This window comes from Flavobacterium xizangense (assembly GCF_054075145.1).
Genome location: NZ_JBSIPG010000001.1, coordinates 1,068,582 through 1,288,765 on the forward strand (window position 1 = coordinate 1,068,582; position 220,184 = coordinate 1,288,765).

The window sequence follows — 220,184 nt, forward strand, 5'->3', positions numbered from 1 at the left end:
TCTTTAGTTAAATACATTCCAATATTATTTAATGATTTTTATGTATGTCTTTACAACTTTTGTAAGACGGGTGCAAAAATACATCTTTTTTCTGAAAAAATAAATTTAAAACTTGAAAAATTTAAAGATTAAACAATTTAAGCTAAAAATATTTCTTTTTTAATGTTTTAGGGATTTGGTTTTTGTTAAAAAGTGCTAATTTGGTGGGGCTATCGTCAACGGTAATGAATAAAGAACTCTCACCGGAATACCTCTTCTTATCCCCGGATTCTATTTCTTTGCATCTTTAATTACACGAATTGCATTTTCGTCTAATCCGTAACCTAGTCCCTTTAATATTTTTGGTTCAATCAGATTTCCTTCTTCATCTACAGTGAAAGTTAAATACATCTTTCCAAAAACTTTATTTCTTGCTTCGACTGGTATAACCATTGATCTTCCAACATAGGTGTAAAAAGAATTTATACCTTTTTTTGGAGTTGGAGGCTGATTTCTTATCGTATAAGGGTGCTCAACATTTAAAGAATCCAAACTAATTCCTGAAACTAATTTGCCATTTTCATAAGTTTCAGTAAAACTTGATTTGTTTTCGATATACTTTCCTTTCCAGATGCCATCAGGTAAACCATCTTTTATCTTTCCGCTTTCTTCGGAATATTCATTCGCATATGTATAGTCGCCATTGCCGTATGTTACGATTTGTTCTTTTTGAGGATTCCAGAAATTGTTGAGCTTGCACTCAACTTCTCCTTTTTTATTTACGAAATATTCAATTTCTGATTTGATATTACCGTTTTCGTACCAATTGAATTCTTTTCCTGTTTTTTTGAGATTTGCAAAAGTTACAGACGACTTTTTGTTGCCATTTTCATAATACGAAATAAATGGGCCGTCTAGTCTAATAACATCTTTATCTAAAGTTGTTCCTATACATTTTATCGCTTTAGATTTGTAATATTCTTTATAATTGTAAGATTTCTTATCGGTATAATAATCTTCAATAATCCGAATATATTTATAGTCTGCTGCTGAACTTTCTACATAGGAAGAGTCAACAAATATTACTTTACTTTCTGAAAGAAGAGATTGTGAAAAAAGTCGGGTCGAAATTAAAAGAAAAAATAATACGCGTAAAACAGCTTTCATATTAAGTTAGTTAATGAAAAGCTAAAGTAGTATTTTTAATACAAACAATCAAAGATTCAGCGCCAGCAAATTAAAGTAATCGTTGCTTTTAATTGCTATTTTAATTTTGGGCTTTTTTTCAAAGCGTATTTTTCAGTCAAAGAATAATATCTAGATTTTATATTGTTTTGATCTATGCTTTCTCCAGAGATTAAAATTCCCTTGTCATAATTATCAACAAAAGTAATTTTTTGAGCACTATCATTTCCCTTCCAAATACCCTGTTTCAAACCATTTTTTATGGTTCCTTTTTGAATTATTAGTTTGTCAGTTTCTTCAAAATCTCCTTCGCCATCAACTACGGTCTGATTTTTATCTTCATCCCAGGCATTAAGTATTAAAGTCTGAACACTTTTAGTTTTTGGATTCCAGCTATTCTGTTTTTCGGATTTTTTACTTTGGTTTTCATACCAGTTAATCTCTTTGCCTTCTTTATGATCCTGAGAATAATTTACAACAGATTCTTTTGCGCCATTTTTATAGTAACAAATAAATTCTCCGTCCTTTTTTAAAACATCTTTGTCTAAAGTTGTTCCGGTCATTTTCTTTCTTCCGTTTTTGTAAAAATCGGTTACAACGTAGCAAACACTTTTTTGGGAATAATTGGTGATTACTCTCGTGTAAGCATGTTTTTCAGGCGTACATTCATTATTTAACGAGTCCAAAAAGATTTTTTTTGAGACCATGTTAATTTGCGCGAAGAGATTAACTGAGAATATAAGAAGCAGAAAAATGAAGATGTTTCTTTTCATTCAGTTCTATTTTTTACCTAAAAATAGTTCTTCTAGAATAATTTAGCAACTTCTTGATTTACAAATTCTAAAAATCTTTCGTCTGCTTCAGTAAACGGATCAATAACATGGCTATCAATGTCGATTTGGCCAATGTTTACTCCATCAACAAATAATGGCACCACAATTTCTGATTTTACAGTAAAGCTACAGGCAATATAATTGTCTTGTGCAGCAACATCCGGAACGACAAAATTAGCATTGCTTTCTGCTACCTGACCGCAAATTCCTTTTCCAAACGGGATAACAGTATGATCTGTTTCGGCACCAACATAAGGTCCTAAATGAAGTGTTTTGTTTTCGTGATTGGCAAAATAAAAACCAACCCAGTTGTAGTATTCTACATTTTCGTTTAACAATTGACAGATTGCTAATAATTTTTCGTCTCTAACTATGCTTGTATCAGCAACAATAGCGCTTATTTTTGGTTGTAATTCTTGAAAAGTCATGGTAAATAAATTTTATACAAAAGTATTTAAAGCCGGAGTTAAAAAATATATAAATTTGAAAAAAAATTCCGTTGAAAAAATATTTAATACAATTTAAACCTTTTTTGATTTTTATAGGCACTTTTTTCTTCGCTTATATTTTATTGACGATTATTTATAAATTCTATCTGAACGGTTTTAATCCATTAGAAATTGACGAAATTTCAAAATTTGTTGGACAAAATGTCGAACAGTTAATGCAATTTTTTAATTCTGACATTAGTATTGTAAAAAGCCTTTCTCAGCCTTCTTTAGAAGTTTGGTACAATAAACGATTTACGATCAGAATAGTAGAAGGTTGTAATGCTGTCAGCGTTATTATATTGTTTGTTTCGTTTGTGATTGCTTTCTCAGGAAAATTCAAAACGACTTTGCTTTTTATTTTATTTGGTTCGCTTTTTATTTATGTTTTAAATATTCTCCGAATTGCTTTTTTAACGGTTTTGCTGTTTAAATATCCAGAGCATGAACACTTTTTGCACGGCGTTCTTTTTCCGCTGATTATTTACGGATTGGTTTTTACTTTGTGGGTGATTTGGGTGAATAAATTTTCGAAATATGCTAAGTAATTTACTAGAACATAAATTCAAAATCTTGCTTGCGGTTTGTATAGTGATGTGCTTTGGTGTCATTCGGGCATTTGAAAATAATCTTTTCTATGATCCCTTTTTAGAATATTTTGAAGCCGATTTTAAAAATTTACCTTATCCGGAAGTCAATATTCTGAAACTTTTTTTCGGACTTATCTTGAGGTATTTTTTAAATACAATTTTGTCTTTAGCTTTGATTTATGTGCTCTTTAGAAATGCTGACATTTTTAAGTTTAGTATTTTTTTATACGCATTTTTTCTGGTCATTCTGTTTATTGCCTTTTTTGTTATTTTGGATTATTTTCCAAATGCAAATTGGCTTCTTTTCTATGTCCGAAGATTTATAATTCAGCCCATATTTGTACTGCTTTTTATTCCCGCATTTTATTATCAGCAGCAAAATTTAAAAAAATAACAAATCATTATATCTTTTTTCGGTCTTTTTAAATAATTTTGCAGTATGAATTTAAAAAAGTGCACAGGATTATTTTTAGCTTTCCTATTGTTGGTTTCCAACATGGGGTTTGCATTTGATGTGCATTATTGCGGAGGCGAAATCGCTTCTGTATCTTTAAATACAACAACGAAGGCTGCTCCAGAAAAGAAATGTTGCGGAGAAAGTGAAAAAAAATCTTCTTGCTGTAAAGACAAAGTAGTTCATTTTGAAAAAAAATCTGATAATGCTACTGTCAAAATATTCTTTTTTCAGCTTGATTTTCCAGCTGTACTTCCGGAATATAAATCAATTGCTTTTTTAGCTGTTCCAAATTTTAAAAGCAATCAGATTACTTCATATTATGCTGATGCGAATGCACCGCCTTTGTTCAAATTATACAATCAATACATTTTTTATTCCTGATTTTAATGTTTAGAATCAAGCCAATTTTTTGCGCTTGAAATTTGCTGTTTTTTCTAAAAAGAAGAATTAGAAACAGCTTTTCTAATAACATTAAAATCATTTATATGCACAAAAATATAATGCTTTTGAGCATGATTTTGCTCTCTGTTACTGCTTTTTCGCAGGAAGATTTGCAGGAAGTAAAAGTCACCAAAAAGCAAAAAGGAATTAAAAAATCCTATACACTTACGTCCAATACAACTGTTATTACAAGTAAAGAATTGCTAAAAGCGGCTTGCTGTAATTTGGCCGAAAGTTTTGAAACAAATCCATCTATCGATGTCAATTTTTCAGATGCTTTAACGGGAACCAAACAAATAAAAATGTTAGGTTTAACAAGTCCGTATTTGATGATTACCGAAGAAAATATTCCTTCAGTTCGTGGAGCTTCACAAGCTTATGGATTGTCTTTTACGCCCGGAACATGGATTGAAAGTGTTCAGATTACGAAAGGAGCGGGGAGTGTTATTAATGGCTATGAAAGTATTTCGGGACAGATAAATACAGAACTTTTAAAGCCTTTGAGTGATATTCCATTTTTCTTAAATGTTTATGGTTCTACAGATGCGCGTTTTGAATTGAATACACATTTCAATAAAAAATTATCTGATAAGTGGGCAACAAGCTTGTTTGTTCATGGAAATACTCGTGTCGCAAAAAACGATATGAATAATGACGGATTTTTAGATAATCCGTTAGGAAAACAAATCAATATTTTAAATCGCTATCAATATTATGATCCTGAAAGCGGTTTGGTAAGTTTTATCAATTTCAGATATATGAATGATAAGAAACAAACTGGAGAGGTTGATTTTGATAAAGATATTGATCGTGGAACTACAAATCACTGGGGTTCAGAAATCAACACAGAACGTTTTGATGTATCAACAAAAATCGGTTATGTTTTTAGAGATATGCCTTATCAAAGTATTGGTTTTCAAAATGCTTTTAATAGTCATAATCAAAATTCTTATTTCGGTTTGAATTTATATGATATCAAACAGAATAGCTTTTATTCGAATTTGATTTTTAACTCAATTATCAATAATACAAAGCATAAATTTACAACCGGATTGAATTTTACATACGATCAGTATCAGGAATTTGTGAATGTAAATGATTACAGCCGAATTGATAATTCTGTCGGTGCGTTCTTTGAATATACGTATGACAACACTGATAATTTCAGTTTAATTTTAGGCGGAAGAGTTGATAATCATAATCGATTGGGCTTTTTTGTCACACCTCGTCTGCACATGAGATATAATCCCTGGAAAAATGGAGTAATTCGTTTTTCTGCTGGTAGAGGAAAACGTTCTGCTAATATTTTTGCCGAAAATCAGCAACTTTTTGCTAGTTCCAGAACATTTTCAATTTTGGATACAAACGGAAAAATCTACGGATTAAATCCGGAAATTGCTTGGAATTACGGAATCAGCTTTTCGCAAAAGTTTAGACTTTTTAATAAAAATGCCGAAGCTGGATTTGATTTTTACAGAACTGATTTTCAGAATCAGGCCGTTGTCGATTTAATGCAAAGTCCGCAAGATGTTTTGTTTTATAATTTAAAAGGAAGTTCATTTGCAAATAGTTTTCAGCTAGAGTTTAATTATGAGCTTATTCATAATTTAAATTTAAGAACGGCGTATAAATATTATGACATTCAAACGGATTATTTGAGAGGAACTTTTCAGCGTCCGTTGCAGGCAAAACATCGTTTTCTGGGGAATTTGGAATATGAAACAACTTCAGATAATGGAAAGCAATGGAAGTTTGATTATACGTTCAACTGGACAGGAAATCAACAATTGCCTTACACAGCTTCAAATCCGGCAGAAGATCAGTTTCCTGATTTTTCTCCGGCATATGCCGTTATGAATGCACAGGTGACAAGAGTTTTTTCTGATGTTTTTGAAGTGTATATTGGCGGAGAGAATATCGGAAACTATAAACAGCAAAAAGCGATTTTAGGCGCTGATGATCCATTTGGACCAAATTTTGATGCTTCTGTTGCTTATGCTCCAATTTTTGGACAAATGTATTACGCGGGATTACGATTTAAAATAAAATAATTGCAAAATAAATTTCAATAACAATATCAAATTTAAAATAAAATGAAAAAAATAATTTTAATAGCAATAATTGGCTTTTTAGGATTTTCGGCGCAAGCCCAAACTAAAAAAAATAAGAATTTAAAATACACAACAGAAGTTAACGGAAACTGTGAGCAATGCAAAAAGCGTATTGAAAAAGCAGCTTTTAGTGTGCCTGGTGTAAAAACTGCAACTTGGGACATTACGTCGCATCAGCTTGCTGTGATTTTGAATGAAGAAAAATCATCGCCAGCCGACTTAAATAATGCTATTGCTAAAGTAGGTCATGATACTAAGGAGGTTAAAGCTACTCAGGCCGATTATGATAATTTGCACAGCTGTTGCAAGTATGTAAGAGAATAATAATATTTGAAGCCTCAAGTTTTTTCTTGAGGCTTTTTTTATAGTTAATTAATCTTTAAAATACCGCATTTTATTGTGGTTGAAGTAAATTATTGTTACTTTCACGAACTTAAATAAAGTATAACCAAACCATTTTTATGAATAATTTTGATTGGACACAATTAGTCAACCCTGAATTTTATATCACATTAAGTATCGGCGGTTTTCAAATTGGTTTATACATCGTGCTGTTTATTGTTTTTGCAGAAACCGGACTCTTTGCTGGTTTTTTCCTTCCTGGTGACAGTTTACTTTTTTTATCAGGGATTTACAGCCGTGACTTAATCGAAAATGTCGTTTCTATTCCAAGTGATTTTCTAAATGTGTTCATTCTCTCAACTTTAGTTGCTATTATGGGAGTTTTAGGAAATATGACCGGATATTGGTTTGGTGCAAAAAGTGGTTATTATCTGTTTAAAAAAGAAGATACATTTTGGTTCAAGAAGAAATACTTATTACAATCTAAAGACTTTTTTGAAAAATATGGTGGGAAAGCTATTATTTATGCTCGTTTCCTTCCAATCTTTAGAACTTTTGCGCCAATCATAGCAGGAATAGTTTCGATGGATAAAAAGAAATTTATGTTCTATAACGTCTTAAGTTCATTTTTATGGTCTTTCATCTTGATCTTCTCCGGACATTATTTATATGGAGTGTTTTTAGAACAAGGAATCGATTTGAAAGAGCATATTGAAGTTATCGTAATAGGAATAATTATAGTATCAACTTTCCCGGTTTTCTTAAAGCTTATTAAAAAGCGAACAAGCCATCAGGAAAAAATATAAGCATAAAAAAGTCCGAAGTTTAAACTTCGGACTTTTTTTATTTAGATTATTCTGGAGATATTTTTGAAGAAAAGCTATCCTTCGAATTAATATATTTAAATGGGTAAAATTATGTTTTTTCAATATCAATATTTGATATTTGAAAATATGAGTTTAGTATTTTGGAGCTCAGTCTTGGAATTTGGATAAATATTGAAATTTTAAAAACCTACCATTCATTTACTTTATTAGCATCCATCTTTAAGAAGATAAACAATAAAATTGTGAAGCCCCATAGTCCAGAGCCACCATATGAAAAGAAAGGCAAAGGAACTCCAATAGTTGGAAAAATACCAATTACCATAGCGATATTTACAAAAAAGTGAATGAATAAGATTCCTGCAACACAATAACCATAAACACGGCTAAATTTGGTTTTTTGTCTTTCTGCCAAATAAATTACTCTTAAAAATAAACCAACAAAAAGTGCGATTACAACTAATGAGCCTACAAAACCCCATTCTTCACCAACGGTTGTAAAAATGTAATCTGTATGCTGTTCAGGTACAAAACCTCCCTTGGTTTGAGTTCCCTGTAAAAAGCCTTTTCCAAGCCATCCACCTGATCCAATAGCAATTTCAGATTGGTTAGTGTTATAACCAATACCCTTCATATCGACTGTTTTTCCTAGCAAAATGTTGAAGCGGTCTCTGTGGTGTTGTTTGAAAACATGCTCAAATACATAGTCTACAGAGAAAACAAAAGCAGAAATAATAGCCAAAAGAATACTGCTCATTAATAAATTCCTGTCGACAACTCGGCCCTTAAAATGTATAATTGCCAAAACAACGGCTGCGATAATAATCACAACATAGGGTTCTAGAACAAGTGTCAATACAAATAATAAAATAGTAATGAAACCGGTCCAAACATACCAAGAAGGCAAACCTTCTCGGTATAAAACAATAATAAAAATACTGTAAATTAAAGCACTCCCAGGGTCTGGTTGAGGTAAAATAAGCAAGACAGGCAAAAATACAATAGCAAGAGCCTGTATCTGCCTATTGACATCCTTGAGGTTGATTTGTGTGTCGCTCAGATATTTTGCCAGCGCTAATGATGTGGCTGCTTTTGCAAATTCTGAAGGCTGTAAAGTAAAGCTTCCTATGGCATACCAGCAACGCTGTCCGGCAATTGTTTTTCCAAATAAAAATAATCCTGCTAGAGACAATAATGAGACACCAAAGATTATACTGGCATATTTTTCATAGAATTTTCCATCTACAAAAAGAACCACAAAAATTAACGGAATTGTACAGCCAATGAAAATCAGCTGTTTTTGATACGTTCCTTCAGTAGATAATAATGAAGACGAATAGATGTTCAGCCACCCCAATATTACTAACGTGGTGTAGATAAAAACACTTATCCAGTCAATATTATTTTTTACGCTTTGATTTTTCATTTGAAATAATCTTTCTTAGTTTTCTTTAGTGGTGTCAGTTGCTATTTTCTTCGTTTCTGTTTTAGGAACACCTGGTTTAGGAGTAACTATTTTCGCTTTTAAAATCGAATCTTTTGGTGTAGATTCAATTGCACTTGCTTCATTCATTCCACCTAATTTGGCATATTCAGCAGCCAAGCTTTTATTTAAAACACGAACTTCTAAATCGGTTCTTGTGATTTTTTTTCTTAAGTATTTTTCAATCATTAAACTTGCAATTGGCCCGGCAACGTTTGCACCAAAACCTCCATTTTCAATCATAATAGCAATAGCAATTTTAGGATTGTCCTTTGGTGCAAAAGCTACAAAAATAGAGTGATCTTTTAGTTTTGTTCTAACTCCGTCAATTTTTGCATAGTTTTCAGCAGTACCCGTTTTTCCACAAATATCAATACCTTCCACTTTAAGAGCGTAAGCTGTACCTTTATTATAAACGTCAAATAATCCATTTATAACTGGAGGAAAATATTTTTTATCGATTGTCGTCTCATGACGAGTTGTAAATTTAGCATCAATTTTCTTTCCTTCAATCTTTTTAATGATATGAGGCGTATAATAATAACCTTGGTTTGCAACAGTTGCCATCATATTTGCCAGCTGAATAGGAGTCATTAAAACCTCACCTTGTCCAATAGCATTAGATACAATTGTTGTGCTTCTCCAGCCTCCGTTAGGATAGATTTTTTTATACGTTTTTGATGTCGGAATATTACCTTTTCGTCCCGTTGGCAAATCATATCCCATGAATTGGCCAAGACCAAAACTTTTTACGTGACCGCTCCAAACATCGACTGCATATCCAGGATTCTTGTATTTGTTAATCGTTAACATATACGATTGTGCAAAATAGGTATTACAAGAATTGTAAATTCCGTTATTTAATTGATGAGGTCCGAAACCGTGACATTTCATGAAACGTCCTCGACCATAACTAAAACCGTGATGGCACATAAAAGTTGTATGTTCATCTATAACACCTTCTTGAAGTGCAACAAGTCCGGTTAAAATTTTAAATGGAGATCCAGGAGGATATTCAGCTAAAAGTCCTCTGTCATATAATGGTTTTGCAATCGAATCGTTATATAAAAGTGTATAGTTTTTAGATCTTTGTCTTCCGACTAAAATTCCAGGATCGTAAGAAGGTGCTGTAACCAATGCTAAAATTTCGCCGGTTTTAGGTTCAAGAGCTACAATTCCACCACGTTTATTGATCATCAATTCTTCGCCGTACTTTTGAAGTTCAGCATCAATTGTTAAATTGATATCTTCTCCGGCAACTGCAATCGTATCGTATTTTCCGTCTTTGTAGGAACCAATTTCTCGGTTGTATTTATCTTTCTGAATGTATTTTACACCTTTTATACCGCGTAAAACTTCTTCGTAACTTTGTTCAACACCTTGCTTTCCAATTAAATCTCCACTATTATAATATGGATTTTTTTTAATTAAGTTTTCATTTACCTGAGTGATAAATCCGAAAATATTGGCACCATAATCTACTTCGTAATCACGAAGAGAACGTTTTTGAAAATAGAAGCCTTCGAACTTTCTGATTTTTTCCTGAAAAGCAGCAAATTCACTTTTGTTTAATTGCGCTAGAAATACAGAAGGAAGGCGCGGGCTATAAACTTTAGCCTTCGCAATTCTTTTGTCGTATTCTTCTTTTGTTATATTAAGTAAAGCACAAAATTCAGTAACATTCAAATCTTCTTTGATATCGCGTGGAATAACCATGATATCATATGAAGCTTGATTGGCTACTAATAATTTGCCGTATCTGTCGTAAATGTAGCCTCTCTCAGGATAGTCGTACTGTTTTTTTATTGCGTTGTTTTCTGATTTTAATTTAAATGAATCGTCTACAATTTGCAAATAAAATACCCTGATCACCAGTAAAGATCCTGCAATAATAATTAAAGCGGGCAGCAGAACTTTTCTCATCGTTTATTGGGCTTAATAAGATAAATGATTATGATTGAGGTTATAATTGTAAAAATCGAGCTAAACAGCGTTCGGAGTAAAATGTCCCAAATGAATTTGAATTGGAACGCTTCGAGCACAAATAATATAATATGATGCAGCAAAACGGATACCAAAATAAATGAAAACCGTTCTGGCGTTAAGGATTCGTTTAGTTTGATTGTTTGATATTCATAACTCAGTCCAAATGAAAACTTAAAAATATAAGGTCTGTAGTAAGCGAGAATCACACACGATGTAGCGTGAATTCCGCCTGAATTACAAAACATGTCCATTGTTAATCCGAGTAAGAAACTCGAAATAATTAACCCTGATTTATTGCTATTTACAGGATAAAGAATAATGTATAGAATATATGGAAAAGGACTTATATAGCCTAAAAAATTCATATTGTTGAAAATAACAATCTGAATTGCTAGTAACATAATAAATCGAAAAATATTGACTAACAATGCGCTATTCATCTTTTTCCTTTTTTTCTAAATTAATAAGTTCTTCTCTGTCTTTGCTTTTGATAATGTAAACATGTCCAAGGTTTGTCATGTCGTTAAATAGTTTAACTTTTATAACATAAAAACTGGTTTGTTCTTCTTTGTAAACGGTTTCAACAGTTCCAATGTTGATTCCTTCAGGGAAAATTACAGATTGCCCTCCTGTTACGATAGTGTCGCCTTTTCTAACAGAAGCTAATCTCGGAACATCTTTCAGCTGTACGAAACCAGTGCTTTTTCCATCCCATGTTAAAGAACCAAAGTGATTTGATTTTTTAAGTTTGGCGTTAATCTGTGATTTCATGTTCAAAATACTAACCACAGTTGAATATCTTGGTGAAGTGTTGTCAATTACTCCAACAATCCCTAAACTGTTTATTACTCCCATATCTGGTTTTACACCTTCATTGGATCCAGAATTCAAAGTAAGAAAGTTTTCGTGTGTGCTGTATGTATTATGAATTACTTTTGATACAATAATGTCAGCAGGTTTTACTCCTTTAATAGTATCAGGCAGAGGCAATTTTGTTGTGTCCTCTTTGTTGAATAAAAGACTTTTTAATCTTGCATTTTCAAGTACAAGTTCTTCATTTTCAGCTCTTAAATTCAAATATTCGTCTACACGATTAATTCTTTCATAAACACCTCCGCTCAAAAAGTTGGCAGAACTGATTATTTTGCTTCTATGGTAAGAATGTGATTGAATTGTGAGTGTCAACGAAATACCTAAAAGCAGCAAAAACAGCAATCGATTACTGTTTCTTATAATGAAATTAAATATTTGCTGCATTTCTTGTCTGGTTATTTTGTTTCAGGATATGCTTAAAGTTTCAAAATTTTACTAGAGTTAAATGTTTGAATTTAACTCTAGTAAAAAGTATAATTATTTATTTTGTATCTTATTTTATTAAGATGCTTTTAAATTTTGCAATGTTTTTAAGTGCCATTCCAGTACCACGAACAACAGCTCTCAATGGATCTTCAGCAATATAAACTGGTAAATCTGTTTTTTGAGAAATACGTTTGTCAAGACCTCTTAACATAGATCCTCCACCAGCTAGATAAATACCAGTGTTGTAAATATCGGCAGCTAATTCAGGAGGAGTTTGTGATAATGTTTCCATTACTGCATCTTCGATACGCTGGATAGACTTGTCTAAAGCTTTTGCGATTTCACGGTAAGAAACATCAACTTGTTTTGGTTTACCTGTAAGTAAATCTCTACCCTGAACTGACATATCTTCTGGCGGTCCGTCTAAATCTTCGATAGCCGCTCCAATTTGAATTTTAATTTTTTCAGCAGTACTTTCTCCAACAAACAAGTTGTGTTGTGTACGCATGTAATAAACGATATCATTTGTGAAAACGTCACCTGCAATTTTTACAGATTTATCGCAAACAATTCCGCCTAATGCAATAACAGCGATTTCAGTTGTACCACCTCCGATATCCACAATCATGTTTCCTTTTGGTTGCATAATGTCGATTCCAATACCGATTGCAGCGGCCATTGGTTCATGAATTAAGTAAACTTCTTTTCCGTTTACTCTTTCACAAGATTCTTTTACTGCACGCATTTCAACCTCAGTAATTCCAGACGGAATACACACAACCATTCTTAAAGCTGGTGTAAACATTCTTTTTTTCAATGCAGGAATACTTTTAATGAACATATTGATCATTTTTTCCGAAGCATCAAAATCAGCAATTACTCCATCTTTCAGTGGCCTTATGGTCTTGATGTTTTCATGCGTTTTACCTTGCATCATATTGGCTTCTTTACCAACAGCGATGATTTTGCCTGATACTCTGTCGCGTGCAACGATAGAGGGGCTGTCAATAACAACCTTATCATTATGAATGATTAAAGTGTTTGCGGTACCAAGGTCTATTGCAATATCCTCAGTCATGAAATCAAAAAATCCCATAAGTTTTTTAGGGGTTTAAAATGTTATAAATTATTTATCGAACAAAGTTAAACAAATTAATGTTTAAAATGACGCGTTCCTGTAAATACCATTGCAAGATTATTTTCATTGCAATAATTTATACTTAATTCGTCTTTTATCGAACCTCCTGGCTGAATTACAGCGGTAATTCCTGCTTTTTTTGCTAATTCTACACAGTCCGGAAATGGGAAAAATGCATCACTCGCCATTGAAGCTCCAGTTAAATCAAATCCAAATGCTTTCGCTTTGTCTACAGCCTGCATTAATGCATCGACTCTTGATGTTTGACCTGTACCTGATGAAATTAGTGTTCCGTTTTTTGCAAATACAATCGTGTTTGATTTTGTATTCTTGCAAATTTTAGAAGCAAAGATCAAATCTTCGATCTCCTGAGCAGTAGGTTCTTTTATTGTAACGGTTTTTAAATGCTCTTTATTATCCGTAATATTATTTCTGTCCTGAATTAACAAACCATTAAGACAAGTTCTTACTTGGCGATTAGGTAATTCAACTTCATTTTGAACTAAAATGATTCTGTTTTTCTTCTCTTGTAAAACAGTAACTGCCTCATCATCATATGCTGGAGCGATTACCACTTCGCAGAATAATTTGTTGATTTCCTGTGCAGTTTCTAAATCAATTTTTGTGTTAGAAATTAACACTCCTCCAAAAGCTGAAGTCGGATCACAAGCTAAAGCAGCTAAATAAGCTTCGCTGATTGTTTTTCTTGAAGCCAAACCACATGCATTATTGTGTTTTAGAATCGCAAATGTCGGTCCGTCAGTTTTAAACTCAGCAATTAAATTTACTGCAGCATCAACATCTAATAAGTTGTTGTATGATAATTCTTTTCCGTGAATTTTGTTGAACATAGCATCAAAATCTCCAAAGAAGAAACCTTTTTGGTGAGGGTTTTCACCATATCTTAAAACTTGACCATTTGCAATGCTTTCTTTGTAAATAGTTTCGTCTGTGTTGAAATAATTAAAAATGGCTCCGTCATAATGAGAAGATACATGGAAAGCTTTTGTAGCCAACAATCTTCTGTTTTCAAGAGTTGTACTTCCGTTTTGTTCCGTAATTAAATCTAAAAGAAGGCTGTATTCATTTACAGAAGCAACAATTACTGTGTCTTTGAAATTTTTTGCACCAGCGCGAATTAATGAAATTCCACCAATATCAATCTTTTCAATAATATCTTGTTCGCTTGCACCTGAAGCAACTGTTTTTTCAAAAGGATACAAATCAACAATTACTAAATCAATTTGAGGAATGTCAAATTCTTTCATTTGCTGTACATCGCTCTCGTTATCCTGGCGGTTTAAAATTCCTCCAAAAATTTTCGGGTGCAATGTTTTTACTCTTCCGCCAAGAATTTCCGGGAAAGAAGTAATATCTTCAACAGGAACTACTGGAATTCCAAGGTTTTTAATGAAATCTTCAGTTCCGCCAGTAGAGTAAATTGTTACATTTTGTTCGTGTAATTTTCTAACGATTGGTTCTAATCCATCTTTAGAGAAAACAGAAATTAATGCTGATTGTATTTTTTTAGTTGTGCTCATTGTGTAGTTATGATTTTTGAGACTGCAAAAGTAGTTTTTTTAAATATTATTTTAAAGAAAATTAATGTAACATTATGCTAAAAAAATCTACTGATGAGTAAGTTAACTTTTATTAGGTTTTTGATTTTAAATTATTGAATTTTACTTTATTGAAAAATACTACTATATGCTTCTTTACCTTCGATTATTAAAAGAAAGTCTGAGCTTTGCTATAAATGCTTTACGAAATAATAAATTAAGAACTTTATTGTCACTCCTGGGAGTTACAATTGGTATTTTTTCGATTATTGCTGTTTTGGCTGCCGTTGATTCTTTAGATAGAAAAATATCTAAAGATTTGAGCAGTTTAGATAAAAATACGATTTATTTAATGAAATATTGTTTTGGTCCGTCAGAAATTCCACAATGGAAGAGAGAACAGTTCCCGAATGTAAAATATGACGAATACATTGGTTTGAAAAATTCACTGAATAATACTGATCAGGTAGGTTATCAGCTTTTCGTGAGTCATGAAACTTTGAAATACGATTCTAAGACCGTTGCTGATGTAAACATTATTCCATCTTCATTTGAAATGGTTGATATTGACGGATTGAGTTTTGATAGAGGAAGATTTTACAATGAATCTGAATCGAATTCTGGAACTCCAGTTATTGTTCTGGGTTATGATATTGCTGAAGGACTTTTTGGGACAAGTGATCCGCTTGGAAAAAATATTCGTTTATACGGACAACGTTTTACAGTTATTGGCGTAATGGCAAAACAAGGAGCTGGTTTTTTTGGTGACAGCAACGATACTTCTGTTTATTTGCCCGCTAATTTTTTACGTAGAATGTATGGCGATAGCGATGCAATGACACCAGTAATAGTTTTGAAACCTGTAAAAGGCGTCGATATGGAGGCTTATAAAGCCGAAGTTGCTCAAAAATTGCGTGCAATTCGAGGAATGAAAGCGGGCGAAATGGATAATTTCTTTGTCAATGTGCTTTCTGGTTTTACTGATTTTATTGATGGAATATTAGGAACCTTAAGAACTGCCGGAATTTTTATCAGTATTTTTTCCTTTTTAGTTGGAGGTTTTGGAGTAGCAAATATCATGTTTGTTTCAGTAAAAGAACGTACCAATTTAATTGGTATTCAGAAATCATTAGGAGCAAAAAATCGTTTTATATTATTTCAATTTTTATTTGAAGCTGTTATGCTTTGTTTAATTGGCGGTATAATTGGTTTGTTTATTGTTTGGCTTCTTTCCATTCTTTTGACTAATTTATTAGAATTCGAATTTGTTTTAAGTTTCTGGAATATCTTTATTGGCGCAGGATTGTCCATTTTTGTAGGTATTATTTCGGGTATTTTACCAGCAGTTTCTGCAGCAAATCTCGATCCGGTTGAAGCGATCAGAACTGGAATGTAATATTGTTTTTGTGTTATTTTACTGTAAACTTTGATGAGTAAAAATAATTAGATACTTTTGATAGACTAAGAACTTAAATCACTAAATAAATGAGCTTTAACCTTAAATCTGTTGATACTGTTGAGTCTATTTCCAAAGAAGATTTTAAAAAGAATTATTTGGATAAAAGAAAGCCTTTAATTATAAAAGGGCTTACAAAAGACTGGCCCGCAAGAGAAAAATGGTCAACAGAATATTTTAAGGAAATTGCCGGTAATATTGAGGTTAAATTGGTAGATAATTCAAAAGCAGATCCGAAAAAAGTAATCAATGCTTCGATTGCGACGATGAAGTTTGGCGAATATTTAGATTTGATAAAACGAGAACCTACACAGTTACGTATCTTTTTCTTTAACCTTTTTAAACACAGACCCGAATTAATTGATGATGTAAAGATTCCGAAAGAATTAATGGGCGGTTTTATTGAAAGCATGCCTGCAATGTTTTTTGGAGGGTCTAAAGCCATTACTTTTTTGCATTATGACATTGATTTGCCACATCTTTTTCATACCCATTTTGGAGGCCGAAAACACATTATATTATTCGATAATAAATGGAAGAAAAGATTGTATTGTCTTCCAAATACCACTTATGCTTTAGAAGATTATGATGTAGCCAATCCTGATTTTGAAAAATTTCCTGCGCTAAAAGGTGTCGAAGGTTACGAAGTTTTTCTGGAACACGGCGATACTTTATTTATGCCGACAGGAATGTGGCATTGGATGCGTTATATAGATGGTTCTTTTTCTCTTACGCTTCGTGCTTGGGATCAATCCATTTCCCGTAAAATAGCCAGTGTTTGGAGTTTATTTATGCATGGAGCAGTTGACAGTGCCATTAAAGTTGTTTTTAGAGAACGTTATGCAATTTGGCGTGAAAAATTAGTCTTTAAAATCGCTGAAAAAGAATTAAAAAAGGATTTGAAAAAAGCAGGGTGATTTAAAGATTGTATTTCCGAAATAAAAAATTCTGTAGGAATGAAATATTGGTAGCGACGGAATTTATTCCGTTGAAAAATGAAATTCCGCGTTCAGAAGTTCCTTAGGAACGATATGTGCTTGTTTTAATGGTTCAATTTTGGTTTTGTAAAAGGAAATGTGATTCTTTTTTCGTCCCATTTTATGTTTTTCGAATTGTAATTTTTCTTGCTTTTCTTGTATTTCAACACCGTATCTTCCTCTTGTGTTGTTCTTCGCATTAAATAATTGTCTCTTTCTTTTAGTGATAATTTAAGAGCTTTAACTAAGTCAAAATAAGCTTTCGTTTTTAAGGTGTCTGATTTTGATGCTATAAAAGTCAAGTTCCGAAAATGGTCTTTATAATTTAATTTTACAAAATTAGAGATTGAATCAGTTGGTATTTGAATCAAGTCTTTAGGCTGCAAATCTATGAAATATGGGAGTGTATCGCTTCTGTCCCAATTTCCGCATATATGACCTACGTCACCTCGTTTGAAATAATAAATTGTTGAATCAGAATCGATAATGAAAGTGTTTGTCCCGTAAACTAAAAAGCCTGGAATTGGTGGAGGAGGAATAGTGTCGCCGTTAATAATTTGTCTGTTGTTTTCTTTAGAAATTATATAAGGTTTGTTTTTCTCAACAATCTTTTTGTCTTTTTGGGTACAATTCAAAAGAAGAAAACAAATCATAAAACCAATTAAAGGTCTCCACATAGAAATAAGATTTAAAATAAAGATATAAAAAAATCCCATCAGCCGAAGCGAATGGGATTTTATATATTTAGAAGTTTTAAAACTATCTAATAGTATTGTTTTGAATCAAATCGATATATAAGTTGATCTTATCTTTCAATTCTTTTCTAGGCGTGATAAAGTCCAAGAAACCGTGTTCTAAAAGAAATTCAGCAGTTTGGAAACCTTCTGGTAAATCTTTTCCTGTAGTATCACGAACCACTCGTGGACCAGCAAAACCAATCAAAGCGCCCGGCTCAGAGATATTGATGTCTCCTAACATTGCGTAAGATGCGGTTGTTCCACCCGTTGTAGGGTCAGTACAAAGAGAAATGTAAGGTAATTTAGCTTCCGCTAATTGAGCCAGTTTTACAGAAGTTTTTGCTAATTGCATTAAAGAATAAGCAGCTTCCATCATACGAGCTCCACCAGATTTAGAAATCATTACAAAAGGTAATTTGTTTTTGATTGCATGATCAATTCCTCTTGCAATTTTTTCACCTACAACTGCTCCCATAGATCCACCAATAAAAGCGAAATCCATACAGCAGATTACAAGTTCTCTTCCTTTAGATTTTCCTACTCCCGTACGTACAGCATCTTTAAGATGAGTTTTTTCCATTACATCTTTCAATCTTTCTGCGTATTTCTTTGTATCCACAAAGTGCAGAGGATCTTTTGATGTCATGTTTTTATCTAACTCAACAAATTCATTGTTGTCGAATAAAATTTCAAAATAGGTTGCGCTTCCAATTCGAACGTGAAAATCATCTTCAGGACTTACGAATAAATTTCTCGCTAATTCGTCAGCATCAATAATTTTTCCAGTTGGAGATTTGTACCACAATCCTTTCGGAACGTCCATCTTATCTTCTGTCGCGGTCGTAATCCCTTTTTCTTGTCTTTTAAACCAAGCCATTTTTTTAATTTTAGAATGTAGATTTTAAATTTTAGATTTTTCAATCTGAATTCAAAATTTAAATTTCAGGCTTCTTTAGAAATCTGAAATCTAAATTCAAAAATCTAAAATTTAAAGTGTGTTTACGTTATTTAAATCAGCAAAAGCTTGTTCAAGTCTTGCGTTGAATGTTACTTCGCTTTCACGAACCCATCTTCTTGGATCGTAATATTTTTTGTTTGGAGCATCTGGACCTTCTGGATTTCCAATTTGTGATTTTAAATAGTCAAGATTTTTAACCATATAATCACGGATTCCTTCAGTGTATGCAAACTGTAAATCAGTATCGATGTTCATTTTGATAACTCCGTAGCTAATTCCTTCTCTGATTTCTTCAAGTGTAGAACCTGAACCTCCGTGGAAAACGAAATCAACTGGATTGTGTCCTGTTTTGAATTTGTTTTGTACGAAATCCTGAGAATTTTTTAAGATTTTTGGAGTTAATTTTACGTTTCCTGGTTTGTAAACACCGTGAACGTTTCCGAAAGCTGCAGCAATTGTAAATTTAGGACTTACTTTAGATAATTCTTCGTAAGCATAAGCTACTTCTTCTGGTTGAGTGTATAATTTAGAGCTGTCAACATCAGAGTTGTCAACGCCATCTTCTTCACCACCTGTAATACCAAGCTCGATTTCCAATGTCATACCCATTTTGCTCATTCTAGCTAGATATTCTTTACAGATCTCGATGTTTTCTTCGATTGGCTCCTCAGACAAATCGATCATGTGAGAACTGAATAATGGTTTTCCTGTTTCTGCAAAATGTTTTTCAGAAGCATCTAACAAACCATCAATCCATGGCAATAATTTTTTTGCACAATGGTCAGTATGTAAAATTACAGTTGCACCATAAGCTTCTGCCAAAGTGTGAATATGTTTTGCTCCAGCGATTCCTCCAGCGATAGCCGCTTTTTCACCTGCGTTAGATAATCCTTTTCCAGCGTTGAATTGTGCTCCTCCGTTAGAAAATTGGATAATAACTGGTGCGTTAAGTTTTGCTGCAGTTTCAAGTACACCATTGATTGTGCTTGATCCAGTAACGTTTACTGCAGGAAGTGCAAATCCTTTTTCTTTTGCATAGTTAAAAATCTCCTGAACTTGGTCTCCTGTAGCAACTCCTGGTTTGATATTGTGTGCCATTGTAATTTTTTTTATAGTTGTTTTTAGTTTTTAGGTTGCAAAAATAAGAATTAATTAGCATTAGAATGGATAATTTATTCCAAAATTTAAAACCGAGTGACCAAAATTGTATTCTTTAAACCATCTGTCTCCCTTCTCATGTGCCGGATTATAAGTCTTGAAGCCTAAATCTAATCGAACAACAAAGAAGCTTAAATCGTATCGTAATCCAAATCCTGAGCCCAAAGCGATTTCAGCTAAATCGTTTACGCCAGAAAATTTTGCCTTCTCATCGATGACATTATCGAGTACATTCCATATATTTCCGGCGTCTGCAAAAACGGCTCCTTTGACATCTCCAAGAATTTTAAAACGATATTCGGCACTAAAAGCAATCTTCATATTGGCCTCGTTAAAATCATCCATCGCGTCTGTACTTCCCGGACCCAAGGAGTAAGGTTGCCATGCACGGTTGTCATTTGAACCTCCTGAATAATAACTTCGTGAAAACGGGATATAATTTGAGTTTCCAAAAGGAATTGCAATCCCGAAGAAGCTTCGTACCGCAAGCACATTTTCTTTTCCAAAATCCCAATGCTTGATATAATCAAATTCAGTTTTAATATATTCTGAATATTCTAAATTGAATATTTCATAATTGCCATTTGTGTTTTTAGGCAGACTTGCAATGTTTGAAATGGCAGATAATAAAGTTCCCGCCGATTCTACTTTGGTTTTAAACTGATAGAAGTTATTGTCAGCAAGATCTTTTTTGGTTGTTTTAGTAAAAGTATAACTTGTAGCTAAAATAAAGTCATTTTCAGTCAGACGAACTCTTCGTTCTTCAATACTTTCCACATCTCTATACAGAGGGTCTCCAGGAAGCAAGGCTGTTTGTCCGGTTAATACATCATTAGTAAATCCTGTAGTTCCTTTAGGTATAGTCAGATCTTTTCTCGCTTGTTCTTCTGCTGTTTCTCCCCAGTTGAGGGCATTTTCATTATAGTCTTTACCAATTCCATTCAATTCGTCATAAGAAGAAGTATAAACATTAAAATAGTTGTTTGGATTTAAATTACGTACATATTGTGCATTCAATAATTCCAATTTTGCTGTATTATGACGTTTTGGAGACCAATTATATGCGATTCCTCCAGTAAAGTTTTCTTTATCTAAACCAATATTTCGCTGTTTGGAAAAACCGCTTGAGATTGAAGTATAAGGAATCATTCTTTTCGGAATAATTTTTTCAGTTCCAAAAGGCATCAGAATTCTTGGGAAATTCAGTTTTAAATCAACTCCATATTCAGAAACATTAAAGAAATTATTATTCGGATTCGCCATATCTTTTGAGGAACCAATGTTCATTCGCGCTGAAATTTCTAACGTTTCTGCACGATTAAATACATTCCTAATGGTTTCAGAAATACTCGCTCCAATACCAAAATCCTGAATATTAGAATGTGTGACGTCAAAAGTAGCACCGAAACTGTATTTTTTTCTCGGCGTCAAATAAACATTTGCAATTAAAGATTGTGCAGTTGAATCTCTTTTGTCCACTTCGTATTGTATAGAAGGATAATTAAAGATTTTCAAATTGTTTAAATAACGAGAAGAAAGCGTTGTTCTCGTGTCAGAGAAAATACTTCCTTTTGTAATAAAAATAGCGTCGGTAATAGCTCGCGGTTTGTATTTGATTTTTTTATAACCATACAAATTAAAGTTGTTGTATGAAATACTATCGTTGATTTTTGATTTTGCATTAGCCGGTGAATAATCAGTATAAATATTTACATCGCTGATTTTGTACAATTTAAAAGGTTCTGTGCGGCTGGAATCTTTCTCTTGTATGCTATTGTTGTTGATGATTAAGTTTACATCGGCTTTATTTTGTTTGCCAATTGTATCAATATCAAAAGTCACATAAGTAGGCTGAAAATAGTAAGCTCCATTATTTCTGAAATAGGTTGTAATACGATTTTTTTCTTCTTCAAAATCTGTCGTTTTATATTGATTTCCAGATTTTAAAATCGAAGGCTCTCTGCTTGTATGATAAAGCGAATCTAATGCCGGAGTCAAAATCGTAGTTCTGATCGAGTCTAATGTATATGCAGGTCCAGTCGTAATATTATAATTGATTTTAGCTCTTTTAATCCCTATGGTATCAATAGTATAGTCTGTTTGTACTTTAAAAAAGCCGTTATTTAAATAGTAGTATTTTAAGCGAAGCAACGTTTTTTTTGTTTTTGCAGTATCGATAATTACTGGTGGTTCCCCTGTATTTTTTAAGAAATCATTCAATCCTTTATTTATAAAAGACTGACCAAGACGATCAACTTGTTTTGCTGAAAGTACTTTTGACCAGCGTTCATATCTGCCAGGATGATTGTCAAATTTTGCCTGATAAGTAGAATCTGGGTTTAAATTGGCTAAATTGTATAAATTTAAGCGTAATTTAAAACCTAGTAACTTTCCGTTTGGTTTTTGATACATCTGATTTGAGGCAGTTTCGTCATTTGAAGACTTTCCGTTTACAAGAATATTATTTTTTACAAGAAGATTTTTTCCATCTGGAACTCTTTTTACGGCATTACAAGCACAAATAAGTGTTGCTATTAGAATAAATGCTGTTATTTTTGTGGAATTATTTTTCAAGTGTTTATAAATATTTAATTCAAAAGTACATTATTTTATGGTTAGTAAAAACCAAATAAAACTTATCTCAGGCTTACATCAAAAAAAACAACGTTTTGCAAATCAATTATTTTTTGCTGAAGGAGTAAAAGTAATTCAAGAATTGTTGCAATCCAATTTTGAATTAGAGCATTTGTACACCACGCAAAATGATTTTGAAACAGTTCAGTCTTCAAAACGAACGTTCATTAATGAACAGGAGCTAAAAAAAATAAGTGCTTTGTCGACTCCAAATACTTGTTTGGCTGTATTCAAAATCCCTGCCGAAAATAAAATAATCGATTCAGGTTTGATTTTGGCTTTAGACGATATTCGTGATCCTGGAAATTTAGGAACAATTTTACGTCTTTGCGACTGGTTTGGAATCAACCAAATTATTTGCTCTAAAGAGACTGTAGATATTTATAACCCAAAAGTGGTTCAGGCTACAATGGGATCTATAACCAGAGTAAATGTAAATTATGTTGATTTGAAAAATTTTATCGCGCAAACAAAACTACCAATTTTCGGAACTTTTATGGACGGCGAAAACATTTATAAATCAAATTTACCTCAAAATGGAATCATTATCATGGGTAATGAAGCCAACGGAATTTCAGCAGAAATTGAAAAAATGGTCACAAGCCGACTCACAATTCCTCGTTTTGGAGAACTTCAAAAAACCGAAAGTTTAAATGTAGCCACCGCAACAGCAATTATTCTCAGTGAATTTAAACGAAATTGTTAGCTATTTGTTTTAGTGAAAAGTAAAATTTATTAAAATAGCTCTGGATTTCATAGAATCAATATTTCCTGTCCACGGGCTATTCGGGTCATTGTCTCTTACTAATTCATCAGTTATACCAAACATTCCTCTTATAGAGGGCGAAAAAATGAAATATTCTGTAAAGAAATCAATACCAACGCCCATTTCATAAGCTGCTGTCCAAGGTTTTACTCTGAATTTTTGTTCAGAATTATCATCCTGTGATTTTGAATTGCTGGACAAATTCAGTGTAGTTGACATTCCTCCGACCAAGTACGGACGAATATTTCCTGTTCGCAGCGAAGAGAATTTCAATAATAAAGGAAAATGAATGTAAGTACTGTTCACTTCTCTCAAATAGTCATTTTGGGCAGTAAAATTTGGATAATATAAATCACGTTTTGTGTAGTACAAACCTGGTTCAAAACGCAGATTTATATATTCCTGCAATCTTAAATCTGCTACGACACCAACATTAAATCCGGTAGTTTTTTTTACCTGAATATCCTGGTTCACAACATTTTTATAGTCAAATTTAAAGTCAAAGCTATTGAAACCCAAATAATATCCAAAATAAAGGCGTTGTTTTTGCCAGTTTTCAAGATTAATGATAGGGTCTTTGCTAAACATGTTTTTAGCAAATTGCGAATATCCTTTTGTCGATAAGACTAATAAAATTAAGATTACTGTTTTTTTCATACTATTTTTTAGAAGCAGAATAAATGGTTGCAACTCCAAAAGTTTGAGGCATAGCCACAACATCTATAAACCCAATTTTTCTCAAAATATTGTTTAATGCTTCTCCGTAAGGAAAAACAGCAGCAGATTCTGACAAATAGCCATAAGCCGAATTATCTTTAGAGAATAATTTCCCGATTATAGGAAGTATATTTTTGCTGTAAAATTTATAACCTTGTTTATATGGAGTTTTATCTGGAACTGATGTTTCTAGAATTACAAATACACCATTTGGTTTTAAAACCCTTAAAATTTCAGCAAATCCTTTTTCTAAATTTTCAAAATTTCGAACACCAAAACCAACAGTTATAGCATCAAAATAGTTGTCCTCAAAAGGAATATTTTCAGAATCGCCTAAAACTAAATCAATTGTATTAGATAGTTTTCTTTCTTCAACTTTCTTTTTTCCAACTTCAAGCATTCCTGCCGAAATATCTAAACCAATTATTTTTTCGGCTTTGGTTTGCGCCATTAAAATTGCAAGATCACCCGTTCCTGTAGCAATGTCAAGAATGATTTTTGGCTTAGTATCAGAAACTATTTTTAATACTTTTTTTCGCCATTTAACGTCAATCCCAAATGAGATCACACGGTTCAAATTATCATAATTACCAGAGATGTTGTCAAACATTTGGGCAACCTGTTCTTTCTTCCCTAAAGAAGAGTCTTTATATGGAGTTATTTTTTCAGACATTTTTTTTATTTAGGCAAATATAATACAATCTAACTTAACTGTAATTGGCTTTTTTAATTTGTAAATCAAATGTTTTAAAAGAAGGTCTTTTATTGTTGTAAGCATTCTTGTTTTGCCGATTTAAGGTATCACTAAAAACGGGTATTTTTTCAAAATCACTAAAAGTGGGTATTGTACAATGCTGGTTTTATGTCCAAATTTGTCAAAGATAAAAAGATAGAAATTTAATGATTGATTAAATTAATGACTTAAATCAGATGGTTACTTTTTTTGCGCTGGTAATCTATTTGTTCTTGTAATTAGTTTTGAAATGTTGCTCTTAAAAGCAACATATTATTAAGTGCAAAATACGTTCTTAGGATTAAATTTGTTTTTGGAAATTTTAATTTTCTTGCCTTTAATATCTTAGTGGTATTTGTTATTAAAGGCGCTTTTGAGACTTGTTCTCAATTAACATTTATGTTATTCAGTTATTTCAAATGTTTTTGAACATTTGTGATTTTTTTTACCAAAACTATTTCTCGAAAGAGTCAAAATCTAAAATCAATCTTTTTTAAAAAACATCCTTCAAAAGAGGATGTTTTTTTATTTTCGGATGTAGGTTTCGTAAGTGTAATCATAAAGATGTTTTTCATCTTTAAAATTCTCTTCAGATTCTACTAAAATCCATTCATTTTCATTGATTTTTGGAAAAAATGTATCCGCATCAAAAGTATGATGAACTTTTGTTATTTCAATAATATCAGTGAATGGTAAAGCAAGATTGTAAATTTCGCCTCCACCAATAATATACGAATCTTCATTTTCAGGACAAACAGCAATAGCTTTTTCAATGCTGTCGACTACAATACAACCTTCAGGATTGTAATCATTTTGTCGGGTTATGATAACGTGAGTTCTGTTAGGCAAGGGTTTTGGAAAGCTTTCAAAAGTTTTTCTTCCCATTATAATATGATGATTTGTTGTCAACGATTTGAATCTTTTAAAATCATTTGGCAAATGCCAGACTAAATCATTGTTTTTTCCAAGGGCATTGTTTTCGGCTACAGCCGCTATCATTATAATCATGGCATTCTAAACTAAAAATTATTTCTGAGTATCCTCGTTTATTTTGGATTCCAATTGGCTGATTCTTTTTTGCTGTAATGCAACAAGTCTGTCAATTTGTTCTCTTTCCCATTTTTTATTCATAAATCGATCTGTAATGTAGACTTTTATAAAATGTAAAATGAATAAAAAGAGCCATATCGTAATTCCCCAAATACACCAATTTTGATTTGTTCCAGCTCCAAAACCAAAAAATCTATTGGCAACAAATAAAAATAAACTTCCTATCAGGAAAAGCACAAAATGAAAATATAGGATTTTCTTTTGTCTGAGTCTTCTTCTGGCATATTCATACTGTTCGTGTACTTCTTTTTCCATAGGATTTTAAATGAAATGAGGTTATAAAGTTAAAATTTATTTTGAAAAGAAGGAATTTTGATTCTATAATATTTGCCTCTGAATAGGTTAAGAATTTGAAATCAGAAAATTATCATTGATTAATTTATGGATATGATTAAAATAAATGAGCATTTTTGCTATTGTCGTAAATCGGATATTGAGATGCTGAAACTTCAGATGATTTTGCGTAATTTTAGACATATCAATCTAAAAACTAAATAGTTATGTCTTTAAAGAAACAATTTATCAAAACAAAACCAGTGGTGAAAGTTACTTTTTCTATAGATGCTAAAAATGCTAGTACAGCTGCTGTAGTTGGAGATTTCAATAATTGGAATCCCGAAGAAGGAACTTTGAGCAAATTAAAAAACGGAACTTTTAAAGCAACTTATGACTTGGTAAAAGATGCAATTTATGAGTTTAAGTATTTAATTGACGGAGTATACGTTAATGAACCTGAAGCCGATTCATATAAATGGAATGATTTCGCCGGAAGCGAAAATAGTGTTGTAACAGTATAAAAAAATCCGCTTAAAATTTTAAGCGGATTTTTTTATGTTTTTATACAGCAACACTTCCTTTTATTCCCGGATGCGGTTCATAATCGACAAGTGTAAAGTCATTGTAATCAAAATCAAAAATGTTTTTAATCGCTGGATTTAAAATCATTTTTGGCAATGGTTTTGGTTCTCTCGAAAGCTGTAATTCTAATTGATCAAAATGATTGTTGTAAATATGTGCATCTCCAAAAGTGTGAATAAATTCACCAGCTTCCAAATCACATACCTGCGCAATCATCATAGTTAATAATGCGTAAGAAGCGATATTAAACGGAACTCCTAAAAAGATGTCAGCACTGCGCTGATACAGCTGGCAAGATAGTTTGCCTTTAGTTTCACCTTTTTCTAAATCTGGACTCGATACATAAAACTGAAAAAAGGCGTGACAAGGAGGCAAAGCAGCTTTGTTGTTTGCTACATTTTCTTCGAAAGATTTTTTTGTATCGGGAAGTACAGAAGGATTCCATGCTGAAACGAGCATTCTTCTACTGTTTGGATTTGTTTTTAATTCGGTAATCAATTCTGAAATTTGATCGATTTCTTCGCTGTTCCAATTTCTCCATTGATGGCCATAAACAGGTCCTAAATCTCCGTTAGAATCCGCCCATTCATCCCAGATTTTCACTCCGTTTTCTTGTAGATATTTAATGTTGGTATCTCCTTTTAAAAACCAAAGCAATTCGTAAATGATTGATTTTAAATGAAGTTTTTTAGTTGTAACCATCGGGAAACCTTCACTTAAATCAAAACGCATTTGATAACCAAAAACACTTTTAGTTCCGGTTCCGGTTCTGTCTCCTTTTTGATTGCCGTTTTCTAAAACGTGTTTTACTAAATCTAAGTATTGTTTCATTGTTGTTTAATCGTTTAATCGTTTATTCGTGTAACTGTTTAATCAATTAAACGATTAAACAAATCCACGATTAAACATAAATTTATCTTCTGGAGATTTCGTCTCTAATTTTAGCGGCCTTTTCGTAATCTTCCTGAGAAACAGCTTGGTCTAAAAGTTCGTTTAGTTCCTGCAGACTGTGTTTTGCATATACATCACCAGATTGATTGGTTTCTTCTTCGTGACCAAAAGTTTCCGGATTCGAAAGTACATCATCAATTTCCTGTGAACCCTGATCCGTGTCCGCAGTATTTGATTTCAAATAAATTCCGGCTTTATCTAAAATATTTTTATAAGTAAAAATTGGTGCGTTGAAACGTAATGCTAATGCAATTGCGTCTGAAGTTCGGGCATCAATTATTTCTTCGATTTTATCTCTTTCGCAAATTAAGCTTGAGTAAAAAACACCATCAACAAGTTTGTGAATGATTACTTGTTTCACGACAATATCAAATCTTTCTGCAAAATTTTTGAATAAATCGTGTGTTAATGGGCGAGGAGGTTTTATTTCTTTTTCTAGGGCAATAGCAATCGACTGGGCTTCAAATGCGCCAATTACGATAGGCAATTTTCTTTCACCGTCAACTTCATTCAAAATTAAGGCATAAGCGCCATTTTGAGTTTGACTGTATGAAATTCCTTTTATGGATAATTTTACTAGACTCATATATCATTGTAAAAAGGGCACTTAGCGCCGCATTTTAATACTATTTTTGATTGGAAAATAAAGGTGCAATTTTAATCAAAAAATATGGAACAAAAAAGCTGCCTTAAAACAAAGATACGATTATCTTGTTTTTAGGCAGCTATAATATTAAGAATTCTTAGATTAAGAATGTTGCGCTTTAAAAGCTTTTAATTTTTCTGTTAACTGAGGTACAATCTCAAATGCATCACCAACAATTCCGTAATCCGCAACTTTAAAGAAAGGAGCTTCAGGGTCATTGTTGATTACAACTTTTACTTTTGAAGAGTTGATTCCCGCAATATGTTGGATGGCTCCAGAAATTCCTATCGCAATATATAAATTAGTTGCAACTGGTTTTCCTGTTTGCCCAACGTGTTCGCTGTGAGGTCTCCATCCTAAATCAGAAACTGGTTTAGAACATGCTGTTGCAGCACCTAAAACTTCGGCTAAATTTTCAACTAATCCCCAGTTTTCAGGACCTTTCAATCCACGTCCGCCAGAAACTACGATATCAGCATCAGCGATAGAAACTTTTCCAGTTACTTTCTCTACAGATTCCACTTTTACACCAAAATCATTATCTCCAATTGATGGGTTGAAATCTTCTGCAGCTGCAGCTCCTGCGCTTTCGAAAATCCCGTAAGAGTTTTTAGCCAAACCAAGAACTTTTACATCTGTATCGATTTGAGTGATATTGAAAGCTTTGTTAGAAAAAGCATTCCTTTTTACCTGAAAAGGTGAAGTGCTAATTGGCAATCCAACAACATTTGAAGCAAAACCAGCATTTAAAGCTACTGCAACTAATGATGAAAGATAGATACTATCTGTTGTAGAAGAAAGTAAAACTACTTTTGTTCCTTCTTTTTCAGCAGCTTGTTTGATTACATCGGCGTAAGCCTTAGCTGTAAAACCTGCTAATTTATCGTTGTTTACTTTTAAAACTTTATCAACTCCGTATTTGCCTAATTCGCTTACGTCGCTGATATTTACAGTCAAAGCTGTAACTGTTGTTCCTAATGATTCAGCTACTTTTTTAGCGTAAGAAGCTAATTCGAAAGCAACTTTTTTAAATTTTCCTTCTGCAGATTCTGCATATATTAATATAGACATAACAATTTTAGATTTTAGATTTTAGATTTCAGATTTTTAAAATTGAAATTTAAAAAGATTATTGATTTTAGATTTTGAAGTGAATCAAATGCTGGTTTAGATTAAGTTTTGCGGTCTGCAATCTAAAATCTAAACTCCACAATCTTAAATCACTTTAGCCTCGTTGTGTAATAAATTGATTAACTCGTCTAAATTATCTGCAGAAACTAATTTTACTGCTGATTTTGGAGCTGGTTTTTCAAATTTCACCGCTTTTGTATTAACAGGAGCATCAACTGGCTCAAGAATAGTTAAAGCTTTAGTTCTTGCTGTCATGATTCCTCTCATGTTCGGGATACGTAAATCTTTTTCTTCAACAAGACCTTTTTGCCCACCAATAATTAATGGTAAAGTTGTACTTACAGTTTCTTTTCCGCCGTCAATTTCACGAACTGCTTTTACATTATTTCCATCAACAGTTAAAGCTGTACAGGAATTTAAGAAGTTAGAGCCTAAAATTCCAGCAATCATTCCAGGAACCATTCCACCGTTGTAATCTAAAGATTCTTTTCCGGCAATTACAAGGTCATAACCGCCATTTTTAATTACTTCAGCTAATTGTTTTGCAACAAAAAAACCGTCAGTTGGATTGGCATTTACACGAATCGCTTCGTTTGCGCCAATTGCTAATGCTTTACGTAAAGTTGGTTCAGTATCTGGTCCTCCAACATTGACAACAGTTACAGTTGCTCCTTGTTGTTCTTGGAACCAAATTGCACGGGTTAAACCAAATTCGTCATTTGGGTTTATTACATATTGTACACCATTGGTATCAAATTCTGAATCGCCATTGGAGAAGTTAATTTTTGAAGTAGTATCAGGCACGTGGCTGATGCAAACCAATATTTTCATAAGTATATATTTTGAATTTGTAATATGCTTTGACAAATTTAGAAATTAAAATTGGAATAATATACTATGCACGCATAATATTTTTTAAAAACTATTACGTTTTCGAAGATTCTGAAATTTGAAGCCTATTTTTGGGTTTTTCAAAAATGAAAATTCAGCTATTTTGTCTGATTCTTAGGAATTTCGTAATCGAGTAAGTTGGAGTAACTGTTAAATTTAGGGGTTATTTATACTAGATTTTGATTTGTTTCGTTCTATAGACGGAATTTGTAGAAGTCAGAATTACACAAATAGAATAATATTTGTATAAAAAGTGTTTTTGATGATAGAATAATAACAATTATATCGATTTCGTTACTATCGAAACATGTTTTAAAAAGTTAAAAGCAGAAGAGGAGTAGAAAGTTCCTGTGATTTTAAATTTAATTTATGCTTTTAAGTGATTTAAAATATTTATTTTTGCTCTTCAGAAAATTCAACATACAATATAAATATGAGAACAATACAATTTAGAGAGGCCATTTGTGAAGCGATGAGCGAAGAAATGCGTCACGATGAATCCATATATTTAATGGGCGAAGAAGTTGCAGAATACAATGGAGCATATAAAGCTTCAAAAGGAATGCTTGCTGAGTTTGGTGAAAAAAGGGTAATCGATACTCCAATTGCTGAGCTTGGTTTTACTGGAATTGCAGTAGGTTCTGCAATGAATGGTAACAGACCGATTGTAGAATATATGACATTCAACTTCTGTTTAGTTGGTATTGATCAAATTATAAATAATGCTGCTAAAATGCGTCAAATGACTGGAGGACAATTTAATGTGCCAATCGTTTTCCGCGGACCAACTGCTTCTGCAGGTCAATTAGGAGCTACTCACTCTCAGGCTTTAGAAAACTGGTTTGCAAATACGCCAGGTCTTAAAGTTGTTGTTCCTTCAACTCCTTATGATGCAAAAGGACTTTTGAAATCTGCAATTCGCGATAATGATCCTGTAATTTTTATGGAATCTGAGCAAATGTATGGTGATAAAGGAGAAGTGCCAGACGGAGAATACACAATTCCATTGGGAGTTGCTGATATCAAACGTGAAGGAAAAGATGTAACGATTGTTTCTTTTGGAAAAATCATTAAAGAAGCTTTTATTGCTGCTGATGAATTAGCTAAAGAAGGAATTTCTTGTGAGATTATCGATTTAAGAACAGTTCGTCCAATGGATAAAGATGCTATTCTTACTTCTGTTAAAAAAACAAATCGTCTAGTAATTCTTGAAGAAGCTTGGCCATTTGCAAGTGTTTCTTCTGAAATTACTTATATAGTTCAGGAACAGGCATTCGATTTTCTTGATGCGCCAATTCAGCGTATCACAACTGCTGATACTCCTGCGCCTTACTCTCCTGTATTGCTTAAAGACTGGTTGCCAAACGCTGGTGATGTAGTAAAAGCAGTAAAGAAAGTAATGTACAAATAAAAAAATAAACAATACTTATAAAACTTCATCAGTCATATTAATTGATGAAGTTTTTTTTTGCCAAATGATAAAAAGAATAATTTTACTCAGCCTATTTTTTGTATTCGCCTTTGTGAATCTTGGAACTGCACAAACAAAAGTGAGTGGAATTGTTTTGGATAAATCAAATCAGCCAATTCCTTTTGCAAATATTGTGTTCAAAGGTTCTAATACCGGAATTGTTTCTAATGAAGACGGACGTTTTTATCTAGAATCAGCAAATACTTATACAACATTAATTGTTAGTTCTGCTGGATTTTCAGATAAGGAAGTTCCTTTGGAAAAAGCAGTTAATTATAATTTTAAAATTGTTTTAGGCGAGGCCGAAGCACTTAATGAAGTTGTGATTTATACCGGGAAAACTTCTAAAAAGAATAATCCTGCATTAGATATTTTGAGAAAAATTTGGGAGAGAAAACGTAAAAACGGACTTTACCAGTTTAATCAATATCAAATGCAAAAGTACGAAAAAGTCGAGTTTGATATGAACACGATTGACAGTGCTTTGATGAAAAACAAACTTTTTAAAGGAATGGAGTTTGTGTTCGAACATGTTGATACTTCTGATGTTACTGGAAAAACGTATTTACCAATTTTTATCAACGAATCGGTATATGATGTTTATGGCGACAATAAATTAAAGAAAGTAAAAGAAAATCTGACTGGAAATAAAATGTCTGGTTTCAACGGAAATCAGCAAATTTTATCTTTCGTAAAAGACCTTTATTCAGATTATAATATTTACGACAATCACCTTAAGTTTTTTGATAAAAGTTTTACGAGTCCGCTTTCAAAAACCGGAATTGATGTCTATAATTATGTATTGAAAGACAGTGCTTATATCGATAAAAAATGGTGTTATAATATTGTTTTTTATCCGAGAAGAAAAAATGAATTGACTTTTAAAGGTGATTTTTGGGTAAATGATTCCACTTTTGCCATCAAGAAAATTAATATGGGCGTTACCAAAAGTGCCAATATTAACTGGGTAAAAGATATTTATATTGAGCAGGAATTTGAAGTAGAAAATGATTCGGTTTTCCTTTTGACGCGTGATTATATGATGTCTGATTTTGCTTTGAATAAGAAAGAAAAATCAAAAGGAGTTTATGGAAAACGAACGACTTTATATCGAAATCATAAATTCAATATTCAAAAACCAGAGAAGTTTTATAAAGAAGAAGTCAATTTTATAGACAATGCCGTTTATGATCGACCGCCCGAATTTTGGGATGAAAATCGTTTTGAAAAGTTAAATAAAGACGAAGCCGGAATTTATAAAATGTTGGATACACTGCAGACGGTCAAGCGATTTAAGCAGTTGTACAGTCTCGTCTCGATACTAGGAAGCGGTTACGTCGAGTTTAAAAATTTCGATTATGGACCTATATTTTCAACTTTTGGTTATAATGAAGTCGAAGGCTTGAGGGTAAGAGTTGGTGGAAGAACTTATTTTGGGCCAAATGATCCATGGCGTATACAGGCTTATACGGCTTATGGTTTTGACGATAATAAATTTAAATATGGCGTTTCTGGAAAATGGATGGTCGATAAGAAAAAAAGAATCATTATTTCTGGAGGGAACAGGCGTGATATTGAGCAAATTGGTGCCAGCTTAACTACAACAAATGATATTTTAGGGCGAAGTTTTGCGTCTTCTGCTTTGTTTACAACGGGAAGCAACGGAAAATTGACTAATATTAATTTGAGCAATATTTCTTTTGAAATTGAGCCCAAAAAGAATTTTATTGTTCAGACTGGATTTTCATATAGAACTTTAGAATCGGCATCAAAAATATTTAGTTTAGATTATTACACGACTTTGCCGACGCCTGAAAATCCTGCGGGTATTGTTGAAAGTAAAGTTAGGCAGTCTGAAGCCAATATTCAGTTTGAATATATGCCAAACCGCAAAACGATTGGTTATGGGGTTGAAAGAGATTTAGTTGACAGTCCATTTAGCCATTTCTTTGTGAATTTCAGCTATGGTTTAAAAGGTGTTTTTGAGAGTGATTTTGCTTACGAAAAAATACAGGTTTATTACAAACAACCTATCATTATTGGTCCTTTAGGAAGGTCAAATATTATTCTTGAAACGGGTAAAACATTTGGTACAATTCCGTTAGGATTAATGAGTGTTGTTCCAGGAAACCAGACGTATTGGACTATTGAAAATACATTCAGTAACTTGAATTTCTACGAATTCATTACCGATCAATATACAACGCTGCAGTGGAACCATGATTTTGGAGGAAGATTATTTGCCAGAGTTCCATTTATGCGAAAATTAAACTGGAGAGAATTTGTAGGTATAAAAGCGGTTCACGGAACGATTTCAAATGCTAATAGAGAAATAAATGCTTCAGGTCAGCCGTATAATGCGCCCGAAAATGTGTATTGGGAATATAACGCTGGAATTGGAAATATCTTCAAAGTTTTCCGCATCGATTTTTCATGGAGAGGAAGTTATTTAAACATGCCAGATGCTAATAAATTTGCAGTAAAAGGATCTTTCGGGTTCTATTTTTAAAGTTGCAAAGGTTCAAAGTTACAAAGTCGCAAAGGTTTAATTCTTTGCGACTTTTTTTGTGGCTTAATTTTTTTCTCTTGCAGATTTTGCAGATCGTGGAGATTTAAATTTTATCAGCTTTATCTGCAATCCCGATAGATATCGGGAGCGGGAATAAAAACTTTGCGGCTTAGCGACTTTGCAAGATTCTTTTTTATTTAATTTTGAAATAGACTTAAAAGCCAAAATAATGCAAGAAGCCATCGATTTTCTAACCAATAAAAATCCGATATTTCAGGAAATAATCGAAAAATATGGATTGCCTCCAATTCCGAAACGACCTCAGGGTTTTGAGACTTTGGTATTGCTGATATTGGAACAGCAGGTTTCTATCGATTCGGCGAAAGCCACATTCTTAAAAATAAAAGCATTTACAGTTTGCACTCCTGAAACAATGGCAGTTTTATCGGACGAAGAATTTAGAAGTCTTGGCGTAAGCCGTCAGAAAACCAAATATATTAAAATTTTGGCAGAAGCAGTTTTAAATAAAGAATTGGATATTGAAAGTCTGCCTTCGAAATCAGCAAAAGAAGTTCGAGAAGAGCTTATCAAATTAAAAGGAATCGGGAATTGGACAATTGATATTTATTTAATGTTTTGTCTTCAGGAACCCGATTTGATCCCGCTTGGCGATATTGCAGTGATAAATACAATTAAAGAATTACTGAATATTCACGACAAACAAGAAATGGAAATTCATGCCGAACAATGGAGTCCGTATCGATCTTATGCAACCTATTTGCTTTGGCATTATTACTTAAAAAAGCGAAATCGAACAATTACATATTAAATGCTTGTTTTTTAATAGATAATGCCGATAATTTAACCTGTTTTTTTATTGTAAAAATAGAATGTTTGGTTACTTTTGCAACCGAAATTATAAGATATAATAAAAAACGAAAATGACCGCAGACAAACTAACGACTTTCGATGTATTAATCGAAATACCAAGAGGAAGCAGAAATAAATACGAGTACGATTTTGAAATCAAAAGAATGCGTTTCGATAGAATGTTATTCTCTTCAATGATGTACCCAGCTGATTATGGATTTATTCCAGAAACTTTAGCACTTGACGGAGATCCTCTTGATGTATTGGTTTTAGTAAACGAACCAACTTTCCCTGGATGTGTAATGGAAGTTAAGCCAATTGGTGTTTTCCACATGGCAGATGATAAAGGACCAGACGAAAAAATTATTTGTGTACCAGTTTCAGATCCAATCTGGAATTCATTAAATGATCTTTCAGATATTAACCCACACTTAGTAAAAGAAATCGAACACTTTTTCCAAGTATACAAAGATCTTGAAAACAAAAAAGTAGATGTTGAAGGATGGGGAGACGTAAACGAAGCGTACGCAATTATTGCTGAATGCACGAAGCGTTTTGATGACATTGAAAATAAACCAGCAGGATTATTTAGCATTAAATAATTTTAGCATTCATATTTTATAAAAAAAGCAATACTCCGTTAGGAGTATTGCTTTTTTGTTTAAATTCGTTTTAGTTAGATTGTTGACTATTAACCAAAACCATTAAAATATTATGAATGCATTTATGATTTACCTGCCAATAGTTATGGCAGTTTTAGGATTACTTTTCATGGGAATAAAAAGGACTTGGGTTTTAAAACAAGATGCCGGAGACGGTAAGATGAAAGAGATTTCAGATTATATCTACGAAGGAGCCTTAGCCTTCCTAAAAGCAGAATATAAACTATTAACCATCTTTGTAATTGTTGCAAGTTTAGCTTTAGCAGGAATTACTTTTATTCCAGGAGTAAAAACACATTTATTTATAGTAATTGCATTTATTTTTGGAGCATTATTTTCAGCTTATGCAGGAAATATCGGAATGAAAATTGCGACCAAAACAAACGTTAGAACAACACAGGCAGCGCGCACAAGTTTGCCTCAGGCTTTGAAAGTTTCTTTTGGTGGAGGAACAGTAATGGGGCTGGGTGTTGCAGGATTAGCAGTTTTAGGCTTAACAGCCTTCTTTATAATTTTCTTTAATTTATTATCTGGTGGAGTTTGGAAAGATACTGAGACAATGACTGTTGTTTTAGAAACTTTAGCTGGGTTTTCATTGGGAGCAGAATCAATTGCGCTTTTCGCGAGAGTTGGAGGTGGAATTTACACTAAAGCAGCTGACGTTGGTGCCGATTTAGTTGGTAAAGTTGAAGCTGGAATTCCAGAAGACGATCCTCGTAATCCAGCAACAATTGCTGATAACGTTGGGGATAATGTAGGCGATGTTGCTGGTATGGGAGCTGATTTGTTCGGGTCTTATGTTGCAACAGTTTTGGCTGCAATGGTATTAGGGAATTATGTTATCAAAGATATGGGCGGAAGTATTAATGATGCTTTTGGAGGAATTGGCCCAATTTTGCTTCCAATGTCAATTGCTGGTTTCGGAATTTTGTTTTCGATTATCGGAACAATGTTAGTAAAAATTTCAGATGATAATGCTAAAGAAGCTCAAGTTCAAAAAGCATTAAATATAGGAAACTGGGTTTCGATTGGATTAACTGCGATTGCTTGTTATTTCTTGGTTCAGCATATGCTTCCAGAAACAATGCAGATGACTTTTTTTGGAGAAGGTTCTAAAGCGATTTCTTCAATGCGTGTTTTCTATGCTACTTTAGTCGGATTAGTTGTTGGTGGCGCAATTTCATCAGTAACCGAATATTACACAGGATTAGGAACAAAACCAGTTATGGCAATTGTTCAAAAATCATCAACAGGAGCGGGAACAAATGTGATTGCTGGTTTAGCAACCGGAATGATTTCTACTTTTCCAACAGTTTTATTATTTGCAGGCGCAATCTGGATCTCGTATGCTTTAGCAGGATTTTATGGAGTTGCATTAGCGGCTTCAGCAATGATGGCTACAACGGCAATGCAATTAGCAATTGATGCTTTTGGACCAATTTCTGATAATGCAGGAGGAATTGCTGAAATGAGTGAATTGCCAAAAGAAGTTCGTACCAGAACTGATATTTTAGACTCAGTTGGAAACACAACCGCAGCAACCGGAAAAGGATTTGCAATTGCATCTGCAGCTTTGACTTCACTAGCATTATTTGCTGCATACGTAACTTTTACAGGAATTGATGGAATTAATATCTTCAAAGCACCAGTTTTAGCAATGTTATTTGTCGGTGGAATGATTCCTGTGGTTTTCTCAGCATTAGCGATGAATTCTGTTGGAAAAGCGGCAATGGACATGGTTTATGAAGTACGTCGTCAATTCAAGGAAATTCCAGGAATTATGGAAGGAACCGGAAAACCAGAATATGGAAAATGTGTTGAAATTTCTACAAAAGCTGCTTTGCGTGAAATGATGCTTCCAGGAATTTTAACGATTGGATTTCCAATCGCAATTGTACTTTTAGGAAAATTAGTTTACGCTGACAATAATCAATTAATAGCAGAAATGTTAGGTGGATATATGGCTGGAGTAACAGTTTCTGGAGTTCTTTGGGCAGTTTTCCAAAACAATGCCGGAGGTGCTTGGGACAATGCTAAAAAATCTTTTGAAGCTGGAGTTATGATCAACGGCGAAATGACGTATAAAGGTTCTGATGCGCATAAAGCAGCCGTAACCGGAGATACAGTTGGAGATCCGTTTAAAGATACTTCTGGGCCATCAATGAATATTTTGATTAAATTGACTTGTTTGATTGGATTAGTTGTTGCGCCAATTTTAGGTGAAGGACATTCTTCTCAAACAGTTATTCCGCATTGTGGATTGCCTCCTAAAGAAATGAAGTGTTGCATGAAAACTGAAATGCACGCAGGAGGAGTTTCTAAATGTGGTGATTTATCAACAATGACTAAAGAAGAATACGCTAAAATGTGTAAAGAAAAAGGCTGTACAGCAGAAGAAACTGCAAAATGCTTAGCGCATTATGACGCAAACGGAAAATTTGTTCACCAAAAAACAGATTGTTTTGACACTAGTAAATATGATAAAAAATCTGTTCGTGTTGAACTGAAAAATATAAACGGAAAAACTACCGGAACCGTAACTAAAACAGAAAACGGCAAGACTACAACTGAAGTTTATGAAGGAACGGAAGCTGAAGTAAAAGCTAAGATTGACGCTGTAAAATAAAACTAAGATTTTTACCCTAACAGGTTTCGGAAAGCTGTTAGGATATCAAAAGAAAATGCCTCTAATAATTTTTTAGAGGCATTTTGTATTTCGTTTAAATTATGAAATCTGTGTTTTAAAACAATCCGTTTAATTCGGCATCAATTCTATTAATAATGTTTCCTAAATCTTCAGGATTGTCAACAAAATTAATATTGTCAACGTCAATAATTAATAGTTTTCCTTTAGTATATGTCTGGATCCAGGCTTCGTATCTTTCGTTTAGTCGGCTTAAATAATCGATTGAAATTGAGTTTTCGTATTCACGTCCCCGTTTGTGAATTTGCCCAACAAGATTTGGAATAGAACTTCTTAAATAAATCAATAAATCTGGAGCTTTTACTAAAGATTCCATCAATTCAAATAAAGAAGTATAGTTTTCAAAATCACGGCTTGTCATTAAACCCATTGAGTATAAATTGGGAGCAAAAATATAAGCATCTTCATAAATCGTTCTATCCTGAATGATTTTTTTGCCGCTTTCGCGAATTTGCTGCACCTGGCGGAAACGGCTATTTAAGAAATAGATTTGTAAATTAAATGACCAGCGTTCCATCTGGTGATAAAAATCGTCTAAATACGGATTATCAACCACATCTTCATAATGAGGTTCCCATTTAAAGTGTTTGGCTAATAATTTGGTCAAGGTTGTTTTTCCTGCGCCTATATTTCCTGCTATTGCTATGTGCATTACGGTGTTACGATTTTATAATTTACAATTTCTTTAGCTGTAAAAATAGATAAAATTTGGTCTTTGTAATAGAAATTGTCAAACGATTTTTCTAAAATTTCAATTTCAGAAATTATAGCCGTTTTCTCCTTGTTAATGTCTCTTAAATACAACCGGTTACCTTTGCTGAAAATGTACTTTTGAGCATCAATTATTTCGATTTTATCAAAATCTGCAACATTCCCAAGACTTGTAATTTTTCCGAAAATATCACAGGAAAACCAATTGTTTTTTTTATCGATCCAATAAAAAGTATTGAAATCCGTCTGATAATGTTTTATAGATTCTGTTAAGGGAATCGAAACCGTTTTGTACTCATTTTTTAAATAATCAAGCAACCCGATTTGCTGATTAAGGGCATTGTAAATCCATAATCGATTCTGAGTTGACATTCCGATGGCGTTCACCACAATTGGAGTTGTATTTAATGAAAAATTGATTTCGGTAATTTTGTTCAGCTGATTGTCAAGCAAGACAACAGTATTGAAATCTTCGTAATACAAAACTATTTTCAGTGGATTTTGCAAGTCAGTTTTTGTGATTCTTCCTAAAGAGACATTTTTGTATTCAAAAACCTCACTTCCTTTAAATTTACTGAAAACATTATTGCTGATCTGATAATTAAATCCAAATGAATCTTGACCTAAATATTCATCAGCAGTATTGCTTAAATGAGAAATTTGGACTGTATTTATTTTTGAATTTTGTGCCGAAAGAAGAGTCGGGAAAGCAGCAATTAAAAAGAAAAATAAAATATTTATTGCTGTTTTACTCATGATTTTTTGGGTTTCGGTCGTGCCAAATTACAAAAAACCTCACGATAAAAGTTTAAAAAGAAGAGATTTTGATGATTTTACCATTTAAACCTTTTGCAATCGTAATAGTCTAAAAAATAGCATATTCTGTCTATGTCTTCAAAGCATTGATATATTATATTTTTGGTATTTTAAAAATAATAATACATTTGAGTGTAAATTTTATACGATTTACGCAATTTAAAATAAAATGAAAATGAAAAAAGTGATTTTTTATATGTCTTTAATGCTTGTGTTTACTCAAATGCAGGCGCAAAAAGATTTTCAGGGAATGGCCGTTTATGAGTCAAAAACGCAGGCTCCAAAAATGGATGGAATGCGTGCCAATAGAGATATTACGCCCGAAATGCAAAAAAACATGGAAGAGCGAATGAAAAAAATGCTTGAAAAGACTTTTGTTTTAAATTTTGATAAATCGGCTTCTATATATAAAGAAGAAGAAAAACTAGAAACTCCTGGACAACAAGGAGGAGGAATGCGTATTATGATGAATTCCTTCATGGGAGGCGGAGGTACTTTTTATAAAAATGTAAAAAGCAAATCGTATACGGTTGACAAAGAGTTTATGGGGAAAGAATTTCTAGTGGTCGATTCTTTGCCAAAATTAAATTGGAAAATGGAATCTGAAACCAAAATAATTGGTGGTTATACTTGTTACAAAGCAACAGCGGTAAAAGAAGCAAGCAAAACTGATTTTAGAAATTTCAGGCCAAAAAATGCTGATGATAAAAAACCGGAAGAGAAAAAAGAGGATGCAAAGAAAACTTCGGGTGAAACTAAAACGAACTTTCAGGATAACTTCGAAATCCCTAAAGAAATTATTATAACAGCTTGGTATTCTCCAGAAATTCCAATTAATCAAGGTCCAGAAAATTATTGGGGTCTTCCGGGTTTAATTTTAGAGGTAAATGACGGAAGAACAACTATTTTATGTTCGAAAATTGTCTTGAATGCCAAAGACAAAGTCGAAATAAAAGCGCCTACAAAAGGAAAAACAATCTCTCAGAAAGATTACGATGAAACTGTAATCAAAAAAATGGAAGAGTTTAGAGAAATGAACCGCGGTCGTGAAGGTGGTCCTGGCGGTGGTCCTGTATTGATCAGACGATAATTGTAAGCACATCATCTTTTAGATTTTCTCCATGAAAAATATACTTTTTTTTGTCATTTTTTTAATGACCTCGATATCTTTTGCGCAAAGTGTCCGTTTTGATGGCGTTATTCAGGACGAACAAAAAAATCCGTTGGAAATGGCTAATATTATGGCTGTAAACAACGGAACCAAAGCAATGGATTCTTATGGTATCACAAATGATAAAGGGAAATTTCAGCTGACTTTGAAGCCAAATACTTCTTACACCGTTAAAATAAGTTATCTGGGAATGAAATCTAAAGAAATGGCGATTTCGACCAATACAGAAAATATTGTTCAGAATATCGTTATGGACGGCGCCGGAATAGAACTTGAAGGTGTTGAAATTGTTCGTGAAATGCCGGTTTCTATAAAAGGCGACACAATTGTTTATAATGCTGATTCTTTTAAATCTGGGACAGAAAAAAAGTTGGAAGATGTTTTGAAAAAATTGCCCGGCGTTGAGGTAAATGCCGATGGAGAAATCGAAGTTGAAGGGAAAAAAGTCAGCAAATTGATGGTGGAAGGAAAAGATTTTTTTGACGGAGACACTAAACTTGGCGTAAAAAACATTCCGGCCGATGCTATTGATAAAGTTCAGGTTCTGAGAAACTATAATGAAGTTAGCCAATTAAAGGGTCTAGAAAACGATCAGGATAATGTGGCCATGAACATTAAACTGAAATCGGGCAAAAAGAATTTTTGGTTTGGGGATGTTACTGCTGGTGTAGGAGTTGCCGAGCTAGACAGCCGCTATATTATTAATCCGAAATTATTTTATTACAGTCCAAAATACAGTATCAATTTAATTACCAATTTTAATAACATTGGCGAATTACCGCTGACGGCACAGGATTATTTCAAGTTTACAGGTGGCTTCAAAAATATGATGAAAAAGGGTGGAAGTAATTTTAATGTTTCGTCAAATGATTTAGGAATTTCGGTTTTAAGAAACAATCGTGCTAAGGAAATTGAAACTAAATTCGGCGCAACGAATTTCTCTTACAATCCCACAAAAGCTTGGAATATTAGCGGTTTCGGAATTCTTTCGGTTTCAAAAACAGATTTAGAAACCAAATCACAAACAACAATTTTAGATTCTGGAGATCAGCAGAAACGTGATGAAATGACGCATCAAAAAAATAACTTGGGACTTTTTAAATTGAGTTCGAGTTACAAACCAAGTGATAAATTTCAGTTCGATTACGACATCTTAACCAAGTTGTCAAAACAAAATGAAGATACCGATTTGCTTCGAGAATCGGTGGTGAATAATGTTTCGGCAGTTGAAACTATCTTGACTCAAAAGAAACAAGATCCAACTTCAGTAAATCAGAATTTGAGCTTGTATTATACACAAAGTGACAAAAACATTTTTGCTTTTGAAGCACAACATTTGTATCAGGACGAAAATCCGTTTTATAATGCCAACCTGCGTTCGCAACCTTTTGATTTGGCCGGATATATTTCAGGACAAAACCGAAATGATTTGAATCAGGATCGTTTTGTAAAAACAAATAAATTAGATGCAAAACTGGATTACTATTATATGGTAACGCCAAAAAGCAATTTCAATGTTACTTTAGGAAATACGTATTCCTACCAAAATTTTAATTCGCATATTTTTCAGATGCTCGATAATGGCAATAAAAATGACTTAAATGCCGCAGAAAACAATAATGATGTTGATTATAGATTTAATGATACTTTTATTGGATTTCATTATAAGATCCTGACAGGAAAATTTACGTTGACACCAGGAGTAAGTTTGCATACCTATAAAATGACAAACGGGCAACTGGGAACAGATTATTCTCAAAGTTTTACCAAAGTACTTCCTGATTTCTTTGCTTTATATCAAATCAAAAAATCGGAAACGTTGACGTACAACTTCTCTTTGTCAAATGATTTTACAGATATAAATCAATTGGCGGCAGGTTATGTTTTGTCTGATTACAGCAGTTTGTTCAGAGGAAACCGTTTCTTGGAAAATGCAACTTCGCAAGTACATTCGCTTCGTTATTTTAAATACAATATGTTCAATTTTGAAAATATTTTTGCCAATGCAACATACACTAAAAAAGTAGATGCCATTAAAACGAAAGCTAATTTTGATGGAATCAACCAATCATCAGTTCCTTACAATTCTAATTTAGCCGATGAGACTTTAAGCGGAATGGGAAGTTACGGACGTTCTTTCTTGAAAAATTATAAAGCATCAGCAACAGTAAGTCTGAATTGGTCGAAATTCAATAATATTCAGAATAATGTTTTGGCAACAACAGAAAGTTTTGTCCAGAGTTATACTGTAAAAGCAGCGACAAATTATAAAAACTTACCAAATTTAGAACTTGGATATAATGCCTTAATTAATCAATACAGCGGTTCGACTTATTATACAGACAAACCTTTTGCAAGATTAGATTATTATTTCTGGAACAGTTTTTCATTTGTTTCGGAATATGAATTCTACCATTATTATAATGGAAACAAAACGGTAGATAATGAATATGATTTTTTAAGCGCCAGTTTGGTTTACCAAAAAAAGGACAGCAAATGGGAATATAAAATTTCGGCGACGAACATATTAAATACAACTTATTTGAATGATGACAGTTTTTCGCAGTTTTCTACACGAGTTTCACAATACACTGTCCAGCCTCGTTACATCATCTTTTCAATGAAATACAATTTGTAGTATTTTAATTGCTAAATCATCAATTTAATGACTTGTTTCGATAATAATCGAATATCTTTGCTTGAAATTATTAACAGCAAAAAAAATAGTCATGCGCAAGTTTGTGTGGAGTGTATTACTCGTGATTACAGGAATTTCTTATTCATTTTGTCAAGTGAAAGGAATAGAAAAAGGAACTTATTTATCGACAAATAAAGGCGGAAAAATCAAACTGAATTTATTAGATGATAATAAATACGAGTTGGTTTTTTACACAGGTAATTATGAAATTAAAGGCGATTCTTTAATTTTTATTCAAAAAGAAAAATCAGAAAGTAATTTTAATCTTGCTTTTGCAACCGATAAAAAGGCAAAAAAAATTAAAATCAAGTTTCCAGACTCGTCTTACTATTCCTTTTATATTGGAACTCAAAATGGGACCGAAGATGTTGTTTATCAAAGATTATCGGACATCAAAACCAAGACAGACCCAAATTGGGAAAAAACAGATTTAGAGTTTGAAATTGAAAAAACAAATTACTTGTATTTGGTTTATGAGGATTATGATGGAAAAAGCAACATTTGTAAATATGCTTTGCCAAAAGATATTTCAGAAGTAGCGGTTACTTACGAGTTTGCGCCATTAGGTGATTTGAAAATTGGTGGTTTTTTCGATAGAAAAACAAATGAATTGAAAATTTCGGAGCCTGCCGGTAAAAATCCTTTAGTGTTTTTAAATGAAAAAGATCCACAACCTGCAAAGGAAAAAAAAGTAATACCTGTTGAAAGTCAAATAATTTCTAATTGGACTTATCCAGGCAAAGAAGTTGTTTTAGCTACTGAAGACTTTGGTTTTGAACCTATAGTTGTTGACAGTAGCGCCGCCGTAACAGATTATACAGTTGCACCTCCTGCACTTCCTGCGCAATATGATTTTAAATTAAAAATAGAGAATAATTTAAAAAATGCTTTGGCAGCAACAAAAGAAGCAAAACTCAAATTTTTAGTGTTTTATACGAATAGCAAAGATAAAGCTGTAAAAGAAAATTTTGCTGCCTTTGTAAAAGATCAGGAAACACAGACAGCTTATAATATGTATGATGCATATAATCCTGTATATGATGTTTACAATTATTATTTGGCTGGCGCTGATGATAAAAAGTGGCTCAAAAACAATAAGATAACAAATGATCCAAGCATATTGGTTTTAAATGGTGAGGGAGATATTTTGGCATCGGCAAAATCTGATTTATCAGACAAGAGTTATCAGTTTGGATATTATGGTGATTTATATAAAAAATTGCAGCGCGCGAATGCTTTTGTAAACATAAATAAGACATTCAAAAATAAAAAAGCGAAGGATGCAGATTTGATCAGAGCATTTAATAGGGCTGCGGTTTTGGAAATTTCATACGATTACGATTCGGATTATGGAACAGAAGTTGCCAATTCTACAGAATTTGTGCTGACTAAAATTTCATCAGATAAAAAAGAAGTTGCTCAAACTTGGAAAAACTTGATTGAATCGCACCAAAAAGATTCAAAACCAGATATGTATTTGGTTGAAACCATTTTAAGAGAAGTCAAAAATCAAGGTTTTACAAAGCAACTTTTTAATGAAGAACGAGTTTTGAATGATACTGACTTTCTTTCTATCGATTACCTTTTAAAGCATGCAGATAAAATTGAAGAGAATCGTTTAGGGTTTAATAATAAGGAAGGCGAAGTTCATAATTTAGGAAATGTAATTTCTGAAATTTCATCGGCATTGCAAGCTAATACTTATATTGCTCAGGAAAAATCTTCTTCAGATATAAATAAGGATAAGAATATTTCGGTTTATAAAAAGATCATTGCTTTAGGAAAAGGAAATTTTGAATCATACAGTAATTATTTCCAATATTTAAATAATGCAGAAGATGCAACCGATTCAAACATCGATTTCTTAAAAGAGTTCAGCACCTATTTTGATTCTAATTTAACGTCATCTAGTCCAATTGAAAAATTAGATGCAATGTTTTCGGCTTTAGATTCATCTTCGTCATATGCTTATGATGGATGGAATTCTTTTAAAGATTATCATTCAAATCTTTGTAATAATGCTGCATGGTCTGTAGTGCTGCAGCCACAAAATGCTAGTTTTTTAAAGGAAGCCATTAAATGGTCGGAATATAGTTTAGTTGTGACCAAGAATAATCCGTACTATTTAGATACTTTGGCACACTTGTATTACAAAGATGGTCAGAAACAAAAAGCGATTGAAACACAGACTTTGGCAGTTAAATATTTGAATACGGTTACGGAGCCTGAAACAGCAACTGATATTCAGGAAACTTTGACCAAAATGAAAAACGGAACATATTAAAATTTCATACTTGTGAAAAATGCAATGGCTGTCTGTATGGACGGCTATTGTTCTTTATTAATCATTGCTAATTGCTGTTTTTGATGTTAAAAAATCAAAGTTTTTGCCTTGAATTCATTAAGTTTGGATTATAAAATTAAAATGTATGAAAAACAAAATGATCCTTGGTTTCCTTGCCTCTGGAGCAATGACTTTTGCACAGGCAGTTAAAAAACCATTAGTTGCGGCAATAACTGATAAAGATCTTAGAACCGATATGTATCAAATGGCCGGCGACCACTTCAACGGTCGTGAAGCTGGAACGCTTGATGAATTAAAAGTGTCGATGTGGCTTGCCAATAAAGCTAAAGAAGCCGGAATGGCTCCAGCTGGAGACGACGGAACGTATTTTCAATTTTTTGATTTATACAGGCATCAGGTAACGCCAAATACAAAGTTTAAAATTGGCCAAAAAGAATATAAACTATGGAAGGATGTTTTGGTAGCAGAAACGACTAACATAAAAGTTGAAGGTTCTTTAGTTTATTTAGGAGCAGCAACAAAAGAAGAAATTGAAAAAGCCGATATTAAAGGAAAAGCAGTTGTTTTATTAGCTTCAAAAGAAGGAATTGCGGATGATATTTCGCTTTTTGACAGAAGATATCCTGGTTTAGTTCGAAATAAATACTACGATCTTGTTGTTAAAAAAGGTGCCGTGGCACTTATTATGGTTGCTGATGAACTAGCTGAACAGAGCTGGTCTCAGGTTGAACCACAAATGACAAGAGGAATTTACGGAATTGAAGGTTTCCGTGATAAAATTGGAGCAACAATGCCGGTTTTTTGGGTACACGGCGATCAATTAGAATATTTAAAGACTACTAAAGATGTTTTGTCCACTGAAGTGGTTTCTGAAACATACAAATATCCTTCAGTAAATGTTGTGGGTACAATTGCCGGAACAGATCCTAAATTGAAAAATGAATATGTGCTCTTCAGCGGACATCAAGATCATGATGGAGTGCGTCAAAAATACGGTCAGGATTCTATTTACAATGGAGCAGATGATAATGCAAGTACTTGTGTAGCGATGTTGGCAATTGCAAGAGCATATAAAAAACAACCAGGAAAAAGAACTGCTTTATTTGTTTTTCATGGTTCTGAAGAACGTGGTTTGTTAGGATCAAGATGGTATGCAGCGCATCCAACAGTTCTAGAGAAAGATATCGTAGCAGTTTTAAATGGTGATATGATTGGAAGAAACAATGTAAATCAAGCGGCTTTATTAGGTTCAAGTTCTCCTCACGAAAATTCATCTGATTTGGTAGCAATTGCGAAAAAAGCAAATGATGAAGGGCCAAAATTTGATTTAGATAAACTTTGGGACAGACCAGAACATCCAGAATATTTCTACTTCCGTTCCGATCATTTGCCTTACGCAAGAAAAGGTATTCCTGCGGTTTTCTTTACAAGTGTACTGCACAGTCAATATCACACGCCAATGGATGAATCTGAAAATATTGATTACGTAAAACTTCGCAAAATGACAGAATGGATGTACCGCACAGGCTGGATTTTGTCAAACGATGCAAATCGTCCAAAAACATTACCAGATGTAAAATTGGAAAGATAAAAGACAATTTGATAAAAATAAAAGACCCGATTTCTAATTTTTGAAATCGGGTCTTTTTATATTTAAGAATAAACTAGTTGTCAAAAAATCTAACAATCTAAGTTAGTCTAAGTAGTCTAAAATTACAATCCAAATGCAGCTTTAACTTGGTCAACAAAATCAAGTTTTTCCCATGTAAACAATTCAACAGTAACTGTTTTTTCATTTCCACCTGGGGCAGAGAAAGTTTTAGTAACTGTTTCTGGTTTACGTCCCATGTGTCCGTAAGCAGCAGTTTCGCTATAAATTGGGTTTCTTAATTTTAAACGTTGCTCGATAAAGTAAGGACGCATATCAAAGATAGCTTCTACTTTTTTAGCGATTTCACCGTTAGTTAAGTTTACTTTAGAAGTTCCATAAGTTTCAATGAAAATACCCATTGGCTCAGCAACTCCAATTGCGTAAGAAACCTGAACTAAGATTTCATCAGCAACACCTGCAGCAACTAAGTTTTTAGCGATATGACGCGTTGCATAAGCAGCACTTCTGTCCACTTTACTTGGATCTTTTCCAGAGAATGCGCCACCACCGTGAGCACCCTTTCCACCGTAAGTATCAACGATAATTTTTCTTCCTGTTAAACCAGTATCTCCGTGAGGTCCTCCAATAACGAATTTTCCTGTTGGGTTAATATGGTAGTTGATTTTATCGTTGAATAAATGTGCGTGTTCTGGGTTTTTAGCGATAATTCTAGGAATAAGAATTTCGATAATATCTTTTTTGATTTTAGCCAACATTGTAGCTTCTTCATCAAAATCATCATGTTGAGTTGAGATAACAATCGCGTCAATACGAGTTGGTTTGTTATCGTCGCTGTATTCTAAAGTTACCTGAGATTTAGCATCTGGACGTAAATAGGTGATTTCTTTGTTTTCACGTCTTAAAATAGCTAACTCTTGTAATAATTTATGAGATAAATCAAGTGCCAATGGCATGAAGTTTTCAGTTTCGTTTGTAGCGTAACCAAACATCATTCCTTGATCTCCTGCACCTTGTTCTTCTGGCTTAGCTCTGTCAACACCTTGGTTAATGTCTGCAGACTGCTCGTGAATTGCTGAAAGAATTCCACAAGAATTCGCTTCAAACATATATTCACTTTTAGTATATCCAATTTTACGGATTACCTCACGTGCAATTTGCTGAACATCAAGATAAGTATTCGATTTAACTTCACCTGCTAAAATAACCTGACCTGTTGTAACTAATGTTTCACAAGCTACTTTTGAATCAGCGTCAAATGCCAAAAAGTTGTCAATTAATGCATCCGAAATTTGATCTGCAACTTTGTCTGGATGCCCTTCACTAACAGATTCTGACGTAAATAAATAAGCCATAATAATGTATTAAATTAAAATTAATTGAGGAAAATAATTGCTAAAAAGGGCTAAAGGAGAGTTTCTGCTTTAGCATTTTTTACTGCCGAAATTAATCCTTCGGCACTCATAACGAACCATTTCATTATGAAGAGGTTGCAATCAGTTCAAATTTTTCCTCTGTATTCGGGTGCAAAGGTATAAAACCATTTTGATTTGCAAATTAAAGTTCAACTTTTTTTATTTTTTTAAAGAGAAATTTAACAGAAGTATATTAATTTGATAGGGTAATGGAAAATATTTTCCTTTTTGTTTGGTCGAATCAAAAATAGTTCGCAACTTTGCCTCGTTAAAACAAAAAGAAACAAATGAAATTAATAGTTTGCAATATGATGTCTTGTATGGTGCCGGAATTATCCGCAGGGACTCTGTTGTAAGTTTTTTTCAAAAATAGATATAGAACCTCTGCAGATCGCAGAGGTTTTTTTTTGCTCAAAATGAAAAATAGAAAGTTTAAAAAAGACTTGTGTTTATTATGAAGAAAAAAAATAACAAGAAAATTTGACTTTTAATTTGGTGGTTAAAAAAATACTTATTACATTTACTCTATCGAATTAGTCGAATTTAAAAAAGAAACAATTTAAATTATTATATAAATGAAAACAATAGCAAATAATATGGTGATGTGCTGTCAGATGATGCAAATGTGCATCCCAATTTGCTGTTGCCAAAAGTAAAAGTTAAATCTTGGTTTTAGTTAGAACTAAAAGCCCTTTTGGTAGCCATCCGAAAGGGCTTTTTTAATTTCAACACTTAAATTTTCAAATTATGAAAACACTAAATTCAATCGCAATAGAGTATTTATTGAGAAACGATTCTCAGAAAAATAATAATAAATCAGAAGATATAACTAGAGAAGTTGTACGAATAAATGCAGAGCAGAAGATAAAAGCTCAAAGATCATTATTATTCCAAATGTATGATCTCGAAGAACAAGAAAGCTTTTTTGTTTAAAGGAGTTTCAACATCAATTTCAAAAAACAATATCAATATAATATAGTATCAACAATATTTAAAAAATTAAGAAATCATGAGTACACAAAAATTTGCAACAAACGCACTACACGCAGGACACGATGTTACTAAAAATGCAGGAACAAGAGCAGTGCCTATTTATCAGACTTCAGCATATGTGTTTAATAATGGTGATCATGCTGCGAATTTATTTGGTCTTGCTGAAGCCGGATTTATTTACACAAGATTAAATAACCCAACAAATGATGTTTTAGAACAGAGGCTAGCTGCACTTGAAGGCGGTATTGGAGCTGTAGTTACAGCATCTGGAGCATCGGCAATTTCAACAACTTTATTGACTTTGTTAAGAGCAGGAGATCATATTGTGGCATCAAACAGTTTATACGGCGGAACTTATAACTTATTAAGTGTGACATTACCGCGATTAGGAATTACAACGACTTTTGTAGATCCTTCAAAACCAGAAAACTTCACTAAAGCAGCAAAAGAAAACACCCGAGCTTTCTTTGTAGAATCTTTAGGAAATCCAAAATTAGATGTCTTGGATCTAAAAGGAATTTCGGCGGAAGCCAAAGCATTCAAAGTGCCTTTTATAGTAGATAATACAGTTGCGACACCTTATTTATTAAACCCTATTAAATATGGTGCCGATATTGTGATTCATTCCTTAACAAAATATATTGCCGGAAACGGAACGTCATTAGGAGGTGCTATTATTGATGCCGGAACTTTTGACTGGTCTAACGGAAAATTCCCTGAATTTACAGAACCTTCCGCAGGATATCACGGATTAGTATATCATGAAGCTTTAGGAAATGCAGCCTTTATTGCAAAAGCACGAATTGAAGGTTTGCGTGATTTTGGCGCAGCTTTGAGTCCGTTTAATGCTTTTCAGATTATTCAGGGATTGGAAACGTTGCCAATCCGAATTAAAAAACACAGCGAAAATGCTTTGGCCTTGGCTGAATGGCTTGAAAAACAAGATGAGGTAGTTTGGGTAAATTATCCAGGTTTGAAATCCAATAAATATTATGATTTAGCGAAGGAATATCTTCCTGAAGGACAAAGCGGTATTATCACTTTTGGATTAAAAGGCGGTTTTGATGCGGCGAAAAAAGTGGTAGATGAAACCAAATTGTTCTCATTATTAGCCAATATTGGCGACACAAAATCATTGATTATACATCCAGCAAGCACAACGCACCAGCAATTGTCTGAGGAAGATCAATTGGTAACGGGTGTTTCTAAAGATTTAGTCCGACTTTCTGTTGGAATCGAGGATATTGAAGATTTAATCGCCGATTTAAAAGCGGTTTTTGAAAGCGTGACATTAGCGCAATACAGTATCAATAAAAATTAGGTTTTTTTGTTTTTTGTTTGAAAAATTGCCTTTAGCGGTGTGGTGCCGCTAAGGGTGATTTTTTATGAAAAAAGATTTCAAAATAAAATTTTAACCATATAAGTAATAAAATTTCATTCAATAGAGACGCACCGCAGTGCGTCTAACGCGAAACACGAGATGTCTATACTATAAACGTTGCTATTAAATGAAATTATATTACTTATATGGTTCAATAAAATTAGATATGTTTTAAAAAATTAAAATTATGTCAAAGCTTAAAATAAATATTATTCTTTTTGGGATTGGAAATATCGGAAGCACACTGATCAATCAGATTATTGAAAGTCAGGAATTTTTTCTGCAAAGTAAAAATGTCGATTTTCATTTTCCGATAATAACGAATTCAACCGTTGCTTTTTTCGAAAAAGAAGGCGTGGGGTATTCATGGGAAACCAATTTCAGAGAATTAGCCGTGCCTTTCAGAGTGGAAGATATTATAGCATTTGCAAAAGAAAACGAATTCGAAAATTTAATAGCCGTTGATGCTACTGCGAGCGACGAACTAATAAGTCATTACAATACATTGATCGAAAACGGATTTAATATTGTTGCGGTAAATAAGAAAGCCAATACACTCCCAATAGATCTTTATAAACAGCTGAGAGAAAATCTAAAAAAATACGACAAAGAGTTTTTGTATGAAACATCGGTTGATACAGGATTTCCGGTTTTGCAGACCTTGAGAGATTTGTATTATTCGGGCGAAAAAATCACGAAGATCAGAGGCGTTTTTTCAGATCATTTAAGTTATGTATTTAACCGATTTTCGGCTGAAGAAAATTCTTTTTCGTCAATTTTGAAAGATGCCAGCCTTCTTGGATTAATGCGTTCGACTTTTAAAGAAGATTTATCAGGAAATGATACCGCTAGAAAATTGCTGATCCTGACCCGTGAAATCGGAAAAGAATTTGAATTATCGGATATAAAAATCAATTCGATAATAAGAGAAGAACATCTGGAAAAAAATGGAATACTAAATAAGGAGGCAGTCGATCGATCGTATAAAATTGCAAAAATCACTCAAGCAGAAAATCATGTTTTGCGATATGTGGGCGAATTTGATGTCGAAAAAAATACTTTGGAAGTAAAATTGGTTTCTGAACCTGTAACATCTGCAATTGGACAATTAAAAGGAGCAGATGCGATTTTCGAAATTTATACCCAATCTTATGCAGATGTTCCAATTGTTATACAAGGAGCGTCACCATGTAAACAAGCAATTTCGAGAGGAATTATAACCGATATTTTAAAAGTAGCTGACAAAATTAAAAATAAAGAAGCAGTCTGGCTATAAGTGGTTTTTTAATATTAAGAAAAAAAGTTCTTTGACAGATTGAAACAGAAAAAGTTAGTTTATTTTTTGTAAGACAATACTGTATTTTTATTGAATCTTGATTTTGTAAGATGTTTTTTGACGATAAAAAGATGTTTTTTAACGTTTTTTTAGAAAAATTAGGCTTTTGTAACTTGGAATATTAAAAAAAAAGTTGCAAATTTGTAAGACAAGTAAGATCTGTTAAAAAACAGATGTTTAAATGTTAAATAAATGATTTATCGCTTTTAGATCTTAATCAAATCTGAAAGCTTATTAAGAGAATTAAATGCAAGAATTTTTTAAAATAAAAGTCAAATCACAGATGAATAAATCCCTACAGATGAACAAGATGTTTAACGTCGCACGTATTTGTGTACGCGTCTGTTGATACTAAAAGTATATATAAGTTCTATAAAAACTTAGACCCTTTTGGTATTAAAAATCCAAAAGGGTTTTTTTATTCATCTTGGTTAACATAACAAAAAATTAAAGAAAAAGTAAATATTATAAAACGCAAACTAACTTAAACTTAAATATCATGAGCACATTAAACTACTTAAGAAAAAAAATCTCAACTTTCAAAAACATCAAAAATGAAAGAAACAATCCGCCGCCAACAAATGAATTAATTCATCCAAGCTTCGGAATAACAGAAACGGATAAAAAAGAAGTTAAAAAAGAACCAAATTCTTTATTGTTTTTGATGTATTCAAAAGAAAATGAAACGCTTTTTATCTAAATCAAAAAGCATCATAAAATAGGGTAAAACCCGCTTAATTTTACTGGGCAATTTGTTCGGTAATTTTTTGCGTATAATAAATTCTGATTGAAGTATGTTTAAGAAATTGAGGAATCAGTTTCGATAAAATTTGTTTGTTTAAGAAATTAGTAGTTAATTTGCATCTTTAAGTTCAAAAACGTATTGAAATGTTATAAAGAAAGGAGGAGGGATTAGACCCGATGAATCCTTAGCAACCCTTCGTTAATTCGAAGAAGGTGCTGCATTCTACCACGCCCAAACGTGGAAAGATAACAACAAGAATTTTTCTAGTTTCAAACTCTAGACTTTCTTTCTAATATTTCCACATACAAATCAATAATAAAAAGATTTGAAATTGGAAAATATACCAAATCCCATCATAATTAATAATTTCATCACAGAGAGTGGTGCGCTATTTTCATCATTACCGTTAAGTTTTACGCTTTCTGGTTTGCCTTTGCATACCGCTCCAATTGTTTTGGTTAATCATGCTTTGACAGGAAATGCACAAGTAACCGGCGAAAACGGCTGGTGGAATGATTTGATTGGTGACAACAAAACAATCGACACAAATAAATATACTGTTCTGGCATTTAATGTTCCAGGAAATGGTAGCGATTCGTTTATAATCGAAAATTATCAGGATTTTACAGCCAGAGATATCGCGAGAATTTTTATCAAAGGTTTAAAAGCGTTGAATATCGAACAAGTGTTTGCTATAATTGGTGGTTCTGTTGGAGGCGGAATTGCTTGGGAAATTCTGGCATTGGAACCAAACATCACAGAACATTTAATTCCGATTGCAACCGACTGGAAATCCACCGACTGGATGATTGCAAATTGTTACCTGCAGGAACAAATTTTGAACAATTCGTCCAGACCAGTTGAAGATGCCAGAATTCATGCCATGCTTTGTTACAGATCTCCAGAATCATTCAAAGCGAAATTTAAGCGAACTGTTCATTCTGAACTTTCCATTTTTAATATCGAAAGCTGGCTGGCGCATCACGGAAATAAATTGCAAAAACGTTATCAATTATCGTCGTACAAATTGATGAACCAATTGCTGAAAACCATAGATATTACGAGAAATAGTGAGGATTTCGAGACTTTAATATCAAAATCAAACGCAGCGATTCATATTGTTGCAATCAATTCAGATTTGTTTTTTACACCACAAGAAAATCTGGAAACTTATAATGAATTAAAAAAGTTTAAAGAAAATGTTTTTTACAGCGAAATTGATTCGGTTCACGGACATGACGCTTTTTTAATCGAGTACAAACAATTAGATCATTTACTTGCCGATATTTTTAAGGCAGAAACAATAGCAAAATAAAATGAAAGTATTAAAATTTGGAGGTAAATCGTTATCAAACGGAGAAGGACTAAACAAAGTAGTTTCAATCATTTCAGATAAAGTAAATCAAGGCGAAAAAATTGCCGTAGTCGTTTCTGCGCGTGGTAACGCGACAGATGAATTAGAAGATATTTTAAGAATTGCCGCTAAAAACGGAAATTATAAACCACTTTTAGAAAGTTTTAAAGCGTATCAAACCTCAGACTATGGTCAGGTCGATTTATCTGAAGAATTCAATATTCTGGATAAACTTTTCGAAGGCGTTAGTTTGATTGGCGATTATAGCAACAAAATCAAAGATCAGATTTTGTCGAAAGGTGAATTGCTTTCGGCTAAATTATTGACTTCAATTTTACTTGAAAAAGGAATTCCGGCCAATTTTGTTGATACTAGAGAATTGTTAAAAACCGATTCAAAATTTGGTGATGCTCAGCCTTTGGAACAACTTTCAAAGAAAAACGTAATCAATTATTTTAAGCTTCATAACGGCGAAACTGTAAATATTGTTACAGGTTTCATTGGTTCAAATAACAACAACGACACTACAACTTTAGGAAGAAACGGAAGTAATTACACAGCTTCGTTAATTGCAAATTATTTAGATGCTGAAGAATTGCAGAATTTTACGCACGTTGACGGAATTTATACGGCAAACCCAGATTTAGTTGCCGATGCTAAAAAAATCGAATATTTATCGTTTAACGAAGCGAATGAATTAGCGAATTTTGGAGCAACAATTCTACATGCTAAGACTATTATTCCTTTATTGGAAAAAAATATTCCGCTTCGTATTTTAAATACGTTTAATCATGAAAATCACGGAACTCTAATCACTTCAAATTCTCAAAAAGAAGGAATTAAAACGCTTTCTGTTTTAGAAAATGTTTCTTTAGTAAATCTTGAAGGACGCGGATTGCTTGGAAAAGCCGGAGTTGATGCCAGAATTTTCAAAGTAATGGGTGATCACAACATCAGCGTAAGTATAATTTCGCAAGGTTCTTCAGAAAGAGGAATTGGTTTAGTTGTAGCCAAAGACAAAGCTACCCTTGCAATGGTTGAGCTAGAAAAAGAGTTTGAAAATGACTTTTATTCTAAAGATGTAAACCAAATTACGGTTACGGATAATGTTTCTGTAATTTCGATTATCGGGCAGGATTTAAGTACTTTCCACAAGCCTTACACAGCTTTAATTAAAAATAAAATAGTTCCGATTTTATTCAACAACACGGTTACAGGTAAAAATGTGAGTTTGGTTGTTAAAAAAGAAGAACTAAATAAAGCTTTAAACGTAATTCACGGAGAAATCTTCGGAGTTTCTAAAAAAATCAACATTGCGATTTTCGGACACGGATTAGTTGGAGGAACGCTGATTAATCAAATTTTAGAATCGGCGGCAGCGATTGAAAAACGTAAAGATATTAAGCTGAACGTTTTTGCAATTGCAAACTCTAAAAAGCTTTTATTAAACAGAAATGGCGTAACTTCAAGCTGGAAAAACGATATTCAGACAAAAGGTGAAGAATATTCAATCAATGATATTATTGCGTATGCAAATGAGCATCATTTAGAGAATTTAATTGCAATTGATAATACGGCAAGTGCATCATTCGTAGAAAACTATATTCCGCTTGTTGAAAGCAGTTTTGATTTGATTTCTTCAAATAAAGTGGCTAATACATTAACGTATGGTTTTTATAAAGAATTGAGAAAAGCTTTGGCAGAAAATCAAAAGAATTATTTATATGAAACCAATGTTGGTGCAGGTTTACCATTAATTGATACGATTAAATTACTGCATCTTTCTGGTGAAAACATCACAAAAATTAAAGGAGTTTTCTCTGGAACATTAAGTTATTTATTCAATAATTTCTCTGCAAAAGATGCTCCGTTCAGCGAAATTCTGCAGGAAGCAATCGATAACGGATATACAGAACCAGATCCGCGTGAGGATTTATGCGGAAATGATGTAGGAAGAAAACTATTGATCTTGGCAAGAGAATTAGATTTGCAAAATGAGTTTGAAGAAATCTCAATTCAGAATTTAATTCCCGAACATTTACGCGATGGAAATGTTTCTGATTTCTTAACGAAATTAAAAGAATTCGACCCAATTTATGAGAAAATAAAAGCAGATCAACAACCAAATCACGTTTTAAGATACATTGGAGAATTGTCTGGTGATTTGCAGAATGATAAAGGAAATCTAGAAGTAAAATTAGTTTCAGTACCAAAAGATACTGCATTAGGCGGATTAAAAGGTTCAGATTCTTTCTTCGAAATTTACACAGAATCTTACGGAGATCGTCCAATCGTTATTCAGGGAGCCGGTGCAGGTTCTGCGGTAACAGCGCGAGGAGTTTTTGGGGATATTTTGAGATTGTCTGATAAAGGGTAAAAGAATTTTAGATTTTAGAGTTCAGATTTTAGATTTGAATTCAAACAAAAACAAAAAAATAACAACACAATGAAAGTAACTTTAAACAGAGTAAATGACGCATTTCATTTCAAAGTAAAAAATGAACGTGGACATGTAGTTGACGTTGACAGCAGAGCTGAATTTGGCGGAAGCGATTTAGGCGCAAGCCCGATGGAATTGGTTTTAATGGGCGTTGCAGGATGTAGCGCAATTGATATGATTTCGATTTTGAAAAAACAGCGTCAGGAAATCACTTCTTTTAACGCTGAGGTTGAAGGAACACGCGTTCAGATTGAAGAAGCAAAACCTTTTAAAGAAATCGATGTGGTTTTTTATTTAGAAGGAGAAATCAATCCTGAAAAAGCAAAAAAAGCAGCACAACTTTCTTTCGAGAAATACTGCTCCGTTGCAAAAACAGTTGAACCAACAGCTACAATCAAATACAGAGTTGTTTTGAACAACGAAGCTTTATAAATTAGATAATTAGTCAATTAGATAATCAGAAAATGCTCAGATTGCGCATAAATAATTGACTTGTTTTAGTTTAGATTTCAGCTTTTAAAACCTGAAACTTTAAACTTTAAACTTTAAACAAAAAACAAAAAACAACACAATGAACACAGAAGAATTTGGTTTTGAAACACAGGCCATTAGAACACAATTAGAAAGATCTCAATATTTAGAACATTCGGTGCCTTTGTACCTATCGTCAAGCTTTGTTTTTGAAGATGCCGAAGATATGAGAGCTTCTTTTACAGAAGAAAAAGAAAGAAATATTTACAGCCGTTTCAGTAATCCAAATACGACTGAATTTGTGGAAAAAATCTGCAAAATGGAAGGTGCTGAATCTGGTTATGCATTTGCAACCGGAATGGCAGCGGTATATTCTACTTTTGCCGGATTATTAAATTCGGGAGACCATATTGTGTCTGCAAGCAGCGTTTTTGGTTCTACACACGCTTTGTTTATGACTTATTTTCCAAAATGGAATATCGAAACTTCTTATTTTGAAATCAATAAGCCAGAAACAATTGAGAGTTTCATCAAGCCAAACACTAAAATATTATATGCAGAATCGCCTACAAATCCTGGAGTTGATGTAATTGACTTAGAATTGTTAGGAAATATTGCAAAAAAACACAACTTGATTTTAATTATCGATAACTGTTTTGCAACGCCATATTTACAGCAACCAATTAAATTTGGAGCGCACTTAGTGATACATTCTGCAACAAAATTGATCGACGGTCAAGGCCGTGTTTTAGGAGGAGTTACAGTTGGAAATGCAGATTTAATCAGACAGATTTATTTGTTTTCAAGAAATACAGGTCCTGCTTTATCTCCGTTTAATGCTTGGGTTTTATCAAAAAGTTTAGAAACATTAGCAGTTCGTGTTGACAGACATTGCGAAAATGCATTAAAAGTTGCTGAATTTTTAGAAAGCCATCCAAATGTAAATAGTGTTAAATATCCGTTTCTGAAATCGCACCCGCAATATGAAATTGCTAAAAAACAAATGAAAGCTGGTGGAAACATTATCGCATTTGAAATTAAAGGCGGAATCGAAGCTGGAAGAAAATTCCTGAATTCAATTCAACTTTGTTCATTATCAGCAAATATTGGAGATACAAGAACAATTGTTACGCATCCAGCTTCTACAACGCACAGCAAGTTATCTGAAGAAGATCAGTTAGCTGTTGGAATCACGCAAGGTTTAGTTCGTGTTTCTGTAGGTTTGGAAACTGTGGAAGATGTAATTGCTGATTTGAAACAAGCATTGGCTTAAAAGCAAAATAGAATAAAATTAAGGGGCTGTTTTTTAAATAGCCCTTTTTTGTATATCAAGGATTTTTTTGAAATAAATTTTAGTTTTGAAAATATGACAAGACCAAGATTGCTTTTGTTATCAGATTTGTTTGGAGGTAATCCGGAATGGATTGAATATTATATTCAGATTTTAGAATCAAAATTTGATGTTCATTATTATGATGTCTTAAAATTGGCTGAGGTTGATTTTTCTACAGATGAAAAAGAAATTCACAATCAATTTTTAAATGGAGGCATTGAAAAAGCTGTTGATGATTTATTAGCTTCTGAAAAAAGCGAGGTTGCTGTTTTAGCTTTCAGCATTGGCGGAACAATTGCATGGAAAGCATCATTAAAAGGATTAAAAACAACAAAGTTAATTGCAATTTCCTCAACAAGATTAAGATTTGAAACTGAAATTCCTAATTGTGAAATCAAACTTTATTTTGGCGATCAGGATCTAAATTCGCCCAATAGTGAATGGTTTTCAAAGTTAAAAATAGAAAAACATATTCTCGAAAATCAAAAACATCAATTGTATTTAGATGAAAAGAATGTTTTTTTGATTTGTAGTAATTTTTTGTAATTCATTCGTCAAAAATTATATTTTTGTTATAACCAAACCTAATTAATAATAAAAACAACGAACTAGTTTATGAGTAATTCTGGATACATACTTGATGATCGACTGTTGGCTTCCGTAGGAATCCGTTTTTTAAATTATATTTTAGATACTGTATTTGTAATTGCTATTTTTATGGGACTTTGTCTTTTTGCAGGAGTTCTTATTGGTTTGTTTGAATTGACAGGTCTTAGCGAGTGGATGGATGGTTTAGGAGATTGGGGCTGGAATATCGTAATATTTACGATCTACTTTTTTTATTTTTTAATCACCGAAGGATTGTTTGGAAGATCGCTTGCGAAGTTTATTACAGGAACCATTGTTGTTAATGAATATGGTGAAAAAGCTGATTTTGCTGCCATTGTAAAACGATCTTTTTGTCGATTTATACCTTTTGATATGTTTTCATATTTAGGATCAAGAGGTTGGCACGATTCTCTTTCGGATACATACGTGGTAAATAAAAAAGACTTGGTTGAAGAAATAAAAACGTTTCAAGAGTTTAATTTAATCGGAAGTAACGAAGTAATCTGATAGAATAAGTAGAATATAATTTCCTTTCTGTTACTATTCTCATTTAAAAAGCCTATTTTTGTTGCAGAAATAAATGTAATCATTTTCGGGGCATTAATTTCGGAACAAATATTTTGCAATTTAAAATTTAAAGATGCTTTCAAAAAAAACAAAATACGGAATAAAAGCGTTGACTTATTTGGCCAGACGAGAAAATAATGATCCTGTTCAAATTGCCGAAATCGCGAAAAACGAACATATTTCGATTAAGTTTTTAGAAAGTATTTTATTGCTTTTAAGGAATTCCGGTTTTCTTGGAGCAAAAAAAGGAAAAGGCGGTGGCTATTATCTAATCAAAGATCCGAAAGATATAAGCATGGCAAAAGTCTATCGAATTTTAGAAGGGCCAATTGCATTATTGCCTTGTGCAAGTCATAATTTTTATGAAAGATGTGACGACTGCGATGACGAATCTACCTGCGCAGCCCGAAGATTAATGACTGAAGTTAGAGATAATACACTTAAAATATTAGAAAGTAATTCTTTAGCAGATATTGCTTTTTAAAAAATAAAAAAGACCATTTCAAAATACAAATGGTCTTTTTTTATAATGATGTTTTTTAAAAAATTAATTTATATCCAGTAAAGAATAGCATTACTGCGATAGCATTTCTAAGAAATTGATCTGGAACTTTTCCGCTCAGCATACTTCCCATATATATCCCGGGAAGTGATCCCATTAACAATTGGCCAAGTAATCCTAAATCTAAATTTCCCATTGAAGCATGTCCGATTCCGGCAACAAGCGTTAATGGAACCGCATGAGCAATTTCAGTTCCAACTAAACGCGGTAAAGGAAGTAAAGGATAAAGAAAAAATAACGTTACTGTTCCCAGCGCGCCTGCTCCAATGGATGTTACCGTTACGGTTGCGCCAAGCAGAACTCCAATTCCAATAGTCAGCATATTTTGAGTGTGGCTTTCGCTGTGGAATTTATCTCCTGCATGTTTTTGAGAAAATTTCAAAATTTTGTTTTTGAATATAATAGCAATTGATGTAAATAATAATGCCCAACCTAAACTAAATTTTATAACACGATTAATGGTCTCAATATCTGTTTTGATGCTGTTTAGTATCCATAAAGTTGCTAAAGCGGCTGGAACACTGCCTAATGTAAGCCAGCCGGTAATTTTCCAGTTTATGTTTCCTTTTTTATGATGAACAAATATCCCTCCAGCTTTCGTAAAAGCGGCATAAAGCAGATCTGTACCTACTGCAGTTGTTGGCGGAATATTAAAAAATAGCAAAATAGGAGTCATTAAAGAACCACCGCCTACGCCAGTCAACCCAACAATAAAACCAACTGCTAATCCGGCAATTACAAGACCAATTTGAAAATCCATAAAAAAAGTTTGGCGCTAAAATACAACATTTTTATAATTATCCTATAGATATTGTAGAGATTAAAAAACCTATTTAATAAGCAAGTTTTTTTGCTATTTATATTGTTCAAAATATGTTGCGAAATGATCTTATTTGTGAAATTAATTTATCAAAATCTTAAATAGCTCTTTTATAATGTAATGAATGTGTAAATGAGCTTTAAAAAAATCAAAATAATGTTTTGATTATTATAAATAAGTAGTATTTTTGCAAAGTAATCTATTAACCCGATAGGGTAATAGGTTTTGAAAACAAATACAATTATTTAATATGGAGAAAGAACTGAAAATAAATAGTGCAGATTCGTTCAAAGAAAAGCTTTGGATTGGAATTCCGGTTGTTTTACTAATAGGTTTGTTATCTGTATTAATTTATAATCATCATGCTGAATTTTCGTGGAGTGGGTTTGTAAATGGTTTTAATGAAGAATTTTTAGTGTTTTTTGCCATTGGAGTTTTCGCTCAATTGGTTGATGGAACATTAGGAATGGGTTATGGAGCAACTTCTACGTCATTTTTATTGGCTTATGGAGTTCCGCCAGTTGTGAGCAGTACTGCGGTTCACGTTTCAGAAATGTTTACAACGGGAGCATCGGCACTTTCTCATCACCGTTTTGGAAACATAAATAAAAAACTGGTTAAGCATTTATTGATTCCAGGAGTTTTAGGTTCTATTACAGGAGCTTACTTATTATCAGATGTAATTAATGGAGATATTATTAAGCCGTTCATTGCAGTTTATATGATTGTTTTAGCGGTTATCATTATCAGAAAAGCCTTGAAAAAAACAATTGTAAAAAAGAAGACGAAGAAATTAGGTGCTTTAGCAGTTTTCGGCGGATTTATGGATTCTGTTGGAGGCGGAGGTTGGGGACCAATTGTGACTTCAACTTTATTGGGAAGAGGAAGAAATCCAAGATATACTATTGGTTCGGTAAATGCAGCTGAGTTTGCAATTTCATTTGCAAGTGGAATAACGTTCATGCTTTTTGGTGGAATTCACGGCTGGCAAGTAATCATCGGATTGATTTTGGGAGGAGTTATTTCAGCGCCATTAGCGGCATATTTGGTAAATAAAATCAAAAGAAAACCAATGATGGTTGCCGTTGGAGTTCTAATTATATTATTGAGTTTAAAAACATTATCTAAATTATTGTAAAAAATAATTTTAGAAAGGAAGAGAGATTATGAGTGCGATTATTGTACAAGAATTATTAGAAAAAACAAAAGACTTTTCGCTTGACGAAACCTTAGTTTTTTTAGCAGAAAAATTTCCGGGAAAAGTAATTTTTTCGACTTCTTTCGGTCAGGAAGATCAGGTGATTACAGATTTTATAGCAAAAAGCAATACTGATATTACCGTTTTCACTTTAGACACGGGAAGATTATTTCAGGAAACTTACGACGTTTTTCACAAAACATTAAAAAAGTATAAAAGATCTATTGAAGTTTATTTTCCAGAAGCCACTGCGGTCGAAAATCTTCTAAAAGAAAAAGGGCCAAATAGTTTTTATGATTCAGTAGAGAACAGAAAAGAATGTTGTTTTATTCGAAAAGTTGTTCCGTTAAGAAAAGCTTTGGCAGGAAACTCAGTTTGGATTACGGGATTAAGAGCCGAACAATCAGAAAACAGACACGATTTAAATCTGTTTGAATACGACGGAAACTTCGAAATCATCAAATTCAATCCGTTGCTAAAATGGACTTTAGAAGAAGTTGAAGCGTATTTATCCGAAAACAATGTTCCGCAAAATGCTTTACACAAACAAGGTTTCGTAAGCATTGGATGCGCGCCGTGTACAAGAGCTATTTTCCCGGGAGAAGACATCAGAGCTGGAAGATGGTGGTGGGAATCGAGCCATAAAGAGTGTGGGCTTCATAGTGCTAAGAAAGAGTAGACTTTTTTAGAAGAAAGAAACAAGAGGCAAGACTTCTGCAGAGAATAGAATATAGATTATAGAATAAAGAGTGGAGATTTTAGATCAGGTGAAAAACTTGAAACTTTAAACCTGAAACTAAAGTTTTCCACACCAAAATATCAAACAAAAAAACAATGAGTTCAGTATTAAAAACAAACGCTTTAGAGAGTGAAGCGATATACATTTTCAGAGAAGTAATTTCACAGTTTGACAAGCCGGTTTTACTTTTCTCAGGAGGAAAAGATTCTATTACATTAGTGCGTTTGGCACAAAAAGCATTTTTCCCTGCTAAGATTCCGTTTCCTCTTTTGCACGTTGATACGGGACATAATTTCCCTGAGACAATCGCTTTCAGAGATAAATTGGTAGAAGAATTAGGTTTAGAGTTGATCGTTCGTAATGTTCAGGATGCTATTGATGAAGGAAAAGTGGTTGAAGAAACTGGAAAATATTCAAGCCGAAACAGTTTGCAGACTACAACACTTTTAGATGCAATTGAAGAATTTAAGTTTGATGCTTGTATTGGTGGTGCGCGTCGTGATGAAGAAAAAGCAAGAGCTAAAGAACGTATTTTCTCTGTTCGTGACGATTTCGGACAATGGGACGAGAAAAATCAAAGACCTGAGTTGTTTGATATCTTAAATGGAAAAATCGAAAATGGACAAAATGTTCGTGTTTTCCCAATTTCAAACTGGACAGAATTAGATGTTTGGAGTTATATCGAAAAAGAAAAAATCGAGATTCCGTCAATCTATTTCTCACATAAAAGAAAAGTTTTTTTGAGAGACGGTTTAATCTGGTCGCATTCTCCTTTTGTGTACCAAGAAGAAGACGAACAAATCGAAGAACGAATTGTTCGCTTCAGAACCGTTGGAGATATGAGCTGTACAGCAGCTGTTGAATCTTACGCAGCAACGATTGAAGAAGTAGTTGGAGAGATCAGATCATCAACCATTTCTGAAAGAGGAGCCAGAATAGATGACAAACGCTCTGAAGCTGCAATGGAAAAGAGAAAACAACAGGGATACTTTTAATAATTGTTAATTGTTAATGCAATTCGGAACGAAATTTTAAAAGTAAAAATCAAGAAAACAAAAACATACAGATTTATAAGTTTCGAGAGAACATGAAACCTGAAACTTTAAACCTGAAACAATATACAAGAATGGAAGTTTTAAAAATAGCAACAGCAGGAAGTGTAGATGACGGAAAAAGCACTTTAATCGGGAGATTATTGTACGACACAAAATCATTGACGACTGATAAAATAGAAGCAATCGAAAAAAGCAGTAAACAAAAAGGATACGATTATCTTGATTTTTCTTTGGCAACTGACGGATTAGTAGCAGAAAGAGAACAAGGAATCACAATTGATGTTGCGCATATTTATTTTTCGACTGCAAAGAAAAGTTACATTATTGCCGATACTCCAGGTCACGTAGAATATACTAGAAACATGGTTACAGGAGCTTCAACTTCTCAGGTTTCGATCATTTTGATTGATGCCAGAAAAGGAGTTATCGAGCAGACGTATCGTCACTTTTTTATCAATAATTTATTGAGAGTAAAAGAAGTAATTGTTGCGATTAACAAAATGGATTTGGTTGATTATTCTGAAGAAGTTTTCAATAAAATCAAAGCTGATTTTCAGGCATTAAATGCAAAAAGTACTTTCAAGGAGCAAAACGTAAGTTATATTCCTTTAAGTGCAATTAATGGAGGAAACGTAGTTAATAAATCTGAAAATATGCCTTGGTATGACGGACAAACAGTTTTAGAACATTTAGAAGGATTACATGCTTCTGATGTTTTTGAAGCAGGAAAAGCACGTTTCCCAGTTCAAACTGTTATTCGTCCAAAAACAGAAGAATACCACGATTTTAGAGGATATGCTGGTAAATTATATGGGAACTCAATTAAAGTTGGAGATGCTGTAACGGTTCTTCCTTCTTTAACAGAATCAAAAGTTTCAAAAATTCACTTTTTCGATAAACAATTTGACGAAGCCGTTGCAGGTTCTTCAATTACAATCGAATTAGAAAATGATATCAATGTAACAAGAGGCGATATGATTGTAAAATCAGATGAGCTTCCAAAAATTGAAAAAGATATCACAACAACAGTTTGCTGGATGGACGGTAAAAAACTGGTTCCAGGAACTAAATATTTGGTACAGCATAATACGAACAGAGTTTTAGCAAAAGTAGAAAGTATCAAAAACACAATTGCGACTGATTACTCAGGAACGACAGAAGCTTCACAATTAGCAATCAACGAAATTGGAGAAGTAACGATCAAATTAAGCAAACCATTATATTTTGATTCATACAACGAAAACAAATCAAACGGAGCTTTCATCTTAATTGATACAGCAACAAACACAACAGCAGGAGTAGGATTCATTCGCTAGTTGATAGTTGATGGTTTTTGGTTGATAGATATTCTGCCAGCAAACCAACAACCAGCAACTAACAACCAACAACTAAAGAGAAATGGAAAGTTTTAGAACAGAAATAGAAAATCCGGTAGTTCAGAAGGAGATTATCGAATTAGAAAAAAAGATTCATTTATTCCGTGGAGGAAAAATTGATGATGAGCGTTTTCGTAGTCTTCGCTTAGCGCGCGGAATCTACGGTCAGCGTCAGGAAGGCGTTCAGATGATTCGTATCAAATTGCCTTATGGTAAAGTGACCAGCGAGCAATTAGTGCGTATCACACAAGTTTCTGATGAGTATTCTACAGGACGTTTGCACATTACAACACGTCAGGATATCCAGATTCACTACGTGAGTTTAGACCGAACACCAGAACTTTGGGCAGATTTGGCGAAAGACGATATTACACTTCGTGAAGCTTGTGGAAATACGGTTAGAAATATTACTGGAAGCGAATTAGCGGGAGTTGATGTAAACGAACCATTTGATGTTTCGCCTTATGCACACGGACTTTTCCAGTATCTATTAAGAAATCCAATTTGTCAGGAAATGGGACGTAAATTCAAAATTTCGTTCTCATCTTCAGACGAAGATACCGCTTTGAGTTATTTACACGATTTAGGATTTATTCCGAAAATTAAAGACGGGCAACGCGGATTTAAAATCATGTTTGGTGGAGGTTTAGGATCTCAGCCAGCACATGCCGAATTACTTTCAGAATTCGTTCCAGTAAACGAAATCATTCCAACAGCAGAAGGAATCATCCGTATTTTTGACCGTTACGGAGAACGTGCAAAGAGAATGAAAGCGCGTATGAAATTCTTAATCAAAGAAATGGGAAAAGATGCTTTCCTTGATTTGGTTGAAAAAGAGAAAAAAGCCATCGCTTTTGAAACATACGAAATTGATACAAACGCTTTTGACGGACCAATTCCAGAGCCGTTATTAGAAGTTCCGCAAGTTACAATTGAAGACACTGAAGCATATGAAGCATGGAAAAAATCGAATGTAATTAAGCAGAAACAAGATGGTTATTATGCTATCGGAATCAAAGTTTTATTAGGAGACTTTTATACTGATAAAGCTAGATTATTGGCCGCTTTAATTAAAAATTACGCAGCAAACGAATTACGTTTTTCATTGCGTCAAAATATTGTAATACGTCACGTAAAAGAAGAGAATCTTCCTTTCTTTTATCAAGAATTAGCGAAGTTGGATTTTGTTCAACTAGGATATAATTCAGTTGGAGATATTACGGCATGTCCGGGTACTGATACTTGTAATTTGGGGATTGCAAGTAGTACCGGTATTGCAGAAGAATTAGAAAGAGTCTTAACGGCAGAATACCCTCAGTATTTAAACAACCGCGAAATCGAAATTAAAATTTCAGGTTGTATGAATGCCTGCGGACAGCACAATATGTCTGCCATTGGATTCCAGGGGATGTCTATCAACTCAGGAAAATTGGTTGCTCCGGCTTTACAAGTTTTATTGGGTGGAGGAAGATTAGGAAATGGAGCAGGACGTTTTGCTGATAAAGTAATCAAAGTGCCTAGTCGTAGAGGTCCTGATGCGTTGCGTACCATTTTAAATGATTTTGATGCTAACGGAAACGGACAAAAATTCCTTGATTATTATGATACAAAAGGAGAAAAATATTTCTACGAAATCTTAAAACCTTACGCAGATGTAACCAATTTAACAGAAGCCGATTTTGTGGATTGGGGTAACGCGGACAATTACGTAAAAGCAGTTGGAGTTGGAGAATGTGCCGGAGTAGTGATCGATTTAGTAGCGACATTATTGTTTGAAGCTAAAGAGAAATTGATCTTGGCTCAGGAATCTTTCGACGAGAAAAAATGGTCAGATGCCATTTACCATGCTTATGCGGGATTTGTAAATGGAGCAAAAGCTTTATTGTTGTCAGAAAACCAAAAAACAAATCACCACGCAGGAATTGTAGACTTGTTTGATACTGTTTTTATCGAAAACAATAAAATCGAATTAAACTCAACTTTTAAAGACTTGGTTTATCAAATCAATAAAAATGAACCATCTGAAGCTTTCGCTAAAGATTACATTGCTCAGGCAGTTGTTTTCTTTGATAAGATCGAAACTTTCAGAGCTCAGGAATTAGAAAATGCTTAATATAAAACCCAAAATAACTTTAGTCGGTGCAGGTCCGGGCGATCCCGATTTACTGACGCTGAAAGCTGTAAAAGCATTGGCTGAAGCTAATGTGGTTTTATATGACGCTTTGGCTAATGAAGAAATTCTGGATTACGCACCCAAAAATGCCATCCGAATTTTTGTTGGAAAAAGAATCGGAAATCATGCTTACACGCAAGATCAAATCAATCAATTGATCGTGGATAATGCTTTGACTTACGGAAACGTAGTTCGATTAAAAGGCGGAGATCCATTTATTTTCGGAAGAGGTGGTGAAGAAATTGATTTTGCAGAAAGTTTCGGAATAGAAACTATCGTCGTTCCTGGAATTTCATCAGTAGTTGCAGTCCCAGCTAGTCAGGGAATTTCAATTACAAAACGGGGCGTTTCAGAAAGCTTTTGGGCAATAACCGGAACAACTTCTGATAGAAAATTATCTTCAGATGTAGCTTTGGCAGCACAATCATCAGCAACAGTTGTAATCTTGATGGGAATGCACAAATTGCCTCAAATTATCGATTTGTTTCAAAAAGAAGATAAAGGAAATTTACCCGTTGCGATCATACAAAACGGAACAACAGCAGAAGAAAAAGTTGGAGTTGGAACCGTAAATTCGATTTTAGAAGTCGTAAAACAAAAAGAATTAGGTTCACCAGCTATTATTGTTCTTGGAGAAGTTGTGAGAGAAAGCAATAAACTAAAAGGTTTTTACGAAGAATTTCTATCAAAGGAAATCGTTCGCTAGAGTTCCGAAGGAACGATCATATTGTAGGGTCGGGTTTTAACCCGATGGACGCAAGGCAATGACGTTGGATTTTAACCCAATTTTGCCAAAGACAATAGAAAAATCATCTAATTTTGTTTAGATGAAATTAAATTAAAATGGAACAGAACGAATTATATCCCATATTTCTAAAACTTCATAATCTGAATGTTTTAATTGTGGGCGGAGGAAATGTAGGATTGGAGAAACTTTCTTTTTTGCTAAAGTCGAGTCCAAATGCAAATGTTGAGGTTGTCGCGCCGGACTTTCATTTAGAAATAAAAGTTTTGGCCGAAAATCATCCTTCAATTAAATTGACGGAAGCAAAGTTTAAAAAGAAAATGCTCAAAAAGCGTCACATGGTAATTGCCTGTACAGATGATTTGAAAGTGAATAAAAGAGTTTATGAATTGTCGAGAAAACGTTATTTAATATGTAACATAGCCGACACGCCAGATTTATGTGATTATTATTTAGGCGGAATCGTAACAAAAGGAAATGTAAAAATCGCCATTTCGACTAACGGAAAATCACCAACGACAGCCAAAAGGCTTCGGGAGTTTTTTGAAGAAGTAATTCCGGAGGATATCAATAAAATGGTAGAAAACTTGAATGAATATCGAAAAACCTTAAAAGGGAATTTTGAAGAAAAGGTAAAAAAAATGAACGAGATAACCGATTCATTAAAAAATAAAGAGTAAAAAATATCGCATCGAAATGAATGATAAAAATCATTGATTAAAGAATAATTTATTCGTTTCTTTGTATTATTAAGAATGATTATAAACAACAACCATAATGATTAAAACAGATATACTTATAATTGGAGCAGGCCCAACAGGTTTATTTGCCGTTTTCGAGGCAGGATTGTTAAAATTAAAATGCCACATTTTAGATGCGCTTCCACAACCTGGAGGACAGCTTTCAGAATTATATCCTAAGAAACCTATTTATGATATTCCGGGTTTCCCAGAAGTATTAGCCGGAGATTTAGTTGATGGTTTAATGGAGCAAATTAAACAATTTGAGCCAGGTTTTACTTTAGGAGAACGTGCTGAAACGATCGAAAAACAAGAAGACGGATCTTTCATTGTAACTTCAAATAAAGGAACTAAATTTCATGCGCCAGTTATCGCAATCGCTGGAGGTTTAGGAAGTTTTGAGCCTCGTAAACCACTTATCGAAGATATCGAGTTTTATGAAGATAAAGGAGTAAAATACTTCATCAAAAATCCTGAAAAATTCAGAGATAAAAGAGTTGTTATTGCAGGAGGAGGAGATTCAGCTTTAGACTGGTCAATTTTCTTGGCAAACGTAGCTTCAGAAGTAACTTTAATTCACCGTAGAAACGAATTCAGAGGAGCTTTAGATTCTGTAGAAAAAGTACAGGAATTAAAGTCAGCTGGAAAAATTAAATTAATTACTCCAGCAGAAGTTATCGGAATCAATGGTGCTGAGCACGTTGAATCATTAGATATCGAAGAAAACGGAGCACACCGTAAAATCGAATGTGACTATTTCATTCCGCTTTTCGGATTAACACCAAAATTAGGTCCAATTGGAGACTGGGGATTAGAAATTGAGAAAAATGCTATTAAAGTAAACAATGCATTAGATTACCAAACTAACATTCCGGGAATCTTCGCCATTGGAGACGTAAACACTTACCCAGGAAAATTAAAGTTAATTCTTTGTGGTTTCCACGAAGCAACTTTAATGTGCCAGGCCGCATACGGAATCATTAATCCAGGTAAAAAGTACGTATTAAAATATACAACAGTTTCAGGAGTAGACGGTTTCGACGGAACTCGTAAAGAAGCGCCGAAAGCAGTTGTGAAGGCGATAGTTTAATCTGAGGTGCTGAGGTTCTAAGGGACTAAGGCGCTAAGGTTTTATATAGAAAGCTCAAACTTTTAGTTTGGGCTTTTTCTTTTTTTACAAAACACATAAAAACATAACCAGTGGTTTCAACCACTGGAATACAACGCATAGACACAATGAATAATCAATGCGGATGAAAACGATACGTTCCCCGCGGTTGAAACCGCGGGCTATGTTTGAAAAACAGAAACTAAAAAAAAACTTAGAACCTTAGCACCTAAGTACCTCAGAACCTTAGAAAAAAAACATTTGCAAATGGAAAGCCTATTTCATACCTTTGCACTGTTCTTAAAATTATTGTCAGTTATCACGAAAGGCGGAGGGATAGACCCGATGAAACCTTAGCAACCCTTTATCATAAAGAAGGTGCTAAATTCTACTTTATACTACATTTTCCAGTATTAAAGATAGATAACACAAATACATACTCGTATTTCTCAAAACTTTTCTCGATAACATATAATATTTACTGAAACAGATTCTGTATCAGGAGCGAATCATTGGCGCATTTTTGCAGTCAGTAGTTCCCGCTTTACGTTGCAATCATTTTGTCCGCCGCGGCGGACAAAATAATTTCCACTTCAATCGGGGCTAATGAGCCAGCAATAGTGCACTTTTGGAATTAAAGTAAAAAAATATCGAAGGTTAAACTTCACAATTATAATAAAAAAAACTTAGCATCTTAGAACCTTAGCGTCTTAGTGTCTAAAAGAAAACAATATGTCAATAACAATTCAAGAAGCAATAAAAAAAAATATCCTAATCCTAGATGGAGCAATGGGAACAATGTTGCAACGCTATAATTTCTCAGAAGAAGATTTCAGAGGAGAGCGTTTCAAAGATTTCCCGCATCCGTTAAAAGGAAACAACGATTTACTATCCCTAACACAACCACAAGCGATCCGCGATGTACATGCCGCTTATTTTGAAGCAGGTGCTGACATCGTAGAAACCAATACCTTCTCAGGAACGACAATTGGTATGGCCGATTATCACATGGAAGATTTGGTTTACGAGTTAAACTACGAATCGGCAAAACTTGCACGCGAGGTTGCCGATGAGTTTACCGCAAAAAATCCAGAAAAACCTCGTTTCGTAGCCGGTTCAATCGGACCAACAAACCGTACTGCAAGTATGTCGCCAGACGTAAACGATCCGGGTTACAGAGCAGTAACATTCGACGATTTACGAATTGCGTACAAACAACAAGCAGAAGCTTTAATGGATGGCGGTTGTGATTTGCTTTTAGTAGAAACAATTTTTGATACACTAAATGCAAAAGCTGCGCTTTTTGCAATTGAAGAAGTAAAAGAAGAACGCAATCTTGATATTCCAATCATGGTTTCAGGAACGATTACAGATGCTTCAGGAAGAACACTTTCTGGACAGACAGTTGAAGCGTTTTTGATATCCGTTTCACATATTCCGTTGTTAAGTGTAGGATTTAATTGCGCTCTTGGAGCCGATTTGTTAAAACCGTATTTAAAAACATTAGCGCACAACACAAGTTTTAATGTTTCGGCACATCCAAACGCAGGTTTGCCAAATGCATTCGGGCAATATGATGAAACACCCGAACAAACTCAGGCTTTCATCAAAGAATATTTAGAGGATAATTTAATTAATATTATTGGTGGCTGTTGCGGAACAACTCCAGATCATATTAGATTAATGGCTGAGGTGGCGAAGGATTATAAGCCACGTGTTGCGCCGGTGTTAGTTTAGAAATGTTTGAAGAAAGCGAAGAATTTAATAAAAAATCTACTTGGGTAATATTAATTATCTCTCTTTTAGGAACAATTTTATTGATTATTAAAGGGAATTATAATAGTAATGAATTCGATAAGTATAAGAAAACATTTAAAGGTGAAACGATTGGTTTTGCAACTAGAATTGAACACAAGGGAAGACAAGATTATTTAAGATATTATTTTTATTTGAATGGAAAGATTCTATCAGAGGTTTCTGTGAAAAACGGCTTTGATTTAAAAGATAAATTTTATAAAATAAAGTATGATTTAAATAAACCTGAAGAACACTATATAATTTTAGAAGAGGAATTAAAGCCTGATTCACTTTCGTTAGTAAAAGCAGGTTTCACTAAAACGAAATACTATATATATGATGCAGGTGTAACTTGCAAGTACATAGAGAAATCAAAGTGGAAATGATTTCGGTGAAAAACAAAAGGTTATTATGAAACCGAGTTTGCGTGAGGGATAGAAGTGAAAAGCCCACAGCCTGACGAAGGAAGAGCGAGGACTTGCAGCGGATAGCCCGGTTCGCCGCGGCGAATCACGCCCAAAATATTAAAAGATTACAGGTTTAAAAACCTAAAAAATATAGAATAAAAAAACTTAGAACCTTAGCATCTTAGGATCTCAGTAACTTAAAAAAGAAATGACAGAAAAAAGAAGAGACCTTGTATTATCAGGATTAGAACCGTTGATTATTACGCCAGAAAGTGTTTTCGTGAATGTTGGTGAGCGTACAAACGTAACGGGTTCAAGAAAATTCCTAAGATTAATCAAGGAAGAGAAATATGACGAGGCGCTTGATATTGCAAGACAACAAGTAGAAGGAGGAGCACAGATCATCGATATTAATATGGATGAAGGAATGCTTGACGGTGTTACTGCAATGACTAAATTTTTAAATTTAATTGCTGCAGAACCCGACATTTCGAGAGTGCCAATTATGATTGACAGTTCGAAATGGGAAATCATTGAAGCCGGTCTGAAAGTAGTACAAGGAAAAAGCGTTGTAAACTCGATTTCGTTAAAAGAAGGAGAAGAAGCTTTTATTCATCACGCTAAATTGATCAAACGTTACGGCGCGGCGGCAATTATTATGGCATTTGACGAAGTAGGTCAGGCCGATAATTATGATCGTCGAGTGGAGATTTGTCAGCGTTCGTATGATATTTTGGTGAACAAAGTAGGATTCCCTCCTCAGGATATTATTTTCGATTTAAATATTTTCCCGGTTGCAACGGGAATGGAAGAACATCGCTTAAACGCTTTGGACTTTTTTAGAGGAACAAAATGGGTTCGCGAGAATTTACCTCACGCACATATCAGTGGTGGAGTGAGTAACGTTTCGTTTTCTTTTAGGGGAAACGATACGGTTCGTGAAGCCATGCACTCGGTGTTTTTATACCACGCAATTAAAAACGGAATGACGATGGGAATCGTAAATCCGGAGATGCTTACGATTTACGATGATATTCCGAAAGATTTATTAGAACACGTTGAAGACGTAATTTTAGATAGACGCGACGATGCTACAGAACGACTTTTAGATTTTGCAGAGAACGTAAAAGGCGAAGCAAAAAGTGATGAAAAAGTAGTTCAAGAATGGCGTTTTGGAACGGTTCAGGAGCGTATTACACATTCATTGGTAAAAGGAATCGATGCTTTTATTGAAGAAGATGTAGAAGAAGCTCGTTTGGCTGCAGCAAAACCAATTGAAGTTATCGAGATCAATTTGATGACGGGAATGAATGTCGTAGGAGATTTATTCGGAAGCGGAAAAATGTTCTTGCCTCAGGTAGTAAAATCGGCTCGTGTAATGAAAAAAGCCGTGGCTTATTTATTGCCATTTATTGAAGCGAGCAAACAAGCCGGAGACAAACAAGGAAACGGAAAAATCCTGATGGCGACTGTAAAAGGTGACGTTCACGATATTGGTAAAAACATCGTTTCGGTGGTTTTGGCTTGTAATAATTACGAGATTGTAGATCTTGGTGTTATGGTGCCTCCGGAAAAAATTATTGCTGCGGCTATTGAACATAATGTAGACATTATTGGATTAAGCGGACTGATCACGCCTTCGCTTGACGAAATGGTTTATTTAGCCAAAGAATTAGATAAACAAGATATTAAAATCCCGATTATGATTGGTGGGGCAACGACTTCGCGCGCGCATACAGCCGTGAAAATTGCGCCTCAATACAGAGAAACTGTAATTCACGTAAACGATGCTTCAAGAGCCGTTACTGTTGCAGGAAACCTGTTGGATCATAACCGAAAAATATATGCGGCAGATATTCGTGCAGAATATGATTCTTTTAGAGAAACATTCTTAAATCGTTCAAGAGATAAAAATTTCCTGACGATTGAAGATGCCCGCAAAAACAAATTACCATTGGATTGGTCTGAATATACTCCAGTAAAACCAAAAGTAATTGGCGCACAAACCATCGAAGTAGAATTGGATGTTTTGATACCATATATCGACTGGACGCCATTTTTTCAGACTTGGGAATTGTACGGAAAATATCCTGCGATTTTAACGGATGAGGTTGTGGGAGAACAAGCAACATCTGTTTTTAATGATGCTCAGGCAATGCTTAAAGTAATTCTGGAAGAGAAAAAACTAAAAGCAAAAGGTATTTACGGAATTTTCCCTGCGAATCAGGTTGATGATGATGATATCGAATTGCGTGATGAAAACGGAAAAGTTTTAGAGAAATTCTTAACGCTTCGTCAGCAGTCGCAAAAAACAAAAGGTGCGCCGAACATAGCTTTAGCCGATTTTATTCTTCCAAAAGAAAGCGGAATAACCGATTATATGGGGGCTTTTTGTGTAACTACCGGTTTTGGTGTTGATGAATGGGCAGCAGAATTTGAAAAGAATTTAGACGATTATAATTCTATTATGGTGAAAGCACTTGCTGATCGTTTTGCTGAGGCTTTCGCCGAATATCTTCACGAGAGAGTTCGTAAAGATTTCTGGGGTTATGATGCAGAAGAATCTCTGACCAATGAAGAATTGATTAAAGAAAATTATAAAGGAATTCGTCCGGCTCCGGGTTATCCGGCTTGTCCTGATCACTTAGAGAAACCAACAATCTGGAAACTCTTAGATGTTGAAAAACAAATAGGAGTGAAGTTGACCGAAAGTATGGCAATGTGGCCGGCTTCATCGGTTTCTGGATACTATTTCGGAAATCCAAAAAGCAGGTATTTCGGACTCGGAAAAATAAAAGAAGATCAGGTAGTAGATTACGCCAAACGACGTAATGTGCCAACGGATTACGCAATGAAATGGTTGAATCCTAATATAGCAGATTAATTTGGTTGATGGTTGTTGGTTTTTGGTTGTTAGATTTGAACTCGAAGTGCCATCAACCATCAACTATTAACAAACAACTAAAATGGAATACAGTAAATTAGAAGTTTGGATGGAAGCTCGGAAGTTGGTCAATTTGTTGTATGATTCTTCTAAACTGTTTCCAAAGGAAGAATTATTTGGATTGACAAATCAGATGAGAAGAGCTGCTGTTTCAATACCGTCAAATATTGCTGAAGGTCGTGGACGACAAACATCAAAAGACACGATACACTTTCTTCATATTTCACGAGGATCATTATATGAATTAGAAACACAATTTTATTTAGCATTAGATCAAAAATACATTGATGAGAATACATTTAATATTGTGTTAACGCAGATTCAAACTTGTAAAAAGTTATTAAACGGTTTTATTAACTACTATAAAAAATTAATATAGTTGAAGTTGTAATTGTTGAGTTCGATAAGAACCATCAACCATCAACCAAAAACTATCAACTAAAAAAAATGAAAGTAACAGAACATATAGAAAACGCCAAAGGAAAAACATTATTCTCATTTGAAATTATTCCGCCTCAAAAGGGGAAAAGCATTCAGGAATTATACGATAATATTGATCCGTTAATGGAGTTTAATCCGCCGTTTATTGATGTAACAACTTCTCGTGAAGAATATATTTACATTGACCGCGGTAACGGACTTTTGGATAAAAAGTTAACTCGTATGCGTCCGGGAACGCTTGGAATTTGCGCTTCTATAAAACATAAATACAATGTAGATACGGTTCCGCATTTACTTTGTGGTGGTTTCACTAAAGAAGAAACCGAGTACATGCTGGTTGATTGTCATTATTTAGGGATCAACAATGTAATGGCACTTCGCGGGGATGCAATGAAAGACGAGCAGTCTTTTACGCCAAAAGCAGGAGGAAATCATTATGCAATTGATTTGGTTAAGCAAATCAATGACTTAAACTGTGGAAAATATCTTCACGAAGTAATGGATGCGGACAACAAAGCCGATTTTTGTATTGGAGTTGCAGGTTATCCAGAAAAACATTTGGAATCTCCGTCTTTGCAATCAGACTTAAAAAGATTAAAAGAAAAAGTTGATGCAGGGGCAGATTATGTGGTAACACAAATGTTTTTTGACAACTCGAAATATTTTGCCTTTGTAGAAAAAGCAAGAGAAATGGGCATCACAATTCCTATTATTCCTGGAATTAAACCAATTGCTGTTCAAAGGCATTTACAGGTTTTGCCACAGATTTTTAGAATTGATTTACCTGAAGATTTAATTGATGCAGTGGATAAATGCAAAAACAACGCTGAAATCAAACAAGTTGGAATTGAATGGGCGATTCAGCAGTCATTAGAATTAAAAGCGGCTGGAGTTCCATTTTTGCATTATTATTCAATGGGTAAATCGGAGAACATTCGTCAGATTGCGAGTCAGGTTTTTTAAGGTCTTTACGGATTGAACTTTGTCAAAGTTCTTGAGTATAGTTTGTCATTCCGAGGAACGAGGAATCTCCGCAAGTAGCTCGACAAAGTTTGGCGATTATAGGAGTGGAGTTTCTTGCGGAGATTCCTCGTTCCTCGGAATGATAAAAAAACGCAAAAATAGTTGTGCGGTTGCTTCGTTCCTCGCAATGACAAACGAGTCTTGGAATTTGGTATTTTTTATTGGAATTTAATTTAAGAATTATGAAAAACGAAGAACTACAAGCCATAGCCTCTCAATTAAAACATCCAACAGGAGAAAAAGGAATAGAAATGGCGAACATGATGAATGAAACCAACATTAACATGACGCGTCATTCAATTCAGAATCTCAATATTTCCAAAGAAAATAAAATTCTGGAATTAGGTCACGGAAATGCCGGACACGTAGAATTTCTATTCGAACAAGCAGATAATTTGAAATATTATGGATTAGAAATGTCGGAACTGATGTTTCAGGAAGCGCGCCAGATTAACCGAAATTTTGTCTCTCAAAAACAAGCTTTCTTTTTACTTTATGACGGAAATACGATTCCCTTTGAAGATGAGTTATTCGATAAAATTTTCACTGTAAATACAATTTACTTTTGGCAGAAGCCTGAAGAATTACTTTCGGAAATTTATAGGGTTTTAAAACCAAACGGGAATTTCTGCTTGACGTTTGCTCAGGAAGATTTTATGAAGCAGCTTCCGTTTACTCAATTTGAGTTTGAGCTTTACAATACCGAAAAAGCACAAAAATTAATTGAAAAAACAGCTTTTAAAATTGTTTATATTGAAAGTCAGACAGAACAAGTAAAAAGCAAAACAGGCGAACTTGCCGACAGGGTTTTTACTACGATTGTTCTGGAGAAATAATTTTTTTTGCCACTCCCGATAACTATCGGGATAAGGGATTATCAAAGATTAAAAATCATTTTAAATCATTTAATCTGTGGCTAAAAAATAATTCTCGCAGTTTTTTTAGTACTTTCATTCTTTATTACTAATCTTTCTGAATTATAATCCTAGCAATTATGGAAGTTAAAAAAATCAATTTTTTACAAAATTATAGCAGCATACTTTTACTTTTAGGCGGAATTATAGTAGGAAGCATTTTCGGATTAGTATTTGGAGAAGATGTTTTGATCATAAAACCGCTTGGTGATATATTCCTGAATTTGCTTTTTACAGCGATTATTCCACTTATATTTTTTACAATCGGTTCTTCGATTGCCAATTTGGAAAGGACAGAAAAATTAGGAAAACTATTTGTTGTAATGATTTTGGTTTTTCTCATCACAATTCTTATTTCGGCAATTGTAATGATTTTTGCCGTTTATCTTTTTCCCATTCATCAGGATATAGCGATTACTAAAATTCCGTTTGAGAAGATTGAATCAGGATCAGTTGGAGATCAGATAGCAAAACTGCTTACAGCAAATGATTTTTTTGAATTGCTTTCGCGAAAAAGTATGCTGGCACTTATTGTTTTTTCTTTTTTAATTGGCTTTGCAACATTGCAATCTGGTGAAAAAGGAAATGCATTTAAGGAGTTTCTGGATTCAGGAAACGAGGTGATGAAACAGCTTTTGAACATTATAATGAAATTCGCTCCAATTGGTTTGGGAGCATATTTTGCCTATCAGGTTGGTATTTTTGGACCGCAGTTATTTGGAGTTTATGCAAAACCTATGGCGGTTTATTATGGAGCATGTATTTTTTATTTCTTTGTGTTTTTTAGTTTATACGCACTTGTCGCTGGAGGAAAAAGAGCTTTTAAAGTTTTTTGGAGCAATAATATTACGCCATCTTTAACTGCAGTGGGAACTTGCAGCAGTATTGCTACAATTCCGGCCAATCTTGATGCTGCGCAAAAGATGGGGATTCCGGCACATGTACGTAATTTGGTAATTCCTCTGGGGGCGCCTTTGCACAAAGACGGTTCTAGTATGTCTTCCATCTTAAAAATAACTTTTCTTTTTGCCATGTTTGGAAAAGATTTTTCAGATCCTATGACCATTCTTCTAGCACTCGGAATTACAGTTATAGTTTCAATTGTTGAAGGCGGAATTCCAAATGGAGGTTATATTGGCGAAATATTAGCCATAACTGTTTATGGTTTTCCGATGGAACAAGCACTTCCAGTCGCGATGATTCTGGGAACTCTCGTTGATCCGATTGCTACTTTATTGAATGCAAATGGCGACGTAATTTGTTCTATGATGGTTTCAAGATTCTCGGAAAAGACTAAATGGTAGCTTTAGTATCAAAATTTTTCTTTCAAAAATAATTCTTAAAATAACTTTATCCCGCATTTAAAGGCTTTGAATTCGCTCAGCCTGACAATGACGTTGATCAAATAATTTGTATAAATATGAATTCAATACTACAACATGATTTAAACAATTTCGAAAGCATCTTAGAAAAAGCAAAACAACAGGGAATTAATTTTTTGAATGACCTTGACAATATTCCAACTTCAAATAAAAACACAATTGATTTTGCAAATAGTCTAAATGAGTTTGGTTTAGGTTCGATTGAAGCTTTAAAGGAATTTAATGAACGTTTAGCGCCTTTAATGGTTTCTTCGTCAGGACCGCGTTATTTGGGCTTTGTTACCGGAGGTTCAACTCCAGCGTCAATTGTTGGTGACTGGCTCGCTTCGGTTTACGATCAAAATACACAGGCTATAAAAGCACAGGGCGGTGCGTCGGCATTGATTGAGTTTGAAACGATTAATTTGTTATTGCAATTACTAGAATTGCCAGATTCATTTATTGGCGGATTTGTAACTGGTGCAACCATGTCGAATTTCACCTCTTTAGGTGTTGCCAGACAATGGTTTGGAAAACAGCTCGGAAAAGATTTTGCCAAAAACGGAATTTCAGAAACGATAAATATTTTAACAGCAACACCCCATTCTTCTTCAATTAAATGTTTATCAATGCTTGGAATTGGAAGCCAAAATTATACGACTGTAAAAACATTAGAAGGCAATCGTGAAGCTCTTGATCTTGTTGATTTAGAGGAAAATATTCAGAAATTAAATGGAAAACCATTTATCTTGATTTCAAGCGCAGGAACTGTAAATACAGCTGATTTTGATGATTTTGAAGCCATTTCAAAACTGAGAAAAAAATACAAGTTCTGGTGGCATATTGATGCTGCTTTTGGTGGTTTTGCAGCAGTTTCTGAAAAGTTTAAACATTTAGTTGAAGGTTGGGAAGGAGCAGATAGTATCACAATTGATTGTCATAAATGGCTGAATGTGCCGTACGAAAGTGCTTTTTATTTGATTAAAAAAGAACATGCCAATCTGCAGGTTGAAACATTTCAGAATTCGAATGCGCCTTATTTAGGAAATCCGTTGGAGAATTTTAATTATTTGAATGTGCTTCCTGAAAATTCACGTCGTTTGAGGGCGCTTCCAGCTTGGTTTTCTTTGCGCGCTTACGGAAAAGAAGGATTTAAAGATGTTGTTGAGAATAGTACTTCGTTAGCATTGCATTTTGGAAACGCTTTGATTGCAACTGGAAGTTTTGAGTTATTGGCTCCAATTAGGCTGAATAATGTTTGTTTTACTTTAAAAGGAATGCATAATCAAGAAAAAGTAAGTGAGTTTTTGACCATTTTGAATGATAAAGGAAGGGTCTTTATGACGCCGACAGTTTATGAAGGCCGAAAAGGAATCAGGGCTTCTTTTGTGAATTGGCGTACAACAGAAGAAGATATTAAAATCATTATAGATGAATTAAAAACTTCTATTCTTGATTTAGAAATATAATAGTTTCAAAAAATAAAAAGAGCCTGTTAACTACAATCAGGCTCTTTACTAACACAAAAAAAACAAAAAAACAAGAATCGAAAGGTTTATTAAATCATGAAATTATTATAAATCCTTGTGCAAATATAATACTATTTATACCAAGTCTAAATAAAAATAGTTAAAAATAGATAATAAAATTTTAATTGTTTGAAAACGAATTAATAAGCTGTGCTTAAAAAGTAAAAAGGTTAGAAAAGCTTTTTTTCAGACTTTATTAAAAAAGAAAAGCCAATTTGTTCTGTCGAAAGAATAAATTGGCTTTATATATTTTTTAAAAAATATTATTTGGTAATTTCCCGGAAAACAGCTTCCAGATTTTTATTCTTCTGATTTAATTGAAGTGTTTTTAAGCCATTTTCATTAGCAAAATCAAATATTGCAGGGCGCATGTCTTTTTCGGTTACAAAAGTCAGTTCCCATGTCATGTCATGTGTGTTCACGTATGAAGTGATGTTTTCCAGTTTCGCCAAAAGCTGTTGTTCTACTTGGTAATCAAACTCAACTTCAATGACTTGCTCTTTATCTGTAGCAACTAAATGGTCTAATTTATTGTCGGCAACAATTTGTCCTTTGTCAATAATTATGACACGATCGCAAATTGCTTCGACTTCCTGCATAATGTGTGTTGATAAAAAAACGGTTTTATCTTTCCCCACATTTTTGATTACATTTCGAATTTCCATTAACTGATTCGGGTCCAGTCCGGTAGTTGGTTCATCCAAAATTAAAACATCTGGATTATGCAGTAAAGCATTGGCAAGGCCAACACGCTGGCGGTATCCTTTTGACAATTGGCTTATCTTTTTATGGCTTTCCGGTGTCAGTCCTGTCAGTTGAATAACTTCATCGATTCTTGCTTTCGAAACATTATAAACATCGGCATTAAAAGCCAAATATTCACGAACATACAAATCTAAATACAACGGATTGTGTTCTGGTAAATACCCAATCGATCGCTGCACCTCTTTTGTGTTTGTCATGACATCATGACTATTTACAAGGGCTGAGCCGCTATCGGCAAGTAAATAGGTAGTCAAAATTTTCATCAAAGTAGATTTTCCAGCTCCATTTGGACCAAGAAATCCAACGATTTCTCCTTTCTCAATCTTAAAAGAAATTTCATTTAAGGCTTTTTGCTCTCCGTAACTTTTTGATATGCTGTTTACTTCTATCGACATGGACTTTTTATTTACTGCAAAAGTAACGAGAAATAGTTTTGATTACTACATTTTGTCTTTTAAAAATAATGATAAAAAATAGGAGAACCCTTTATTCACGGCATCGTTATTGTTAAAGGAATGCTAAATTTAAATATACCCAAATCATGAAAAAAATTTTACTGATAGCCGCATTAGCTATCTGCAGTTTTGCAAACGCTCAAAAAGGAACAATCTTAGTAGGTGGAAACATTGGTTACACTTCTGAAAAATCAGAATTTCAATTTAGTGAAGCAAAAGCAAGCACATTTAGCTTTTCTCCAAAAGTAGGTTACCAATTTAATGATAATTGGACAGTGGGTGGAGAGTTTACAGTTAGTTCATCTACTACTGACAATGGAAGTATTGAAGAAAAAGACAACAGATTTAAAATGGGAGCATTTGTACGTTACTCTGTGCCATTAAGTCAAACTTTTTCTGTTTTTGCTGATATGGGAGCAGGTTTTCAAAACTTAAAAAATAAAACGTATGGTCCTGGAAATGCTTTTTCAAAAGACAAAGCTGATGGTGTGTATGTTGGTATTACTCCAGCTCTTTTTATTAACATGAAAAAAGGTTTCGGATTAAACTTCAGCATTGGTGGTTTAGGATACGAGACTTTAAGTTATGATAATAATGGTCCTGATTACAGTAAATTCTACTTCAACTTCGGTCAAACTTTTAATATTGGAGTTTCTAAAAACTTCTAATCTTAATTTTTATTCAATTTCAGAAAAGCACTCCACATGGAGTGCTTTTTTATTGGATAAAGATGTTTTGAAAACGAAAATACCTAACTTCTAAATAAAAAAATAATGTCAACAGAAGCGAAGCCGAAATGAATCATAACTAATTTCCGACTCCACTTGCTGACATAAAAAAAACAAAAATTATATTTTAAATAAAAAGTATTAGCTCACTGGATTTTCTATAGCAGCTCTCATTTCCTGAGCGGCTGCAACCATCTCGATTAAAGCTTTTTTAGTTTCATCCCAATGGCGCGTTTTTAAACCACAATCTGGATTTACCCATAATTGATCTACCGGAATTACAGCTGAAGCTTTTTCTAATAATTTTACCATTTCCTGACTTGAAGGAACGCGTGGCGAGTGAATGTCGTAAACTCCAGGACCAATTTCGTTTGGATATTTAAAGTCGGCGAAAACATCAAGAAGCTCCATTTGAGAACGTGAACATTCTATTGTGATAACATCTGCATCCATGTCGGCAATGCTTTGAATGATGTCGTTGAATTCGCTATAACACATGTGTGTGTGAATTTGCGTATCATCATTTACGCCGCTTGCAGAAATTCTGAACGCTTTTACGGCCCAGTCTAAATATTTTGCCCATTCTTCTTTTCTCAAAGGCAAACCTTCACGAATTGCAGGTTCATCGATCTGAATGATTTTGATTCCGGCTTTTTCTAAATCGACAACTTCGTCACGAATGGCTAAAGCGATTTGCGTACAAGTTTCAGAACGCGGTTGATCGTTGCGGACAAATGACCATTGTAAAATTGTTACAGGCCCTGTCAACATTCCTTTTACCCATTTTGGAGTTAAAGATTGTGCGTATTGAGACCATTTTACGGTCATTGGGTTTTGACGAGAAACGTCTCCGTAAATAACCGGCGGTTTTACACAACGGCTTCCGTAACTCTGAACCCAGCCATTTTTCGTGAATGTAAATCCTGCTAATTGTTCTCCAAAATATTCTACCATGTCATTGCGTTCAAATTCTCCGTGAACTAAAACGTCGATTCCGGTTTCTTCCTGAAAACGAATTGTTGCTTCGGTTTCTTTTTTGATTAAATCGTTATACTCCTGAGTTGATAATTCGCCTTTTTTGAATTTTGCTCTCCAGCTTCTAACCTCGGCTGTTTGAGGGAAAGATCCAATTGTTGTTGTTGGGAATAACGGCAGATTTAAAGCTTCAATTTGGGTTTTTCTTCTAATTGCAAATGTGCTTTTACGTTTGTCATCTGAAGCTGTAATTCCTGCAACTCGAGCTTTTACTTCGCTATTATGAATTAATTTTGATGTCTTGCGGTTTTCATTTGCAATAACATTTCTTTCGTAATCAATCGAGTTTTTAATATCAATTTCATTAGAAGCAGACAATTGTTTTAAGATTAGTATTTCATTGATTTTTTGTTTTGCAAAAGCCAGCCATTGTTTGATTTCCGGTGTAAGTGTTTCATCATTTGTTTCTAAATCCAAATCGCAGGGACTATGAATTAAGGAACAAGACGGCGCAATCAAAATTCGGTTTTCGCCTAAAGCATCAACCGCTTTTTTGATGATTTCTAAAGATTTTTTAAAATCATTTTTCCAGATATTTCTGCCGTCAACAACTCCAAGAGAAAGATTTACGTTTGAAGCCAGTTTTCCAGATTCTAAAATATCATCTAACTGTAAAGGACAACGAACCAAGTCTAAATGGAAAGTGTCAACTGGCAAAGCCAAAGCTGTTTCAAGATTTTCACCAAAACAATCAAAATAGTTGGCTAAAACAATTTTAAGTTTAGGAAAACGTTTGTTGATTTCGTTATATACTTTCGTGAAAGCATTTCTTTCCTTATCAGTTAAATTAAGTGCTAAAAACGGCTCGTCTAATTGAATGTATTCGGCATTTTCAGCTTGTAATTTTTCGAGAATTTCAAAGTAAACCGGAAGCAACGTATCAAGAAGATCAATTCTATGAAAACCTTCTTCTTTTTCTTTTCCTAATAATAAATAAGAAACCGGGCCAATTAACACAGGTTTCGTTTTAATTCCGATTGCATTTGCTTCTTTGAATTCATCGATTATTTTTTCAGAAAACAATTCGAACTTTTGGTTCTTAGTGAATTCAGGAACGATATAATGGTAATTTGTATCAAACCATTTTGTCATTTCCATAGCTACAACATCCTGACCTTCTTTTTGTGATCCTCGTGCCATTGCAAAATACAAATCCAGAGAAGAATTGTTTTTTGCTAATTCGTGATAACGTGCAGGAATCGCCCCAACGGTCAATGTAAGATCCAGAACCTGATCATAAAAAGAGAAATCGTTAGACGGGATTAAGTCAACTTTTGCAGCTGCTTGCAAATGCCAGTTCTTGCTGCGAATTTCTTTTCCGACTGTGATAAGCTCTGCTGCAGAAATTTTTCCTGCCCAGTACAATTCAGATGCTTTTTTAAGTTCTCTGTTGCTTCCAATTCTGGGATAACCTAAGTTGTTTGTTTTCATTATTTTTTTATTCAGTATTTTTTACTGAACAAATTTATGTTATTGGTTTTTATAACTTATATTTGATTTATATTTCAGTAAAATATCTTTAAAAATGCGTTATTTAAAGATTTTATTACTGTAAAAATATTTTAAAAGAACCTTTAGCAGTAAAAAAAACTATGGAAAATCTAGATAAAACCGATTTATTGATCCTGAAACACCTTCAGGAAAACTCAAATATCAACACAAAAGATCTCGCAAGTAAATTATTTCTGACTGTTACACCAGTTTATGAGCGAATTAAAAGATTAGAAAGAGATGGTTTTATAACCAAATATGTAGCGCTGCTGGACAGAAAAAAGATGAACCGCGGCATGACTGTTTTTTGCAACGTCCGATTAAAAGAACACGCAAAAAATGTTGGAAGCAACTTTGTGAAAGATATTGTAGCGCTTCCTGAAATTATAGAATGCTACAACATTGCCGGCGATTATGATTTTATGCTGAAGATTCTCGTTCAGGATATGGCTAGTTATCAGGATTTTGTTATGAATAAATTATCAACAATCGAAAACATAGGAAATACGAACAGTATTTTTGTAATGGGAGAAATCAAACACAGTACTGCATTAGAATTTTAAAGAGAAAGAAAATCTTAAAATAAAATGTATTTTTGAAGTGAAATCTAAAATCTAAAATCAGAAATCAACAATTAAAATGAACTGGGAACAACTTTTATCATTAAAACGTCAAGGCGATACAAGCAAAAGATTACGAGTAGAACAAGATGATACACGTTTAGGTTTTGAGGTTGATTATGACCGAATTATTTTTTCTTCTGCGTTTAGAAGTTTACAGGATAAAACCCAGGTTATTCCGCTTTCGAAAACAGATTTTGTGCATACCAGATTAACACACAGTTTGGAAGTTTCGGTTGTTGGAAGGTCATTAGGACGTTTGGTCGGAAAGAAAATTCTAGAGAAATATCCTTATTTAAAAGAAATTCACGGCTATCAGATGAATGATTTTGGTGCGATTGTGGCTGCGGCTTCTTTGGCGCATGATATTGGGAATCCGCCTTTTGGACATTCAGGTGAAAAAGCAATCGGAGAATATTTTTCTAGCGGAAAAGGATTAAAATACAAAGATAAATTAACGGCAAAGCAATGGCAGGATTTAATTGATTTTGAAGGAAATGCCAATGGATTTTCTGTTTTAACCGCAAGCCGTCCGGGAATTGAAGGCGGACTTCGAATTTCATACGCAACTTTAGGAGCTTTTATGAAATATCCAAAAGAGAGTCTTCCTAAAAAACCAACAAACAATATTTCGGATAAGAAATATGGTTTTTTCCAATCGGATAAATTGTTTTTTGAAGAAGTAGCTCAGGATATGGGTTTGATTGCCAATAAAGAAGAAGGCGATATTGGTTTTGAAAGACATCCTCTGGCTTATTTAGTTGAAGCTGCAGATGATATTTGCTACACGATAATCGATTTTGAAGACGGAATAAATCTTGGTTTGGTTTCTGAAGATTACGCTTTAGAATATTTAATCAAACTGGTGAAAGATAATATTGGCGTTGCTAAATATAAATTATTAGAGACCAAAGAAGATCGAATAAGCTATTTGCGTGCTTTGGCAATTGGTGCTTTAATCAACGACGCTGTTGATGTTTTTATAGAAAACGAAGAAGCAATTTTGGCTGGAAATTTCCCTTTTGCTTTAACCGATAAAAGTAAATACAAAGCGCAGATGAATGATATCATCAAATTAAGTGTTGACAAAATTTACCAAAGCCGTGAAGTTATTGAGAAAGAAATAGTAGGCTATCAAATCATCCAGACTTTATTGGATAAATTTATTACAGCATTTAATAATAAATATGAAGGAACAGCGTCAAATTATGATAAACTGATTCTTAAAATGCTTCCTGAAAAACATCATTTAGAAAAAGGTAATTTATACGAACGTCTGCTTCATATTTGTCATTATGTTTCCCTTTTAACAGATGGAAATGCACTTGAATTATATGAAATGATCAGCGGACGAAAAAAGAGATAATATTGCTTTTACAATAAAAAAACAGCCGATAAAACAAATGTATTATCGGCTGTTTTTTTATGAGATGAAAAGTTATTTATTGAAAAGCATAAACTAAACCAACACCAAGAACTTGACGTAGTTGCATTCTTGGACCGTCATTAACTTGTGTTTTTGCTCCTGTAGCAGGATCAATAACATCTTTTTTTGTTTTGATATCGTCGTCATATACTAAATGAACGCCAATATTTGCTTTTACATAAGCATTCACAACAAGATCCAGTTTTGTGTCGTAGTCGATATCTACGTTTCCAAATTTGTTTAAATAATCAGTGTACAAGCTCAGTCTGTTTTCATAAAACACGTTTTTGTAAATTTCGTTTTTCATGTAAGCTGTAAACAAAATACCAAACTCGGCTTTTACTTTTTGACCTTCTTCAACCAAAATCTGGCTAGTAGGATCAACTGGGTCAGCTATATAAACTGCTTTCTTAACTCCAAATGCTCCCTGATTCGCTAAATATTGATCAAGAACTAAAGTTGTTTTTAAAGTTATAGGAGAGAAATAAAATACTCGGTCTTTTTTCTTATTTGAGTTTTCTGCTCCGGCTCCAAGGAAAATATAAGCTGGTGCAAATGGTTTCGAAATCGCAACATCGCGATTTGGGTAGTTATAACCGTTTGTGAACTGCGTATTGAAATTTAATTTTGCTGAGTAATACCAGTTCGAAATAGTATCTTTTCTAAAACCGTAAGTTGAGTTGAATTGAACAGCATCGTCTGTTTTTCTTAATTCGATTCCGTCCTGTTTATTTAAACCATATTTCACAATAAGTTCGTTAACCCATTTGTGATTTCCTTTGATATAATTTCTACCAAATTCACCTTTAAAAAGCCCCGAAATCGAGCTGGTTCCCCCGGCACTCCAGTTCACAAAAGCAATTTCAGAAATATCAAAGCCTAATTTGTTTTTTGCAGTCCAGTTTGAAGGAAGTTTTGGAATCTGATTTGGATCCAAAGTCGTTTGTATAATCTGAGCAAAATTATTTGAAGTACTCAATAATAACAACAGCAAAAGGGCAGAACGTAATAATTTCATTAGGCTTAATTTTGGTTTTTTTTTGGTTGTGCAAAATAATTATTTTGAACGGTTAGAAAAAAGATTTATCAAACTTTTAACGTCAATTTTACATAAATGTTGCAGTTGCAGCACGCTTCCATGCTCAATAAAACGGTCCGGAATGCCTAAAATTTCAATGTTGTTTTTAAAATTATTTGCTGCTGCATATTCTAAAACAGCACTTCCAAAACCACCATTTTTAACCCCGTCTTCGATTGTAATAATCCGTTCAAAGGTTGAGAATATGTGTTTTAATGTATTGATGTCTAGTGGTTTAATAAAGCTGAAGCTGTAATGAGCAAAAGAATCTGAATTGCTGCATTCTTTTAAGGCTTCAATAACATTATTTCCAATTGTTCCGGTCGAAAGCACAGCAATTTCCGTACCATCTTTTAAACATTTTGCAGGACCAATTTCAATTTTTTCGTAATGTCCGAAATTTTCTACTTCCCATTTAGGTAAAACGCCGCGACCACGAGGATATCGTATCGCAATCGGATGATTTAATCCTAATTGTGCTGTATATAAAATGTTTTGAAGTTCAATTTCGTTGAGTGGAGCATAAATAATGATATTTGGAATAGCTCTTAAATAAGCAATATCAAAAACACCGTGATGTGTTGCGCCATCTTCCCCAACTAAACCAGCTCGGTCTAAACAGAAAATTACAGGTAAATTTTGCAACGCTACATCATGAATAACCTGATCGTAGGCACGTTGTAAAAAAGTCGAATAAATATTGCAATATACCATCATGCCTTGCGTAGCCATTCCAGCAGCAAGTGTTACGGCATGTTGTTCTGCTATTCCAACATCAAAAGCACGTTCCGGCAATTCATCCATCATGAATTTTAAAGAACTTCCAGATGGCATTGCGGGTGTGATCCCGATTATTTTTTCGTTCTTTTTAGCCAAATCCAAAATAGTCAAACCAAAAACATCCTGATATTTCGGCGGAAGATTTTCTTCTGATTTTAAATGAATTTCTCCGGTTGAAGCATCAAACTTTCCTGGAGCATGATATTTCACCTGATTTTCCTCAGCTTGTTGCAGACCTTTCCCTTTTGTAGTTACAATATGAAGAAATTTTGGGCCATTTATTTTCTTTAAACGATTTAATTCTTTGATCAATGTCGGAAAATCATGCCCGTCAATTGGTCCCGAATAATCGAAATTTAAAGATTTTATAATGTTATTCTGCTTTGGATTTTTTCCATTTTTAACCGCAGTTAGATATTTTTTTAGAGCACCAACACTTGGATCAATCCCGATAGCATTATCGTTTAGAATAACTAAAATATTGGCATCAGTAACTCCGGCATGATTCAAGCCTTCAAAAGCCATTCCGCTAGCAATCGACGCATCGCCAATTACTGCTATATGTTCTTTCTTAAAATCACCTTTTAGTTTAGAAGCAATCGCCATTCCGAGCGCTGCAGAAATAGAAGTCGAAGAATGTCCAACTCCAAAAGTATCATAAATGCTTTCGCTTCTTTTTGGAAAACCAGAAACGCCGTCTATTTGCCTGTTTGTATGGAAGTTTTCTCGTCTTTCGGTTAGAATTTTGTGACCGTACGCCTGATGTCCAACATCCCAAACCAATAAATCATCTGGCGTATTAAAAACATAATGCAAAGCAATTGTGAGTTCTACAACGCCTAAACTCGCTCCCAAATGTCCTTCTTTTACAGAAACTATATCAATTATGAATTGACGCAGTTCCTGAGCAACTTGAATTAGTTGTTCTTCTTTTAAAAGACGTAAATCGGCAGGATTGTATATATTTGAAAGTAAATCGCTTTTCATTGTATGGTAAAAAGCAAATTTACGGTTTTAATTTAATTTTATTGTGCGATCTATTGCAATACTATTGGTAAAGAATATTGTCTTTTTACTTTTTTGCCATTAATTTCTCCCGGTTGCCATTTAGGACATAAACTTAAAACTCGGATAAGTTCTTTTTCCAAAGGCTCATCAATAGCTGGTTGTGATTGAAGATAAGATACAGAACCATTTTTTTCTACCGCAAACGCGAGAATGATTTTTAATTTCCCAATATTTGGCCCCTCTGGTTTTTTAAATTCTTTCTCAAAAAAATTGTAGAATTGATCAATTCCGCCAGGAAATTCTGCATTGGTTTCAACAGCGATTCCATCATTATAAACCGGTTCCTCTGTTTTCTTTTTAGAATCAATATTTGGAGATTTCTTTTGTTTAGTATTATCTACAGGATTTTTTACAAATTTAATCTGATCAACTTTTGGTGGCGGTGGTGGTGGTAAGGGGTTATTAAGAGAATCATCTGGATTGATTTTAATGTCTCCAACAACTACTCGCTCTTTTGTGATAGTATCTGTTACAACTTCAACTTTATCAATTTTCTGTTTCTTTCCTTCTTTATTTTGACAACTAAACAAAGTCGTTCCCATGGCAATAAACAAAGCCAATAAAAACATTTTGTAATAATTAGTTTGTGCGTACAAAACACGACTCGGAATTTGAACATTCACAGAATCTAATTGCGATTTTCTAAATCTTCCGCAGATTTTATTATTTTGATTTTGAATGAAAAAATGCTGGATTTCATCTGGAAGCATTGAAGTGAAATCAACAACGGTTTTAGAACAACTCATACAAAAACGGCCATTATCTTTAGGAGTCATTTCGTCCCAATTTTCATGGCACGGCTCGGGAATTGTTATTTTGTATTTTCTTTCCATATTCAAATATCAAAAAATAAATGTAATAAAAAATAAGTTCTAAAATCTTATTTTTGCATTTATGGAAAATCCTTTTACCGACGAATATTTTATGAAAAAAGCTTTGCAGGAAGCTGAAATGGCCTTTGAAAAAGGCGAAATTCCTGTTGGAGCCATCATCGTTGTTGCTGATAAAATAATTGCAAGAAGTCATAATTTGACGGAATTATTAAATGATGTGACGGCTCATGCCGAAATGCAATCCATAACTGCAGCAGCTAATTTTCTTGGAGGAAAATATCTAAAAGATTGTACCCTATATGTTACACTTGAACCTTGCCAAATGTGTGCAGGAGCTTTGTATTGGAGTCAAATTTCAAAAATTGTTTTTGGAGCACGCGACGAGCAACGTGGTTTCATTGCTATGGGAACTAAACTGCATCCAAAAACTACCGTTGTTTCAGGAGTTATGGCCAATGAAGCGGCAGATTTAATGAAACGTTTTTTTCTGGAAAGACGTAAATAATCTCTTGAAATTTACTCTAATTTATCTCAAAATTGCTTTTAAACTTCAACAAAAGTTAAATATTTTTACTAAAGAAATTTCTTCTTAAAAAAGCTCGGAAATTATTTTATATTTACTACAATTTATTAATCATTTGATAGTTATAGGATGTAACAGTCAAATGTTAAAATGTTCTCTGATTTCTTTAAAAATTGTAACCCATTAACTCTAAATAAAAGTGAAAGCAAAAGGTTTAGTTCTCGTATTTTTTGTGTTTTTTATTTTTCAATCTTGCGGCAGAAAATCAGCAGCCGATTTTAATTCCGATTTTTCATTATTTAAAGAGTATATAGTCAGTTTCACGGGAGGAATAGTCTCGGCGGAATCAGATATTAGGGTGGTTTTGGCTTTTGATAAAAAAGACTGGAAAGCCAATCAGGTTTTAGACAGCGATTTATTTGATATTTCGCCAAGCGTCGATGGAAAAGTCGTTGCGCTTTCGTCAAATACAATTGCTTTTATTCCAGAAAAAAAGTTGAAACCCGGTACCGAATATCAGGTGACATTAAAGCTGGATAAAATTATTACACTTCCAAAAGAGAAAGAAAAAACACTTTCTGAATTCAATTTTACAGTTAAAACCATAAAGCAGGATTTTACAATCAATACTGCCGATATTCAGTCGTACAGTAAAGAATATCAGTATTTGAACTGTGTTTTAAAAACAGCGGATAATATTGATGTTGAAACGGTTAAAAAATTAGTCGAAGCTAAGCAAAAAGGAAACAATCTTAAAATCAAATTTGAGCAAAAATCAGGTTTTGGTAAAGAATTTCGTTTTATTATCGACAGTATTCAGCGTTATTCTGAAGCTTCAAATTTGGAAATTTTATATGACGGAAGCGATTTTGATATCGAACAAAAAGGACAAATTGATTTCCCGATTACCAATATAAATGAATTTAAAATCGTAAAAGTTGAAGTTCCGGATGGAAGTAATCAATCGGTTTTAATTAATTTTTCTGAACCATTAGAAAAAGGACAAGATTTTAAAGGTTTGGTTTCGATTCAGAACACGAATAATTTAAAATTTTCAACTCAGGGAAATTTGCTGAAAGTTTATTTTAATAATGAAAAAGAAGCCCCGGCAAAAAAAGAAGTAGTAGTTCCGGTTGAAGAAACGGCGGTTTCTATTGTTGATTCGGCGGCAGTTGTTGTCGACAGTGCCGCTACAGTTGTTTCTGAACCAGTAGAAGTGGTTCAGGAAGAAGAAGCCGAGCCGGAACAAATTACGGTAGGAGATTTATTGATTGAAGTTTTTCAGGGAATCGAGAGTCAGTACGGCAAAAAAATGGATGCCAATTATTCTGAAAAAATTTCTTTTGATCAGATAAAACCCAATGTCCGATTTATTAAAAACGGAACAATTCTGCCGAGTTCAAACAACTTGAAACTGAATTTTGAAGCTGTAAATCTGAGCGCAGTTGACGTAAAAGTGTACAAAATTTACAAAAACAATATTCTTCAATTTCTTCAGTATAATGAATTGAACGGAGGTCAAAATCTAAAAAAAGTCGCGCAGCCTATTGCAAAAACAACACTAAATTTAATTGAAAGCAAACTTATAAATCCGAGTAAATGGAACACTTTTGCATTGGATTTATCTAAAATAATTACTCCGGAACCAGGGGCAATTTATAGAGTAGAATTTGTTTTTAAAAAGAAATACTCTTTGTATAAATGCGAAACTTCTGAAGGAAATGATGATGAAACAGAGGAAGAAGAAGTTGATGAAAATGATGTGAATTACAGTGGCAACTCTTACGATGATTATTATTATGATGATTATGAATGGAGAGAAAGTCAGGATCCTTGCTCGAGTTCGTATTATTACAGCGCAAAAATTGCTACCAATATTTTAGCTTCAGATTTGGGTGTGATAGCCAAAAGAGGTGAAAACAAATCGTATTTATTTGCTGTAAATAATATTGTGACGACAAAACCAGTTTCAAATGCGCGAGTTGACTTGTATAATTTCCAACAACAGAAAATTGCAACTCAAGCTACAAGTAGTGAAGGAATTGCTTCTTTTCAATTAGATAAGTTTGCTTATTTTGCGATTGTAACTTTAGGCCAGCAATCTACTTATGTGAAACTAGATGATGGACTTTCGTTGTCTGTCAGTAATTTTGATGTTGCTGGTGAGACTTTGCAAAAAGGCTTAAAAGGATTTATTTATGGCGAACGAGGTGTTTGGCGTCCGGGCGATAATTTGTATTTGTCTTTTATTTTAAATGATGCGTCGAATAAATTGCCAAAATCACATCCGATTAAATTCCGATTAAATGATCCGAACGGAAAGACGGTTTATCAGACAGTTCAAAAAACAAATGAACTGAATCATTATGCTTTTACAGTTCCCACAAACCAAGATGCGCCAACAGGAAACTGGGAAGCAATGGTGAGCGTTGGTGGAGCTAAATTTTATAAAAGCATAAAGATTGAAACCATTAAACCCAACCGTTTAAAAATCAAAAATACGTTTACGAGAAAAACGCTTTCATCATCTTATCCAAACACAGATAATCTTGAAGTGACATGGCTTCACGGAGCAATTGCAAAGAATTTGAATGTTGAAATGCAAGCGAAATTCTCTCAGCAAACAACTACTTTCAAAGGCTATGAAAAATTTACTTTTGATGATTTGGTTCGTCAATTCAATACCGAAGAAATCAATGTTTTCTCAGGAAAATTGAATGAAAATGGAAAAGCGTCAGTAAATATTCAGCCAAAATTGCAAGGTCAGGCGCCGGGAATGCTTCGCGCTTCATTCATTACAAAAGTCTATGAAGAAGGAGGAGATTTCAGTACTGATGTTATTTCTACGACTTATTCTCCGTATAAAACCTATGTCGGAATTAAAGCGCCAGAATTAAACAAGTACAATATGCTTGAAACGAGGACTAATAATCGTTTTGATATTGTTACCGTTGATGAAAACGGAAGACCAAAATCAGTTCGAAACTTAGAAGTAAAAGTGTTTAAAGTTGATTGGCGCTGGTGGTGGGATGCTTCAAGTGATAATTTATCGAATTATAATTCTTCGAATGCGACGACTTCGTATAAAACATTTATAGTTAATACAGATTCAAATGGAAAAGGAAATATTCAGTTTGCTTTAACTGATGAAGAATGGGGCCGTTATTTAATACGTGTATCAGATAATCCAGATGGACATGCAACTGCTTTGACGGTAAATATTGATTGGCCAATCTGGTCTGGAAAAACGCGTAATAGAGATGCTTCAACAGCAAATATGTTGGTGTTTTCTACCGATAAGAAAAATTATGAAGTTGGTGAAAAAGCACAGATTTCGTTCCCTTCAAGCGAAGGCGGGCGTGCATTGATTTCAATAGAAAACGGATCAAAAGTAGTACAGACAATTTGGGCTGAAACTAAAAATGGAGAAACCAAAGTTGAAGTTCCAATTACGGGAGCAATGGCACCAAACGTATATTTTAATATTACATTATTACAGCCTCATGCTTCAACCAAAAATGATTCTCCGATTCGTATGTATGGAATTGTTCCGATTGAAGTTGTAGATAAAAATACGATTCTGGCACCGACAATCTCAATGCCAGATGTTTTGAAACCAGAACAAGCTTTTACAGTGAAAGTTGGTGAAAAATCAGGTAAAGAGATGACTTATACAATTGCAGTTGTCGATGAAGGGCTTTTAGACTTAACCCGTTTTAAAACACCAAATGCTTGGGACAGTTTTTATGTTCGTGAAGCTCTTGGCGTAAAAACTTGGGACGTTTACGATGATGTAATCGGCGCTTATGGTGGAAAAATAAATCAGATTTTCAGTATTGGTGGTGATCAGGATTTAGGTGGTGGAAAAGCTAAAAAAGCCAACCGTTTTAAACCAGTTGTGTTGTATTACGGACCTTTTAAATTAGGAAAAGGGCAAACAAAATCGCATCAATTAAAATTGCCAAAATATATTGGTTCAGTTCGAACAATGGTTGTTGCTGGAGATGCTGCAACAAGTGCTTATGGAAGTGTGGAGAAAGCAACGCCAGTAAAAAGTCCGCTTATGGTTTTGGCTTCTTTGCCGAGAAAAATTTCACCTTCGGAAAAAGTAACGCTTCCGGTAACGGTGTTTGCAACAGAGAACAAAATCAAAAATGTTTCAATTCAAATTAAAACAAGCAACGGATTGAAAGTAATGGGAAGTGCCGTTCAGAAACTAAGTTTTGCACAACCAGAAGAAAAAATGGCTTATTTTAATTTAGTTGTAGGATCTGCAACAGGAATTGCAAAAGTTCAGGTAATTGCTACTTCGGGAAGTGAGAAATCAGTTTATGATGTTGAAATTGATATGACAAATCCTAATCCGGTTACGAGTACTTTTACAGATCTTGTTTTAACACCAAATAGTTCAAAAACAATTTCGTGGAAAACCTTTGGAGTCGCGGGAAGCAACAAAGCAAGATTAGAAGTTTCGTCAATGCCGTCAATGAATTTGAATGGAAGATTGCAATTTTTAATTCAATATCCTCATGGTTGTGTGGAGCAGACAACTTCATCTGTTTTTCCACAATTGTACTTAGGCGATGTGGCTGATATTGATGCAAATCGTAAAGGATTAATCCAAAAAAATATAACTGCTGGAATTGCAAGATTAGGAAATTTCCAATTGTCGAACGGCGGAATGCCTTACTGGCAAGGAAATGCAATAGCTGATGATTGGGGAACTTCATATGCTGGACATTTCTTGATTGAAGCAGAGAAAAAAGGATATGTGTTGCCAATAAACTTCAAATCTAAATGGTTGTCGTATCAGCAGAAAGAATCGAAACAATGGCGTTTTGAACCGAAATATGGAAATGATTTGGCACAGGCGTATCGTTTGTACACATTGGCTTTAGCCGGAAATGCCGATTTATCTTCAATGAATAGATTGCGTGAAACTAAAGGCATTTCGAATGAAGGTATGCTTCGATTAGCCGCAGCTTATGTTTTAGCAGGTCAGAAATCAGCGGGACAAAGCTTGTTCTTACGTACAAGTATTGATGGAAGTTCAGACGGCTATAGCTATTACTATTATGGTTCAAGCGAAAGAAACAGAGCAATGGCTTTAGAGACGATGCTTCTTTTGGATCAGAAACAAAAAGCATTTGCAACCGCGACTAAGTTAGCTAAAGAAATGTCGGCCAATCAATGGATGAGTACACAGACAACGGCATATTGCTTGTATGCAATGTCGAAATTTGCAGTAAGCAATGGTCCAAAGGGAATTAATATTCAGTTTAGTAAAAACGGAAAAGGAGAAACGATTAATACTCAAAAATCAGTTGCAGATCGTAGTCTTTCTGTTGCTTCTGGTATAAACAGTATTACATTGAAAAACAATAAAGCGAATGCAGTTTATGTTCGTGTGCTGAATACTGGAATATTACCTATCGGACAGGAAAATGTGGTTCAAAATGATGTTTCTGCAACTATTGTTTTCAAAAACAGAAAAGGAAGTGTTATTAATGTTTCTAAAATAAGTCAGGGAACTGAGTTTATTGCTGAAGTTACGATTAAAAACCAAAGAGGAGAAAGTATTCAGAATGTTGCCTTATCTCAAATTCTGCCTTCCGGATTTGAAATCGTAAATACTCGTTTCACCGATTATGGAGATGCTGTAAACAATATTGCAGATTATATTGATATTCGTGATGATAGAACTAATTTCTATTTTGGGATGAAAGCCAGAGAGACTAAAGTTTTCAGAATTCTGCTAAACGCATCCTATTTAGGAAATTATTATTTGCCAGGTTTACAGTGTGAAGCCATGTATGATAATACTTTCTTAGCAAGAACAAAAGGATTCTGGGTTGAGGTGGTGAAGTAAATTTATAGCCCACAGATTGTACGGATGAAACGGATTTTAGCTGAGTCACTTAAAAAATATCTGTGCAAACCCGTTTCATCCGTACAATCTGTGGGCAAAAAAACTTAGCAAACTTTGCGGTAACTTAGCGCCTTTGCGGTTAAATAATTACTACGTTGAAAAATAAACTTATAGCGTTTTTACAACGCATTATAAACTGGATAAAAAGAAACAAAATTAAATCGGCAATTGCATTTCTGCTTTTGCTGATTTACTATTTTTCTATACCACGAACTTTGTTCAAAGAACCTTATTCAACTGTGATTGAAAGCAAAGAAGGAGAATTGCTCGGGGCTAAAATCGCTCGTGACGGGCAATGGCGTTTTCCGGCACAAGATAGTGTTCCTGATAAATTCAAAAAATGTATTGTTTATTTTGAAGACGAATATTTCTACAAACATCCTGGCTTCAATCCCGGAGCGATGATAAATGCCTTTAAACAAAACAGAAAAGCTGGAAAAGTAGTTAGAGGAGGAAGCACCTTAACACAGCAAGTAATTAGGCTTTCGCGAAAAGGAAAAAACAGAACGTATTTTGAAAAACTGATAGAAATTATTCTCGCTACCCGATTAGAATTAGGCTATTCTAAAAATGAAATTCTCGAAATGTATGCCGCACACGCGCCATTTGGAGGAAATGTCGTTGGATTAGAAATGGCTTCGTGGCGTTATTTTGGTGTTCAGGCCAATCAATTATCTTGGGCAGAAAATGCTGTTTTGGCTGTATTGCCAAATGCGCCTAGTTTAATTTATCCTGGAAAAAATCAGATAAAATTACTGAACAAAAGAAACCGATTGTTGTTAAAATTGCATCAGGAAGGAATTATTGATAAGCAGACTTACGAACTTTCAATAGAAGAACCTCTTCCTCAAAAACCGTACAATCTACCACAAATTGCGCCTCATTTATTGCAGAGAGTAGCTAAAAATGAAGAAGGAACACGAGTAAAAACGACAATTGATTATGCCTTACAAAATCGCGTAAATCAAATTGCGAGATATTATTATAATCAATACAAACAAAATGAAGTTCATAATCTGGCTATTTTGGTAATAGATGTTCAAAACAGAAATGTAATAAGTTACGTTGGAAATTCTCCAGCAGATGCAGATCATCAAAAAGATGTAGATATAATAGATGCGCCAAGAAGTACAGGAAGTATTTTAAAACCACTTTTATACGGAGCGATGCTTGATGACGGCGAATTACTCCCAAATACTTTAATTGCTGATATTCCAACGCAAATTTCAGGTTATACACCGCAAAATTTTAATCTTACTTTTGATGGAGCAGTTCCGGCACATCGGGCATTATCAAGGTCATTAAATATTCCTGCAGTCTTGATGTTGCAGGATTTTGGCGTAAATAAATTTTACGAAGAATTGCAGAAATTCAAATTAAAGAACATCAACAAAACACCAGACCATTATGGGTTATCGCTTATTTTGGGTGGTGCTGAAAGTAATTTGTGGGATTTATGTAGAGCCTATGCAAATCTTTCTTCTACAGTTAATTATTTCAATAGAAACAATGGTAAATATCGAACTAATGAATTTGCAGAACTCAATTATAAAAATAATTTTAAACCTGATTTTGGATCAGAAACGGATCAAAAAAACATTCTAGGTGCAGGGTCAATTTGGTTGACATACAATGCAATGGAAGAAGTCAATAGACCTGAAGGAGATGAAGCCTGGAAGTTTTACGACAGTTCCCTTAAAATTGCCTGGAAAACAGGAACAAGTTTTGGGAATAGGGATGCGTGGGCTATTGGAACTAATTCAAGATATGTAGTAGGAATTTGGGTTGGAAATGCAACCGGAGAAGGACGCCCTACATTAACTGGAGTTACAAGTGCCGCACCAATTTTATTCGATGTTTTTAATTTATTGCCAAGACAAAGATGGTTTGATACTCCGTATAAGGATTTAGCCGAGGTTGAGGTTTGCCGTTTGAGCGGTTATTTGGCAAAAGATAATTGTCCAAAAATCAAGCAATTGATTACTAAAAAAGGAAAATCGACTAAAATTTGTCCGTATCATAAAGCCATTCATTTAGATAAGACGGAACAATTTCAGGTTAATAGCAGCTGTGAAAGTATAGATAATATTGTGACTAAAAATTGGTTTGTTCTGCCTCCAGTTATGGCTTGGTATTACAAAAGCCAACATATTGAATATTTGCCTTTACCGCCATTTAAAGAAGGTTGTGAAGGAACACAAACCATCACAATGGATTTTATTTATCCAAAAGCAAACAGTAAAATCTATTTAACGAAAGATTTTAACAGTAATGTTCAGCCTGTAATTTTAAAAGTAGCATATTCTGAAAGAGATAAAGAATTGTTTTGGTATGTTGATGATGTTTATAAAGCAACAACAAAAACTTTTCATGAACTGCCCATTACACCAACAACAGGAGCGCATTACATTACAGTTGTAGATGCTTCTGGAAATGAGATTAGAAGAAAAATTGAAATTGTGAGGGAATAATAACCGATTGTCAGGCTGAGCGAAGTCGAAGTCCACGCATGCCAATTGGAGTGCCCTTCGACTTCGCTCAGGGTGACATTAGTTTTCAGAAATATTGGAAAAAAAATCCGTGAATTCGTGGGTATTAAAAAAAAGACACAAAAAAACCGCCAATTTTACGAAAGGCGGTTTTGTTTTTTTATTCTGAAATAACATTTCCTTTTTTATCATAGAAATGGTATTCTAAGTACGTGTAAGCATCACGAGGTATGATTTTCACCCATTTCTTATGTTCAAAAAACCATTTTGAACGTAATGATGGAAAACCTTTACTGAGGTATGCAGCCACAAATGGGTGCGTATTAAGCACAACTTTATTGTGGGTTTTTAAAATTCTTTCTAAGTCAGAGGTGATCTTGTCAATTATTAATATTGGCGCTTCAATTTCGCCATTGACTTTGTTAGGATCTTCTTCTCTGGTTTTGATATTAACTTCTGGTCTTACGCGCTGTCTTGTAATCTGAACAAGTCCAAATTTACTTGGCGGTAATATTTTATGTTTTGCTTTATCGTCGCTCATTTCTTCTCGCAAGAAGTCGAACAAAACTTTCCTGTTTTCTGGATTAGACATATCGATAAAATCAACTACGATAATTCCGCCCATATCTCGCAGACGAAGTTGTCTTGCGATTTCTGCAGCGGCAATCATATTCACTTCCATGGCTGTGTCTTCCTGGTTGGTAGCTTTGTTTGAACGGTTTCCGCTGTTGACATCAATAACGTGCAACGCTTCAGTGTGTTCAATGATAAGATAAGCACCTTTACTCATAGAAACAGTTCGGCCAAAAGAAGTTTTGATTTGTCTCTCTATATTGTATTTCTCGAAAATCGGAGTGTCATTTGATTGATAAAACTTAACAATCGATTGTTTTGAAGGTGCAATTTCTTGCAGATATTCCTTCGTTTGGTGGTACAACTCTTCATCATCTATTTGAATACCGCTGAAGGTATCATTAAATACATCTCTTAATATTGAAGAAGCTCTGTTAAGCTCTCCTAATACTTTCGATGGATGATGAGCAGTTGGTAATTTTTTACACATTGCAGACCATCTGCCAAGCAGGTTCTGCAAATCTTTTTCTAATTCGGCTACGTTTTTGCCTTCGGCTACTGTACGAACAATAACACCAAATCCTTTAGGTTTGATCGATAGAACAAGTTTTTTTAGACGATCCTTTTCTTTTTTGTCTTCTATTTTTTGAGAAATAGAAACGCGATCAGAAAAAGGAACTAGAACGATAAATCTTCCGGCAAGAGAAAGCTCAGCACTTATTCTTGGCCCCTTGGTCGATATAGGTTCTTTAACTACTTGAACTAAGACAGATTGATTGGCACTTAAAATATCAGTAATGATGCCATCTTTGTCAATCTCTTTTTCAAACTGAAAGGTTTTTAGGGAGAAATCTTTTATTTTACCTGCGCTTACAAGTTTTATGAATTTCAGTTGGGAAGCTAGATTTGGACCTAAATCGTGATAATGTAAAAAGGCATCTTTTTCGAAGCCAACATTCACAAAAGCAGCGTTAAGTCCTGCAACTGGTTTTCTGATTTTGGCAATAAAAATATCACCAACCTGAAAGTTGCTTTTTTCTTCTTCTTTGTGTAATTCAATTAGTTTTCCATCTTTTAATAAGGCAAAATCTACTGCTTCAGAACTAGATCTAATGATTAATTCTTTATTCACACTGTAAATTTTTATCTGTTTTTTCAGAAAATAGAAAAAAGAGCAAAGAATATAGACTTTTAACAAAATCTAAAATCTGAAATCTAAAATCTAAAATCTTATCTACAGATGGATTAAACAATATTTTTAACAGGTATTAACCCGGTGAAAAGAAGATTAGTAGAGAATTGAGTAAAGAGAATAGACTTTTTGTTGTCTATATTCTATTTTTTTTTCTCTTTCATCTTTTTTCAATTTCAATGAACTTTTAAAAAGAAAAAAGTAGTTTAAAACTACTTTTTCTTTTTGTGACGGTTAGCTCTCGCTCTTTTTTTACGTTTGTGAGTAGCTACCTTATGTCTCTTTCTTTTTTTACCACTTGGCATATCGTGTCAGATTTTATGTTAATTAATAGTATTATTTTGCTTCGTTGTTCGTTTTTACTCCTTCTACAAAAACTTTTGCAGGTTTAAACGCAGGGATGTTGTGTGCTGGAATTTTGATAGTTGTGTTTTTAGAAATGTTTCTACCAGTCTTTTCAGCTCTTGTTTTAACGATAAAGCTTCCGAAACCTCTTAGGTAAACATTGTCACCAGTTTCTAATGAAGTCTTAACTTCTTCCATAAAAGTTTCTACTGTTGCTTGAACATCTCCTTTTTCAAGACCAAGTTTCTCTGAAATTTTCGCTACGATATCTGCTTTCGTCATTTTCTTTCCTATTTTATTTTATAAATGATGTACTATTTTTTTGAGTTTGCAAATATAGGAATTAAAAAAATAATTAATCAAGCTAATTCGTTAAATTTTAATTACATAAACATTTACTTTTGTTTTCTAAGTATTTTTCAATGGATTTTTATAACGTACTGATAAATTGGTATTTACAAAACAAACGTGATTTGCCATGGCGTAAAACGGCCGATCCTTACCTGATTTGGCTCTCAGAAATTATGCTTCAGCAAACTCGTGTTGCTCAAGGAATGCCTTATTTTTTTGCATTTACAAAGGAATTTCCTACTGTTTTTGATTTGGCAAATGCTTCAGAAGAGCAAGTTTTGAAACTTTGGCAGGGATTAGGATACTATTCTCGTGCTCGAAATTTGCATAAAACAGCTCAATATGTGGCAAATGAACTAAATGGCGTTTTTCCGGAAAATTATAAAAGCTTGTTGCAATTAAAAGGAGTAGGCGAATATACTGCCGCTGCAATTGCTTCTTTCTCTTATAATGAAGCTGTTCCTGTTGTTGATGGAAATGTTTTCAGAGTGCTTTCGCGGTATTTTGATATAGAGTCTGATATTGCTTTGCCGGCGACTAAAAAAGAGTTTACCGAATTAGCCTATGAATTAATGCCGAAAGACAACGCCGCAATCTTTAATCAAGCCATAATGGAATTTGGTGCTTTGCAATGTGTGCCGAAAAGTCCTAATTGCATGGTTTGTGTTTTTAACGAAAGCTGTGCCGCATTACAAAAAAAGAAAGTGGCTGACTTGCCAGTAAAATTGAAAAAGACAAAAGTCACAAATCGTTACTTTAATTATTTGGTTTTAGAAGATGTTCTTGGCAATACATTAATCCAAAAAAGAACGGCTAAAGGAATTTGGCATAATTTATATGAATTTCCTCTTTTGGAAACGGACGAAATTGTGGGTTTTGAAACAATATCAAAAGTGGCACAAAAAGACATTTTTCCTTCCTATACTATTATAGGCATAGAAGAATGCGCAGAAACTACTGTTGTTCACAAACTTTCGCACCAACACCTTCATATACAGTTCTGGAAGGTTAAAATTAATTCTAAAATAGAGAATGGTTTGAGTTCCAGTGAGTTAAAAACGTTTCCTTTTCCAATTGTGATTTATAATTTTATTGAAAAGCAAGAAATAAATTGCTAAAAAAATGTATCTTTGGGAGAAATACTACCAAAAACTATGAACGGAACATTAAATAAGGTGATGCTAATTGGCCATTTAGGTGATGATGTAAAAATGCATTATTTTGATGGAGGAAACTGCATAGGACGTTTTCAGTTAGCTACAAATGAAGTTTACATTAATAAAACCACTAATGAAAAAATAACTTCTACAGAGTGGCATAATTTAGTTGTACGCAACAAAGCTGCTGAAATTTGTGAAAAATATTTATCAAAAGGGGATAAAATTTATGTCGAAGGACGTATAAAATCCCGTCAATGGCAGGCAGAAGACGGTACGACAAAATATACTACAGAAATTCAGGTTACAGAGTTTACTTTCCTGACAACCAAAAAAGAAACCGGAAATCATAAGCCACATCAGGATCAGGAATCGGCAAAAAATACTAACTTTGACGCTTCAAACGAAAGCTTGCCTATAAACGACTTGCCTTTCTGATTGTTTAACTAATCTTTTTTAATTTGGACCCAGAGCCCAGTTTACTTTTATCTACAACTTTAGACATCAATTTAATAATTGGTTTTGTCGGAATATTTATTTTGCTGTTTTTATCAGCCATTGTTTCAGGCGCCGAAGTCGCTCTTTTTTCTTTGTCTCAAAAAGATATTGATGAAGCTCTGAACGAAAATCTCTCCAAAGGAAAAATCATTTCAAATCTTTTAGATAAGCCAAAGAAATTGCTGGCAACGCTTTTAGTTGCTAATAATTTTCTGAATATCGGGGTTGTTATTCTCTTTTCGTTTATTGGCAGAAATATTTTTTCTCATATCACTTCGCCTGCTTTTAAATTCTTTTTAGAAGTAGTTTTGGTCACTTTTCTGATATTATTATTTGCAGAAGTATTGCCGAAGGTTTACGCCAGCCGAAACAATTTAAAATTTGCAAAACGTGTTGCTTATCCTATCGCTTTTTTAGATAAATTACTTTCGCCAATAAGTTTGCCGATGCGCGCTGTTACCTTATATTTGCAGCGTAAATTGGGAAAGCAGAAAAACAGTTTTTCAATAAATCAGATTTCGCAAGCCTTGGAACTTACAGATTCTGAAGGAACATCAACCGAAGAACAAAAAATATTAGAGGGAATTGTTTCTTTTGGAAATACAGATACGAAGCAAGTTATGAGTCCGCGAATTGATATTTTTGCTTTGGAAATTTCAGAAACATTCGCAGAAATTTATCCTAAAATAATAGAAAAGGGATTTTCAAGAATTCCAATTTATAAAGATAATATTGATCAGATTGAAGGCGTTTTATTCGTAAAAGATTTATTGCCTCATATTGATAAAGAGGAATTTGATTGGACCGCTTTAATGAGGGAAGCTTTTTTTGTTCCAGAGAATAAAAAACTGGACAATCTGTTGAAAGATTTTCAAGGCCTTAAAAGCCATTTGGCAATAGTAGTTGATGAATATGGCGGTACATCTGGATTGGTTTCATTAGAAGATGTAATAGAGGAAATAGTAGGAGATATTAGTGATGAGTTTGATGATGAAAATCTGAATTTCTCGCAGATTGATGAAAAGAATTTTTTATTTGAAGGAAAAATCAATTTGAAAGATTTTTACAGAATTGTAGATGTTGATGAAGATGTTTTTGATGAGCAAAAAGGCGAAGCCGAAACATTGGCAGGATTTATTCTGGAAATTTTAGGGAATTTTCCGAAAAAAGACCAAAAAATAGCTTTCGAAAACTGTGTTTTTACAATAGAAACCGTTGATAAAAAGCGTATAAAGCAAATAAAAGTAACGATAGATTAAGATGTTAAAAAAGATAATTTCAACGGCAGTAATTTTACTGACTCTAACGGTAGTAAGTTGTAAAGACGATGTATTGCCAAAACCGGCAAGTTTTCTGCGTTTGGATTATCCGGAAGCAAAATATGTTCATTTTGAAAATACTTGCCCCTTTGTTTTTGATATGAATGAAGCGGCAATTATTAAAGGTGAAAAAGATTGCGGATTTGCGATTACGTATCCAAAAATGAAAGCTACAATTTACCTGACTTATAAACCTGTTCACGGAGATATTAATAAGCTTTTAAAAGATGCTCAAAAACTAACATACGAGCATGTTATCAAAGCTGATGATATTTTAGAACAGCCTTATTTAAATCAAGAAAAAAAGGTTTACGGAATGTTTTATCAAGTTGATGGTAATGCAGCTACAAACTCACAATTTTACGTTACAGACAGTACGAAACACTTTTTAATTGGTTCGGTTTATTTTTATGCAAAACCTAATTTTGATTCGGTTATGCCGGCTGTGAGTTATATCAAAAATGATATGCAGCGTTTGATGGAAACGATAAAATGGAAATAAAAGACATTAAAAAGGCGCTCAATTTGAACGCCTTTTTAATTATATGATTTGAGAATTTAAGATTTAAAATTCGAAACTTTATATGTTTTCCCGTCTCCAGTTCCTTGGACAACTCTTGTCAAAGATTCAGCATTTTGAATCGTTTTGTCAAAAGTTACAGTTGCTATTTTTTTGTCAAAATCAACAGTTGCTTTTTCAACGCCATCAAGATTTGATAATTCTTTTTCAATAGTTTTGGCACATCCCATTGCGCAAGTCATTCCTTCAATTTCGAAACTTGCTGTTTGTACGTTTTCGGCAGCAATTGCTTTGTGTTCTTTTGAAGTTGTTTCTAATGGTTTTATGTTAGCCAAATTTTTATCTTCTTCTTTTTTGCAGCTAACGAATACTAAACCGGCAATAGCTAGTGATGCGAATATTTTAGTGAATTTCATATTTATGATTTTTAAATTGTCAATATGTTTGTTGTAAAATTAATAAAATTCAAGAGGTCAGTTCGTAAAAATAGTACAAATTTGCAGTAAAATGGTGTTTATGGATGCAAAACAATTAAAGTGGGCGTATTTGTTAGTTCTTTCTCTTATTTGGGGAAGTTCTTTTATTTTAATTAAAAGAGGATTGGTTGGTTTAACCGCAATTCAGGTTGGATCTTTCCGAATTATTTTTGCAGCCTTATTTTTGTTGATTATTGGATTTAGAAGTTTGAAGAAAATTTCGCTTCGCCAATGGAAATTTGTTGCCATAACTTCGTTTTTCGGAACCTTTACGCCAGCTTATCTTTTTGCTATTGCAGAAACGGAAGTTGACAGTTCAATTGTAGCGATTTTAAATTCACTTACGCCCTTAAATACATTGGTTTTAGGAATTCTCATTTTCGGAATTCAGTTTCAAAAAAGACAAGTATTAGGCGTTTTTGTTGGATTGGTTGGCTGCCTTTTGTTGGTTTTGAGCGGGGCATCAGCGCATCCGGGACAAAATTACTATTATGTGGTTTTGGTTGTAATTGCAACGCTTTGTTATGCAATAAATGTGAATTTGATTAAAAAGTATTTGTCTGATTTGAATTCGCTAAGTATTACAACTGGAAATTTTATGGTTTTGCTTTTGCCTGCATTAATTATTTTAAGCACGACCGATATTTCTCAAAGAATAAATATGGATATCACACAGCATTCCATATTTTTTGTAATGATTTTAGGGGTTTTAGGAACCGGAATTGCAAATGTTTTGTTCTTTAAATTGATCCAAATATCTTCTCCTGTTTTTGCAACTTCTGTTACTTATTTAATTCCGATTGTTGCTTTCTTCTGGGGGTTGTTAGATAATGAGATGCTGACCCCAATTCAGTTTTTTGGAGCATTTATTATTTTGATTGGAGTTTATTTGTCGGCTAAAAAGTAGATTCAAGTTGAGGGTATGCATTGCATTTTAAATCAATTATTTTCGAAAAAAATATGAAAGAGTTAATTGAAAAATTACTTTTGAAAGAATCAATAGAATTCAACGGCTCAATCGCTGAATTAAAAGAAAAAATTCAAATTGGCACAGACCGAAAATTTAGATTTGAATGGATTTCTGAAAATGATTTTAAAATTCTCTCGAAAATTTCATTAGGAACTTTTATTCTCAATTCCAATCCTGGATATTTTGAGGGAATAAAAGGTTTTGGAAAGTTGACAGAATTAAAAAATGGAAAAACCAAAATCGATTTGAATACTAAACTCCGCGTTGAACTTTATTTTGCTGCAATTTTGCCAACGCTTACATTTATCGTTTCGTTTTTGAGTGGTAATAAAACACCATTCTGGAGTGTTTTTTTAATTCCAGTTGTTGTTGTTTTATGGTTTTGGTTTATTTACAGATGTCAAGAAGAAATGCTTTTCAGAAAATTTATAAATTATATAAAAACTGAATAGGGCGCTAAAAAAGTTGCTGTAAGTTGTAGTTTTAATAAAAGTCTTTCCGCTTCAAAATAAAAAAAGAAAAAGCTTCGTCAAAGTTTAAACCTTTGGCGAAGCCTACTAGAAAAGAAACCTTAGCAAGTTAATGTCTTAGAATCTTAGCATCTCTTAAAGAAAATCTGCATCAGAAACTCCTTCATTTATTTTGATATCAGACATTTTGATATCCAATTCAAAACCTACATTCTGAATTAAATTAAAAGGAACTTTTACACCTTTTACTTCTTTGTAATCATTGAAGTTTGTGATTTGCGTAACCGATTTTCCGCCTTGCTCGCGAACTTTAGATTCTGCCACTTTTAATCCAGATTTAATATCGTAGAAATAAGTTGTTTTGCCGTTTTTAATTGCATAAGCATCACTTCCGTTTATAGGTTCGATGTTATCAACTTTTAAATCAGTTCTTTTTACTAATTGAAGTTCTTCAAAAGGAGCAGCATTTGCTTTCATTTCTTTTAAATCATCGCCTTCTAAATTTTTGCGCTGACCTTGTTGCTCAATATAAGCGCCTTTTTCATTTACAACTTGTTTCATCAAACTCATGGTTCCCATAGCAAGCGAAACCATCATTTTGCCTTTTGAATCCAATTTTGAAGTAAAAGTCAGTGGAGTAGGAGCTTGCGGAATCGTTGTACTTCCATTCATATAAAGTGTTTTTACTGAAGTGACTGCTTTTTCGCCTCCAATTGCTTTAATATAATTTTCGAAAACTGTTTTTGCTGTAACACTTGCAGGAGCTTCTTTTTTAGTTGCAGGTTTCTCAACCGGATTTCCGTATTTATCAAAATAATAAATCGGAATTTGAAGTTTTTCGATACCTGAAATTACATCAGAACCTTTTCCAACAATAACAATTCTCATATTGTCAAGTAGGAAATATTTGTTTGCAACACGATAAATATCATCGGCCGTTACATTATTTATGGTTTGAATGTATTTTTCATAGAAATCAGCAGGAAGTTTTTCTGTTTCGATATTTAAAGCATAACGCGCAACAGCCTGAGGTTTTTCAACCTGCATTACAAAACGCCCAATATATCCGGCTTTCACATTTTTCAAGACATCTTCAGAAACTTTTTCAGTTCTGATTCTTTTGATTTCTTTGATAAATTGAACAACAGCGCTATCAGTAACTGTGTTTCTAACAGCTGATGAAGCTTTGAATTTAGAAACATATTTACTGGCTCCAATGCTTGAATTTGCGCCATATGTCCAAGCATGTTGTTCGCGTAAATTCATGTTCAGATAACTATTGAAATCGCCACCTAAAATTTGATTTGCAATTACAGCAGGGAAAAAATCAGGATCGCTCATTTTTAAGTTTACCGTATTTACCAATGAAATTTCGGATTGAACGGCATTTGGAACATCTACAAAATCAATTTGAAGTTTAGAAGCGTTTTCTGGATTCGGGTAGGTGTTTTTTGGAGCCGACTGTTTTTTCCACCCACCAAAGAGTTTTTCAACTGAGGTTTTTACATCTTTAAATTTTACATCTCCTATAACAACTAAATAAGCATTTTCCGGAACGAAATATGTATTGTAATTTGTCTGAACATCATCAAGAGTTACATTTTTTACCGTTTCTTCAGAAAGATATTCTCCAGAAGGATGATTTTTTCCAAAAGCCAAAACATCAACAACGCGATTTGCAATTGCCGGAACACTTTTTTCTTCTGCTTTTAATCCTTCAATCAATTTTGCTTTTTCTTTGTCGAATTCAGTTTGAGTAAAATTGGGCTGTAAAACGCCTTCTGCCAAAAGCTCTAAAACGCGCCCAGAATATTTAGAAAGCGAACTTGCAAAAGCACCTTGTGAGGTAAAGTTGATGTTTGCTCCATAGAAATCAATTTCTTCGTTAAAAGCTTCTTTAGTTGTTTTTTTGGTTCCGTTTCCAATTAAACTACTGGTCAATTCGTCAACACCTTTTTTGTTGCCTTCGGTAAAAGGGGCGTTGTCTAATGTTAAATTGAAACTAACTCTTGGCAATTTATGGTTTTCGACAACTAAAACTTTCATGCCGTTTGCCAACACAAAAGTTTGCGGCTTTTTAATGTTGACTACTGGGGCGTTTCCTGGTTTCGGTTGTGGACGATCTTGTGCTATCATAATTCCTGTTAGGAAAAAAAGGATTAAAAAAGGATATATTTTTTTCATGATTCGATACTTCTTAGTTTTGAGATTTTGCAGTTGGAATATAATCTAAAATCAAGCGTTGGTTTGGATTCAAATATTTCTTTGCAACTTCTCTGATTTCTTCTCTTGTTATAGAGTGGTAAATGTCAATTTCAGTATTAATTAAATTTACGTCTCCATAAAGCAAATAATAAGAAGCAAGATTTTCTGCAATTCCTTCTACGCTTGAATTCGCATTCACAAAATTATTATCGAATTTATTCTGTAATTTTTCGTAATCTTTTTCAGAAATCAAATCGGTTTGGATTTTTACTATTTCTTCATCCATTTCTTTTAAAATGTCTGCAGTTGTATTTGGAGCCATTGGCAATCCATATAATATGTAAGTTCCATAATCTTCCTGACTAAAACCAACAGCACCAATTTGAAGTGCCATTTTTTTGTCGTCAACAATTTTTTTATAAAGTTTAGAGCTTTTCCCGTCACTTAAATAGGAAGAGATTAAATCTAAAACTCTCGCGTCTCTGGTTTTCATTGACGGCGTTCTGTACGAAGCAACAACCATCGGGATTTGAATATTTGGATCTTCGTAGGTCGCTTTTATAGTTTGTGTAATAGGTTCTTCGGTATAGACTTGTTTTTTTACTGTTTCGCCTTTTGGGATTGGTCCGAAATATTTCTGAACCCATTCTTTCGCTTTTGTTTTATCGAAATCTCCGGCAATGACTAAAACAGCATTGTTTGGTGTATAGAATTTTTTATTGAATGCCTGAAATTCTTCAAGAGTTGCAGCGTCTAGATCTTTCATTGAACCAATAGTGGTCCAGCGATAAGGATGATTTTTAAACATGTTCTTTTTAACCTCAGGAAGAATATTTCCATAAGGTTGATTGTCGTACCGCATTCTTTTTTCTTCCTTAACAACTTCATTTTGCGTATCAACGCCAATTTTATTAATAATAGGATGCATTAATCGTTCTGATTCCATCCACAAACCTAATTCTAAATTGTTTGATGGGAAAACTTCATAATAATACGTTCTGTCGTCAGAAGTATTGGCATTGTTGACACCTCCGTTTGCAGTAACGATTTTCATCCATTCGCCGCGTTTGATATTTTGAGTGCCTTCAAATAATAAATGTTCGAAAAAATGTGCAAATCCCGTTCGGTCAGGACGTTCGTCTTTTGAACCTACGTGATACATTACAGATGTAATAACGACAGGTGCCGACGGATCGTTATGCAAAATTACATGCATTCCGTTATCTAGATTGTATTCTTCAAAAGCCACCTTTTGAGCATGTGCTACTCCTCCAAGCATTAGTGCTGCACTTAACATCATTATTGAATTTTTCATATAAGATTAATAAATTTATGATACCTAAAATAAGTAGGTAGCAAAAAGTTGATTATAGTTACTCCAAAAATAGTGTTTTTTGTGTATTATTTTAGAACTTATGCCTTTATCATTAAAAATTAATAAAAATTTACTTATAATTTTGATTTTAAAAACCTTAAAAAGAGTTGAAAAACAGCTGTTAAACATGAAAAAAATATTTTTGTACCGAGGGATTGCGTAGTAAATTATTAGTTGTATATTTGCAACCTTAAAAATCAATAAATCAATTTGATATGTATGCAATCGTAGAGATAGCAGGGCAACAATTTAAAGTAAGCAAAGACTTAAAGGTTTATGTTCACCGTTTAGCTAACGAAGAAGGTTCAAGAGTTTCTTTTGACAAAGTTCTTTTGTTAGATGATAATGGAAATGTAACTTTAGGCGCCCCAGCTATAGAAGGTGCTTCAGTAGAAGCTAAAGTGTTACAACACTTAAAAGGTGATAAAGTTATCGTTTTCAAAAAGAAAAGAAGAAAAGGATACAAAAAAAGAAATGGTCACAGACAATATCTTACTCAAATTGTAATTGAAGGTATTACTGCAGCAGGAGGAACTAAAAAAGCAGCAGCTAAAAAAGCAGTTGTGGCAGAAGAAGTAGCTACTGAAGAAGTAGAAGCTCCAAAAGCAAAAAAAGCAGCTCCAAAAGCAAAAAAAGAGACTACTAAAGAATAATAACAATATTTAAACTCATACGTCATGGCTCACAAGAAAGGTGTCGGTAGTTCGAAGAATGGTAGAGAATCAGAATCAAAACGTTTAGGCGTTAAGATTTATGGTGGTCAAGCTGCTATTGCTGGTAACATCATCGTTAGACAAAGAGGTTCAAAACATAATCCAGGTGAAAACGTTTACATCAGTAAAGATCACACACTACACGCAAGAGTAGCTGGAGTTGTTAAGTTCCAAAAGAAAAGAGATAACAAATCTTATGTATCTATTATCCCATTCGAGGCATAATAATCAAAGATTACTTTTTATAAAAAACCCGTTCAGAAATGATCGGGTTTTTTGTTTTATAATTGTGAATTTATCCAGTTTGTTATCTCGAGGAAATCTCCGTAGAAATTAATGTAAAGTTAATCTTGATTGTAACTTGAGGAAGTGCCTAGTTTCTTTGGATTGCAGCGGTGAATAATAAAAAAAACCTTTGTAAAAGTTTTAAATTTTAACAAAGTTCCGTGGAGTATTTTCAAATTGGAATTTAAAGCATTTATTCCTCAGTATCTTTAGTTTCTTCCAAATCCTGAGATTTCTTTCCAACTTTTATTTTTGGATTATCCTGAGTTCCGGTCACCATAAGAGGAATCCCGAAAATACCCAATGGAGGTAATCCTAAACGCATTTTTAAGTTGAGTTTTCCGTCTAAACTTGTTGTGCCTTCAATTCTAGGTCTAAAGCCTGCAAATTTGAATTTAAAGCGTTCTACGGTCATGATATTGTTCTTGATTGTAGTTTTAATGTCCACTTTGGAAACATCAGGATTTTTCATCGATTCCGAATTGGTTTCTTTGCTTACTGCGTTAAACATTTTCAATCCTCTAACTTTTACATCTTTTACAGAAAGTGTTCCGCCTCCTGTTAATGAAGGATAAACGGGTTCCATTTTTCCGTTCAAACGACCTTTTAGTTTATAGTCTAAAGAAACAATTCCTTGTGCTTTTTCAGCGGCACTGGCCATTTTTCTGAAAACTTCTATTTCATTGTAAGCTCTTTTAATGTCAAAATCAGAAGCTTTTATAGCATAATCGAAATTTGCTTTTTGAGGTGTTACGGCTTGATAATTAGCATTCATTGCAACATTGCATCCAATTAAATTGAAACCAGTATTCTGCATTGTCAGCTTGCCATTTTTCATGCTTAAATTTCCAGTCGCATTTTGCAAATTAAGTTTATCGAAATTGACTTTCTGTGCATTGGCTGTAAACTGCAAATTTAAGTTTGACGGAATTATGATAACTCCTGTTTGAGTAGTTTCAGTTTTTTTAGATTCTTCTGGCGAGCTTGGTTTTGTTGTTACAGATGTATTCGGATTTGTGCTGGACATGAATTCGTCTACATTAATATATCGGGATGTAGAAGTAAAAGCGCCTTTTAAAATGCCAGTATTTGTAGTCGCGTAGTTAAATACATTTTGCAAATAACCGTTCATTCTAAAATCAGATTTTCCATATGCGGCCAAAAAATTGTTGAAATACATCTTGTCCTGGTTAATTTTGAAAATTCCCTGCTTGATAATGAACTTTTTAGGAAGATATTCAGATGTAATACCGATATTTCGCAGTTCAAGAGTTCCTTTGTTATGCAGTTTGCTGTAATTTCCTTTTTCGGCATCGCTTTGTTTTCCTTTTAAAACAACATCGGCTTTTACAAATCCATCTAAATCTAAACCTTTTTGAGAAAAAACTTTGTAGATTTTATTGACATCTAATTCTCCTTTGGCTTTTATGTCATAGGTCAAATCATCAAAATTGCTTAAATCTGCTTCTACAAAAACTGGTTTTCCTTCAAAGGTAAATTGCGCTGGCTTTAGTTTTACTTTTAAATCGTCATAGGTTCCTTTTTGATTGTCAATTCTCAATTTAACGGTAATATTTGTAATTGCGTTTGGATAATAAGGCGTTTTTAGATAACCGTTTTCTAAATTAATAGTTCCTTGCGTTTTTGGGAAAAGTCTGTTTTTTTGGTCGAATTTTCCATTAACAACGGCATCTCCATTAAGATTTCCTTTTAATACGATATTTGGAATTCCAAGAGCTGACATTAATTTCCCAAGATCTATTTTTGCTTTTAAATCAGCATCAATATTCGGCGTATTTACACCGACTACGTGAAATTTAGATTTCAAATAATCCTTATTGATGTTTAGTGACAGATTTTTGGCGTCAATATCAGCCAAGTCCGGATTTAGATTTGGAACTCTGGTTTTAATATCTAAATTCAAATTTGAAACCGGAAATGCGCTTTTGTTGTAATTTACAAATCCGCTGTCGATTTTTACGTCAAGATCAAGTTCAGGAGCAATATTTTGAGACGCTATATAATCTCCTTTTAATGTCAAAAGAAGATTTGTGTTTCCTTTTAATTCGGTTTTAGAAAGCCAAGTTATGTATTTTGGAGGGAACGCAGTAAAAACGTCGTTAAGTTTGCTGTTTTCAGATTTTATGACAAAATCCATATTGTAACCGTCTTTCAAGAAGTCAAATTTTCCTTTAAAATCAACCAAAAGCTGATTAATTTTTAAGTTATTTTGCTGGAAGAAAAACGACAGCGAATTTACATTTACCTTTGTAATTAAGTCGGCATCGACCTTTTTGTTCATTAGGTACGGTTCGTCTTCATAGATAACATTTAGCTTTTCGATTTTAGCTTTTGAGTACAAATCAAAAACCGATTTATTTAAATCTCCTTTTCCTAAATAATCAAAACCAAAAGCATCAAAATGAACTTTAGTCGACTGATCGTCATAAATTATTTTACTGTTTAAAATTTCAATTCGCTCCAATTTCAAAGCTGTTTCCGTGCTGTCTTCAGGTTTTGAAGTGGCTTTAGATTTGTAGATATTGTAATTTGCCTCGCCTTTTGAATTTACTTTTACATTAATAAAAGAATCCGATAAATAGATTTGATCAATTTTTACGGCTTTGCTGAAAACAAGGCTGGCAACGTTTATTCCAAAAGAAACCTCTTTTGCTGTAATGAATTTTTCCTTTGCATAAGGTGCAGATCCATTAAGGTTTAAGTCGCTTAATGTCAGTGTCAGTGAAGGGAAATGATGGAAAAATGAAACCGAAACATCAGAATAATTTAATTCTGCGCTAAGCCTTTCATTTGCTGTTTTTTTAATTTGTTCTTTGATTTTATCGGCAAAAACAATCGGAGTCAAAAAAAGCAGAGCAATAATAACTGCGAAAGTTATTCCAAGATATTTTGCTGTTTTTAATAAAATAGATTTGGTTTTGCTTTTGGACATGATAAAATATTTAGATTAGAAAAAGGGTAAAAAATGGTAAAACTAGAGTTGTTTTATCCGTGAACCGTTTCTTTTTTGCCATAATTGGTAATGATTGAACCTTCATATTCAATCCACTCTTTCCAGCGTTTGTCAATATCGATATTGTCTTGGTATTTTCTAGCGAATCCTAAAAAAGTAGTATAATGACCAGCTTCAGAAATCATTAAATCACGATAGAATTTAGCCAATTCTTCATCTTTGATGTTTTCTGAAAGTACTTTAAAACGCTCACAACTTCTGGCTTCGATCATGGCCGAAAACAATAATCGATCGCAAAGTGCGTCTCTTCGGCTTCCGTCCTTTTTCATGAATTTAAAAAGTTCATTTACATAATGATCTTTTCTTTCGCGTCCTAAAGTGAGTCCGCGCTTTTTGATTACATCATGAACCATTTGTAAATGCTCTAATTCTTCTCTGGCAATTACGAGCATTTCGGTCACTAACTCCTCTAATTCAGAGTTATACGTTACGATACTGATTGCGTTTGAAGCCGCTTTTTGTTCGCACCAGGCGTGATCCGTTAAAATTTCTTCGATATTTGACTCAACGATATTTACCCAGCGAGGGTCAGTAGCTAATTTTAGTCCCAACATAATTTCCCAGCATTTATTTACTGCAAAATTAGTGTTTTTTTATGAGCGAATCTTGGGAAATTGGGTGCAAATCCGCGCAAAAAAGCATTATTTTGTAATATGAAACAAATATTATGAATCAGATAAAAAAACTTTTAATAATTGGTTTTGTGTGGCCAGAACCAAATTCTTCTGCTGCCGGTGGAAGAATGATGCAACTGATTTCGATTTTTAAGGAAGACGGATTCGAAATTACTTTTACCAGCGCCGCGCAAGACAGTGATTTTATGGTTGATTTGTCTGAATTTGGAGTAACAAAAAAAAGCATCGAACTCAATTCATCAAGTTTTGATGATTTTATAATCGAATTAAATCCAGACGTTGTTTTGTTTGATCGTTTTATGATTGAAGAGCAATTTGGCTGGCGAGTTGTCGAAAAATGTCCAAAAGCAATCCGAATTTTAGATACTGAAGATTTGCATTGTTTGAGAACGGCAAGACAAAAAGCTTTTAAAGAAAATCGAACTTTTGAACTTTTTGATTTATTGTCTGAAGAAGTGGCGAGACGTGAAATCGCTAGTATTTTAAGATGTGATTTTTCTTTGATTATTTCTCAATTTGAAATGAATGTTCTCAAAGATGTTTTTAAAATAAGCAGTGATTTGTTGTTCTATCTTCCATTTTTAGTCGAAAAAATGAATGAAGAAGATCTTCAGAAATTGCCTTCTTTTAGTGATCGAAAGAACTTTGTTTTCATCGGAAATTTTCTTCATGAACCGAATTGGAATACCGTTCAATATCTAAAAGAAGCCATTTGGCCTTTTGTAAAAAAAGATTTTCCAGAAGCCGTCTTAGAAGTTTACGGCGCTTATCCGTCACAGAAAGTACTGCAGTTGCATCAGCCTAAAAACGGTTTTTATATTATAGGAAGGGCAGAGGATGCAAATGAAGTGGTGAAAAATGCGAGAGTTGTTTTAGCTCCAATTCGTTTTGGAGCAGGTCTAAAAGGAAAATTATTAGAATCCATGCAATGCGGAACACCAAGTGTAACAACGTCAATTGGTTCTGAAGCTATGCATTCAGATTTGCCTTGGAATGGTTTTATTGAAGATGAACCAGAGGAGTTTTCAAAAAAAGCAATTGCGCTTTATAAAGATGAGAATCTCTGGGAACAATCTCGAAATAACGGAATTGCAATTATTAATAAATGTTATCAAAAAAGCAGTTATTCAAATGAATTAATTACATTGATAAATTCCCTTTTAATTAATTCTGAAAGCCATCGACTTCATAATTTTATGGGCAATTTATTGCAACATCATGCTTACAAAAGCACCATGTATATGTCAAAATGGATTGAGGCTAAGAATAAATAGATTAGTTTTTAGTCGCAGTTTTCAGTTTTGTAGTTGCTTAAAAATGTGACTTAAAACAGGAACTCTAAACTAAGCTTCCATTTTTCCAAATCCTACCGTTTCGCGATACATTTGAGGCGAAACATCGGCATTGGTTTTAAAGAAACGACTGAAATAATGTTCGTCGTCATAGCCTAATTCGTAAGCGATTTCTTTGACCGTTTTGCTGGTTAGATATAATTCTCTTTTAGCTTCAATTATTATTCTTTCTGAAATTAAATCGGTAAGCGTTTTGTTGAAATAATTCTTCGATAATTTGGCTAAAGCTTTTGGAGAAATATTCAGTAAATCGGCATAATTTCCCGCCGAATGTTTGGTTTTAAAATTGAGTTCAATAGCATCTTTTAAGTTTTGAAGAATAATAGGTTCTTTAGAATCTGGAACTGATTTGATTTCTTCTAATTGCTCGGTTTTTAATCTTGAAGCCGTAATTAAAAAGATTTTCAAATACGAAATAAGTAATTCATATTGTGCTAATTCAGCATTTTGAATCTCGGCTTTCATTTGTTCCAAAACCATTTTAAAGGTTTGAGAAGCCTGTTCCGTAACCTTTACATAAGGTGGCTGGTAAATGTTGTTGAATAAAACACCGTTACATGAAACTTCTTTCTGATGCATGTGAATACAATAAAAATCAGGGTGAAAATGAATCGCAATTCCTTCAATTGGCTCGTTTACACAAAGCATAAATGGTTGATATGGGGAAAAGGCGAGAAGTGAATTTTCTCCAAATTGATGTTCTGCAAAATCAGCTTTTACTTTGCCTTTTCCTTTGGTTACCCAAATTAATGAGTAATAGTTGTTCCGCTGTAAATGGTCAAAATGGCTGTTGTCGTCAAACGAAAGAATTTTGAAGGCCAAATTACCATTTTGAGGATTTATTAAAGTGAAAACATTTTGCGGGCTCATATCTTGGTTCTTTTTTGAAAATATAAAGATAGTTATGAAATAAATTCACAACTATCCTTATAAATTGTTTTTTGTTATAGTGACTTTGCTTTTTTAAATTATACTGCTGGAAAATCAATTTCAGTATTAGCAAGATTATTGAAGTAGTTTGTTAAAACATTCAAAGCTACATGTGCAATAGTTTCGGCAATTTCAGCGTCAGAAACTCCTGCAGTTTTTGCTTTATTTACATCTTCATCATTTACTAAACCATTTTTACTAATTAATGTTTTTGCTAATTGTAAAACCGCTTCTGTCTTAGCATCGGTAGAATTTCCTGATCTTGCTGCTTTTAAAACTGCTGGATCTGCTTTTACTAATTTTTCTCCAATAAAAGTGTGAGCTGCCAAACAGTAATCACAAGAATTGCTTTCTGAAACTGCTAAAGCAATTAATTCGCCAGTTTTTGCACTTAATTTTCCGTGGCTCAAAGCACCGCTTAAATTTAAATATCCTTCAAGAACTGCTGGGGAATTTCCCATTGTTCTCATCATGTTTGGTACAACTCCTAATTTAGCTTGGACTGCGTTGAATAAATCTTTAGTTTTTCCTGTTACTTCTTCTGGGTTTAATGCTGTTAATCGTGTCATTTTATTTAAATTTTTAAGTTGTTATTTGTTATTGTCTTTTGACATTACAAAGTTGCGACGATTACAGATTTTAGAACATGGAGAATGTACGCTATGTAATGGATAATTTTCCCTGACTGTTTTTTCAGCAGCTAATCCAGCTTTCCGTTTCATCCCGATAGCTATCGGGACAAAACCCTGATTTTTCTAAGTCATAAAACGAGCTTCCGTTGGTCGCTGTTTTCTGGCAAGAAAAATGAGGGTTTTGAGCTCCGGGCTTTCCACTTCAATCTGGGCTAGGGCACTCGTTTTTATAAGATTGTTTTTGTTTATTTTATCAGCAATGAAAAGCTTTGTGTTTAGTAAACTTTGTCAAAGTTCGTAGCAAAGCTTTTTCGCAATCTTGTCATTCCTCGTTCCTCGGAATGACAAATAATACTTAAAAAAAAAATAGGCTGTTCCTTAGGAGCAGCCTATTTTGAAATTATATTATTGAAAGTTTATTTCAAGACACCTTCAACGGCCTGAATTGTAGTAGCATGGTAACCAGATTTAGCTTTTTCAAAAATCTGTTTTGCCCAAACTTTTTCTTCAGGAGTTTTAACCATTTCTTTATATAACATCATCACAGATCCAGTTCTGCTTATTCCAATCAAAAATTGTTCAATTGCAGGATATGCTGGTTTGTATTGATGTTTTAATACCTGAACAAACCATTGGCGCTTGATAATGAAGTTTCCACCTTTTGTAAAGTTGAATTCTTTGTCAATTGCGTCCATTTCTGTGACTGTAATGTCAGCAGGAAGATGGTCTATAAAATGTTGTTTTTCGGCAGTCGTTGTAATTTTTTTGCTCAAACCTGTAACGCCAGTTTCTCTCCAACTTTTTTGGATTGCATCAATAGCGTCAAAATCAGCTGAACTTACCGGAAGAATGTTTGATGGGATTCCAGGTTTATAAATCCAGTATTCTAATTTGATTTTATCAGCTAAGGCTTTGTCGCCTTTGATTAAATTTTCATTCAAATATTTTACAAAATCTTCTGTAGTAATTGACTTGAATGCATGCGAATCAAAATAATTCTTAATAAACGGATCGAATTTCTCGCGTCCGACAGCGTTTTCAATAACTCTTAAAAAGGCATATCCTTTAACATAAGGAATTTGACTGATTCCGTCGTCTGGATTTCTTCCTGTTAAACTAACTTTTAATCTTGTATCTGGGTTTGTATCGCCATATTCTGCAACATTATCAGTCAATTCTTTGTTTGTGATAACGTTTTGCATTTCAAATTCTTTCTTTCCGAAAATAGCTTCTCCAATTCTGTGTTCAACATAAGTTGTAAAACCTTCGTTAAGCCAAATATCATCCCAAGTTGCGTTTGTAACTAAGTTTCCGCTCCAACTGTGACCTAATTCGTGTGCCAATAAACTTGTTAAAGAGCGATCGCCAGCTATAACTCCCGGAGTTAAGAAAGTTAGATTTGGATTTTCCATTCCACCATAAGGGAAACTTGGAGGTAAAACCAAAACGTCATAACGCCCCCAACGATAAGGTCCGTAAAGTTTTTCTGCAGCATTTACCATTTTTCCAAGTTCGGCAAATTCCCAAGCTGATTTTTTTAGCATCGATGGTTCTGCATAAACACCAGTTCTATTGTCGATTGCTTGAAATTCGATATTTCCAACTGCAATTGCCATTAAATAAGATGGAATTGCTTTATCTTGTTTGAAAGTATAAACGCCAGTATCATTCTTCTTCTGCGGATTTACAGCGCTCATAATCGCTAATAAATCTTTAGGAACTGTAACTTTTGCATTATAAGTAAAACGAATTCCTGGCGAATCCTGACAAGGAATCCAAGTACGGGACCAAACACTTTCGCCCTGAGAAAAAACAAAAGGGTTCTTTTTGTCTGCTGTCTGTTCTGGTTTTAGCCATTGCAATGCTACACCATCTTTAGTGGTGTTGTAATAAATGTTTACTTTAGTTGTATTTGGTTCAATTGTAATATGAAGTGGTTTTCCATGAAATTCAGTGGCTGCGCCAAGCTCGAATTTGGTTTCTTTTTCATCGTCACCTAAAGTTACTTTTGTAATATTTAAAGTGTTTTCGTCAAAGATGATTTCATTTCCTTTGCTGATGTTGTCAATCTGCCAAGAGGCTTTTCCTGAAATAGTCTGTGTATCAAAGTCTACTTTAATATCAAGATCAAGATGTTTAACAACAGCAAGTTTTGGCTTCGAATAACTGTGTTCATCGACAATTGTTGTTGCTTTTTCGGTTTGTTCTTTTTTCTGGCAGGCAATTGCTGTCAGAAATAAAGCGGCAAGAATTAATTTCTTCATATTGGGAGGTGTTGAATTAGAGGATGAAAATTAAACAAAAAATCCCGTTTTGAATAAACAAAACGGGATTTAATTAAATATAACCTTCGACTTCGCTCAGGCTGACATAAGAAAATTACGCCAACATTGTAACTGGGCTTTCGATGTATTGTTTTAATGTTTGTAAGAATTGAGCACCAGTTGCACCGTCAATTGTTCTATGGTCACAAGCTAATGATAACATCATTGTGTTTCCAACTACGATTTGACCGTTTTTAACTACTGGTTTCTCAACAATTGCACCTACTGAAAGGATAGCAGAGTTTGGTTGGTTGATAATTGAATTAAATTCAGTTATACCAAACATACCAAGGTTAGATACTGTAAAAGTACTTCCTTCCATTTCTTGTGGCCCAAGTTTTTTGTTTTTAGCTCTTCCGGCAAGATCTCTTACTGAACCGCCAATTTGAGATAAACTCATAGCATCTGTAAACTTCAATACAGGAACTACTAATCCGTCTTCAACAGCTACAGCAACACCAATGTTTACGTGGTGGTTGATGATGATAGCATCTTCTTTCCAAGTAGAGTTGATTTTTGGGTGTTTTTTCAATGCTAAAGCACAAGCTTTGATTACCATATCGTTGAAAGATACTTTTGTATCTGGAACGCTATTGATAGCAGCTCTTGCCTGCATAGCTTCGTCCATGCTTACTTCGATCACTAAGTTGTAGTGAGGAGCAGTAAATAAAGATTCAGAAAGGCGTTTAGCGATAATTTTACGCATTTGAGAGTTTTTGATCTCTTCTGTGAAAACTTCGCCAGCGGGAACAAATACTTTTGGTGCAGCAGGAGCAACAGTTTCAGCTTTAGGAGCAGTAGAAGTTGCAGCTGCGGCTGGCTGTGCTTGTGCAGATGGAGTAAAGTTCTCGATATCGCTTTTCACGATACGTCCGTTTTCTCCAGAACCTTTAACTTGGTTCAATTGAATTCCTTTGTCAGAAGCAATTTTCTTAGCTAAAGGTGAAGCTAAAATTCTTCCGTCTGAAGTATTGTTTACAACTTCTGGTGCTTTTTCTGCAGCAGGAGCAGCTTTTGTTTCTTCAGCAGCAGGAGCACTTGCAGGTGCAGCACCTCCGGCAGTATAATTGTCAGCAATTCCAGCAATATCAGTTCCTGCAGGTCCGATAATAGCTAATAAGCTGTCAACTGGTGCAGTGTTTCCTTCTTGAATTCCGATATATAATAATGTTCCAGAATTGAAAGACTCAAACTCCATAGTCGCTTTGTCTGTTTCAATTTCTGCTAAAATATCACCTTCAGCTACAGTATCACCAACTTTTTTCAACCAAGTTGCTACTGTACCTTCAGTCATTGTATCACTCAAACGTGGCATAGTTACAACTACAACACCTTTAGGCAATTCAGTTGCTGCTTTTGCAGGAGCAGCAGCTTCAGTTTTTGCTTCTGCAGCAGGAGCATCCGCTTTTGGTGCTTCAGCAGCTGGAGCGTCACCACCAGCTAAAAGAGCAGAAATATCTTCTCCTTCGTTACCAATGATTGCTAATAATGAATCAACCGGAGCAGTTTCTCCAGCTTGAATTCCGATATGTAAAAGAGTCCCTTCGTTAAAAGATTCGAACTCCATTGTTGCTTTGTCTGTTTCAATTTCAGCTAAGATATCTCCTTCGCTAATTTTGTCGCCTACTTTTTTAAGCCAAGTCGCTACCGTTCCTTCCGTCATAGTATCGCTCAAACGAGGCATTGTTACTTTAATCGCCATGATGTTATAGTTTATGAGGTGTAAATGGATAGTCTTCTTGTGCGTATACTACATCGTATAATTGTTGTAAGTCTGGGTATGGAGATTCTTCAGCGAATTTCGCACACTCTTCAACTAAGTCTTTAACTCTTTGGTCAATAACTTCAATTTCTTCTTCTGTAGCATATTTTTGATCCATGATTACATCAAGAACTTGTGTAATCGGGTCAATTTTTTTGTACTCTTCAACCTCTTCTTTAGAACGATATAGTTGTGCATCAGACATTGAGTGTCCTCTGTAACGGTACGTTTTCATTTCAAGGAAAGTTGGTCCATCTCCGCGACGTGCTCTTTCGATAGCTTCGTGCATTGCTTCAGCAACTTTTACTGGGTTCATTCCATCAACAGGTCCGCAAGGCATTTCATAACCTAAACCTAATTTCCAGATGTCAGTGTGATTTGCAGTTCTTTCTACAGAAGTTCCCATTGCATAACCGTTGTTTTCAACGATAAATACAACTGGAAGTTTCCATAACATCGCCATGTTGAAAGCTTCGTGAAGAGAACCTTGTCTAGCAGCACCATCACCAAAGTAGGTCATAGTAACGCCACCAGTGTTGAAGTATTTGTCAGCGAAAGCTAAACCTGCGCCAACTGGGATTTGTCCCCCTACGATTCCGTGTCCTCCGTAAAAACGGTGTTCTTTAGAGAAAATGTGCATAGAACCTCCCATACCTTTAGAAGTCCCTGTTACTTTTCCTAAAAGTTCCGCCATTACATTTCGAGGATCAACTCCCATACCAATTGGCTGAACGTGGTTTCTGTATGCGGTAATCATTTTGTCTTTAGTCAGGTCCATAGCGTGCAATGCACCGGCTAATACAGCTTCCTGACCATTATATAGGTGTAAAAAACCTCTAACTTTTTGTTGAATGTATAACGCTGCAAGTTTGTCTTCAAACTTTCTCCAAAGCAGCATGTCTTCGTACCACTTTAAATATACTTCTTTTGTAACTTCTTTCATCTGAATTCTTTCTTTTGCTAAAGTTTGTTTGTGTTATCAATTGTTGCCTATAACGCAAAATAGTTTCCTCCCACAAATTTGCGCCCGAAAGGTCGGGATGCAAAAATAAGACATTACATTTAAGAACTAAAATTTAATGGCTACTTTTTGGCTTTTTTTTACAAGAACTTTTTGTCGAACATAAAAGGGAGCAAATTTTTCAGGGATGCTGATTTATAAACTTCGCCAATTTCACCCATAAAATAGATTTCTATAGGGGTGTCTTGTTTGATTTCATATTCTGCAATTGATTGGCGGCAAGAACCACAAGGTGGAATAGGAGCAGTGGTTTGATTTGTGTCTGATGCTGCTGTAATCGCTATTTTTAAGATTTTAGCTTCAGGATAAATACTTCCCGCATGAAAAATCGCCACGCGTTCTGCGCATAATCCTGATGGATATGCTGCATTTTCCTGATTAGAGCCTAAAACTATTTTTCCATTATCTAATAATAAAGCTGCTCCAACTTTAAATTGTGAATAGGGAGCATAGGCTTTTTTCCGAATCTCCACAGCTTGGGTCATTAAATCCTGAATTTCCTCTGAAAGTTCTTCAATGCCACTGTAAACTAAAAAGGATGACGTAATATTTATTTCTTTCATTGTTTTTATGGGAAAAAAAATCCAAATTCCTAAAAATAGAAATTTGGATTGTTATTGTTTTTATATTTAGATTGTTTAATATTCTTCGTATTTGTCGCCAAAGTTAAACGTTAAAGAAAAACGAAGCGTGTTTTCTAACGGATTTTTAACTTTTGAAGTTGAGAATAAGTATGAAACGTCAACTTTTACGATGTTGTATTTGAAACCAGCACCTAAAGAAAAGAATTGACGAGCTCCTTTTTCAGGGCTTTCGTGGAAATATCCTGCACGAAATGCAAATGAATCTTGATACATATATTCTCCGGCAAGACTATAAGTTACTTCTTTTATTTCTTCACTAAATCCGCCTGGAGCATCTCCAAAAGATTTAAACATTCCTTGAAACCAACCTATGTCATTATATTTGTTGTAGGCAATTGTGCTTTGTTCCTGTGCGCTTTCCCCTGGGTCAGTAAAATCACCATCTCCGTTTAAATCTAACGCTGCTTGTTGCCCCGGAGGAGTTGGCACAAGTAATTTTGTAAATTCAACGCTAACTGCAAATTTATTGTAATCGTCAAGAATAAAATCAAATCCTCCTCCTAAACGCATGTTGGCAGGTAAAAAGTTTGAGCTTAAATCATCATTGTCGTAGCTGATTTTAGGTCCCATATTCTGGAAGTTGAACCCCGCTCTCCATCTTCCGTTGAAATCACTATAAGCAATTTCTTCAGATTGATAAAATCCGGCAACATCAACTGCAAAGGATGTTCCTGCGGTTGCATCTACATCTTCTGAGGCAACTCTTAAGTTAGAGCGTATATATCGTGCTCCAACTGCCATCGAAAAGGTTTCACTTAGTTTTTGCGAATAAGATCCGTCTAAAGCAAATTCATTTGGCGATACAATATTCGGAACTTCATTCGGGTCGCCAGTTTTTCTTAACTCGATATCTCCAAAGCCAAAATAACGAAAGCTCCCTGCAAAGGCGCTTCGGTCACTAATTTTGTTGTAATAGGTTAATTGACCAAGTGAAATATCATTGGCTAAATCAGTTAAATAAGGAGTATAACTGATAGAAAGTCCTTGTGCATCTTTAGAAAATGCATATTTCGCAGGATTCCATTGTTGAGAGAAAACGTCAGCGGAAGTAGCTACGCCCTGATCAGCTAAACCTGCCGCTCTTGCATCAGCAGCAACTAATAAGAAAGGAACTCCAGTGGTAATTGGTCTGGTTTCTTGGGCTTTAGCGTAGGTAACAATTAAAAGACAAATTAATAAAAGTGATATTTTTTTCATTTATGGGACTAATGTTTTTTGGTGGTGCAAAATATGTATAATATTATAAGATGACAAGTTTTTCGTATTTTTCTGCTTTTTTATTTGTTAAATTTGATTTAACGGTCAATTTATAAATATAAACTCCTTTACCTATCCGGTCTCCAAAATCGTCTCTTCCATCCCAGGTAATTTCTCTTGAAAGAAATCCTTCTGTTGTAATAATTTGGTTTTTTGTCCAGACTACTTTTCCTGTTATAGTCATAACCTGTACCTGAACTTCTAGGGGTTCATAAGGTCTATTGTGTGAAAACCAAAATTGTGTGTAAGTTGAAAATGGGTTAGGATAATTAAGAACGTGGGTTAAAGATAATGATTCATCTCCAACAACAATAAATTGAATTTCACTTGTTACAGGATTGTTATAAACATCCCATGCTGTGAAGGTTATCGTGTGCAGTCCCGCTTTTAAATTTCGAAGCGGAAAGCGTAAATTTCCATTTGTATAATCATCTAGTTTTGTCTGATAATAATCATTCAAAATGTACGGATTGCTTACGTCTCCGTCTAATACCGCCACGATATCATGTCCAATTCCACTCGCTGTATTAATTCCGTTTTCGTCTTCCAGAAACGCCAAAAGAAAGGGCGATTCATTTGTAATGCCACCAGAAACAAATGTTTCATCGTTCATATATAACTTCACTTTTGGACTAATATTGTCCTGAGGTGCATTTTCATTTATACCTCCTATTTTAATAGTGGTGTTATAGCCGGACTGATTTTCTAACGCTTGATTTTTCTTTGAATAGAAACTGATTCGGCCATAATCGACATTAATTCGAATGTCTCTTGGGACAACAAAGCTAAATTCAAACTGGCCGTTTGTGACTGAAGCGTTGCCTCTGAAAATAGTTTCGCCTAGAGTTTTAAATGACATTGGCGAACTGAATCCATCATTATTAAGAGTTGATGTTGTAATCAGTTTATCGAAAATTGCTGTTGCTAATTCACCGTTATAATTGCTTAAAAGTGTATTGTTTTCATCTGTAATTTCTCCTGAAATTTTAATTTTTGAAAGTGATTTTAAATCTGGTATGGTTTGAGAAATCACAACATCATTTACTTTTGTTAAATTAATTCTTGGTTTCGGAATTGCAAGCATTAGTGCTGGATCACCAATATAAAATATAACATTGCTGGAAGAGCTCGGATTTTCATTTTTTGAAATTCGAAGTGCTTCTGCAATAGTGGTGTATTGGTTTGATCCGTAAGAAAGTAAATTTTTGCTTAGGCTGTCATTGAAATTCTCGGCATTAAACTGACCAATTGACCGAATTGTGGTGAGCATTGAAATTGCGCCACCTTTAGGATTCCAAAAAGTATATTCTCCGGCTGTTGGTCGGGTTGGGTCATCAAATCTTGAAAATTCGCAAGTGATTGTTATAAACAAAGGATATCTGTACTGATTGTTCAGATTTTGCCCATCTGATTTTTCCCAAATTCTTTCACTGGCTAATCCGTCTTCACCGCCATGTCCTAAATAATTAAAAACCAAAGCGCCTTTTTCAAAAGCATCAAATAAATCAGTACGTGCTTTAGGGTATCTTGATCCGCCCGCAGAAGCTTCCTGAGTGTAGGAGTCTAAAATAATTTTATCGATATTAAAAAAAGGTTTTTGAGTTGCTATAACATCTGCAAGGGCGTTTTGACGTGATTGAAGTGTTGCGTCAGAACTTTGATCTGCGTCATCACTCACTAAAACAAAATTATTTCTCCAATTTCCATAAGATTTAGTGTCGTGATATTCTAAAACTTTATTTACCATTTCATTTGCCTGTGTATTGTCAGAAACAAGCATTCTGCCTGTGGCAATGTCAATTCCGCCAAAGAAATTGGTAATGTTTCCTTCGTCGGCATCCATCAATCCATAGAAGTCATCAGATGCGAAAGAAGCTTCTCCTGTTGTGTTACTAATTAAGGAATGATATATAGGTACAATATTGGTGTTATTTGAAATTCGATCTCTATAGTCATAAGACGCATCTCCAAATAAATTCACATATTTGATTCTTTTGTCTGGCGAAGAAGCGTTTTCGTAAATATATCGAATACAATTTCTAATCGCAGCAATATCTTGTTTTCCTGATGAAAATTCCTGATAGATATCTTCTAAAGTAATCACTTTTACATTTAAATTAGAATAGGTGCGACGAAAGGCAGCTAATTTTTCAGCTTGAGAGGCAAGAGATTTAGGAGAGATAATTACATAATCAATATCTTGAACACTATTTTGAGCATTTCTAAAAAGTGTTCCTTTTAAATTTTGATTTGCAACTTTTGATTGGTTTTCTTTTAAAGGTGTAAAATAATCTGAGGCGTCAATGGCAATATATTTTCTGATTTCTCCCAATGAAGCTTTAAAGCTAAAAGTTGCCTGATTTGAATTTTCAATTTTAGAAACATTATAAGGATCTGTAATGTCCCAAACTTGAGATATTCCTGCAGCGTTTCCAACGGTATAATTTGCAATCCCTGGTGTTGAGCCAGCTAGATCATATTGGAATTTGAATTGTTTTCCTGTTCCGAGCAGTTTTCTTTTTGCGATAATATTAATGTAATCAAGATAACCTTTTGATCCTGGTACACCATTATTATTATAGGTAAGTTTTATTTTTACACTTTCGGCAGCTGTAAATGTTGAATTTGCAGGTAATTTTCCAGTATAAAATTTAATGTCAGAACTAGAAACCAAGGAATTAAAGTTAATGTTTCCGATATTTTGCCCGTTTGCACTTACTGTAAAAGATGTAGGAGTAAATGCAGCAGCAGCGCCAACAACTTCTATTTTTGCAGCAACAGAGTTGTCTATGTTTGGAAATGTAAAGGTGAATTCTTGCTCCTGATTGATGTCAAATGATTCTCCAAACCACTGGCGGCCTAAATGAGCGATATTGGTTTGATCAATTTCGTGGTATTGATAGTCATCAAACGTGTTTAGTTCTAAAGTTGTATTTCCAGAAGGCTGATTGAGAGTCGGAATTCTTTTTCCATCACCGCCAGTCGTTGTGATGTAATAATACGATTTGGAGTCAAACAAATTAAGATTGGTCTGGCTTTCTGAATTCCAGTTCTCGACTCCTTCGGCATAAAAAAGAATATAGTCTTCATTATTAAAGATTCCGTCAGTTTCGCCAATAATTTGTATTGCATTTTCGTTCAAATCATCTGGATAATAATTGCTGTTTACTAAAGGGAGCATTCTTCCTCCGTTTCCGTATATTTTGATTCTTTTCGGATCGGTTTTGCTTGGATCAAAACCTAAACTTTGTAAAAACGATTTTGATATTTTATAAACGCCTGATTTTTCTACATAAAAACGATACCAATCTCCAGATGCTAAAACAGAATTAGAAATTACGCTTGATTTTTGAAAAGCAGAAGTGTTGGTGTTTTTTGATGTTGAACCGTTTGAAGAATAGGAAAAAGATCGGATTCTTTTAAAGCCATTTCCGTCTTTAAGAATAGGTGAAAGTGAAAGAAAAAATTGCTTTTGATCTCTTGAAGAAGCAATTTTTAACGTTTCATTTGGTTTTTCAGGAAGGTTTTCCGGATTTAAATCGCCAAGATCATTAGTTGAAATTGTTTCGTAAACAACATTAAAAAGTTGCACAGAATTGTTCGTTCCAGAGCTCGATTGGGTGATGTTAAGCAGCAGTGTTAGGTTTTTTTTAGTAGTATCGTATCGAAAACTGCTTCCTGAAAAATAAGGGACGGTGGTTTTGAAATCACCAAAACTCATTTCTTTTTTGCCTTGCCAATCTATTGCGAAGCTCCCATTTATCTGGGAAAATGCAAAAATCGGAACTAAAAAAAAGCATAAGATCAAGGCTTGTTTCATAGGTTAAGAAAACGAAATTGTTAACAAATTATTTTACTAAGTAAAAATATAGTATTTCATGTTATAGTAAATAATAAAAAGTATATTTTTGCGTTCGTAACTATAGGTTATTTTCTGGTAAAAAAACAGCTAAATAAAATTATTAGAACAGATGTTGCTAATTAAATGTTAATTATTATATTGCAACACCTAAATTTATCACCTAAGAATGAGTATGAAAGTAAACAAAATTGTAGTCCTGCAATTAATGATGTCAATGGTATTGATGTTGGGCACGGCTAGTTGTAGCAAAAAATCGAGTTCCTCTCACGCTTCTCGAGCGACAGGTTGGGATGTAGATAGTCAGAATGGAACGGCTGCTAGAAATGCAGGAAAAAAACAACAGGCTGGTCCTGGTTTAGTTTTTGTTGAAGGAGGTACATTTACAATGGGTAAAGTACAGGATGATGTTATGCACGATTGGAATAACACACCAACTCAACAACACGTTCAATCATTTTACATGGATGAAACTGAAGTTACTAATGGTATGTACTTAGAATACCTAGAGTGGTTGAAAAAAGTTTTCCCTCCAACAGAAGAAAATTACAAAAACATTTACACAGGGGCGTCTCCTGATACGTTAGTATGGAGAAATCGTTTAGGATATAACGAAACGATGACTAATAACTATTTAAGACATCCTTCTTATGCTGAATATCCTGTAGTTGGTGTAAACTGGATCCAGGCTGTTGAATTCAGTAAATGGAGAACAGACCGTGTAAACGAAGCTGTTTTGGAAAAAGACGGATACATTAAAAAAGGTGCCAAAACTAACGATGTTACTGCTGAAAGTTTGTTTAATACTGAGGCTTACTTAGCATCTCCTTCTACACAGTATGGAGGTAGCGAAGAAATTGTATTGAAGAAAAATCCTAACGGAAGAAGACCAAAAGCAGGTAAAGATGGTGTAGTTCCAGAAGCGAAAAACGTATATGCACAACGTTCTTCAGGAGTTATTTTGCCTGAATACAGACTTCCTACTGAAGCTGAGTGGGAATATGCGGCAGCAGCTGATGTTGGACAAAGAGAATATAATATATATAAAGGACAAAAGAAATATCCTTGGTCTGGAGATTATACTCGTTCAGCTAAACGTAAAAACAGAGGTGATCAATTGGCTAACTTTAAGCAAGGAAACGGTGATTACGGTGGAATTGCTGGATGGTCTGATGACGGAGCTGATATTACTAATAAAGTAAAAAGCTATGCTGCAAATGATTTTGGATTGTATGATATGGCAGGTAACGTTGCAGAATGGGTAGCCGATGTTTACAGACCTATTATTGACAATGAAGCTAACGATTTTAACTACTACAGAGGTAATCAATATGCTAAAAATAAAATTGGCAAAGATGGTAAAATCGAAATCGTTTCTACTGCTAACATTAAATATGATACATTAAGCAATGGTAAAGTAGTTGCAAGAAATCTTCCAGGTGAAATTGCACAGGTTCCAGTTGATGAGCAAGAAACATACTTAAGACAAAACTTTAGCACAAGCGACAATATCAATTATAGAGATGGTGATAAACAATCTTCTAGATATTTTGACTTCGGAGATTCAGAGTCTGGACCAAAAGCTGACCAGGCGATGTACAACTCTCCTAAACATAATGTTACAACTGACAGTTTAGGAAAAATGATTAGAAAATATGACAGCTCTAGTAAACGTACTACTTTAATCGATGATAAAGTAAGAGTTTACAAAGGAGGTTCTTGGAGAGATAGAGCTTACTGGTTAGATCCAGCTCAAAGAAGATATTTTCCTCAGGATATGGCAACTGATTACATTGGTTTCAGATGTGCAATGTCTAGAGTAGGATCGAAATCTGAAAGAAGAAAATCACCAAGGAATTAAGATTTAGAAATTCCAATATAAAAAAATTCCAAATTCCAAAAGCTGAATATTCAGTCTGGAATTTGGAATTTTTTTATTGTTTTTTTTCTACTTTTATCATCTATTAAAAATAATATAAATGAATATTCAAGACATTCATAATCTGTTTTTGCAATGTAAATCGCTTTCAATTGACACTAGAAAAATTGAAAAAGATTCTATGTTTTTTGCTATTAAAGGAGAAAATTTTGATGCAAATACTTTTGCTGAAGAAGCCTTAAAATTAGGTGCCTTATTCGTTGTTATAGACAATGAATCATACTTTATTGACGAAAGGACTATTTTGGTTCAAAATAGTTTAGAAACGTTGCAGGAACTAGCTAAATTTCACCGTGCTTATTTGAAATTGCCTATTGTTGCTTTAACTGGAAGTAACGGAAAAACAACAACGAAAGAGCTAATTAATGCCGTTTTGTCTAAAAAATTCAAAACTAAAGCCACAATTGGGAATTTAAACAATCATATTGGTGTTCCATTGACTCTGCTTTCTTTTACGAAAGAAACCGAAATCGGAATTGTGGAAATGGGAGCAAATCATCAAAAAGAAATTGAGTTTTTATGTGAAATCGCACAACCGGATTATGGCTACATTACTAATTTCGGAAAAGCACATTTAGAAGGTTTTGGTGGAGTAGAAGGCGTGATAAAAGGAAAAAGCGAGATGTATCAATATCTTGCAAAGAATGATAAAGTTGCATTTGTAAATCTTGAAGATCCAATTCAAATTGAAAAATCGGCGGGAATAAATTCGTTTACCTTTGGATTAAATAATAAAGAAGCAGATTTAAATATCAAAAAGATTGAAGCAAATCCTTTTGTTGTAATCGATTATGAGAATTTTATTGTAGAATCACATTTAATTGGTTTGTATAATTCAAATAATATAAATGCTGCAGTTTCGATAGGTCATTATTTTAAAGTTGAGGACAATGCAATTAAAGAAGCGATAGAGAATTATATTCCGGAGAATAACAGATCACAATTATTAAAAAAAGGTTCCAATCAAATTATTCTTGATGCCTATAATGCAAATCCAAGCAGCATGGCGGTTGCTATAGCTAACTTTTTGCAATTAGATAATCAAAATAAAATAATGATTTTGGGTGATATGTTTGAATTAGGTGTTGAAAGTCCGCAAGAGCATAAAGCAATTGTTGATTCTTTATCTAATCAGGATAAATCTGTTTGTTATTTAATTGGAAAGGCATTCTTTGAAAATAAAATTTCTAGTAAGAATCTTCATTTTTATGAGACATTTAATGATTTTTCTGCCTATTTAAAAACGATTAAGTTTTACGATAACACTATTTTGATAAAAGGCTCCAGAGGAATGGCTTTGGAACGAACATTAGAATATATTTCATGACAAAAAAGCCATCAGCCGCGGCTGATGGCTTTTTTGGTTTAGATACTCATTAAGAACCCAATCAGATTTTCTTTTTTATTCAGTCCGAGCTTTTTTCTTAAGCGGTATCGAGCTAGTTCAACACCTCCTGTCGAAATATTCATGATTTCGGCAATTTCTTTAGTAGACATGTTCATCAATAAATAAGTTGATAAATCCAGCTCTCGAGGCGAAATAGTTGGATATTTTTCTTTAAGCCGTTTTAAAAACTCAAAATGAACGTTTTTAATATGTTTTTCTAGATCTTTCCAGCTTTTATCTGTATTTACTTCTTTTACAATGCTTTTATTAAGCTTGCTTACTTGAAATTTGGTTGAATCATCCAGTGCTTCAATATCAATTTCTTTCAACTTGTGAATAATTCCATTTAAGATTTTGTTTTTCTTTACAACCTGAAGTGAATTGTTTACAAGTTCTTTGTCTTTTGCTAAAATTTTTATTTGAAGCTTGTCGTTTTTTAGTTTTTCAATTTCTTTTTCAAGATCGTACTGTTCTTGTCTGATTTTTGATTCTTTTTCAAGGTATAATCTTCTTTGTTCGATAGTTTCATAGTATTTGTTTTTTCGGATTTTCATCTTAATTCTATCCGAAATTACATATATGGCGATAATTATTAAAATAAAATAAATCATCAACGCTAAAAAATGTCGATACCAAGGCGGAGAAACGATAAACGAAATTGTTGATGGTTCTGATTGGATTCCGTAACTATTTCTGACCTTCACATTCATTGTATATTCGCCTTCCCGAAGGTTTGTGTATTCTTTTATTGAAATTGTAGACCAATTGCTCCATTTGTCATCAAAAGGCTCCAACTGATAAGAGAATTCAACATTTTCAAGATTCTCATAAGTAGGTGATGAAAACGTGAAACGTACATGATTGGAAGAATATGGAACTCTGATATTTTCAATTTTGTTCTGATTATTTCCTAAAATAATAGTATCGCCAGGAAATGAAAAACTACGGATAAAGGCTTTTGGTTTCGTCACAGAATTATTCAGTAATTCAGAATCATAATGTGCTAGTCCATCGGTTAATCCTATAAAAATATTTTTTTTGTCGATTGTATTGACGGATAAATAATTGCTTACTAAATTTCCTGTTAGGTTTGAAAAAGGCGCTACAATATTAGTATAGTAGTTGTTTTTTTTCATTAAAACACCAATTGATTCGTCAAAAGCATACCATAAGTTTGATTGTGAATCTTCACTCAAACTATTAATAATGGGAATGTTCCTGAATAACTTAGATAAGTTTTTATCTTCATAAAATAAATCCTGTTCTTTTGAATATTTATAAAAATGATTATTGGTCTGAAAATAGAGTTGGCCGTCAATTTTCTGGATACTTCCAATGTTTTTGTATTTTGATGTTAATCGATTGATTTTTTTAATAGATGAAAATCGCTTCAAGTCGTTGCTTAAAGCCATTCTGTAAATTGATTCATCTTTTTTAAGCCATAAATACGAATCGTCAAGCTCGAAGTTGTTTGAAGATTTATCAAATCCGATTACTTGATTTTTATGCACTAATCCAGTTGGCGTTTTTTCAAAAATGGCAAATCCGTCATAATTAGAGCCAATATAAAATCCAGGATGATTTGGAATATTCTTAAACCCAAAATATCCTTTTGAATCAATCACATTAGTAACAACGCCTCCTTTAATTACGAGAGCTCCGCGGTTATTGGAACAAATTAATTCGTTGTCAATTATTTGAACATTCCAGGATTGTGCTGTCGTTCCCTGAACAAGTTTAAAGGTGTCTTCTTTAAAACTGTTGTTCCAGGCATGATAAAATACCCCCTGATTTGTTGCTACATATAGATTTCCCTGATGAACTACTGAGGCATAAACTGTACTAATGTCGTAACTGAAACCGAAATAAGTGAAAGGAGAGCCTTCGTTTACAAATGCTATCCCATTATCAAGCCCGAGCCAAAGGTTGTTTTTGTTGTCTATAAAAGAAGTTAAAACAGTATTGTTTTGAAGACCTTTTTTGCGATTAAGATGCTGAATTATTTTACCATTATAATCACAGATTGCGATACCGTCTAGTACCGAATTTAAAACTATGAAATTGTTATTTATCGTTACTCCTCCTAACGAGTTGTTCTTTTTGACAAAATTATTAGCTTCGGTATCCCATGGTTTTACAGTGTTGTTTTCGTAAACGAATAACCCCTTTTCTAAGGTTATAATTAATGTTTTGCCTTTTGCTAAATTATACATTCCCCAAATCTCTGTATTATTTAAGCTTGTAGTATTTGGGAGTGAATAAAGCTTTCCATTTCGGTATTCTACTATTCCTTTTTCAATGTCCTGAAAATATAGTTTATTGTTAACTACAAAAGAAAATTGAAAGCGTTTCGGAGCTTCTAATATAGTAAGCTTGTTATTTTTAAAAATATAAGCTCTCGCAAATGACTGAAAAATGGTTTGATTTTCAAAAGAATGAATTTTCCAGATAAAGTCTATTATTTTGATTTTGTTTTTGTCTACTTTCTGAGATAATGATGTGTATTTGAGTCTTCCTTTTTCATTTGGTTTGAAGTACCCAAATTCGTTATAACCACCCACATAAATTTTTCCGTCATTCGCAATTTCCAAACATCTCACAGAAGTTAAATTAGGAAGTGGATATTTTCTCCAAGAGGAACCGTCGAACTGTAAAAGTCCATTGTTGTTTGCAAAATATAGATTTCCGTTCTTGTCCTGTCCTATATTCCAGTTTTGTGTTCCACCTTTATATTCGTTTCGTTTGTAATTTCTTACGTCAGGAAGTCCAATGTTCTTGACTTGCCCAAAAAAAGTTATTGTGAATAATGTAAAAAAAGTAATAATAAAATATGATTTTGTCAATTTCATAATTTTTTTTTGATTTTTTAAATTTTGAATTGTAAATGCTTTGTTTGTAGTGTTTTACAATGTTTTTGTCTCTACTATTTCGTTGTAGAAAGCAATAATATTCATAAAAATAAGCAATCTTATACAACTGTAGTGTTTATTTTTATAATTAACATTTTGATAACATCTTAAATTTAATTTTTAAATATTTAAAAATCAAATATTTAAAAAAAAAATGATGTGTTTTTGTAATGTATAAAAATTTAGTTTGATGTGTTTTTGTAGTGAATTTTACTTGTTGATAGTAAAAAAATAACATTATTATTGCATCAAATTACTAATTAATTAACCAAAATTTTTAGAAAAATGAAATTAACAAAATTACTTGTTTTTTGTGTTTCATCTTTGTTATTCTCGGTTATGGCTGTGGCTCAGGATGTCACAGTAAACGGGATAATTAATGATGAAAGTGGGATGCCAGTTCCAGGTGCTACTATTGCATTAAAAGGGTCAAATAAATCAACTGCATCAGATTTTGATGGAAAATTTCAAATCCAATCTCCTTCAAATGGTGTTTTGACAATTACCTTTATTGGATACACTACAGTTACTGAAGCTGTAAATGGCAGATCAAAGATCACAATTCAATTAAAGCCAGAATCTCAATCGTTAAATGAAGTTGTGGTGGTTGGATACGGTACTCAAAAGAAATCGGTAGTTACTGGAGCAATCTCTAGTGTAAAAGCTGCAGATCTTGAAAAAGTTCCAAATGGTCGTGTTGAACAAGCGTTACAAGGTCGTGTTGCCGGTGTAACAATCGCTTCAAGTTCAGGTCAGCCAGGTTCTGGATCTACAATCCGTGTACGTGGTATCACAACTTTTGGTGACGGTGGAAATAACCCTCTTTGGGTTGTGGATGGTAACGTTGTTGACGCAGGTGGAATTGGTTTCTTAAACCAATCAGACATCGAATCTATCGAGGTACTTAAAGATGCTGCTTCTGCTGCAATTTATGGTACACGTGCAGCAACAGGGGTTATCTTAGTTACTACTAAAAAAGGTAAAGCAGGTAAAATGACAGTAAACTATAATGGTTTTGCAGGTGTATCTTCTCCAGCAAAAAAATTAGATTTATTGAATGCTACAGAGTACGCTACTATCATGAACGAAAAATCAGTTGCTGACGGTGGAAGTATTTTATACGCTAATCCAGCTGCATTTGGAAAAGGAACTGACTGGCAAGATGCTATTTTTAATGACAGCGCTTTCAGATACACACACGAATTAAGTATTAGTGGTGGTGGTGAATTTTCTACATTCTATGCTTCTTTTGGTATTCAGGACCAAGAAGGTATCGTTGCTACAGAAATCTCTAATTATACTAAAAAGAATTTCCGTTTAAACTCTACTCATAAAATCTCTAAGTATTTTACTTTTGGACAGACTTTTGGTTATACGAGACAAAAAACAGTTGGAATTGGAAATACAAACAGTGAGTTTGGAGGTCCTTTAAGTTCTGCTATCAACCTTGATCCATTAACTCCACTAGTAGTTACCGATCCTGCTGTTGCAAATGCTGCACCTTACTCTACAAACCCTGTAGTTCGCGATGCAAATGGAAATCCTTACGGAATTTCTAGCGTTGTTGGTCAAGAGATGACAAACCCATTAGGATACATCCAAACAAGATTAGGAAGATATGGATGGTCTGATGATTTCGTTGGTAACGCTTATTTAGAAGCAGCTATTACTCCACATTTAAAAGTTAGATCTACAATTGGAGGTAAACTTGCTTATTGGGGAGACCAGGGATTTACTCCTGTTTATTTCTTAAGTGCAAACGTGAATGTTCTTAAAAACAGTTATTACCAAAATAACAACAAATCATTCAACTGGAACATTGAAAACGTTCTTACTTACTCTAACAAATTTGGAGATCACAACTTTAGCGTTTTAGCTGGTCAGGGATCTTATGTTGATAATATCGGTGGATATGTTGGAGCTACAATGTTTGGATTACCTATTACAAGCTATAAAGATGCTTCCTTCAAATTTGATATTCCACAAGCAGACAGAAACAGTGCTACAGATGATTTCATTCAGCATAAAGTAACATCTTTATTTGGTCGTTTCAACTACGATTATATGGAGAAATATCTTGTAACTGGAGTTATTCGTCGTGATGGATCTACTCGTTTCGGAGAAAATCATAAATTCGGAGTTTTCCCTTCATTCTCTTTAGGATGGGTTGTTTCAAAAGAAGGTTTCTGGAAAGAAAATAACGCAGTAAATACATTAAAAATTAGAGGAGGTTACGGAGTTGTAGGTAACGACCAGGTGGCTGATTTTAGATATATTTCATTAGTATCTGGAGGTTACAACTATTCATTCGGAAATACAGGTGCTATCACAACAGGTTATGCTAACGTAACTCTTGATAACCCTGATTTGAAATGGGAAGAAACTTCTCAAGCAAGTATTGGTCTTGATGCAAGAATATTTAATGATTTCAATTTAACATTAGATTTCTACAAAAAGAAAACAACAGGTATCTTAAGACCAGTTGTAATCCCTGGATATGTTGGGGTCGCTGAGCAGCCATGGGCAAACGTTGCTGATATGAACAACAGCGGTATTGAATTTGAATTAGGATGGAAGAAAAAATTAGGTGATTTTAATGTAGGTGCAAACGGAAACGTTGCTTACTTGAAAAATGAAATTACTTACGTAGGTAAAGATAACCAATTCATTATTGGAGATGCTTCTTTCCAATCTATGGGACCTGTTACAAGAACTCAGGTTGGTCACTCATACAATGAGTTCTACGGATACAAAACAGCAGGAATTTTCCAAAATCAAGCTGAAATCAATGCTTATACAAATGCAGCTGGAGGTTTAATCCAGCCAAACGCAAAACCAGGGGATTTCCGTTGGGTTGATAACAATGGTGACGGATCTATTTCTGATGATGACAAAAAATTCTTAGGAACAAGTATTCCTAAATATACTTTCGGTTTAACTTTAAACTTAGATTACAAAGGATTTGATTTTATGACATTCATTCAGGGTGCTGCTGGAAGCAAAATCTTCCAAGGATTACGCAGATTAGATATCTTGAATGCTAACTATCAAACAGAAGCTTTAGGTCGTTGGACAGGAGAAGGAACTTCAAATGATTACCCAAGATTAGCTAATAATGATAGTAATGGTAATTTCAGCAAAATGTCTGATTTTTATTTAGAAAGCGGTGATTATGCTCGTTTGAAAATCGTTCAGGTAGGATATACTCTTCCAGTTAATCTTTCTTCTAAAATTGGAGCAGACAAAATTCGTTTCTACTTAACTGGTGAGAACTTATACACTATCACAAAATACACAGGATATGATCCGGAAATTGGAGGACAGGTATTTGGTGTAGATAGAGGTGTTTATCCACAAGCGAGAACTTTCATGCTGGGAGCGAACGTACAATTTTAATAATTAAAGAATCATGAAAAATAAATTTAAATATATATACGCTGTTGTAGCTTTGGCTGCTTTAGGAGGATCTTGTTCTGAAGATTTCGTAAGCATTGACCCAAAAGGATCTTTCTTATCAACTAGTTATTATAAAGATGAACAACAAGCTACATCTGCCCTTGTTGGGGTTTACGATCCATTGAGAAAAAACACTGGTGGTTTTGAGAATATGGTTGCAATGTTGAATGCTGGTTCTGATGATTTCTATGCTGGCGGAGGTGGAGCTTCAGACGGTCAGGGAATTCAAAATTTCTCAACTCACTCATTAACTTCATTAATCATTCCGGGAAGTTTCTGGAATGACCACTACCAAGGTATTTACAGAGCAAACGTTTTGTTATCAAAAATGGGTGGAGTTAGTATGTCAGATGCTTTAAAAGTTAGATTCACAGGAGAAGCTAAAGCATTAAGAGCACTATACTATTTCAACTTAGTTAGAATGTTTAAGAATATTCCACTAATCTTGGAGCCTCTTACAACATCTACAATGCTAAATGTTGAACAAGCTGCTCCTGAAGCAATTTATGCTCAAATTGAAAAAGATTTAGTTGAGGCTATCCCTGCATTACCAACAACTGTTGATGCAGCTACAGGTTCTGGCCGTTTAACAAAAGGTGCAGCTCAGGCTATTCTTGGAAAAGTTTATTTATATGATGGGAAAAAAGCTGAAGCAGCTGCAATCCTTGCTCAGGTAAATGGTACTCCGGGACAGCCAAATCAATATGGAAATCATTTATTAGCTGATTTCGATGATTTATGGGTTGTTGCAAATAAATTTAATGCTGAATCACTTCTTGAAGTATCGCATACAAGTGCTGGAAATTCTGACTGGGGATTCTGGGGTTCTGGAAGAGATGAAGGAAACTCTTTAAACGTAATGGTTGGACCTAGAGGTTATTCTAGACCTGCAAATTCTACTGCTGCAGATCTTCCATCAGGATGGAGTTTTAGTGTTCCTACACAAAAACTTTATGATGCAATGAAGAATGATCCAAGATTTGAGGCAACTATTTTTGACTTAAAAGCCTTAAAAGCTGCTGGAAAAGCAGATTATATTCCAGGATACCAAGATACAGGTTACTTCTTGAATAAATTTTTACCAAGAAAAACTGATGTTCGTACAGGTGGTGGAGCTGCTGAGTTGAATTACAAACAAAATTCTTATGTTATCAGATTAGCAGATACTTACTTATTAGAAGCCGAAGCATTAGGTGCTACTGGTGCTAGAGCTCAGGCATTATTAGATGCTGTAAGAGCTAGAGTTGGTCTTCCTTCTGTTCCTGTAACATTGGCAGCAATTAAAAATGAACGAAGAATGGAGCTTGCAGGTGAAGGACACAGATTCTTCGACTTAGTAAGATGGGGAGACGCAGCTGCAGCATTATCTGACAGAGGATTTAATGCAGGTACTGATGAAATTTTCCCAATTCCTTATGTAGAATTAACAGGGACTAAATTGAAACAGAACCCTAACTACCAATAAAAAAAAACTATCTAACCAAAAACCAAAAAGAAAATGAATCTAAGTATAATTTTAAAAAGAGGTGCTTACCTAATGCTTGCAATAGCATTAGGTACGCTTACTGGGTGCGACGATGATCCGGCTAATAACGGTTTAACAGCTACAAATGTTGATGCTGCGTTTACAATTACTCCTGTAGCAGGAAAAGTGAACACTTATCTTTTAACTGCTCAGAAAAATGGAGTTATTTCATCTAAATGGGATATAGGATATGGATCATATATGGGTAAAATGACAGAAGAAATTGTTTTACCAGATGCTGGTACTTATACTGTAACACATACCGCTATTGCTGCTGGAGGCGCTACTGCTAAAGTTTCTCATGATATTGTAGTTGCAACTTCAGATCCTGCTAAACCTAATTTAGTAAAAGGAGGATTTTTCAATAATGCGGCTGATATAGCTCAATGGTCATCAACAAAATTAAGCGCTACTGGTGCTGCATTTTGGTCATTCAGTAATGGAACTGCAACAATTCACTCTCCAGGTGGATGGGCACAAGAAGGAATTTATCAGGCAATTGATGTTGTTAAAGATAAAGAATATACAATTGATATGTTAGTTTCTTGTCCAAGCGGATCTGATGAAACATGGTTTGAAGTATATGCTGGTAAATCTGTACCTAAAGACGGCGTTGAATATAAAGACAACAAAGTAATGGGTCTGAGCACTTGGGATGGCTGTGCAAAAGCAGCTTTTACAGGAAGGCTTTCTTCTGTTGGCTGTGTTAAAAATGACGCTACAGCTTCTGTTTCAAATGTTGTGAAATTTGATACTACAGGAAAAATTTATTTAGTAATTCGTTCTGGTGGTAACAATTTTACAAAAGATGGAATTACTGTTAGCAGAATTGAAATGAGAGGAAAATAAAAGTTTAAGTTAAGTTTAAGTTTGGTTGTAAATAGCCCATAATCACTATGAGTATGGGCTATTTTTAAATCCTTACGCAGTCAGAAAATGAGTTTCTGAAAAAAGCTTCTTTTTAGAATTAAAAAAATAAGGAAAATAGAATGAAAAAAAATACTTTAAAATTTCTATGCTTTTTGTTTACAGTATCTGCTCTTGCCCAGCAGACAAAAGCAAAGAAAGAATTTACAACCAACGGAAAAAAAATTACGGTTTATACAACCGCTGAAAACTCAAACCTAAGATTAACATCAACAGATAATTTGTCTTTTTCAGCATCAAAACAGCCTCTTGAAATAGAGTCTTCTGTTTTTGTTGAGCCATCAAAAAAGTTTCAGACTTTTATGGGAATTGGTGGTGCGATTACAGACGCAAGTGCAGAAATTTTTGCTAAACTTTCAAAAGAGAAACAAGCTGAATTTTTAGATGCTTACTACGATAAACAAAAAGGAATAGGCTATTCTTTGCTAAGAACAACGATACAAAGTTCTGATTTTAGCAGTGGAAGCTATTCTTATATCGAAGAAGGCGACAAGGATTTAAAAACATTCTCTATTGATCATGATAGACAATTTCGCATTCCGCTAATCAAACAAGCTATCGCAAAAGCAGGCGGAAAATTGACAACTTATGTTGCTCCATGGTCGCCAAACGCTTTCATGAAAGACAACAAAAATGTTCTTAAAGGCGGAAAATTATTGCCTGAATATTATCAGACGTGGGCAAACTTTTATGCAAAATTCATAAAAGCTTACGAGAAAGAAGGAATCCCAATTTGGGGAACTTCAACTCAAAATGAACCAATGGCGGTTCAAACTTGGGAATCATGTATTTATACTGCTGAGGCTGAAAGAGATTTTATCAAAAATTTCCTTGGGCCAACTTTGAAAAAAGAAAAATTAGGTAATGTGAAAATTATTGCATGGGATCATAACCGTGATTTGATGAATTATAGAGCTAATGTTATCTACTCTGATCCAGAAGCTTCAAAATATGTTTGGGGAATGGGTTTTCATTGGTACGAAAACTGGTCTGGAGGAGCATCAATGTTTGACAATGTAGCAAAAGTAAAAGAAGCTTATCCAAACAAAGGTCTTTTGTTTACAGAAGGCTGTGTTGAAAAATTTGATGCCAAAAAATATCAGTTTTGGGCAAACGGTGAAAGATACGGTATTTCTATGATCAATGATTTTAATAACGGAACTGCTGGATGGACAGACTGGAATATTCTTTTGGATCAAAACGGTGGTCCTAATCATGTTGGTAATTTTTGTTTTGCACCAATCCATGCTGATACAACAACGGGAGAGTTGATTTATACGCCGTCTTATTATTATATTGGACATTTTTCAAAATTTATTCGCCTAAACGCAGTTCGAGTTAGTACTGCAGTGAGCAGAAGTGCATTATTAAGCACTTCATTTTTAAATACTGATGGAACAATGGCAACAATTGTCATGAATCAATCAGATAAAGAGATTACTTATAACTTAATTATAGCGACTGAAAAGACTATAGTTAAGATTCCTGCACATGCAATCCAAACGCTTGTATATTAATATTTTATTTGTAAATAAAGAGGGTTGATTTGAATCATCCTTATCGACCCTCAATTTACTTTTTAATTAAATCATTTTTTTTGAAAGTACAATGAAAGCCATAAGCAGCATTTTAATCATCCTAATACTATTACTGCAATTTAGTTGTAATTCATCAAAAATTGCAGATGCTTCTGCGGTTTCTGGCTCCAAATCAAATAAAAAAATAGAGGTTTATACTACAGCCGTAAATACTAATTTGAAATTATCATTGTCAAATAATTTCATTTCAAACAACACATCACAACAAACAACTTCATCAGTATCTATCAATGTAAATGCTGAACAAACAGATCAGACTTTCCTCGGAATTGGTGGCGCAATTACAGACGCAACTGCTGAAGTTTTTGCCAAATTATCTCCAAAAAAGCAACAGGAATTTCTAAACGCTTACTACGATAAAAATAAAGGAATTGGTTATTCATTAGCCAGAACAAACATTCATAGCTGTGATTTTAGTAGTGACAGCTATACTTACATTGCAGAAGGTGACAAAGATTTGAAAAGCTTCAACATTGACCACGATCGAAAATACAGAATTCCACTTCTAAAAAAAGCAATCGAAACAGCCGGCGGTAAATTAACGTTATTTGTCAGTCCGTGGAGTCCCCCAGCTTTTATGAAAGACAATAATGATATTTTGCACGGCGGCGTTTTATTGCCAGAATTTGCTCAGTCGTGGGCTAATTATTATGTAAAATTTATTAAAGAATACGAAAAAGAAGGTATTCCAATTTGGGGGCTAACCATTCAAAATGAGCCAATGGCAAAACAAAGATGGGAATCCTGTATTTACACGCCTGAAGCTGAAAGAGATTTCTTGAAAAATTTTCTCGGACCAACTTTGCAAAAAGAAGGACTTGCCTCTAAAAATGTAATTATTTGGGATCACAATCGTGGCGAAATGCTCGAAAAAAGAGCTAATCTGGTTTTCTCCGATCCTGAAGTTTCAAAATTTGCATGGGGAATTGGATTCCACTGGTATGAAACCTGGAACGGTGGCCCGCCAAGATTTGAATCTGTTGGTGAAGTTCATAAAGCTTTTCCAAATAAAGGACTTCTATTTACAGAAGGTTGTGTCGAAAAATTTGATGCTTCAAGATTTCAGTTTTGGGGAAATGCAGAACGTTACGGTTTAAATTTGATTAATGATTTTAATAACGGTACCGTGGGTTGGACAGATTGGAATATTCTTTTAGACCAAAATGGCGGACCAAATCATGTAGGCAATTTTTGTTTTGCACCAATTCATGCCGATGTTCAAAAAGATGAATTAATCTATACGCCAATGTATTATTATATTGGGCATTTTTCAAAATTCATTCACCCAAATGCTAAGCGCATAACTCAGACCATTAGTGATAAAACCCTTTTGAGTACGTCATTTAAAAATACTGATGGAAAAATTGCCACTATTGTGATGAATCAAACCGATAAAGATGTTGTATACAATTTAACCAGCAGTGCTTTAAAAGCAACTATTACTATTCCAGCACACGCTATACAGACAATTGTTTACTAGCGTTACTATTAACTAAAAAACTACAAAAATGAACCTCAATTTAAAAACCACGATAAAGGCATTATTTTTTGCTTTCGCAATATTTACTCAGGTAAAATGCTCATCTTCAAACGATGCAACTGATCCATCACCTGTAACTCCTCCAGTTGTAACTCCTCCGGTAACAGTTACAAATGACGTAGATTTCTGGCTGACAAAAGGCGATCAAAGTGTTCTTTTAGCCAAACAAGCAACAACGTTAGGATTTGGAACAGTAGTAAATACTAATGCCAATATCGAAGTTAATGCTTCTCAAAAATACCAAACAATAGATGGTTTCGGTTATACTTTAACTGGCGGAAGCGCCGACATGATTAACCAATTGACTGCAGCTAAAAAAAGTGCTCTTTTACAGGAATTATTTGGTTCTGGCGAAGGCTCGATAGGCATAAGTTATCTAAGAATCAGTATTGGAGCATCAGATTTAAATGCAACTCCTTTTACTTATGACGATCTTCCAACAGGAGATACAGATTTAACACTTGCAAAATTTAGTTTAGACAAAGATAAAGCCGGTGTAATTGCTCTTTTGAAAGAAATTCTGGCTATCAATCCGAAGATTTTGATTTTGGCAACGCCTTGGTCAGCTCCAGTTTGGATGAAAGATGTGGATAGTTTTAAGGGAGGAAAATTGCAAACAAAGTACTACGATGTTTATGCCAAATATTTTGTAAAATATATTCAGCAAATGAAAGCTGAGGGAATTACAATTGATGCTGTAACACCTCAAAATGAGCCTTTGCATGACGGAAATAACCCGAGTATGTATATGTCTGCAGCAGATCAGACTATTTTTATTAAAAACAATTTAGGTCCGGCTTTTAAAGCGGCAAATCTTAATGTAAAAATTATTGCTTACGATCATAACTGCGATAATCCAAATTATCCAAAAACAATTTTGGCTGATGCCGATGCTTTTCCTTTTGTAGACGGTTCAGCATTCCATTTATATGCTGGAGATATTAGTGCATTAACGAATGTTTATAGTTCTTATCCAACTAAAAATGTGTATTTCACGGAACAATGGACATCTTCTGAAGGAAGTTTTAGTGGTGATTTAAAATGGCATGTTCGTAATGTAATTATCGGTTCAATGCGTAATTACAGTAGAAACGCACTAGAATGGAATTTAGCGAACGATGGCAATTTCAGACCTCATACTGATGGAGGATGCAGCATGTGTAAAGGTGCTTTAACGATAAATTCGAGTGAGAGCATTCAACGTAATGTTGCATATTACATTATTGCCCATGCTTCAAAATTTGTTCCGGCTGGTTCTGTTAGAATTGCAAGTAATAACAGTGGAAATCTTCAAACTGCCGCTTTCATTACGCCATCTGGATCAAAAGTTTTAATTGTTGAAAATGATGGAACAACTAATGAAATTTTCAATATCAAATTCAATGATAAATGGGTTACATCGTCTCTAGATGCTGGGGCAGTTGGAACTTATACTTGGAAATAATGAAAAGAAAATAAAATCAATTTTCAGATGAAAAAAATAATTATAGCATTCTTGCTTTTGTTTTCAATTGCTTCTTTCGGACAAGGCTTTTTACATAGAGACGGACAGAATATTGTTGACGGAAACGGCAAAAATATAATCTTAAGAGGTCTTGGTTTAGGAGGCTGGATGGTCCAGGAAGGATATATGTTGCAGACACAGCCATTTGCTAGTCCGCAATATCAAATCAAACAAAAAATTCAGGACGTTGTTGGAGAACAAGGAACTAAGGAATTTTATGCCGCCTATAAAGCAAACGGAATCACGAAAAGAGATATTGATTCATTGGCGAAATGGGGATTTAATTCAATTCGTCTTCCAATGCATTATAATCTTTATACACCATCAATTCAGGAAGAAAAAAATGGTGAAATTACCTTTTTGGAAGAAGGTTTCACGATGACCGACAATTTATTGAAATGGTGTGCCGAAAATAAGATGTATTTGATTTTAGATTTGCACGCTGCTCCGGGAGGTCAAGGAAATGATGCAGCAATTTCGGATTACGATACCACAAAACCGTCACTTTGGAACAGTGAAGCCAATCAGAAAAAAATGATTGCCTTATGGAAAAAGTTAGCTTCTCGTTATAGAGACAATCAATGGATTGGTGCTTATGATATTATCAATGAACCAAATTGGAATTTTACTGGAACCAATAAAAATGGCTGTGATGAAAATTCAAACGGACCATTGCGAGATTTGATGGTTGCAGTAACTAAAGCAATTCGCGAAGTAGATCCAAACCATATGGTAATTATTGAAGGAAATTGCTGGGGGAATAATTACAACGGAATTTTTCCTTTATGGGATGATAATATGGCGTTGAGTTTCCATAAATATTGGAATTATACGACTCAAGGTTCTATTCAAAAAATGCTCGATTACAGAAAAGAATATAATGTGCCAATTTGGATGGGCGAAAGTGGAGAAAATTCAAATGTTTGGTTCAAAGATGCTTTGACTTTAGTAGAAAGCAATAATATTGGATGGGCATTTTGGCCAATGAAAAAAATAGAAAATATTGCAGGAGTAACTTGGGTAACAAAAATTTCTGAATATGATGTTTTGTTGAAATATTGGAAAGATGGCGGACAAAAACCAACTCCGGAATTTGCAAAAAAAGCTTTAATGAAAATGGCTGATAATTACAAAATGGAAAACGTAACAGTTAAGCCAGATGTAATTGATGCAATGTTCAGACAAGTGCAAACAAACGATACAAAACCATATAAAAAACATATAATTCCTGGAAAAATTGCCGCAACGCAATATGATCTTGGAACAAATGGATATGCTTATTCAGATAAAGATTTTATAAATTATAGAGTTGAAACCGGAAAATTCGACGATTGGAATAAAGGAAATACCATGCGAAATGATGGAGTAGATATTTTACCATGCAAGGATTCTGGATCAAATGGTTATCAGGTTTCTTTTATTGATGATGGCGAATGGTTGCAATTTACCTCTGAAGTTAAAAAACAGAATAGTTATAAAGTAGCGATTCGTTATTCAAGCGAAAAAGCTGAAGGTAAACTTCATTTTGAAACGGCAAACGGAAAAAAATCAGAATCAATTGTACTTCCTGCAACCGGAGGAAATGACAAATGGAAAACAGTTGTTTTAGCTGGAGTTCAATTAGAAGCTGGAACAAATAAAATAAAAGCAGTTTTTGAAAAAGGAGGCTTCAATTTGAATTGTTTGGATTTTTCGGAAGGAAAAAAATAAGCTAAAAAAAAACTAACTAAATAACCAAAACCAATGAAACTAAATACTTTAATAAAAAAAGCAAGTTTTTTAATAGCCTTGTTGTTGGTCTGCCAATCCTGCAGTAGCGGTAATGATGGCGGAGGCGATGCGTCTGTTGTAACTGGTCCGTCAAATCTTTCTGTTCAGGTGGACGTTGTTGGAAAAACAGCTGAAAAGCCCAATGGCGACGGAAGCGGAAAGGTAAAACTTACCATTTCAGCATCAAATGCAACATCTTATAAGGTATTAATTGATAATCAGTTAAAAGAAATTTCAACGGGTGATTTAACCTACGAATTTAAAACTTCAGGAACTAAAAATTATCCGATCGTTGTTTCTGCTTATAATGGGGCACAGTTTGTTAGTACAACAACTTCTGTAAATATTTTTGTTGCAAGGAAATTGCTTTGGGCAGATGAGTTTGATGTAGACGGAGCTCCCAATAGCGCTAAATGGGGTTATAATACAGGAACCGGCGACGGTTGGGGAAATAACGAATTAGAATATTATACTACTCGTCCTGAAAATGTAATTATTTCAAACGGAACGTTAAAAATTAGAGCAATCAAAGAAGAGTATATGGGAAGCCATTATACATCTACAAGAATGCTTACAAAAGGAAAGTTTTCATTTAAATATGGTCGTGCTGAAGTTCGTGCGAAGTTGCCAGTAGGCGGAGGAACATGGCCAGCTTTCTGGATGCTTGGTGACAATATTGACACAGCACCGTGGCCAGCTTGTGGTGAAGTTGATATTTTGGAATCAGTTGGAAATAATCCAAACGTAAATCATTCTTCTTTGCATTCGCCTGGACGTTCAGGGAATACGCCAGATACTGCTATTACAACAGTTCCAAATTCAGCAACAGAATTTCACGTTTATGCAGCAGAATGGAGTGCCGAAAGCATCAAATTTTATGTAGATGATAATTTGTTTTACACTTATGCAAACAGCAGCTCGACACCATTTAATGCCAATTTTTTCTTGATTTTGAATTTAGCCATGGGCGGAAACTTTGGAGGAAAAGTTGATCCTAATTTTACTAGCGCAACTTTTGAAGTTGATTATGTAAGAGTGTACAATTAACATAATTTTTTTTCTGTGAAGCTCCCGAAACATTAGCTTTACAGATTAAAATTTTTTAAATATGAAAAAGATAATTAAATTTTTTGTAGCTATATTCCTGTTTTTTTATAGTAATTCATTTTACGGTCAAAACCTAAAGATTATGACTTACAATATTCGTTTGGACGTTGCTTCAGATGGAGAAAATGCATGGCCAAATCGAAAGGATTATTTCGCTTCGCAAATACAATTTTACAGTCCTGATATTTTTGGAGTTCAGGAAGCAACTCCAAACCAGGTAATTGATATTGCATCGGCTTTGCCAAAATATGCCAAATTTGGAATTGGAAGGGAAGAAGGAGGACTAGGCGAGGCATGTACTATTTATTATAAAAAGGACCGTTTTCAAGTTCAGGAATCCAATACGTTTTGGTTATCAGAAACACCAAATGTAGTTTCCAGAGGTTGGGATGCAGCCTGCAACAGAATTTGTACGTATGGCCTTTTTAAAGATTTAAAAACTAAAAAAGTATTCTATGTTTTTAATCTGCATCTAGATCATATGGGCGAAGTAGCAAGAGTGAAAGGCGTTGAACTTGTTTTGTCAAAAATTCAAGCAATAAATACTAAAAAATACCCTGTTTTTTTAATGGGAGATTTTAATTCGGAACCAGAAACAAAACAAATAGGGGAAATAAAAAAAGTAATGGATGACACGAAAGATGTTTCAATAGAAAAACCTTTCGGGCCTTCAGGAACTTTCAATGATTTTAAACATGACAAACCTGTGACATTATTGCTTGATTACATTTTTGTTTCAAAAAATAGCGGACTTAAGATTTATAAACATGCAGTTTTAAGTGATTCTAAAGATTTAAAATATCCATCGGATCATTTACCTGTTTTAATAGAAATAGATTAAAATGAAAAACATCAACAAAAAACTCCAAATTTTACTTTTACTGCCTTTAATTGCAGTTCAAATAAAATGCGGTTCTTCAAAAAGTACAGCTTCCAATTCTGGGAAAGCTGAATCTTGGATTACAACTACAGATGAAACATCAAAATTGAAAAAACAACCAGATTTGGTTTTTAATTCTGATGTAAATTCAAATCAGACTATCACTGTTGACGCTTCGCAAAAATTTCAGACTATTGAAGGTTTTGGATTTTCTTTAACCGGAGGAAGCGCTCAAACAATTTTAAAACTGGATAAAGCAAAAAGAGAAGCATTGCTTCAGGAGCTTTTTTCCCGAAAAAATGATGCTGTTGGTATAAGTTATTTAAGAATCAGTATTGGTGCTTCAGACTTGAATGAAGTGGTTTTTTCGTATGATGATATGCCAGAAGGGCAAACAGATTTGAAACTGGAACATTTCAACCTTGGTCCAGATTTAAAAGATGTGGTTCCGGTTTTAAAAGAAATTTTGGCCATAAATCCGAAAATCAAAATTATGGGTTCTCCTTGGTCGCCTCCAGTTTGGATGAAAGATAACGGAAGCTCAAAAGGTGGAAGTTTACAACCAAAATACTATCAGGTTTATGCCGAATATTTTGTAAAATATATTCAGGCAATGAAAGCTCAGGGAATTGTAATTGATGCGATTACACCTCAAAATGAGCCTTTACATCCAGGAAATAACCCAAGTATGTTGATGCTGGCAGAACAACAAGCAGATTTTATTGGAAATAATCTAGGGCCAGCGTTTAAAGCAGCAGGAATCAAAACTAAAATTATTGTTTACGATCATAATTGCAACAAACCAGAATATCCTTTGACGATTTTAAAGGATGCAAAAGCGAATCCTTTTGTAACGGGTTCTGCCTTTCACTTGTATGAAGGAGATATTAGTGCTTTAACAACGGTACACAATGCATTTCCAGACAAAGATTTATATTTTACAGAACAATATACAGGATCAAAAAGCAGTTTTGAAAATGATTTGAAATGGGGTGTAAAAAATGTTGTAATTGGTTCGATGCGAAATTGGAGTAAAATTGCTCTTTCATGGGGATTAGCAAATGATGAAAACTACAAACCTTTTACACCAGGAGGCTGCTCTACCTGTAAAGGCGCTTTAATGATTGACCAAAACCAGAATGTTAAACGAGAAGTTGGTTATTACCTAATTGGTCACGCTTCAAAATTTGTTCCTGAAGGATCAGTTAGAATTGGAAGTAATCTTGCTGGAAATTTACACAACGTTGCTTTTAAAACTCCATCGGGACAAATTGTTCTAATTGTTGAAAATGACGGAACCGCAACAGAAACATTCAATATTAAATACAATCAAAAACAAATTTCAACTACTTTAAATGCTGGTGCAGTTGCAACTTACGTTTGGTAATCAAAATTAAATTCATGAAGAAATTAACCACATTTGCCTTGTTGATGGCCTCGCTTTTTGCAGTGGCACAACAGAAGACAATAGATCAAAAAGTAAATGATCTGTTGAAAAAAATGACCATTGAAGAAAAAATTGGTCAGCTTAATCAATATACAGGAGATAATCAGGCAACAGGACCAATTACAATAAATCCGAATAAACAATCGGAAATTAAACAAGGTTTAATAGGTTCGATGCTGAATATCATCGGAACAAAATATACGAGACAATATCAGGAATTAGCGATGCAGTCCCGTCTTAAAATTCCATTGTTATTTGGTCAGGATGTTATTCACGGTTACAAAACTACATTTCCAATTCCGTTAGCCGAGGCAGCAAGCTGGGATTTAGCAGCAATTGAATTAGCAGCTAGAGTTGCAGCTACAGAAGCTTCTGCAAGTGGTATTCACTGGACATTTGCGCCAATGGTTGATATTGGCCGTGATCCAAGATGGGGAAGAGTTATGGAAGGCGCCGGAGAAGATACTTACTTAGGTTCTAAAATTGCTTATGCACGCGTAAAAGGTTTTCAAGGAAACAAATTAGGCGATTTAAACTCGGTTATGGCTTGCGTAAAACACTTTGCGGCTTATGGAGCAGGTGTTGGCGGAAGAGATTATAACTCAGTTGATATGAGCGAAAGAATGCTTTTAGAGACTTATTTACCTCCTTTTAAATCGGCTTTAGATGCTGGTGCAGCAACGTTTATGAATTCATTTAATGACTTAAACGGAATTCCAGCAACGGGGAATGCGCATTTGCAACGTGACATTCTTAAAGGGAAATGGAATTTTCAAGGTTTCGTAGTTTCTGACTGGGGATCAATTGGAGAAATGGTGGCACACGGTTACTCAAAAGATCTTAAAGAAGCTGCCTATTCTGCAATCACGGCAGGAAGTGATATGGATATGGAAAGTAATGCATACCGTAAAAATCTAGCAGAATTAGTAAAAGAAGGAAGAGTTTCTGTTGATTTGATTGATGATGCGGTAAAACGTATTTTACGCAAGAAATTTGAATTAGGTTTATTTGATGATCCTTACAAATATTCTGATGATAAAAGAGCTGAGAAAGTTTTGGCGAATCCGGAGAACAGAAAAGCAGCACTAGACGTAGCACAAAAAAGTATTGTTTTATTAAAGAATGAAAACCAGACTTTACCGCTTTCTAAAAACTTAAAAACTATTGCATATATTGGTCCAATGGTAAAAGAATACAAAGCCAATATGGGATTTTGGTCTGTTGAATTGCCAGACGTAAATTACGATAAATGGGTTGTTTCGCAATGGGATGGTCTGCAGAACAAAGTAGGTAAAAACACAAAGTTACTTTACGCTAAAGGTTGTGAAGTTGCCGGAGATAATAAGGATGGTTTTGCTGAAGCAGTAGAAACCGCAAAGCAGGCTGATGTTGTTATTTTGAGTATTGGTGAAAGACACGACATGAGCGGTGAAGCAAAAAGCCGAAGCGATCTTCATTTACCAGGTGTTCAGGAAGATTTAGTAAAAGCGATTCAGGCTACAGGAAAACCAGTTGTGGTGTTAGTAAATGCAGGACGTCCTCTTATTTTTAACTGGACAGCAGACAACGTTCCGGCAATTGTTTATACATGGTGGTTAGGAACTGAAGCTGGAAATGCAATTGCAAATGTTTTATTTGGAGATTATAATCCGTCGGGAAAATTGCCTATGACGTTCCCAAGAGAAGTTGGCCAAATTCCAATTTACTACAATCATTTCAGTACTGGAAGACCAGCTAAAAATGAAGATTCAAAAAATTACGTTTCAGCTTATATTGATTTGAAAAACTCTCCTAAATTCCCATTCGGATACGGTTTGAGTTATACAAAATTTGATTATTCAGGGTTGAAATTATCTTCTGCAAAAATCAAAAGCAATGAAACCATTAAAGTTTCTTTCCAATTATCAAATGTTGGAAAAGTTGCGGGTGAAGAAGTTGTTCAGTTGTATTTGAAAGATAAATTTGGATCTGTAGTTCGACCAGTTTTAGAATTAAGAGATTTCCAAAAAGTGAAATTAAATGCGGGAGAATCTAAAACAATTGAATTTACAATTGACAAAGAGAAACTTTCTTTCTACAATAATAAATTAGAATGGGTTGCTGAGCTAGGAGATTTTGAACTAATGATTGGAGCTTCGTCAGCAGACATAAAACTTAGAGCAGACTTTGAATTAGTACAATAGTAGAAGTCAATTTTAAATTGGCGTTATGGATTTTATAAAGATTTTTGAATTATTTCAAAACAGTATTTATAAAATCCATAGCGCCAATTCCTTTATAGGATGCGTACAATGCTTTATCAAAAGCTTCGCGTTTTGCCTTTTTATCTTTTGCCTCAGTTTCAACAATCATTTCGTTGAAAATTTTTTCCTGTTGTTGGCTGTATTTTATTGATTCTTCCAATAAATAAGTTTTCGAAACAAATCCGAAAGAAGCCCAAATTTTGGTTCTTATTTTTTTATTTATTTCTTTTAATGGATTAGTACTCATATCTCTCGCGTTGATTTTCTGACTAAGTATAGTGAGATGCAAATGTATAATTTACATCATAATTTTCTTACTTTAATTTTGAAATAATAACAAAATTATTTAAATGTGTTATTATGACGCAATGTACTTATTTTTTTTATATTTGATTTTAATTTTAAGTTAAAATTGTAACACACACACTTATTTAACAACTGCCAAATTGTTTTGTTTTTATAAAAATGCATTAAATTGCAACGTTATTTGATAAAAAAAAGGCGCAATTAAATGTCAAAAATGCTAAAAGACATCATAGAAAATAATGAAAATTATCAGCCTGGGCTGTCGATTGATTGTGTCATTTTTGGCTTTCACGACAATCAGTTAAAGGTCTTGTTGATCAAAGTGGATAAAAATCCAAAATGGTCGTTGCCAGGAGGATTTATTCCTGTAGATCAGGATATTGATACTGCTGCAGTAACTGTTTTAAATGACAGAACTGGTGTAGATGGCATTTTTTTAAGACAGTTTGCCACTTTTGGAAAAGTAAAACGAAACGATCAGCACTTTGATAAAAAAGTATTAGAGTATTTAGAAATTGAAGAAGCAAAAGGCAAATGGCTAATGCGTCGTTTTGTAACCATAGGCTATTATGCATTGGTCGATTTTTTAAAAACGATTCCAAAACCTTCGAGCGATCGTGAAATCGTGGAATGGATTGATCATAAAGAAGTTCCCGAACTAATTTTAGATCATCAAGAAATTCTGGATAAAGCATTAGATACGCTCAGAATGGAATTAAATTTAATGCCAATAGGTTATAATTTATTACCAGAAAAATTTACAATTCCCGAACTTCAGAAATTGTATGAAACGATTTTGGATAAAAAACTGGATCGTCGAAATTTTCTCAGAAAAATAACCAACATTGGAATCCTGAAAAAGCTCGACGAAAAGAAAAGTAATGTCGCACATAAAGCTCCCAATTTATATTCTTTCGATAAAGAAAAATATGATGAAGTCTTAAAAAATGGATTAAATCAAGGTTGGTAAAATAAGAGTTAATTTTAAAATCTACGATTATGGTTTCTTTTGAAAATTTTAGAAAAACGGCTTTGTCATTCGAAAATGCTACTGAAGAACCACACTTCGAGAAAACATCTTTTCGTGTCAACAAAAAAATATTCGCCACTTTTGATGAAAAAAATAATCACGCAGTTTTGAAATTAAATGAAATTGATCAATCTGTTTTTTGTGCTTCAAGTGAAATGGTTTTTTATCCAATTCCAAATAAATGGGGAAAACAAGGCTGGACAATTGTAGAGCTTTCAAAAGTAAGACCAGAAATGTTTGAAGATGCTTTGTTACTTTCTTATCAAAATGTAGCTCCAAAAAGGAAGAAATAATTTATCGTACAATAGTTCTAAAAGTCAAGTTTACTCTTGGTTTTTGTGTTGTTTTTGTTGGAGGTAAACGATGTAACCAATGTGTTTGCGTTTCATCTTTCATGACTAATAAACTTCCATGTTCTAAAATTAGAGAAACAACTTCTTTCGATTCTTTATGTTTAAAAGCAAACTTTCTTTCCGCGCCAAAACTTACTGAACCAATTGCGCCGTTCTTTTTTAAATCTTTCTCCGCGTCGCTGTGCCAGGCCATTCCTTCTTCGCCAGAATGATATAGATTTAGCAGACAAGAATTGAAAGTTTCTCCTGTTTTTTCTTCAATAAAAGCTTTTAATTTTAATAATTCCGGAGTCCACGGAAGTGCTTTTTTTGTGGTATTTGAGTAGGTATATTCAAATTCCTGATCGCCGTACCAGGCCACTTTTCGTTTGGTTAAAATTAATTTTCCAAAGATGATTGCTTCGTCATTTTTCCACTCGATGGAATTTAATAAAGTATCGCGATAAAAATCAGCTTCTGTTCTTGAAAACAATTTTCCATAATAATTTACTGTTCCATCTTTAGGAAGCAAGTTTGTAGTTTCGTCAGTTTCAGGATTAAATAAGTCCATTTTTCCAGTTTTGATATTCGGGTTTCATGCAATGTCCGCAAGGCGTAAAACTATTTTCTTTAGCTTCATCTTCAGATAAAAAGAAAACCCGATTTTCACGTTTCATTCTTTTTCCCGAAGAACATTTCAGTGTTCCGTAAATTTTTAATTTTTGGTTTCCACCGAAACAAATTTCTGCATTTTTAATTTTATTCCGAAGATCTGAATCGGATATTTTTCGGTGTTGAATCATTTATTTTAGATATATTTTTATTGTAGAGAGATGTACAAGAGTACGTCTTCAAGCGTGTAAATCTCTCGCAAAGGCGCGAAGGCGCAAAGTTTTTTCTCATTTTATGTCATTTCGACGAAGGAGAAATCTTCGCAAGTAACTCCGCAACGAGAATTCAATCTTTGTCGAACTTCTCGCGAAGATTTCTCCTTCGTCGAAATGACAAACTGTATGGAAACGTTGTTAAAAAACTTTGCGACTTCGCGACTTTGCGAGATTAAAACTAAGTCAATGCATCATGAAAAATTATCCCTAATGTATATCGTTCGCCCGAATGAATTTCACTAACACCATGTTTCATATTCACGCGATAATAACCTTTTGTTCCTTTTACAGGTCGGAAATTAGTTGTGAAAACTAAAATGTCTCCTTTTTTTGGTTTCAATACAATTGCTTTTGATTGCGCTCTTGGCGTTTGCTGTGTCAAAACAAATTCTCCGCCTGAATAATCTTCGTCAGGATCAGAAAGAAAAAGCACAATTTGAATGGGAAAATATACATCGCCATATAAATCCTGATGCAAAGTATTGAATCCACTTTTTCCATATTTTAAAATCAAAACAGTTGCCTTGAGTTGATTATTGTCGTGGCATTGCTTTAATAATTCTTCGTGTTTCTCTGGGAAAACAGTGTTGATGTTCAAAGCTTTCATCCATGCATTTGCGATTGGAGCCAACTTAGGATAAATAGAAGAACGTATGTTTTGAATTAAATCTGGCAACGGATAATTGAAATATTTATATTCACCTAAACCAAACCGATAGCGTTCCATAACAACTGCTTTTCGATATAAATTTGGATTGTCATAGTCAAATTTTAAATCTTCACATTGTTCGTTATTCAACATATTTGGGATAATAGCGAAGCCATTTTCGTGCATAGATTCGGTGATGCTTTCCCAATTTTGAGAAGCCATTTTTTGTTGTATATTTTGCATAAAGATTTTAGATTACGATTTTTTTTTTGCCACCAATTCACGAATTTTCTTTTTAAAATCTTTGCGGTTATTTATTCGAATTAATTCGAATAATATTAGATGAAGTATTAAAAAAAATAATTCGTGAATTGCTTCACCTGTTCGCTATTGCTCGGGTCGTGGCAGAAAAATTTATAGATTTATCTGCGCGCCTTCCCAGCCAATAATGGCGGTTTTTCGGGTGTTTCCCCACATATAACCTCCAAAGATTCCCGAAGATTGAATCACACGATGGCACGGAATTAAAAATGCGACAGGATTATTTCCAATCGCTGTGCCGACTGCGCGTGAAGCATTAGGTTTTTGAATTTGATGCGCAATAGTTCCATAGGTCGAAAGCTGCCCCATCGGGATTTTAAGTAAGGTTTCCCAAACTTTAAGTTGAAAATCAGTTCCTTTTAAATGAAGTTTAATTTCGGATAACTTGCTCCAGTCGTTTTGGAAAATAAATAGTGCATTTTGTTGTGCTAAATCTAATTTTCGAGAGAAAGAGGCATTCGGAAATTTATGTTTTAAATCTTCAAATCCGATTGTTTCTTCTTCGGCGAAAGCCATAAAACAAACGCCTTTTTGAGTTGATGCTACAATTATATTCCCAAACGGACTTTCGGCAAAACTGTAGTTTATTTCCAGATTTTTTCCGCCGTTTTTATATTCTGCCGGAGTCATTCCTTCGATATTTACAAATAAATCGTGAAGTCGGCTGGTTCCTGAAAGTCCGGTTTCAAAAGCGGTTTCAGAAATGGTTGCCTGATTTTCTTTGAGTAATTTCTTGGCATGTTCCAAACTCGTATACTGCAAAAATTTCTTCGGACTTGTGCCTGCCCAATCGCTAAAAAGCCTCTGAAAGTGAAACGGACTCAAATGCACTTTCTCCGCAACCTCATCAAGATTGGGCTGATCTTTAAAATTGGCTTTGATATAATCGATAGCTTCGGCGATACGATTATAATTAATGGTTTCTTGTGTGTTCATTTTTATTCCATTTTATAAGGCAAAGATCGATTGGTTTTGGTAGATAGAAAATCCGAAACTTGCTGAGTTTTTTCTAACCGCAAAGTACGCTAAGATTTACGCAGAGAACGCCAATGTTTTAATCTCGCAAAGACGCGAAGTCGCAAAGATTTTTCTTGAGATTGTCATCCTGAGCGAAGTCGAAGGACCACAAAGTAATTCTATAAAGATTGAAAACTTAAAGCAAAACTTTGCGACTTCGCGTCTTTGCGAGATTATATTGTTCGTTATAATTCTTTTTCCATTTTATAATTAATGATTTCGACGCCTTTTATCCTATTTTTTTGTTCAATTTTTACAACAAATCCTTTCTTTTCAAAAAAGGGTTTTGCGGTTATGCTTACGTCAGAAGTTATAATTTTTGAATTATGTTTTTTAGCTTCGAGTTCTAATTCGGTAAAGATTTTGTTGGCAATTCCTTGTCTTTGAAAATCTTTGTGAATGAAGAAGAAATCAATGTAATTATTATCTTTTAAAGTTCCGAAACCTGTGATTTTATCTTGAATAATGGCAAGTAAAACAAATTGCTTTTCGACAACATCAATCCATCGTTCTGTAATTTTAGCACCGGAAGTCCAGGCTTCAATTTGAGCGGGATTATAATCGTTTTTGCAGACAGATCTGATCGTTTGAACAAACAATTTCTGCATTTCAGCAAGGTCTGAAATTGTAGCTTTTCTGAAATTCATTTTAAAAAATTAATGCGCCACAGTTTTAGAAAAAACATTAATTATAATAACACCAATTACAATTAAACTCAAACCAATTATGGCTGGTAAATCGGGTATTTCTTTGAAGAAAATAGCACCAATTGTGGTAATTAAAACAATCCCAACGCCAGACCAAATTGCATAAGCAAAACCAACAGGAATAGTTCTAATGGCAAAACTCAAACAATAAAACGCGCCACAATATCCAATAACGGTAATGATGCTCGGAATTAATTTAGTGAATTCTGAAGATTTTTTTAATGCCGAAGTTGCTATGATTTCGAAAATTATGGCAATGAATAAAAATAAGAAGTTCTTCATGATTCGTGTTTTTTACAAAGTTAAGTTTTGTTTGAAACCGAAAAGAATTTATTTATCGAATATGAATTTCTGTTTCATTGTTTTTTACTTCATCAAAACAATCAAGGCACAGCATTTTAAAATCGGCTTTGGCTTGAAAAACGCTAGTCCATTCTTCACCGTTATCAAGAAGCCATTGTTCGCATTGTCCGCACCATGCAATTTGCGGAAGATCTTCTTCAGCTTCTGAATAGTAAAAACCTACTTTTTCTTTTGAATCTATTGCCATTGCAATGTGAATGCAGGCAAAAGTCATTTCTTTTGAACCATGTATTTCACATAAAACTTTTTCGATCATAATTTTTTTTTGATGTTTTGGAGCTTCAAATTTAAACTTAAAATTTCTGGAGTCATGAAATAATATTAGAACATTTAAATAATGGCACGACCTGATAATTTTATATTAAAAAAACTTTTAAAACCTACTACGGATTGAGTGATAATCCAACGCTGAAAAACAATCGTACCTTATCAATATTATTGATCCATGATGTGTCAAAATGAATTGGGCCTAAAATGGATTGATAGGAAATTGCGGCTCCACCAGATATCACGAGACTAGGCTCGATATTATCATCCCAATTTCCTTTTGGACTAAATGCGTGGTCGACATAATCGTCAAAAGTGTCAAACCCGACAGTCGCGATATTAAAATGAGGCGTTAAATAAATTTTTCCTGTAATATTTACTTGAGATGCGAGTTTTAGCCCCATATATTGTGTTACGTTGAGCTCATCTTCGTGCAGACCTGCAAATGAGAAACGATTACTACCAGAGCTAGGAATAATGCCACCTAAGAAATATTTTGAAGCATAACCGAATCCTGAAAACGGAATTTGATCATTTTTAAGTTTATCCTGAAAAATGAAATAAGAATCAAACCCAACAATTCCGGTGATTTTCTTTTTTAAGAGCAATCTCTTTTCAATCCCAAAACCAAATTTTGTGTAACCGTTTGTTGAGCCTGACACACTTGTTAAATCTGGATCAGAGAAGGAGGCTTCAACGTCAGTGAAAAATGATCGAGAAATATTTGATTTTATAATAGTTCCGTTTGTAGCAAAGAAAACTTTATCCATGTCATTATAGGAGTAATGCATGTTGAATTCGATGTTATTAAAACTGTAATTATTTATTGAAATAGAATTTGGATTGTATTCACGATCGTATTTTGGTTTTAAATTAGTATAATGATAGTTTAGGCCAAAACCAAAATAACTTTTCAGGGAATTTAAATTTCTGTTTATTTCATTATTGAATTCAAAACCATTATAAAGTATATTGTCTGAAGCCTTACCATTGATATAAATTTCTTGTCTTAAAAAAGCTGCGTAAAGTTCAGATGCCCACCACCATTCTCTGTTTCCGCCAAAATTTTTCTGATAATTGATTCTCACTTTTGGCTGTTCGGCAATATCAGCAGTTATAAGAAGCCGGGATGCATCGGCAAGAATATTTCTGCCAGTGTAGTTAAAAATTATTCCAACACCTCTGTACGTGTCATAATGTAATGATGTGTTGAGTTGGTTTTTGGCACGTTCATGACCAAATATTGTAATTCCGAGTTTGTCGCCATTTTTGACGAAATAGCTGTAGGTAATCTCTTCAAAAAGATTGGTTCCCATCGCCCTATTAATACCCGCAATTAAATCTTTGGTTGTATATTTTGTATGTGTTTTAAGATTCGTTCTTCCTATTACCAAAGGCATATTTTCCGGACTGATGTTTTTGTAAACAATTGTGTCAAGAATAATTTCTGAGGGCATTTGCGGTAATTTGTGAATTCGCTGCGGATACCCTTTTAATTTTTCGGATAATGCTATTAAAGCTGCAAGATTTTCGTTTGTTGCAATTTTTCCATCTTTGTAAATTTCGTCGCTATTTGCAAAATCAGCTGTAGAAAAGCGTAGGTTTGGAAGGTGGTCTACTAAAATATCGCAGAGTTTACGATTTTCCGGATTCTTAATATTACTCGGAAACATACTGGTTTGTGTCAATATAGTAATAACGTTGTTTAGTTTGTTTATCGGTTCCAATCCACCACCAACATCACTGCCAATAATAATATCGGCGCCCATTTGTTTGGCAACATCTGTTGGGAAATTATTTAAAACACCACCGTCAACTAATATTGTTTTTTCATATGACATGGGTTTGAAAATAGCAGGCAATGACATACTGGCTCTCATGGCATAGGCTAAGCTTCCTTTGCTTAAAACAACTTCTTTCCCTTCAGATAAATCAGTCGCCATGGCTCGAAACGGAATGGGCAGGCTGTCAAAATCCCTGATATTATATACGGGGTAAGTTAAAACGGAAAGATATTCTCTTAAATTTTGATCATTCAAAAGAGAACCAATGCTATTAAGTTTTTTGTCTTTAATTCCTATTCCAACCAAATATCTCTGAAATTCCCTTTTTTCCTCAACGCTTACCGATTGTAAGGCCTGGCCTCCGCCAAGTAATTTATCCCAATTGATACTTTTGGTTAAATTTTCAATGCTATCACCAGAATATCCCATGGCATAAAGGCCTCCAATAACACTTCCCATACTATTTCCAACAATAAGATCGGGAACAATATGCAGAGAATCCAGTTTTTGCAAAAGCGGAATATGTGCAATTCCTTTTGCGCCACCACCGCTTAAGACTAAAACGACTTTAGGTTTTTTTTCCTGAGAAAAAAGAATGTGTGGAAGACACATCAAAAATAAGAAGACGAGTAAATAAGATGTTTTTTTCAAGTTTACAATGTTTATGTAGTTGAGAAATAGAAACTTATTTTAATTCTTAAAATTAAGCAGTTATTCTTTATAAAGTATATCTTTTGATAAAATCTTTTTTCTCTTTCCAACAAATTGGTCATTAAAAAGCAAAACCCGACAGGTTTTTAAAACCTGTCGGGTTTGAAATATGAATTAGATAATCTAAAATCTAAGATCCTAAATCTAAAATTTATTAGTATCTGTAGTATTCTGGTTTGAATGGACCTTCAACAGGAACACCAATATAAGCTGCTTGATCATCACGTAACGTTTCTAATTCAACGCCTAATTTAGCTAAGTGTAAAGCAGCAACTTTTTCATCTAAATGTTTTGGTAACATGTAAACTTCATTTTTGTAAGCTGCGCTGTTGTTCCATAATTCGATTTGAGCCAAAGTTTGGTTTGTAAATGAGTTACTCATTACAAAACTTGGGTGACCTGTAGCACAACCAAGGTTTACTAAACGACCTTCGGCCAAGATGATGATATCTTTTCCGTTGATGTTGTATTTGTCAACCTGAGGTTTGATTTCGATTTTAGATGCACCATGGTTTTTGTTCAACCAAGCCATATCAATTTCGTTATCAAAGTGTCCGATGTTACAAACAACAGTTTTGTCTTTCATTTGCTCGAAGTGCTCTCCAAGAACGATATCTTTATTTCCTGTAGTTGTAATGATGATATCAGCATTAGCAATTACAGTGTTTAATTTTTTAACTTCATAACCGTCCATTGCAGCTTGTAAAGCACAAATTGGGTCAATTTCAGTAACTGTTACGATAGAACCAGCACCTCTGAAAGAAGCAGCAGTTCCTTTTCCAACGTCACCGTATCCGCAAACAACAACTCTTTTTCCAGCTAACATTAAGTCAGTTGCACGACGTACAGCATCTACAGCAGATTCTTTACATCCGTATTTGTTATCAAATTTAGATTTAGTAACAGAGTCGTTAATGTTGATTGCAGGCATTGGTAAAGTTCCAGCTTTTACTCTTTCGTAAAGTCTGTGAACACCAGTTGTAGTTTCTTCAGAAAGACCTTTAATTCCAGGAACTAATTCTGGGTAACGATCAATAACCATGTTAGTTAAATCTCCACCGTCATCCAAAATCATGTTCAATGGTTTTCTGTCTTCACCAAAGAATAAAGTTTGCTCAATACACCAGTCAAATGATTCTTCGTCAAGACCTTTCCAAGCATAAACTTGAATTCCAGCAGCAGCAATAGCAGCAGCAGCCTGATCCTGAGTAGAGAAAATGTTACAAGAAGACCAAGTAACCTCAGCACCAAGAGCAATTAAAGTTTCGATCAAAACAGCAGTTTGAATCGTCATGTGCAAACATCCAGCAATACGAGCACCTTTAAGAGGTTGTTCGTCTTTATATTCAGCACGAAGCGCCATTAAGCCTGGCATTTCAGCTTCTGCTAATTCAATTTCTTTTCTTCCCCAAGCCGCAAGAGAAATGTCTTTTACTTTGAAAGCCACATATGGCGTAGTTGTAGTACTCATTTATATTATATTTGTATAATTGTAAATTTTTTGCAAATTTACGGAATACCTTTTGAATTTTACTAATTTCTCTGAGATTTGTGAAATCTTTAATTTCTTAATATTTTGAACTTTAAGTGTTTTTTGTTCAGAAAGATAAGGAAAACTATATCAATTTTGTAGCAGGTATATTTTCGAGTACAGAAAAGAACTTAGGAAGCATATAATTAGGAACTTCATTTGACATCCAATTTAGGAATTCTATTTCATTAAAAACGGCTTTATGATTCATAACCAAATCTACATGTATTTTGGTTTTTTGATTTTCATCGATTACTTTTTTTGCTTTTACCCATTGTATTTGCGGATTTTTATAGATAACATTTTCAACTTCTATAGGATATACATTTTCTCCGCCAATAATTATCATATCATCTTGTCTTCCCTTAATAAAAAGATATCCTTCTTTGTTTTTTAAAGCTAAATCGCCGGTTGCTATATCAGTATTATTTTTATTGTCTGCCGACCATTTACATTTTATAAATAACTTGCCTATTTCATTTTCGGTCGCAAAATTTTGATCTGTTTTTTTTATTTTAACTGTAACGCCTTTAATATTCTTTCCAATTGTGTCTGGATACTTTAACAGATCTTCGTGAGTTGCAATGGTACAAACGCCAGTTTCTGAAGTGCCATATAAATTGTACAATTTTGTGAATGGGGTTTTGTTGTGAATGATTTTAACAATGTTCGATTGCAAGACATCACCTCCAGAAATAATAGTTTTTATATTTAAAGCAGCCTCTTTTAAATATACTTTTTGAATCATAAGTGGGACTGATATCCAATAATCGATTTCTTTTTGTTTTAAAAATTCGGATGTTTTTTTAGCATCAAAACCTTTGAATAATCGAATTTTTTGAGTCATAAAAAGGGATAACAATAATGCAGCAATCCCATATCCGTGATAAAGAGGTATTGATATTAATGTAGATTTGTTTTTTCTTAAATGTAATTTTTGAATGATATCAAAAAAAGGATTTAGGATTTTTTTTATGCTGAATTTTCGATTCTCAATTTTAGGTATTCCTTTAGTGCCGCTCGATAAAACAGCAATGCTTCCTTTTTTTCGTTTTAGAATATTTTTTTTGTTGTGATTGATACTTAAATCAATAATTTCATCATAACAAAACAAAGGGATTTGGAGAGATGAAAAATTATTTGAACTTTCTCTCTCTGCTATTATTAAATCAACTTTTTGAGTTTTTAAAAAAGCAGTAAAATAGTCTCTTTTTTGATTAGGGTTTAATAAAAAAATTGCACTGCCTAAACCAGAAACTGCAAATAAGGATTTTACAAATTGTACAGAATTTGAACTTGCAATAACAACTTTACTATTAGATTTAATGTTATATTTTTCATTTAAATAATAGCTCATTAAAACAGATTCGCTATATAATTCAGAATATGATAAATGCTCATATTCGTCTTCAATGTAAGCCTCTTTTTTACTCGCCTTTTTAACAGAATCCAATAATGCTAATAGGGTAAATCCGTGTTTGTTTATAGATTTTGTTATTGCGAAAATTTCCTTAAATCCTAAAATACTTAATTTAGATCCTTTTTTCATTTTGTTTTTTCAAGTATAAAAGTGAAATTTTCTCCCAAATGTATTTTCCAAAAAAACTGCTTGTCTGTAAAAATAACATCCACCAAGGTTTATCATAAGACTTTGATGAGTAAATAAGTTTTACAATTCTAAAGGCCGCTTGTTCAGGCTGCATGGCGGGAAAATTTTTGTACTTTTCGTTTGGAGCAATCATTTTAGTATTTACCAAAGGCAAATAAATTGTTTTTGCTTGTATTTTCATAATCTTCCACTCGGCAAGACTACATCTAAACCATTGATCAAAAGCTGTTTTTGAAGCTTGATAAGCGGCCCATTTTGGAGCAGGTAACAATAATACATTTATTGCCGAAATATTAATTATCTGGCCTTTAGCCACTTTTATTAGTGGAGTAGTTGCTAAGATTAAATTAACTGGCGCTAGATAATTAAGGGAGTTTGTTCTTGTAAAGTCGTGATATCTTGTTAGAGAGTTTTCTAACGAACGCATAATCGATTTTCCTGCATTGGAAATAAAAATATCAATTGTATCAGTTAAATTAAAAAGCTCTTTAATTGCTCGCTCAGTTTCAGTTTCCTGATAAAAATCGGCTACAATTATATTACAAAGAGAGCCATTTTCTTTTACAATATCTGCTATTGCGTTTAATTTTTCGGCGGTTCGAGCAATTAATATTAGTTTTACATTGTAAGTAGAAAAAAGAAGTGCTAATTGCTCGCCAATGCCATAACTAGCACCTGTTATAACAATGGTTTTTCCTGTGACAGTTTTTTGTAATTTTGTACGATTAAGTGTAACACTAGGAAATAAAAATTGCTCAATAATTCTTTTTGATACTTTATTTTTGTTAGTCACTTGCAAAGACAATCTTTATGAATACTCTAATTAAGGTAGATATTTTGTAAAAGTTGTAAATTTACGAAATGAATGCAGATATAAATAATATTTTTTATTTTGTATGTCAGAAAAATACAGTATAAATATTTTTAATTTGAAACAAAAAAGTAATGCCACTTTATAAAACTATCAACTATAATTCTTCGACGAAACTTTTAATTTGGGAAATAACAGAGTCTCTTGAAGAATTATTGAGTAAAGTTGTATTGAAAGAGAAAACACAAAATAGGTTGGATGGAATGAAATCACAAATGCATCAGCGGGCTTTTTTGAGTGTTCGAATGCTGATTCAGGAAATGGGATTTACAGATAAAGATTTACATTATGACGAATTTGGGAAACCGTATTTTGATTGCCACCATTATATTTCAATAACGCATTCGTACCATTTTGCGGCGATAATCATAAGCCATGAAAAGGTGGGGATTGATATGGAATTGCAGCGTGAAAAAATCATTCGAATCGGGGATAAATTTACAGATTATGAAAGTGAATATTTAGATCCGTCCTCAAAAGAAGAATACATAAAAAAACTTACCGTGATTTGGGGAGCCAAAGAAGCAATCTTTAAAATCAGAAATGAAAAAGGAATCAGTTTTAAAGATCATATCAAAGTCAAAAACTTTTCTTTAAATGAAGGTCAGACCGAAGCAAGTCTTCATTTTGATGTTTTGGCAAAAGATTTTAATGTGCATTATGAAGAAATCAAATCGGATAATTTTGAAGGTAAGTTTACTTTGGTTTATGCTTTTGAAAAATAATTTTTAGTTTCAGTAGCAATTTTCAATTTAAACTTCGCTTTCTTTTTTTCGATGCTGAAACATACTCATATATAAAAAAGTACTCATTTTTCGAGCACGTCTTTTTAATGTATCAGCATTTTCACCTTCAAAATGTTCGTCGATAGTCTGGAACCAATGATTTAGCCAGATTCCGAATTCGTTTGCCGTAATTTTTGCTCCGAAATGCTCATCAACCTCATTATGAACTGCATGCGGATTTCCTTTATACTTGCGAATCGCAAATAAATTAGTTTCCCAAAAATCAGTCAATTTTTCGAGATGCGCATCCCAATCAGAAATCATTTTATTAAAATAAAAGCCGATTTCTTCATCGGCTCTTATTTTAGCGTAGAACTGATGCACTAGAAAAGAAACATCATCTCTATTTCCTATTTGCTTTTTCACAGAATGAGAGTATTTAATAAAATAAACAATACACTTAAAATTGAGCTCAGAATCAAAAGGTTAAAAACTACTTTGTGTTTCATTTGTGCCAAAATTGAAGTGTTTACAAAGATACAAGCTAATACGATAATAGCCAGCTGAATCATTTGAAAAATAGAAGTTCCGTTAGATAAAACATACATTGCTGCAGCGCCGCCTAAACAACTTTGCCCAATTACTGCCATTGCAGCAGAACCCATGTAATTTTTATTAAAAATGTCGAATGTTGATTGATATAGTGTCATGATATTGTGATTTTTATACCAACAAAGGTACAGGCACAATACTGCTCGGTTTTATGACTTAAATCATAAAACAAGAACTTTTTTATCGATATACTTTTCGGTTTATAATCTTCAATTCGCCTTTTTTCTCCAAATTTTTTATTGTTCTGATTACCGTTTCAACACGCAATCCGGTCAAATCCCCAATTTGTTGACGGGTAAAATTGATGAGGTAGCCATTTGCATCTTTTTTGAAATTGAAATAAGCAATTCCGTGATCGATTAATTTTAACACCCGATGTTCTGGTTCCTGTGTTGAAATCTCGGCAACCATAACGGATTTATAATACAATCGTTGTGCTAAATTTTCGATGATTTTAATGCTTATTTTTGGGTTTTCTTCCAGCAGTTTCATAAAGTTTGGTTTTGGAAGAAGAAGAATTTCGCTGTTATCAACCGCAATTGCATTTGCCGGATATTTTTGGTTTAAAAATAAAGGAGGCTCGCCAAAAGATTGTTCTTTGTAAAATATTCCCTGAATAAATTCACGGCCCTCATCATTATAATTGCTCATTTTGACTTCGCCCGAAACAATCTGATAATAATTTGCAGGAAAAAATCCTTCTTCAAAAATAATTTCATTTTTGTCGAAAGACTTCTTTACAACGCCATATTTTTCTAATAATTCAGGAGCAATCATACATTTGTTTCTTTGGTTATCAAAAGCAGCTATACAAATATAATTTATTCAAAATAGTTCTTCTACATTAAAAACTTTTACTTTTACGGCCATTATGCAGCAAAGAATATTTAATATCAATCAACAGATTTTAGAAGCCAAAAAAGAGGGTCGCAAATTGTTGGCCGTTCTTTTAGATCCTGATAAAATTGTTTTGGAAAATCTGGATCATTTAATAGATAAAATAAATCAGTCTCCTGCGACACATATTTTTGTTGGAGGAAGCATTGTACAAGCTACAATTTTAGAAGATTTGATTGCCCAGTTAAAACAAAAAACAAAACTTCCAGTTGTTATATTTCCAGGCGATCCGTCGCAGATTTCGCCTCAGGCTGATGCTATTTTATTTCTGTCGTTACTATCAGGCAGAAATCCGGATTATTTGATTGAATATCAGGTTCAGGCAGCGCCAATTCTAAAAAAGACAAATCTTGAAGTAATTTCTACAGGCTATATTTTGATTGAAAGCGGCAATGAAACTGCGGTTGCACGCGTTAGTAAAACAAAACCGCTTAACCGTGAAAATTTTGATTTGGTTTTAGCTACTGCACAAGCGGGCGAAATGTTAGGGAATAAATTAATGTATTTAGAGGCCGGAAGCGGTGCTAAAAACGCAGTGCCGCTGGAAATGATACAGTTAATTGCGCAAAATATTGAAATTCCTATAATTGTTGGAGGAGGAATTGTAGATTTGCACGGAATTCAAAACGCTTACAAAGCTGGGGCCGATTTAGTAGTTATTGGAACTGCTTTTGAAAACGACAGTCATTTTTTTGAATCATAAAAAACAAAAACAGTTTAATCAAATGATAGATTTTTTTTTCGAAAATTATAAGAATGCTCCTTTGTGGCATATTATTTTAGAATTTTTAGTTTTTGTTTTTGGGATTTTAAGCGTTTGGTTTGCTAAAAAAGAAAATATCTGGGTGTATCCAACGGGACTTGTCGCGACAGTAATCTCAGTGTATTTGCTATATGTTGCAGGTTATATTGGTGATATGATTATCAATGGTTATTTCTCCATTATGAGTATTTATGGCTGGTATATATGGGCACGAGGCGGTTCAGTTGAGGATAATTTGCCTATAACTCGTACAAGTTTTAATGAAAAAATAATCGGAATCGTACTATTTATTGTGACCGTTTTTGTAGTTTTCGGCATTTATAAATATTTTGACTATACAATCAATCCAGACAATTATGTCGATATGATTTCGTCAGGAATATTTTTTGCGGGAATGTGGTACATGGCCAGGAAAAAAATCGAAAACTGGACACTTTGGATTATCGGCGATATAATTGTTGTGCCTCTTTATGCCTATCGCGGCCTAGGGATGCTGTCACTTCAATATTTAATTTTTACAATTTTGGCTATTTCAGCTTATTTAGAATGGAGAAAAATCTTAGACAGCAAAAAACAACTATCATAAAAATTGCTTTATTTGGGCCCGAAAGTACGGGGAAAACAACTTTAGCAAGACAGCTTGCAGAATATTACGAAACCGAATGGGTCCCGGAGTTTGCACGCGATTACTTACAAGAAAAATGGGAGGAGAATCAGCACATTTGTGTTGCTGATGATATGATGCCTATTGCGTATGGACAGACTGCTTTGGAAAATGAAAAACTTTCTAAGGCAAAAAAATATTTGTTTTGCGATACCAATTTGATGGTAACAAAAGTTTTCTCTGAAATGTACTACGGTTTCTGTGATCCGCTATTAAATGAAGCAGCGCTGGAGCACGAATATGATTTGTTTTTCCTGACAGATATTGATGTTCCTTGGGAAAAAGATGATATTAGAGATACACCAGACGGCAGAGAAACTGTTTTTTCTGTTTTTAAACAAAGTTTGATACAGACAAAAAAGCCTTTTATAATTCTTTCAGGAAATAAAGAAAGTCGTTTAGCAAAAGCAACCGCAATTATTGAAGAGCTTACTATTGCTAAAGAACGTGGTTTTTCGTCAGAAGATTTTGTGCAACTTTATGAGCGAGGTATTTCTATTGAAAGTGTTTTGAAACAACTAAAGATTTTCAAAAAAGGAATCACAAAAAGCAATTTAATAAGTCCGGCAACAATAGAGAATGGTATTTTGGCCTTTTCAGAAATAGAATTTGAAGAAAAAGCAGCCTATTTTGATTCTCAAAAAGAAAATCTGAAAATTAAAAAATTTGTTCCGGCTTCTGGAGCGGCAACAAGAATGTTCAAGTTTTTAAGAGCCTTTTTGAATGACTTTGACATTGAAAAAGAAACAATAAATGCTTATATAAACAGACAAAAGGATAAAGAACTTTCGATTTTTATTGTTGGGATGGACAAGTTTCCTTTTTTTAAGGCAATTGATAAAAAACTGAGATCGATTTATCCTGATTTTGAAAATTTAGAGCGCGATTACAAGAATTATTATTTTATAAAAACATTGCTTTCACAGGATTATTTTGCTTTCGCAGATAAGCCAAAAGCAGTTTTGCCTTTTCATAAATATAAAGATCATATCGCAAATCCGATTGAAGAACATTTGAACGAATGCGCTCATTATGCATCTTCAAATAAAATTTCGAATCTTCATTTCACGGTAACCGAGGCGCATCAGGAATTATTCGAAAAAGAAATTGAGGTTCTTAAAGAAAAAGTAGAGAAGGATTCTGCAATTCAAATAAACATTGGTTATTCTTATCAAAATGCAAGCACCGATTCGATTGCGGTTGATACGAAAAACAGATTGGTAAGAGATAAAAACGAGGCTTTGGTTTTCAGGCCGGGCGGACATGGTGCATTAATTCAGAATTTAAGCGCATTAGAAGCCGATGTTATTTTTATTAAAAATATTGACAATGTGATTCAGAATCATATTGACAAAATTACTTTGTATAAAAAAGCACTGGCAGGAATTTTGATCGAAGCACAACAAAAGATTTTCGATTATCTGAATGCGATTGATGAACAAAAAATAGGAGAAAAAGAATTAAATGATATAGTTCTTTTTCTGAATAAAGAGTTAAATATTGAAATCTCAAGTGATTTCAGTATGTTTACTTTTGACAATAAAATCAGCAAAGTAAAAGAGCTTTTAAATCGTCCGATAAGAGTTTGTGGGATGGTGAAAAATGAAGGAGAACCAGGCGGAGGACCGTTTTGGGTTATGAGCAATAAAGGAATAAAATCACTTCAGATTGTTGAAACTTCTCAAGTTGATTTATCGGATAAAAAACAGGCTAAAATTTTAGCTGAATCGACACACTTTAATCCAGTAGATTTAGTTTGCGGAATTAAAAACTATAAAGGTGATAAATTTGATTTACAGGATTTCGTAGATCATAAAGCAGGGTTTATAGTAGAGAAAAGTGTTGAAGGCAAAACGGTAAAAAATTATGAACTTCCAGGTTTATGGAATGGATCAATGGCGCATTGGTTAACTATTTTTGTTGCTGTTCCGTTAATTACTTTTAATCCGGTGAAAACAGTAAATGATTTACTTAAAGCACCACATCAGCCACAATAATGGATATTGATAAAATTATATCAGAACTAGGTTTTAAAGCCGTTCGCAGCAGTGGCGCCGGCGGACAAAACGTGAATAAAGTTTCATCAAAAGTAGTTTTGTCTTTTGATTTGAATGCATCACAAGCTTTATCTGACGAAGAAAAATTGCTTTTGCAAGAAAATATAGCAGCACGACTAACTTCTGAAAATATCTTAATTTTAAATTGTGATGAAGACCGAAGCCAGCTTAAAAACAAAGATATTGTTATAAAGCGATTTCTGGAAATCATAAAAAAAGGATTGTTTGTTCCAAAGGTTCGAAAAGCTACAAAAGTCCCGAAGGCTGTAATTAAAAAGAGAATTAAGGATAAAAAGAATATCTCTGATTTGAAACAATCAAGGAAGAAACCGAATCTAGATTAGAACCATGAAATTTGAGGTAATGATTAAAACACTTAACTTCTTTCTGATAATTATTTCTTCTATTTTGATAGCTGGAATTTATGGAATTTTACATGACCAAATTACCTACACAATTTCACCAGAATACTATACCCTTTTTAAATTTGAACAATTTGGAATAGACCAATGGGCAGTTTCAAATGAAAGAATTAAAGCTGGAATTGTTGGTTTTTTGGCAACTTGGTGGGTTGGGTTTTATTTAGGTATTATCTACGCATTTGTCTCTTTGTTTTTTAAATCGAAAGAGATTTTAAAGGTTACAATAAAGTCAATTTTCATTAATATGCTAATGGCTTTAGTTTTTGGCTTCCTAGGCTTTTTGTGGAGCTTTTTCTTTTTAAATGACAAGATAGATTGGTATATACCAGCTAATACGAGACATGTTCAGGATTTTATAAATGTAGGTTCGATACATAATTTTGGATATATTGGAGGTGTAGCTGGGCTTTTTACGGGTATTTATTGTCTTGTAAAAAATGCCAAAAGGATATCAGTTTCTAAAAATTAAGACTGCGTTAAATTTAGACATTTGATTTTTGGAGTTTTAAATATTTTAACACTAAATTTGCACTGTCTCAAAGGGGTGCTCTAAATAACGAGCTGAGATCATACCCAAAGAACCTGAGCGAGTAATGTTGCTAAGGGAAAAAACGACACTATCAAGCGTGCACACTTTATTTTGTCGTGAAACACATTTATTAATTTAACAAAGAATAATTCCCCCTTTTATTCGTAATTTTTTACGAATGAAAACTATTTTTAAAGGTACTGAGGTACAAAGTTACAAAGGTTCTAAGGTTCAAAAAATGAGCAGAACCAAATCTATTTTCTTTCTTCTTTCTTCTGGTTTCTTCACACTATTTTCTTTTGCGCAAGAACAAGATTCTACCAAAGTCAATCAACTTGACGACGTTTTGGTTTCTGCGGTTCGTGTAACTTCAAAAACTCCGGTTACTTTCAGTAATATGGATAAAAAAGAAATCAAATTCAGAAATCTTGGACAAGACATTCCTACTTTGATGAATTATCTTCCTTCGGTAGTTACAACTTCTGATGCAGGAAACGGAATTGGTTATAGCGGAATCCGTGTCCGCGGTAGTGATGCAACTCGTGTGAATGTAACCATTAATGGAATTCCATACAACGATGCAGAAAGCCAAGGAACTTTCTGGGTAAATATGCCTGATTTTGCTTCTTCTGTAGAAAGTCTGCAATTGCAAAGAGGAGTAGGAACTTCAACAAATGGTTCTGGAGCTTTTGGAGCAAGTTTAAACATGTTGACAGATAATTATGCTTCTAAAGCTAATGGCGAAATTTCAAGTTCTTTCGGAAGTTTTAATTCGCAGAAAAATACGGTAAAATTCAGCACCGGTTTGTTAAACGACCATTTTGAATTGGCTGGGCGTTTGTCTAGAATTAAATCTGACGGTTATATAGACAGAGCAAGTTCTGACTTGAAATCGTATTTTCTTCAAGGAACTTATGTTGGAAAAACAACGTTAATCAAAGCTTTGGTTTTTGGCGGAACAGAAAAAACATATCAATCCTGGAACGGAATTGACGCTGAAACTATGAACGAAAACCGCACTTTCAACTCAGCAGGAATGTATACAGATGAATCTGGAAATGTTCGTTTTTACGACAATGAAACCGATAATTATCAACAAGACCATTATCAACTGCATTGGAGTGAATCGTTTTCGGATAAATGGAGCAGCAATTTGGCTGTTCATTATACAAAAGGAAAAGGCTATTACGAAAATTATAAAGAAGATGCCGATATGGCTGATTATAATCTAGATCCAGTTGGAGCAATTACAACGACAGATTTGGTTCGTCAAAAATGGTTGGATAATGATTTCTACGGAACTACTTTTTCTGTAAAATATAAAGATGAAAAACTGGATGTTATTTTTGGCGGAGGCTGGAATAAATACGAAGGCGATCATTACGGAAAAGTGATTTGGGCGAGATATGCTTCAAATTCAGAATTGGGAGATCATTATTATGATGATTTTTCGACAAAAACAGACGGAAATATTTTTGCGAAAGCCAATTATCAATTCACTGAAAAATTAAGTTTTTATGGCGATTTGCAGTATAGAAATGTAAAGTACAAAGCAAATTCATATGAAACCGGAGTTGTTGATGATAACTTCAATTTCTTTAATCCAAAAGCGGGTTTAAATTACGAAATCAATCAAAAAAATACTTTGTACTTCTCGTATGCACGCGCGAACCGCGAACCAAACAGAACAGATTATGAAGGCGGAAATGTAAAACCAGAAAAATTGAATGATTTTGAATTAGGTTGGAGATTTAACTCAGAGAATTTTCAGTTGAATTCTAATTTCTATTATATGGCCTATAAAGATCAGTTGATTTTGACAGGAACGCTTGATGATGTTGGAGCGCCAATCCGTTCTAATACTGATAAAAGTTACCGTTTAGGATTTGAATTTGATGCTACAATTAAACTTTCGGAACAATTTATTCTTCGACCAAACTTTACTTTAAGCAGTAATAAAAATGTCGATTTGGCTGTTGAAGGCCAAAATTACGGAACAACTAAAATTGCTTATTCGCCAGAAGTTATTGCTGGAAATATAATTGTTTACAGTCCGATTCAGAATCTGCATATTTCATTATTGCAGAAATATGTTGGAGAGCAATACATGAATAATATTGAATTGCCATCAGCAAAACTGACAGATTATTTTGTAAACGATTTGAATGTTTCGTATGAAATTAAGCCAAAATCAGTTTTCAAATCGATTATGATTACCGGTATGGTAAATAATATTTTAGATAAAAAATATGTTTCAAATGGATATATGTGGGATGTTTATCCGTATTATTATCCGCAGGCAGGAATTAATTTCTTAGCCGGATTGACTTTGAAATTCTAAAAAATAAAAAAGCCTGAAAATTTAATTTCAGGCTTTTTTATTTTAGTTATATACGTGAATAACAGATCCTACAACTTCGACTTTATATTGTTTAAGAGGATATTCTTTTGAGCCAAGCCCCGTAAATAAGCTGTATTGTACTTTATCACAAGAACAAACTGCATATATACCGTCAATTGTCATTGCTGTACAAGAATTAATTTCCTGATTTGGACACGCAGCGTCAAATGCATTATAAGAGTTTCCAGCATTAAAAATGATAATTCCTTTTGCTCCAAAATTTGGAACAATAACTCCGTTACTTACAAATTTAAGGTTGGAATAAGCAGGCAGATTCATGTCTACAGACAAATTAACAGAGTAATTAGGAATGTAAGGATTTTTATTGCTGCGTTCACTATCACTACAAGCAGAAAGTGCACAAACAAAGACGATTAAGAGCCAGATTTTTTTCATTCTTTTAGTAAGGATTAATGAAACAAAAATAAAATATTTAGTTTTGATTTTTATATGATTAACATATAATTATGTTCTATTAAAAATAATAGTATATTTGTAATACAAAATCCCGTCCCGATGGGATTTTTTGTATTTATATAAACGATGAAGTTATGAGTAAAGTATCTTATTATACAGCAGAAGGATTAAAAAAGTTGAAAGATGAATTAGAGCATTTAAAAAGTGTAATGCGTCCAAAGGCATCTCAAGATATAGCAGAGGCGAGAGATAAAGGCGATTTATCTGAGAACGCAGAATATGATGCAGCAAAAGAAGCACAGGGTTTATTAGAAATGAGAATTGCTAAGCTTGAAGAAGTGTATTCTAATGCAAGATTAATTGACGAATCACAATTGGATGTTTCGAAAGCGTTGGTTTTATCTAATGTAAAAATTAAAAACCAAAGCAACGGAATGGAAATGAAATATACGCTTGTCGCTGAAAGTGAAGCCGATTTGAAAACTGGAAAAATCTCAGTGACTTCTCCTATTGGAAAAGGTTTGCTTGGAAAATCTGTTGGAGAGGTAGCAGAAATTACAGTTCCAAATGGTGTTTTGAAATTTGAAATTCTTGAAATTTCAAGAGACTAAATCTTTAAGTTTAATCGTTTAGCTATTTAATCGTTAATCGGTTAAACGATTAACCAAATAAACGAATAAACAAACTATGGCATCGATATTCACTAAAATAGTAAACGGAGAAATTCCTGCATATAAAATTGCTGAAGATGAAAACTTTTTGGCTTTTTTAGATGTAAATCCAAACGCAAAAGGACACACGCTTTGTATTCCGAAACAAGAAATCGACAAGATTTTTGACATGGATGATGAACTGTATTTAGGGTTAATGAAGTTTTCTAAGAAAGTAGCAATTGCTTTAGAAAAAACAGTTCCGTGCAAAAGAGTTGGTGTTGCCGTTGTTGGATTAGAAGTTCCCCATGTGCATGTGCATTTGATTCCGTTGAATCATATGGATGAAATGCGTTTTACAGATAAAGTATCACTTTCAAAAGAAGAGTTTGAAGCTTTGGCTAAGAGTATTCAGGCGAATTTGTAAAGATTGGCTTCTTATAAAATATAAAAAATGCAGTAAAATTATTTACTGCATTTTTTTATTTAGAGAAATCTGAAAAGTAGTCCCTTTTCCAATTTCAGAATGTAAAACTTTGATTTTGCCATTGTGATATTCTTCAACAATTCTTTTAGTTAACGAAAGTCCCAAGCCCCAGCCTCGTTTTTTGGTCGTAAAACCAGTTTCAAAAATGGTCTTGAATTGTTTTTTAGGAATTCCGGTTCCAGAGTCTTTTACATTTATTTTTACATGATGGAGATCCTGTTCAATTTGCAGTTCCAGATTCCCTTTTCCTTTCATGGCATCAATGGCGTTTTTCACCAAATTTTCGATTGTCCAGCTGTAAAGAATTGGATTTATCTGAACCATAATTGGTTCGTTTGGCGTATGGTATGAAAAAGCAACTTGTTTGGAAAAACGCGATTGCAAATATTTAAACGCATTTAAGGTTTCTGAAACAATATCATGCGTTTCTAAAACCGGTACAGAACCAATTTTAGAAAAACGATCAGTAATGGTTTGCAGGCGGTTAATGTCTTTTTCGATTTCAGAAGTTATCGATGAATCAATATTTTCGGTTTTTAAAATCTCAATCCAGCCAATTAATGATGATAAAGGAGTGCCAATTTGATGTGCCGTTTCCTTTGCCATTCCAGCCCAGAGTTTGTTTTGCGTTGCCATTTTCGTGCTTTTGTAAAAATTATAAATCAATGCAACACACAGAAATACAATCAATAAAAGAGCAATTGGATAATATTTCAGTTTATTGAGCAGCGCCGAATTACCATAATAAAGAATTTGGTATTTTCCTGGTGCATATTCAAATGTTATAGGTTCGTTTTCATTTCTTAAATTTTTTAAAAACGATTTTAATTTTTTTCTGTCGTTCAAAATTTCATCGGGTACATTTTTAGAACTCACAACGTTATCATACAGCATCAATACAACAGGAATTGAAGTATTGTTGCTGAAAATCTGAAGTGGAAGCTCAACATCCGTATTTTCGTCGGCATTTACAATTGTAATTTGTGCATTTGCAAAAAGTTTCATTTTCAGACGCTCCTCATTTTTGAAAATCTGAAAAAAAGTATAGGTATTCCAGAGAATCAAAGTGATGATTAAAAAGGAAATAAGAATTATAACCCAGCGAGTTGTATTTCTGCGTTCAGAAAAATGCATAAATTAATTTTTGAGGTATAAATATAACGAAATATAAGCATTTTATATTTTGCAGTTCCTGAAAGATTTTTGTTTTTATGTCCTAAAGTATTTCTTCGAATTAAACCATTTATATACTTTTGCAGTTACCAAAATGAGGTTTGGTTAAAAAGAAAAATATATGATTAGCATCGATCCAAAAGAGATACCAACTGCAAAATTACAGGGATATTTGCAAAGTGCAGTGGGCCCAAGACCAATTGCTTTCGCCAGTACAATTAGTGAAAAAGGAATTCCGAATTTATCGCCTTTTAGTTTCTTTAATGTGTTTAGTGCTAATCCGCCAATTTTGGTTTTTTCTCCTGCAAGACGTGTTCGCGATAATACTATAAAACATACTTTAATTAATGCTGAAGCGACAAAAGAAGTTGTAATAAATGTAGTTAATTTTGACATCGTACAACAGACGTCGTTGGCAAGCACGGAATATGCAGAGGGTGTAAACGAATTTATAAAAGCGGGTTTGACTCAAATTCCGTCTGATATTGTAAAGCCGTATCGAGTAAAAGAATCTCCGGTTCAGTTTGAATGCAAGATTACGCAGATTATTCCGTTAGGAACAGAAGGAGGAGCTGGAAATCTGATTTTGTGCGAAGTAGTGAAAATGCATATTCATGAATCAATTTTAGATGAAAACGGCGCAATCGATCAGCACAAAATTGATTTGGTTTCCAGATTAGGAGCAAATTGGTATTCCAGATCGAATGAAGGACTTTTTGAAGTGCCAAAACCGCTTACAACTTTAGGTGTTGGAGTAGATGCAATCCCGAATTTTGTCAAGGAAAGCCCTGTGTTTAATGGGAACGACCTTGGGAAATTAGGAAATATAGAAGCCTTGCCTACAACGGAAGAAGTTAGTATATTTGTGAAAGAAAATTTTTCTGTGAAAGGCGTTTTGAGCTCGGACGATCAGGAAAAAATTCACTTAGAAGCCAAAAAATATCTCAATAATGATGATGTTGCCTCAGCTTGGAAAGTGCTTTTAGCCAAAAAATAAAAGAATAGAAACAATAATTAATTATAGAAGAAGATGGAAGTTATAGGAAAAGTAAAAGTGGTAAATCCTGAGCAACAAGTTAGTGCTTCATTCAAAAAAAGAGAATTAGTAGTAACTACAGATGAGCAGTATCCACAGCATATTTTAATCGAGTTTACACAAGATAAATGCGATTTATTAAGCAGCTATAAACTAGGTGAAGCAGTAAAAGTTTCTATCAATTTAAGAGGAAGAGAATGGGTTAATCCGCAAGGAGAAACTAGATATTTCAATAGTATTCAAGGTTGGAGAATCGAAAGATTAGCACCAGAAGGACCTGCACAAGGCGCGCCAATGCCAGCAGCTGAAACTTTTGCACCAGCAACAAGCATTAACGAAGACGAACCAGACGATTTACCGTTCTAAAAAAAGGTTTAAAATCTAAAAGATAAATTCCAAATTCCAATTCATTCGACTGAATTTGGGATTTGGAATTTTTTATTTGAAATTTCAATAACCTGAATTTTGGGTTTTTCATTATTGAATACTAAAAAAAATGTATTATTTATTCAACGATTTATTTTTTCCTCCAGTTTCTGAAGCTGATGAAGAAGGTGTTTTAGCGGTAGGAGGCGATTTAAGTTCAGAACGATTGCAATTGGCCTATAAAAGCGGCATTTTCCCTTGGTTTAATGAAGGAGAGCCGATTTTGTGGTGGGCGCCAGATCCGAGAATGGTTTTGTTTTTTGATGAACTCGTAATATCTAAAAGTATGCGAAAGATTCTGAACCAGAAAATATTCAAGGTGACTTACAACAAAAATTTCAGAGAAGTAATTTCGAATTGCCAGCAAATTAAAAGAGATGGACAAAACGGAACATGGATTTCTGATGAAATGATCGAAGCTTATTGCAAATTAAATGAAGAAGGATTTGCAAAATCAGTTGAGGTTTGGCAGGATGAGGTTTTAGTTGGTGGTTTGTACGGAATAGATTTGGGAAAAGGAAATGTTTTTTGCGGAGAAAGCATGTTTTCTAAAGTTTCAAATGCTTCAAAAACAGCGTTTATTGCTTTAGGGTTATATTTGAAAAAAGAAAATTATAAATTATTAGATTGTCAGGTTTATAATACACATTTAGCGAGTTTAGGCTGTCGAGAAATTGATCGCGAGGAGTTTATGTCCATTTTAAAAAGTAAATAAAAATGAGTAAAGTTTACAGTGTAAAAGAAATTTATATTTATCCAATAAAAAGTTTGGCAGGAATCAGTCTAGAATCTGCAAAAGCGGAAGAAATGGGATTTGAAAATGATCGTCGATGGATGCTGATTGATTCAGAAAATCAAATGCTTACGCAGAGAGAACATCGAATAATGAGTCAGTTTTATCCGCAGATTTCAAATGGAAAAATCAGTATTACTTTTCAGGATCAAAAGCATGAATTTTCTATTAACGAACATTTAGAAAACGCAATAGAAGTAAATGTTTGGGATGATAAAAGCGAAGTTGTTGAGGTAAACCCTGAAACGTCAAAATGGTTTAGTCAGCGTTTAGGTTTTCAATGCAAGTTGGTTAAAATTATAAAAAATGGAGATCGTAAGCACGAAAGCTCCAGATTAAAAGAAACTTTCAATGTGAGTCTGGCAGACGGTTATCCGTATTTATTAATAGGATCCAAAAGCCTTGATTTTTTAAATGATAAATTGGATGAAAAAATTACCATAAAAAGATTTCGTCCAAACATTGTAGTAAGCACTGAAAATCCTCATGAAGAAGATGATTTTAAGACTTTTGCGATAGGAGAAGTTCAATTTAAAAACATAAAACCCTGCGGAAGATGTGTTATGGTTAACAATGATCCGGAAAATGGACGTTTAAAAAAAGAACCTCTAAAAACGTTGAGCAAATACAGAAATGTAGATAATTCAGTTTTATTTGGAACCAATATTGTGAGTCTGAATTCGGGAATTATCAGCGTTGGCGATGAGGTTATTTTTTCTTAGTTGATTCTAGTTAAAAGTACCGAAGCATTATTGAAATCGTATAAAGCGTTGACTAAATCTCTGTATTCAGGATATTTTTCTTTTTCTAAATAGGTGAAATTATAAAATTCTTCGACAGCTATTTTTACAACATTTCCTTCAATTTTTGCGCTTGATTTAAATAGGCCAATAACTTCATTATTATTGTTTTTGATTTCTTTGTTGAAAGCAAGATTTTCAACATTTTTGATGCTGTAACCCGTCGGAATATTTAAGTTGATAAAATTTACATTCTTTTTTGGATAAGATAATACAATTGGATTTGTTCTGTTGATTTCCTGATGCAAGCTGATTTGTTTTCCTAATACTTTTCCAATGGTAATCAGATTGTTTTTTCCTGCATTTTCAATCCAAGACTCTTTTATTTTCATTTCACTAGTAATAGTAAAAGGTTTTTCAGTGTCATAATTGTTTTTGTATTCTTTGTTTTCAAAAGTGTATTTCTGCACTTCAACATCGACATCATTAAACGTATTGTTCTTTACAAAATCATTGATTTTTTCAGGGGAAATATATTTTACAACATATCTAAAATAAGCAGCAAGATAACCGGCATAAGTACTTTTTTTGTTTACGAAAACAGTTTCCATATCATCATCAATAGTAATATCGCTTGTTGCTTTTACAACATTGTCATTCATTAAGACATTCTCGATTTTTTTGAATTCATAAGTAACCTGCTGTTTCGGCTCCTGATCAAAATAAACGGCTTCATTGTTTACAGAAAGTGCGTTTGGCTGGCCATACGGCATCCAGAATTGAAAAGGAGAAAGGTATTTTTTTGTTTCGGGAATGTAAATTAAAATTTCCGACAATGCATCTGGGACTACATTTTCTTTATCAAATTTGTCGTCAAATTTATCTGTAGAAGCTGTAAATTGATATTTTATTTTAAGAAAATCTAAAACGTCTTTATAAAAATACAGAACCATATTTCGTGACATTTTTTTTGTTTCCAGCGCTTTTTTATAGACATATTGTTTATCAAGTTCTATATTCTCTTTTAAAAATATATCCATGATTTTTATTTTTTCGTCTGTTGAAAGGGCAGGGTCATTCAATTTATAATCTTCAACAAAGCCTTTAATCATTGATTTGGCGCTTACGCCGTCGGCAAAATTGTAAAGAGAGTTGTAATAGTTTATGTAATTATATGCTTTTGAAGTGTTTAGGAAATAATAAACCTTTGCTAGATTTGCCACATTTGTAGCATTTTTTTCAAACTTATAAGCAGGCAAATTTGATGCAGTGTAAATAGTAATTGTGCCTATGCTTTCATTTTTCATTCCGTTATAAGCTGCTGTGTAAGTTTGTGCCTGCGAAATTTTATTGATTTGAAATTTAGCATCAATCACTGGAATGTCCCTTTGAAAATATTCTACGCCACTAAATTCTGGGAAATCCTTAATTACATAATAGTATTCAATAATATCACCTTTTTCTACACCTTCAAAAACAAATTGTTTTTCACTGGTTCCTTCTTTTTCGATAATTTTCTCTTTAGGAAGTTCCTCGATTTTTCCATCAGGTTTAATAACGCGAACTTTTAAATCTCGATAATCTCGTACATAACGATTGTTTATTGCGACTTTGTTGTATTCGTTTATTCCTGTTTCAGAAAGGATTTTTATGGCCTGATGTTTTACAATAAAAGCTTTATAAGCATAACCACCAACTTTATTTTCATAAAGTCTGTAATCTTTTAAAACAACAGCAGGATACGAAGCAAATTCAGCAGAAATCTCTTTAAACTTTGGGGATTCATCCCATTTATAATTTTTTACCTCTTCTTCCTGAGAGAATGAAATTTGCGACAATAAAATAGTGATGAAGAAAATTAGCTTTTTCATTTTTTTACGAGGATAATATTTTGATTGTATTGTTTTGTGATATTTTTAATGGCAGTATTCCAAGTTTCAAAATTAGCTTTTTCAACAAGCAGGGCATTCATTGCCATTTTTTGATTTATGATAATCGTATTATTTACTTTTTTGTAAGTAATGGTTGCGGTAAAAAAATCATTGCTGAAAGTAAAGTTTTCAGGCATATAATCTACAATATACCCATCTGGAATTGTGAAATCATATTCAAAATCATATGATTTTTTGAAATCATTTTCGAGGGGCGTTTTTCTTTTTTCGATATTGATTCTTGCATTAGAATACGGAAAAAACAAAATCGGCTTGAAAAGTAATTGATTGTCGCTCTTTTTTATCCATTTGTTTAGCTCAAATTGGTATTGAATTTCAAGCGGATTTTGAGATAAATCATCATTTTTAATCTCGACATTCGATGTTTTGATGTTCTGAATAAAATAAGAAAAATAATTTCTCAGCATTTCACTTTTATCGGTGGATGTGTTGTAAACACTGATAAATTGTGTTTTTAAATAACCACTTAAATCTAAATTTGTTTGTCCAATCAATACATCTGATTCTAATTTTATTTTGAATTTTCCGTTCGTTTTATTTTGATCTGAAGAAACAACTGGAACTTTGATGATTTTGTATTTTTCATCGTCAATTTTTATTAACGCTTCTTTTCCTTGAATAAACGGTGTAGCATTTGGAAATAAGGAATAATGACCGGTTGCATCTAGAAACAGTTCTTTGTTGTCGATTTTAGCGACTGTAATCATATGATTATCCACAATTGGACTGGGCACATTTTCATAAGTATAATTGTTATGGCGCGTACCAATCCATGCAATACTGGATTCTATGCCAGCATAATGTAGCATTTCGTTCAGCAAATTTGCCATGTCTTTGCAATCGCCATATTTTTTTTGCAAAACAGCTGAGGCGTCTCTCGGAATAAAGCCACCCATTCCGTCTTCAAATGCAACATAATTTACTTTGGTTTGGACAAAATCAAAAATGGCTTTGGCTTTGTCAGCGTCTTTGGTTAATCCGGTGATTAATTCTGCCGTTTTTTCTTTTACAGTAGTTTGATCTTCTTTGTTTATCTCCTTGATGGTTTGCGCATAAAAGCGATAAAGATTTTCTATGTTTCCAACGACATTATGAGTACCAGAAGCATTTTTATAATTTTTAATGTAAAAAATTAAATGCGGACTAAAATAAGAAAAGGTAGGAGAGTCACTTTCCTTTTCCTCTTTTTCAGTATTTAGCATCTGCCAAGAATAAACTGTAAAATCACCGTCAGTTTCTTCATGAAATTCAATATTTTCATTATTCGCATTACCCTGAATAGTGTATCCGATTTCTACATCTTTTGAAACTTTCAGCACTATTTTTGATGATTTGCATTCTAGATAATCTTTGAAATAGTAGCTTTCAAGATATTGCGGTTTTTTAAACTCTTTTTTGTAAAAAGAATACGTTTGAGAGCCTTCTTCAAGGTTTAAAAAATTGTAATATTTGAATTTCATGTCATGAACAAAAACTTCATCGATTTCACGATCTCCGGTTCCAATAAATCCAATTTTTTGTTTTTTGTTGGCCGGTGAAATGCTGTAAGCTTCAATGTCAAAAACTCTTTCAAAAGAGTCTATATAGCTTATTCGATTTCCTAAAATCGATTTATCATCCTTGTCTCCAATCCACTTTTTTTCTGCCGAAGCAAGAATAATCGAAGGGAGATTATTTTTTACAGTAATTTCATAAGAATCTTTTTTTTCAGCGATATACGATTTTGGTTTTGTACTTTGAGCAGTACCTGAAAAATATACCAGAAACAAGAGAGGAAAAAGAAATTGTAAATTTTTAATCATTTAAGAAATATAATTTGAGGCTTTCTACGATAGTTTTAATGACAATATTAACAAATTAAATCAATTTAAAACAATCATTTTCCGTAAGTTTTCTCAAATTATATAAATAATTTTCTTACTTAGAAATTTAGCTTTATAAAGTTCCAGTTTAAAGTATTGAAAATTACCAATTCATTATTTAAAGTGGGCAATTCGAGAATCAATTTCAGCGTTTCATGTGCCATCATGTTCCCAATAATTCCGGGCAATGTTCCTAAAACGCCATTCAAATTACAATTCGGAACATCTTTCGGATTTGGCATTTCTGGAAACAAATCGCGAAGATTTTTACTTCCGTTATGATTGAAAACTGAAATTTGTCCTTCAAATTTTAAAATGCTTCCGTATACCAAAGTTTTATTTAGTTTCACACAGGTATCATTCACTAAATAACGAGTTGAAAAATTATCAGAACCATCGACAATAATATCAAACTGTTCTATAATGTGTGATGCATTTTCAGCAGTTAATTTTTCATTAATCGCCACAGATTCAATCAAAGGATTTAATTTGGAAATTACTTTTTGTGCCACAATCGCTTTTTGTTCGCCAATTTCATTTTCAGTATATAAAATTTGTCGGTGAAGATTGTGAATTTCAATCGTATCAAAATCCATAATTCCAATGAAACCCACTCCGGCAGTTGCAATATATTGTAAAATCGGGCAGCCTAAACCGCCGGCACCAATTACTAAAACTCGTGCTTTTTTTAGTTTTTTCTGGCCTTCATCACCAATTTCAGGAAGAATAGTTTGTCTGTTATAACGTAGAAATTCTTGAATAATACTCATTTTTTTTAGTTGTGAATTGTGAATTGTGAATTGTGAATTGTGAATTGTAAAATGTTAAGTTCACAAACTTGAAACCTGAAACTTGAAACCTGAAACCTGAAACGTTTCAACTATAAACTTTGTCCCAATCTTTCCAAACAGGTTCATAACCTGCATTTTTTATGATTTTTGAAATTTCTTCTGCGGAGCGTTCATCGCTGATTTCAAATTGCTCCAAAGACTGCGGATCAACCACATAACCGCCCGGATTTGTTTTAGAGCCTGCGCTCATACTTGTAACACCAATCGGGATGATATTGTTTCTGAATTTCTCGTTTTCTCTTGTTGAAATCGAAATTTCGAGATCTTCATTCCATAATCGGTAAGCACAAATTAATTGGGTTAGATCTTTGTCGTCCATAATAAAATTTGGTTCAATAATTCCCTCAGCTGGGCGAAGGCGTGGAAATGAAACAGAATATTTCGTTTGCCAGTATTTCTTCTGCAAATAATCTAAATGCAAAGCATTGAAAAAACTATCCGTTCGCCAGTCTTCCAAACCTAATAAAACGCCTAATCCTATCTTATGAATTCCTGCAGTTCCAATTCGGTCTGGAGTTTCTAATCGATAATCGAAGTTTGATTTTTTACCTTTTGTATGGTACTTTTTATAAACTTCCTGATGATAGGTTTCCTGATAAACCAAAACCGAGTATACTCCAGCTTCATGTAGGCGCTCATAATCTTCCGTTGAAAGTGGTTGCACTTCAACAGAAATAATTGAAAATTGTTCCTGTATTAAAGCAATTGCATTCAGGAAATAATTAATATTTACGGTATAATTTGCTTCGCCTGTAACCAATAGAACGTGGTCAAAACCAGTATTTTTTAAAGCTTCAACTTCGAGCTTTATTTCAGCATCAGTCAGCGTTTTTCGTTTGATTTTATTATCTAAACTGAAACCACAATACGTACAAATGTTTTGACATTCGTTGCTCAAATAAAGCGGCGCATACATTTGAATGGTTTTTCCAAAACGCTTTTTGGTGATTTCATGGCATTTTTGAGCCATTTGTTCTAAATAATTTTGCGCAATTGGAGAAATCAGAATCAAAAAATCATTGAGATTGTATTTGGTTTTGGCCAAAGTTCGCTCGACATCTTTTGATGTGGTTTTATATATTCGGGATTGGATTTCATCCCAATTATGTTGCTCGAAAATAGATTTGAATGTGTTCATGTTTTTATTTTGTCTCTCGCAGATTAAGCAGATTAAGCAGATTAAATTTTATTAGCTACGCGATGAATATTTTCAAGTATATTAGAACAGTTGAAATTGACCAATAATCCAAGTTTTTTATTTGTCAATTTTAAATAAGTATTTAATTGTTTAAAGTGAATAGATTTTATCTCTTCTACTGATTTTAATTCAATAATTACTTTGTCTTCTACTAAAATATCCAGTCTGAAAGTTATATCTAAGTAAATGTCATCGTACTTCACGGGTAAATCAATTTGTTTAATTACTGCTAATCCATCTTTTTTTAATTGATAAAAAAGGGCACTTTCATAAACAGATTCTAATAGTCCAGGACCTAGATTGTTATAAACTTTAAAAATTGCTCCTCTAACTTTATATGAAATTTCATTTTCTGACATAATAGCGATTTTAATCTTAAATCAAATTTAATGAAAATTCTTACTTTTTTAGCAAGGTATTATTTCGCAGATTAAGGAGATTTTTTTTTGCGCATTTTAATTCAAATAAATCTGTTCAATCTGCCAAATCTGCGAGCGATTAAAAATTATTCATATAAAAATGAAGTTAGCGGGCTAGAAGCCGAAGCATAATTTTGTTGATTAGCAACTTTGGCTTCAAAAGCTTTTCTTCCGGCAATAACCGCTTCTTTAAAAGCCTCAGCCATTAATTTAGGATTTCCAGCTACGGCAATTGCGGTATTGACCAAAACAGCATCGGCGCCAATTTCCATTGCTTTAGCGGCGTCAGAAGGAGATCCGATTCCAGCATCGACAATAACAGGAACATTGCTTTGTTCAATTATAATTTCTAAAAAGTCAATCGTTTTTAATCCCTTATTACTTCCAATTGGCGAGCCAAGAGGCATAACGGCAGCAGTTCCGGCACTTTCTAAATGTTTGCACAAAACAGGATCGGCATGAATGTACGGAAGAACTATAAAGCCTAATTTTGCTAACTCTTCTGTTGCTTTTAAAGTTTCAATTGGATCGGGCATTAAATATTTTGGATCAGGATGAATTTCTAGTTTTACCCAATTGGTTTCTAAAGCTTCACGGGCCAATTGCGCGGCAAAAACAGCTTCTTTTGCATTTCTTGCGCCTGATGTATTTGGTAATAAATTAATATTCGGATGTTTTAAATGCGATAAAATAGCATCAGTATCGGTTTCCAGATCGATGCGTTTTAAAGCGACTGTCACTAATTCACTTTCCGAAGCTAAAATGGCTTCCTCCATTTCCTGATTCGAACCAAATTTTCCTGTTCCTAAAAATAGTCGGGAAATAAAGGTTTTATCACCAATATTAAACAATGACTTTTGCATATAATTTGTCGTTTAATTGTTGAATTAATTTTTCTTTTTCATTGCTTTCTGTAATAAGTCCGGAAACAGCAATGCCGTAAATTCCGGTTTCCATTAACGGATTTATATCTTTCAGAGTAATTCCGCCAATGGCAAAAACGGGAATTGTGATTTTATTTTTTTTCATTTTTTGGAGAATCTCAAAATACCCTGATAAACCTAAAATCGGACTTAATTTTTCTTTTGTATTTGTAAATCGGAAAGGGCCTAAACCAATGTAATCAGCGCCATTTATTGCGTGACTTTGAATGTCTTCAAACGTATTTGCCGTTCCGCCAATAATTTTTGTGTTACCTAAAATAGTTCTGGCTTCCTCAATTTTCATATCAGTTAAACCAAGATGTACTCCATCTGCCGCAATTAGTTCGGCAAGATGTAAATCATCATTTACAATAAAATTCGCCAGATATTCTTCGCATAAAAATTTTACAGCTTCAGCTAGTGCAAAAGTATCTTTGGTGGTCTGGTTTTTAAATCGCATTTGTATCCAGTCACAGCCGGCATCAAGCGCTTGATGAATATTATACAATTGTTCTTCGATTGTATTTCCTTGTGAAATGTATTGCAGTTTATTGTACATAGTGATATCCTATTAGTGTTGAGGTTGAACTTAGATATTTTTCTATGTAGGTTTTGGCATTATGGCAAGCTTCGGGTAAAGTTTGTCCTAACGCGAGATTTGAGGCGATTGATGCAGATAAAACACAGCCGGAACCATGTTTTTCAAAGCATTTTTTTTCGGAAGGCAATAAATCAATTATTTTATTTTTTAGAAAAAGGCGATCTTTACCAGGTTCTGATGCAGAATGCCCGCCTTTCAATAAAATAGAAGTGGGAATTTTATTTTCTTGCCAAATTTTGTTTATGAAAAAATCAGGAAATAGCATTTCGATTTCATTGTAATTGGGGGTTATCAAATCAATTTTGGACACAATTTTGTCTAAGTTCAAATAATCTTCAATTTTCATGAACTCAAATTCGGTGGTCGATTTTAAAACCGGATCCCAAACAATTTTTGTTGACGGAGATAAAAGTTTTATTGTCGAAAGAATTCGGTTTAAATAATGAAGAGTTGGAACAATTCCAATTTTTACCACTCCAATTTTATAACTCAACAAAAGTGTTTCAAGAGAGCGAATCACGAAACTTAAATTTGTCCATTGAATTTCATAAAATTTATTTTCAGTTTGAATGGTATTTGCTGTTGTAATTGCAAATCCAGTGACCTGATGCATTTCAAAAGTTTTGGCATCGGCTAAAACGCCAGCGCCTCCCGAAGGATCAAAACCTGCTATAGCGAGTACGATTGGGCGATTTGCTGACATAATTTGAATTGATTTAATGGATTTTTGTTATTCCAAATACTTCCTAAAAGAGCGATATCATCAAAACCTTTTTCTAAAGTTTCTCGAATGTTTGCTGAATTAATTCCGCCTAAAGCGACAACTTTTGTTTTGTGATTTGTTTTTGATTTTATTTCTTTGAACAGATTCTTTTTTGGATGATAATTTTCCTTTGAAATACTTTTAAAAACAGGACTTAAGAAGGCATAATGAAAAATGCTTTCTAATGAATTGAAATCTTCAATTGAATGTGTTGATGTTGAATAATACCTACAAGGTTTTGGAAACCTTGGAGAAAATTCGTGGCTTTGGTTTCTTTCTTTTTCAGAGAGATGAATTCGGTTAATTCCAAAATCTTCTGCCAATAAATGATGACTATGCAAAACCAATTTCGATCTAAATTCCATTTTTATTGGATGAATAAATTGCGCCATTTCCAATTCAGAAAAATCAGGTTTCCGAATATGAAGCAACGATAATCCTTCCTCAAATAAAGAATGAATTATTTTGATTTCATCTGCGACAGCAAAAGGACTCGTAATCACAATCATATCTTTTCTCTTTCTTCTTGAATCTATTTTCTCTTAGATATAAATCTCTTTTCCCTGTTCAATAAATTCCTCTGATTTCTCCTGCATTCCTTTTTCTGCGGCAGCAACATCTCTAATTTCCTGAGATATTTTCATAGAGCAGAATTTTGGTCCGCACATTGAGCAGAAATGTGCCACTTTTGCGCCATCGGCAGGAAGTGTTTCATCGTGAAATTCTCTTGCTGTATCTGGATCTAAAGCCAAATTAAACTGATCTTCCCAACGGAATTCAAAACGGGCTTTACTCAACGCATTATCGCGATATTGTGCTCCCGGATGACCTTTAGCCAAGTCGGCAGCGTGGGCTGAAATTTTATAGGTGATTACGCCATCTTTAACGTCTTTTTTGTTTGGTAAACCAAGGTGTTCTTTAGGAGTTACATAACATAACATTGCACAGCCATACCAACCAATCATAGCAGCGCCAATTGCAGAAGTAATATGATCATAGCCCGGCGCAATATCCGTAGTTAATGGCCCTAACGTATAAAATGGTGCTTCGTGGCAATGTTCTAATTGTTTGTCCATGTTTTCTTTAATCATGTGCATCGGAACGTGCCCCGGACCTTCAATAAAAACCTGAACATCATGTTTCCATGCAATTTTTGTCAATTCGCCTAAAGTTTCTAATTCGGCAAATTGTGCAGCATCATTTGCATCTGCAATCGAACCCGGACGCAAGCCATCTCCAAGTGAAAAAGCAACGTCATATTGCTTCATGATTTCACAGATTTCTTCGAAATGTGTGTACAAGAAGTTTTCTTTATGATGAAATAAGCACCATTTTGCCATGATTGATCCGCCTCGAGAAACAATTCCTGTAACACGATCGGCGGTTAAATGAATATAACGGAGTAAAACTCCGGCATGAATCGTGAAATAGGAAACTCCTTGTTCTGCCTGTTCAATTAATGTATCGCGGAAAATTTCCCAAGTTAAATCTTCAGCAATTCCTTTTACTTTTTCTAAAGCCTGATAAATAGGAACCGTGCCAATTGGGACAGGAGAGTTTCTGATAATCCATTCTCTGGTTTCGTGAATGTTTTTTCCGGTAGACAAATCCATAATTGTATCAGCGCCCCAACGACATGCCCAAACGGCTTTTTCAACTTCTTCTTCAATGCTCGAAGTCACGGCGCTGTTTCCAATATTGGCATTGATTTTTACTAAAAAGTTTCGCCCGACAATCATCGGTTCACTTTCTGGGTGATTGATGTTGTTTGGAATTATGGCTCTTCCGCAAGCAACTTCAGAACGAACAAATTCGGGAGTTATTTTGCTTTTTGGTGTGTTCGCTCCAAAACTATGCCCCCCGTGCTGACATTGCATTGCTTTGGTTTGCTCGTTTAAAAGTTCAATTCTCTGGTTTTCACGAATTGCGATGTATTCCATTTCAGGCGTAATAATTCCTTGTTTGGCGTAATGCAATTGTGTTACGTTTGCACCTTTTTTTGCACGTTTTGGCTGATGCAAATATTCGAAACGAAGATGATTCAGGCTTTCGTCCTTCAATCTGCTTTGACCATAATCGGATGTGATTTCGTTTAAAATTTCTACATCATTTCGGTTAAGAATCCAGCTTTCGCGTACGCGTGGCAATCCTTTTCTAATATCGATTTCAACATCCGGATCAGTATATGGACCTGAAGTATCGTAAACGGTTACGGGAGGATTTTTTTCTATTCCACCGTTTGAGAGTTTAGTGTCGCTAAGATGAATCTCACGCATAGCCACTTTTATCGGATGAATTTCTCCGTCGATATATACTTTTTTAGAATTCGGAAATGGGGTTCTGGATATTTGTTCTTCTGTAGTCATAGTGTTTTTTGTTTCAGGTTTCAAGTTTCAGGTTGTCACGGATTGGGTTTGTTTCACGTTGTTTATTGTAGAGTCGAACTGCATTGCTTCTACGTCTCTATAAAAAATTGGAATTTGGATTTTTTGATTTGGAATTTAAATGTTATCCTCCCTGCGTAGCAGAAATAATCAAAATCTCATCAGTTTCTTGTACGAGGAATTCGTTCCATTTGTTTTTTGGAACAACAGTGTTGTTAATAGCAACGGCGATTCCGTTTTGTTTGTGCGGAATTTCGAGATCGAGCAATGATTGAACGCTTAGCGATTCAGCATTGAATTGTTTGGTTTGTTGATTGATTTTTAGTTCCATTCCTTATAAGTTTAGTATATAGTTATACTTTAGGAATGGCTACAATGACGCATAGAAATACGTTCAAGAAGTCATCTTACTTTTCCCTACGCTAGTATGAACTAGATCAGGTTCAGAGGGTAAAATCTCAGCCTACAATGTTGTAGACACCCCTAAAGTGTGAAGCAAATATATGTATTTTTTTTTAAGTTCTCAGTCTCAGTCACAGTTTTCAGTCCTTAACTTAAATATCAAGTTTCGAAAAACTGAAAACCATGACTGAAAACCATGACTGAAAACTGCGACTGTTTACTGATTTCTCGTCCAGCAATCTTCCGCATGATCATTGACCATTCCGGTGGCTTGCATGTGCGCATATATTACGGTTGAACCGACAAATTTAAAACCTCTTTTTTTTAAATCTTTACTGATTTCATCTGAAAGTGGAGTAGTGGCTGGCGCTTCTTTTGAAGTTTTTAAATTGTTTATTATGGGTTTTCCATCTGTATATTTCCAGATATAATTAGAGAAAGTGCCAAATTCTTCCTGAACTTTCATAAAAGCCTGAGCATTTGAAACTGCAGCTTTAATTTTTAGCTTGTTTCTGATAATTCCGGTATTCTGCATTAATTCTTCGATTTTATCTTCGGAGTATTGAGCTACTTTTTTATAATCGAAATAATCGAAAGCGGCTCTGAAATTTTCTCTTTTGTTCAAAATCGTAATCCAGCTTAAACCGGCTTGAAAAGTTTCAAGTATTAGAAATTCAAATAGAGTAGGATCGTCATAAACTGGAACGCCCCATTCTTCGTCATGATATTTTTTATATAAATCACTGGAATTACACCAGCTGCATCTTATAAGAGTTGTATTTTCCATTATCTTCCAATTTGCCAGCTGTATCCTTTTACACTCGGAATATATGCTGAACGACCAACGATAATTAAATTATTATAGATTTTTCGATTGTATTTAATACCGATAGCATTTCCGGACATATACATTTTATTGGCTTTGAATTTTACTTTCATTTTGCCGTCTTCAAGTTCTGCATCTGATACTTTTTCAACAAGCCAGGTTGACTTCCATTTCACGGATAACTCATTTTCAGCAGTTTTCGTAACGCTTTTAACAAGTTTAACTGCTTCTTCAGGAATTTCAAAGTTTTGTGTGAGCTGTTCTTGCGTCATTGTTTGACCCGTTTTACAGTTGTTGAGAATCTTTCTGATATTGACGAAATTCAGCAACTTGTCGTTTGCTTCTTTTTTGATATCAATATTTGCATTTTTGGGCTTACTTTCAAGAGTAGGAGCTGGAGTTATGGCAATGGTGTTTTGTACAGCAAAAGTTTTTTGATTTGCGGCAGTTTTTTTCGTTCCAATTTCCTGCGGTGCCTTGATATTTTTGGATGCTATTTTTACACCAGTTTTAACAGGAGCTGGTTTCAGCATATTGACGGGCATGATTATTTTTTTAGGAGGCTTTTTTTCGTCACGGCCACAACTAAAAAAGAAACATGTTAAAACGAATAAAATAAGTAAGCTAACATTTTTCATAACCCAGATATTTTTTATTCTTTGTGAGGAGGATCTTCTTCTAAATATTTTTTTATCAAATGATGTCCTGCATATATTAAAGGCGTCAGCAATATGGCAATCGATAATTTAAAAGTATATCCAATTAAAGCTGAAGATATAAATGTATCAAAATTGATTTTTCCAGGTAGCCAAAATGCAATTCCAAGAACAATAAATGAATCAAATAATTGTGAAATTATTGTTGATCCAGTTGTTCTAAGCCATATTTTTCTTTCGCCTGTACGTCTTTTGAAAAACCAAAAAATCCAGACATCAATTAATTGTGATGCCATGAAGGCGATCAAACTACCGACGATAATCCACATACTTTGACCAAAAACAGCTTGAAATTGGTCATCATTTACAGGACTTATTCCTTTTGCAGCAGGAATTACAATAGCCATAAACAAAATCAGAAAAGCATAAGCAATCAAACAAGCCGTAATAAAGGAGAGTTTTTTTACTCCTTTTTCACCAAAATATTCATTTATCAAATCGGTTGTCAAAAAGACAACTGGCCAGGGCAAAATACCTATACTCATTACAAAAGGACCAATCTGAATGAGTTTTCCGCCAATTAATTCAGCTACAACTGCGTTTGTTATAAATATACCTGCCAGAATTACAAAGACAATTTCTTTTTTTGTTTTAAACATATAAGCTTATTATAAAATCTGTTTTTTCAAAGTTAATTATTTTAAGCTTATAATAGATTAATATTCTCCATCAAGAATATTTTCATCTTCAATCTTTTGCTTTTCAAAACTGGATCTCAAATGTTCTTTGTTTAAATATTCTGTGGCTATTAAATCGTATTTCTTTTCTAAATCTTCTTCGTCATTAAGTTGTTTTGAATTGATAATATTGAAAGCAAGCGGATTTATTTTTCCGTTTTCGTTTATAAAACCAATTGTGTACAGCTGGTTTTTTTCCAGATCTTTTGCTTTTACTTTATAATAGAAAAGCGAAATCTCGTGACCATCTTTTTCAATGATTTTCTTTTTCATTAATGAAATGCTATCTTTTTCAGAAAGGCTCAGAAGATTAATTGCGGCAGCTTTTGAAATTTCTTCATCCGAAAAATGAATCAGTTCTTTTTTATTCTGATTCAATAAGAGATTAATTGTAACAAATTGTGTTTTCGGATCTTTTAAGAAGCCTTCAATTTCTGTTGAATTTAGTTTGTTGTTTATAATTCCTAATCGAGCCAATTCAATATTCAATTCCAGAATATCAAGCTTTCTGATTTTGTCCAAAATATCTTTAACTGGTTTCTCTTCAGCATAATTGTAGATTAAAGTTGTGTAAGTAAGCAAATCAGCCAGAGATTCATTAGTGTCAAAATAAATTGCTGTTGCTTCCAGATTATCATTGTTTTGTTTTGCTTTATTTTTCTGATTCCAGCTTGCGACCCTTTTGTATTCCAGTTTAGTATTGGTCAGAATTAATTTTTTAAATGTTTTTAATTTTTTAACCGAGATTAATTTTTGTTCAAAAAGCGAATTGCAAAAACTCACCACTGGATTATGATATTCCTTAATGCTGTAATACTGAAAAACATTGGGAAACAATTCTTTGCTGTTTTCTGAATCTTCTTCAAATGCCAAAAACAAGTTTGCAATCGCGAATTGATTATCTGGAATAGGTAAATCGTAATCTAACAATTCATTGATTTTTTTGTAAGCCGTTTTTGATTTTTGATTCGAAAGCGCTTTTAGAATACTAATTTGAACATCAGTTTTAACGGCTTCTTTTTTGTAATAATTTTCCAAATACGAAATAACGCGTTCGTCTTTCATACTGCCTATTTTTTCCAAAAGAGCGGTAAGAGCATCGGTTTCATTTTCTTTAAAACTGAACGTATCGATGAAATTGGTCAGACTTTCAAAATCATTTTCTGAAACATCCAGCGTGTTTATTGATTTTAAAGCCGAGTAACGAATTGTATCACTTTTGCTTTTTGCATCTTCGATAAAAAGTTTCACTTTATCTTCACTGCTTTCAGTTTGATTGTTTTTTGCAAAAGAAATTGAATTGAAAGTTTTTTCAATAAAAGCATCTTCGTTTTTATAATTTTTGCCCACAAGAGTGCTTAACAAATACGTCGTATTGTTCTTATATAAAACTTTATATTTTACGGCCTGAACGGCATTTGGCTTAGAAACTGTTGCGTTTATAATATAGCTTTTATCTTCTTTGTTATAAGTTGTATTTTCAGTTATAAATTCATAATTGTCTTTTTTGTTCAAAAGCATTTTGTTCCAAAGTGATGCTGAAAAACCATTCTTCGTATATACTTCTGCACTTAATAAAGAAGTCAGATTATCAGTGAAATTTTCATCGTCAAAATAAGTTTCAGTGAAACCTTCATAATCTTGCTTTAAAAATTCTTTTCTGAATTTATTTTGAATAGAATCAATAGGGAGATTGCGCTCATATTTTGGATATTTATAATATTGAAGCGTAATTTTTTGGCCTGTTTCAGAATTAAAATGCTGAAATTTTATAGACGAATTAAAAGTGTTTTTTCGTGTTTTTTTGTCAGGATTAAGGTTTAAAAACAAGTTTTCATTTTCTTTCTCCGGAATTTCTATTTTATAATTGGTAATTGAATCAACATAGATTTTAGATTTTGACGAATAGATAAAAGGCGAAATTGAAAATGATTTGAAAAATCGGTTTGTATTTTCTTCAGACGCATTTACGGTTCCAAGTAAATAATATTTATTTCCGGCAATTACCGTTTTTAGCTTCATATTTCTGTTTCCTATTTTTGAGGAAGAAATCAGTGAATTTTCTATTTTATTATATTTTACGTCAGTTGAATCCTGATCTTGTTGCAAATAAAACTCATAATGAATTTGTCGTTGTTCGTACTCTGAATTTTCTAAAGTTTCAATATCATTTAAAGTTTTTTCTCTTAAAAAATAATATCCTTTTTCTTGATTGTCAAATGCTTGAATGTCAATATTAGGTCCCGTTTCAGTATTATTTCCAAAGACAAAATTGAAGGAAGGAATTTCAGCTTCAAATCCGCCTTTTAATGGTTTTATTTTTTCCCATTCATTTTTAAAAGGCTTTATTTTGATGTTTTCAAAAACTTCATTTTCATATTGGCGAACATAATTTGACGGACCAGTCATTGAAACCGAAATAATTTCAAGAGGTGTAACAAAGAACTTAGAATGTTGGCTATTTCCTGTTTTAGTCACATTTTTTATGTCATAACCAGCGTAATTATTTTGTTCAAAATATTTTTTCTCAATAATATCACCGGCTATGTTTTCGAAAAATAAACTGTCTAAAGATTTTATATTGTAAGGAATATCATTTTTTTTCAAAAAATAGTTTAACGGAATTCTTTTGATTGTAATCGCGCCGCCATTTGTAAAATCGGGCGAGCCTAAATTTTCATTTTCCTCAATAGTTGTTTTATACAAAGGTAATTGCAGCATTTTGTCTTTTGTAGTTGTGACGCTGAAATTTGGATTTGGAAAATAAGCTTCAATTGTCTTTTTCTGATTTTTTCCACTTTCAGTAAAAGTGTCAATTATAGGTTTTACAGTGTAACCTTTTTGTCTTAAAAGTGCAATAATACCTTCATTTCCGCCAAGATGTGCCGCGCCTACAGCAGAGAATAAACTTCCGGTTTTAGCAATAGAATCAATACTTTTGGTCATCACTTTATTGCGGTTTACAATAAGAGCATCATGCGCTTTTTTAGAAAACATCAGTTTATAAATAGAGTCTAGCATAACAATATCTTTTTCCCTATAATATTCTTTAAGTACTTCTGTTGGGTTTCTATTTTTTAAAATTTTCAATAAAGCAGTCTTGTTTTCGTCTTTAGCAACAGCATCTTCATCTATTATATTAAGTATAGAAAGCATAGATTGTTTTGCGTCTTCAAGTCCGGCGATTTTCTTTTTGTATTTTTTTCCAGTCTGAAAAATAAACATGTCAAGAACAGTGTTTTCCTGAAAATCAGCCTGATCTCCTTCGACTCCTGATAACATGTTTTTAAAATATTTGGCATTATCATTTACAAAAATGGTCTTAATATTTTCTTTACTCACAGGGAACAAATAAAACTCCGAATAAAAACTTGGAGAGAAATTATAATCATCATTTTTCATTAAACCGTTCAGTTCTCCCCAGGTTTCCGGATTACTTTCGTTTGCCACAATATCTGATCCTAAAAGATTTTTGAAGAAAGAATCTGATAAATGAAAAGATACTTTTTCATTGACATGCATAGTTCCGTACAAATAAGAATTTTTGGTTAAACCGTTTCCGGATATTTCCCAAAAGAGACTTTTATTTTGTGCCTGAATAACTGAAGTTATTAATAATGAGATGTAAAGGAATTTTTTCAAAAGAAAAAGATTAAAGGTTTTGCTAAACAAATATAAAGCAGAATAGATTCGGATGTTTACGGTTTCCCGTTTTTATGCGTTTTTTTTATAAAGGATTTTCTGAACAACCCCGAATGCTTTTCTAGATTAAAGGTCTTTTAGAAGAAATCATTTTTTTTAACATTCTGTGAATGGTTTGTGATTCGTAAATTTTAGGTATTTTTGGAGAAGAACAAGTTTCTATTATTTATAATCAAATTAACGAGAATGAAAAAATTAATGTCAATTTTTATCATGAGTACAACTTTTTTTGCGGCTTCCGCACAAAGCAATTCTGATAATCCGTTGCTAAAACCTTGGCCAGGCCCTTACGGAGGAGTTCCTGCTTTCAATGAGTACAAAGTTTCCGACTTTAAACCAGCAATTCAATTTGCGATCCAGGAAAAATTAAACGAAATAGATGTTATTGCGAATAATCCAAAACCAGCTACTTTCGAAAATACTATCGTTGCGATGGAGCGTTCTGGAGGGACAATTGAGCGAATTTTGACTGTTTATGGAATTTACAGATCAAATTTAAGTAGTCCTGAATTTAGTGCAATTGATAGAGAATTGTCTCCTAAATTTTCTGAGTTTTCAGATAAAATCAATCAAAACAAAAAATTATTTACCAGAATCGAAACGGTTTATAATTCAAAAGATAAAAGCAAACTTACGGGCGAGCAACAACGTTTAATTTGGTTGTATTACACCAATTTTGTACGTCAAGGCGCTCAGCTAAACGACGCTGACAAAGCTAAAGTTGCAGGAATAAATAAAGAATTAGCGACTCTCTTTACACGTTTTAGCCAAAATTTATTGGCAGAAGAGCACAATCAGTACGTTGCTTTAAAAACAGAAAGTGATTTTGATGGTTTGCCACAAGAAGTTAAAAATGCAGCTATAGCCGAAGCAAAAGAAAGAAAATTGGATGTTATGGGTTGTATTGCTAATACACGTTCTTCAATTGAGCCATTTTTGACTTTTTCAACGCGTAGAGATTTAAGAGAAAAAGCATTTGATATTTTTGTGAAACGTGGAGATAACGGAAACGAAAATGATAACAATTCAACACTTGTTTCTATTTTACAATTACGTACTCAAAAAGCAAAATTATTAGGCTATCCTACATTTGCTGATTGGAGTTTGTCAAACAAAATGGCAAAAGATCCTAAAAAGACTTTGGCTTTGATGGAGTCAGTTTGGGAACCAGCTGTTGAGCAAGTTCATAAAGACGTTGCTGAAATGCAAAAAATTGTTGATGCTGAAGGAGGGAATTTTAAAATTCAGCCTTGGGATTACCGTTTTTATGCTGAAAAAGTTAGAAAAGCAAAATACGATTTAGATCAAAATGAAGTTAAACCATATCTTCAATTAGAAAATTTGCGTGAAGGTATGTTTTGGGTTGCTGGAGAATTATTCAATTTAAGCTTCAAACAAATTACAAATGTTCCGGTTTATCACCCAGATGTGCGTGTTTGGGAAGTAAGTAATAAAGTAACAGGCAAAGTTGTAGGTTTATGGTATTTTGATCCTTATGCTCGTGCAGGAAAACGTTCTGGAGCGTGGATGAATGCTTACCGCGATCAACAAAAATTAGAAGGAAATGTACTGACTATTGTGTCTAATAACTGTAATTTTGTTAAAGGTGCTCCAAATGAGCCAATTTTAATTTCTTGGGAAGATGCTTCGACTTTATTCCATGAATTTGGTCATGCACTTCATGGATTATGTTCAAATGTAACATATCCAAGTTTAGCAGGAACAGCTGTTGCAAGAGATTATGTTGAGTTTCCGTCACAATTATTAGAGCATTGGCTGGCAACTCCACAAGTATTGAACAAATTCGCTTTACATTATAAAACAAATCAGCCGTTACCTCAGGCTTTAGTCGACAGAATTGAAAAAGCTTCAAATTTTGGAGAAGGTTTTTCTACAGTAGAAACAATTTCAAGTTCTTTGGTAGATATGAAACTTCACTTGGCTACAGAGCCTATTGATCCTCATAAATTTGAAAAAGAAACTTTAGATGCGCTTCATATGCCTTCAGAAATTGTAATGCGTCACCGTATTCCGCAATTTGGACATATTTTCTCAAGCGATGGATATGCTGCAGGATACTACAGTTATTTATGGGCTGATGTTATCAATGCTGATGCGTGGGAAGCTTTTACAGAAGGAAAAGGTGCTTACGATAAAGCTGTTGCAAAAAGACTTTATGATACTGTATTTAGTGTAGGAAATACTATTGATCAGGAGAAAGCATATGAAAACTTCCGAGGAAGAGCGCCAAAATCTGATGCTTTGATGCGTGCAAGAAACTTCCCAATTAAGAGTAAAAAATAATTAGGAATTATTATTTATAAAAATAAGACTGTCAGAAATGGCAGTCTTATTTTTGCTATTTCTAAAGCAAATATCCATAAAAAAACCCATTTGTATTAAACAAATGGGTTTATATAATAAAGTAATGATATTTTTAAATATCAAAAAAGAATTAGATTAACCTAAAGTAACTCTTTTGAAACCAGTGATTTCAACATTGAATCCTTTAACATAATCACCAACTTTTTTACTATCATCTTTAATGAAGTTTTGATCTAAAAGAGCTTTTTCTTGATCTAAAGTAGTGTTGTCAGAAATGAAACGTTGAACTTTTCCTGGAAGAATTTTATCCCAGATTTGCTCTGGTTTACCTTCAGCTTTTAATTCAGCTTTAGCATCTTCTTCAGCTTGTTTGATAACTTCAGGAGTTAATTGAGAGAAAGAGATGTATTTAGGAACATTTTTTAAAGTTTTTCCTAAACGTTTTGCTTCTTCATTATCTTTTTCGATTACAGCAATACGAGCAGCAAGTTCAGATTCAACGAAAGCAGGATCAAAATCTTTGTAAGATAATGTGTCAGCTCCCATAGAAGCAACTTGCATAGAGATGTCTTTTGTTAAAGCTTCAGCGTTAGCAACTGGAGCAGAAATTGCAGTTAAAGCAGCAATTTTATTAACGTGAACATAAGATCCAACATAAGCACCTTCTAAAATTTCGAAACCACCGATTTCGATTTTCTCACCGATAACTCCAGTTTGCTCGATTAGTTTCTCAGCAACTGTAATTCCGTTGAAATCAGAAGCTAATAATTCTTCTTTAGAAGAGAAGTTGATAGCTCTTTCTACTAAATCTTTAGCTAAAGCAACAAAAGCTTCATTTTTACCTACGAAGTCAGTTTCACAGTTTAAAGTGATGATAGCTCCTTTAGTGTTATCTGCATTGATGAAAGAAACAGCAGCTCCTTCAGCAGACTCACGGTCAGAACGGTTAGCAGCAACTTTTTGTCCTTTTTCTCTAAGGATTTGTATAGCTTTATCGAAATCTCCTTCAGCTTCAACTAAAGCTTTTTTACAGTCCATCATTCCGGCACCTGTAGATTGTCTTAATTTATTTACGTCTGCAGCAGTAATTGTTGCCATAATATTTTGAATTTTAATGTTAAAAGTAAAAATTCCATCTTCTAAATCCCAAACTCCAATTTTATTAAATTATCAACATAACGTTTTTAATTTTGTATTTGGAATTTGGAATTTAAAATTTGGAATTTAAAATTTGATTTATTCTTCAGTTGCAGGAGCAGCTTCAGCCTCAACAGCAGGAGCTTCTTCAGCAGCTTCAACTTCTTTTTCAGCACCTCTGTCAGAAAGACCTTCGATTACTGCAGTAGTCACTAAAGATAAAATTTTGTCAATTGATTTAGAAGCGTCATCATTTGCAGGAATCACGTAATCAACCTCTCTTGGGTCAGAATTCGTATCAACCATTGCGAAAACTGGAATGTTTAATTTTTGAGCTTCTTTTATTGCGATGTGTTCAGCTTTGATATCTACTACGAACAATGCAGCTGGTAGTCTAGACATGTCAGCGATTGAACCTAAGTTTTTCTCTAATTTAGCACGTAAACGATCAACTTGCAAACGCTCTTTTTTAGATAGCGTGTTGAAAGTACCATCTTTCTTCATTTTATCGATAGAAGACATTTTTTTAACTGCCTTTCTGATAGTTACGAAGTTAGTTAGCATTCCACCTGGCCATCTTTCAGTGATGTAAGGCATGTTTGCAGCTTTTGCTTTATCAGCAACGATGTCTTTTGCTTGTTTTTTGGTAGCTACGAATAAGATTTTTCTACCTGATGCAGCGATTTTTTTCAAAGCTTCATTAGCCTCTTCAATTTTAGCTGCAGTTTTATATAGATTGATAATGTGAATACCATTACGCTCCATATAAATGTAAGGAGCCATGTTTGGATCCCATTTTCTAGTCATGTGTCCGAAGTGAACACCTGCTTCTAGTAATTCTTTTACTTCTATTTTGTTTGCCATTTTTGTACTAGTTTACGTTCTGTTGATTAGCAATGTGTGAATGGCGGTTTCCCTGGCTTCATACATTTAGATGCTAAACTATATCCTACCTCGATAGGAGAGCAACAATAACTGTGTTTTTTAATTTCAATAAATAATTGATAATGTCTTGTCCCATCTGAACAAGACTGGTAATATTAACGTTTAGAGAATTGGAATCTCTTACGAGCTTTCTTCTGACCGAATTTCTTACGTTCAACCATTCTTGGGTCTCTTGTTAATAAACCTTCTGGTTTAAGGATTCCTCTGTTTTCAGCGTTAACTTCGCACATTACGCGTGCTAATGCCATTCTTACAGCTTCTGCTTGACCAGTTGTACCACCTCCGTAAACGTTTACTTTTACGTCAAAGTTACCAGCGTTTTCTGTCATAGAAAGCGGTTGTAAAACTTTGTATTGTAAAGTTGCAGTTGGAAAGTAAGTTGCGAATTCTTTTTTGTTTACAGTGATGTTTCCAGTTCCCTCAGAAACGTATACACGTGCAACAGCGGTTTTTCTTCTACCGATTTTGTGAATAACTCCCATTACTTAAGATCATTTAGGTTAACAGTTCTAGGTTTTTGAGCTCCGTGAGTATGCTCAGCACCTACAACAACATTTAGATTTCTAAAAAGTTCAGCTCCTAATTTGTTTTTAGGTAACATTCCTTTTACCGCTTTTTCTACTAATAATGCAGGGTTTTTAGATTGCAATACTTTAGCAGTTAAAGTTCTTTGTCCTCCTGGGTAACCTGTATGACGCATGTAAATTTTGTCATTCATTTTTGTACCTGTAAGGTTAATTTTCTCTGAGTTGATAACAATTACGTTATCTCCACAGTCAACGTGCGGTGTGTAACTTGGCTTGTACTTACCTCTTAAAATCATTGCAACTTTAGAAGCAAGACGTCCTAAGTTATGACCTTCAGCGTCAACAACAATCCACTCTTTAGTTACAGTGGCTTTGTTAGCTGAAACTGTTTTGTAGCTTAATGCGTCCATAATATTATTTTAATTAAACATTCCATCCCCAATAAAGGGGATGCAAAAGTACAATTAATTATTTTAAAACCAAATACCTGAAAAGAATATTTTATATCCTGAAAATCAGGCTCTCAGTTTTGTATTTAAATCATTAAAAAAAAACACCTTCACGATAACGCGAAGGTGGTTCAATATTTTGATTTTTTTGTGTTAAACGATAAATAAATTTGCAATGTCAACAACTTGTTGTGTGGTCAATGGTTCATCATAAGCTTCTGATCCTGCGGCTGCTCCAAAAGCGGCTGCTGTATTGAATCCAGCCTGAATTGTTACACCTTCACCATCATAAACGGCCTGTGTGGCTGCTGGCATTCCGGCACCTCTTTCGGCATTTGAAATCCAGCCTTTTAATCCGCGTAAGCGTCGAACTTCAGATGCATGTCTTGCTTCAACCGAATGTATTTGCAATGCGGCAGTCAGTAAGTCGGGAGTTGAAATTAAATTCGCAGCTTGACCTTTATAAGCTCTAACGCCTGTATCTTCGAAAGCTTGCGCTAATGCTAAAAAGGTAGGATAATCATGAAAAGGATCAAATGCGCCTCCTACAGTAAAATCAAAAGTGGGTTTTGCAACAAAATTAGGGCTCATTGTACCGCCTAATCCTGCTATTAAAAATTTTACGTGATCGGATTCGTGATCTGCGATTTGCTGAAAAACTTTTAGATCTCGTCCTCCGTTTTCTGACGCTGGAATTACTCCCGAATCTAAAGCCATTGCATAAAATTCGTTTTCAAGATATTCTAAGGTCAATGCAAATTGCAAAGCTCCAATTGGCGTTGCCGGTGTTGCGGTAATATCTTTTGCCATTGCTTTATTGGCTAAAGCCGATAATCCAAAAGGTATTGACGCCATGGCCAGATTTTTTCCAATATTTCCAAACTGAGTAAAACTGTCTCTTCTCGAGCCTGTTCTTGCCATTAAACTGTCATCGGTAAAGGTTTCTATAAATTTTAAAATATTCATAATTTCTAAGTTTAGCTAGTTAATATTAAGGTAAATATTTGGCAGTAAATTTTGTAGTAATGAATCCTCCGGCAATGGGTAGAATTTTGGAAGGATCTTTTGCAACATCCAAACCAGTTGATGTGTTTACAATATCGTCACCCGCAAAATCTTTAGAATTAGGGTTTATTAAGCTTCTTATTGCTGAGGCATGTCTTGCTTCAACAGAAACAATTTTTCCGGCTAATAATAAATAATCGGCGCTTTTAATTAGTTTTCCAGCACCGTTGTATGCTGCAACTCCCGTGTCTTCAAGTGCTTTTGCAGTAGCAAGAACTTCGTTACGGCTATTGAAGTTGAGAGAGCCATAATTGAATGCTAAGGAGGGAAGCAATTGAGAGCCAGGATCTGGAAGGGCTCCTGTTAAAGCAGCTTTAAAAAAATCTCTGTGAACTACTTCGTGATGATACAGGTCGGTTAAAACTTGTTTTTCGGTGTCATTAAAAATAGAATTGAAACTTGAGGAATTTACAACTTTTGTATAAAAATCAGCTTCTAACTGTTCTAAGGCGTAAGCATAAGTTAGTACGCCAAAATCTCCTGAACCTAAATCAAACACTCCGTTCTTTATGCCTGGCAGGGTATTATCCTGCATATCGTTATCATCATCATTGTTGCTGCAACCAGCCAAAACCAAACCCGCACTAACTAGCGTTAAACCGCTGAGCTTTAGAAAGCTCCTTCTGTTATTCAGTGAAGGGTCAACTTCATGAATTTTAACTTCATTTTTCATAATCAAGGTCTTTTATAAGGTTAATAAAGCGTATATTAGAGTATTAACGAGATTTAAGGAGATGCGGTTTTAAAAATCAGTGTTATCTTCTTTTTATTTTCAAAAGACCTTATATTTTTAATAAGTGGTAGGGCTTTTTTGTTTTATTTTAGGTAATTCTACTATATTTGTATTAATTACATAAAATTTTAATAGATGAAAGCTAAAGCAACTCTTAAACAAATTGCGAAAGAACTAGGTGTTTCTGTGTCTACAGTGTCTAAAGCATTGAACGATAGTCCGGAAATTAGTGAGCAGACGAAGGTGAAGATTAAGGAGTATGCCAAACTCAAAAATTATAAACCTAATGTTATTGGTCTGAATTTAAAGAATAGAAAAACCAAAACTATTGGTGTAATTATACCTAATATATTGAACTCTTTTTTTGCTAAAGTTTTTAGCGGAATCGAAAAAGTAGCCGACAAAAAAGGATATAATGTAATTACTTGTATTTCTAATGAATCTTTAGAAAAAGAAATTCATACTCTTGAAATGTTGAGCAACGGGACTATTGATGGTTTTATTCTTTCAGTTTCTGAAGAAGCACAAAAGCTTCAGGATTACAACCACTTTTCGGAAATTATTAATGATGGAACGCCAATTGTAATGTTTGACCGTATTGCTGATGAAGTTGATTGTGATAAAGTTGTGGTTGATGATTTTGATTCTGCTTTAAACTCAACACAGCATTTAATTAATTTAGGATGTAAAAATATTGCACTGATTTCGTCAGTAGATAATTTGAGCGTTGGAAAATTAAGAGCCGATGGATATTTGAAAGCTTTAAAAGACAATAATATTCCGGTTAACGAAAATATCATTCTAAGAACCGATTCGGAAGATGATATGAAAGCTAAAATTGATGGACTTTTTGATCATAAAATTGACGGAATTTTTGCTTTGGATGAAAATGATTCGGTTGCTGCTTTAAGAGTGAGTTTGAAAAAAGGATACAGAGTTCCAGAAGATATTTCGATCATAGGTTTTGCTGACGGAATTTTAGCTTCAAGACGTTTATCTCCAAGTTTGACAACAGTAAGTCAACATGGAATTGAAATTGGTGAAGTTGCTGCAAAAAGACTAATCAAAAGATTAGAAGAAAGCGAAGAAGAAACTTCAGATTATGAAACAATCGTTATCAAGACGGTTTTAAAAGAACGAGAATCTACTAGAAAAGCAAAATAAATAAAAAACCACCAGAACAAACTGGTGGTTTTTTTATGCTTTAATGTTAATTAGAAAACCAAAAAAATTAATGTGCTTCTAACCAATCTTTACCTAAACCTAATTCAACTTCCAATGGAACAGCCATTTTAAAAGCATTTTCCATTTCGTGTTTTATCATTGGTTGGATTTTTTCGAGTTCGTCATTATGAACATCGAACACAAGCTCATCATGAACCTGAAGCAACATTTTTGACTTCCAGTTTTCGTTTTGTAATTTTTTATGAATGTTGATCATCGCAATTTTGATTACATCGGCGGCACTTCCCTGAATTGGAGCATTTACTGCATTTCGTTCAGCGGCACTTCTTACTACAGCATTTGCGGAATTAATATCTTTTAAATAACGACGACGACCTAAAATAGTCTGTACATATCCTTTTTCGCGTGCAAATTCTATTTGCTCGTTAATATAAGATCTTAATCTCGGATACGTTTTGTAATACGCTTCAATCAAAGCGGCACTTTCACTTCTCGATAATGAAGTTTGGCTACTCAACCCAAAAGCAGAAACACCATATATAATTCCGAAGTTTACTGTTTTTGCATTGCTTCTTTGTTCACGAGACACTTCTTCTAAAGGAATATTAAATACTTTAGCGGCAGTTGCTTTGTGAATGTCTTCTCCATCCTGGAAAGCCTTAATCATGTTTTCTTCACCACTTAGTGCAGCAATAATTCTTAATTCGATTTGAGAATAATCGGCAGAGATTAAAGTATGATTTTCATCGCGTGCAACAAAAGCTTTACGAATCTGACGTCCTCTTTCTGTACGAATCGGAATGTTTTGCAAGTTTGGATTATTGGAACTCAAACGCCCTGTTGCAGCAACTGTTTGCATATAATCGGTATGAACACGCAATGTTTTTTTGTCTACTTGTTCTGGCAAAGCCAAAATATAAGTGCTTTGCAATTTCACCATTTGGCGCCAATCCAGAATTTGTTTTACAATCGGATTGTCATTGGCTAAATAAGTCAAAACTTCTTCTCCGGTTGCATATTGTCCCGTTTTGGTTTTCTTTTGTTTGGCACCGCCAATTTTCATTTTGTCAAATAAAATATCTCCTAATTGTTTTGGAGAAGCAAGGTTGAATTTCTCGCCTGCGGTTTCATAAATTTGCTGTTCCAAAGATTTGATTTCCACATCCATTTCAGATGACATTCCTTTTAAGAAATCAACATCCAGACGAATTCCTTCAGTTTCCATGGCGGCTAAAACGCTTACTAACGGAATTTCAATTTCATCAAACAACTTTTTAGTTTCTGTTTTGTCTAATTCGGTTGTGAAGATTTCTTTTAATTGTAAAGTAATATCAGCATCTTCGGCAGCATATTCTTTGATGTCCTCTAAAGGAACATCGCGCATAGAAAGCTGATTTTTTCCTTTTTTTCCAATTAAGTCTTCAATTGATTTTGGAGAATATTTCAAATATGTTTCGGCTAAAATATCCATATTATGACGCATATCCGGATTGATCAAATAATGCGCAATCATAGTGTCAAAAAGTTTTCCTTTTACGGTAACACCATAATTAGCAAGGATTTTTAGATCGTATTTTAAATTCTGTCCAATTTTTTCGATGTTTTCATTTTCGAAAAATGGAACAAATTTATCAATCAAAACTTGAGCTTCTTCTTGGCTTTCCGGAAACGGAACGTAATATGCTTTCCCTTTTTCAAAAGCAAAAGACATTCCCACCAACTCTGCATGCAAAGCATCAATTCCAGTTGTTTCAGTATCAAAGCAAACCGAAGTCTGGTTTTGTAAATTCTGCAAAAGCAATTTCACACCCAAATCTCCTTGGATAATCTGGTAAGAGTGAGGTGTATCTAATAATGTATTGTAAAAAGAAGTTCTTGGAGCTTCAGTATCTTCATTTGTAGTAGCACTTCCAAAAAGATCAAATTGGTCTTCGTTTTTAGGTTGTGGTTTTTTGTACAATTTAGCATCAGCAACTTCTGGCGCAACAGTTTGAGTTCCGTCAGTTTTGAACAAATTGTCAAACTGTTCTGCCATTCTTCTGAATTCTAATTCCTGAAAAATAGCATCTGTTTTTTCAATATCCGGACGTGTTAATTCATAATCAGTTTCATCAAAAGTTACGGGACAATCTAATAATATAGTTGCCAATGTTTTAGAAAGAAGTCCTTTTTCTTTATTGGCTTCAATGTTTTCTTTCATTTTGCCTTTTAGCTTGTCGGTATTTGCCAAAAGATTTTCCATTGTACCAAATTCTTTCAAAAGTTTTTTGGCAGTCACCTCTCCAACACCGGGAAGTCCAGGAATATTATCGGCAGCATCGCCCATCATTCCAAGAAAATCAATTACTTGTTCTGGTCTGTCGATTTCAAATTTTGCCAACACTTCAGGAACGCCCCATATTTCGATTCCGTTACCCATTCTGGCTGGCTTGTACATAAATATATTTTCAGAAACTAACTGAGCAAAATCTTTATCCGGTGTTACCATAAAAACTTTGTAATTCTGTTTTTCTGCTTGTTTGGCAATAGTTCCAATCAAATCGTCGGCTTCAAAACCTTCAACTTCAATAATCGGAATATGCATTGCTTTTAGCAGTTCGCATATATAAGGTACAGCAATTTTTATGGCTTCGGGCGTTACGTCGCGGTTGGCTTTGTACTCTGGAAATATTTCATTTCGCATTACACTTCCGCCTTTGTCAAAAGCAACGGCCAAGTGGTCTGGTTTTTCTCTTTTGATAACATCCAGAAGTGAGTTCATAAAACCCATAATTGCAGATGTATCCATTCCTTTTGAGTTGATTCTCGGGTTTTTTATAAAGGCATAATAACCGCGAAAAATTAATGCATATGCATCTAGAAGAAAAAGGCGTTTTTGAGTTGACATATAAAAAATATTAGTCTGTAAAAATAAACAATTGGGTTCTTAAAAATTATAGTAACAAGATTTTTTTTCCACCATATAAGTTATATAAGTTCATTTAAATATTCTGGATCAATAAATATTAGATGCACTGCTGTGTGCCTCTACAGCGAGCATGCTGATAAGATGAATTTATATAATTTATATGGTGGAAAAACAGTAAAAGTTAATGTCTAGTTAAAAATGTTTTATTCAGGGATTTCTTCATTTTGGCTTCATTTTGCAGAGGTAATTTTGATCTGTAAAATAAAAGGTAATTAATTTTAAATCTTAAAAATCATGAGAAATTTATTGATGTTATTAGTAGCAGTTTTAGGAACAAGTGCAATGGTTCATGCGTTTCCTGCAAAAGATGGTAAAACAGTTCCAGTCAAAGAAGTTACCACAGCAAAACATCCTAAACACAAATCTGATAAAAAAGCAAAATCAGAAAAAACTGAAGCTCCAAAAGCAGAGACAGCAAAAGTAAAAAAATAAGAAAAAGAATTTAAGAGAATAAAAAAACATTAATTTAAAAAATTAGAAATCATGAAAAATTTATTGATGGCCGCAGTATTGATTTTAGGAACAAGTGCAATGGTAAATGCTCAAACTGCACCAACTCAGGCTGCACCGGCAAAAGAGGTAAAAGCAACTAAACACCATAATCACAAATCTGGTAAAAAAGAAAAATCAGAAAAAAGTGAAGCTCCAAAAGCAGAAGCTGCAAAAAAGTAAAATAAAGATTGTTTGAGTTTTGTTTTTTATCATGGTAACCAAAAACAAAACAAGAATAATGATTATGGAGAATGCGGTTGGAAAAGGCTGATGAAGAAATTTATCAGCTTTTTTTATTCGTTAATTTTTTAATAATGCGTAACATGATTTTTTAAAATTGCTTAAATTTAATTGCGCTTAATAGCTGTTTTTATGAATATTTTAATTGTTGAAGATAACAGAGAGCTTGCAGTAGAAGTTTATGATTTTCTGTGCAATGCGGGTTATGTCTGTAAAATTGCCCATAGTTGTAATGATGCTTTAGAAGAAATTAGCAGTAATGATTATGATGCCATGCTGCTTGATCTTGGCTTGCCAGACGGAGACGGTTTTGAAGTTTTGAAAGCCGTACGAAAAACACAATCAAAAATGGCTGTAATTGTCCTCACAGCCCGCGGAGAATTAGATGACAGAATAAATGGTCTTCATTTAGGTGCCGATGATTATTTGACAAAACCTTTTGCATTGACAGAACTCAGCGCGAGATTATTTGCCGTGATTCGCAGAATTCATGGTTTTACATTAAATAATTTAAGTATTCACGGCTTTTTGCTTCAACTACAGGATTATAAAGTCAGTTATAATGAGATACCGCTTAGTCTGACTAAAAAGGAATTTGATATTTTTCAGTATTTGGTTTTGAACAAAAACAGAGTTATCACCCGACTTCAGTTAACAGAGCATATTTGGGGCGATATCCTTGAAGTTAATTCCGATTCCAATTTTATAGATGTTCATGTTCGAAATCTTCGAAAAAAATTAGACAAACATCGATCTATAGATTGGTTTGAAACCGTTCGAAATGTAGGTTATCGTATAAACGAATAAAAATAAATTTGTGAAGATAAAACATCAGTTAGCTATTTTTAATGCATTGACGCGATTGTTGGTGATTTTAATTTTATGGCTAATGCTACCTATTTTAGTTGAAAATGTCGTTTACCGACATATTAATAATGGCTTGGTTGAAAAAAAGAAAAAATTTATTGATCATTTGAATAAAAAAGAAATTGATGATTTTATTCAAAATGCCGATGATTCAACCGAAACTTATTCCCAATTTTCTACGCTTCACAGTGAATTCTTAGTATTATCCAAAATTCGGGTAAAAGAAAAAGATAAAAAAGCCATTTTTACGAATGAATACAGAATTATTGAAGGAGAAGAAAATGAATACCGAATTCTGCAATATCATTTTACCTACGAAGATCAAGGTTATCAATTAGAAATCGGGAGTAGTTTGAGTGAAGTAAACGACCTTACTTTTATTATCAGATTTTTTATAATTATTGTTTTGGTTGTTATTTTGCTGGTTACCTTTTTGGCCGATACAGTTTATATTGAATATTTGCTAAAACCTTTTTATAAAATCATCGATACAAAAATAAGGCGGGTTAATGAACCGGAAGCTTTTGACCATACTCCGATAAAAGCAAATTCAAGAGATTTTAGAGAATTAGATTTGGTTTTGAATCAAATGATGGATCGGATCTCAGAACTTTTCAAAAAAGAAAAACAATTTATTTCGAATGTTTCTCATGAATTGTTAACGCCAATTGCGTTGTTGAAAAACAAATTTGAAAATTTGCTTCAGAATGATTCTCTAGATGATAATGCTATGGATAAAATAGCAGGCTCATTGAAAACGCTGGATATGCTGAAAAAAATCATCAATAATTTGCTTTTAATTTCCCGAATTGAAAATAATCAGTATGAAGCGACCGAGAATATTAATTTTCATGAAATTATAAATGACCTTCAGGAAGATTTTCAGGATCGTATAGAGGATCGTGAAATTGATTTTGTAAATCAGATGAAGTTTGATTATGTTTTTATCGGAAATAAAACACTGATCCATATTTTGATTTATAATTTGGTAACCAATGCCATAAAGTATAATCGTCCAAAAGGAACTATTATAATTTCAGATGGATTTGAAAAAGAGCGTTATTTTATTTCAATTGCTGATTCAGGATTGGGAATGAGTGAAGCTCATTTGGAAAAAATATTTAAGAGATTTGCCAGAATCAATTCAGATCAGGAAGGTCAAGGCTTGGGACTTGCTATTGCTGAAAGTATTGCTTCTTTTCACCATATTGAAATCAAAGTTGTTTCAAAAATAAATGAGGGAACAACCTTCACATTATTGCTTCCGGAAACTGTAAAACACAATTAAAAGTTAATTTTTTTTTCACTGATGCAATCTTCATTTAATCTTCATTTTGTGATTCTATCTTTGAAGTATAATAAGGAAGTAATTAACAAATCAGCAAAAAAATTAATTATGAAAAAAGTAATAATGTTAGCAGTAGCTGTTCTAGGGACAGTGGCTATGGTAAACGCTCAAACAACTCCGGCTCAAACCGCTCCAGCAAAAGAAGTAAAAGCTCCTAAAAAAGAGAAAAAAGCGGATAAAAAAGCTAAAAAAGCAGAGGCAGCTAAGCCAGAAGCCGCAAAAACTCAAAAATAAAAGGCACAAGTTTGCTAAGCAAACGTTGTTTTGGTTTATAAAAGGTTTTAAAAAATTTGGTAGAGAAAAAGCTGGCAGAGAAATCTGCCAGCTTTTTGTTCTTTATTTTTGAGTTAAATTTTTGATAATAAAAAGCAATAAAATTTTCATTCTTTGTTACTTTGCTTAAAACTAAAACTAATGATCCTTCGTTTTGTAATTCTTTGTGCCCTTTTTCTGTTTATTGAGTTTTATTCCTATCAAGCTTTCCGAACCCTTATCAAAGTAAGATGGGCTTTAATAAGTTATCAGATTATAAGTTTTCTGCTTTTAGCATTTATCATTTATTCATTTACTCAATTTGACCGCTCCGTAGGACAAACCAAGCAAACCATGTTTACAATGGGGCTAATGTTGTTGGTTTATGTTCCAAAAATTGTTCTTACATTAGTAATGTTTGGTGAGGATATTTTTAGAATTGGCGCCAGTCTTTTGAATTATTTCATGTATAATGCTCCGAGAAAAGAAATGATGCCAGATAGAAGAAAGTTTATCAGCCAGATTGCATTAGGATTGGCGGCAGTTCCTTTTTTATCTTTGATATATGGAATTTTTGAAGGAAAATATAACTTTAAAGTCATTAAGCAAACGATCTTTTTTCCAGATCTTCCAGATGCTTTTGATGGTTTCAAAATTACTCAGATTTCAGACGTTCACAGCGGAAGTTTTGATAATCCGGAAAAGATAAATTATGCCATTGATTTAATCAACGAACAAGAATCAGATATGATTTTGTTTACCGGAGATATTGTAAACACTCATGCAAAAGAAATGCATCCGTGGCTGGAAACTTTTAGCCGAATTAAAGATTATAAATTTGGTAAATTTTCAGTTTTAGGAAATCACGATTATGGCGAATATGTGACTTGGCCATCAGAAAAAGAAAAAGATGAAAACTTTCAGGAAATCAAGAGTCTTTATGGCCAAATAGGATTCAAATTGTTACTGAATGAACATACTTACATTCAAAAAGGCGATGATAAAATTGCATTAGTTGGAGTAGAGAACTGGGGTGTTAATTTCAAGAAAGCCGGAGATTTGAATAAAGCCTCTCAAAATCTAGCACAAGAGGATTTTAAAATTTTAATGAGTCACGATCCAAGCCATTGGGATGCCGAAATTAAAGATCATCCTAAAAACTTCCATTTGACATTGGCAGGACATACACATGGAATGCAGTTTGGAATCGAAATTCCAGGTTATTTTAAATGGAGCCTGGCACAATACATTTACAAACAATGGGCTGGTTTGTACGAAACTGCCGGAAGATACATTTATGTTAACCGCGGATTTGGTTTTCATGCTTATCCAGGCCGAGTTGGTATTATGCCCGAAATAACAGTGATAGAACTAAAAAAGGGCAAGAATGTGGCTTAATTCGTTAAAAATGCTACATTTGTAGAATATTTGCCTCTTTGTAGTAAATTAAAAAATTTAAATTTTTGGTTTTATGTCAAAATTTGGAGAACTAATAAATGCTCAAGTCCCTGTGTTAATTGACTTTTACACAGATTGGAATGAATCGTCAGTATCAATGCATCCTGTAATTAAAGATGTTGCGGCTGCACTTGGTGATAAAGCCAAAGTAATCAAAATTGATGTAGATAAGAATCAAGAACTAGCTGAGGCTCTTCGTATTAAAGGACTTCCAACACTTATGATTTATAAAGAAGGTCAAATGATTTGGAGACAATCAGGAGAACTTGATGCAAATACAATTATAGGAATTGTTCAAGAGCAATTTAATCAATAATAAAACTTTTTATTGATGTTGTTTTTTAATGAATAACATCAAAAGCATATCCATTTTCTTTTAAAAAATGTAAAGTTTTCGGTAAAGCAAATTTTAAATTTTGCGATGCCTTAATACTGTCATGAAAAACAATTACACTTCCCGAAGTTACATTCTTAGTCACATTCTCAAGACATTTTTCTGGCGTTATTGATTGGTCAAAATCGGCACTTAAAACATCCCACATTACTATTTTGTAACCAAGATTTCGCAGAATTTTAGACTGTGCTTTTTTTATTTTTCCGTAGGGAGGACGAAATAATAAGCTGTTCAGTTTTTTTTCATTTGCTAAAATCGAGGCACAGTTTTTTACATTTTCAATATAATCATTAGTTTGGCTTTTCCATCCATTAATATGGTTCATGGTATGGTTTCCAATAGCATGACCTTCGGCTATAAGCCTTTCAAATAAAGTTGCGTTTGCATTTATATTTTTCCCGATACAGAAGAAAGTGGCTTTTGCATCAAATTTTTTCAGTTCACATAAAACCCAGTCTGTGATTTCTGGCGTAGGGCCGTCATCAAAAGTGAGGTATATTTTCTTTTCCTTGTTTGGGATATCCCAACAATATTTAGAAAATACCTTTTTGATAAAAGAATTTGTTTTTACCCAATAAAAGCTCATTTTGAAATGGATTTACATATACTGTAAAATTAAAAAATGCAGTGCTATTTATCTAACAGCACTGCATTTTTTTAATTAGTATATTTTTCGTATCTTATTATTCTTTTTCACGGCCAAAACGTTCGAAGACATTTACATATGTATTGAAAGTTTTTTTGTGTTTTTCATAAAAAGCTTCATCGTGATTATGCTTCATTACTTGTAAAAGACTTCTGTAACGCTCGATATCAGTAATAATATCCATTGCAAGATCAGTTTGATCGCCTGGAGGCAATGTTGCGTAATAGTTTAGGTTTTCATTGTATTTTTTTACAAGCTTATTAAGTAAATCTTGTGCTTTTGTAGTTTCGCCTACTTTGTAATATCCATTTGTAAAAGGTTCTACTAATGAATAATAACCAAATTTATCCAATGGTAGCTTCGTCATTGCTAAATTGATAACATTTTTAGCTTTGTCAATTTTGCCTTCAGCAATAAGTTGATCCATTAAACGAGATAAGTTAGTACGGTAAGTAATGCTATTTCTTCTGGTTTCAGGATCGTGATAGATTTTATCACTTTCGCTATTCCCCCAATCCCATTTCATTACAATATCGTACATTTTGTCGGCATCAATTTGTCCCATATCCATTGGTCCGCCATCTTTTGAAGGAACATTTTTAACAGGAACTAATTTGTAAACCATTCCATCTAATTGTAAATAATCTTTTAACCATAAGTAATCTTCATCATCAAATGCACCTCCGCTGAAGTAAATTGGACGTTTCCAATTGTTATTGGCCAAGATATCAAGCATCATTAAACGGTTTTTGTACAATGCGCTTCCTTTGATATCAATATCTAAATAAGGAACAATAGAGTCGTTGTATTTTGGATTTACGACCTTATTTTTAACAATGATATTTTTGTCAACAGGAACTCTGATTTTATTTGTTGGATAGAAATGAATTGTTTGTCCGTTTTGAAGACCAACTGTTGATTTTGGATTTTTAATAAAATTGATAAAATCAGTGATGTTCCATCGAGTGTCTATTTTTTGAATATGAGCAACATAATCTAATTTATCTCCGACATAATCATCATGTGTGAAAGATATTGGCAATGGATCAGATTCATATGCTTTGGCTTTCATCTGGTCAATGTACCAGTCCGTCATGAATAAACTTGTATTTACGATTTTCACATCGGTTCTAAAATGCTCAATTTCCTGAGCATACCAAAGAGGGAATGTATCGTTATCACCAATGGTAAATAAAATAGCATCTTTATCACAAGAACTTAAGTATGCTTTTGCCATTGCAACTGCTGTGTATCTTCCTGATCTGTCGTGGTCATCCCAGTTTTGAGAAGCCATTAAAATAGGTGCGGCTAACAAACTTCCGGCAATAATTACTGGTCCTGCAATTTTTGGTGCAATATATTTTTGAATACTCTCATATAAAGAGTAAACCCCAAACCCAATCCAAATGGCGAAAACATAAAATGATCCTACAAGCGCATAATCTCTCTCGCGAGGTTCAAATGGCCTTTCGTTCAAATAAATTTTTAAGGCAATTCCGGTAAATAAGAATAAGGCTAAAAGAACATAAAAGCTTTTAAGATCTTTGTTTGCGTGGTACATTATTCCGATAAGACCTAAGATAAAAGGAAGGAAATAGTAAACATTCCGACCTTTATTGTTTAAAACATCTGAAGGAAGATTGTCTTGAGAACCTAAATGTAAAGAGTCAAGTGGTTTGATGCCGCTGATCCAGTTTCCATCTAAATTATCGTATTTTCCTTGAACATCACTTTGTCGTCCAACAAAATTCCACATCAAATATCTCCAGTACATATATCCAAATTGGTATTCGAACATAAAACTGAAATTATCTACAGTTGTTGGTTTTTCAATTGTTAAGTATTTTCCATAGCTCTTTAAGAATTTTACATAACCTTCGTTGTCAATTTGTTTTTGAGCATATGCTTTTCTGAACTCAGAAACTGTTTTATCAACTTCATTTCTTAATTGAGCTGTGGCTTTATTGTATTCATCTTCACTTAATTGGCTTACGTCAATTCCGTATTCTCCTAAATCTTCTTCGTAATTGTAATTTGGGTTGATTTTGAATTTAGGCGGATTTGTAAAGTTGATATAATTTTGAATGTGACCCATTTCGGTACTCCACATTCTTGGCAGAATCGTTTTTTGATTGTCATCAGAGTTTTGATCTGCGTTTTTATAATTATTGGTAATGATATATTTACCTGTTTTATAATCTCTTTCGTAGTTTGGTTTTTTATCTAAATAAGGTGTTTTTTCATCAAGTCCAGCAAAAAATTCTGTGTATTGCGGGCCGTAAAATAAAGGATTCACACCATATTGTTCGCGATTATAATAAGCTAAAACTTCAATAGCATCTGATGGCTTATTTTCATTGATTACTGTATTTGCATTTGCGCGGACAGGAAGCATCATCCAAGTAGAGAAACCAATCAGGATGAATAAAATACAAAGAATAATAGTGTTGTAAAAAATTAGACCTTTTTGTTTGGTGAATTTTAAACCAAAATAAAAGAAAGCGATAAAGAGCAATGCCACAAAAATGGTTCCTGAATTAAAAGGAAGCCCCAAACTGTTAACCATGTATATTTCGGTTTTACCAAAAAATGCCATAGTCAAAGGCAGTAATAATTTAAAAATGAATAATAAGATTCCAATAACAACTACGTTGGCAATCAAGAAGTTTTTTATGGTAACTTTTTCGTAGTGTTTGAAATAGTATAGAAAACCTATCGAAGGAATTGTCAATAATGCCATAAAATGAACACCAAATGAAAGTCCAACAACTAATGAAATTAGCAAAAGCCATTTGTTTCCTTTTGGTTTGTCCATGTCTTGTTCCCAACGAAGGCCAAGCCAGAAAAGCAATGCAATTAATAAAGAAGCCATAGCATAAACTTCGGCTTCAACTGCATTAAACCAAAAACTGTCAGAGAAAGTATATGCTAATGCTCCAACAAATGAACTTCCTAAAATGACAATTGAATTGTTTTGATCAATTTCGGCAAAACGTGCTACAATTTTTTTCAAAATCATAGAGGAAGACCAAAACATAAATAAGATTGTAAATGCGCTAGAAAAAACAGACATCATATTAACCATTACCGCAACATGTTGCGCATCTATGGCAAACATGGCAAAAAAAGCGCCCATCATCTGGAATAAAGGTGCTCCTGGCGGGTGGCCAACTTCAAGTTTAGCTGCTGTGGCAATATATTCGCCACAATCCCAAAAGCTCATTGTAGGTTCGACAGTTAATGTGTAGGTAATTAAAGCGATTGCAAATGCAAACCAACCAATAATTGTATTCCATTTATTGAAATTGAATTGTGCCATATTTAGGTGTTAAAATTTTGTATGTTTTCTATCCTACAAAGAAAATGTTTTTTTATGTAAAGAAACGAGCATTAACAAAAAATTCTATAAATCTATGTTCGAAAAGTAATATATTGTTTATGAGGTACTTCTAGTGTTGATGCATTTTTTTAAATAGAAAAAAAGCAAAAAAGTTATTTTTTTTGAGCAAAAAGTTTGCAGAAACTAAATAAAGCCTTAAATTTGCACTCGCTTAACAGCACTGCTGGTCTATGGTGTAATGGTAACACTACGGTTTTTGGTGCCGTCTTTCTAGGTTCGAGTCCTAGTAGACCAACAGAAAAGCCTCTCAGAAATGAGAGGCTTTTTTTATTTAAAAAAGATTTCTTAAAAAATTTGCATAAATTAAATAAAGTTTTAATTTTGCACCCGCTTAACAGCACTGCTGGTCTATGGTGTAATGGTAACACTACGGTTTTTGGTGCCGTCTTTCTAGGTTCGAGTCCTAGTA

General features: G+C 33.7%; 186 protein-coding genes, 1 tRNA gene and 3 riboswitches (1 of these 190 only partly in view). Of the genes, 99 read left to right on the forward strand and 88 right to left on the reverse strand.

Features of this window, described 5'->3' with window-relative positions:
• The 4 genes from rpsO to ACWA1B_RS04520 form a co-directional block, all read right to left on the reverse strand.
• Window positions 1-17 carry the 5' portion of a 30S ribosomal protein S15 gene (rpsO, locus tag ACWA1B_RS04505; protein WP_008466503.1) on the reverse strand. The gene continues 250 nt to the left of window position 1, outside the view, so the window shows 17 of its 267 coding nt (coding positions 1-17); it begins with the start codon at window positions 15-17; the stop codon falls past the left edge of the window.
• 253 nt (window positions 18-270) lie between these two features.
• Complete coding sequence (locus ACWA1B_RS04510) at window positions 271-1,146, reverse strand: energy transducer TonB (protein WP_456904647.1); 876 nt, start codon at window positions 1,144-1,146, stop codon at window positions 271-273.
• A gap of 95 nt (window positions 1,147-1,241) precedes the next feature.
• Window positions 1,242-1,850: a toxin-antitoxin system YwqK family antitoxin gene (locus tag ACWA1B_RS04515; RefSeq protein ID WP_456904648.1), complete on the reverse strand. Its 609-nt coding sequence runs from the start codon at window positions 1,848-1,850 to the stop codon at window positions 1,242-1,244.
• 119 nt (window positions 1,851-1,969) lie between these two features.
• Window positions 1,970-2,425 (reverse strand): GAF domain-containing protein, encoded by a 456-nt coding sequence (locus ACWA1B_RS04520; RefSeq protein ID WP_456904649.1) that lies wholly within the window; start codon window positions 2,423-2,425, stop codon window positions 1,970-1,972.
• A 71-nt stretch (window positions 2,426-2,496) separates the two neighbouring features.
• On the opposite strand from ACWA1B_RS04520, the gene xrtF reads away from it, so the two are divergent.
• From xrtF to ACWA1B_RS04550, 6 genes are all read left to right on the forward strand, one after another.
• Window positions 2,497-3,033 carry an exosortase family protein XrtF gene (xrtF, locus tag ACWA1B_RS04525; RefSeq protein WP_456904650.1) on the forward strand — a complete coding sequence of 179 codons (537 nt, stop codon included), beginning with the start codon at window positions 2,497-2,499 and terminating at the stop codon, window positions 3,031-3,033.
• A complete protein-coding gene (locus tag ACWA1B_RS04530; RefSeq protein ID WP_456904651.1) occupies window positions 3,023-3,469 on the forward strand; it encodes an exosortase F system-associated membrane protein in 447 nt (148 codons plus the stop codon). Before xrtF ends, ACWA1B_RS04530 begins: the two co-directional genes overlap by 11 nt.
• A gap of 45 nt (window positions 3,470-3,514) precedes the next feature.
• On the forward strand, window positions 3,515-3,913 hold the full coding sequence (locus tag ACWA1B_RS04535; protein WP_456904652.1) for an HYC_CC_PP family protein: 399 nt from the start codon (window positions 3,515-3,517) through the stop codon (window positions 3,911-3,913).
• A 104-nt stretch (window positions 3,914-4,017) separates the two neighbouring features.
• A complete protein-coding gene (locus ACWA1B_RS04540) occupies window positions 4,018-6,024 on the forward strand; it encodes a TonB-dependent receptor plug domain-containing protein (protein ID WP_456904653.1) in 2,007 nt (668 codons plus the stop codon).
• Between the two features lie 42 nt (window positions 6,025-6,066).
• Window positions 6,067-6,408 (forward strand): heavy-metal-associated domain-containing protein, encoded by a 342-nt coding sequence (locus ACWA1B_RS04545; RefSeq protein WP_035645699.1) that lies wholly within the window; start codon window positions 6,067-6,069, stop codon window positions 6,406-6,408.
• A gap of 137 nt (window positions 6,409-6,545) precedes the next feature.
• Entirely contained in the window at window positions 6,546-7,232 is a 687-nt protein-coding gene (locus ACWA1B_RS04550) for a DedA family protein (RefSeq protein WP_456904654.1), read from the forward strand.
• 208 nt (window positions 7,233-7,440) lie between these two features.
• Here the strand turns inward: ACWA1B_RS04550 and rodA are convergent, their stop codons facing one another.
• The 6 genes from rodA to purH form a co-directional block, all read right to left on the reverse strand.
• On the reverse strand, window positions 7,441-8,676 hold the full coding sequence (gene rodA / locus ACWA1B_RS04555; RefSeq protein WP_456904655.1) for a rod shape-determining protein RodA: 1,236 nt from the start codon (window positions 8,674-8,676) through the stop codon (window positions 7,441-7,443).
• Window positions 8,677-8,691: 15 nt separating this feature from the next.
• Window positions 8,692-10,656, reverse strand: a complete 1,965-nt coding sequence (gene mrdA, locus ACWA1B_RS04560; protein ID WP_456904656.1) for a penicillin-binding protein 2 — start codon at window positions 10,654-10,656, stop codon at window positions 8,692-8,694.
• Complete coding sequence (locus tag ACWA1B_RS04565; protein WP_133523327.1) at window positions 10,653-11,159, reverse strand: rod shape-determining protein MreD; 507 nt, start codon at window positions 11,157-11,159, stop codon at window positions 10,653-10,655. The genes mrdA and ACWA1B_RS04565 overlap by 4 nt, the downstream gene beginning before the upstream one ends.
• On the reverse strand, window positions 11,152-11,976 hold the full coding sequence (gene mreC / locus ACWA1B_RS04570) for a rod shape-determining protein MreC (protein WP_456904657.1): 825 nt from the start codon (window positions 11,974-11,976) through the stop codon (window positions 11,152-11,154). The genes ACWA1B_RS04565 and mreC overlap by 8 nt, the downstream gene beginning before the upstream one ends.
• 109 nt (window positions 11,977-12,085) lie before the next feature.
• Entirely contained in the window at window positions 12,086-13,114 is a 1,029-nt protein-coding gene (locus ACWA1B_RS04575; protein WP_008466528.1) for a rod shape-determining protein, read from the reverse strand.
• Window positions 13,115-13,170: 56 nt separating this feature from the next.
• A complete protein-coding gene (gene purH / locus ACWA1B_RS04580; protein ID WP_456904658.1) occupies window positions 13,171-14,697 on the reverse strand; it encodes a bifunctional phosphoribosylaminoimidazolecarboxamide formyltransferase/IMP cyclohydrolase in 1,527 nt (508 codons plus the stop codon).
• A 166-nt stretch (window positions 14,698-14,863) separates the two neighbouring features.
• Here purH and ACWA1B_RS04585 point away from each other — a divergent pair, with 166 nt between their 5' ends.
• Both ACWA1B_RS04585 and ACWA1B_RS04590 read left to right on the forward strand, forming a co-directional pair.
• Complete coding sequence (locus tag ACWA1B_RS04585) at window positions 14,864-16,111, forward strand: ABC transporter permease (RefSeq protein ID WP_456904659.1); 1,248 nt, start codon at window positions 14,864-14,866, stop codon at window positions 16,109-16,111.
• An 89-nt stretch (window positions 16,112-16,200) separates the two neighbouring features.
• A complete protein-coding gene (locus ACWA1B_RS04590) occupies window positions 16,201-17,088 on the forward strand; it encodes a cupin-like domain-containing protein (RefSeq protein ID WP_456904660.1) in 888 nt (295 codons plus the stop codon).
• A gap of 125 nt (window positions 17,089-17,213) precedes the next feature.
• Here ACWA1B_RS04590 and ACWA1B_RS04595 read toward each other — a convergent pair whose 3' ends face one another.
• From ACWA1B_RS04595 to tamL, 4 genes are all read right to left on the reverse strand, one after another.
• The gene (locus ACWA1B_RS04595; protein ID WP_456904661.1) at window positions 17,214-17,825 is read right to left on the reverse strand and encodes a hypothetical protein; all 612 of its coding nucleotides are present in this window, start codon (window positions 17,823-17,825) and stop codon (window positions 17,214-17,216) included.
• Between the two features lie 82 nt (window positions 17,826-17,907).
• A complete protein-coding gene (accD, locus tag ACWA1B_RS04600; RefSeq protein WP_026983883.1) occupies window positions 17,908-18,762 on the reverse strand; it encodes an acetyl-CoA carboxylase, carboxyltransferase subunit beta in 855 nt (284 codons plus the stop codon).
• A 111-nt stretch (window positions 18,763-18,873) separates the two neighbouring features.
• On the reverse strand, window positions 18,874-19,941 hold the full coding sequence (gene fbaA, locus ACWA1B_RS04605; RefSeq protein ID WP_456904662.1) for a class II fructose-bisphosphate aldolase: 1,068 nt from the start codon (window positions 19,939-19,941) through the stop codon (window positions 18,874-18,876).
• A 60-nt stretch (window positions 19,942-20,001) separates the two neighbouring features.
• The gene (tamL, locus tag ACWA1B_RS04610) at window positions 20,002-22,575 is read right to left on the reverse strand and encodes a translocation and assembly module lipoprotein TamL (protein WP_456904663.1); all 2,574 of its coding nucleotides are present in this window, start codon (window positions 22,573-22,575) and stop codon (window positions 20,002-20,004) included.
• A 37-nt stretch (window positions 22,576-22,612) separates the two neighbouring features.
• On the opposite strand from tamL, the gene ACWA1B_RS04615 reads away from it, so the two are divergent.
• On the forward strand, window positions 22,613-23,341 hold the full coding sequence (locus tag ACWA1B_RS04615; protein ID WP_456904664.1) for a TrmH family RNA methyltransferase: 729 nt from the start codon (window positions 22,613-22,615) through the stop codon (window positions 23,339-23,341).
• A gap of 9 nt (window positions 23,342-23,350) precedes the next feature.
• Here the strand turns inward: ACWA1B_RS04615 and porT are convergent, their stop codons facing one another.
• The 4 genes from porT to ACWA1B_RS04635 form a co-directional block, all read right to left on the reverse strand.
• On the reverse strand, window positions 23,351-24,058 hold the full coding sequence (gene porT, locus ACWA1B_RS04620; RefSeq protein ID WP_456904665.1) for a type IX secretion/gliding motility protein PorT/SprT: 708 nt from the start codon (window positions 24,056-24,058) through the stop codon (window positions 23,351-23,353).
• Between the two features lies 1 nt (window position 24,059).
• Window positions 24,060-24,791, reverse strand: a complete 732-nt coding sequence (ubiE, locus tag ACWA1B_RS04625; protein ID WP_035645663.1) for a bifunctional demethylmenaquinone methyltransferase/2-methoxy-6-polyprenyl-1,4-benzoquinol methylase UbiE — start codon at window positions 24,789-24,791, stop codon at window positions 24,060-24,062.
• Window positions 24,792-25,376: 585 nt separating this feature from the next.
• Entirely contained in the window at window positions 25,377-25,859 is a 483-nt protein-coding gene (locus tag ACWA1B_RS04630; RefSeq protein WP_456904666.1) for a dihydrofolate reductase, read from the reverse strand.
• 18 nt (window positions 25,860-25,877) lie between these two features.
• Window positions 25,878-26,216 (reverse strand): 2TM domain-containing protein, encoded by a 339-nt coding sequence (locus ACWA1B_RS04635; RefSeq protein ID WP_456904667.1) that lies wholly within the window; start codon window positions 26,214-26,216, stop codon window positions 25,878-25,880.
• Window positions 26,217-26,461: 245 nt separating this feature from the next.
• Between ACWA1B_RS04635 and ACWA1B_RS04640 the strand changes: the two genes are divergently transcribed.
• The gene (locus ACWA1B_RS04640) at window positions 26,462-26,758 is read left to right on the forward strand and encodes an isoamylase early set domain-containing protein (protein ID WP_456904668.1); all 297 of its coding nucleotides are present in this window, start codon (window positions 26,462-26,464) and stop codon (window positions 26,756-26,758) included.
• A 40-nt stretch (window positions 26,759-26,798) separates the two neighbouring features.
• On the opposite strand, the gene ACWA1B_RS04645 is transcribed toward ACWA1B_RS04640, so the two are convergent.
• The 4 genes from ACWA1B_RS04645 to ACWA1B_RS04660 all read right to left on the reverse strand — a co-directional run bounded on the left by ACWA1B_RS04645 (window position 26,799) and on the right by ACWA1B_RS04660 (window position 30,378).
• The gene (locus ACWA1B_RS04645) at window positions 26,799-27,650 is read right to left on the reverse strand and encodes a thymidylate synthase (RefSeq protein ID WP_456904669.1); all 852 of its coding nucleotides are present in this window, start codon (window positions 27,648-27,650) and stop codon (window positions 26,799-26,801) included.
• A gap of 82 nt (window positions 27,651-27,732) precedes the next feature.
• The gene (locus tag ACWA1B_RS04650) at window positions 27,733-28,356 is read right to left on the reverse strand and encodes a bifunctional nuclease family protein (protein WP_035645654.1); all 624 of its coding nucleotides are present in this window, start codon (window positions 28,354-28,356) and stop codon (window positions 27,733-27,735) included.
• Window positions 28,357-28,518: 162 nt separating this feature from the next.
• The gene (locus tag ACWA1B_RS04655; protein ID WP_456904670.1) at window positions 28,519-29,487 is read right to left on the reverse strand and encodes an electron transfer flavoprotein subunit alpha/FixB family protein; all 969 of its coding nucleotides are present in this window, start codon (window positions 29,485-29,487) and stop codon (window positions 28,519-28,521) included.
• A gap of 144 nt (window positions 29,488-29,631) precedes the next feature.
• Window positions 29,632-30,378, reverse strand: a complete 747-nt coding sequence (locus ACWA1B_RS04660; RefSeq protein WP_456904671.1) for an electron transfer flavoprotein subunit beta/FixA family protein — start codon at window positions 30,376-30,378, stop codon at window positions 29,632-29,634.
• A 493-nt stretch (window positions 30,379-30,871) separates the two neighbouring features.
• Here ACWA1B_RS04660 and ACWA1B_RS04665 point away from each other — a divergent pair, with 493 nt between their 5' ends.
• The 5 genes from ACWA1B_RS04665 (at window position 30,872) to ACWA1B_RS04685 (ending at window position 38,576) form a co-directional block, all read left to right on the forward strand.
• On the forward strand, window positions 30,872-31,849 hold the full coding sequence (locus tag ACWA1B_RS04665; protein ID WP_456904672.1) for a pyruvate dehydrogenase complex E1 component subunit beta: 978 nt from the start codon (window positions 30,872-30,874) through the stop codon (window positions 31,847-31,849).
• 64 nt (window positions 31,850-31,913) lie between these two features.
• The gene (locus ACWA1B_RS04670) at window positions 31,914-34,418 is read left to right on the forward strand and encodes a DUF5686 and carboxypeptidase-like regulatory domain-containing protein (protein ID WP_456904673.1); all 2,505 of its coding nucleotides are present in this window, start codon (window positions 31,914-31,916) and stop codon (window positions 34,416-34,418) included.
• 229 nt (window positions 34,419-34,647) lie between these two features.
• On the forward strand, window positions 34,648-35,247 hold the full coding sequence (locus tag ACWA1B_RS04675; RefSeq protein ID WP_456904674.1) for a DNA-3-methyladenine glycosylase family protein: 600 nt from the start codon (window positions 34,648-34,650) through the stop codon (window positions 35,245-35,247).
• Between the two features lie 112 nt (window positions 35,248-35,359).
• Window positions 35,360-35,890 carry an inorganic diphosphatase gene (locus ACWA1B_RS04680; protein WP_057121406.1) on the forward strand — a complete coding sequence of 177 codons (531 nt, stop codon included), beginning with the start codon at window positions 35,360-35,362 and terminating at the stop codon, window positions 35,888-35,890.
• A 112-nt stretch (window positions 35,891-36,002) separates the two neighbouring features.
• Complete coding sequence (locus ACWA1B_RS04685) at window positions 36,003-38,576, forward strand: sodium-translocating pyrophosphatase (RefSeq protein ID WP_456904675.1); 2,574 nt, start codon at window positions 36,003-36,005, stop codon at window positions 38,574-38,576.
• Window positions 38,577-38,691: 115 nt separating this feature from the next.
• Here ACWA1B_RS04685 and ACWA1B_RS04690 read toward each other — a convergent pair whose 3' ends face one another.
• Both ACWA1B_RS04690 and ACWA1B_RS04695 read right to left on the reverse strand, forming a co-directional pair.
• Window positions 38,692-39,306, reverse strand: a complete 615-nt coding sequence (locus tag ACWA1B_RS04690) for a deoxynucleoside kinase (protein WP_089052568.1) — start codon at window positions 39,304-39,306, stop codon at window positions 38,692-38,694.
• Window positions 39,306-40,121, reverse strand: coding sequence for a hypothetical protein (locus ACWA1B_RS04695; RefSeq protein ID WP_456904676.1), 816 nt, complete (start codon window positions 40,119-40,121; stop codon window positions 39,306-39,308). The genes ACWA1B_RS04690 and ACWA1B_RS04695 overlap by 1 nt, the downstream gene beginning before the upstream one ends.
• A gap of 235 nt (window positions 40,122-40,356) precedes the next feature.
• Here ACWA1B_RS04695 and ACWA1B_RS04700 point away from each other — a divergent pair, with 235 nt between their 5' ends.
• The 4 genes from ACWA1B_RS04700 to ACWA1B_RS04715 all read left to right on the forward strand — a co-directional run bounded on the left by ACWA1B_RS04700 (window position 40,357) and on the right by ACWA1B_RS04715 (window position 47,946).
• Window positions 40,357-41,271, forward strand: coding sequence for a GLPGLI family protein (locus ACWA1B_RS04700; protein ID WP_456904677.1), 915 nt, complete (start codon window positions 40,357-40,359; stop codon window positions 41,269-41,271).
• A gap of 64 nt (window positions 41,272-41,335) precedes the next feature.
• The gene (locus tag ACWA1B_RS04705) at window positions 41,336-43,990 is read left to right on the forward strand and encodes a carboxypeptidase-like regulatory domain-containing protein (protein WP_456904678.1); all 2,655 of its coding nucleotides are present in this window, start codon (window positions 41,336-41,338) and stop codon (window positions 43,988-43,990) included.
• Window positions 43,991-44,081: 91 nt separating this feature from the next.
• Window positions 44,082-46,334, forward strand: coding sequence for a hypothetical protein (locus ACWA1B_RS04710; RefSeq protein ID WP_456904679.1), 2,253 nt, complete (start codon window positions 44,082-44,084; stop codon window positions 46,332-46,334).
• Window positions 46,335-46,479: 145 nt separating this feature from the next.
• Window positions 46,480-47,946: a M28 family metallopeptidase gene (locus ACWA1B_RS04715; protein ID WP_456904680.1), complete on the forward strand. Its 1,467-nt coding sequence runs from the start codon at window positions 46,480-46,482 to the stop codon at window positions 47,944-47,946.
• 122 nt (window positions 47,947-48,068) lie between these two features.
• Here the strand turns inward: ACWA1B_RS04715 and metK are convergent, their stop codons facing one another.
• Window positions 48,069-49,319, reverse strand: coding sequence for a methionine adenosyltransferase (gene metK / locus ACWA1B_RS04720; RefSeq protein WP_035645622.1), 1,251 nt, complete (start codon window positions 49,317-49,319; stop codon window positions 48,069-48,071).
• Window positions 49,320-50,126: 807 nt separating this feature from the next.
• Here metK and ACWA1B_RS04725 point away from each other — a divergent pair.
• From ACWA1B_RS04725 to ACWA1B_RS04775, 11 genes are all read left to right on the forward strand, one after another.
• Window positions 50,127-50,312: a hypothetical protein gene (locus tag ACWA1B_RS04725; RefSeq protein ID WP_456904681.1), complete on the forward strand. Its 186-nt coding sequence runs from the start codon at window positions 50,127-50,129 to the stop codon at window positions 50,310-50,312.
• A 76-nt stretch (window positions 50,313-50,388) separates the two neighbouring features.
• Window positions 50,389-51,693 carry an O-acetylhomoserine aminocarboxypropyltransferase/cysteine synthase family protein gene (locus ACWA1B_RS04730; protein WP_456904682.1) on the forward strand — a complete coding sequence of 435 codons (1,305 nt, stop codon included), beginning with the start codon at window positions 50,389-50,391 and terminating at the stop codon, window positions 51,691-51,693.
• A 247-nt stretch (window positions 51,694-51,940) separates the two neighbouring features.
• Window positions 51,941-53,029, forward strand: coding sequence for a homoserine dehydrogenase family protein (locus tag ACWA1B_RS04735; protein WP_456904683.1), 1,089 nt, complete (start codon window positions 51,941-51,943; stop codon window positions 53,027-53,029).
• A 559-nt stretch (window positions 53,030-53,588) separates the two neighbouring features.
• Window positions 53,589-53,789: a hypothetical protein gene (locus ACWA1B_RS04740; protein ID WP_320569758.1), complete on the forward strand. Its 201-nt coding sequence runs from the start codon at window positions 53,589-53,591 to the stop codon at window positions 53,787-53,789.
• A 188-nt stretch (window positions 53,790-53,977) separates the two neighbouring features.
• A riboswitch (SAM riboswitch) is annotated at window positions 53,978-54,086 on the forward strand.
• Window positions 54,087-54,165: 79 nt separating this feature from the next.
• Entirely contained in the window at window positions 54,166-55,149 is a 984-nt protein-coding gene (locus ACWA1B_RS04745) for an alpha/beta fold hydrolase (RefSeq protein WP_456904684.1), read from the forward strand.
• Window position 55,150: 1 nt separating this feature from the next.
• The gene (gene thrA / locus ACWA1B_RS04750; protein ID WP_456904685.1) at window positions 55,151-57,565 is read left to right on the forward strand and encodes a bifunctional aspartate kinase/homoserine dehydrogenase I; all 2,415 of its coding nucleotides are present in this window, start codon (window positions 55,151-55,153) and stop codon (window positions 57,563-57,565) included.
• 69 nt (window positions 57,566-57,634) lie between these two features.
• Window positions 57,635-58,060: an OsmC family protein gene (locus ACWA1B_RS04755; RefSeq protein ID WP_144337562.1), complete on the forward strand. Its 426-nt coding sequence runs from the start codon at window positions 57,635-57,637 to the stop codon at window positions 58,058-58,060.
• A 139-nt stretch (window positions 58,061-58,199) separates the two neighbouring features.
• Window positions 58,200-59,372: a trans-sulfuration enzyme family protein gene (locus tag ACWA1B_RS04760; RefSeq protein ID WP_456904686.1), complete on the forward strand. Its 1,173-nt coding sequence runs from the start codon at window positions 58,200-58,202 to the stop codon at window positions 59,370-59,372.
• A 93-nt stretch (window positions 59,373-59,465) separates the two neighbouring features.
• Complete coding sequence (locus ACWA1B_RS04765) at window positions 59,466-59,978, forward strand: alpha/beta hydrolase (RefSeq protein WP_456904687.1); 513 nt, start codon at window positions 59,466-59,468, stop codon at window positions 59,976-59,978.
• 69 nt (window positions 59,979-60,047) lie between these two features.
• The gene (locus ACWA1B_RS04770) at window positions 60,048-60,548 is read left to right on the forward strand and encodes an RDD family protein (RefSeq protein ID WP_456904688.1); all 501 of its coding nucleotides are present in this window, start codon (window positions 60,048-60,050) and stop codon (window positions 60,546-60,548) included.
• A gap of 133 nt (window positions 60,549-60,681) precedes the next feature.
• Entirely contained in the window at window positions 60,682-61,092 is a 411-nt protein-coding gene (locus ACWA1B_RS04775) for an RrF2 family transcriptional regulator (RefSeq protein WP_035645602.1), read from the forward strand.
• A 55-nt stretch (window positions 61,093-61,147) separates the two neighbouring features.
• On the opposite strand, the gene ACWA1B_RS04780 is transcribed toward ACWA1B_RS04775, so the two are convergent.
• Window positions 61,148-61,930: a sulfite exporter TauE/SafE family protein gene (locus ACWA1B_RS04780; protein WP_456904689.1), complete on the reverse strand. Its 783-nt coding sequence runs from the start codon at window positions 61,928-61,930 to the stop codon at window positions 61,148-61,150.
• A 310-nt stretch (window positions 61,931-62,240) separates the two neighbouring features.
• Here ACWA1B_RS04780 and ACWA1B_RS04785 point away from each other — a divergent pair, with 310 nt between their 5' ends.
• From ACWA1B_RS04785 to ACWA1B_RS04860, 16 genes are all read left to right on the forward strand, one after another.
• Complete coding sequence (locus ACWA1B_RS04785) at window positions 62,241-63,128, forward strand: sulfite exporter TauE/SafE family protein (RefSeq protein ID WP_456904690.1); 888 nt, start codon at window positions 62,241-62,243, stop codon at window positions 63,126-63,128.
• A 28-nt stretch (window positions 63,129-63,156) separates the two neighbouring features.
• Complete coding sequence (locus ACWA1B_RS04790; protein WP_456904691.1) at window positions 63,157-63,867, forward strand: phosphoadenylyl-sulfate reductase; 711 nt, start codon at window positions 63,157-63,159, stop codon at window positions 63,865-63,867.
• Between the two features lie 155 nt (window positions 63,868-64,022).
• Entirely contained in the window at window positions 64,023-64,922 is a 900-nt protein-coding gene (gene cysD / locus ACWA1B_RS04795) for a sulfate adenylyltransferase subunit CysD (RefSeq protein ID WP_008466601.1), read from the forward strand.
• Window positions 64,923-65,053: 131 nt separating this feature from the next.
• Window positions 65,054-66,298 (forward strand): sulfate adenylyltransferase subunit 1, encoded by a 1,245-nt coding sequence (locus tag ACWA1B_RS04800; protein WP_456904865.1) that lies wholly within the window; start codon window positions 65,054-65,056, stop codon window positions 66,296-66,298.
• Window positions 66,299-66,380: 82 nt separating this feature from the next.
• Entirely contained in the window at window positions 66,381-68,471 is a 2,091-nt protein-coding gene (locus ACWA1B_RS04805; protein ID WP_456904692.1) for a HEPN domain-containing protein, read from the forward strand.
• Complete coding sequence (gene cobA, locus ACWA1B_RS04810) at window positions 68,464-69,237, forward strand: uroporphyrinogen-III C-methyltransferase (protein ID WP_456904693.1); 774 nt, start codon at window positions 68,464-68,466, stop codon at window positions 69,235-69,237. Before ACWA1B_RS04805 ends, cobA begins: the two co-directional genes overlap by 8 nt.
• 137 nt (window positions 69,238-69,374) lie before the next feature.
• On the forward strand, window positions 69,375-69,956 hold the full coding sequence (locus ACWA1B_RS04815; protein WP_456904694.1) for a precorrin-2 dehydrogenase/sirohydrochlorin ferrochelatase family protein: 582 nt from the start codon (window positions 69,375-69,377) through the stop codon (window positions 69,954-69,956).
• Between the two features lie 97 nt (window positions 69,957-70,053).
• A complete protein-coding gene (locus tag ACWA1B_RS04820; RefSeq protein WP_057117569.1) occupies window positions 70,054-71,106 on the forward strand; it encodes an NAD(P)/FAD-dependent oxidoreductase in 1,053 nt (350 codons plus the stop codon).
• 331 nt (window positions 71,107-71,437) lie between these two features.
• Window positions 71,438-71,554: riboswitch (SAM riboswitch) on the forward strand.
• A 302-nt stretch (window positions 71,555-71,856) separates the two neighbouring features.
• Entirely contained in the window at window positions 71,857-72,861 is a 1,005-nt protein-coding gene (locus ACWA1B_RS04825) for a homocysteine S-methyltransferase family protein (RefSeq protein ID WP_456904695.1), read from the forward strand.
• A gap of 2 nt (window positions 72,862-72,863) precedes the next feature.
• Window positions 72,864-73,307, forward strand: a complete 444-nt coding sequence (locus ACWA1B_RS04830; protein ID WP_456904696.1) for a hypothetical protein — start codon at window positions 72,864-72,866, stop codon at window positions 73,305-73,307.
• 229 nt (window positions 73,308-73,536) lie between these two features.
• Window positions 73,537-76,212, forward strand: coding sequence for a methionine synthase (gene metH, locus ACWA1B_RS04835; RefSeq protein WP_456904697.1), 2,676 nt, complete (start codon window positions 73,537-73,539; stop codon window positions 76,210-76,212).
• 82 nt (window positions 76,213-76,294) lie between these two features.
• Window positions 76,295-76,651 (forward strand): four helix bundle protein, encoded by a 357-nt coding sequence (locus tag ACWA1B_RS04840; RefSeq protein WP_456904698.1) that lies wholly within the window; start codon window positions 76,295-76,297, stop codon window positions 76,649-76,651.
• Between the two features lie 68 nt (window positions 76,652-76,719).
• Window positions 76,720-77,676 carry a methylenetetrahydrofolate reductase [NAD(P)H] gene (metF, locus tag ACWA1B_RS04845; protein ID WP_343705415.1) on the forward strand — a complete coding sequence of 319 codons (957 nt, stop codon included), beginning with the start codon at window positions 76,720-76,722 and terminating at the stop codon, window positions 77,674-77,676.
• 242 nt (window positions 77,677-77,918) lie between these two features.
• Window positions 77,919-78,572 (forward strand): class I SAM-dependent methyltransferase, encoded by a 654-nt coding sequence (locus ACWA1B_RS04850; RefSeq protein ID WP_456904699.1) that lies wholly within the window; start codon window positions 77,919-77,921, stop codon window positions 78,570-78,572.
• A 158-nt stretch (window positions 78,573-78,730) separates the two neighbouring features.
• Window positions 78,731-79,954 (forward strand): dicarboxylate/amino acid:cation symporter, encoded by a 1,224-nt coding sequence (locus ACWA1B_RS04855; protein WP_456904700.1) that lies wholly within the window; start codon window positions 78,731-78,733, stop codon window positions 79,952-79,954.
• A gap of 116 nt (window positions 79,955-80,070) precedes the next feature.
• Window positions 80,071-81,480 carry a pyridoxal phosphate-dependent decarboxylase family protein gene (locus ACWA1B_RS04860; protein WP_456904701.1) on the forward strand — a complete coding sequence of 470 codons (1,410 nt, stop codon included), beginning with the start codon at window positions 80,071-80,073 and terminating at the stop codon, window positions 81,478-81,480.
• Between the two features lie 323 nt (window positions 81,481-81,803).
• Here ACWA1B_RS04860 and gldA read toward each other — a convergent pair whose 3' ends face one another.
• Window positions 81,804-82,700 (reverse strand): gliding motility-associated ABC transporter ATP-binding subunit GldA, encoded by an 897-nt coding sequence (gene gldA, locus ACWA1B_RS04865; RefSeq protein ID WP_456904702.1) that lies wholly within the window; start codon window positions 82,698-82,700, stop codon window positions 81,804-81,806.
• A 146-nt stretch (window positions 82,701-82,846) separates the two neighbouring features.
• Between gldA and ACWA1B_RS04870 the strand changes: the two genes are divergently transcribed.
• Entirely contained in the window at window positions 82,847-83,428 is a 582-nt protein-coding gene (locus ACWA1B_RS04870; protein ID WP_456904703.1) for an outer membrane beta-barrel protein, read from the forward strand.
• 201 nt (window positions 83,429-83,629) lie between these two features.
• Here the strand turns inward: ACWA1B_RS04870 and metE are convergent, their stop codons facing one another.
• Entirely contained in the window at window positions 83,630-85,954 is a 2,325-nt protein-coding gene (metE, locus tag ACWA1B_RS04875; RefSeq protein WP_456904704.1) for a 5-methyltetrahydropteroyltriglutamate--homocysteine S-methyltransferase, read from the reverse strand.
• A 161-nt stretch (window positions 85,955-86,115) separates the two neighbouring features.
• Between metE and ACWA1B_RS04880 the strand changes: the two genes are divergently transcribed.
• Together ACWA1B_RS04880 and ACWA1B_RS04885 are read left to right on the forward strand one after the other, a co-directional pair.
• A complete protein-coding gene (locus ACWA1B_RS04880) occupies window positions 86,116-86,577 on the forward strand; it encodes an Lrp/AsnC family transcriptional regulator (protein ID WP_029271860.1) in 462 nt (153 codons plus the stop codon).
• A gap of 76 nt (window positions 86,578-86,653) precedes the next feature.
• Window positions 86,654-88,000: a deoxyguanosinetriphosphate triphosphohydrolase gene (locus tag ACWA1B_RS04885; protein ID WP_456904705.1), complete on the forward strand. Its 1,347-nt coding sequence runs from the start codon at window positions 86,654-86,656 to the stop codon at window positions 87,998-88,000.
• Between the two features lie 76 nt (window positions 88,001-88,076).
• Here the strand turns inward: ACWA1B_RS04885 and ACWA1B_RS04890 are convergent, their stop codons facing one another.
• Genes ACWA1B_RS04890 through ACWA1B_RS04900 form a run of 3 tightly spaced genes read right to left on the reverse strand, consistent with a single transcriptional unit; the run spans window position 88,077 to window position 91,819 of the window.
• Window positions 88,077-89,078: a DUF3078 domain-containing protein gene (locus tag ACWA1B_RS04890; protein ID WP_456904706.1), complete on the reverse strand. Its 1,002-nt coding sequence runs from the start codon at window positions 89,076-89,078 to the stop codon at window positions 88,077-88,079.
• Between the two features lie 39 nt (window positions 89,079-89,117).
• Window positions 89,118-90,905: a 1-deoxy-D-xylulose-5-phosphate synthase gene (locus ACWA1B_RS04895; RefSeq protein ID WP_456904707.1), complete on the reverse strand. Its 1,788-nt coding sequence runs from the start codon at window positions 90,903-90,905 to the stop codon at window positions 89,118-89,120.
• Between the two features lie 50 nt (window positions 90,906-90,955).
• Window positions 90,956-91,819: a hypothetical protein gene (locus tag ACWA1B_RS04900; protein WP_456904708.1), complete on the reverse strand. Its 864-nt coding sequence runs from the start codon at window positions 91,817-91,819 to the stop codon at window positions 90,956-90,958.
• A 61-nt stretch (window positions 91,820-91,880) separates the two neighbouring features.
• On the opposite strand from ACWA1B_RS04900, the gene ACWA1B_RS04905 reads away from it, so the two are divergent.
• From ACWA1B_RS04905 to pbpC, 3 genes are all read left to right on the forward strand, one after another.
• On the forward strand, window positions 91,881-92,324 hold the full coding sequence (locus ACWA1B_RS04905; RefSeq protein WP_456904709.1) for a nucleoside deaminase: 444 nt from the start codon (window positions 91,881-91,883) through the stop codon (window positions 92,322-92,324).
• Window positions 92,325-92,541: 217 nt separating this feature from the next.
• The gene (locus tag ACWA1B_RS04910) at window positions 92,542-98,211 is read left to right on the forward strand and encodes an alpha-2-macroglobulin family protein (protein WP_456904710.1); all 5,670 of its coding nucleotides are present in this window, start codon (window positions 92,542-92,544) and stop codon (window positions 98,209-98,211) included.
• A 155-nt stretch (window positions 98,212-98,366) separates the two neighbouring features.
• Window positions 98,367-100,742, forward strand: a complete 2,376-nt coding sequence (pbpC, locus tag ACWA1B_RS04915) for a penicillin-binding protein 1C (RefSeq protein ID WP_456904711.1) — start codon at window positions 98,367-98,369, stop codon at window positions 100,740-100,742.
• Between the two features lie 178 nt (window positions 100,743-100,920).
• On the opposite strand, the gene ACWA1B_RS04920 is transcribed toward pbpC, so the two are convergent.
• Both ACWA1B_RS04920 and ACWA1B_RS04925 read right to left on the reverse strand, forming a co-directional pair.
• Window positions 100,921-102,465, reverse strand: a complete 1,545-nt coding sequence (locus tag ACWA1B_RS04920) for an Rne/Rng family ribonuclease (RefSeq protein WP_456904712.1) — start codon at window positions 102,463-102,465, stop codon at window positions 100,921-100,923.
• A 396-nt stretch (window positions 102,466-102,861) separates the two neighbouring features.
• Entirely contained in the window at window positions 102,862-103,152 is a 291-nt protein-coding gene (locus tag ACWA1B_RS04925) for an HU family DNA-binding protein (protein ID WP_007805026.1), read from the reverse strand.
• Between the two features lie 140 nt (window positions 103,153-103,292).
• On the opposite strand from ACWA1B_RS04925, the gene mutY reads away from it, so the two are divergent.
• The 4 genes from mutY to gldD are packed head-to-tail and all read left to right on the forward strand — an operon-like array spanning window position 103,293 to window position 106,697.
• Window positions 103,293-104,339, forward strand: coding sequence for an A/G-specific adenine glycosylase (gene mutY / locus ACWA1B_RS04930; protein WP_456904713.1), 1,047 nt, complete (start codon window positions 103,293-103,295; stop codon window positions 104,337-104,339).
• Window positions 104,340-104,375: 36 nt separating this feature from the next.
• Complete coding sequence (locus ACWA1B_RS04935; RefSeq protein WP_026983816.1) at window positions 104,376-104,816, forward strand: single-stranded DNA-binding protein; 441 nt, start codon at window positions 104,376-104,378, stop codon at window positions 104,814-104,816.
• A gap of 23 nt (window positions 104,817-104,839) precedes the next feature.
• Complete coding sequence (locus ACWA1B_RS04940) at window positions 104,840-106,135, forward strand: gliding motility-associated protein GldE (RefSeq protein WP_456904714.1); 1,296 nt, start codon at window positions 104,840-104,842, stop codon at window positions 106,133-106,135.
• Between the two features lies 1 nt (window position 106,136).
• Window positions 106,137-106,697 carry a gliding motility lipoprotein GldD gene (gene gldD / locus ACWA1B_RS04945; protein WP_456904715.1) on the forward strand — a complete coding sequence of 187 codons (561 nt, stop codon included), beginning with the start codon at window positions 106,137-106,139 and terminating at the stop codon, window positions 106,695-106,697.
• Between the two features lie 56 nt (window positions 106,698-106,753).
• Here gldD and ACWA1B_RS04950 read toward each other — a convergent pair whose 3' ends face one another.
• Window positions 106,754-107,131 carry a heavy-metal-associated domain-containing protein gene (locus ACWA1B_RS04950; protein WP_456904716.1) on the reverse strand — a complete coding sequence of 126 codons (378 nt, stop codon included), beginning with the start codon at window positions 107,129-107,131 and terminating at the stop codon, window positions 106,754-106,756.
• Window positions 107,132-107,231: 100 nt separating this feature from the next.
• Between ACWA1B_RS04950 and ACWA1B_RS04955 the strand changes: the two genes are divergently transcribed.
• Both ACWA1B_RS04955 and ACWA1B_RS04960 read left to right on the forward strand, forming a co-directional pair.
• Entirely contained in the window at window positions 107,232-108,098 is an 867-nt protein-coding gene (locus ACWA1B_RS04955; protein WP_456904717.1) for a DMT family transporter, read from the forward strand.
• Between the two features lie 53 nt (window positions 108,099-108,151).
• Window positions 108,152-108,613, forward strand: a complete 462-nt coding sequence (locus tag ACWA1B_RS04960) for a hypothetical protein (protein WP_456904718.1) — start codon at window positions 108,152-108,154, stop codon at window positions 108,611-108,613.
• A 153-nt stretch (window positions 108,614-108,766) separates the two neighbouring features.
• Here ACWA1B_RS04960 and ACWA1B_RS04965 read toward each other — a convergent pair whose 3' ends face one another.
• Entirely contained in the window at window positions 108,767-110,815 is a 2,049-nt protein-coding gene (locus ACWA1B_RS04965) for a M16 family metallopeptidase (RefSeq protein WP_456904719.1), read from the reverse strand.
• A 13-nt stretch (window positions 110,816-110,828) separates the two neighbouring features.
• Window positions 110,829-112,151, reverse strand: coding sequence for a M16 family metallopeptidase (locus ACWA1B_RS04970; protein ID WP_456904720.1), 1,323 nt, complete (start codon window positions 112,149-112,151; stop codon window positions 110,829-110,831).
• Window positions 112,152-112,426: 275 nt separating this feature from the next.
• Between ACWA1B_RS04970 and rplU the strand changes: the two genes are divergently transcribed.
• Both rplU and rpmA read left to right on the forward strand, forming a co-directional pair.
• A complete protein-coding gene (gene rplU / locus ACWA1B_RS04975; protein ID WP_456904721.1) occupies window positions 112,427-112,864 on the forward strand; it encodes a 50S ribosomal protein L21 in 438 nt (145 codons plus the stop codon).
• Window positions 112,865-112,888: 24 nt separating this feature from the next.
• Window positions 112,889-113,149: a 50S ribosomal protein L27 gene (gene rpmA / locus ACWA1B_RS04980; protein ID WP_012023622.1), complete on the forward strand. Its 261-nt coding sequence runs from the start codon at window positions 112,889-112,891 to the stop codon at window positions 113,147-113,149.
• A 253-nt stretch (window positions 113,150-113,402) separates the two neighbouring features.
• Here rpmA and ACWA1B_RS04985 read toward each other — a convergent pair whose 3' ends face one another.
• Together ACWA1B_RS04985 and ACWA1B_RS04990 are read right to left on the reverse strand one after the other, a co-directional pair.
• Window positions 113,403-116,162 carry a hypothetical protein gene (locus tag ACWA1B_RS04985; RefSeq protein WP_456904722.1) on the reverse strand — a complete coding sequence of 920 codons (2,760 nt, stop codon included), beginning with the start codon at window positions 116,160-116,162 and terminating at the stop codon, window positions 113,403-113,405.
• Window positions 116,163-116,215: 53 nt separating this feature from the next.
• Window positions 116,216-116,797: a MiaE family protein gene (locus ACWA1B_RS04990; RefSeq protein WP_057117541.1), complete on the reverse strand. Its 582-nt coding sequence runs from the start codon at window positions 116,795-116,797 to the stop codon at window positions 116,216-116,218.
• A 113-nt stretch (window positions 116,798-116,910) separates the two neighbouring features.
• Here ACWA1B_RS04990 and ACWA1B_RS04995 point away from each other — a divergent pair, with 113 nt between their 5' ends.
• Window positions 116,911-118,152: a glycosyltransferase gene (locus ACWA1B_RS04995; RefSeq protein ID WP_456904723.1), complete on the forward strand. Its 1,242-nt coding sequence runs from the start codon at window positions 116,911-116,913 to the stop codon at window positions 118,150-118,152.
• Between the two features lie 69 nt (window positions 118,153-118,221).
• Here the strand turns inward: ACWA1B_RS04995 and ACWA1B_RS05000 are convergent, their stop codons facing one another.
• The 8 genes from ACWA1B_RS05000 to porU all read right to left on the reverse strand — a co-directional run bounded on the left by ACWA1B_RS05000 (window position 118,222) and on the right by porU (window position 130,620).
• Window positions 118,222-119,100, reverse strand: coding sequence for a helix-turn-helix domain-containing protein (locus ACWA1B_RS05000; protein WP_456904724.1), 879 nt, complete (start codon window positions 119,098-119,100; stop codon window positions 118,222-118,224).
• A gap of 98 nt (window positions 119,101-119,198) precedes the next feature.
• Complete coding sequence (locus tag ACWA1B_RS05005; protein ID WP_456904725.1) at window positions 119,199-119,729, reverse strand: carboxymuconolactone decarboxylase family protein; 531 nt, start codon at window positions 119,727-119,729, stop codon at window positions 119,199-119,201.
• Between the two features lie 479 nt (window positions 119,730-120,208).
• On the reverse strand, window positions 120,209-122,056 hold the full coding sequence (locus ACWA1B_RS05010) for a hydrolase/aminopeptidase (RefSeq protein ID WP_456904726.1): 1,848 nt from the start codon (window positions 122,054-122,056) through the stop codon (window positions 120,209-120,211).
• Between the two features lie 115 nt (window positions 122,057-122,171).
• Window positions 122,172-123,818 carry a dihydrolipoamide acetyltransferase family protein gene (locus ACWA1B_RS05015; RefSeq protein ID WP_456904727.1) on the reverse strand — a complete coding sequence of 549 codons (1,647 nt, stop codon included), beginning with the start codon at window positions 123,816-123,818 and terminating at the stop codon, window positions 122,172-122,174.
• Between the two features lie 4 nt (window positions 123,819-123,822).
• Window positions 123,823-124,821, reverse strand: coding sequence for a pyruvate dehydrogenase (acetyl-transferring) E1 component subunit alpha (pdhA, locus tag ACWA1B_RS05020; RefSeq protein WP_057121318.1), 999 nt, complete (start codon window positions 124,819-124,821; stop codon window positions 123,823-123,825).
• A gap of 158 nt (window positions 124,822-124,979) precedes the next feature.
• Window positions 124,980-125,462, reverse strand: coding sequence for a cytidine deaminase (cdd, locus tag ACWA1B_RS05025; RefSeq protein WP_456904728.1), 483 nt, complete (start codon window positions 125,460-125,462; stop codon window positions 124,980-124,982).
• 75 nt (window positions 125,463-125,537) lie between these two features.
• Window positions 125,538-126,740, reverse strand: coding sequence for a type IX secretion system outer membrane channel protein PorV (gene porV / locus ACWA1B_RS05030; RefSeq protein WP_456904729.1), 1,203 nt, complete (start codon window positions 126,738-126,740; stop codon window positions 125,538-125,540).
• A 43-nt stretch (window positions 126,741-126,783) separates the two neighbouring features.
• On the reverse strand, window positions 126,784-130,620 hold the full coding sequence (gene porU / locus ACWA1B_RS05035) for a type IX secretion system sortase PorU (RefSeq protein WP_456904730.1): 3,837 nt from the start codon (window positions 130,618-130,620) through the stop codon (window positions 126,784-126,786).
• 214 nt (window positions 130,621-130,834) lie between these two features.
• Between porU and gldJ the strand changes: the two genes are divergently transcribed.
• Both gldJ and ACWA1B_RS05045 read left to right on the forward strand, forming a co-directional pair.
• A complete protein-coding gene (gene gldJ, locus ACWA1B_RS05040; RefSeq protein ID WP_456904731.1) occupies window positions 130,835-132,520 on the forward strand; it encodes a gliding motility lipoprotein GldJ in 1,686 nt (561 codons plus the stop codon).
• Window positions 132,521-132,638: 118 nt separating this feature from the next.
• On the forward strand, window positions 132,639-133,925 hold the full coding sequence (locus ACWA1B_RS05045; protein ID WP_456904732.1) for a UDP-N-acetylmuramoyl-tripeptide--D-alanyl-D-alanine ligase: 1,287 nt from the start codon (window positions 132,639-132,641) through the stop codon (window positions 133,923-133,925).
• Between the two features lie 38 nt (window positions 133,926-133,963).
• On the opposite strand, the gene ACWA1B_RS05050 is transcribed toward ACWA1B_RS05045, so the two are convergent.
• Window positions 133,964-136,834 (reverse strand): helix-turn-helix and ligand-binding sensor domain-containing protein, encoded by a 2,871-nt coding sequence (locus ACWA1B_RS05050; RefSeq protein ID WP_456904733.1) that lies wholly within the window; start codon window positions 136,832-136,834, stop codon window positions 133,964-133,966.
• A 345-nt stretch (window positions 136,835-137,179) separates the two neighbouring features.
• Between ACWA1B_RS05050 and ACWA1B_RS05055 the strand changes: the two genes are divergently transcribed.
• The 11 genes from ACWA1B_RS05055 (at window position 137,180) to ACWA1B_RS05105 (ending at window position 154,831) form a co-directional block, all read left to right on the forward strand.
• Complete coding sequence (locus ACWA1B_RS05055) at window positions 137,180-140,290, forward strand: SusC/RagA family TonB-linked outer membrane protein (protein WP_456904734.1); 3,111 nt, start codon at window positions 137,180-137,182, stop codon at window positions 140,288-140,290.
• A 13-nt stretch (window positions 140,291-140,303) separates the two neighbouring features.
• A complete protein-coding gene (locus ACWA1B_RS05060) occupies window positions 140,304-141,815 on the forward strand; it encodes a RagB/SusD family nutrient uptake outer membrane protein (protein ID WP_456904735.1) in 1,512 nt (503 codons plus the stop codon).
• A gap of 33 nt (window positions 141,816-141,848) precedes the next feature.
• The gene (locus ACWA1B_RS05065) at window positions 141,849-142,724 is read left to right on the forward strand and encodes a hypothetical protein (RefSeq protein WP_456904736.1); all 876 of its coding nucleotides are present in this window, start codon (window positions 141,849-141,851) and stop codon (window positions 142,722-142,724) included.
• 140 nt (window positions 142,725-142,864) lie between these two features.
• Window positions 142,865-144,319, forward strand: coding sequence for a glycoside hydrolase family 30 protein (locus ACWA1B_RS05070; protein ID WP_456904737.1), 1,455 nt, complete (start codon window positions 142,865-142,867; stop codon window positions 144,317-144,319).
• Window positions 144,320-144,410: 91 nt separating this feature from the next.
• Window positions 144,411-145,880, forward strand: coding sequence for a glycoside hydrolase family 30 protein (locus ACWA1B_RS05075; protein ID WP_456904738.1), 1,470 nt, complete (start codon window positions 144,411-144,413; stop codon window positions 145,878-145,880).
• Window positions 145,881-145,908: 28 nt separating this feature from the next.
• The gene (locus ACWA1B_RS05080) at window positions 145,909-147,384 is read left to right on the forward strand and encodes a glycoside hydrolase family 30 protein (protein WP_456904739.1); all 1,476 of its coding nucleotides are present in this window, start codon (window positions 145,909-145,911) and stop codon (window positions 147,382-147,384) included.
• Window positions 147,385-147,411: 27 nt separating this feature from the next.
• Window positions 147,412-149,154, forward strand: coding sequence for a cellulase family glycosylhydrolase (locus ACWA1B_RS05085; RefSeq protein ID WP_456904740.1), 1,743 nt, complete (start codon window positions 147,412-147,414; stop codon window positions 149,152-149,154).
• Window positions 149,155-149,187: 33 nt separating this feature from the next.
• Entirely contained in the window at window positions 149,188-150,261 is a 1,074-nt protein-coding gene (locus tag ACWA1B_RS05090) for a glycoside hydrolase family 16 protein (RefSeq protein ID WP_456904741.1), read from the forward strand.
• Between the two features lie 61 nt (window positions 150,262-150,322).
• A complete protein-coding gene (locus tag ACWA1B_RS05095; protein ID WP_456904742.1) occupies window positions 150,323-151,162 on the forward strand; it encodes an endonuclease/exonuclease/phosphatase family protein in 840 nt (279 codons plus the stop codon).
• Between the two features lies 1 nt (window position 151,163).
• Window positions 151,164-152,588, forward strand: a complete 1,425-nt coding sequence (locus ACWA1B_RS05100) for a glycoside hydrolase family 30 protein (RefSeq protein ID WP_456904743.1) — start codon at window positions 151,164-151,166, stop codon at window positions 152,586-152,588.
• A gap of 14 nt (window positions 152,589-152,602) precedes the next feature.
• Window positions 152,603-154,831 carry a glycoside hydrolase family 3 N-terminal domain-containing protein gene (locus tag ACWA1B_RS05105; protein ID WP_456904744.1) on the forward strand — a complete coding sequence of 743 codons (2,229 nt, stop codon included), beginning with the start codon at window positions 152,603-152,605 and terminating at the stop codon, window positions 154,829-154,831.
• Window positions 154,832-154,880: 49 nt separating this feature from the next.
• On the opposite strand, the gene ACWA1B_RS05110 is transcribed toward ACWA1B_RS05105, so the two are convergent.
• Complete coding sequence (locus tag ACWA1B_RS05110) at window positions 154,881-155,138, reverse strand: hypothetical protein (RefSeq protein ID WP_456904745.1); 258 nt, start codon at window positions 155,136-155,138, stop codon at window positions 154,881-154,883.
• Between the two features lie 273 nt (window positions 155,139-155,411).
• Between ACWA1B_RS05110 and ACWA1B_RS05115 the strand changes: the two genes are divergently transcribed.
• A complete protein-coding gene (locus ACWA1B_RS05115) occupies window positions 155,412-156,167 on the forward strand; it encodes an NUDIX hydrolase (RefSeq protein ID WP_456904867.1) in 756 nt (251 codons plus the stop codon).
• A gap of 29 nt (window positions 156,168-156,196) precedes the next feature.
• Complete coding sequence (locus ACWA1B_RS05120; protein ID WP_456904746.1) at window positions 156,197-156,520, forward strand: MmcQ/YjbR family DNA-binding protein; 324 nt, start codon at window positions 156,197-156,199, stop codon at window positions 156,518-156,520.
• 1 nt (window position 156,521) lies between these two features.
• Here the strand turns inward: ACWA1B_RS05120 and ACWA1B_RS05125 are convergent, their stop codons facing one another.
• The 11 genes from ACWA1B_RS05125 to ACWA1B_RS05175 form a co-directional block, all read right to left on the reverse strand.
• Window positions 156,522-157,130 carry an alpha-ketoglutarate-dependent dioxygenase AlkB family protein gene (locus ACWA1B_RS05125; protein ID WP_456904747.1) on the reverse strand — a complete coding sequence of 203 codons (609 nt, stop codon included), beginning with the start codon at window positions 157,128-157,130 and terminating at the stop codon, window positions 156,522-156,524.
• Window positions 157,117-157,362, reverse strand: coding sequence for an Ada metal-binding domain-containing protein (locus ACWA1B_RS05130; protein WP_456904748.1), 246 nt, complete (start codon window positions 157,360-157,362; stop codon window positions 157,117-157,119). Before ACWA1B_RS05130 ends, ACWA1B_RS05125 begins: the two co-directional genes overlap by 14 nt.
• A gap of 262 nt (window positions 157,363-157,624) precedes the next feature.
• Window positions 157,625-158,338, reverse strand: a complete 714-nt coding sequence (locus ACWA1B_RS05135) for a 2OG-Fe(II) oxygenase (RefSeq protein WP_456904749.1) — start codon at window positions 158,336-158,338, stop codon at window positions 157,625-157,627.
• A gap of 171 nt (window positions 158,339-158,509) precedes the next feature.
• Window positions 158,510-159,352: a bifunctional helix-turn-helix domain-containing protein/methylated-DNA--[protein]-cysteine S-methyltransferase gene (locus ACWA1B_RS05140; RefSeq protein ID WP_456904750.1), complete on the reverse strand. Its 843-nt coding sequence runs from the start codon at window positions 159,350-159,352 to the stop codon at window positions 158,510-158,512.
• A 266-nt stretch (window positions 159,353-159,618) separates the two neighbouring features.
• Window positions 159,619-160,080, reverse strand: a complete 462-nt coding sequence (locus ACWA1B_RS05145) for a GNAT family N-acetyltransferase (RefSeq protein WP_456904751.1) — start codon at window positions 160,078-160,080, stop codon at window positions 159,619-159,621.
• Between the two features lie 9 nt (window positions 160,081-160,089).
• Complete coding sequence (locus ACWA1B_RS05150) at window positions 160,090-160,422, reverse strand: DMT family transporter (protein ID WP_456904752.1); 333 nt, start codon at window positions 160,420-160,422, stop codon at window positions 160,090-160,092.
• A 52-nt stretch (window positions 160,423-160,474) separates the two neighbouring features.
• Window positions 160,475-160,759 carry a hypothetical protein gene (locus ACWA1B_RS05155; protein ID WP_456904753.1) on the reverse strand — a complete coding sequence of 95 codons (285 nt, stop codon included), beginning with the start codon at window positions 160,757-160,759 and terminating at the stop codon, window positions 160,475-160,477.
• A 127-nt stretch (window positions 160,760-160,886) separates the two neighbouring features.
• Entirely contained in the window at window positions 160,887-163,205 is a 2,319-nt protein-coding gene (locus ACWA1B_RS05160; RefSeq protein ID WP_456904754.1) for a patatin-like phospholipase family protein, read from the reverse strand.
• A 214-nt stretch (window positions 163,206-163,419) separates the two neighbouring features.
• A complete protein-coding gene (gene ahcY, locus ACWA1B_RS05165; protein WP_456904755.1) occupies window positions 163,420-164,736 on the reverse strand; it encodes an adenosylhomocysteinase in 1,317 nt (438 codons plus the stop codon).
• Window positions 164,737-164,881: 145 nt separating this feature from the next.
• On the reverse strand, window positions 164,882-166,249 hold the full coding sequence (locus ACWA1B_RS05170; RefSeq protein ID WP_456904756.1) for an AMP-binding protein: 1,368 nt from the start codon (window positions 166,247-166,249) through the stop codon (window positions 164,882-164,884).
• Between the two features lie 79 nt (window positions 166,250-166,328).
• On the reverse strand, window positions 166,329-167,198 hold the full coding sequence (locus tag ACWA1B_RS05175) for an SDR family NAD(P)-dependent oxidoreductase (protein ID WP_456904757.1): 870 nt from the start codon (window positions 167,196-167,198) through the stop codon (window positions 166,329-166,331).
• Between the two features lie 152 nt (window positions 167,199-167,350).
• Here ACWA1B_RS05175 and ACWA1B_RS05180 point away from each other — a divergent pair, with 152 nt between their 5' ends.
• On the forward strand, window positions 167,351-168,001 hold the full coding sequence (locus tag ACWA1B_RS05180; RefSeq protein WP_456904758.1) for a 4'-phosphopantetheinyl transferase family protein: 651 nt from the start codon (window positions 167,351-167,353) through the stop codon (window positions 167,999-168,001).
• Between the two features lie 27 nt (window positions 168,002-168,028).
• Here ACWA1B_RS05180 and ACWA1B_RS05185 read toward each other — a convergent pair whose 3' ends face one another.
• From ACWA1B_RS05185 to ACWA1B_RS05195, 3 genes are all read right to left on the reverse strand, one after another.
• On the reverse strand, window positions 168,029-168,427 hold the full coding sequence (locus ACWA1B_RS05185) for a group III truncated hemoglobin (protein WP_456904759.1): 399 nt from the start codon (window positions 168,425-168,427) through the stop codon (window positions 168,029-168,031).
• A complete protein-coding gene (locus ACWA1B_RS05190) occupies window positions 168,424-168,711 on the reverse strand; it encodes a hypothetical protein (protein WP_456904760.1) in 288 nt (95 codons plus the stop codon). Before ACWA1B_RS05190 ends, ACWA1B_RS05185 begins: the two co-directional genes overlap by 4 nt.
• A gap of 82 nt (window positions 168,712-168,793) precedes the next feature.
• Entirely contained in the window at window positions 168,794-169,390 is a 597-nt protein-coding gene (locus ACWA1B_RS05195; RefSeq protein WP_456904761.1) for a Crp/Fnr family transcriptional regulator, read from the reverse strand.
• 94 nt (window positions 169,391-169,484) lie between these two features.
• Between ACWA1B_RS05195 and ACWA1B_RS05200 the strand changes: the two genes are divergently transcribed.
• From ACWA1B_RS05200 to ACWA1B_RS05225, 6 genes are all read left to right on the forward strand, one after another.
• Window positions 169,485-170,213, forward strand: a complete 729-nt coding sequence (locus ACWA1B_RS05200; RefSeq protein WP_456904762.1) for a phosphoglycerol geranylgeranyltransferase — start codon at window positions 169,485-169,487, stop codon at window positions 170,211-170,213.
• A gap of 22 nt (window positions 170,214-170,235) precedes the next feature.
• Window positions 170,236-170,859, forward strand: a complete 624-nt coding sequence (gene pnuC / locus ACWA1B_RS05205) for a nicotinamide riboside transporter PnuC (RefSeq protein WP_456904763.1) — start codon at window positions 170,236-170,238, stop codon at window positions 170,857-170,859.
• The gene (locus tag ACWA1B_RS05210) at window positions 170,820-172,934 is read left to right on the forward strand and encodes a DUF4301 family protein (protein ID WP_456904764.1); all 2,115 of its coding nucleotides are present in this window, start codon (window positions 170,820-170,822) and stop codon (window positions 172,932-172,934) included. Before pnuC ends, ACWA1B_RS05210 begins: the two co-directional genes overlap by 40 nt.
• A complete protein-coding gene (arfB, locus tag ACWA1B_RS05215) occupies window positions 172,934-173,338 on the forward strand; it encodes an alternative ribosome rescue aminoacyl-tRNA hydrolase ArfB (RefSeq protein ID WP_456904765.1) in 405 nt (134 codons plus the stop codon). The genes ACWA1B_RS05210 and arfB overlap by 1 nt, the downstream gene beginning before the upstream one ends.
• Before the next feature lie 4 nt (window positions 173,339-173,342).
• Window positions 173,343-173,885 (forward strand): hypothetical protein, encoded by a 543-nt coding sequence (locus ACWA1B_RS05220; protein ID WP_456904766.1) that lies wholly within the window; start codon window positions 173,343-173,345, stop codon window positions 173,883-173,885.
• Window positions 173,886-174,123: 238 nt separating this feature from the next.
• A complete protein-coding gene (locus ACWA1B_RS05225) occupies window positions 174,124-176,286 on the forward strand; it encodes a TonB-dependent receptor (protein WP_456904767.1) in 2,163 nt (720 codons plus the stop codon).
• Between the two features lie 42 nt (window positions 176,287-176,328).
• Here the strand turns inward: ACWA1B_RS05225 and ACWA1B_RS05230 are convergent, their stop codons facing one another.
• A complete protein-coding gene (locus ACWA1B_RS05230) occupies window positions 176,329-176,742 on the reverse strand; it encodes a Rieske (2Fe-2S) protein (protein ID WP_426486461.1) in 414 nt (137 codons plus the stop codon).
• Window positions 176,743-176,897: 155 nt separating this feature from the next.
• Here ACWA1B_RS05230 and greA point away from each other — a divergent pair, with 155 nt between their 5' ends.
• Both greA and ACWA1B_RS05240 read left to right on the forward strand, forming a co-directional pair.
• Window positions 176,898-177,374: a transcription elongation factor GreA gene (gene greA, locus ACWA1B_RS05235; protein ID WP_029271926.1), complete on the forward strand. Its 477-nt coding sequence runs from the start codon at window positions 176,898-176,900 to the stop codon at window positions 177,372-177,374.
• Window positions 177,375-177,450: 76 nt separating this feature from the next.
• On the forward strand, window positions 177,451-177,840 hold the full coding sequence (locus ACWA1B_RS05240; protein ID WP_456904768.1) for an HIT family protein: 390 nt from the start codon (window positions 177,451-177,453) through the stop codon (window positions 177,838-177,840).
• Between the two features lie 42 nt (window positions 177,841-177,882).
• On the opposite strand, the gene ACWA1B_RS05245 is transcribed toward ACWA1B_RS05240, so the two are convergent.
• On the reverse strand, window positions 177,883-179,034 hold the full coding sequence (locus tag ACWA1B_RS05245) for a sensor histidine kinase (protein ID WP_456904769.1): 1,152 nt from the start codon (window positions 179,032-179,034) through the stop codon (window positions 177,883-177,885).
• A 160-nt stretch (window positions 179,035-179,194) separates the two neighbouring features.
• On the opposite strand from ACWA1B_RS05245, the gene ACWA1B_RS05250 reads away from it, so the two are divergent.
• From ACWA1B_RS05250 to ACWA1B_RS05265, 4 genes are all read left to right on the forward strand, one after another.
• Window positions 179,195-180,070, forward strand: a complete 876-nt coding sequence (locus tag ACWA1B_RS05250) for a flavin reductase family protein (protein WP_456904770.1) — start codon at window positions 179,195-179,197, stop codon at window positions 180,068-180,070.
• A gap of 33 nt (window positions 180,071-180,103) precedes the next feature.
• Entirely contained in the window at window positions 180,104-180,475 is a 372-nt protein-coding gene (locus ACWA1B_RS05255) for a DUF3127 domain-containing protein (protein ID WP_035645378.1), read from the forward strand.
• A 130-nt stretch (window positions 180,476-180,605) separates the two neighbouring features.
• On the forward strand, window positions 180,606-181,250 hold the full coding sequence (gene aat, locus ACWA1B_RS05260; protein WP_456904771.1) for a leucyl/phenylalanyl-tRNA--protein transferase: 645 nt from the start codon (window positions 180,606-180,608) through the stop codon (window positions 181,248-181,250).
• 2 nt (window positions 181,251-181,252) lie between these two features.
• Window positions 181,253-182,050, forward strand: a complete 798-nt coding sequence (locus ACWA1B_RS05265; RefSeq protein ID WP_456904772.1) for an MOSC domain-containing protein — start codon at window positions 181,253-181,255, stop codon at window positions 182,048-182,050.
• Here ACWA1B_RS05265 and ACWA1B_RS05270 read toward each other — a convergent pair.
• From ACWA1B_RS05270 to ACWA1B_RS05340, 15 genes are all read right to left on the reverse strand, one after another.
• A complete protein-coding gene (locus ACWA1B_RS05270) occupies window positions 182,047-183,939 on the reverse strand; it encodes a DUF3857 domain-containing protein (protein ID WP_456904773.1) in 1,893 nt (630 codons plus the stop codon). The two genes, ACWA1B_RS05265 and ACWA1B_RS05270, sit on opposite strands and share 4 nt — an antisense overlap.
• The gene (locus tag ACWA1B_RS05275; RefSeq protein WP_456904774.1) at window positions 183,936-185,822 is read right to left on the reverse strand and encodes a transglutaminase domain-containing protein; all 1,887 of its coding nucleotides are present in this window, start codon (window positions 185,820-185,822) and stop codon (window positions 183,936-183,938) included. Before ACWA1B_RS05275 ends, ACWA1B_RS05270 begins: the two co-directional genes overlap by 4 nt.
• A 119-nt stretch (window positions 185,823-185,941) precedes the next feature.
• Window positions 185,942-186,652 carry a HesA/MoeB/ThiF family protein gene (locus ACWA1B_RS05280; protein ID WP_456904775.1) on the reverse strand — a complete coding sequence of 237 codons (711 nt, stop codon included), beginning with the start codon at window positions 186,650-186,652 and terminating at the stop codon, window positions 185,942-185,944.
• Window positions 186,653-186,758: 106 nt separating this feature from the next.
• Window positions 186,759-187,871 (reverse strand): 2-iminoacetate synthase ThiH, encoded by a 1,113-nt coding sequence (thiH, locus tag ACWA1B_RS05285; RefSeq protein ID WP_456904776.1) that lies wholly within the window; start codon window positions 187,869-187,871, stop codon window positions 186,759-186,761.
• A gap of 41 nt (window positions 187,872-187,912) precedes the next feature.
• Window positions 187,913-188,290, reverse strand: coding sequence for a GxxExxY protein (locus ACWA1B_RS05290; protein WP_142450357.1), 378 nt, complete (start codon window positions 188,288-188,290; stop codon window positions 187,913-187,915).
• Between the two features lie 146 nt (window positions 188,291-188,436).
• Window positions 188,437-189,213, reverse strand: a complete 777-nt coding sequence (locus ACWA1B_RS05295) for a thiazole synthase (protein WP_456904777.1) — start codon at window positions 189,211-189,213, stop codon at window positions 188,437-188,439.
• Window positions 189,194-189,832 carry a thiamine phosphate synthase gene (locus ACWA1B_RS05300; RefSeq protein WP_456904778.1) on the reverse strand — a complete coding sequence of 213 codons (639 nt, stop codon included), beginning with the start codon at window positions 189,830-189,832 and terminating at the stop codon, window positions 189,194-189,196. The genes ACWA1B_RS05295 and ACWA1B_RS05300 overlap by 20 nt, the downstream gene beginning before the upstream one ends.
• Window positions 189,822-190,577, reverse strand: coding sequence for a hydroxymethylpyrimidine/phosphomethylpyrimidine kinase (locus ACWA1B_RS05305; RefSeq protein WP_456904779.1), 756 nt, complete (start codon window positions 190,575-190,577; stop codon window positions 189,822-189,824). Before ACWA1B_RS05305 ends, ACWA1B_RS05300 begins: the two co-directional genes overlap by 11 nt.
• Window positions 190,544-191,146: a thiamine phosphate synthase gene (locus ACWA1B_RS05310; RefSeq protein ID WP_456904780.1), complete on the reverse strand. Its 603-nt coding sequence runs from the start codon at window positions 191,144-191,146 to the stop codon at window positions 190,544-190,546. The genes ACWA1B_RS05305 and ACWA1B_RS05310 overlap by 34 nt, the downstream gene beginning before the upstream one ends.
• Before the next feature lie 33 nt (window positions 191,147-191,179).
• Window positions 191,180-193,003 (reverse strand): phosphomethylpyrimidine synthase ThiC, encoded by a 1,824-nt coding sequence (thiC, locus tag ACWA1B_RS05315; protein ID WP_456904781.1) that lies wholly within the window; start codon window positions 193,001-193,003, stop codon window positions 191,180-191,182.
• A gap of 142 nt (window positions 193,004-193,145) precedes the next feature.
• Window positions 193,146-193,352 (reverse strand): sulfur carrier protein ThiS, encoded by a 207-nt coding sequence (gene thiS / locus ACWA1B_RS05320; RefSeq protein ID WP_456904782.1) that lies wholly within the window; start codon window positions 193,350-193,352, stop codon window positions 193,146-193,148.
• 66 nt (window positions 193,353-193,418) lie between these two features.
• Window positions 193,419-193,516: riboswitch (TPP riboswitch) on the reverse strand.
• Between the two features lie 124 nt (window positions 193,517-193,640).
• Window positions 193,641-194,210, reverse strand: coding sequence for a DNA-3-methyladenine glycosylase I (locus ACWA1B_RS05325; RefSeq protein WP_456904783.1), 570 nt, complete (start codon window positions 194,208-194,210; stop codon window positions 193,641-193,643).
• A complete protein-coding gene (locus ACWA1B_RS05330; RefSeq protein WP_456904784.1) occupies window positions 194,210-194,887 on the reverse strand; it encodes a hypothetical protein in 678 nt (225 codons plus the stop codon). Before ACWA1B_RS05330 ends, ACWA1B_RS05325 begins: the two co-directional genes overlap by 1 nt.
• Window positions 194,888-194,901: 14 nt before the next feature.
• Window positions 194,902-195,564 (reverse strand): queuosine precursor transporter, encoded by a 663-nt coding sequence (locus tag ACWA1B_RS05335; RefSeq protein ID WP_456904785.1) that lies wholly within the window; start codon window positions 195,562-195,564, stop codon window positions 194,902-194,904.
• A 57-nt stretch (window positions 195,565-195,621) separates the two neighbouring features.
• On the reverse strand, window positions 195,622-199,284 hold the full coding sequence (locus tag ACWA1B_RS05340) for a TraB/GumN family protein (RefSeq protein ID WP_456904786.1): 3,663 nt from the start codon (window positions 199,282-199,284) through the stop codon (window positions 195,622-195,624).
• Window positions 199,285-199,530: 246 nt separating this feature from the next.
• Here ACWA1B_RS05340 and ACWA1B_RS05345 point away from each other — a divergent pair, with 246 nt between their 5' ends.
• Window positions 199,531-201,648 carry a M3 family metallopeptidase gene (locus tag ACWA1B_RS05345; protein ID WP_456904787.1) on the forward strand — a complete coding sequence of 706 codons (2,118 nt, stop codon included), beginning with the start codon at window positions 199,531-199,533 and terminating at the stop codon, window positions 201,646-201,648.
• A 156-nt stretch (window positions 201,649-201,804) separates the two neighbouring features.
• Here the strand turns inward: ACWA1B_RS05345 and tsf are convergent, their stop codons facing one another.
• The 6 genes from tsf to ACWA1B_RS05375 form a co-directional block, all read right to left on the reverse strand.
• A complete protein-coding gene (tsf, locus tag ACWA1B_RS05350; RefSeq protein ID WP_111288029.1) occupies window positions 201,805-202,767 on the reverse strand; it encodes a translation elongation factor Ts in 963 nt (320 codons plus the stop codon).
• A 138-nt stretch (window positions 202,768-202,905) separates the two neighbouring features.
• On the reverse strand, window positions 202,906-203,670 hold the full coding sequence (gene rpsB, locus ACWA1B_RS05355) for a 30S ribosomal protein S2 (RefSeq protein ID WP_095927954.1): 765 nt from the start codon (window positions 203,668-203,670) through the stop codon (window positions 202,906-202,908).
• A gap of 176 nt (window positions 203,671-203,846) precedes the next feature.
• Window positions 203,847-204,233, reverse strand: a complete 387-nt coding sequence (gene rpsI, locus ACWA1B_RS05360; RefSeq protein ID WP_035645327.1) for a 30S ribosomal protein S9 — start codon at window positions 204,231-204,233, stop codon at window positions 203,847-203,849.
• Complete coding sequence (rplM, locus tag ACWA1B_RS05365; RefSeq protein ID WP_017497946.1) at window positions 204,233-204,688, reverse strand: 50S ribosomal protein L13; 456 nt, start codon at window positions 204,686-204,688, stop codon at window positions 204,233-204,235. Before rplM ends, rpsI begins: the two co-directional genes overlap by 1 nt.
• 192 nt (window positions 204,689-204,880) lie before the next feature.
• Complete coding sequence (locus ACWA1B_RS05370) at window positions 204,881-205,693, reverse strand: ferritin-like domain-containing protein (protein ID WP_456904788.1); 813 nt, start codon at window positions 205,691-205,693, stop codon at window positions 204,881-204,883.
• Between the two features lie 25 nt (window positions 205,694-205,718).
• Window positions 205,719-206,465: a ferritin-like domain-containing protein gene (locus ACWA1B_RS05375; protein ID WP_456904789.1), complete on the reverse strand. Its 747-nt coding sequence runs from the start codon at window positions 206,463-206,465 to the stop codon at window positions 205,719-205,721.
• Window positions 206,466-206,660: 195 nt separating this feature from the next.
• On the opposite strand from ACWA1B_RS05375, the gene ACWA1B_RS05380 reads away from it, so the two are divergent.
• On the forward strand, window positions 206,661-207,689 hold the full coding sequence (locus tag ACWA1B_RS05380; protein WP_456904790.1) for a LacI family DNA-binding transcriptional regulator: 1,029 nt from the start codon (window positions 206,661-206,663) through the stop codon (window positions 207,687-207,689).
• Window positions 207,690-207,756: 67 nt separating this feature from the next.
• Here the strand turns inward: ACWA1B_RS05380 and polA are convergent, their stop codons facing one another.
• Window positions 207,757-210,597, reverse strand: coding sequence for a DNA polymerase I (gene polA, locus ACWA1B_RS05385; RefSeq protein ID WP_456904791.1), 2,841 nt, complete (start codon window positions 210,595-210,597; stop codon window positions 207,757-207,759).
• Between the two features lie 315 nt (window positions 210,598-210,912).
• Between polA and ACWA1B_RS05390 the strand changes: the two genes are divergently transcribed.
• The 7 genes from ACWA1B_RS05390 (at window position 210,913) to ACWA1B_RS05420 (ending at window position 215,651) form a co-directional block, all read left to right on the forward strand.
• Complete coding sequence (locus ACWA1B_RS05390; protein WP_456904793.1) at window positions 210,913-211,110, forward strand: hypothetical protein; 198 nt, start codon at window positions 210,913-210,915, stop codon at window positions 211,108-211,110.
• Between the two features lie 51 nt (window positions 211,111-211,161).
• Window positions 211,162-211,350: a hypothetical protein gene (locus tag ACWA1B_RS05395; protein WP_035645311.1), complete on the forward strand. Its 189-nt coding sequence runs from the start codon at window positions 211,162-211,164 to the stop codon at window positions 211,348-211,350.
• 192 nt (window positions 211,351-211,542) lie between these two features.
• On the forward strand, window positions 211,543-212,217 hold the full coding sequence (locus ACWA1B_RS05400; RefSeq protein WP_456904795.1) for a response regulator transcription factor: 675 nt from the start codon (window positions 211,543-211,545) through the stop codon (window positions 212,215-212,217).
• 82 nt (window positions 212,218-212,299) lie between these two features.
• Window positions 212,300-213,565 carry a sensor histidine kinase gene (locus ACWA1B_RS05405; RefSeq protein WP_456904797.1) on the forward strand — a complete coding sequence of 422 codons (1,266 nt, stop codon included), beginning with the start codon at window positions 212,300-212,302 and terminating at the stop codon, window positions 213,563-213,565.
• Window positions 213,566-213,673: 108 nt separating this feature from the next.
• A complete protein-coding gene (locus ACWA1B_RS05410; RefSeq protein WP_456904799.1) occupies window positions 213,674-213,859 on the forward strand; it encodes a hypothetical protein in 186 nt (61 codons plus the stop codon).
• 180 nt (window positions 213,860-214,039) lie between these two features.
• The gene (locus tag ACWA1B_RS05415; protein WP_456904801.1) at window positions 214,040-215,275 is read left to right on the forward strand and encodes a metallophosphoesterase; all 1,236 of its coding nucleotides are present in this window, start codon (window positions 214,040-214,042) and stop codon (window positions 215,273-215,275) included.
• Window positions 215,276-215,348: 73 nt separating this feature from the next.
• Window positions 215,349-215,651: a thioredoxin family protein gene (locus ACWA1B_RS05420; protein ID WP_026728605.1), complete on the forward strand. Its 303-nt coding sequence runs from the start codon at window positions 215,349-215,351 to the stop codon at window positions 215,649-215,651.
• Between the two features lie 25 nt (window positions 215,652-215,676).
• Here ACWA1B_RS05420 and ACWA1B_RS05425 read toward each other — a convergent pair whose 3' ends face one another.
• Both ACWA1B_RS05425 and ACWA1B_RS05430 read right to left on the reverse strand, forming a co-directional pair.
• A complete protein-coding gene (locus ACWA1B_RS05425) occupies window positions 215,677-216,315 on the reverse strand; it encodes a polysaccharide deacetylase family protein (protein ID WP_456904804.1) in 639 nt (212 codons plus the stop codon).
• A 97-nt stretch (window positions 216,316-216,412) separates the two neighbouring features.
• Complete coding sequence (locus ACWA1B_RS05430) at window positions 216,413-219,694, reverse strand: glycosyltransferase family 117 protein (protein ID WP_456904806.1); 3,282 nt, start codon at window positions 219,692-219,694, stop codon at window positions 216,413-216,415.
• A 245-nt stretch (window positions 219,695-219,939) separates the two neighbouring features.
• Here ACWA1B_RS05430 and ACWA1B_RS05435 point away from each other — a divergent pair.
• Window positions 219,940-220,010: transfer RNA gene (locus tag ACWA1B_RS05435), tRNA-Gln, on the forward strand.
• The last annotated feature ends 174 nt before the right edge of the window (window positions 220,011-220,184 follow it).

Bases quoted from the DNA above. Each gene is read 5' to 3' on its own strand.
- thiC (WP_456904781.1), bottom strand. From the start codon at position 193,003: ATGACTACAGAAGAACAAATATCCAGAACCCCATTTCCGAATTCTAAA.
- ACWA1B_RS05390 (WP_456904793.1), top strand. From the start codon at position 210,913: ATGAGAAATTTATTGATGTTATTAGTAGCAGTTTTAGGAACAAGTGCA.
- ACWA1B_RS05125 (WP_456904747.1), bottom strand. From the start codon at position 157,130: ATGGACTTATTTAATCCTGAAACTGACGAAACTACAAACTTGCTTCCT.
- ACWA1B_RS05065 (WP_456904736.1), top strand. From the start codon at position 141,849: ATGAATCTAAGTATAATTTTAAAAAGAGGTGCTTACCTAATGCTTGCA.
- ACWA1B_RS04905 (WP_456904709.1), top strand. From the start codon at position 91,881: ATGGAAAATCCTTTTACCGACGAATATTTTATGAAAAAAGCTTTGCAG.
- ACWA1B_RS04540 (WP_456904653.1), top strand. From the start codon at position 4,018: ATGCACAAAAATATAATGCTTTTGAGCATGATTTTGCTCTCTGTTACT.
- ACWA1B_RS05180 (WP_456904758.1), top strand. From the start codon at position 167,351: ATGCCACTTTATAAAACTATCAACTATAATTCTTCGACGAAACTTTTA.
- ubiE (WP_035645663.1), bottom strand. From the start codon at position 24,791: ATGTCTGAAAAAATAACTCCATATAAAGACTCTTCTTTAGGGAAGAAA.
- thiH (WP_456904776.1), bottom strand. From the start codon at position 187,871: ATGAACACATTCAAATCTATTTTCGAGCAACATAATTGGGATGAAATC.
- ACWA1B_RS04760 (WP_456904686.1), top strand. From the start codon at position 58,200: ATGAACACAGAAGAATTTGGTTTTGAAACACAGGCCATTAGAACACAA.
- ACWA1B_RS04590 (WP_456904660.1), top strand. From the start codon at position 16,201: ATGAGCTTTAACCTTAAATCTGTTGATACTGTTGAGTCTATTTCCAAA.
- ACWA1B_RS05100 (WP_456904743.1), top strand. From the start codon at position 151,164: ATGAAAAACATCAACAAAAAACTCCAAATTTTACTTTTACTGCCTTTA.
- ACWA1B_RS05220 (WP_456904766.1), top strand. From the start codon at position 173,343: ATGAAATTTGAGGTAATGATTAAAACACTTAACTTCTTTCTGATAATT.
- ACWA1B_RS04700 (WP_456904677.1), top strand. From the start codon at position 40,357: ATGAAAAAAGTGATTTTTTATATGTCTTTAATGCTTGTGTTTACTCAA.
- arfB (WP_456904765.1), top strand. From the start codon at position 172,934: ATGGATATTGATAAAATTATATCAGAACTAGGTTTTAAAGCCGTTCGC.
- ACWA1B_RS04960 (WP_456904718.1), top strand. From the start codon at position 108,152: ATGAAAGAGTTAATTGAAAAATTACTTTTGAAAGAATCAATAGAATTC.
- metH (WP_456904697.1), top strand. From the start codon at position 73,537: ATGACAGAAAAAAGAAGAGACCTTGTATTATCAGGATTAGAACCGTTG.
- ACWA1B_RS05095 (WP_456904742.1), top strand. From the start codon at position 150,323: ATGAAAAAGATAATTAAATTTTTTGTAGCTATATTCCTGTTTTTTTAT.
- cobA (WP_456904693.1), top strand. From the start codon at position 68,464: ATGCTTAATATAAAACCCAAAATAACTTTAGTCGGTGCAGGTCCGGGC.
- ACWA1B_RS04935 (WP_026983816.1), top strand. From the start codon at position 104,376: ATGAACGGAACATTAAATAAGGTGATGCTAATTGGCCATTTAGGTGAT.
- gldA (WP_456904702.1), bottom strand. From the start codon at position 82,700: ATGTCGATAGAAGTAAACAGCATATCAAAAAGTTACGGAGAGCAAAAA.
- gldD (WP_456904715.1), top strand. From the start codon at position 106,137: ATGTTAAAAAAGATAATTTCAACGGCAGTAATTTTACTGACTCTAACG.
- ACWA1B_RS04895 (WP_456904707.1), bottom strand. From the start codon at position 90,905: ATGAAAAGCGATTTACTTTCAAATATATACAATCCTGCCGATTTACGT.
- ACWA1B_RS05060 (WP_456904735.1), top strand. From the start codon at position 140,304: ATGAAAAATAAATTTAAATATATATACGCTGTTGTAGCTTTGGCTGCT.
- gldJ (WP_456904731.1), top strand. From the start codon at position 130,835: ATGAAAGTAAACAAAATTGTAGTCCTGCAATTAATGATGTCAATGGTA.
- metE (WP_456904704.1), bottom strand. From the start codon at position 85,954: ATGAAAACAAACAACTTAGGTTATCCCAGAATTGGAAGCAACAGAGAA.
- ACWA1B_RS04715 (WP_456904680.1), top strand. From the start codon at position 46,480: ATGAAAAACAAAATGATCCTTGGTTTCCTTGCCTCTGGAGCAATGACT.
- ACWA1B_RS04765 (WP_456904687.1), top strand. From the start codon at position 59,466: ATGACAAGACCAAGATTGCTTTTGTTATCAGATTTGTTTGGAGGTAAT.
- rpmA (WP_012023622.1), top strand. From the start codon at position 112,889: ATGGCTCACAAGAAAGGTGTCGGTAGTTCGAAGAATGGTAGAGAATCA.
- ACWA1B_RS04995 (WP_456904723.1), top strand. From the start codon at position 116,911: ATGAATCAGATAAAAAAACTTTTAATAATTGGTTTTGTGTGGCCAGAA.
- ACWA1B_RS05150 (WP_456904752.1), bottom strand. From the start codon at position 160,422: ATGAAGAACTTCTTATTTTTATTCATTGCCATAATTTTCGAAATCATA.
- porT (WP_456904665.1), bottom strand. From the start codon at position 24,058: ATGAAAAAAACAGTAATCTTAATTTTATTAGTCTTATCGACAAAAGGA.
- rodA (WP_456904655.1), bottom strand. From the start codon at position 8,676: ATGAAAAATCAAAGCGTAAAAAATAATATTGACTGGATAAGTGTTTTT.
- ACWA1B_RS04885 (WP_456904705.1), top strand. From the start codon at position 86,654: ATGAACTGGGAACAACTTTTATCATTAAAACGTCAAGGCGATACAAGC.
- ACWA1B_RS04955 (WP_456904717.1), top strand. From the start codon at position 107,232: ATGGATGCAAAACAATTAAAGTGGGCGTATTTGTTAGTTCTTTCTCTT.
- ACWA1B_RS04740 (WP_320569758.1), top strand. From the start codon at position 53,589: ATGAGCACATTAAACTACTTAAGAAAAAAAATCTCAACTTTCAAAAAC.
- greA (WP_029271926.1), top strand. From the start codon at position 176,898: ATGAGTAAAGTATCTTATTATACAGCAGAAGGATTAAAAAAGTTGAAA.
- ACWA1B_RS05330 (WP_456904784.1), bottom strand. From the start codon at position 194,887: ATGAAAAATGTTAGCTTACTTATTTTATTCGTTTTAACATGTTTCTTT.
- rplM (WP_017497946.1), bottom strand. From the start codon at position 204,688: ATGGACGCATTAAGCTACAAAACAGTTTCAGCTAACAAAGCCACTGTA.
- ACWA1B_RS04805 (WP_456904692.1), top strand. From the start codon at position 66,381: ATGGAAAGTTTTAGAACAGAAATAGAAAATCCGGTAGTTCAGAAGGAG.
- ACWA1B_RS05375 (WP_456904789.1), bottom strand. From the start codon at position 206,465: ATGAAAAATGAAGTTAAAATTCATGAAGTTGACCCTTCACTGAATAAC.
- ACWA1B_RS04695 (WP_456904676.1), bottom strand. From the start codon at position 40,121: ATGAGTAAAACAGCAATAAATATTTTATTTTTCTTTTTAATTGCTGCT.
- ACWA1B_RS05335 (WP_456904785.1), bottom strand. From the start codon at position 195,564: ATGTTTAAAACAAAAAAAGAAATTGTCTTTGTAATTCTGGCAGGTATA.
- ACWA1B_RS05210 (WP_456904764.1), top strand. From the start codon at position 170,820: ATGGAGAAAAATCTTAGACAGCAAAAAACAACTATCATAAAAATTGCT.
- ACWA1B_RS05255 (WP_035645378.1), top strand. From the start codon at position 180,104: ATGGAAGTTATAGGAAAAGTAAAAGTGGTAAATCCTGAGCAACAAGTT.
- ACWA1B_RS05290 (WP_142450357.1), bottom strand. From the start codon at position 188,290: ATGTCAGAAAATGAAATTTCATATAAAGTTAGAGGAGCAATTTTTAAA.
- ACWA1B_RS05250 (WP_456904770.1), top strand. From the start codon at position 179,195: ATGATTAGCATCGATCCAAAAGAGATACCAACTGCAAAATTACAGGGA.
- ACWA1B_RS04650 (WP_035645654.1), bottom strand. From the start codon at position 28,356: ATGAGTCTAGTAAAATTATCCATAAAAGGAATTTCATACAGTCAAACT.
- ACWA1B_RS05120 (WP_456904746.1), top strand. From the start codon at position 156,197: ATGGTTTCTTTTGAAAATTTTAGAAAAACGGCTTTGTCATTCGAAAAT.
- ACWA1B_RS05430 (WP_456904806.1), bottom strand. From the start codon at position 219,694: ATGGCACAATTCAATTTCAATAAATGGAATACAATTATTGGTTGGTTT.
- ACWA1B_RS04965 (WP_456904719.1), bottom strand. From the start codon at position 110,815: ATGAAAAAAATATATCCTTTTTTAATCCTTTTTTTCCTAACAGGAATT.
- ACWA1B_RS04725 (WP_456904681.1), top strand. From the start codon at position 50,127: ATGAAAACACTAAATTCAATCGCAATAGAGTATTTATTGAGAAACGAT.
- ACWA1B_RS04880 (WP_029271860.1), top strand. From the start codon at position 86,116: ATGGAAAATCTAGATAAAACCGATTTATTGATCCTGAAACACCTTCAG.
- ACWA1B_RS05425 (WP_456904804.1), bottom strand. From the start codon at position 216,315: ATGAGCTTTTATTGGGTAAAAACAAATTCTTTTATCAAAAAGGTATTT.
- ACWA1B_RS05405 (WP_456904797.1), top strand. From the start codon at position 212,300: ATGCTACCTATTTTAGTTGAAAATGTCGTTTACCGACATATTAATAAT.
- rpsB (WP_095927954.1), bottom strand. From the start codon at position 203,670: ATGGCAAACAAAATAGAAGTAAAAGAATTACTAGAAGCAGGTGTTCAC.
- ACWA1B_RS04990 (WP_057117541.1), bottom strand. From the start codon at position 116,797: ATGTTGGGACTAAAATTAGCTACTGACCCTCGCTGGGTAAATATCGTT.
- thiS (WP_456904782.1), bottom strand. From the start codon at position 193,352: ATGGAACTAAAAATCAATCAACAAACCAAACAATTCAATGCTGAATCG.
- ACWA1B_RS04530 (WP_456904651.1), top strand. From the start codon at position 3,023: ATGCTAAGTAATTTACTAGAACATAAATTCAAAATCTTGCTTGCGGTT.
- ACWA1B_RS04680 (WP_057121406.1), top strand. From the start codon at position 35,360: ATGACCGCAGACAAACTAACGACTTTCGATGTATTAATCGAAATACCA.
- ACWA1B_RS05055 (WP_456904734.1), top strand. From the start codon at position 137,180: ATGAAATTAACAAAATTACTTGTTTTTTGTGTTTCATCTTTGTTATTC.
- ACWA1B_RS05075 (WP_456904738.1), top strand. From the start codon at position 144,411: ATGAAAGCCATAAGCAGCATTTTAATCATCCTAATACTATTACTGCAA.
- ACWA1B_RS05045 (WP_456904732.1), top strand. From the start codon at position 132,639: ATGAATATTCAAGACATTCATAATCTGTTTTTGCAATGTAAATCGCTT.
- ACWA1B_RS05275 (WP_456904774.1), bottom strand. From the start codon at position 185,822: ATGATTAAAAATTTACAATTTCTTTTTCCTCTCTTGTTTCTGGTATAT.
- ACWA1B_RS05130 (WP_456904748.1), bottom strand. From the start codon at position 157,362: ATGATTCAACACCGAAAAATATCCGATTCAGATCTTCGGAATAAAATT.
- ACWA1B_RS04860 (WP_456904701.1), top strand. From the start codon at position 80,071: ATGAATTCAATACTACAACATGATTTAAACAATTTCGAAAGCATCTTA.
- tsf (WP_111288029.1), bottom strand. From the start codon at position 202,767: ATGGCAACAATTACTGCTGCAGACGTAAATAAATTAAGACAATCTACA.
- ACWA1B_RS04830 (WP_456904696.1), top strand. From the start codon at position 72,864: ATGTTTGAAGAAAGCGAAGAATTTAATAAAAAATCTACTTGGGTAATA.
- purH (WP_456904658.1), bottom strand. From the start codon at position 14,697: ATGAGCACAACTAAAAAAATACAATCAGCATTAATTTCTGTTTTCTCT.
- ACWA1B_RS05190 (WP_456904760.1), bottom strand. From the start codon at position 168,711: ATGACACTATATCAATCAACATTCGACATTTTTAATAAAAATTACATG.
- ACWA1B_RS05105 (WP_456904744.1), top strand. From the start codon at position 152,603: ATGAAGAAATTAACCACATTTGCCTTGTTGATGGCCTCGCTTTTTGCA.
- ACWA1B_RS05230 (WP_426486461.1), bottom strand. From the start codon at position 176,742: ATGAAAAAAATCTGGCTCTTAATCGTCTTTGTTTGTGCACTTTCTGCT.
- ACWA1B_RS05090 (WP_456904741.1), top strand. From the start codon at position 149,188: ATGAAACTAAATACTTTAATAAAAAAAGCAAGTTTTTTAATAGCCTTG.
- ACWA1B_RS05225 (WP_456904767.1), top strand. From the start codon at position 174,124: ATGAAAACTATTTTTAAAGGTACTGAGGTACAAAGTTACAAAGGTTCT.
- ACWA1B_RS04775 (WP_035645602.1), top strand. From the start codon at position 60,682: ATGCTTTCAAAAAAAACAAAATACGGAATAAAAGCGTTGACTTATTTG.
- accD (WP_026983883.1), bottom strand. From the start codon at position 18,762: ATGGCTTGGTTTAAAAGACAAGAAAAAGGGATTACGACCGCGACAGAA.
- aat (WP_456904771.1), top strand. From the start codon at position 180,606: ATGTATTATTTATTCAACGATTTATTTTTTCCTCCAGTTTCTGAAGCT.
- ACWA1B_RS04660 (WP_456904671.1), bottom strand. From the start codon at position 30,378: ATGAAAATATTGGTTTGCATCAGCCACGTGCCTGATACTACTTCAAAA.
- ACWA1B_RS05370 (WP_456904788.1), bottom strand. From the start codon at position 205,693: ATGAATATTTTAAAATTTATAGAAACCTTTACCGATGACAGTTTAATG.
- ACWA1B_RS05345 (WP_456904787.1), top strand. From the start codon at position 199,531: ATGAAAAAATTAATGTCAATTTTTATCATGAGTACAACTTTTTTTGCG.
- ACWA1B_RS05265 (WP_456904772.1), top strand. From the start codon at position 181,253: ATGAGTAAAGTTTACAGTGTAAAAGAAATTTATATTTATCCAATAAAA.
- ACWA1B_RS05010 (WP_456904726.1), bottom strand. From the start codon at position 122,056: ATGAAGAAATTAATTCTTGCCGCTTTATTTCTGACAGCAATTGCCTGC.
- ACWA1B_RS05080 (WP_456904739.1), top strand. From the start codon at position 145,909: ATGAACCTCAATTTAAAAACCACGATAAAGGCATTATTTTTTGCTTTC.
- polA (WP_456904791.1), bottom strand. From the start codon at position 210,597: ATGTCAACTCAAAAACGCCTTTTTCTTCTAGATGCATATGCATTAATT.
- ACWA1B_RS04535 (WP_456904652.1), top strand. From the start codon at position 3,515: ATGAATTTAAAAAAGTGCACAGGATTATTTTTAGCTTTCCTATTGTTG.
- ACWA1B_RS04545 (WP_035645699.1), top strand. From the start codon at position 6,067: ATGAAAAAAATAATTTTAATAGCAATAATTGGCTTTTTAGGATTTTCG.
- ACWA1B_RS05240 (WP_456904768.1), top strand. From the start codon at position 177,451: ATGGCATCGATATTCACTAAAATAGTAAACGGAGAAATTCCTGCATAT.
- ahcY (WP_456904755.1), bottom strand. From the start codon at position 164,736: ATGAGTACTACAACTACGCCATATGTGGCTTTCAAAGTAAAAGACATT.
- ACWA1B_RS04710 (WP_456904679.1), top strand. From the start codon at position 44,082: ATGCGCAAGTTTGTGTGGAGTGTATTACTCGTGATTACAGGAATTTCT.
- mreC (WP_456904657.1), bottom strand. From the start codon at position 11,976: ATGCAGCAAATATTTAATTTCATTATAAGAAACAGTAATCGATTGCTG.
- ACWA1B_RS05415 (WP_456904801.1), top strand. From the start codon at position 214,040: ATGATCCTTCGTTTTGTAATTCTTTGTGCCCTTTTTCTGTTTATTGAG.
- ACWA1B_RS05310 (WP_456904780.1), bottom strand. From the start codon at position 191,146: ATGATTGTGATTACGAGTCCTTTTGCTGTCGCAGATGAAATCAAAATA.
- porV (WP_456904729.1), bottom strand. From the start codon at position 126,740: ATGAAAAAAATATCACTTTTATTAATTTGTCTTTTAATTGTTACCTAC.
- ACWA1B_RS04820 (WP_057117569.1), top strand. From the start codon at position 70,054: ATGATTAAAACAGATATACTTATAATTGGAGCAGGCCCAACAGGTTTA.
- ACWA1B_RS05050 (WP_456904733.1), bottom strand. From the start codon at position 136,834: ATGAAATTGACAAAATCATATTTTATTATTACTTTTTTTACATTATTC.
- ACWA1B_RS05245 (WP_456904769.1), bottom strand. From the start codon at position 179,034: ATGCATTTTTCTGAACGCAGAAATACAACTCGCTGGGTTATAATTCTT.
- ACWA1B_RS04645 (WP_456904669.1), bottom strand. From the start codon at position 27,650: ATGAAACAATACTTAGATTTAGTAAAACACGTTTTAGAAAACGGCAAT.
- ACWA1B_RS05000 (WP_456904724.1), bottom strand. From the start codon at position 119,100: ATGAGCCCGCAAAATGTTTTCACTTTAATAAATCCTCAAAATGGTAAT.
- ACWA1B_RS04890 (WP_456904706.1), bottom strand. From the start codon at position 89,078: ATGAAATTATTACGTTCTGCCCTTTTGCTGTTGTTATTATTGAGTACT.
- ACWA1B_RS05200 (WP_456904762.1), top strand. From the start codon at position 169,485: ATGCAGCAAAGAATATTTAATATCAATCAACAGATTTTAGAAGCCAAA.
- thrA (WP_456904685.1), top strand. From the start codon at position 55,151: ATGAAAGTATTAAAATTTGGAGGTAAATCGTTATCAAACGGAGAAGGA.
- ACWA1B_RS04565 (WP_133523327.1), bottom strand. From the start codon at position 11,159: ATGAATAGCGCATTGTTAGTCAATATTTTTCGATTTATTATGTTACTA.
- cdd (WP_456904728.1), bottom strand. From the start codon at position 125,462: ATGAAAGAAATAAATATTACGTCATCCTTTTTAGTTTACAGTGGCATT.
- ACWA1B_RS05380 (WP_456904790.1), top strand. From the start codon at position 206,661: ATGAAAGCTAAAGCAACTCTTAAACAAATTGCGAAAGAACTAGGTGTT.
- ACWA1B_RS04595 (WP_456904661.1), bottom strand. From the start codon at position 17,825: ATGTGGAGACCTTTAATTGGTTTTATGATTTGTTTTCTTCTTTTGAAT.
- mutY (WP_456904713.1), top strand. From the start codon at position 103,293: ATGGATTTTTATAACGTACTGATAAATTGGTATTTACAAAACAAACGT.
- ACWA1B_RS04770 (WP_456904688.1), top strand. From the start codon at position 60,048: ATGAGTAATTCTGGATACATACTTGATGATCGACTGTTGGCTTCCGTA.
- ACWA1B_RS04585 (WP_456904659.1), top strand. From the start codon at position 14,864: ATGCTTCTTTACCTTCGATTATTAAAAGAAAGTCTGAGCTTTGCTATA.
- ACWA1B_RS05135 (WP_456904749.1), bottom strand. From the start codon at position 158,338: ATGCAAAATATACAACAAAAAATGGCTTCTCAAAATTGGGAAAGCATC.
- ACWA1B_RS04735 (WP_456904683.1), top strand. From the start codon at position 51,941: ATGTCAAAGCTTAAAATAAATATTATTCTTTTTGGGATTGGAAATATC.
- ACWA1B_RS04520 (WP_456904649.1), bottom strand. From the start codon at position 2,425: ATGACTTTTCAAGAATTACAACCAAAAATAAGCGCTATTGTTGCTGAT.
- ACWA1B_RS05085 (WP_456904740.1), top strand. From the start codon at position 147,412: ATGAAAAAAATAATTATAGCATTCTTGCTTTTGTTTTCAATTGCTTCT.
- ACWA1B_RS04850 (WP_456904699.1), top strand. From the start codon at position 77,919: ATGAAAAACGAAGAACTACAAGCCATAGCCTCTCAATTAAAACATCCA.
- ACWA1B_RS05300 (WP_456904778.1), bottom strand. From the start codon at position 189,832: ATGTACAATAAACTGCAATACATTTCACAAGGAAATACAATCGAAGAA.
- ACWA1B_RS04785 (WP_456904690.1), top strand. From the start codon at position 62,241: ATGGAGAAAGAACTGAAAATAAATAGTGCAGATTCGTTCAAAGAAAAG.
- ACWA1B_RS05155 (WP_456904753.1), bottom strand. From the start codon at position 160,759: ATGATCGAAAAAGTTTTATGTGAAATACATGGTTCAAAAGAAATGACT.
- ACWA1B_RS04615 (WP_456904664.1), top strand. From the start codon at position 22,613: ATGGTTAGTAAAAACCAAATAAAACTTATCTCAGGCTTACATCAAAAA.
- ACWA1B_RS05280 (WP_456904775.1), bottom strand. From the start codon at position 186,652: ATGAGTATTATTCAAGAATTTCTACGTTATAACAGACAAACTATTCTT.
- ACWA1B_RS05395 (WP_035645311.1), top strand. From the start codon at position 211,162: ATGAAAAATTTATTGATGGCCGCAGTATTGATTTTAGGAACAAGTGCA.
- ACWA1B_RS05295 (WP_456904777.1), bottom strand. From the start codon at position 189,213: ATGCAAAAGTCATTGTTTAATATTGGTGATAAAACCTTTATTTCCCGA.
- ACWA1B_RS05325 (WP_456904783.1), bottom strand. From the start codon at position 194,210: ATGGAAAATACAACTCTTATAAGATGCAGCTGGTGTAATTCCAGTGAT.
- ACWA1B_RS04705 (WP_456904678.1), top strand. From the start codon at position 41,336: ATGACCTCGATATCTTTTGCGCAAAGTGTCCGTTTTGATGGCGTTATT.
- ACWA1B_RS05410 (WP_456904799.1), top strand. From the start codon at position 213,674: ATGAAAAAAGTAATAATGTTAGCAGTAGCTGTTCTAGGGACAGTGGCT.
- ACWA1B_RS04730 (WP_456904682.1), top strand. From the start codon at position 50,389: ATGAGTACACAAAAATTTGCAACAAACGCACTACACGCAGGACACGAT.
- ACWA1B_RS04685 (WP_456904675.1), top strand. From the start codon at position 36,003: ATGAATGCATTTATGATTTACCTGCCAATAGTTATGGCAGTTTTAGGA.
- ACWA1B_RS04630 (WP_456904666.1), bottom strand. From the start codon at position 25,859: ATGATTATAATGATAGCGGCTGTAGCCGAAAACAATGCCCTTGGAAAA.
- ACWA1B_RS05195 (WP_456904761.1), bottom strand. From the start codon at position 169,390: ATGATTGCTCCTGAATTATTAGAAAAATATGGCGTTGTAAAGAAGTCT.
- mrdA (WP_456904656.1), bottom strand. From the start codon at position 10,656: ATGAGAAAAGTTCTGCTGCCCGCTTTAATTATTATTGCAGGATCTTTA.
- rplU (WP_456904721.1), top strand. From the start codon at position 112,427: ATGTATGCAATCGTAGAGATAGCAGGGCAACAATTTAAAGTAAGCAAA.
- ACWA1B_RS04670 (WP_456904673.1), top strand. From the start codon at position 31,914: ATGATAAAAAGAATAATTTTACTCAGCCTATTTTTTGTATTCGCCTTT.
- ACWA1B_RS04655 (WP_456904670.1), bottom strand. From the start codon at position 29,487: ATGTCTATATTAATATATGCAGAATCTGCAGAAGGAAAATTTAAAAAA.
- ACWA1B_RS04985 (WP_456904722.1), bottom strand. From the start codon at position 116,162: ATGTCCAAAAGCAAAACCAAATCTATTTTATTAAAAACAGCAAAATAT.
- ACWA1B_RS05145 (WP_456904751.1), bottom strand. From the start codon at position 160,080: ATGAATTTCAGAAAAGCTACAATTTCAGACCTTGCTGAAATGCAGAAA.
- metK (WP_035645622.1), bottom strand. From the start codon at position 49,319: ATGGCTTATTTATTTACGTCAGAATCTGTTAGTGAAGGGCATCCAGAC.
- ACWA1B_RS04950 (WP_456904716.1), bottom strand. From the start codon at position 107,131: ATGAAATTCACTAAAATATTCGCATCACTAGCTATTGCCGGTTTAGTA.
- ACWA1B_RS05115 (WP_456904867.1), top strand. From the start codon at position 155,412: ATGCTAAAAGACATCATAGAAAATAATGAAAATTATCAGCCTGGGCTG.
- ACWA1B_RS04855 (WP_456904700.1), top strand. From the start codon at position 78,731: ATGGAAGTTAAAAAAATCAATTTTTTACAAAATTATAGCAGCATACTT.
- cysD (WP_008466601.1), top strand. From the start codon at position 64,023: ATGAGTTCAGTATTAAAAACAAACGCTTTAGAGAGTGAAGCGATATAC.
- fbaA (WP_456904662.1), bottom strand. From the start codon at position 19,941: ATGGCACACAATATCAAACCAGGAGTTGCTACAGGAGACCAAGTTCAG.
- rpsI (WP_035645327.1), bottom strand. From the start codon at position 204,233: ATGGGAGTTATTCACAAAATCGGTAGAAGAAAAACCGCTGTTGCACGT.
- ACWA1B_RS04755 (WP_144337562.1), top strand. From the start codon at position 57,635: ATGAAAGTAACTTTAAACAGAGTAAATGACGCATTTCATTTCAAAGTA.
- porU (WP_456904730.1), bottom strand. From the start codon at position 130,620: ATGAAACAAGCCTTGATCTTATGCTTTTTTTTAGTTCCGATTTTTGCA.
- ACWA1B_RS04575 (WP_008466528.1), bottom strand. From the start codon at position 13,114: ATGGGATTTTTTGATTTCATGACTGAGGATATTGCAATAGACCTTGGT.
- ACWA1B_RS04970 (WP_456904720.1), bottom strand. From the start codon at position 112,151: ATGAAAAATTCAATAATGATGTTAAGTGCAGCACTAATGCTTGGAGGA.
- ACWA1B_RS05005 (WP_456904725.1), bottom strand. From the start codon at position 119,729: ATGACACGATTAACAGCATTAAACCCAGAAGAAGTAACAGGAAAAACT.
- ACWA1B_RS04510 (WP_456904647.1), bottom strand. From the start codon at position 1,146: ATGAAAGCTGTTTTACGCGTATTATTTTTTCTTTTAATTTCGACCCGA.
- ACWA1B_RS05305 (WP_456904779.1), bottom strand. From the start codon at position 190,577: ATGTCAGCAAATCGCCCAATCGTACTCGCTATAGCAGGTTTTGATCCT.
- ACWA1B_RS04870 (WP_456904703.1), top strand. From the start codon at position 82,847: ATGAAAAAAATTTTACTGATAGCCGCATTAGCTATCTGCAGTTTTGCA.
- ACWA1B_RS04800 (WP_456904865.1), top strand. From the start codon at position 65,054: ATGGAAGTTTTAAAAATAGCAACAGCAGGAAGTGTAGATGACGGAAAA.
- ACWA1B_RS04665 (WP_456904672.1), top strand. From the start codon at position 30,872: ATGAGAACAATACAATTTAGAGAGGCCATTTGTGAAGCGATGAGCGAA.
- ACWA1B_RS04900 (WP_456904708.1), bottom strand. From the start codon at position 91,819: ATGGAAAGAAAATACAAAATAACAATTCCCGAGCCGTGCCATGAAAAT.
- ACWA1B_RS05015 (WP_456904727.1), bottom strand. From the start codon at position 123,818: ATGGCGATTAAAGTAACAATGCCTCGTTTGAGCGATACTATGACGGAA.
- ACWA1B_RS04790 (WP_456904691.1), top strand. From the start codon at position 63,157: ATGAGTGCGATTATTGTACAAGAATTATTAGAAAAAACAAAAGACTTT.
- pdhA (WP_057121318.1), bottom strand. From the start codon at position 124,821: ATGAAAGAAGTTACAAAAGAAGTATATTTAAAGTGGTACGAAGACATG.
- ACWA1B_RS04640 (WP_456904668.1), top strand. From the start codon at position 26,462: ATGTCTTTAAAGAAACAATTTATCAAAACAAAACCAGTGGTGAAAGTT.
- ACWA1B_RS05270 (WP_456904773.1), bottom strand. From the start codon at position 183,939: ATGAAAAAGCTAATTTTCTTCATCACTATTTTATTGTCGCAAATTTCA.
- ACWA1B_RS04635 (WP_456904667.1), bottom strand. From the start codon at position 26,216: ATGGAAAAAGAAGTACACGAACAGTATGAATATGCCAGAAGAAGACTC.
- ACWA1B_RS04780 (WP_456904689.1), bottom strand. From the start codon at position 61,930: ATGGATTTTCAAATTGGTCTTGTAATTGCCGGATTAGCAGTTGGTTTT.
- ACWA1B_RS05140 (WP_456904750.1), bottom strand. From the start codon at position 159,352: ATGAACACACAAGAAACCATTAATTATAATCGTATCGCCGAAGCTATC.
- ACWA1B_RS04815 (WP_456904694.1), top strand. From the start codon at position 69,375: ATGGAACAGAACGAATTATATCCCATATTTCTAAAACTTCATAATCTG.
- ACWA1B_RS05070 (WP_456904737.1), top strand. From the start codon at position 142,865: ATGAAAAAAAATACTTTAAAATTTCTATGCTTTTTGTTTACAGTATCT.
- ACWA1B_RS05400 (WP_456904795.1), top strand. From the start codon at position 211,543: ATGAATATTTTAATTGTTGAAGATAACAGAGAGCTTGCAGTAGAAGTT.
- metF (WP_343705415.1), top strand. From the start codon at position 76,720: ATGAAAGTAACAGAACATATAGAAAACGCCAAAGGAAAAACATTATTC.
- ACWA1B_RS04825 (WP_456904695.1), top strand. From the start codon at position 71,857: ATGTCAATAACAATTCAAGAAGCAATAAAAAAAAATATCCTAATCCTA.
- pnuC (WP_456904763.1), top strand. From the start codon at position 170,236: ATGATAGATTTTTTTTTCGAAAATTATAAGAATGCTCCTTTGTGGCAT.
- ACWA1B_RS05420 (WP_026728605.1), top strand. From the start codon at position 215,349: ATGTCAAAATTTGGAGAACTAATAAATGCTCAAGTCCCTGTGTTAATT.
- ACWA1B_RS04675 (WP_456904674.1), top strand. From the start codon at position 34,648: ATGCAAGAAGCCATCGATTTTCTAACCAATAAAAATCCGATATTTCAG.
- ACWA1B_RS04840 (WP_456904698.1), top strand. From the start codon at position 76,295: ATGGAATACAGTAAATTAGAAGTTTGGATGGAAGCTCGGAAGTTGGTC.
- ACWA1B_RS04690 (WP_089052568.1), bottom strand. From the start codon at position 39,306: ATGCACATAGCAATAGCAGGAAATATAGGCGCAGGAAAAACAACCTTG.
- ACWA1B_RS04550 (WP_456904654.1), top strand. From the start codon at position 6,546: ATGAATAATTTTGATTGGACACAATTAGTCAACCCTGAATTTTATATC.
- ACWA1B_RS04925 (WP_007805026.1), bottom strand. From the start codon at position 103,152: ATGACGAAAGCAGATATCGTAGCGAAAATTTCAGAGAAACTTGGTCTT.
- ACWA1B_RS05110 (WP_456904745.1), bottom strand. From the start codon at position 155,138: ATGAGTACTAATCCATTAAAAGAAATAAATAAAAAAATAAGAACCAAA.